The organism is Stenotrophomonas sp. LARHCG68, from assembly GCF_052871705.1.
In genome coordinates, this window is sequence record NZ_JBIXJV010000001.1 from 227,161 (window position 1) to 454,947 (window position 227,787).

The window sequence follows — 227,787 nt, forward strand, 5'->3', positions numbered from 1 at the left end:
GAGAACCGGTTGATGCTCGAATGCCGGCCGTGCCACCTGCTGGCCCTGCAGCATGATCCACGCTGGCTGCACACCCCGTTCCAGGGGCTACTGGCGGTGGAGGAGAACGGGCGCGTCCGTGCCGCCAACCGCATCGCCCGGCGCCTGCTTGACCTGCCACGGCGTGGCCCGTTGCCGACGCTGATGCTGGAAGGCCTGTTCGCCGCGGCCAACGTGCACCAGCGGCGGCGCCTGCTGCAGGCCGGGGCGGCGCGACGCGTGTCGGTCAGCGAGGACCGGGCGGTGTACGTGCAGTACCTGCGCCCGCCGGTGCCGCGGCGCGGCAGTATCGCCATCCCGGAGGCGGCCCGGCAGGCGGGGCAGGGCTCGCTGCGTGCGCAGGGCACGCGTGCGGTGCATGAAGCCATGCAACTGCACCAGGGCAATGTCAGCGCGGCCGCGCGCCGGCTCGGCATCTCGCGCACCACGCTGTACCGCAAGCTGCAGCAGGGCGACTGACCCTGCCGCGGCGTTGGATCAATCGCGGAAGTTGTCGAACTGCAGCGGCTGCTCGAACTCACCCTTCTTCAGCAGCGCGATCACTTCCTGCAGGTCGTCGCGCTTCTTGCCGTTCACGCGCAGCTTGTCGCCGTTGATCTGGGTGTCGACCTTGATCTTGGCTTCCGTGATCCTGGCGGCGATCTGCTTGGCCAGCTTCTGCTCGATGCCCTGCTTGACCGTGACCTGCTGGCGCGCGCCGCCCAGGTTGGTCTCGATGTCGCCGAACTCCATGCAGCGGAAGTCGATGTTCCGCGCGGACAGGCGCAGGCGCAGGATGTCGGCCATCTGCTTGAGCTGGAAGTCGGTGGGCGCGGTGAGCTTGATCAGCTTCTCGTCCTCCAGATCGAACTTGGCATCCACGCCCTTGAAATCGAAGCGGGTGGACAGCTCGCGGTTGGCCTGGTCGATGGCGTTGGTCAGCTCGTGCTTGTCAACTTCGGAAACGACGTCGAAAGAAGGCATGGGGGTAACTCCGTTCAATGAAAACCACCGCCATTCTAGGCGATGCCTTGCACCCCGGTAGAGCACCGCCATGATGCGCCGGCGTTCAGGGCCCCTTCCACTGCGCATGCAGCAGGTTGGACACCGCATAGCAGGCCGGGGCGTCCTTGTTGGACAACACCACCACCGTCTCGCCGGTGCGCGGGTAGTGGCGCACGTCGGTGCAGATGCCGTCGGCGCTGCCGCCGTGGCCCCAGCGGAAATCGCGCTCCGGCACGCCTTCGCCATAGCCGGTGGCAAAGAACCCCAGCCCCATGAACTCGCGCTGGGTGCGCGTGGCCTCGGCCAGCAGGGCAGGAGGCAGCAGCTTGCCTGCGTTCAACGCCTGCACGAAGCGCAGCAGGTCGCGCGCGGTACCCACCTCGCCGCCGGCGGCAAAACCGCGCGCCGGCAGCGTGGCGCAATTGCGCACGCGCTTGCCGTCGACCTCCACGTAGCCCGCGGCCAGGTCGGGGGCCGGGTCGCTGCAGTCCACGAAGCCGGTCCGGGTCATGCCGGCCGGTGCGAGGACGTGCTGCCGGATGTAACTTTCGAAGTCCTGCCCGGACAGTACCTCGACCATCCTGCCGAGCACGATGTAGCCGTAGTTGCCGTACTTCTGCTGCGTGCCGGGCGTGAACTCCGGGGCACGGCCACCGTGCAGCGCGATCATGTCGGCCAGCGTCCGCAGCCGGACGCGCTCTGCGGAATGCGTGGCACCGAACAGCTCCTCGATGTCACCGGCGCCGGCGCTGTGGGTGAGCAGTTGCCGGACGGTTACCCCGTCGGCGAATGCCCGGTTCGGATAGTCCTTGAGCACCTGCCCGACCGGCGAGTCCAGGCCGAGCTTGCCTGCGGCCACCTGCTGCAACACCGCCACGCTGGTGAACATCTTGCCGGCCGAGGCGAAGTTCAGGCGGTCACCGGCCTGCAGCGGCGCATCGCCGTTCTCGTCGCGCCGGCCGTAGGCCTTCTCGAACAGCACCGTGTCGCCGTTGGCCACCAGCACCACGCCGGAGAACTTGCCGGCCGCTTCCACGCCCAGCGCGAAGCCGTCCAGCTGGGCCAGCGCAAGCGGGTCGGGAACCTCGCCGGCCAGCGACGGCCAGGGCAGCGTGGCCAGCAGGCAGGCCAGCAACGGGCGGAGGGGAACGGGCAACCGCGGACACTTCGCTTGCATGGGAATCTCCCGGCACGATGTGGGCTGAACATAGCGCACCGGCCGGGGTTACCGATAATGCGCGCGACAGCGGATAATCGATCCATGTCCGTAACCAAATCCCCCGCGCGCGCCATCATCTGGATGCTGGCCGCCGTCGCCTTCTTTTCGCTGATGGATGCCGGCATGAAGATGCTGGCCGAAAGCTATCCCACCCTGCAGGTGACCACGCTGCGTGGCGCGGCCTCGTTGCCGTTCGTGCTGGTGTGGGTGCTGATGACCGCTGGCCCGCGTTCGATCATCCCGGTGCGCTGGGGCCTGCACCTGCTGCGCGGCGTGCTGGGCATGGTGATGATCGGTTGCTTCGTCTACGCGCTGCGCACGCTGCCGTTGTCCACCGCCTACACGATCTACTTCGTCGCCCCGCTGCTGGTGGCCGCGCTGTCGGTGCCGTTGCTGGGTGAGTACGTGGGGCCGCGCCGCTGGGTGGCCATCGGCATCGGCCTGCTCGGCGTGATGGTGGTGCTGCGCCCGGGCGTGGATGGTTTCATTTCCTTCCCCGGGCTGATGGTGCTGATCGCGGCCACGGCCTACGCGATCGCCGCGGTGACGGTCAGCCTGCTGACCCGCACCGATACCCCGCAGTCGATGGTGGTGTGGTTCCTGCTGATCATGGCGGTGGGTGCGGGCCTGCTGGCCTGGCCGCAGTGGCAACCGCTGCAGTGGAAGCACGCTGCCCTGATCGCCGGCATGGGCCTGGCCGGGGCGCTGGGCCAGATCGCGCTGACCAAGGCGTTCCAGCTCGGCCAGGCCTCGCTGATCGCGCCGCTGGAGTACACCGGGCTGGTCTGGGTGATCGGCTGGGACCTGATGCTGTGGGACAAACTGCCCGATCGCTGGACCTGGATCGGCGCGGCGATCATCGTCGCCAGCGGCCTGTACCTGCTGCACCGCGAGCGGGTCCAGCAGGCCCATCGGGCCGGTCCGGTCGACCATCCCTGAGCCCGCGCCGGCGGCACGTAGGCAGGCAATCCCGGTGAGGCCTTTCCGGCCGGGCCCGAAGCCATCCTCCCCTGTTGTCCCCTTGGGCTGCGTCCAGGGGAGGGGGCAGGGCAGCGCCCGGGTCGGGATGGGGCCCGGTGGGCCAGCCGCAGCCCCGGAGATGCCGGCTTAGAACCAAAAGGAATAAGCTTCCGTCCATCAGCACGCGCGCCGGGCGGTCGGCGCTGCTAGGCTGCACGCCCCCATTCTGTCCCCCCGGTTGCCCAGGCAGTGATCGCGTTCCAGAACCTGCAGAAGTCCTATGTCGTCGATGGTCGCGCGATCACCGCGCTGCATCCGCTTGATCTGACGATCGAGGCCGGCGAGGTATTCGGCATCATCGGCCATTCCGGTGCCGGCAAGTCCACCCTGATCCGCCTGATCAACCGCCTGGAAGAACCCAGCGGCGGCCGCGTGCTCATCGACGGGCAGGACGCCACCGCGCTGGACGATGCCGGCCTGCGTGCGCTGCGCCGCCGCATCGGCATGATCTTCCAGCACTTCAACCTGCTGTCCTCGCGCACGGTGGCGGCCAATGTCGCCTTCCCGCTGGAACTGGCCGGCACCGCGCAGGCCGAGATCGATGCGCGCGTCGCCGAACTGCTGCGCACCGTGGGCCTGGAAGCCCATGCCAGCAAGTACCCGGCGCAGCTGTCCGGCGGCCAGAAGCAGCGTGTGGGCATCGCGCGTGCGCTGGCCACGCGCCCGCAGATCCTGCTGTGCGACGAGGCCACCAGCGCGCTGGATCCGCAGACCACCGCCTCGGTGCTGTCGCTGCTGGGCAAGATCAACCGCGAGCTGGGCCTGACCATCGTGCTGATCACCCACGAGATGGACGTGATCCGCCGTGTCTGCGACCGCGTGGCCGTGCTCGACGCCGGGCACCTGGTCGAGATGGGCCCGGTGACCGATGTGTTCCTGCACCCGCAGCATCCCACCACCCGCCGCTTCGTGTCCGAGTCCGAGCACGTGGACGAAGGCGAGCAGCTGCGCGACTACGCCGCGGTCAACGGCCGCATCGTGCGCCTGACCTTCCTCGGCAATGACACCTACGAACCGCTGCTGGGCCGCATCGCGCGCGAGACCGGGGTGGACTACAACATCCTGTCCGGCCGCATCGACCGGATCAAGGACACGCCCTATGGCCAGCTGACCGTCGCACTGGTCGGGGGTGACCAGGACGCGGCGCTGGCGGTGTTCGCCGGCGCCGGCGTACACGTGGAGGAGCTGCGCCAATGATGTTCGCGACCGCAGGCGGCTTCTTCCGCCACCTCGATGCCGGCAAGTGGGCCGACATCGGCCAGGCCACCCTGGACACCCTGCTGATGCTGGCCGGCTCGTTGCCGCTGACCATGGCCATCGGCCTGCCGCTGGGCGTGCTGCTGTTCCTGACCGGTTCGCCGCAGCTGCACCGCAAGCCGGTGGTCTACGGCGTGCTGGCGCTGCTGGTGAACCTGCTGCGCTCGGTGCCCTTCATCATCCTGATGATCGTGCTGATCCCGGTCACGCTGGGCCTGATGGGCACCTCGCTGGGCGTGCGCGGCGCGATCCTGCCGCTGGTCGTCGGCGCCGCGCCGTTCTATGCGCGCCTGGTCGAGACCGCCCTGCGCGAAGTGGACCGCGGCGTGATCGAAGCCAGCCAGGCGATGGGGGCGACCACCCGCCAGCTGGTGTTCAAGGTACTGCTGCCGGAGGCGCGTCCGGGCCTGATCGCCGGCGCCACGGTCACCACCATCGCGCTGATCGGCTTCACCGCGATGGGCGGTGCGATCGGTTCCGGTGGCCTGGGCGACCTGGCCTTCCGCGATGGCTACCAGCGCTCGCACACCGACGTGGCGCTGGTCACCGTGGTGCTGCTGCTGGTGCTGGTCCAGTTGCTGCAGATGGCCGGCGACCGGCTGGTCGCGCACTACAGCCGCAAGTAAGCCGCGCCCGGCCGTGCGTCGTCCGCGCGGCGGGCCTGTTACGGTATGCCGTCCACCATCCTTCCCCACGGGATCCTGATTCCTATGAAAAAGCTGCTCGCCTTCCCCCTGTTCGCCGCCGCGCTGGCGCTTTCGGCCTGCGGCAAGCCGGCCGCGGACGAGTCCAGGCTGGTGGTCGCGGCCACCGCGGTGCCGCACGCCGAGATCCTGGAAGTGGTCAAGCCGCTGATGCAGAAGGAAGGCGTCACGCTCGACGTGCGCGTGTTCAACGACTACGTGCAGCCCAACGACCAGCTGGTGCAGAAGCAGGTGGACGTGAACTACTTCCAGACCGAGCCGTACCTGCAGGCCTACAACCGTGACCGCAAGACCGACCTGGTCACCGTCACCGGCGTGCACATCGAGCCGTTCGGTGCCTATTCGCGTCGCTTCACCTCGCTGGCCGAACTGCCCAGCGGCGCCGACGTGGTGATCCCGAACGACCCCAGCAACAACAGCCGCGCGCTGATCCTGCTGGACAAGGCCGGCGTCATCAAGCTCAAGGACCCGTCCAACGCACTGTCCACCCAGCGCGACATCGTCGAGAACCCCAAGGGCCTGAAGTTCCGCGAGCTGGACTCGGCGATGCTGCCGCGCGTGCTCGATCAGGTCGACCTGGCCCTGATCAACACCAACTACGCGCTGGATGCGGGCCTGAACCCGACCAAGGATGCGCTGGCCATCGAGAGCAGCGATTCGCCCTACGTGAATTTCCTGGTCGCGCGCCCGGACAACAAGGACGACGCCCGCGTGCAGAAGCTGGCCAAGGCCCTGACCAGCCCGGAAGTGAAGGCCTTCATCGAGCAGAAGTACAAGGGCGCGGTACTGCCGGCGTTCTGACCCACGCACCGCTCGTGCCGGGCCACGCGCGGCAGGGGCGTGCCCGGTGAAGTCCCGGCGGGGCATGGCTCCGCTCTACCGGCCATCACGCGCGCCGGCCTATGCTCTCCGTTCCCGCTGCATCACGAACGGACCCTGACACCATGCCGATGCTGTTCGCCCTGCCGTTGGGGCTGCTGGTCTTCGTTGCGATCACGCTGCTGCTGTTGCCGCTGTCGCTGTGGCAGCGCGTGCGCAACGGTGGCGCGCGACGCCAGGCGCGGCCCTGGCTGGTCACCTTCAATTTCTGGGGCACGCTGGTCTCGACCGTGATGTTCGTGGTGTTCACCGCCATCGCCGGCTTGTGGTGGACCAACGCCTGGGCCTATGCCGCCCTGGGATGGCTGGTGGGGCTGCTGGTCGGCGTGCTGGGCTACCGGCTCACGCAGTTCGACCCGGGTCCGGACGTGCTGTTCTACAAGCCCAGCACGGCGCTGGTGCTGCTGTTGACCCTGATGATCGTGGTGCGCCTGGTGGCAGGCCTGGTGCAGGGATGGCAGGCCTCGGTGAACGGCGTGGCCTGGCCGCAAAGCGGCTGGCTCAGCCATGCCGGCCTGCTGGCGATGGCGGCCCTGCTGCTGGGCTATGCCGGCATGTACGCACTGTTGCTGCGGCAACGGGTACGGCATCACCTGCGCTATCGTCGCTACGACCGCAGCGTGCGCTGATCCATGGCGGCCACGCCGGGCTGCCGGTAGGCTGGTGCAACGATCCTGCCGGGGGTATCCATGGGCGTGTTGAACCTGCTGGGACGCCGGATGGCGCATTTCCTCGCCCAGCCACGGCGTCGCCAGATGCGGCCGTCCACCAGCGACCCGGCGTTGCTGGCGCGGACGCTGCGACGCGGCGACGTGCTGCTGGTGGAAGGCAACAGCCGCTTCGCCACGGCGATCAAGTACCTCACCCAGTCCACCTGGTCGCACGCCGCGCTGTACATCGGCGAGGAGCCATTGCATGAAGGCGGGCGGCCGCAGCCGATGCTGATCGACGTGGACGTGGAGCAGGGCGTGCGGCGCATTCCGCTCAGCGAGTTCGCCCACCAGCACACGCGCATCTGCCGTCCACAGGGGCTGGCGCCGATGGTGGTGGAACAGCTGGTCGCATTCATGCGTGCACGGCTGGGCTACAGCTACGACCTGAAGAATGTGTTCGACCTGGCCCGTTACCTGATCCGCCAGCCGCCCGTGCCCGGCAACATGCGCCGGCGCCTGATCGCGCTGGGCAGCGGCGAGCCGACCAAGGCGATCTGCTCGACCTTGCTGGCGCAGGCATTCGAGTCGATCCGCTACCCGATCCTGCCCGAGATCGAAACGGTGCTGGAGCAGGCCGGTGGCCGCGAACAGCGGCTGGAGATCCTGCACATCCGCAACTACAGCCTGTACACGCCGCGCGACTTCGACGTCTCGCCGTTCTTCGACGTGATCAAGCCACGCCTGCAATCCGGCTTCGACTACCTCGCCCTGCAATGGAGCGAAGACGGCACCCCGTGAAGCCGCCCTGCGGCTGCGTGAACGAAGACAGGCACGGACCGCGAACGGTCCGTGCCTGTTGGATCAACCGCTGCTTTGTTCTGGAGGAATCAGAAGCGGGCGCCGATACCAAAGCCCACGGTCCACGGGTCCAGCTTCAGGTCCTGGCCGGTGCCGGCGCCAGCGACGCGCAGTTCCGGACGGGCGTGCATGTAGCGTGCATCGGCACGGGCGAACCAGGTGGAGTTGATGTTCATGTCCACGCCGACGGTGCCGATGGCGCCCTTGGCGGTTTCCACGGCGACGTGGTCGCCGGTGCCGGACAGGCCATCGATCTTCTCGTTGCTGAAGTTCGACTCGTAGTAGCCCACGCCCACGAACGGGCGGAACACGTTGTCAGCCGCGCCGAAGTGGTACTGCGCGCTCAGCGCGATCGGCTGCTGCTCGACCGAGCCGGCCTTGGCGCCGCCATCGGTGCGCACGCGGTGGTTGAACTTGTCGGCAGCACCCCACAGTTCCACGGCGATGTTGTCGTTGAAGTAGTAGCTGGCGCTCAGCGTCGGGGCCGGGCCGCCATCGAACTTGTCGATGCCGTCCACCGGATCGCTCTTGGGCTGCAGCAGCGCAACGCCGCCAACCACGGCAAAATGCTTGCCCGATGCAGTGTCAGCCGTGCCGTCCTGCGCGAACGCAGTGGAAGAAAGCGCAAGTGCGCCCAGGGTGGCAAGGCTCAGAATCTTGATCGAACGCATGACAAACTCCTCGTCTCTCTATCGGGACATTGTTGTTTTCGAGGCCCTCGTTGCGGGGCGTGGCAAACCCTAGCGATGCGAAGATGAATCGCTCTGTACGCATGGGGTTTTTTCTGTGCATGCGTTCAGTAAGCAATGGACGAAACCCCATGAAATCGGGACAAACCACCCAAAGTCCGTTCACGATGTTGTGGCGCGCGTGATGGACGAACAGCTACTGCAGGGATTGCCTGCGCAGGTGAATGCGGATTGCCGGGTGCTGGTGCTGGGTTCGATGCCGGGCGCGGTGTCACTGCAGCAGGCGCGTTACTACGCGCATCCGCGCAACCGCTTCTGGCCGTTGATGGGCGCGTTGTGCGGATTCGATCCCGCGCTGGAGTACACGCAGCGCCTGCATTGCCTGTTGCAGTCCGGGGTCGGTGTCTGGGACGTGATCGGCCAGTGCCGGCGCAGTGGCAGCCTGGATGCGGCCATCGAGCGGGGCAGCGAAGTGCCCAATGCGCTGCCGGCGCTGATCCAGGGCCTGCCCGGGCTGCGCGCCATCGCCTGCAATGGCGGTGCCGCCGCCGCGGCGTTCCGGCGCTGGGTGTCCCCGGCTTTGCCGCCTTTGGCGGCTGCGCTGCCGGTGCTGGCGCTGCCTTCCACCAGTCCGGCCAACGCGGCATGGACATTGCCGCGCCTGCACGCCGCCTGGGCACCGCTGCAGCCGTGGCTGGAAACCGGCGCGCAAGCTGCCCCAACGGCCCGTGGCCGTTGACGGGCAGGACATCAGGGACAACCGTTCGGGTCAGTATTGATGGCTTGGCTGGGACAACCGCCGCGCCCGGCCGGGCTTGGGAGGTGGCTGTCCAGGGACATACGTAGGCGAATTCAGTGGAGGCGGTTGGCGCTGCGGCCCGGGGACGCCACAATAGGAGATTCCCTCACTGTTGCTGGAGTTATTCATGGCCGAAATCAAGGAAGCACTTGTCCCCGATATCGGTGACTACAGCGACATTCCGGTGATCGAGATCCTGGTTGCCGTCGGCGACACGGTGAAGAAGGACCAGGGCCTGGTCACGCTGGAATCGGACAAGGCCACGATGGAAGTGCCGTCCGCCTATGCCGGCGTGGTCAAGGAACTCAAGGTCAAGGTGGGTGACACCCTGTCCGAGGGCAAGGTCGTGGCCGTGATCGAAGTGGCCGAGGAGAGCGCCGCCAAGCCGGCCGCCGCAGCTGCCCCGGCCGCGCCGGCCAAGGTCGAGCCGACCGCCGAGACCGGTGCCAAGGTCGAGCCGGTGGCTGTTGCCCCGGTGGCCGACAAGCTGGCCCAGCGCGAGATCCAGCAGGAAGACGCGCTGCCGGCCGGCACCCCGGCGACCCCGCCGGTGCAGTTCAACGCCGAAGGCGTGTTGCCGTCCAAGGTGCCGTATGCCAGCCCTGCGGTGCGCGTGTTCGCCCGTGAGCTGGGCGTGGACCTGGCCCAGGTGGGGGGCAGCGAGAAGGGCGGGCGCATCACCAAGGCCGACGTGCAGAAGTTCGTCAAGGGCGCCCTGAGCGGCGGCGTGGCCGTGGCCGGTGCCGCACCGGCCGCCGCCGGCGGTGGCCTGAACCTGCTGCCGTGGCCGAAGGTGGACTTCAGCAAGTTCGGCGAGACCGAGGTGCAGCCGCTGTCGCGCATCAAGAAGATCTCCGGCGCCAACCTGGCCCGCAACTGGGCGATGATCCCGCACGTCACCCAGTTCGACCAGGCCGACATCACCGAGCTGGAAGCCCTGCGCGTGGCGCTGAACAAGGAAAACGAGAAGGCCGGCATCAAGCTGACCATGCTCGCCTTCCTGATCAAGGCCAGCGCCGCGGCGCTGAAGAAGTTCCCCGAGTTCAACGCCTCGCTCGATGCCAGCGGCGAGAACCTCACCCTGAAGAAGTACTTCCACATCGGCTTCGCCGCCGACACGCCGAACGGGCTGGTCGTGCCGGTGATCCGCGACGTGGACAAGAAGGGTGTGGTGCAGATCGCGCAGGAAACCGGCGAGCTGGCGAAGAAGGCACGCGACGGCAAGCTCGGCCCGGCCGACATGAGCGGCGGCTGCTTCTCGATCAGCTCGTTGGGCGGCATCGGCGGCACCGCCTTCACCCCGATCGTCAATGCACCGGAAGTGGCCATCCTGGGCGTGTCCAAGTCCTCGATCCAGCCGGTCTGGAACGGCAAGGAATTCGCCCCCAAGCTGCTGCTGCCGCTGTCGCTGAGCTACGACCACCGCGTCATCGACGGCGCGCTGGCCGCACGCTTCACCACGTACCTGTCGCAGGTGCTGGCCGACATGCGGCGCGTGCTGCTGTGACATCGGCCGCGCTCAAGCGGGCGCTGTTGATCGCGTTGCTGGGGCTGGCGTCCTCGCCGGCCCTGGCTGCTCGCCAGTGCGAAGCGGTGGTCGGCGAAGGCTGGCCGCCGGCGGTGGGCAACTACGGCCAGGCCGCCGCGCAGCTGCTGGGGGGCCAGGCCGAAGACGGCCTGTCGCTGCTGGTGTTGCCGGCGCGGGGCGTGGAGACCCAGGTGCTACTGCGGCGCGACGCCGGCAGCAGCCAGTGGCAGGTGCTGGCCGGCCAGGCCGACAAGCGCATCTACAACTGGGACGGCGGTGCCAGCCGTGGCGGGGTGAACCTGCGCCTGGACCAGTCGCCGGAGTTCGCCCAGGCGCCCCTGCCCGACGCACTGGCCCTGCGCCTGGTGGCGGCATGGGCCAGTGCCCTGGCCACGCCCGAAGTGGCTGCGCGTGCACCGGTGACCGATGGCGAGGTGGTGTCCTTCACCATCAACGGCGAGCGTTACAGCGGGTTGCGCCCCGGTTGCGGCCAACTGGCGGAGCTGCTGGAGCAGGCTGCGCTGCTGGTCGAGCTGGCGCACAGCAAGGACAAAAAATACGAGAAGCGCTACGAGGGCATCGAACGCGCGCTCGACAAGATGCATGACCGGTTCTACGGCGAAGACGCCGGCTGAGCCCACAGGAGAAGACAATGGCGACGATTGAAATCAAGGTTCCGGACATCGGTGATTACGACAAGGTGCCGGTGATCGAGATCCTGGTGGCCGTGGGCGACACGGTGAAGAAGGACCAGGGCCTGGTGACGCTGGAATCGGACAAGGCCACGCTGGAAGTGCCGTCCACGGCCGCAGGCGTGGTCAAGGAGATCAAGGTCAAGCTCGACGACAAGCTGTCGCAGGGCGACGTGGTGGTGGTGCTGGAAGCCGAAGGCGCAGGCGCTGCCCCGGCCGCCGCCCCGGCGCCGGCCGCCGCGGCTCCGGCTCCGGCGGCAACCCCGGCGCCTGCAGCGCAGCCGGCCGCCGCCGCGCCGGCTGCCGTCAACGCGCCCGCCGCGACCGGCCCGGTCGAGGTCAAGGTTCCGGACATCGGCGATTACGACAAGGTGCCGGTGATCGAGATCCTGGTGGCCGTGGGCGACACGGTGAAGAAGGACCAAGGCCTGGTGACGCTGGAATCGGACAAGGCCACCCTGGAAGTGCCGTCCACGGCCGACGGCGTGGTCAAGGAAATCAAGGTCAAGCTCGACGACAAGCTCTCGCAGGGTGACGTGGTGGTGGTGCTGGAGGCTGCCGGTGCCGCACCCGCAGCGGCCAAGGCCGTCCCGGGCAGCAAGCCGCCGGTGACCCCGTCGCACCGCGCACCGGACCCGGCCGTGGCCGCCAAGGCACTGCCATCGACCGGCCGCGCCGCCGACATCGAATGCCGCATCGTGGTGCTGGGCGCCGGCCCGGGCGGCTATACCGCCGCGTTCCGCGCCGCCGACCTGGGCATGGACACCGTGCTGGTCGAGCGCTACGCCAGCCTCGGTGGCGTCTGCCTCAACGTCGGCTGCATCCCGTCCAAGGCCCTGCTGCACGCGGCCGAGATCATCGACCATGCCGCGCATGCCGATGAACTGGGCATCACGTACGGCGCGCCGAAGATCAGCCTGGACAAGCTGCGCAGCTACAAGGAAAAGGTGGTCGGCCAGCTGACCAAGGGCCTGGCCGGCATGGCCAAGCAGCGCAAGATCCGTACCGTGCAGGGCGTGGCCAGGTTCGTCTCGGCCAACGAGCTGGAAATCACCGCCGCCGACGGCAAGACCCAGCTGCTGCGGTTCGAGCAGTGCATCATCGCCGCCGGTTCGCAGGCAGTGAAGCTGCCGAACTTCCCGTGGGACGACAAGCGCGTGATGGATTCCACCGACGCGCTGGAACTGGCCGAAGTGCCGGGTTCGCTGCTGGTCGTGGGCGGCGGCATCATCGGCCTGGAAATGGCCACCGTGTACAGCGCGCTGGGTGCCAAGGTCACCGTGGTCGAGTTCATGGACCAGCTGATGCCGGGCGCCGACAAGGACCTGGTCAAGCCGCTGGCCGACCGCCTGAAGAAGCAGGGCATCGAGGTCCACCTCAAGACCAAGGCCTCGGGCGTGACCGCCGACAAGAAGGGCATCACCGTCACCTTCGAGGCCGCCACCGAGGGCGAGAAGCCGGCGATGGAAAGCGGCACCTTCGATCGCGTGCTGGTGGCCGTCGGCCGCTCGGCCAACGGCAGGAAGATCGATGCCGACAAGGCCGGCGTCGAAGTCACCGACCGCGGCTTCATCCCGGTCGATCGCCAGATGCGCACCAACGTGCCGCACATCTTCGCCATCGGCGACATCGTCGGTAACCCGATGCTGGCCCACAAGGCCACGCACGAAGGCAAGCTGGCGGCCGAAGTGGCCTTCGGCGAGAAGAAGGAGTGGGTGGCGCGGGTGATCCCGTCAGTGGCCTACACCAACCCGGAGATCGCGTGGGTGGGTGTCACCGAGACCGAGGCCAAGGCCAAGGGCCTGAAGGTCGGCGTGGCCAAGTTCCCGTGGGCGGCCAGCGGCCGCGCCATCGGCATCGCGCGTACCGAAGGCTTCACCAAGCTGATCTTCGATGAGGAAACCCACCGCGTCATCGGTGGCGCCATCGTCGGCGTGCACGCCGGTGAACTGCTGGCCGAGATCGGCCTGGCCATCGAGATGGGTGCCGAGGCCGAGGACATCGGTCACACCATCCATGCCCACCCGACCCTGAGCGAGTCGGTGGCGATGGCATCGGAGATCTACGACGGCACCATCACCGACCTGTACCTTCCGAAGAAGAAGTAAGCTGCATACGAAGTGATCGTCACGACGCCCCTTCACCGGGGCGTCGTTGTTTGCGGATGTCGCAGGGAGAATGGGAATGTTGCGAGCGGTCGCGGTGATGGCGGTATTGGCATGCGCAGGCAACGCCTGCGCCGAGGAAGAAGACCCGGAGCTGGCGGCGGCATTGCTGAAGTGCCCTGCAGCGGCGGTTTTCGCCAAGGCCGAGGAAGCACGCAAGGCCGAGGACGCGCGCCGATGGGCCGGCATCACGCCCAGTGCGCCACCGCTGCGCGAGCAGCTGCTGGAAATGGCACGCGTCGACCAGGATGCGCGTGACGGCGACTGGTCGCAGGAGATGATCACGAAGATGCTGGCGGTGGACGCCGCCAACCTGCCGAGGATCAAGCAGATCGTCGCCGACCATCACGGCCTGCCGGGCGTGCGTGAAGTGGGCGCCGATGGCATGGCCGCAGCATGGTTGCTGGTGCAGCATGCAGACACCGATGCGGCCTTCCAGCAGCAGGTGCTGGAGGGCCTGGCGCCGAAGTTGGACAGCGGTGAAGTCTCCGCGCGTGAGTACGCGTTGCTGGTTGATCGCGTGCTGGTCAACACCGGCAAGCCGCAGCGCTATGGCAGCCAGCTGGCGGCGATCAGCAGCAGGTGGCAACCCAAGCCGATGGAAGCGCCCGAACAGGTTGATGCGCGTCGTGCCGCGCTGGGCCTGATGCCGCTGGCCGATTACCTCTGCGTCGCCGTGGAGATGTTCCCGGCACCGGCCACCGATGCGGACGGCAAGCTGCTGTAAACAGTGCGGCCGGTAGCTCCGCAGGGGCTTTCCTACCGAGGCCGCGTGCCGGGCAGGGCTTGGCACCACCACCACACAGCGTGACGTGCCAGGCAGCGCCTGGCACGTACGCCGTCGATCAGAACGACAGGCTCACGCCTGCCAGCGGGCCCTTGAACTCCTGCTTCAGGCCGATCACGCCGTCGCTGCCGCGCTTGTCGGCATCCAGCTTGAACCAGTCGTAGCCGGCGAAGATGCCGAAGTTCTGGTTGAAGTTGTACTGCACGATGGCATTGGCGCGGCTGAGGTCGCCCTTGTAGTCGTCGAAGTTGCCCCAGCGCGTGTTGAGGTACTGGCCCTGCAGGTTGATCAGCCAGTGCTCGGAGGGCGTGAAGGTCAGGCGCGCGCCGACCACCGGCGCGATGCCGTCGGTCTTCTCGTTGAGGAAGCGGCCCTGGTAGAGGTCGCCCAGGTCGGCATAGGCATCGGCGCTGACCTTGGCGTACTCGGCGCCCAACTGCAGGCCGACGTCGAACTTTTCGCTGTCCACCACCGAGTAGTCATAGACCAGCGTGGCCACCTGGTACTTCAGCTCGCCCTTGACGAAGCTGCCGGCCGGCACCGTGGTGTCGCCGTAGCTCACCGTTTCGCCCAGCGTCTGGCGGCGATCCTTGTCGTACTTGAAGTAGTCGAAGATCAGGCGCTGGCGGTCGCTGATGCGGAACAGGCCATCCACGCGCGGTTCCCACTCCTTGCCGCCCATGCCGAAATCCTCGGACAGGTTGATCGGCTGGCCACCGATCACGGTGCTGCCGCGGATGGTGTTGTCGGTGTCGATGTTCATCGCGCCCAGCCGCAGCGTGAAGCGCGGGTCCTCTTCGGCGGCGTGCACCGGCAATGCATGGAACAGGCCCAGCGCCAGCGCGCAGGGGGCGATCACGGGGAGGAGGTTGAGTTGGCGCATCGCGTGCTTTCTCGTGTTGCGGGAAAGCAATGGACTATCGGTGATCGCACGTACCATCGACGTGACCGGAGCGTGCACGCGATGTGCATGCGCGGGCGGAAATCACGGAGCAGGCGAGAGGTGCGGTGAGGTGGTGCCGCAGGGGACGGGCGACACCACCTCACCCGGTCCGCCGGGGCATTCGACGAGTAATGTCGACGGACACGGACAATCTGACAGGCCGGTTGACAGGAAGTTCCCGCTGCTGCAGCGCAATATCGCCCGCCCGCCCGGCCCCGGTGGGCAGGGGAAAAAACCAGCAAATGCGGCAACTTGCATAGTCAAAAGGGCAGGCTGATGGCGGTTGTCTCGCAAAATGTCCCGCTGTTATACTTTCGCGGCTCGACGAGGCGCCCACGCGCGGCTCGGTTCCCTTTATTCACCTGTGCAGGACACTTTGACGTGCTGAACTCCGTTGACGCGGGTCGGCGACTGATGTTGCGCGCCGCGGTCTATCCGCTGGCAGCAGTGGTGGTCCTGGCTCTGGCCTTCCTGTTCATGGGGCCGAAGTACGCACTTGGCGCGCTCGTCTCGGGCGTGACGGTGGTGGCGGGAACCGTTCTGGCGGCGTGGGTTGGGCTCGGTGGCGGCGTTCAGGCTGCCGGTTCAGCAATGATCCGCCTGTTCCTGGGGTTCGCGCTGAAGATCGTGTTGATCGTTGTTGTGCTGGTGCTGGCGTTTGTCTGGTGGCGGCTTCCTCCTTTGGCGCTGCTGGCCGCAATTCCAGTGGCGCTGATGTTCCAGGTTCTGGCTCTGGCCAGGCGTTGATCCATTTATAAAGGTTCCGGACTCATGGCGGGCGAGGCTCTTACCCCTACCACCTACATCCAGCATCACCTGCAGAATCTGACCGCCAAGGTCGGGGACGGCGGCGCGTTCTGGACCATCCACGTCGATACGATCGTCACCGCGGTGCTGATGGGCCTGCTGATGGTCTTCGCCTTCTGGATGGCGACCCGCAAGGCCACGGCCGGCGTGCCGGGCAAGTGGCAGGCCTTCGTTGAAATCTGCCTGGAGTTCGTTGACCGCCAGGCCAAGGACACCTACCACGGCAAGAGCAAGCTGGTGACGCCGATCGCGATCACCATCTTCTTCTGGATCCTCTTGATGAACCTGCTCAAGATGATCCCGGCTGATTTCATCGCCACGCCGCTGCATTGGATGGGCATTCCCGAGTGGAAGCCGGTCCCGACCGCCGACGTGAATGCCACCCTGGGCATGTCGATCAGCGTGTTCTTCCTGATGGTCTTCTTCTCGCTCAGCTCCAAGGGCCTGGTCGGCTTCATCAAGGAGTTCCTGACCGCTCCGTTCGGCAAGTGGATGATGCCGTTCAACCTGATCCTCAACATCGTCGAGTGGCTGAGCAAGCCGATTTCGCTGGCGATGCGATTGTTCGGCAACATGTTCGGCGGCGAAATCGTCTTCCTGCTGATCTGGGTGCTGGGCGGCGCCGGTGTGTTCGGTGCTGTTGCCGGTGGCGTGTTCGGCCTTGGCTGGATGCTGTTCCACCTGCTGGTGATCCCGCTGCAGGCCTTCATCTTCATGATGCTGTCGATCGTGTACCTGAGCCTGTCGGAAGACAGCCACTGAGTTACAAGCTTCAACCAGTTCCAACCTTCATCCGTTTCATCACCCTTAGCTACTTAAGTTCCTGGAGAAAACCATGTACTTCGCCGTCCTGACCAATCTCGCCCAAGTTCAGAGCTCCACCGCCCTTGCCGTTGGCATCATGATCGGCCTGGCCGCGCTGGGCGCCGGTCTGGGTCTGGCCATCATGGCTGGTAAGTTCCTGGAGTCGGCCGCTCGCCAGCCGGAACTGATCCCGGTCCTGCAGGTCCGCATGTTCATCACCGCCGGCCTGATCGACGCCGCATTCATCATCTCGGTCGCCGTTGGCCTGCTGCTGGCCTTCGCCAACCCGCTGGCTGCTGCCCTGCTGGCCGAAGCCGCCAAGCTGGCAGGCTGATCCAGCTGCAGTGAGACAGTCCGGTGCCTGCTGAAGGCGCCGGGCTTCGGATGAAGGTTCGGTTGCGCCGCCACGGCGGCGCAGCCACCCCCGACACCAGCGATCGAGCTAATTCATGAATATCAATCTCACCCTCTTTGCACAGGCCCTGGCCTTTGCCGCGCTGATCTGGATCATCGCGACCAAGATCTGGCCGCCGCTGTTGAAGGCCATCGAAGAGCGCCAGCAGAAGATCGCTGAAGGCCTCGCTGCTGCCGACCGCAGCCAGAAAGACCTGGCCCAGGCCGAAGTGAAGGTCAACGAGGCGCTGAAGGAAGCTCGTGGCAAGGCCAACGAGATCATCGACCAGGCGCACGCCCGGGCGAACCAGATCGTTGAAGCCGCCAAGAACGAAGCCATCGCCGAAGCCAACCGCCAGAAAGAACTGGCCCAGGCCGAAATCGACGCTGCCGCCAACCGTGCCCGCGAAGATCTGCGCAAGCAGGTGTCCGCCCTGGCCGTGACCGGCGCAGAAAAGCTGCTCAAGCGCGAAATCGATGCCAACGCCCACAAGGCGCTGCTCGACGAGCTGGCCGCGGAGATCTGATAGATGAGCCAGGCCCTCACGCTTGCCCGCCCGTACGCCCGCGCCGCTTTCGCGATTGCGCGCGAGGAAGGCAAGTTCGCGCCGTGGTCGGATGCGCTTGCGTTCTCCGCCCGCGTTGCCGCCGATCCGCGCGTGTCGGCCCTGCTGTCCAATCCGGAGCTGGGCCGCGGCGACGCCGTCGCCCTGCTGGCCCCGGAAGCGGCGGGTGAAACCTTCGGCCGCTTCCTGAACCTGCTGGCCGAGTCGCACCGCCTGCAGCAGCTGCCGGAAATCGCCGGCCTGTTCGACCAGATGCGCGCCGAGGCCGAAAACGTGGTCAAGGCCACGGTGACCTCGGCGGCCGAGCTGTCGGCTGACGAGCTGGAAAAGATCAAGGCCGCGCTGCGCAGGCGCTTCGGCCGCGACGTCGAGGTATCGACCGCGGTGGACGCTTCGCTGATCGGCGGCGCCGTGATCGATGCCGGCGATGTGGTCATCGATGGTTCGCTCAAGGGCAAGCTGTCCCGCCTGCAGACCGCGCTCGCACACTGAATTCAATTTAACGTCCGGCTTGATTGCCGGCACTAGGACTTGACGATGGCTACCACGCTCAACCCCTCCGAAATCAGCGAACTGATCAAGAACCGCATCGAGAAGGTCGCCCTGTCCGCGGAATCGCGCAACGAAGGCACCGTCACCTCGGTGTCCGACGGCATCGTGCGCATCTACGGCCTGGCTGACGTGATGCAGGGCGAAATGATCGAACTGCCGAACAACACCTACGCACTGGCGCTGAACCTGGAGCGCGACTCGGTCGGCGCCGTGGTGCTGGGTGACTACGAGCACCTGCGCGAAGGCGACGTGGCCAAGACCACCGGTCGCATCCTGGAAGTGCCGGTGGGCCCGGAAATGCTGGGCCGCGTGGTCAACGCGCTGGGTGAGCCGATCGACGGCAAGGGCCCGCTGGGCACCCACCTGACCGCCCCGGTGGAGCGTGTTGCCCCCGGCGTGATCTGGCGCAAGTCCGTCGACCAGCCGGTGCAGACCGGCTACAAGTCGGTCGACTCGATGATCCCGATCGGCCGTGGCCAGCGCGAGCTGATCATCGGTGACCGCCAGACCGGCAAGACCGCGATGGCCATCGATGCGGTGATCAACCAGAAGGGCACCGGCATCAAGTGCGTGTACGTCGCGATCGGCCAGAAGGCCTCGACCGTGGCCAACATCGTGCGCAAGCTGGAAGAGAACGGCGCGCTGGCCCACACCGTGGTCGTGGCCGCCACCGCTTCGGAATCGGCCGCGATGCAGTACATCAGCGCCTACTCCGGCTGCACCATGGGCGAGTACTTCATGGACCGCGGCGAAGACGCCCTGATCGTGTACGACGACCTGTCCAAGCAGGCCGTTGCCTACCGCCAGATCTCGCTGCTGCTCAAGCGCCCGCCGGGCCGTGAAGCCTACCCGGGTGACGTGTTCTACCTGCACTCCCGCCTGCTCGAGCGCGCAGCCCGCGTGTCGGAGGAGTACGTGGAGAAGTTCACCGAAGGCAAGGTCACCGGCAAGACTGGTTCGCTGACCGCGCTGCCGATCATCGAAACCCAGGCCGGCGACGTGTCCGCCTTCGTTCCGACCAACGTGATCTCGATCACCGACGGCCAGATCTTCCTGGAAACCGACCTGTTCAACGCTGGTATCCGTCCGGCCGTCAACGCCGGTATCTCGGTGTCGCGCGTGGGTGGCTCGGCCCAGACCAAGATCATCAAGAAGCTGTCCGGCGGCATCCGTATCTCGCTGGCCCAGTACCGTGAGCTGGCCGCGTTCGCGCAGTTCGCCTCGGACCTGGACGAAGCGACCCGCAAGCAGCTGGAGCGCGGTCAGCGCGTCACCGAGCTGATGAAGCAGAAGCAGTACCTGCCGATGTCCATCGCCGACCAGGCACTGTCGATCTACGCCGTCAACGAGGGTTACCTCGACGACGTGCCGGTCAACAAGCTGCTGGCCTTCGAAGCCGGCCTGCACGCGCACTTTGCCAACACCGCCGGCGAGCTGGTCTCCAAGATCAACGCCACCGGTGGCTGGAACGACGAGATCGAGGCGGCCTTCAAGAAGGGCATCTCCGATTTCAAGAGCACCGGCACCTGGTAACAGCGCAGGTAGAGCGGAGCCATGCTCCGCTTCACACTGATAAAGCGGGGCTCAGCCCCGCTCTACGGGAATAAGAGATGGCAAGCGGACGCGAAATCAAAACCAAGATCAAGAGCGTGCAGAACACCCGCAAGGTGACGCGCGCGCTCGAAATGGTCTCGGCCTCCAAGATCCGCAAGGCGCAGGATCGGATGAAGACCTCGCGTCCGTACGCGCAGGCGATGAAGCAGGTGATCGGCCACCTGGCCCAGGCCAGCACCGATTTCCAGCACCCGTTCCTGGTTGAGCGCGAGAACGTCAAGCGCGTGGGCTACATCGTGATCTCTTCCGATCGCGGTCTGGCCGGCGGCCTGAACAACAACCTGTTCCGCAAGGCTGTGGCAGAAATGCGCACCTGGCAGGAAAAGGGCGCCGAGATCGACATGGTGACCGTCGGCCAGAAGGCCAGCGTGTTCTTCCGTCGCGTCAACGTGAACATGGTCGGCAGCGTCACCCACATCGGCGACCAGCCGAAGCTGGAAACGCTGATCGGCGTGATCAAGGTCATGCTCGACGCCTTCACCGAAGGCAAGGTCGACCGCGTGTACCTGGTCTACAACCGTTTCATCAACACGATGACGCAGAAGGCCTCCTTCGACCAGCTGCTGCCGTTGCCGGCCAGCGAAACGCAGGTGGCTTCGCACGACTGGGACTACCTGTACGAACCCGATGCCGCGACCGTGCTCGAGCACGTGATCACGCGTTACATCGAGTCGCTGGTGTACCAGGCCGTGCTGGAGAACGTTGCTTCCGAGCATGCGGCACGCATGGTGGCGATGAAGGCGGCGAGCGACAACGCGAACAAGCTGATCGGAACCCTGCAGCTGGTCTACAACAAGGCCCGCCAGGCAGCGATCACCCAGGAAATCTCCGAAATCGTCGGCGGCGCGGCAGCAGTCTGACGCGCACAGTCAAAGCACACATTTAGAGGATGCAGCAATGAGTCAGGGCAAGATCGTTCAGATCATCGGCGCGGTCGTCGACGTCGAATTCCCGCGCAGCGACGTACCGAAGGTGTACGACGCGCTGAAGGTGGAAAACACCGAAATCACGCTGGAAGTCCAGCAGCAGCTGGGTGACGGCATCGTCCGCACCATCGCCCTCGGTTCGACCGATGGCCTGAAGCGTGGCCTGGTCACCGTCAACACCAACCGCGCCATCTCGGTGCCGGTCGGTGCCGGTACCCTGGGCCGCATCATGGACGTGCTGGGTCGCCCGATCGACGAAGCCGGCCCGGTTGCCGCTTCGGACAACTGGGAAATCCACCGCGCCGCCCCGTCGTACGAAGACCAGTCTTCCTCGACCGAACTGCTGGAAACCGGCATCAAGGTGATCGACCTGATGTGCCCGTTCGCCAAGGGCGGCAAGGTTGGCCTGTTCGGCGGCGCCGGCGTCGGCAAGACCGTCAACATGATGGAGCTGATCAACAACATCGCCAAGGCGCACAGCGGCCTGTCCGTGTTCGCCGGCGTGGGTGAGCGTACCCGTGAGGGCAACGACTTCTACCACGAGATGAAGGACTCCAACGTCCTGGACAAGGTCGCGATGGTGTACGGCCAGATGAACGAGCCGCCGGGCAACCGTCTGCGCGTCGCCCTGACCGGCCTGACCATGGCCGAGTACTTCCGCGACGAGAAGGACGCCAACGGCAAGGGCAAGGACGTGCTGCTGTTCGTCGACAACATCTACCGCTACACGCTGGCCGGTACCGAAGTGTCGGCACTGCTGGGCCGCATGCCGTCGGCCGTGGGTTACCAGCCGACCCTGGCTGAGGAAATGGGCGTCCTGCAGGAGCGCATCACCTCGACCAAGACCGGTTCGATCACCTCGATCCAGGCCGTCTACGTGCCGGCCGATGACTTGACCGACCCGTCGCCGGCAACCACGTTCGCCCACTTGGACTCGACCGTGACCCTGTCGCGTTCGATCGCCTCGCTGGGTATCTACCCGGCCGTGGATCCGCTGGACTCGACCTCGCGCCAGATGGACCCGCAGGTCATCGGCAACGAGCATTACGAAACCGCCCAGCGCGTCCAGCAGACCCTGCAGAAGTACAAGGAACTGAAGGACATCATCGCCATCCTGGGCATGGACGAACTGTCCGAGGAAGACAAGCAGGCCGTGACCCGCGCCCGCAAGATTGAGCGCTTCTTCAGCCAGCCGTTCCACGTGGCCGAAGTGTTCACCGGCTCGCCGGGCAAGTACGTGCCGCTGAAGGACACCATCCGTGGCTTCAAGGCCATCGTGGACGGTGAGTACGACCACCTGCCGGAGCAGGCGTTCTACATGGTCGGCGGCATCGACGAAGCGGTCGAGAAGGCCAAGAAGATGGCTGAAAAGGCCTAATTCCCGCATAGGGCGGAGTTCGCTCCGCCTTCGCGGCATCCTGCGGTGGGCGCAGGCCCACCCAACCAGGCGAAGAGATTTCCATGAGCACCATCCGTTGCGACATCGTCAGTGCCGAGCAGCAGATCTTCAGCGGCGAAGCGACCCTGGTCGTGGCCACCGGTGAGCTGGGCGAGCTGGGCATCGCGCCCAAGCACGCACCGCTGATCACCCGCCTGAAGCCGGGCAAGGTCGTGGTCACCACGGCAGCTGGCGAGCACCTGGATTTCGCCATCTCCGGCGGGATCCTGGAAGTCCAGCCGCAGGTCGTGACCGTGCTGGCCGACACCGCCATCCGCGCCACCGATATCGACGAAGCTGCCGTGCGCAAGGCCAAGGAAGAAGCCGAGCGCGTGCTCGCCAACCGTGGCGAAGCCATGGAGCTGGCCGAAGCACAGCAGCGTCTGGCCGAAGTCACCGCGCAGTTGCAGGCGCTGGAGCGTCTGCGTCGCACCCTCAAGCACTGAGGCTGCCCGCAGCGCATGCGAGAACGCCGGCCCTGGGCCGGCGTTCTTGTTTGGGCGGCTGCAAGGCTGGAGGAAGCGTGCCAGCTCCGTGGAAAGCCCCTCTGATGCAGTGACCACCACCTCCCCCGGAGAGCGGATAAGCGGCGAGTGAGGGTTCCGTGCCGTGGTGGACGTGAACCGGTGCGGCAGGGTGGCAGGGAAATGCCGGTGCCATCAGCCGCCGCAGTGCGTCAGCGGTAGATCCAGTAGCGGGAGATGAAGAAGCTGGCGACGGCCAGTACCGCTTCGACCACCGGCTTGGCCAGCCATGCGTACTGCAGGCCGGCGCTGTGCCCGACCAAGCCGACGGCCCAGGTGCTGATGATGGTCAGCACGATCCAGGCAATGATGAAGCGCACCAGGTGCCGGCGGCCCAGCGGCGTGCTGGTGGAGAACGTGATCGTGCCGTTCAACCAGAAGCCGAGCAGGGCGCCGGTGATGCGCCCGCAGACGTTGGCCACCTCCAGGGGGACCCCGAAGTGGCTCAGGGCCACGGTGACCGCCCAATCCAGGATCCATTGCAGGAATCCCATCAGCAGGAACAGCCAGCCTTGGCGGGCGAGCGTCATGGCGTGTTTTCCGCGGGGATCGACCACCATTCGACCTGACGGACGGTATCGCGGTGGGTGGCGTGCGCCAACTCCAATGCGGCGCGTTGGGCAGGAGTTACGGTCTCGCTGTGCAGGATCACGTCACTGACCCCTTCGTTCCGCAGTACGGCGAGCCAGGCTTGGCCGCTGGCATCCCCGGCCGCCCCGATGGCTGCCTGTGACAGCGGCGGCGAGTACCAGCTGAGGGTGCGGCCGCGACTGCCAAATTCAGCGTAGAACGCCTGCGCAGGGTCCAGTAGCAGCACGTTGCCTTGCGGCCCGCCGCCATCGCGCATGGCCTTGGCCAGAATGCGTTCCGGTGCGTAGTGCTCCAGCAGCGGCGCGTCGCGCCCCGCGGCTTTCACGGTCTCCTTGACGGCGCCATAGCGCAGCGTCCAGTGAGCGCTTGCCTGGAAGCACAACTGCAGCACGCACAGCCCGATCGCGATCCATGTGGCATGGCGCAGGTTCACCCGGCACATCGCCGTGACCAGCACCGCAGCCAACACCGCCAACCCGGGATAGGCGTAGCGCATGTATTGCAGGGGCAACAGCGGTAGCAGCAGTACCAGCGAGGCGGCGATGGCGGCGGCACGGGTGCCGCGGTTGAACAGCGCCAGCAGCCAGGGACCGAGCAGTGCGACCAGCACGAAGCTGCCGCCACCGGCGAACGCTTCGAGGAATCGGTCGGTATGGAAGCTCATCTGCCACAACAGCAAGGGGCTGAAGCCGCTGTGCCAGCGGTCATCGAAGAAGTTGGTGGGCGCGTAGTACGGCGACTGGAACCAACCGTTGAGCAGCGGCAGCACCGGGTTGCCGGCCAGGACCTGGCCGTGCGCGTAGCTGGCGCCGGCGACCGCCAGCCCCAGCAGGAACACCGCGCCAATGCGTGGCAGCGATGGCCACGGATGGCGGATCAGGGCCCAGAGCAACGGCACCACCGCCATCACCGCGGCGGAGGTCTTGATTGCCGCCAGACCGCCGCACAGCACGGCCAGTGCCAGCCAGAAGCGGAAACTGCCATCGCGGGGGCCGGCGACGAGCGCGAACAGCCAGGCCAGCGCAGCGGCGATCGGCAGCTCGGTCTGCATGCCGCCGGCCAGTGCCGTGGTCAGCGGCTGGCTCAGCGCCACGGCCGCGGCCAGCCAGCGGCCAGCGACGGGTGCATCCAATCGGGCGGCCAGCTGCCAGAGCCCGCTGGCGAGCAGCAGCAGCCACAGGGCGTTGACCGGCCCGCGCGCTTCCTGGTGGGCGATCAGCTGGGTGACGGCCTGTACCACGTCCGAGGCCCAGGGCGCGAACGCCCACACCTGCTGTTCGGGTGCCGGGCTGTAGAAGCCCTGTTGCTGCAGCTGCCACGGCAGGCGCAGGTGATAGGCCAGGTCGTCGTACTGCAGGGTGGGCAGCCAGCAACTGGCTGCAGCCAGGCCCATCACGATCACGCAGAACGTGGCCAGCCGTGGCGTCGCGGCAACGGCCGATTGCCAGTGGCTGGCAGCTTCATGCAGCGTGCCGGTTACCTGGGTGCGGCGGATGGCCAGCAGTGCCACGCAGGCCAGCAGATACCCCCAGCCGTTGTGAATGGGCAACGTGAGCAGCCAGCCGAGGGTTCCTGCGATCAGCAGCAGGCCGAGCACGGCCTGCAGACCGATCGGGCCACGCGGGAGCAGCAGGCTGCCGGCGGCGATCGCAGCCAGAGCCAGCAAGGCGGTGGCGAACACCGGCAGCGGGCCGGCGAACACGCACAGCAGCACGCCCCACAGGGCCAGTGCCCAGCTTGCCTGCGCACCACGCCACAGCCGGGCCGGAAGCCAGGACAGGCCGGCGACCAACAGGCCGAGCACCAGCAATTCGCCAGCCCTGCTGAGGGGCCGGGTCGCCCATAACTCCGGTGTTGCCAGGCCAATGAGCAGGGCGAGCGGTCCGAGCCAGACAAGAGGCCGGGCCAGACGTGCAGGAGGCGCTTCCATTCGGTTCTGCAGGAGATAGGGGCGGTCGCCTATGCTATCAGCCAACGAACGCATTCCTGTATTGGCAGGTGGAAAACCGATGAGTCATCCCTTACATGTGATCATCCTGGCTGCTGGCGCTGGCAAACGCATGAAGTCAGTGTTGCCCAAGGTGCTGCAGCCCATCGCCGGGCGCCCGATGCTGGCGCATGTCATCGAAGCGGCGCGGCAGCTGCAGCCGGCGGGTATCCACGTGGTCTACGGCCATGGCGGTGAAGCGGTGCGCACGGCCTTCGCCGGACAGACGGACCTGGTCTGGGCCGAGCAGAAGGAACAGCTGGGCACCGGCCACGCGGTCCAGCAGGCGATGCCGGACGTGCCGGACATGGCGCAGGTGCTGGTGCTGTATGGCGACGTGCCACTGATCCGCGCGCAGACCCTGCAGGCGTTGATCGACGATGCACCGCGCCTGGCGGTGCTGGTCGCCGATCTGGATGACCCGACCGGCTACGGGCGGATCGTGCGCGATGCCGAGGGCAAGGTGGCCGCGATCGTCGAGCAGAAGGATGCCGACGATGAGCACAAGCGCATCCGCACCATCAACACCGGCATCATCACCGCCGAGTCGACCGCGCTGCGGCGCTGGTTGTCGGCGCTGTCCAACGCCAACGCGCAGGGCGAGTACTACCTGACCGACGTGTTCGCCTCGGCGGCCTCGGAGTACACGCCGGCCGGGTTGGTGCACGTGGCCGACGCGCAGGAGGCCGAGGGCGCGAATGATCCGTGGCAGCTGTCGCAGCTGGAGCGGGCCTGGCAGCTGCGCGCGGCCAGGGCATTGTGCGAGCAGGGTGCCCGCCTGCTCGACCCGGCGCGCCTGGACCAGCGTGGCACGGTGAAGGTCGGCCGTGACGTGCAGATCGATGCCAACGTGGTGCTGGAAGGCGAGGTTGAACTGGGTGACGGGGTGAGCATCGGCGCGTTCGTGCGGCTGAAGGACGTCAAGCTCGGTGCCGGCACCGAAGTGCGCCCGCACTGCGACCTGGAAGGCGTGGTCAGCGAAGGCGCCGCGCAGATCGGCCCGTTCGCGCGGCTGCGGCCGGGCACGGTGCTGGCCGACGGCGTGCACGTGGGCAACTTCGTGGAGACCAAGAAGGCCACGCTGGGCAAGGGCAGCAAGGCCAACCACCTGACCTACCTGGGCGATGCGGTGATCGGCAGCGGCACCAACATCGGCGCCGGCACCATCACCTGCAACTACGACGGCGTGAACAAGTTCCAGACCGTCATCGGCGACAAGGTGTTCGTCGGCTCCAACAGCTCGCTGGTGGCGCCGGTGACCCTGGCCGACGGCGCGACCATCGGTGCCGGCTCGGTGATCACCCGCGATGCGCCGGAAGGAAAGCTGACCGTGGCGCGCACCCGGCAGCAGACCATCGATGGCTGGACACGGCCCGTCAAGAAGTCCTGAGCCGCGCCTGGCGCGGCCGGAGGAGCTGGCGCTGCTGCCGTTGATCGAGCAGCAGGCCGGGCAGCGCCTGCGCGGGCATCCGGCGTGGGCGGTGTTTTCTGCCTGCCCGACCGATGTGGCGGCGTTCGCCCAGGGCTTGTACGCGCGTTCGTTGTGGGTTGCCGAAAGCGCGCAGGGCGGGATCGCCGGCTATCTGTTGGCCGGCGTGCTGGATGAGGATTTCCACGTGCTGCAGATGGATGTCTCGCCGCAGCAGGGCCGCCAGGGACACGGGCGGGCGTTGTTGCGGCATGCGCTGGCACAGGGCGCCGGCCGCGGACATCGACGCGCGGTGCTGACCACCCTGAGCGACGTGCCGTGGAACGCCGGCTTCTATGCGAGCGAAGGCTTTGCCGTGTGGCCACGCGAAAGCTGGAGCGCGGCGATGCACGCGGTGATGGCCGAGGAGGCCGCCGCGGGCTTCCCGATGGCGTTGCGTGTGGCGATGCAGCGGACGCTGTGAGCGAGGGAACTGTCGCCTAGTCGTGCGGCAGCAGCACTGTCACGCACAGACCGCCCTCGGTGCGGTTCTGCAGCGAGATCCGGCCGGCGTGGGCCTCGATGATCTCGCGGGTCAGGGCCAGGCCCAGGCCGGTGCCGTTGCGCTTGGTGGAGTAGAACGGCATCAGCGCGTTCTGCAGCACCGCTTCGTTCATGCCGATGCCACGGTCCAGGATCTCGATGCGCAGCCAATGTGGCAGGCGCGCCAGGCGCACTTCCACGCCCTCGCCGGCGGCGCCGTTGTCGTCACTAGCCTCGTGCGCGTTCTTGAGCAGGTTCAGCAGCGCCTGGGCGAACTGGGCCGGGTCCAGGCGGCTGCTCAGGTCCTCCGGCACCGGTTCCATGCGGAACGGGATCTGCTGCTGCAGGCTGTGCAGGAAGTTGGCCCAGATGACCGTCTGCAACTGTGGCTGCGGCAGCTTGGCGAAACGCGCGTAGCCACGGATGAAACCCTCCAGGTGGCGCGCGCGTTCCTCGATGGTGCCGAAGATGTTCTCCAGCCGCTCGGTGCGGTTGCGTCGCACCAGTTCGGCGCCGGAATGGGCGAGCGAGGCGATGGGTGCCAGCGAGTTGTTGAGCTCGTGGCTGATGACGCGGATCACCTTCTTCCAGGTCTGCACTTCCTGGCGGCGCAGTTCGGCGGTGAGCAGGCGAAGCAGCAGCAGTTCGTGCGGGCGGCCATTGAGATGGAAGTTGCGGCGTGACAGGTGGTAGATCTGCTCGTCGTCCTCATCGCCCTCGAAGGCCTCCGGGTCGCGAACTGCGAACAGGCTGTCGCCGCCGCGCGAGATGGCGTTGCGCAGCTCGGTGGGCATGTTCTCCAGCAGGTCGGGCATGCGCTGGCCTTCCAGCTTCCAGCCACCGTGCAGCAGTTTGCGTGCGGCGACGTTGGAGAACGCCACGCGCTGGATGCCGTCGCCGCCGTCGGTCAACAGCAGCATCGCCACCGGCGTGTTCTGCACCATGGTGTCCAGCAGCAGCTCGCGCTGCACCAGCGATTGCCGCTGTTCGCGCAGCACCTCGCCCAGTTCGGCATGGGCCTGCACCAGCTGGGCGAACTCATCCTTGCCGCGCCAGTGCACGCCGAAGTTGTATTCGCCGTCGCGGTAGCTGCTGGTGGTGCCGGACAGGGCACGCAGCAACGAGCGGATCGGTGCGGTGGCCCGGCGCAGCGCCCACCACATCAGGGAAAGCAGGATCACCGTGGAGGTGGCCACCACCCACCAGCCATGGTCCATCCAGTAGGCCAGCAGCCACGGCAACGCGGCGGCCAGCGCCAGCACCGGCAGCAGGCGCAGGAACAGGGTGAGGGTGAACGAGCGCGACTTCAGCATGGCCGTGTCATTCGCGCGGGATGCCGTGGCGGTCCATGCGCCGGTACAGCGCCTGCCGGCTCATGCCCAGCTCGGCGGCGGCCTGGGCGATGACGCCGCCGGCGTGCGACAGCGCGGCGATGATGCGTTCGCGGTCCGGCTCCTCGGCGCCGTGCGCGGCGGTCGGGCGCGCGGGGGCGCGCGGCAGGTTGAGGTCGGCCACCTCGATGCGCGGCCCCTGCGCGAGCAGGGCGGCGCGCTGGATCACGTTGCGCAGTTCGCGCACGTTGCCCGGCCAGGTGTGGCGCTGCAGCGCCTGCGCGGCCTGCGGCGAGAGCGGCTTGTTGTCCTGCCCGAGGAAGAACCGCGCCAGCGGCAGGATGTCCTCGCGGCGTTCGCCCAGCGGCGGCAGCACCAGTTCGACGGTGTTGAGCCGGTAGTACAGGTCTTCGCGGAAGCTGCCATCACGGATCATCGCCGGCAGGTCGGCATTGGTGGCGCTGACCACGCGCACCTTGACCTGGCGCTCGCGGTTGGAGCCCAGCCGCTCGAAGCGGCCGGTTTCCAGCACGCGCAGCAGCTTCATCTGCCCGGTCAGCGACAGGTTGCCGATCTCGTCCAGGAACAGCGTGCCGCCATCGGCGGCCTCGAACTTGCCCTCGCGCGCCTTGTTGGCGCCGGTGTAGGCACCGGCCTCGGCGCCGAACAGTTCGGCCTCGATCAGTTCGGCCGGGATGGCACCGCAGTTGAGGGCGACGAACGGGCCTTTGCGGTTGGGCGAATTGGCCTGGATGATCTCGGCGATCTTCTCCTTGCCGGCGCCGTTGGGGCCGGTGATCAGCACGGGCAGGTCGGAGCGGGCGACCTGGCAGGCCAGGGCGATCACCCGTTCGCTGGCCGGGTCGGCGAACACCACGCCGCGCAGGTCGTAACGCTCGTTCAGGCTCTTGCGCTGGGCCAGCTCGCGCTGGCGGCGACGGGCCAGCTCGCGGCGGGTCTCGGCCAGCTCCAGCAGGTTGTTGACCGTGGTCAGCAGGCGGCCATCGTCCCAGGGCTTGGCCAGGTAGTCGGCGGCACCGGCCTTGACCAGTTCCACCGCGCTGTCCAGGTGGGTCCAGGCGGTGAGCAGGATCACCGGCAGGTCCGGATAGGCCTGGCGGATGTCACGGAACAACGCCTGGCCTTCCTCGCCGGAGGTGGTGTCGGCGGTGAAGTTCATGTCCTGCAGGACCAGGTCGAACTCCTGCTCGGCCAGCATCGCCAGCCCCTGCTCGGGCGAGCTGGCGTGGCGGGTGTCGATGTCATGCAGGGAGAACAGCACCTCCAGTGCGGTGGCCACGGCGGCGTTGTCGTCGATGATCAGGATCTGCGGCATGGGAATCGTGGAAACCGGAAGGGAGGCGGCAACAGGACGTCGGGTCCAGCACATTACACGCTAGCGGTGGCGCTGGCAGCGGGGCCGGTTGCCGGCAGGCCAGGCGGCCCCGCTGCCGGAGCGGCGTCATCGTGCGCTGTCGGCGGCGATCGCGCGGTGCCCATAGCTGAGCACCCGCGTGATCTGCCATTGCCCATCGCGCAGGCGCCAGACGATGGTGAAGTCGGCCAGCCCTTCGCATTTGCCGCTGGCGCTGTCGCAGAAGCGGTGCTGGCCGCGCGCGATGGCACCGAAGTCCTTCACCGGGAAGACCTCCAGCGTTTCCGGCAGCAGTTCGCGGGTGAAGTGGCCGCAGGCATGCCTGGCGGTGTTGGCGAGCATGGCATCACGCGTCCAGGTGACGCCGCCGGTGTCGTGGTAGAACTCCACCGCCGCATCGAAGTAGCTGGCGTGGCGACGCAGCTGCGCCGGGTCCGAACAGTGGTTGAAGCTGTCGAACACCGCGTGGTCCAGCGCGGTGATGGTCGCGGTCAGGTCGTCTCCTTCGGCGGCCATCGCCGGCGTGCAGGCCAGTGCGAGCAGCAAGGGGAGCAGGGGGGTCTTCATCGATACCTCGCCAGGTTCAGGCGCTGCGCGTGGCAACGGCCGGTGGGATGGAAGCCGCCCGGCGCGCCGGGCCGAGCACCGCCAGCTGGCCAAGCAGCCAGAGCAGCAGCGCGGCGACGGGCAGGTAGGCCAATGGCAGGCGCGGCAGTTCGTAGTAGTGCATCAGCAGCAGGTTCAGGCCATAGGCCAGCAGCAGGCCGAGCACGATGCCGGCGCTGCTGAGCATGAAGTTCTCCACCTGGAAGTAACGCAGGATGTTGCCGCGCGTGGCCCCCAGCGCCCGCCGGATACCGATCTGCTTGGTGCGCTGCTGCACCCAGAAGCTGGCCAGGCCGAGCACGCCGAACGCGGTGACCGCCAACAGCGCGGCGCTGACGGCCAGCAGCAGCCAGATCACGGAGCGGTCGCGCTGGTGGAAGTCGGCCCGCATCTGTTCCAGCGTGCCCTGCTGTTCGATGAGGCGGTTCGGGTCGGTGGCGTGGAGCGCGTCGATGGCGGCCTTCAGCACCGCCTCGCGCTGGTCCGGCGTGGTGCGGATCGCGTACGCACCATTGGAGACCCGGATCGGGAACATCATGGAGTGGTAGCGGTTGGCGAAGGTACCCGCCTCGCCCGGCGCGAGCAGGTCCTCGATCACTCCGACCACCGGTGACGGCGGTTGTTTCTCGCCCCACACGTACAGCTGCTTGCCCACCGCGTCCTGGCCCGGGAACAGCGTCTGCGCCAGCGAACGGCCCAGGATGACGGCGGGGATGCCGGTGCCGACCTGGTTCGGATCGAAGCTGCTGTTGTCGATGTATTCGTCGGGGTTGAAGCCGCGGCCCTGGGCGATCCGCAGCGCGAAGGTCTGCTGCATGCGGCCATCGTCCATGTAGATGGCCGCGGTCGCGGAGGGACGGGTCTGGCTTGCCTCCAGACGCACATCGGAGGACCAGATGTTGCCGCCGTAGGGGATCTGGTTGACGCTGCTGACCGCCTGCACGCCGGGGATCGCGGCCAGCGCCTGGAGGTCCTGCTTGCGCAGCGCGTCCATGTTGACGTCCGGCAGCAGGCTGCTGGTGGCCAGGTAGACCAGCTCGTCATCGGCAACGCCGCTGCTGAGCTGCAGCTCGGCGATGCGGTTGCGGATGATGAACACCGCGTTGCAGATGATGGCGCAGCTCAGTGCGATCTCCAGCACGATCAGCAGGGCGGCGGTCTTGTGCCGCGACAGCGTGGTGAGGATGGGGAGGATTTCCATGGTCATCTGCCTGGGAGTGCGGGGAGCGCGTCGGACGATGGACGGGGCCCGGAAAAAAGGGGAGAGCCGGAGCGTCTCTCCCCAAGCAGGTCCGGTCCGAAGCGCATTACTGGCTCTTGAGCTGCAGGGCTGGCGGCACCTTCATCGCGCGCCAGGCCGGCAACAGGCCGGCAAGCAGGCTGACGGTGACGGCCAGGGCGAAGGTCAGCCACAGCGTGGTGGTGTCCATGTGGGCGAGCTTGGCGTATTCGTCGGGCTGCTGGCGGATCAGCCACAGGCCGAAGGCGGCGAAGCCCAACCCCAGCGCGCCGCCGACGAAGCCGATCACGCCGGCTTCGGTCAGGCATTGCCGGAAGATGTCCGCGCGGGATGCGCCGAGCGAGCGGCGGATGCCGATCTCGCCGCTGCGGCGCAGGAACTTGGCCAGCAGCAGGCTCACCGTGTTGAGCAGGCAGACCAGCAGGAAGCCGAACGCCAGCCACATCTGCAGGCGCACGTCGTTGGGCACGATGCGGTTGAAGTCCAGCCAGTCCATCACGCTGTACAGGCGCACGTTGGTGGGGCGTTCGAAGCGACCACTGGCGCGCTGGCTGTCGGAGTAGTCGGCCAGGTACTTGAGGTAGTCCCGCGCCTTCTGGGGCGAGTCCAGCTCCACCCAATACTGCAGCCATGCGCAGGGCGCGTTGAGGCCATAATTGCCGCCGTCCACGCCGCTGCTGTTGCCCCAGCAATGCACGCTGCCCTGCGTGTCCAGCTTCAGTGCGCGCGAGGTCGAGAACGGCAGCAGCACCTGCTCGTCGCCACCGTAGCGCTGGCTGCTCAGGTCGTAGAAGCGCGGGGCCGGGCGCCAGTCGTCCATCACGCCGACCACCCGGAACACGCCCTGCGGCAGCCGCATTTCCCGGCCCACCGCGGTATCGTTGCCGAACAGGGTGGCGGCCAGCTTGCGGTCGATGACCGCCACCTGCGCGCGGGCCTCGTCATCGGCCGCGTTCCAGGCATTGCCGCTGTGCAGCGGCACGTCGAACATCGCGAAGAAGTCGGCCGAGGTGTAGCGCGCCATCGCCCGGAACGGCTGGGCCGCGCTGCCGGCCGGCTGCACGGTGACCGCGCCGGCCGACATCACCGCCTGGCGGTCGGCGCGTTTCTGCCGCAGCAGCTCCTCGGCGTCATAGCGGCTCATCTGCCGCGGTGGATCCTTGTCCAGCGTGGCGTCCTTGCCCAGCGTGCGGGGTTCCAGCTGCGCGTAGTACAGCTGGCCGCTCTTGTGCGGGATGGGGTCGCCGGAGAGCACGAAGTACAGCCCCAGCGTGGTCATCGTCGCACCGATGCCGACCGCGATGGTCAGCACCATGAGCGTGGTCAGCACCTTGTTGCGGCCGAAGCCGCGCAAGGCCAGTTGCAGGTAGTAGCCGAACATGGGATCCCTTTGTCGTGGTCAGGCGCTGCGGGTGGCCACGGCCGGCGGGATCGAGGCGGCACGACGGGCCGGGCCGAACACCGCGATCTGCCCGATCACCCACAGCAACACCGCACCGACCGGCAGGTACAGCAACGGCAGGCGTGGCAGCTCGTAGCGCCCCATCAGCCAGTAGTTCAGGCTGTAGGCCAGCAGCATGCCCAGCACGATGCCGATGCCGGCCAGCAGGAAGTTCTCGGTCTGGAAGTAGCGCAGGATCTGCCCGCGGGTGGCGCCCAGGGCGCGCCGGATGCCGATCTGCTTGGTGCGCTGCTGCACCCAGAAGCTGGCCAGGCCGATGATGCCCACCGCGGTCACCAGCAACAGCAGGCCGCTGACGATCAGCAGCAGGCCGATCATGTCGCGGTCGTTGGCGAAGTTCTTGGCGCGCTTCTCCTCGAGCGTGAGGTTGGTCCACACCAGCCGGTTCGGGTCGTTCTTCTCCAGGGTCGCCAATGCCTGCTTCATCACCTCGTCGCGGCGCGCCGGGTCGGCGACGCGGATGATGTAGCGGCCACCGCCGGAGAAGCTCATGCGGATCGGGAAGATCACCCCGTAGGTGCGGTTGTTGTTCTGCATGTTGGGGCGCAGCAGGGTCTTGGCCACGCCGACCACGGTGATCGGGATGCCCAGCATGTAGACGGTCTTGCCGACGGCGTTGCCATCGGGGAAGAACTGCCGGGCCATCGCGTCGGTGAGGATGGCGCTGGAAGGCATCTGCTCGGTGGCGGTGGTCTTGGACAGCTCTTCGTTGCTCCTGTACTCGTCGGCATTGAAGTCACGGCCGGCGAGCAGCTCCAGTCCCAGCGTCTTCACCATGTTCTCGCCGAACATGTACTGCGCGCCGTTGACCGACTGCGCATCGGGTTCGGGGCTGGCCGACAGCGAGGTATTCCACGAGCCGCTCTGGAACGGCAGCTGGTTGGTGATGGCGACGTTCTCCACGCCGGGGATGGCGCGCAGCGTGGCGATGTCTTCGGCGGTACGCGCATCGGCATCGACCTGCTCGCCGATGCCGCTCAGGCCGATCTCCAGCAGGTGGCTTTCGTCGATGCCGCTGGGGAGTTCCATGACTTCGATGCGCTGGGAGACGATGAACAGCGCGTTGCAGATGATCGCGCAGCTCAGCGCGATCTCCAGCACGATCAAGGCGGCGGCGGTCTTGTGCCGCGACAGCGTCGAGAGGATGGGGCGGATTTCCATGCGGGTTCTCCGGTGGAGCGAGGAGTAAGGTGAAGAGGTGCGAGGATGAAAGGGGAGTGGATCGAACCCTTCTTCAACCCCGCCCCCCGCCAGGCGTTGGGGACGGCACTACGCGGAAGGTCGTGGCGTGGCGGCTTGCCGCCGCGCACGCCCCGGCCCGGTACCTCATTGGCTCTTCAGCTGCAGTGCGGGCGTGACCTGCATGGCCCGCCAGGCGGGCAGGACGCCGGCCAGCAGGCTGGCGAACACGGCCAGCGCGAAGGTGACCAGCAGCATCGAGCCGTCCAGGTGGGCGAGCGAGGCGTACGCGGCGGGGCGCTGGCGTACCGCCCACAGGCCGAGCAGCGCGAACACCAGGCCGAGCATGCCGCCGGCCAGGCCGACGGTGCCGGCCTCGACCAGGCATTGCTTGAAGATCTCGCTGCGGCTGGCACCCAGTGCGCGACGCACGCCGATCTCGCCGCTACGGCGCAGGAACTTGGCCAGCAGCAGGCCCACCGTGTTGACCAGGCACACCAGCAGGAAGCCGAAGGCCAGCCACATCTGCAGGCGCACGTCGCCCGGCACGACCTGGGTGAAATCCATCCACTCCATCACGTTGCGCAGGCGGGTGTTGGCCGGGCGCTCGAAGCGACCGGAGGCACGCTGCTGCTCGGAATAGTTGTCCAGGTAGGCCTTGAAGTCACCGGCGTCGCTGGGCGAATCAAGCTCCACCCAGTACTGCACCCATGAGCAGGGCACGTTCAATGCCTGCGCGTCGTTGACGATCTCGCGGCCGAAGCAGTTCATGTTGCCGTTGCGCTCCAGCTTCAGGTCGATGAAGGTGGAGAACGGCAGCAGCACGCTTTCCTCGCGGTCGAAGCGGCCGGTGGTGATGTCGTAGAACTTCGGGCGCGGGTTCCAGTCGTTCAGCACGCCGACCACGCGCATCGCATGGCCTTCGATCAGCACGTCCTTGCCGACGCTGTTCTCACCCTTGAACAGCTTCTCGTTGAGGGACTTGCTGAGCACCGCCACGCGGCTGCGGCCGGCGTCCTCCCCGGCGCTCCAGCCGGTGCCGTACAGGAACGGGGTCTCGAACATCGGGAAGAAGTCGGCCGAGGTGTAGCGCATCTCGACGCTGAACGGCTTGAGCGCGTCCACGCGCGGATCGAGGATGCCACCGCCGCCGGTCATCATCGCCTGGCGTGGCGCCTTCTTCTGCCGCAGCAGTTCCTCGGCATCGAAGCGGGTCAGCTGCCGCTCCGGCTCCTCGCCCGGCTGGTAGCCCTCCTTCGTGTAGGGGTCCAGCTGCACGTAGAACAGCCGGTCGCTCTTCTGCGGGATCGGGTCGCCGGAGAGCACCTTGAACACGGTCAGCGTCGTCATCGCCGCGCCGATGCCCAGGGCGATCGCCAGCACCATCAGCGTGGTGAGGATCTTGTTGCGACCGAAACTGCGGATCGCGAGTTTGAAGTAGTAGCTGAACATGGGAAGTCCTCGGCGAGGTCAAACGCTACGGGTGGCGACGATGGGTGGGATGGCAGCCGCGCGCAGGGCAGGGCCGATCACGGCGACCTGCCCGAGCAGCAACAGCAGTACGGCGCCGACGGGCAGGTAGTACAGCGGCAGGCGGTCGATCTCGAAGTAGTGCATCAGCACCTGGTTGCCGGCGAAGGCCAGCAGCATCCCCAGCACGATGCCGAAGCCGGTCAGCATCAGGTTCTCGGTCTGGAAGTAGCCGATGATCTGGCGCCGGGTGGCCCCCAGCGCACGGCGGATGCCGATCTGCTTGGTGCGTTGCTGCACCCAGAAGCTGGCCAGGCCGATGATGCCCAGCGCGGTCACCAGCAGCATCGCCAGGCACACGCCGAGCAGCAGGCGGGTCATCGCCCGGTCCTGGCGGAAGTAGGTGTCACGCAGCTGGGCCAGCGTGGCGCTGTAGTCGCTGGACAGGATGGCTTCGGGGGTGACCTTGGAGGCAGCGGCCACCGCGTCGCGGAGGATCGCCGGCAGGTCCGCCGCATCGGCGCGCAGCACGTAGGTGCCGCTCTGCGCATGGGTGAGGACCGGCACGATCACCGACCATTGCGCGCTGGCCACGCCGCTCTCGCTGCGGCCCGGGTCGGGACGGGCGAAGTGTTCCAGCACGCCGGCCACGGTGAAGCGGTTGCTGGACATCCAGAACTGCTTGCCGAGCGCCGATTCCCCCGGCCACAGGTGGGCGGCCAGGGCGCGGGTGATCCACACCTGGGCGCTCTCGGGCAGGTAGTTCTCCACCGGCTGGAAGTCGCCATCGGTGAAGCTGCGGCCCTGCACCGGCTTGAGCTGCATCACGTCGATCGCGCCGGGGTCGAGCAGGTAGAAATGCGGCACGCCGCCGAAGTGCTTGCCTTCGGGGTCCAGGCTGATGCCGGCGGTGCCGGCACGCTGGCCGAACGGCACGGCGTTGACCACGCCCACCGCCTGCACGCCGGGCTGGCTGCGCAGCTGCTGCAGCCAGCGGCCGTTGAGTTCGGCCGGCTGGCAGCCGTCGCAGTCATCGAGGCTGAGGGCGGCGACGCGGCTCTCGTCCACGCCGCTGTTCATGCCGATCATGTCCATGCGCGAAACCGCCAGGAACAATGCGTTGCACAGCACCGCGCAGGCCAGCGCGATCTCCAGGGTGATCAGGGAGGCGGCGATGCGGTGGCGCGACAGTGCGACCAGGATGGGTTTGATATCCATGCTTACAGTGCCTTGATCTGCAGGGCCGGGTCGATGCGGGCGGCGCGCAGCGCCGGCAGCAGTCCCGCCAACAAGGTGGTGATGACGGCAGCGGCCAGGGTCGAGCCGAGCATGGTGAGGTCCAGCTGCATCATGTCCGCGTAGGCCAAGGGCTGCTGGCGGATGTTCCACAGACCGAACGCGGTCAACAGCAAGCCGCCCAGGCCGCCGGCCAGGCCGATCAGCGCCGCTTCGATCAGGCACTGCTGGAAGACCATCGCGCGGGTCGCGCCCAGCGCCCGCAGCACGCCGATCTCGCTGGTGCGGCGCAGGAACTTGGCCAGCAGCAGGCCCACCGTGTTGAACAGGCAGATGCCGAGGAAGGCCAATGCCATCCACGCCTGCAGGCGGACGTCACGCGGCACCACGCCGTTGAAGTCCAGCCACTGCATCAGGCTGGAAAGGCGCGCCAGTTCCGGCTGGCTGATGCGGCCCAGCTGCTGTTGCTGCTGCACGTAGCCCTGCAGGAACCGCTCGTAGGCGCTAACCTGCGCCGGCGTGTCCAGCTGCACCCATTGCTGCAACCACACGCAGTTGCTGTTCTCCAGGTGGCCGGGCTGCTCGGGCAGCCCCCAGCAGGTGAACTGCTGGAAGTTGCCGGCATTGACCTGCAGGCTGCTGAACAACGGCATCATCACGTCCTGCGGCGCGCGGTAGAAATCGGCGGTGTCGCCCTGGGAGAAGCGGCCACCGGCCACGGCGTAATAGAGCGGTGCCGGGCGCCACGGCTTGAGCACGCCGACGATGCGGACCTCGCTGTCGCGGATGCGCAGCATCTGGCCGACGCTGTCCTTGCCGCCGAACAGGCGCTGGTTGAGGTTCCAGGAGATCACCGCCACGCGCGCACGGCGCTCGTCGTCCTCGCGCGACCAGCCGCTGCCGTAGGCCATCGGCACCTGGAACATCGGGAAGAAGTCGGCCGTGGTGGACAGCATCGGGGTGATGCTGGCCGGCGCGCTGCTGGTGGGGGCGGACAGCTTGGCCGGGCTGTTGGCGACCAGTGCCTTGCGCTCGGCCGGGCCATCGCGCCAGAGATCGACCGCCGAGGTGTAGTCGAGCATGTCCAGCGGATCGACGCGCGGCTTCTCCCCGCGCGGGGACGCATCCACCTGCGGGTAGTACAGGTGCTGGCTGCGCCCGGGCAGGGGATCGCCCGAGAGCAGGTGCATCACCGTCAGCGTCGTCATCGACGCGCCGATGCCCACGGCGATGGACAGCACCATCAGCCCGGTGAGCACCGGCGTGCGCCGCAGGCTGCGCATGCCTTGCTGCAGGTAGTACGTGAACAGCGACATGCGTGGTCCTCAGCCCTGCGTGTTGGTTTCGGCGATGCGCGAGGCGTGGGCCAGCACCGGCTCACGCAGCAGGTCGGTGGCCTGGCCATCGACGATGTGCACGTTGCGCTGGGCGCGTGCGGCCAGCTCCGGGTCGTGCGTCACCATGACGATGGTGGTGCCCTGGGAGTTGATCTCCTCCAGCAGCTCCATCACGCCGCGGGCCATCTGCGTGTCCAGGTTGCCGGTCGGTTCGTCGGCCAGCAGCAGGCGCGGGCTGCCGGCCAGGGCGCGGGCGATGGCGGCGCGCTGCTGCTGGCCGCCGGACAGCTCGGCCGGGTAATGCTTCATGCGCGAGCCCAGGCCGACGCTGGTCAGCGCCTGCTCGATGCGCTGCTTGCGCTCGGCCGCGCCCATGCCGCGATAGCGCAGCGGTACGTCGACGTTGTCGAACAGGTTGAGGTCGGGGATCAGGTTGAAGCCCTGGAAGATGAAGCCGATCTTCTGGTTGCGCAGGCGCGAGCGTGCGTCGTCGCCGAGGTGGCTCACGTCCTGGCCATCGAGCAGGTACTGGCCGCTGGTGAAGGTTTCCAGCAGGCCGGCGATGTTGAGGAAGGTGGTCTTGCCCGAGCCGGACGGACCGGTGACGGCGACGAACTCGCCTTCGCGCACATGCAGGTCGAGCGAGCGCAGCGCGTGGGTTTCAACCTGTTCGGTGCGGAAGACCTTGGAGACCGATTGCATATGGAGCATGTCTATTTCCTTTGGGGACGAGGTTGCGGGGCAGCGGGGAACAGGGCGCTGGGAGCTGGGAGCAGTGCGTTGGCTGGGCGCGGGGCCGGTTGGATGACTTGCCGTGCCCCGCTCCCGGGGTTCAATCAATTGATGGAGACGCGTTCGTTGTCGCCGAACAGATCCGCGCCGGAGACCACGATCTTTTCGCCCGGTTGCAGGCCGGACACCACTTCCACCTCGCCCAGGCTGCTCACGCCCAGCTGCACGGGGCGGCGGGTGGCGATGCTGCCGGTGACGACGTAGGCGTAACGGCCGCCGGATTGTTCGACGAACGGGCCGCGCTCGACCTTGAGCACGTTGCGGCGGGTGTCGAGCAGGATGCGCGAGCTCATCCGCTGGCTCTGGCGCAGGCCTTCGGGCTGCTTGTCGGAGAAGCGGATGCGGGCCACGACTTCACCGTTGACCACCTCCGGCGACACCGCCGAGATCTCGCCGGGGAAGGGCTGGCCGCTGCCGCTGGTCAGCTGCGAGGGCATGCCGATGGCCAGTTCGCGGGCGAAGCTCTCCGGCACCTTGATCTCGACCTCGAAGCGGGACAGGTCGACCACGCTCAGGATCGGGGCGTTGGTGGCGACCTGGGTGTGCTGGGTGGCCTGCACCTGGCCGACCTGGCCATCGAACGGGGCGCGCAGGGTCAGCGCATCGACCTGGCGCTGCACTTCGTTGACCACGGCCAGCTGGCGCTCGGCCAGCAGGCGCTTGTTGCGGGCGTCCAGGTCGGCGCCGCGGCTCTGCAGGGTGGCGTCCTGCTGGGCGTGCTGCAGCTCGATCTGGGCCTTCTTCAGCTCGTCCTGGGCCTTGGCCAGGTCCACCTGCGGTACCGCGCCGCCGTCGAAGCCGCGCTGGTAGCGGTCCAGGTCGCGCTGGGCGGCGATGCGCACCAGGCCTGCCTGGTCGGACATCTTGGCGCCGGTGGCGCGGGCCAGGGTGGCGTCCAGGGCGGCGCGGCTGGCCTCGGCCTCCAGGCCGGCCAGGGTGGCCTGTTCCTGGGCCAGCTTGCTGCGCAGTTCCGGGCTGTCGATCACCGCCAGCTCCTGGCCCTGCTTGACCACGTCGCCGGCCACCACCTTCAGGGTCACGGTACCGGCGGAGATGGCGTACAGCACCGGGCTGTTGGCGGCGATCACGCGGCCGTCGGCGGCGATGTCGCGGACCAGGTCGCCACGGCCGACTTCGGCGATGCGCACGCGGCTGCTGTCGAAGGAGCGGCTGGCGCCGGCCCATTTGTTGGCGATGAAGCCGATGCCGGCCACCACCGCGACCGTGGCCACGGCGGGCCACAGCCAGCGGCGCCACTTGGGCTGCTGGGGCTGGGTGGAGACTCGGTCCTGGGCGGAGGTGTCGCGGATCATCGTGGGCTTCGCAGCAGAGGTTGGTATTGGTTAAGCACGCGGCGTGCCAACTTCAACATATTGAAATTGTTGAAATAAATTCGATGGCTGGGGGTGTCCGGGTGTCCGCGGACACTTCTGCGGACAGTGTCCGCGCGGGTTGTCCGGCAATGTCTGCTGGATGTCCGAACCGGCTGACTTAGAATGTCCGCCTGTTATTCCAGATGGACGAACTATGTGCGGGATTGTGGGTGCGATCGCCGATCGCGATGTGGTTCCGGTACTGATTGAAGGACTCAAGCGTTTGGAGTACCGCGGCTACGACTCGTCGGGCATCGCGGTATTCGAGGGGGACGGCATCCGCCGCGTGCGTCGTACCGGCCGGGTGGCCGAAATGGAGAGCGCCGCCGCCGCCGAGCATTTCCAGGCGCAACTGGGCATCGGCCACACCCGTTGGGCGACCCATGGCGGGGTGACCGAGTCCAATGCCCATCCGCACATCAGCCACGGCGTGGCGCTGGTGCACAACGGCATCATCGAGAACCACGAGGAGCAGCGCGAGAAGCTGCGTGCGCTGGGTTATGCATTCGAGTCGCAGACCGATACCGAGGTCATCGCGCACCTGATCCACCACCACCTCAAGGCCGATCACGACGACCTGCTCGGCGCGCTGCAGCGCACCGTCAAGGAGCTGACCGGCGCCTACGCGCTGGCGGTGATCAGCCAGAAGGAGCCCGAGCGCATGGTGGTGGCGCGGATGGGCTGCCCGCTGCTGGTCGGCCTGGGCGACGGCGAGAACTTCGTGGCCTCCGATGTCTCGGCCATCATCCAGGCCACCCGCCGGGTGATGTTCCTGGAAGAAGGTGATACCGCAGAGCTGACCCGCCAGGGCGTGCGCGTGTTCGATGCCGACAATGCCCCCGCGCAGCGCGAGCAGCGCCTGTCCGACGTGTCGCTGGCCTCGCTGGAGCTGGGCCCGTACCGCCACTTCATGCAGAAGGAAATCCACGAGCAGCCGCGAGCGCTGGCCGATACGGCCGAAGCGGCGATCGACGCCGGTGGCTTCCCGGCCACGTTGTTCGGTGCCAACGCCGAAGCGGTGCTCAAGGACATCGAGGGCGTGCAGATCCTGGCCTGTGGCACCAGCTACTACGCCGGCCTGACCGCGCGTTACTGGATCGAGGCCATCGCCGGCCTGCCGTGCAGCGTCGAGATCGCCAGCGAGTACCGTTATCGCGCGGCTTACGCCAACCCCAGGCATCTGGTGGTCACCATTTCCCAGTCCGGTGAAACCCTGGACACGATGGAGGCGCTGAAATACGCCAAGTCGCTGGGCCACCTGCACACGCTGTCGATCTGCAACGTGCCCGAGAGCGCCATCCCGCGCGCCAGCGAGCTGGTCTGCTACACCCGCGCCGGCGCCGAGATCGGCGTGGCCTCGACCAAGGCCTTCACCACCCAGCTGGCGGCGCTGTTCCAGCTGACCGTGGTGCTGGGCAAGCTGCATGGCAAGGTCGACGCCGCGCAGGAGGCGGACTACCTGGAGCAGCTGCGCCACCTGCCGGGCAGCGTGCAGCATGCGCTGAACCTGGAGCCCCAGATCATCGCCTGGGCCGAGCGCTTCGCCGGCAAGTCCAATGCCTTGTTCCTGGGCCGCGGCCTGCATTACCCGATTGCCCTGGAAGGCGCGCTCAAGCTCAAGGAGATCTCCTACATCCACGCCGAGGCCTACCCGGCCGGCGAGCTCAAGCACGGCCCGCTGGCGCTGGTGGACGCGGAGATGCCGGTGGTGGTGATCGCGCCCAACGACAGCCTGCTGGAGAAAGTGAAGTCCAACATGCAGGAGGTGCGTGCGCGTGGCGGCGAGCTGTTCGTGTTCACCGACCAGGACAGCAACTTCAATGCCTCCGAGGGCGTGCACGTGATCCGTACCCCGCGCCACGCCGGGGTGCTGAGCCCGGTGGTGCATACCATCCCGGTGCAGCTGCTGGCCTACCACACGGCGCTGGCCCGCGGCACCGACGTGGACAAGCCACGCAACCTGGCCAAGAGCGTGACAGTGGAATGATGGTTGTCACGTGAGCGTAACCGGAGCTGCGGATAATCACCTCCAGCAGCCCGGTTCTCTCTCCCCCGACGCTGTGAGGAAGCCCGGCCATGCGCCGGGCTTTTCTTTTGCCTGGCCGCGGCGGCATGGGTTGCAGTGGCGGGGAGTGCCTGTCCGCCGGGGCAGGGCATCGGTCCGGGCGACCGATCAGCGTCGGCATCCGGCGAACGTCAAGCGGCGGCGTTCGCGGACATTCAGTGGCGGTTTCGCCCGCGGTGCCATGCTCCGGATCGTCATCCGGTTCCACGACGAACCATCCCATTCGTGGCGACATATGCCGCCGGGATGCAGCCGTAGAATCGAAGTGGCACAGGACGAGGCGTGCAGTTGCACCGGCCCCGTCCGCGATGCAGCGCCCTGCCTGCCGACGACGCGTCGAACGGCAGGCAGGTGCGCCACAAGTGCGCTGGAAGATCTGTTCCCGGGAGGGGCGTATCGGCAGAGCACGGTTTCGACTTCAGTGACCTGCAACAGGAAACAAGAATGAACGTCCGAGAACTTCTGCAATCGAAGAAAGAAACTGTCATCACCATCGACACCCACGACACGATCGGTGCCGCCGCGCACAAGATGAGTGCGAACCGGATTGCCGCACTGGTGGTGCTCAATGACGACGCACCGGTGGGCATCATTTCCGAAAAGGACATCGTGCGCGCGCTGGCCGACGATGGACCGCAGGCGGGACGCCGGGTGATCTCGAGCCTGCCGTCGATGGGACTGGAAGGCATCGCACCCGAAGCCAGCCTGAAACAGGCGATGTCGTTGATGACCTACTCGCGGCGTCGCCACCTGATGGTCACCGAAGGCGGGCGGCTGGTTGGCATCCTCAGCCTGGGCGACATCGTCAAGAACCTGCTCGGCGAACTGGAGCTGGAGAAGGCCGTGCTGCAGGACATCTACATGGCCGCGCACTGAGGCGGTCACCGGCCCCGAAGGTGGTGAATCACGGCCAGGTGCATCCGCACCTGGCCGTTTGCGTTACCTGGTCCGGCGCGCCAGCCGGGGGCGGCAGGACCACGGTGTCGGGAACGCGGCGACAGCGGCCGTGCAGGTGACACGCGCCGGTGCCGCAGTGCGGGCGCATGCCCGCGCATGGATCAGAACGTGACCTTCACCGAGTCGGCGCTGTAGCGCGCCGGGCCGTGGTAGACCACTTCGATGTTGTTGCCATCCGGGTCGAGCACGAAGGCGCCGTAGTAACCGGGGTGATAAGGGCGCTCGCCAGGGGCACCGTTGTCGGTACCACCGGCGGCCAGCGCGGCCTTGTGGAAGGCATCGACGGTGGCGCTGTCGCGCGCCTGGAACGCCAGGTGGTGGCGCCCGGTCAGCTGGCCGGCGGCGGCTTGGCTGCTGGCGGTGGAAATGAACAACTCGTCGGCCCAGAAATAGTCATCGCCTTCGCCGGCGATGGGAATGCCGATCGCATCGAACACTGCCTGGTAGAAGCGGCGGCTGGCGGCCAGGTCACGTACCACCAGTTGCAGGTGATCGATCAGGCGGCCACGGTGCAGTTCCATGGTTTCCATGCAGACCTCGGATGAAGGTGGCGGAGGGGACCACTGGGGTCCGGCGCCATGATGCGCGGGATGCCGTGATCCCTCCGTTACCCACTGCCGTCAGGTGTTGGAGATGATTTCCACCCAGTAACCGTCCGGGTCCTTGATGAAGGCCAGGTGCTTCATGCGGCCGTCGCTCAGGCGCTTCTGGAACGGCACGTCCAGTGTCTCGAAGCGCGCGCAAGCCGCTTCGATATCCGGCACCGACACGCAGATGTGGCCGAAGCCGCGCGGATCGCTGTTGCCGTCGTGGTAGACCGGGCCGTCCTGGTGCTCGGTACCGTGGTTGTGGGTGAGTTCCAGCACGCCGGGAACGCCGGCCATCCAGCGGCGGCGTTCGGCGTCGTCGGCCGGGACCGGGGTGCCGGTCGGTACGTAGGCCAGGAAGTACAGGCTGAAGGCCGCTTCGGGGAAGTCGCGCTGGTCGATCAGCTGGAAGCCGAGCACGCGGGTGTAGAAGTCCAGCGAGCGGGTGATGTCCTTGACCCGCAACATGGTGTGGTTGAACACGAAGCCATGGGTTTCGGCGGGAACCTGCGCGGCCACGCCGGGCTGCTGACGGAGGGATTCAACGCTCATCGATTACATCCTGTTGCAGTGAATGGGGGAGGGGAAACGGGTTGTCGCGGCAGCATCGGGAATGTTGCATCCGTAATCAACAACGCCGGGAAAAGTTGCACCGGAAATCAGTTTTCCAGCCAAAACCAGCGCTTTGGTGCATCGACAGAAAAAATCGTCATTGCCATGCCCCGCGCATCTTGGCGCTGGCAGATGCGCTGGCTATGCTGCGACGCAGGATAGTCGTTGCCGCTCTGCGATCCGCTGAAGTGCGCGTGCATTGCACTTGAATGGGGCGGAGACGACGCCGGTACAAGGGGTGTACCGGCAATTGCGCAGGGGGCGCACCCACGGACTGACCCACGCCGGAAGCCAGCGCAGTTGACAGGCTTTCTCCGGACGCGCTATTGATTGTATGTATATACAAATATACGAGGACCGTCGGGCCCCATGCCGTACCGCTGCTGGCTGCCACTGCTGCTGATCTGCGTGCTCGCGGCCGAAGGCGTGCTCGGGGCGTGGGTGGGCGCGCGCATGGCGCTGGACACGGCGGCCAGCGTGGCCGCCGCCGGCGATGTGGCAGCACAGGCGGACTGCGCGCCGTCCAAGCCGGTCCTGGCCAAGGCCCATGCCGGCCATGGCAAGCCCGGCGGCACCGATGCCGCCGATTGCACCTGTGGTGACAGCACCGGCTGTGAATGCGCCTGCGTGCTGGCGCTGTATCCACCCACGACGGTGGCGTTGTTCGCCGGCAGCTACCCGCCGGTCACCTTCGATGTCCCCTTGCCGGTACTGCAGTTGCCGGCCAGCAAACTCTCCCGGGTATTCCGACCTCCCATCGCCTGAGCGGTGTTTTACGCGTCGTGACGACGCTGCAACGCCCTTGCGCGCGCATCTGCGCACGCCCAGCCCAGAGACAGGTTCCCCAGCGGGAGAGAGACCATGTACGTGAAGTCCAACGCCTTGGCCGCGGCCATTGGCAGTTTGTTGAGTGTGGCCGCCATCCAGGCCGCACAGGCCCAGGAAAGCCAGAACGAAGCCGCCCGCACGCTCGATGCGGTGCAGGTCACCGGCAGCCACATCAAGCGCGCGCAGTTGTCCGGCGTCGGCCCGGTCAGCGTGGTGGATGCCGAGGCGATCGAGCGCTCCGGCGCCACCTCGGTGGAAACGCTGCTGCAGCGCCTGCCCGCCTCGGCCGGCTTCGCCGGCAGCCAGAGCAACGCCTATTGGGCCGAGAACGGCTACGGCACCACCCAGGTCAACCTGCGGGGCCTGGGCATCAACCGCACGCTGGTGCTGCTCAACGGCCGCCGCATCGTCAACGGCGGCACCGGCGCCAACAGTTCGGTCGACCTGAACGTGATCCCGGTATCGCTGATCGAGCGGGTGGAAGTACTCAAGGACGGTGCCTCGGCCATCTACGGCGCCGACGCGGTGGCCGGCGTGGTCAACATCATCACCAAACAGGGCTTCGACGGCGCCGAGCTGGCCGTGCGTTATGGCCAGACCAGCAAGAGCGACGGCGAGGAAACCTCGGTGGACTTCAGCTGGGGCGTCACCGGTGAGCGTGGCTCGCTGATGGCGGCGATCAACTACTACGACGGCGGCTCGGTGAACATGGCCACGCGCGCGCCCTGCGGCCTGATCGAATCCGACGGCAAGCTGGTGTGCTCGGGCAGCTCGACCACCGTGGGCGGTCGTGCGCTGCTGGCCGATGGCAGCCGCGTCAACTTCAACCAGGTGCTCGGCGGCGACGGTGATTTCTACGAGCCGTACTCGGCGGCCAAGCACAACTACAACGGCAACCCCACCCTCAATGCGGTCAATCCGATCGAACGCCTGAGCTTCAGTGTGTTCGGCGACAGCAAGCTCAACGACACCACCGAGGCCTTCGTCGAGCTGATGTACACCAACCGCCAGTCCAGGCAGCTGGCAACGGCCGGCGCGCTGGGCGTGTACCGGCCGATCAACATCGCCGCCGATCACCCGACCAACCCGACCGGGCAGGACCTGTTGCTGCAGCGCCGTCGCCTCGAGGAAGCGGGCCCGCGCCACTTCTTCCAGGAAACCGATACCTGGCGCGTCGTGGCCGGGCTGAAGGGCCAACTGGGCACCAGCTGGGACTGGTCGGCGGCCTTCAACTGGGGCCGCAACACCGGCGTGGACGGCTCGGACAACGTGGCCAACCTGGACCGCGTCGAGCAGACCTTGGACCGCGCGCTGTGCAGCCCGCTGCCGGGTGCCGCCATTCCCTGCGGTGACTACCTGGGCTACGGCGACCTGAGCCGCGAGGTGCTGGACTACATCCTGTACAGCTCGCGCGATACCGGCGGCAACGAACAGAAGAGCTTCACCGCCAACCTCAGCGGCCAGGTCTTCGAGCTGCCGGCCGGCTGGGTGGGCTTCGCCGCCGGCGTGGAAGTGCGCAAGGAAAGCGGTTGGCGTGATTCGGACCCGCTGACCGTGCTCGGCATCGGCAACACCAACCAGCAGGATCTGATCCATGGCGAGTACACCGCCAAGGAAGTGTTCGCCGAGCTGGCCATCCCGCTGCTGCAGGACAGCGTCATCGCCGATTCGCTGTACCTCAACCTGGCCGGGCGCGCCTCGGACTACGATCTGTTCGGCCGTGACTACAACTACAAGGTCGGCCTGGACTGGCAGGTCAACGAATCGCTGAAGCTGCGCAGCACCTACGCCACCGCATTCCGCATCCCGAACATCCCGGAGCTGTTCGGGGGCGTCGCCGAAGGCAACCTCACCACCACCGACCCGTGCAGCAACTGGAGCAGCCTGCCGTCCGACTCGGTGGTGCGCGCCAACTGCCAGGCCTACGGTGTGCCGGCCGGCTACGTGCAACCGGGCAACACCATCCTCACCACGTCCGGTGGCAACGCCGACCTGAAGCCGGAGGACGCCACCTCCTTCACCGCCGGCGCGGTGTGGACGCCTGCGTTCGCCCCGGGCCTGACGCTGACGCTGGACTACTACAACATCCGCATCAAGAACGCGATCCAGCGCATCGCCGGTTCCACCAAGCTGGCCATCTGCTACAACACGCCGGGGCTGGCGCACCCGTTCTGCGATGCCAGCAACTTCACCCGCAACCCGCGCACCGGCGAGGTGGACTACCTGTCCTCGCAGCCGGTGAATGCCGCCAACGAGCGGGTCAGTGGCGTCGACCTGGGCGCGCTGTACGAGTTCGACGTGGCCGGCTTCGATGCCAGCGTCAGTGCCGACGTGTCCTACCTGCAGCGCTATGACGTGCGGCCGTATGAAGGTGCCGATGTCATCGAGTACGCCGGCAAGATCACCGGTGGCCGCGGCAGCTATGCCAAGTGGCGTGGCCTTGTGGCCTTCAATGCCAGCCGCGCGCAGTGGTCGGGCACCTGGTCCACCCAGTACATCGGACGTGCCGAGGACATCAATGCCACGCGCGGCGACATCGGCGACCATGCGCCGTCGGTGTTCTACCACAACCTCCAGTTGAAGTACGCCGTGAACAAGGCGCTGGATGTCTCGCTGGGCCTGGACAACGTCTTCGACAAGAGGCCGCCCTTCATCCAGAGCTACACCGACGCCAACACCGACACCATGACCTACGACCTGCTGGGTCGCCGCTGGTACGCACGCATCGGCTACCGCTGGTGACCGCTGGCGCCCCGCCGGACGACGGCGGGGCGCGACGCTGAGTGAGGATGACTTGATGAAACCCGCATTCTGGGCGCGACGCGCCCACAAATGGATCGGCCTGGTGATCGGCGTGCAGGCGCTGCTGTGGATGCTCAGCGGCGTCTACATGACCGTGGTGCCGCTGGACGTGATCCACGGTGACCACCTGGCGCACGTGCATGGCGAGCCGCTGCCGCCGCAGGCCGCGCGCATCGATGCCGATGCCCTGGTGGCACGCCACCCGCAGCTGCAATCGTTCCGGCTCAAGCATGTGCTGGACCGCGAGGTCTACGAAGTGCGCCAGGGCGGCGCGAAGTTCCTGGTCGATGCCGGCAGCGGTGAACCCCTGCCACCGCTGGACCGTGACGGCGCGATCGCATTGGCCCGCTCGCTCTACCAGGGCGATGGCGAAGTGGCGCGGGTGGAATGGATCACCCAGGCACCGTCGGAGGTGAAGACGCGGCCGGTGCCGATGTGGGCGGTGCATTTCACCGACCGCGGCCAGAGCACGCTGTACCTGTCGCCGGACAGCGGCGAACTGCTGGCGCGCCGGCACAGCTTGTGGCGCTGGTTCGACTTCCTGTGGATGTTCCACATCATGGATTACGAGAACCGCACCGACGTCAACAACACCCTGCTGCGGGTGGCCGCGGTGATCGGACTGGGCTTCGCGCTCAGTGGCATCTGGCTGCTGTTCTACAGCTTCGGCAAGCGGAGGCAGGCATGACGCCCTGGATGCGGACCCTGCACAAGTGGGTGGGCCTGGTGATCGGCCTGCAGTTCGTGGTGTGGCTGGGCAGTGGCCTGATGATGGGCCTGCTCGACCCTGATCGGATCGAAGGCACCGCCCAGCGTGCGCCCAAGACCGAGATGCCGGCCTGGCCGTCCGGCACCGTGTCGCCGACCGAGGCGCTGCGCGCGGCCCGGCATCCGGCGGCGACGCTGGACAGTGGCTGGTTGCTGGACATGCCGGTCTACCGCCTGCAGTCACCGGAGGGCACCGAGGTGATTGACGCGCTTGATGGCCGTCGCATCGACATCAGCAACACGCTGGCACTGCGCGTGGCCCAGGCGGCCTACCGCGGTGACGGCATGCCGTCGGCACCCACGTACCTGGAAAAGAGCCTGGAAACGCGGGCCAACCCCGACCCGGTCTGGCAGGTGGACTTCAGCGACGCGCAGGACACCACGATCTACGTGTCCGCGCACAGCGGACAGGTGATGGAGCACCGCACCGCCACCTGGCGCCTGTTCGACATCTTCTGGATGTTGCACATCATGGATTACAGCGAGCGGGTGAACTTCAACAACCCGCTGGTGGTGGGCATGGGCATCGGCGGCCTGTGGCTGGCGTTGACCGGCTTCTGGCTGCTGGTGGCCAGCTTCCACCTGCACGAGTTCATCCCGCGCCGTTGGCGCCGGCGGCGTCAGTTGATGGTGTACGCCCCGGGCGGCGCGCACCTGCGCACGGTGACCGCGGCCAACGGCGACAGCGTGTACGTGGCGCTGGCCCGCGAAGGCGTGAACCTGCCGTCCAACTGTGGCGGCGGGCAGAGCTGCGGCCTGTGTGAAGTCCGCGTGCGCGGCGGCGCAGGCAAGGCCACCGCATCGGACCGTTCGCACCTGCCGGCGGCCAAGTTGAAGGTCGGTTGCCGGCTGGCCTGCAACCTGCCGGTGGACGAGGACCTGGAGATCGAGGTGGCCGGTGGCGCCAGCCTGTGGACCGAGCATTGGGCCACGGTGGTCAAGGTGGTCGCGGTGACGCCGTTCCTGCGCGAGGTCCACCTGCGCCCGGACAACCAGGCCGACGCCCAGTTCCAGCCGGGTTGCTACCTGCAGCTGCACGTTCCCGAGTACGAACTGCCGCGCAGCGCGTTGTGGCATCCGGACGAACACCGCGAGGACTGGAAGCCATTGCCATTGCCGGCCACCCTGCAGAACAAGGCATCGGTGCGTCGATCGTATTCGCTGGCGATGCCGGTGACCGCGACCGTAGGCGAGTTGGTGCTGCTGGCACGTTTCAGCCCCGGATGGCAGGAGAACAAGCGTCATCCGCCCGGCAAGGGTTCCACCTGGCTGTACACGCTGCGCGAAGGGGACCGGGTGCGTTACAGCGGCCCGTTCGGTGATTTCGCCCTGAGCGGGGTCGAGCGCGAGAAGGTGTTCATCGGGGCCGGCGCGGGCATGGCACCGCTGCGCGCGATGATCCAGCAGCGTCTGGAGGAGGGCGGCGGCGAACGTATCCACTACTGGTACGGCGCGCGCAATCGGCGTGATTGTCCGTATGCCGAGCAGATGCAGGCCTTGGCCGCGCAGCACCCGAACTTCAGTTGGCACCCGGTGTGGTCGGAGGATGCGTCGAACGGAACGCCGCGACGCGTGCACGATGCGATCCATGAGGACCTGCTGCGCCAGCATCCGGATCTGTCGGGCTGCGAGTTCTACCTGTGTGGCCCACCGGCGATGCTGTCGGCGACGCGCCAGCTGCTGCGCAAGCTGGGGGTCGAGGAGTCGAGGATTGCTTACGACGACTTCAAGATCTGAGGGTTGATGGTTGCCTGGGCGCGCTTTTCTGTCCCGCTAGCGCGACAGGGAGCGGCGAGTTCTCGGTGCACATTGATCCCCCTTCTCCCGCCTGCGGGAGAAGGGGCCCCGCAGGGGCGGATGAGGGGAGCGTTTGCTTCGATGTGCTTCAACAGCACCCTCACCCCAACCCCTCTCCCGCGAAGCGGGAGAGGGGCTTGAGCAGAAAGCCAGGGCACGCACGGCCTGGGAGTCTCCCTTCTCCCGCTTGCGGGAGAAGGTGCCCCACAGGGGCGGATGAGGGGAGCGTTTGCTTCTGCGTGCTTCAACAGCGCCCTCACCCCAACCCCTCTCCCGCGAAGCGGGAGAGGGGCTTGAGCAGAACGCCAGGGCACGCACTGCCTGGGAGTCTCCCTTCTCCCGCCTACGGGAGAAGGTGCCCCGCAGGGGCGGATGAGGGGAGCGTTTGCTTCTGCGTGCTTCAACAGCGCCCTCACCCCAGCCCCTCTCCCGCATGCGGGAGAGGGGCTTGAGCAGGAAGCCGAGGCACGCACTGCCTGGGAGTCTCCCTTCTCCCGCGTGCGGGAGAAGGTGCCCCGCAGGGGCGGATGAGGGGAGCGTTTGCTTGCACGTGCTTCAACAGCACCCTCACCCCAACCCCTCTCCCGCAAAGCGGGAGAGGGGCTTGAGCAGCAGGACTGCAGCCACTTCCTGCCACGAACAGCCGGTCTCTGCCATTTCCCTTCTCCATTGCGGAGAAGGGCTTTTTCATTCGGCCACGAATTCACTCGTGTCGCGAGAACTCACTCAGGCTGCCGTCCTCGGCCAGCAACGCGACGGTGAACGGCTGGCGATAGCCATCCGGCGACTCCATGCCCGGCGAGCCGATCGGCATGCCTGGCAACACCAGCCCGCGGGCCTTCGGCCGCTCGGCCAGCAGCTTCTGGATCGCGGAGACCGGTACGTGGCCTTCCACCACGTAGCCATCGATTTCCGAGGTATGGCACGACATCATGCCCTCGCCAATGCCCAGGCGTTGCTTCACCGAGGCCATGTCGCTGGTGTCATGGATTTCCACCGGGAATCCGGCTGCCTGCATGTGCTCGGCCCAGCCGCCACAGCAGCCGCAGTTGGGGTCCTTGTGCACCTTCACCACCGGCAAGGTGGCGCGTGCGGGTACGGCGTCGACCGTTGCGTTGGCCGCCTTGGCGGCAGGCGCGGCCGGTGTCGCGTTGCAGGCGCTGACCAGCAGCGTGCTGGCGGCCAGGGCGAGGGCGGGCAGGGCGCTTGTTGAAAGCAGTTTCATGTCATTGAACTCCGTCGGGATTGCCGCGCCGGTGGTGTGCCGGCGCGGCCAAGGGCTTACAGCATGGACATGCCGCGCTTGAACTCGTTGAGGTCGAGCTTGCCGTCACGGTTGGCATCGCTCATGTCGAAATGCGGCAGCAGTGCATGCCTGGCCGGCAGTTCCTGGCGGGTGAGGGCGCCATCGTTGTTGCTGTCCAGGCGCTTGAAGGTCGCCTCGACATCGCTTGCCGCCGCGTTGGTGGCCGGCTTGGCGGCGTGTGCGCTGTGGTCGTGCGCGGCGTGGCCCGCATGCTGGGCCTGGGCGAGGGTGGCCGGTGCGACAGTGGCGACGGCGATGAGCAGCAGGGTGTGCAGGATCTTCATGGGATGTTCCTTGGATGAGGTAGGTGCTGGCGCGCACGTCGCACGCCAGCGATGGCGGTCAGAACCAGAAGCGGATACCGGCCACCCAGCGTGATTCGCGGGTACCTTCGCCGGCATCGCGATGGATGTCAGCGGTGCGGCCGAACTTGCGCTCATGCACGAAGCCGACGTAGGGCGCGAAGCGACGGGTGATCTCGTAGCGCAGGCGCAGGCCGGCCTCGACATGGCCCAGCCCGCTGCCCACGCCGCGGCGGGGATCGTCATCGGCGGCGATGCTGGCTTCGATCACCGGCTGCAGGATCAGGCGGTTGGTCAGCAGCACGTCGTACTCGGCTTCGACGGCGAGCTCGGCCTTGCGGGTGCCACCGAGGTAGGCCATCGCCGAGACTTCGAACTTGTACGGCGACATGCCCTGGAAGCCGATCGCCGCGCGGGTCAGGTCCGGTATCTGGCGGCCGTTGTCGTGGCGGACACCGGCCACGGCGTCCCACCACGGTGAGATCGAACGTCCGTACAGCGCATCAACCGACCAGTCGCCGAGCTTGCCGTCGCTGCGGCTGCCTTCGCTACGCACCCACAGGCGATCAATGTCGTTGCCGAACCAGGCATTGACGCCCCACGACTGGCCGCTGCCCTGGTCGTTGTCCCAGCCCTCCAGGTGGTCGAACACCACCAGGCTGTTGAACGCCGGTGCATGTTCCATCGCATGCGGCTTCAACACCGGGAACGCGGCGGCGTGATCCTCGGCCGTCGGCACCGGGATCGGCTCGCGGGGGGTATCGCCGGCGGCCTTCGCCGGCATGGCGTGCCCTGCATGTGCGTCGTGGTCCATGGCCGACATGTCATGGCCGGCATGCGGGTCCTGCGCCGGCGGTTGCGGCATCACATGCCCGGCGTACGGGTCGTCCTTCGGCGCCGCCGGCATCACGTGTCCGGCATGCGCATCGGCGTTTGCCTTCGGTGGTGCATGGCCGGCGTGTGGATCCGCGGCCGGACTCATCGTCGTGCCGTGTCCGGCATGCGGGTCCTGGGCGAATGCGGTGCCGCTGGCAGCCAGCGCGATGAACAGCAAGGTGTGGGAGATCGTCTTCATGCCTGGATCCTCACTTCGCGCATCATCCCCGCTTCCATGTGGTACAGCAGGTGGCAGTGGAAGGCCCAGCGGCCCAGTGCATCGGCACGCACGCGGTAGGTGCGGCGGGTGCCCGGCGGCATGTCGATGGTGTGCTTGCGCAGCTGGAACTGACCGTCGGCGTCCTCCAGGTCGCTCCACACGCCGTGCAGGTGGATCGGGTGCTGCATCATCGTGTCGTTGACCAGCACGATGCGCATGCGCTCGCCGTAGTTCAGGCGGATCGGTTCGGCACCGCCGAACGGGATGCCGTCGAAGTTCCAGGCGAACTTCTCCATGTGGCCGGTGAGGTGCAGCTCGATCTCGCGGCCGGGCTCACGGCCATCCGGGTCCTCGAACAACGAGCGCATCGCACCGTAGGTGAGCACCTGGCGGCCGTTGCCGCGCAGGCCGATGCCCGGGTCGTCCAGCTTCGGTTCGGTGGCCGCGGTCCGCATGTCCACCAGCGGGTTGCCCGCCTCGCTCGGCTTGTGCTTCGGCGCCTTGTCACCACCGCCGTGCGCGCCGTGGCCCATGGCTGCGCCGCAGCCACCTTCCATGCCCTTGCCCATGTTGGCGCCGCAACCGCCTTCCATGCCGGCATGGCCGCCGCCGCCCATGTCATGGCCCATGTCGCCCATGGTCAGCAGCGGGCGCGGGTCCAATTGCGGGATCGGCGCCTGCAGGCCGTGGCGTACCGCCAGGGTGCCGCAGGCGTAGCCGGTGCGGCCCATGTCCTGGGCGAACAGCGTGAACGCATCCTGCCCGGTCGGCTCGACGATCACGTCGAAGGTCTCGGCCGGCGCGATGCGGAACTCATCGATGCTGACCGGATGGATGTACTGGCCGTCGGCCGCGACCACGGTCATCTTCAGGCCCGGGATGCGCACGTCGAAGTAGGTCATCGAGGCGCCGTTGATGAAACGCAGCAGCACCTTCTCGCCGCTGCGGAACAGCCCGGTCCAGTTGCCCGCCGGCGCGGTGCCGTTCATCAGGTACGTGTAGGTGTGGGCATTGATGTCGGAGATGTCCGAAGGCGTCATCCGCATCCGGCCCCACATGCCGCGATCGGCCAGGGTGGCGCGCAGGCCATCGGTGCGGGCATCGCGCAGGAAGTCGCCGACGGTGCGCTGGTAGGTGTTGTCGTGCATCGGCATCTTCTTCATGCGCCGGTGCAGGGCATTGGGGTCCATGTCCGTCCAGTCCGAGAGCATGACCACGTGCTCGCGGTCGAAGTGGTACGGCGGTGGTGCCAGCGGGTCGACGATCAACGCGCCGTACAGGCCGGCCTGCTCCTGGAACAGCGAGTGGCTGTGGTACCAGTAGGTGCCCGATTGCTTGAGCTGGAAGCGGTACTGGTAGGCCTCGCCCGGTGCGATGCCGTTGAAGCTCAGGCCCGGCACGCCGTCCATGTTGGCCGGCAGCAGGATGCCGTGCCAATGGATCGAGGTCATCTCATCGGTGAGCGTGTTGGCCACGCGCAGGTTGACGGTATCGCCCTCGCGCAGGCGCAGGATCGGCGCCGGCAGCGAGCCGTTGACGGTGATCGCACCGCGGGTGCGCCCGGTGAAGTTGACCGCCGAGCGGCCGATGGCGAGCTGCAGATCGGTGCCGCGCAGTTCGGTGGCACCGGTGGCCATGGCGACAGGGGTACGGGCGAGGGCATCGGGGATGCGCCCCAGCCCGGCACCGGCGACCACGCCGCCCAGGGCCAGGCCCTGCACGAAGCGGCGTCGCGACAGCGCCGAGCGCGAATCGGAAAGGAAATCGGATGACATGTGGAACTCCCGGCCATGCCCGCGCATCACGATGCGTCGCGGCATGTCCTGAACAGATCAAGGAAGCACCGCGGCAGGGCCGTGGCGCAGGCATCTGCATACCGGCGCGCGGGGCGCCAGCGGGAGATCAGGCGATGGGAGGCCGGTTCAGCTGGCCGGGGGCCACGTCGTAGCGCGAGGGCACCGCTGGCACCGGCGCGAGCGTGTGGCGGGGATTGCCCAGGCGGGCCATGGCGGTGGCCGGCAGCATGTTGCAGTGCTGCTTGCAGTCGCAGTGGTTGCCGTCGGCACAGGAGGATGTGGTGGCGTCGCTCCCGTCGTCGGCGCATTGCAGGCTGGCTTCCTCGTGACAGCAGTCGTGGCCGGCGTCCATGGTCATGGCCATGTCGTCCATCGGCATCGCCATCACCGTCGCAGACCATACCGACCCGACCGCACCGGCGATCAGGGAAAGGCACAGCAGCAGGGGCAGCAGGATGCGCGGCACGGGCTGGGGTCCGGGAACAGGCCTGAACCATACCATTTCAGTGTGAAGAAAGGCCTGAATGGTTTGTCGGGTTTCGGGTGTGCGCGAAGGGCATACGCCTTCCCGGCCCTCCCCTTGGCTGCGCCAAAGGGAGGGGGCGGAAAGGCGGCATTGTGACGACCTCGCAGGTCGATGGCTTTGCCCCCTCCCTTTGGCGCAGCCAAGGGGAGGGCTGGGGAGGGGTGGCTTCCAGCGTCGAACCATCCCCCAGCCGGTAGAATTCCCGGCACTCTTCACTGAAGTGGCGTTCCATGTCCCAGCGTGCATGGGTGGCGTCGGCCATCCGCAAGATCGAAGCCGATTTCAACCGTTCGGCCGACACTCACCTGATCCCGATGGACCTGCCGGGTTTCCCCGGCATCGACCTGTACCTGAAGGACGAGTCCAGCCACCCCACTGGCAGCCTCAAGCACCGCCTGGCGCGTTCGCTGTTCCTGTACGCGCTGGCCAACGGCTGGCTGCGCGAGGGCTGCCCGGTGATCGAGGCCTCCAGCGGTTCCACCGCGGTGTCCGAGGCCTACTTCGCGCGCCTGCTCGGCCTGCCGTTCATCGCGGTGATCCCGGCCAGCACCTCGCCGGAGAAGATCGCCGCCATCGAGTTCCACGGTGGCCGCTGCCACCTGGTGCAGCGCGCCTGCGACCTGAACTGCGAATCGGAGCGCCTGGCGCGCGAAACCGGTGGTCACTTCATGGACCAGTTCACCTACGCCGAGCGCGCCACCGACTGGCGCGCCAACAACAACATCGCCGAATCCATCTTCAAGCAGATGGCCGAGGAGCCGCACCCGGTGCCGGAGTGGATCGTCTGCAGCCCCGGTACCGGTGGCACGGCCGCCACGCTCGGCCGCTATGTCAGCTACCGCCGCCACGACACCCTGATCCTGTGCGCGGACCCGGAAGTGTCGGTGTTCTACGACGGCTACTGCGCGGCATTGGCCGGCGACGATTGGCGCACGCTGACCTGCGAGGGCGGCTCGCGCGTGGAAGGCATCGGCCGCCCGCGGGTGGAGCGCAGCTTCATCCCGACCAGCGTGGACGCGATGGTCAAGGTGCCCGATGCGCTGAGCCTGGCGGCGATGCGCCACGTCAGCGCCACGCTGGGGCGCCGGGTCGGCGGTTCCACCGGCACCAACTTCATCGGCGTGCTGTACGCCGCGCAGCAGATGCGTGACGCCGGCCGCAGCGGTTCCATCGTCACCATCCTGTGCGATGCCGGCGAACGCTACGCGCACAGCTACTACAACCCGGCCTGGTATGAGCAGCAGGGCATCGACATCGCCGCCGCAGATGCGCGCATCGCCGCCGCCGTGGCCGGGCAGGGCGTGCTGCCGCTGCCTTGTGCCTGGCTGGAAGCGTCGCCATATCAGGCGTGAAGCCGGCCGGGCCGGCGCTGTTTTCCCAGGATGACCATGAACACCAACCCCCTGCTCGATTTTTCCGGCCTGCCGCGTTTTGACGCGATCCGCCCGGAGCACGTCACCGCGGCCATCGACACCCTGTTGGCCGAGGCCGAGGCGGCGGTGAAGGCCGCCGAGACGGTGGCGCCGGTCAGCTGGGACAGCTTCGTGACGCCGCTGGACGACGCCACCGAGCGGCTGTACCGCGCCTGGGGCCAGGTGTCGCATCTGCAATCGGTGGTCAACACGCCGGCGCTGCGCGAGGTGTACAACGCCAACCTGCCGAAGCTCAGCCGTTTCGGCAGCGCGGTGGCGCAGAACCCGGCGCTGTACGCGCAGTACAAGGCACTCGCCACCGCCCCGGAAGCAGGCGCCTACGACGACGCCAGGGCCAAGGTGCTGGCCAACGCCCTGCGTGATTTCCGCCTGGGCGGCGCTGAGCTGGGCGAGGCCGACAAGGCCCGTTTCGCCCAGCTGCAGGAGGAGCTGTCCGGCCTGCAGGCGACGTTCTCGCAGAACGTGCTCGACGCCACCGACGCCTTCGCGCTGTACGTGGACAACGAGGACGAATTGTCCGGGCTGCCGGCCGATGTCATCGCCGTCGCCCGCGCCGCGGCGCAGAAGGACGGCCGCGAGGGCTGGAAGCTGACCCTGCAGATGCCGTGCTACCTGCCGGTGCAGACCTATGCCGACAACCGCGCGCTGCGCGAGCGGCTGTACCACGCCAATGCGGTGCGCGCCTCGGAGTTCGGCGACGCGGCCTTGGACAATGGCGGCAACATCGACCGCATCCTGGCCGTCCGCGCCGAACTGGCGGCGCTGCTGGGCTTTGCCAACTACGGCGAGTACTCCATCGCCACCAAGATGGCCGACGACGCGCTGCAGGTGCTGGGTTTCCTGCGCGACCTGGCGGCACGCGCCAAGCCGTACGCACAACGCGACCGGGCCGAACTGGAAACCTTCGCTCGCGACGAACTGGGCCTGGATGATCTGCAGGCCTGGGACCTGGCCTATGCCGGCGAGAAGCTCAAGCAGGCGCGTTACAGCTATTCCGAGCAGGAGGTGAAGCAGTACTTCACCGAGCCGAAGGTGCTGGCCGGCCTGTTCGGCGTGATCGAGCGGCTGTATGGCCTGACGGTGCAGCCGGACACCGCGCCGGTCTGGCACCAGGACGTGCGCTTCTACCGGCTGGTGGACGCCGAAGGCGCGCTGGTCGGCCAGTTCTACATGGACCTGTACGCCCGCGAGGGCAAGCGTGGCGGTGCGTGGATGGACGACTGCCGCAACCGTCGCGTCACCGCCGGTGGCGTGCAGACCCCGCTGGTGTACCTGGTGTGCAACTTCGGCCGCGGCAGCGACGGCACGCCGGCGACCTTCAGCCACAACGAGGTCACCACCCTCTTCCACGAGATGGGGCATGGCCTGCACCAGCTGCTCACCCGCGTCGGCGAGTTGGCGGTGGCGGGCATCAACGGCGTGGAGTGGGACGCGGTGGAGCTGCCCAGCCAGTTCATGGAGAACTTCTGCTGGGAGTGGGAGCAGGTCGAGGCGATGACCGCCCATGCCAGCACCGGCCAACCGCTGCCGCGCGCGCTGTTCGAGCGCATGCTGGCCGCGAAGAACTACCAGAGCGGCATGTTCACCGTGCGCCAGTTGGAGTTCGGCCTGTTCGACATGCTGCTGCACAGCCAGTACCAGCCGGCGCAGGAAAGCGTGCTGCAGGTGCTGGAGCGGGTGCGCGGCGAAGTGGCGGTGAATTTCCCGCCGGCATGGAACCGCTTCCCGAACCAGTTCAGCCACATTTTCGCCGGCGGCTACGCGGCCGGTTACTACAGCTACAAGTGGGCCGAGGTGCTCAGCGCCGATGCCTATGCGGCCTTCGAGGAAGCACCGGACAAGCTGCAGGAAACCGGCGCGCGTTTCCGCGCCGAGGTGTTGTCGCGTGGCGGCAGCCGCAGCGCCGCGGAGAATTTCCGTGCGTTCCGCGGCCGTGACCCGCAGCTCGACGCGCTGCTGCGGCACAGCGGCATGGTCGCCTGAGCCGGCACCCGGCGGCAGTGACGCCGTGGCACCTGCCTTGGGCGGGCTACGGCGAGGCTTGGCCGGGGTTTCGGTTTCATCCACATTGGGCGTGGCACACTGTGGGGACATTCGCGCCAATTCACATTCACCATGAAAAGGTGGTTCGGCCCCTCCAGGGGCAAGCCCGGTACCGTATTCCGCATCGTGGCCTCGGCCGCGATCATCGGTGTGGTGATGTGGTTCCAGCCGCGCATCAATGAGCCGGCGGCCGAGGTCAGCAATGGCCTGAACCTGCGCAGCGCACCGGACCAGCGCGCCGAGCGCCTGGCGGTGTTGCCGGTGGGCACGCAGGTGGAAGTGCAGCGCTGCCTGGACGACCTGCAATGGTGCAACGTGCGTGCCGCCGGCAAGAGTGGCTGGGTGGCCGCCGATTACCTGGTTGCCCGGAGCGACGGCAAGCGCGTGCGCCTGGCCGAGGCCGGCAAGCAGATGGGCGTGGTGATCGAGACCGCGCAGCCGGGTGGTTGAGTGAGAAGGACACCGCCCCCTCCCTTTGGCGAAGCCAAGGGGAGGGTTGGGGAGGGGTAGCACTTCGCGCGATGGTGGTCTTCCAGCGTCGCGGCCCAGGCCGCTCCTACGAAAACAGCCGCTTGCGCGGCTGTTTTCGTGCATCCACAACGGAACGGATCACACCCGGCCGAAGATCAGCGTGGCGTTGGTGCCGCCGAAGCCGAAGCTGTTGGACATCACCGTGTCCAGCGTGGCCTCCTGCGTCTGGCGCAGGATCGGGAAGCCTTCGGCACGTTCGTCCAGCGTTTCGATGTTGGCCGAGCCGGCCATGAAACCGTCGCGCATCATCAGCAGGCAGAAGATCGCCTCGTGCACGCTGGCCGCACCCAGCGAGTGGCCGGACAGCGCCTTGGTCGAGGACAGCGGCGGCACCGCCTCGCCGAACACCGCGCGCACCGCGCCCAGCTCGGTCACATCGCCCAGCGGGGTGGAGGTGCCGTGGGTGTTGAGGTAGTCGATCGGGCGATCCACGGTGGCCATGGCCATCTGCATGCAGCGCACCGCGCCTTCGCCGGACGGGGCGACCATGTCGGCGCCGTCGGAAGTCACGCCGTAACCGACGAGCTCGGCGTAGATCTTCGCGCCGCGCGCGACCGCGTGGTCGTAGTCCTCCAGCACCAGCATGCCGCCGCCGCCGGCGATGACGAAGCCATCGCGGTTGGCGTCATACGGGCGCGAGGCCACCGACGGGGTGTCGTTGAAGCTGGTGGACAGCGCGCCCATGGCGTCGAACATCACGCTCATCGACCAGTGCAGGTCCTCGCCGCCGCCGGCGAACATGATGTCCTGCGCGCCGTGGCGGATGAGGTCGGCCGCCGCGCCGATGCAGTGCGCCGAGGTGGCGCAGGCCGCCGACAGCGAGTAGCTCAGGCCCTTGATGCTGAAGGCGGTGGCCAGGTTGGCCGACACGGTCGAGCACATCGTGCGCGGCACCATGTACGGGCCCACCTTGCGCACGCCGCGGTTGCGCAGCAGGTCGGCTGCTTCCACCTGCCATTCGCTGGAGCCGCCGCCGGAGCCGGCGATCACGCCGGTGCGCACGTTGCTGACCTGGCTTTCGTCCAGGCCGGCATCGGCGATGGCATCGCGCATGGCGATGTAGCTGTAGGCGGCCGCATCGCTCATGAAGCGCTTGAGCTTGCGGTCTACCTGCGCCTCGATGTCCAGCTCGACCTTGCCGGCCACCTGGCTGCGCAGGCCGGCTTCGGCGTGGTCGGGCATGGCGACGATGCCGGGACGGCCTTCGCGCAGGGCGCTGGAAACGGTATCCAGATCGTTGCCAAGGCAGGACGTGATGCCCATGCCGGTAATGACGACGCGACGCATCAGAAGCTCTCGGTAGAAGTGAACAGGCCCACGCGCAGGTCCTTGGCGGAGTAGATCTCACGGCCATCGACCAGCATGCGGGCATCGGTCTGCGCCATCACCAGCTTGCGGTTGATCACGCGCGCGACATCGATCTCGTACTGCACCAGCTTGGCGCTGGGCAGCACCTGGCCGGTGAACTTGACCTCGCCGCAGCCCAGGGCGCGGCCACGGCCTTCGGCGCCCAGCCAGGTGAGGAAGAAGCCGGTCAGCTGCCACATGGCATCCAGGCCCAGGCAGCCGGGCATCACCGGGTCGCCGATGAAGTGGCAGCCGAAGAACCACAGGTCCGGTTTGATGTCGAGTTCGGCCCGGATCAGTCCCTTGCCATAGGCGCCGCCGTCCTCGCGGATGTCGGTGATGCGGTCGAACATCAGCATCGGGTCGTTGGGCAGGCGGCCCTTGTTGGGGCCGAAGAGTTCACCGCGCGCGCTGGCCAGCAACTGGTCGCGGGAGAACGTGTGCAGACGGGTCATCCGGGGAGTGTCCAAAGCCAGGAACGAGCCGCCGAGCATGCGTCAGCACCTGCGTTCAATCAAATGTTTTAACTGGACGGTTGCGTATGTTCGGCGCAGTTAGCAGCCGTTAGAAGGCTGTTACGGAACGTTTTGAATTGCACAATTGTGAGGACAAGTGTGCATTTAGCGACAACAGCTATCATGTTGGCGACCGTTTCGGACTGTTGTCGTGGCCCAGCTTCGCAAGATCATCCATGTCGACATGGACGCCTTCTATGCGTCCGTGGAGCAGCGCGATGACCCCGGTTTGCGCGGGAAGCCGGTGGTGGTGGCCTGGCGGGGCGCCCGTTCAGTCGTCTGCGCGGCGTCCTACGAGGCGCGCACCTTCGGGGTGCGCTCGGCGATGCCGGCGCTGCGTGCCGAGCGGCTGTGCCCGGACGCGATCTTCGTGCCGCCGGATTTCGTCCGCTACAAGGCGGTGTCCCGGCAGATCCGCGAGATCTTCCTGCAGCACACGCCGTTGGTGGAGCCGCTGTCGTTGGACGAGGCCTACCTGGACGTGACCGACTCGCCGACCTGCGACGGCATCGCCACCGAGATCGCCCGCACCATCCGCGCGCAGATCCGCCAAGCCACCCAGCTCACCGCCTCGGCCGGCATCGCGCCGAACAAGTTCCTGGCCAAGATCGCCTCGGACTGGCGCAAGCCGGATGGACAGTTCGTGGTGCCGCCCTCGAAGGTGGAGCAGTTCCTGACGCCGCTGCCGGTCAACCGCGTGCCCGGGGTGGGCAAGGTGATGGAAGGCAAGCTGTCGGCGCTGGGCATCGCCACCGTCGGCGACCTGCGCACGATCCCGCTGGAGCAGCTGCAGGCCTTGTTCGGTACGTTCGGCGGCAGCCTGTACCGGCGCGCGCGTGGCATCGACGAGCGGCCGGTGGAGCCGGACCAGCCGGTGCAGTCGATCTCCTCGGAGGACACCTTCAGCGAGGACCTGCCGCTGGGCCGGTTCGACGAGGTGATCACGCAACTGGCGGAGAAGACCTGGCGCGCGACGGGGCGCACCGAGCGGGTGGGGCACACCGTGGTGCTCAAGCTCAAGACCGCGCAGTTCCGCATCCTCACCCGCAGCTTCACCCCGGAAGCGCCTCCCTCGTCGGTGGAGGAGCTGCGCGATATCGCATTGGCGTTGTGCCAGCGCGTGCAGCTGCCGGCGGACACCTTGTACCGGTTGGTGGGGGTGGGCTTGTCGGGTTTCCGGGATCGCGAGGATGTGGTGGTGCAGGGCGATCTGTTTCGGAATGCATGGAGTGAAGATTGAAATGAGCGGCGGGTTGATGCCGCAGCGTTGGGCGCTCTCTGCGACACAGCTTCTCCCGCTTGCGGGAGAAGGAAGGGGTTTCAGATTTTTTGCTTCGAGCCCCTCTCCCGCGTGCGGGAGAGGGGTTGGGGTGAGGGGAAGCTTTTAACGGGCGAAGATCAAAAGCGCTCCTCATCCGCCGCTTCGGGGCCCCTTCTCCCGCTTGCGGGAGAAGGGGGAGTTTTCAGGCGTTTCGCTACAATCTTCTGCTTTCGCAAACGGAGTAATGCATTGGCAACGTCGGCAGTGATTTTCGATCTGGATGGCACGCTCGTGGACAGTGCCAGCGATATCGCCGAAGCGGTGAACCGCACGCTGGAAGATCTCTCGCTGCCACGTGTGAGCGAGGCCACGGTGCGCAGCTGGATTGGCGAAGGCGTGCGCAAGTTGGTCACCACTGCGCTCAATGACGCTGGCAGCGAGCGGACGCTGGATGAAGTAATGCCGACCTTCATGCGCCATTACCGCGATTGCCTGCTGCGCAGCCCGCAGTTGTACGAGGGCGTGGTCGAGACGCTGCAGGCACTGCGCCAGCGTGGCCTGCCGATGGCCATCTGCACCAACAAGCCGGCCGCGCTGGTGCCGCCGTTGCTGGAGCACCTGGATATCGCCGGCTTCTTCGCGCACATCATCGGGGGCGACTCGTTGCCGCAGCGCAAGCCCGCGGCCGAACCCCTGCTGCACACCGCGGCCTTGCTCGGGCAGCCGGTGCAGGCCTGCCTGATGGTGGGCGATTCGGCCACCGACCTGGGCGCGGCCGACAACGCCGGCATGCCGATCGTGCTGGTGCGCTACGGCTATCCGCGCGACCTGGACCTGGATGCCACCGATGCGGTGGCGGTGATCGATGCACTGCCGGAGTTGCTGGGCCACATCGCATGACCGGCAGATAGTGCCGGGCCACGCTCGGCAGGCGCTTTCCCGGTACAGCCCGGCACCGCATGGCTGCGCTCCACTCCGCGCGCGGCGCTTTGTCGCACCTGAAAGTTAGTAATAATCATTATCATTTGGTGTAGACTGCTCGTCATTCAGCAGCGCGCCTGGTGTGTGATCCCGGTGGCTGCATCGCGATCCACCGTTCCTCAAGCCGTCGCCAGAGGTTCGCAACCCCACTGTCGAGAGGCTTTGCCATGTCCCGTCGTTCCTCGTCGCGGTTGTCCGCGCGCGCCCTGTTGTCCCGTCGTCGCCCGCTGGCCGTCGCGCTGGCCCTGTCCGCCCTGGTCGCCGGCCCGGCTGCCGCCGAGGGCGTTGCCGCCGCGACCGACATCGACACCGTGCATGTCACCGCCGAACAGATCGCACGCCAGGCACTGGGCACCTCGGTGATCACCTCGGTGGACCTGGAGCGCCTGCCGCCGGCCAACGACCTGTCCGAAGTGATCCGCCGCATGCCGGGCATCAACCTCACCGGCAACACCGCTTCCGGTGCCTACGGCAACTTCCGCCAGATCGACATCCGCGGCATGGGCCCGGAGAACACGCTGATCCTGATCGACGGCCGCCCGGTGAGCTCGCGTGATTCGGTGCGCATGGGGCGCAGCGGTGAACGCAACAGTCGCGGCGACAGCAACTGGGTGCCGGCCGAAGCGGTGGAGCGCATCGAAGTGCTGCGTGGCCCCGCCGCCGCGCGTTATGGGTCCGGCGCTTCCGGTGGCGTGGTCAACATCATCACCAAGAAGCCGACCGGTGACCTGACCGGTTCGCTCACCCTGTACGGCAGCCAGGCCGAGCACAGCGCCGAGGGGGACAGCGAGCGCGTTGGCTTCCAGTTGTCCGGCCCGCTCAGCGAGCGCCTGTCCTTCCGGCTGTTCGGCAACATCAACAAGACCGACCCGGATGCACTGGAACTCAACCAGGACTTTGCCACCGGCGTAACCCCGCCGGCCGGCCGCGAGGGCGTGCGCAACCGCGACATCAGCGGCCTGCTGCGCTACGACATCAACGACGACCACGTGGTCGAACTGGATGCCAGCGTCAGCCGCCAGGGCAACATCTATTCCGGTGAACGCGGCGTCAGCGGCGACGGTTTCCAGCGCCTGAACGACCTGTTCGGCGCGGAGACCAACATCATGCTGCGCCGTTCGTTCGGCCTGACCCATCGCGGTCGCTACGACTGGGGCACCTCGCGCATCACCGCCGCCTACGAGGACACCGACAACACCCGCCTCAACGAAGGCCTGGCCGGCGGACCGGAAGGCTCGATCAACGAGAACGCCAGCTTCTCCACCTCCGAGCTGACCTCCGCGCGGGTGGACGGCGAGATCAACGTGCCGCTGGGCTGGGGTGGCATCGACCAGGTCGCGACGGTCGGCTTCGAATACCGCGACCTGAAGCTGGATGACCCGTACTCGGTGACGCAGAGCTCCAGCAGCGGCGGTGGCATCCCGGGATACAGCGGCGCGCGCACCGGCAAGACCGACCAGCAGTTCGCCGCGGTGTTCATCGAGGACAACCTGTACTTCGGTGACCGCTGGACGGTGACCCCCGGCGTGCGCTTCGACCATCACTCGCAGTTCGGCAACAACCTCAGCCCCAGCCTCAACGTGCAGTTCAAGCTGGCCCAGGACTGGGCGATCAAGGGCGGCATCGCGCGTGCGTTCAAGGCGCCGAACCTGTACCAGGCCAACCCGGACTACCTGTACTACACGCGTGGCAACGGTTGCCCGGTGCTGAGCCCGAACATGGGCTCGGGCTGCTACGTGATGGGCAACGCCGACCTGGACCCGGAAACCAGCATCAACAAGGAGATCGGCATCGAGTGGGCGCCGGACAACGGCTGGCACGCCTCGGTCACCTATTTCCACAACGACTACAAGGACAAGATCGTCGCCGGCCAGGACCGCATCGGCGTGACCAACGACACCAAGGGCCAGGTGTTCCAGTGGACCAATGCGCCGGAGGCGATCATCCGCGGCGTGGAGGGCAACCTGAAGGTGCCGCTGGTCGGTGGTGGCGACGTGCTGTCGTGGAATACCAACGTCACCTGGATGATCGAGAACGTCGACAAGACCACCGACCAGCCGCTGTCGATCATCCCCGAGTACACCATCAACACGTTCCTGGATTGGCAGGTGAACACGCAGCTGTCGTTCATGCTGACCGGCACCTTCTACGGCAAGCAGGAGTCGGCCACGCAGTCCAGCACCACCGGTGCGGTGCTGCCGCCGGACACGCGCGGTGCCTATGACCTGTGGAGTCTGGGTGGCCAGTATCGGATCACCCCGAAGGTGCGCGTGGGTGGCGGCGTGAACAACCTGTTCGACAAGCGCCTGTTCCGCGAAGGCACCACCAGCACCAGCGCCACCGGTGCGGGCGCGGCCACCTACAACGAGCCGGGCCGCAGCTACTGGGTCAACCTGACGGTCGGCTTCTGAGGGCGGTGGCGATGCACAGGGGTACGTACGGCGCGCTGCGCCGTGCCATGGCGGTGATGGCCATGGTGATCATTGCAACGGCGACGCTGCTGGCAGCGCCGCCGTTGGCGGCACAGCAGCGCAATCCCGCACAGGTGATCGGCGAGACGGTGGCCGACCGCAGCTCCGCGCACTACCGCTTCGAGCGGTTCGTGGTGAGCAGCGCCGACGGCAGCCGTCGCTGGCGGGTGAACCTGGGGATCCCGGCCGGCAAGGCGCCGGCCGCGGGTTTCCCGGCGATCTGGATGCTGGACGGCAATGCGGCGTTGATCGAGTTCGATGACAGCGTGCTGGAAGAACTGGCGCGGACCACGCCGAGCCTGCTGGTGTTCGTCGGCTACGACAACCCGTTGCGCATCGACTCGCCGGCACGCACCCGTGATTACACGCCGTTCGCCGATGAAGGCGAGGATGGCACCGTCTCCGGCGGGGGCGCCAATGCCTTCCTGGACGTCCTGGAACGCCAGGTCCGGCCGGAAGTGGCGCGCCGGGCCGCGCTGGACGCCAGCCGGCAGACGCTGTGGGGGCATTCCCTCGGCGGCCTGTTCGTGCTGCACGCGCTGTACACCCGCGCCGGGGCGTTCCAGACCTATGCCGCGGCCAGTCCATCGTTGTGGTGGACGCAGGGCGCGATGCTCGGCGCACCGGAACGGCAGTTCATCGCCAACAATGCCGGCCATCACGCACGCCTGCTGCTGATGCTCGGCGGCGGCGAGCGCACGCCGGACTTCAGCAACCGCGACATGGGCAACCCGCGGGTGCAGGCCCACCTCAAGCGCATCTCCGGCGCGCCCTCCGGGGCCGCCACCGCGCTGGGCACGCGACTGCAGCAGGTGCCGGGACTGGACACCGAGTACATCGAGTTCGACGGGCTCAGCCACGGGCCGATGTTCCGCGCCTCGTTGATGCGCACCCTGCATCGGGTGGCCGGCATCGGCGACCGCAGCGGCGAGCCGCGTCCCTGAGCCGCAACCGCGGCCGACCTTCGCACACGGCGGTCGATGTGCCGCCCGCCAGACAACCCAGGCCGCGTCATGGCCCAGGCAATCACCCCACCCGCACGCCAAGGGCGTGCATCGATCGATGAGGTAATGCGCCATGGCAGTCATCCCTTCCCGTTTCCCGCGCCCGGCCGTGCTCGGCCTGGCCCTGCTGCTTGCGACCGGCGCCGCCGGCGCACAGGTATTCGGCCAGCCCGACGTCGACTTCAAGGGCAGCGTCCGCGCGACCGCGCCGGTGGTGCTGCCGGGCAGTGAAACCGGCATCGAGGGCAGCGGCTTCACGCCGGGGCAGAAGGTCACCCTGCAACGCGGTGACAGCGTGCTCAACGCGCAGCCCTACGTGGCCGATGGCGAAGGCCGGTTCCGGGGAACGTTGCGAATCCCGGCCGATGCGGCCGTCGGCGCGCAACCCATCGTGGTGCGCGCCAGCAGCCCGGATGCGGCGTCGATCTTCGCGCTGAAGGTTTCGCGGGAGGTGCCACTGTCCGGCCAGGAGCGCATCCAGGCCGCCAGCAACCGGTTGGTGCAGGGCCTGTACCAGGTGGCCTACAGCCCCGCGAGCAAGGCCGCGTTCGTGACCAGCGCGGTGGGCCGCCCACCGGTGAAGCAGTCCGAACTGCTCAAGGTCGACCCGGAAACCCTGCAGGTCCTGGCCCGCGTCTCGCCGCAGGCGGCACCGGCCCCGGCCGCGCAACCGGGCCAGCCCGCACGCGAAGGCGGGGTGTTCGCCGTGTACGGCGTCGGCGTGGATGACACCCATGGCAACGTATGGGTGACCAACACCCGCCAGGACACGGTCGCGGTGTACCGCCAGTCGGACCTGGCGCTGGTCAAGCAGTTCCCGGTGGGGGCGGTGTCGCATTCGCGTGACGTGGTCGTCGACCCGCAGCGCAATCGTGCCTATGTCTCGGCGACCGGCGAGGATTTCATCAGCGTGTTCGACACGCGCACGCTGCAACAGCTGGACAACATCACCCTGGCTTCGGGCAAGCGCGGCGAGAGCTTCACCCCGACCAGCCTGGACATCGATCCGGCCACCGGCAAGGTGTACACCGCCAGCCTCGGCTCGGCCGAGGCGGCGATCATCGACGGAGCCGCGGGCAAGGTGGAGAAGGTGATCGCGCTGGGCAACGCGCGCAGCGCGATCGGCGTGGCCTGGAACCCGCTGGCCAAGCGTCTGCTGGTGGTCGCGCAGGGCAGCGATAACCTGCTGGTGGTCGATCCGGAAAGCGGCAAGGTCGAGCACGATGTCTACGTCGGTGCCGGTGCGTTGAACGTGTCCTACAGCCCGGCCACGCGCCTGGCGTATGTCAGCAACCGCGGTGCCGGCACGGTGACGGTGGTGGACGAGGCCGGCAACATCGTCGCCAACCTCGATGGTGGCACCTACCCGAACCACGTCAGCAAGGGCCCGGGCACGGCGATGTTCGCGATCAACAAGTCGCGTGGCGAGGACGATGCCAAGGGTGATCGCATCACCCGCTTCATCCCGACCCGGGAGTAACCGCCACGCCGGCACGCGACGTCGTGCGGGCATGCGGGAGGTGCCGGCGACGGCATCTCCCGCCCTGCCATGAAAGGGCTTGCCGTGGCACGGACCGCGCGCGCAAGCGTCACCAAAGAGGAACCCCTGATGAAGAACCCCACCATCCTGCCAACGGGATTGGGCCTGCTGCTGGCGGTGCTGGCGGTGGGTTGCAACCGTGCCCCATCGCCTACGCCGGCATCGCCCACGCCCTCGGCAACCGCTGGCGGCGGCGCCGATACCGCTGGCTTGCCGCAGGGCTGGAAGCGCGTGGCCGGCCAGGATGTCCCGCAAGCCACGGCGGCCACGCCGCGACTGCCGGCGCGGGTACGCTCCGACGACGGTGCCGAGGTGGAGGTTCGCGACGTCGGCCGCATCGTGGCCGGCGGCGACGACGTGATCGCCGTGCTCGAAGCGCTGGGCCTGGCGGACAACCTTTACGCCGCGCCCGAGCGCTCGGCCACCGCGGCCGGCAAGGCCGCCGAGAAGCATTTCCTGTTCAACCGCACCACCGGCGTGGAAGGCGTGCTCAGCCTGGACGGCAGCCTGTTCCTGGGCAACAGCCTGCGCCGCCATGGTGTGCTGGCCGAGCGCCTGCGTGCCACCGGGCATGCGGCGGTGGTGATCGATGACCTGCAGCCGCCGCCGGACAAGGTGCGCAAGGTGGCCGAGGCGGTCGGGCTGCCCGTGCAGGGGCAGGCACTCGCCATGCAGGTGCAGGCGCAGATGGACCAGGCCGCGGCCATGGCTGCGCACAACCCACGGCGTCCGCGCGTGATCGCGCTGTCGGCCAGCGGTGCGGGAGGATTGCCGACCGTCGCCGGCGCCGACAGCGCGGCCAACCAGCTCATCACGCTGGCCGGCGGCATCAACATCGGCGAGGAGGCCGGGGTGGCCAATTACTCGCAGCTCAGCAACGAGGGCGTGGTGGCGGCAGCACCGGAGGTGATCCTGGTGACCGACAACGACCTGCGCCTGTTCGGCGGTGAAGCCGGGTTGTGGAAGGCGTATCCGACCCTGCGGCATACGCCGGCCGGCGCCGCCAACCGCGTCTGGGTGATGCCGGACATCGCGCTGAAGGCCACCAGCGTGGGCTCCGGCGCGGGCGCGCTCGCGCTGGCGCAGGCCCTGGCCGAACTCGCGCGCGGATGATCGCCGGGCAGGTGCGGCGACCAAACGGTGCGCTGTTGCTGGTGTTATTGGCGGCGGTGCTGCTGGCCGCGGTGCTGCTGTCTTTCGCCGTCGGCCCGCTGAAGCTGCCGCCTGCCGACGTCCTGCAGGCCATCGCCGCCCGGTTCGGGCTGGCCGATCCGCACACGGTCAGTGCCCGCGACATGGGCGTGGTCTGGCAGCTGCGTATCCCGCGTGCGCTGCTGGGAGCGCTGGTGGGTGCGTCGCTGGCGATGGCCGGCGTCGCCCTGCAGGGATTGTTCGGCAACCCGCTGGCCGACCCGGGCATCGTTGGCGTCAGCCAGGGCGCATCGCTGGGTGCGGTGGCCGCCATCGTGCTTGGCGCCGGAACGCTGGGCGCCTGGCTCATTCCCCTCGCAGCCTTTCTCGGTGGCGCTGGTGCCACCACGTTGATCTACCTGTTGGCGCGGCCCGGGCGCGGTGAGGGCACTACCACATTGCTGCTGGTCGGCATCGCCATCGGTGCGGCCTGCTCGGCGGCGGTTGGCTTCCTGACCTACATCGCCAGCGAGAGCGAACTGCAGTCGCTGGTGTTCTGGCAGATGGGCTCGCTGGCGCACGCGCGCTGGAACGACGTGGCAGCGGTGGCACCGGTGTTCCTGGTCGGCTTGCTGGCGCTGTGGCGCCTGGCGACGCCGTTGGACATGCTGGCCCTGGGCGAGCGCCAGGCGCGCCATATCGGTCTGGACGTGCCACGCACGCGGCTACTGCTGGTGGTGTTCAGCGCGCTGCTGGTGGGCGCGGCGGTGGCATTCGCCGGCAGCATTGGCTTCGTCGGGCTGGTGGTGCCGCACCTGGTGCGCATGCTCGCCGGCCCGGGACACCGTTGGTTGCTGCCGCTGTCGGGCGTGACCGGCGCGTTGTTGATCGTGGTGGCCGATACCGCCGCGCGCACGCTCGATCCGCCTTCGGAAATTCCGCTGGGCCTGTTCTCGGCGGCACTGGGTGCACCGTTCTTCCTGTGGCTGGTGCTGCACAGGCGTGGCCGGGGGGCGGCATGAGCACGCCGTTACTGGAGCTGCGCAACGCCGGGGTGATGCGGGGCAATCGCCGGGTGCTGTCCGGGGTGAGCCTGCGCCTGGAAGCCGGCACGCTTACCGCGCTGGTGGGTCCCAATGGCGCAGGCAAATCAACCTTGCTGGCGTTGCTGGCCGGTGATGCCGTGCCAGACCAGGGCAACGCGTTGCTGTCCGGGCGTGCACTGGCGGATTGGCCGGTGCGCGTACTGGCGTTGCAGCGTGCGGTGATGGCGCAGGATCACGTGGTGCGGTTCGCCTTCAGCGTGCACGAGGTGGTGGCGATGGGGCGCTTGCCGCATCCGCCTGACCGCGAACAGGACGCACGCATCACCGCGCAGGTTATGGCCGAAGTGGAGGTGGGTGCCTTGGCCGGCCGCGACGTGCAGACGTTGTCCGGTGGCGAGGCCGCGCGTACTTCGCTGGCACGCGCGTTGGCGCAGCGCACGCCGGTGCTGTTGCTGGATGAGCCCACCGCCGCGCTGGATCTGCGCCATCAGGAGCGCACGTTGCACAGTGCCCGTGAACTGGCCCGGCAGGGGCGCTGCGTGGTGGTGGTGCTGCATGACCTCAATCTGGCCTCGGCCTATGCCGACCGCATCGTGATGCTGTGCGAAGGCCGCATCGCTGCTGATGGCACACCACGCGTGGTGCTGACCCGCGACATCATCGGGCAGGTGTACGGGCAGGCGGTGCACGTGATCGAACATCCCACCCGTGGCGTACCGCTGGTGGTGCCTTGCGACGAATGATCGGCGGGGACTTTGCCGGTAACGCCTCCGCGGAGCACGGCCCTGCTCCATAACACCCAAAAGAATGCCCCGGCGAACCGGGGCATTCTTCATTGCTCGTTACCTGGTGATTACTTGGAGCGGTAACGCAGCGTCAGCTGGTACTCGCGGCCCGGCTGGTTGTACCAGGCAACGGTTTCGTACGCGCGGTCGAACACGTTGGCGGCCTTGGCCTGGACACTCCATGCATCGTTGATGGCGTACTCAGCGCGCACATCCACGGTGCCATAACCGGCCAGACGCACCGTGTTGGCGGCGTTGTCGAAGCGGTGGCCGCTGCCGGCCGCGGTCACGCCCAGGCGCACCGGGCCGAAGCTCTTGTCCACGTCCAGGCGACCGCTGGTGCGCGCGCGGCGGGCCAGCAGGTTGTCGTAGGTGGCCGCGCCGGAGGTGTGGTCGCGCGGGTCGGTGAAGCTGGCCTGGGCGTTGATGTCGAAACCGGCCAGCGACAGGTAGCCGGTCAGCTCGGCGCCGCGGATGCGGGCCTCGGCGACGTTGACGATGTTGAAGCTGCTGTCGTAGCCGATCAGCTGGTCCACGCGGGTTTCGTACGCGTTCAAGGTCCAGTTCCAGTTGTCGGCGTACTGCGCGATGCCGATGTTCAGGCTCTTGGACTCTTCCGGCTTCAGGTCCGGGTTGCTGAAGCCCGGGTAGTACAGGTCATTGAAGGTCGGTGCCTTGAAGCCGGTGCCGGCGCTGGCGGTCAGGCGGAAGCCGTTGCCGAAGGCGAAGCCGTAACCCAGGCTGCCGGTGGTGTGGTTGCCGAACTGCTCGTTGTCGTCATTGCGCACGCTGGCCTGCAGCGAGTGCGCGCCGAACTGGCCCTGGTACTCGACGAACACGCCGAGGTTGTCGCGGTCCCCGATGTCGTAGGCGGTGGAGCTGGTGACCTTGTCGTTCTGCCAATCGGCACCGGCGGTCAGCTGCTGGCCTTCGGCGAACTGGAAGTCGCCCTGCACGCTGGCGGTGTCGCGACGGGTGTCGAAATTGCTGGCGAAGGTGCGGCTGCCGTTGGCGGCGAAGTAGTTATCGGCCTGGTCGCGGTTGCGGCCGACCTGTGCGGTCAGCTGGAACGCATCGGACGCGGCCCATGCCAGCTTGCCGCCGTAGACCTGCTGGCGGTTGTCGGCCTCGTTGCCGCCGAAGATGCTGCCGTCGTATTCGTTGAAGCTGTCGGCGTTGAGCACGTGGCCTTCCAGGCTCAGCGTGTCGGTCAGCGCATAGCCGCCGCGCACGTTGATGGAGGTGTTGCGGTAGCCGTCGCGGTCCGGCTCATCGGCGAAGCAGCCAGCGCCCCAGCCAGCGGCGGTGCCGCGGCAGGCATTGATGCCATCGGTCTTCTGGTAGCCGCCCTGGGCCGAGATCCAGCCGCGCTCGCCACGGTTGCTGAAGCCGGCGCTGGCCTGGCGCAGGTTGTTGCTGCCGGCGGTGATGGACAGGTTCTGCTGCAGGCCCTGGCCGGCGGTGCGGGTGAAGATCTGGATCACGCCGCCGATGGCCTCGGAGCCGTACAGGCTCGAACGCGGGCCGCGCACGATTTCAACGCGCTCGATCTGGTCCACCGGCAGGTCCTGCAGTGCGGCCATGCCGCTGGTGGCCGAGCCCACGCGCACGCCATCCACCAGCACCAGCACCTGGTTGGAGTTGGTGCCACGCAGGAACAGCGAGGTGATCTTGCCGGTGCCGCCCTGGTTGGCGAAGTCCAGGCCGGCGCGGCCGCGCAGCAGCTCCAGCACCGAGTTGGCCTGGCTGCGGTCGATCTGGTCGCGGTCGATCAGCTGCACCGGGACCACGCTGGCCTCGACGGCAACCGGGGTACGGGTGGCGGTGACGGTGACGTCGTCCAGGTCGGTGGTCCTGGACTGCGCGGCGGCAACGGCCGGCAGCGCCATCAGCACGGCGAGGGAGAGGGTGTGGTAATGCAGTTTCATGCTTGCTCCTGGGCCTGCGCGCTCCCGCGCAGACAAACGGGTGGGGCTGCCAGGAGAGGGAAGGGACGGAAGCAGGCGCGCACACGGCGCCGCAGCCGCCGCCATGCCCTCCGCATCGCAACCAGTCGGCTTTCGGGCCGGTCTCCGGACTCGCAGGCGAAGCAGCATGGCTGCTTCCGACCAGGCGCCTTCCCGTGCCTTGCACAGTGGCGGTGTTGCCTGGCCTTGTCCTGCTTACCGTTGCGGGGGCAGCGCCGGAATGGCGACAGGCTGGATATCCAGCCGTGCGCGGCACCGGCTTCCCGTTTCAACCCGCCAGCATGGCCGGTGGGTCACCCGAAAGTGCGCGCATTCTATGCCATTGGCCCTGACGGTGCCCGTGAATGCACATCACGCCCTGATGCGCGGTGTCCCGGGGTTCCCTGGCGTGGCGGTCCGCAATCCCGTGGCGGCGGCTAAAATGCCCGATTGCCTTGGCAGTATCGGAACACTCGTGACAGAAACATGGTTCGGGCAGGCCTGCGGGCTGCCTTCGCAGGAGCACCGGCAGCAGGCCATCGTCCGCCAGCGCCAGCTGACCAAGCCGGAAGGCGCGCTGGGCCGGCTGGAAGCCTTGGCCATCGAACTGGCGGCGCTGCAGGGCACGCCGCAACCACAGGCCCGGCGGGTACCGGTGCTGGTGTTCGCCGGCGACCACGGCGTGGCCGCGCAGGGCGTCTCGGCCTATCCGGCCGAAGTCACCGTGCAGATGCTGCACAACTTCGCCGCCGGCGGTGCCGCCATCGCGGTGCTGGCGCGTGAGCTGGGCCTGCCGTTGCACGTGTGGGACGTGGGCAGCCGCGCCACGCAGCCGATCGCCGGCGTGGTCAGCGACAAGCCCCGACCGGGCACGGACGACTTCAGCGTCGGGGCGGCGATGTCCGCGGCGGATCTGCACGCGGTGTTCGACGCCGGCCGCCGTGCGGTGGATGCGGCCTGTGCCGACGGTGCCGACCTGTTGGTGTTCGGCGAGATGGGCATCGGCAACACCACCGCCGCCAGTGCGCTGGCCGCCGCGCTGGGGCCGCTGCCGCTGGAAGACCTGGTCGGTGCCGGCACCGGCTTGGACGCGGTGCGCATGGTGCAGAAGAAGAACATCATCGCCCGCGCGCTGGCCCTGCACGGCGAGGCGATCAACGCTGCGGCATCGCCCGGGATGGAAGCCCTGCAGCGCGTGGGTGGGCTGGAGATCGCCGCGATCAGCGCGGCGATGATCCACGCCGCGCAGCGCAGGGTGCCGGTACTGGTGGATGGCTTCATCGTTTCGGCGGCGGCGCTGGCCGCGGTACGCATCAATCCGGGCGTGCGCCCGTGGCTGCTGTTCTCGCACCAGTCGGCCGAGCGTGGCCACCTGCACCTGCTGGACGCACTGCAGGCACAGCCGCTGCTGTCGCTGGACCTGCGGCTGGGCGAGGGCTCCGGTGCGGCGCTTGCGTTGCCGCTGGTGCGCATGGCGTGCGCGCTGCACAACGGCATGGCCACCTTTGCCGAAGCGGCGGTCGCCGATCGGGAGGGCACGCCATGATCCTGGACCTGATGCGACATGCCTCCACCGGCCGCTCCGGCCACCTGGACGGCCGGAGCGACCCGCCTTTGGTCGACGGCGCGATGGATGCGCTGTACCGCAGCCATGCCGGCATCGGCTGGAGCCGGGTGATCAGCTCGCCGCGCCGACGCGCGCTGGACACCGCGCATGCATTGGTGGCCGGCAGCAACCAGTTCTGCGAGATCCACCCGGACTGGGCCGAACTGGATTTCGGTGACTGGGACGGCCTGCACTTCGACCAACTGCCCGCCGAGCAGCTGGCCGCGTTCTACGAGGAACCGCACGACACGGTGCCGCCCAATGGCGAGTCGTGGCCGCAGTTCCAGGCGCGCGTGGAGGAGCAGCTGCATCGCCTGGTGGACGAGGACGACGGTGACGGCCAGCCGGTGCTGGTGGTCAGCCATGCCGGCGTGCTGCGGCTGGCGGTATCGCGCGTGTGCGGCATGCCGTTGTCGGTGTTGTGGGCGATGCGCATCGACTATGGCACCCGCGTGCGCCTGCGCGTGGAGCGCGGCGACGATGGCCGCCTGTGGGGCGAACTGCTGGAGTTGCGGCAGGCATGAGCATGCGCCGGCTGGTCCTCGCCATCCAGTTCCTGACCCGGCTGCCGACGCCGCAGGTACGGGACTTCCGCCAGGAGGACCTGAGCCGTTCGGCGGTGTACTACCCGTTGGTGGGAGCGATCATCGGCGTCCTGCTCGCGCTGCCGCTGTACGGCTTCGCCGACCGTCCGTGGCTGGCCGGGGTGCTGACCCTGCTGGTCTGGGTGTGGGTGACCGGCGCGCTGCACCTGGACGGGTTGGGCGACGTGGCCGACGCCTTCGGCGCATCGCATCGCGATCCGCAGCGTTTCCTCGAGGTCCTCAAGGACCCGCACATGGGCGTGTTCGGCGTGGTCACGCTGGTGATGCAGCTGCTGCTCAAGTTCGTGCTGCTGACCGAACTGGCGGTCAGCCCGCTGTGGTACGGCATCGTGCTGGTGCCGGTCTGGGCCCGCTGGGGCACCTTGTGGTGGAGCCGGCGGTTGCCCTCGCTGCATGGCGCCGGCATGGCCGAGCGGTTTTCATGGCAGCTGAGCCTGCGTTCGATGTGGCTGTGGGCGGTGCTGCTGGCGGTGATCACCGCGATCGTCGCCTGGCCGTTGCTGGTCGCCCTGCTGCTGGTGCCACTGGTGGCGTTGTACTGGCGTCGCCGGCTGGGGGGCATTTCCGGCGATTGTCTGGGCGCCAGCGTCGAGGTCACCGAAACGATGCTGCTGGCGGTGCTGGTGGTAGCGGCAGGCGTGTCCTGACAACACACGGTGTCGCAGGAGCGGCCTTGGCCGCTCCTGCATACAAGCGTGGCTCACTCCTCGCCGAAGCGGATCTCGCCGGTTTCCTCGGGCTCGTCCTCCGGCTGCATGCGCGTCTCGTGCACGGGGCCGGCCACCTGCGCGGCGCGCAGCGTGGTCAGCTCGCCGGCCACCGCTTCGTACTCGCAGACCAGTTGTTGCCGGCGTGCCTCGGGTACCTCCTGCCAGTGGCAACCCACCAGCGCGCCCTCCAGCGAATACAGCAGGTTGAGGCTGGGCTTGAAGCCGGCCCGGCGCACCTTCATGAAGGCGCCCACCGCACCGACCGCGGCGATGTCCTGTTCGGTGCGCAGGCCGACCTGGCGCAACCAGGCCGCGCTCTTCGGGCCGATGTTGCGCAGCTTGGTGGTGCTCACCGCAGCGCCTCGACGAAAACCTGCGCGATGGCTTCCAGCCCGAGCTGGTCATCGCCATCGAAGCGCGCCAGCACTGGGCTGTCGATGTCGAACACGCCGACCAGTTCGCCATCGCGTACCAGCGGCACGACCAGTTCCGAACGCGAGGCCGAGTCGCAGGCGATATGGCCCGGGAACGCATCCACGTCCTCGATGCGCTGGGTCTGGCGGGTGCTGGCCGCCGCGCCGCACACGCCCTTGTGCAGCGGGATGCGCACGCAGGCCGGCAGGCCCTGGAATGGCCCAACCACCAGTTCGGTGCCGTCGTAGAAGTAGAAACCCACCCAGTTCAACTGCGGCAGTGCGTGGTAGACCAGCGCCGACAGGTTGGCCGCGTTGGCGATCCGGTCGGTTTCGCCGTGTACCAGGGCGCGGGCCTGGGCCAGCAGCTGGGCGTACTGTTCCGGCTTGCCGCCGGTAAGCGTATTGGTGCTGAACATCGTGAGAGTCTAACCGCGACGGGACCGGTGATTTTGCCACCGCAGGCGCATTGCCGCGCCGCCCGCGCGTCACTGCCTCCTGCAAGGCAGGCCGGTGGCGGCAACGGACGGGCAAAAAAAGACCCGTCAGCGGGAGGGGATGCTGACGGGTCTGGGATTGCGCGGGGGAGGGGACCGCGCAAATTCGGTTGCAGGTTCAGCGCGTCTTGCCGCTGGCCTTGGGCGTGGCGGTGAACGGCTGGCTGGCCAGTGCACCCAGCGCCTCGCTGGTCTTCAGGTTCAGGCCGATCACTTCCTGTCCGGCCGAGGCAAGGCGCTCGAAGTTGTCACGTGCCAACTGCATGCCCTTGGGCAGCAACGCCTGCAGGTCGACCTGGGCGCCGGCCTGGGCCAGCTCACCGAAGAAGCCCGCGGTGGCATTGGTGTTCCGTTCCAGGGTGCGCAGCTGCACCCCGAACACGCTTTCGGCATTCTCCAGCGTCAGCCGGTTCGCGCGGTTGGCCGCGGCGGCGAGCTGCTGGGTGTAGCTGCTGAAATCGTTGAACTGGGCGGACATCACGGCGTTCGGGAGGGCCTTTGTTGCGTTGCAGCATAGCGCGGATTTTGCGCAGTGCAACACCGCGGGACGGATTTTTCTGACCCATTCAGTTTTGCACGCCATTTCCCCGCCCTTTCGCTGCAGGCGGAGGGGAGGGATGAGGAGTGCTCGGCGTGATGCCGGATGTCGGCAGTGATGCGCCGCCGATGCAAGTGGGCGGGCCGGTGCCTGTACTGGCTTCGCGGCCGAGGCCGCGCCTACGGCAGGGCTGGCGCCCTTCAGCTGCCGCGATAGCTGCAGCCGGAGGTGCAGGTCTCATGCACCACCACTTCACTGAGCAGCGGCAGCGAAGGCTTCAAGCGTTCCCAGATCCACATGGCCAGGCGCTCGCTGGTCGGGTTCTCCAGGCCGGGGATGTCGTTGAGGTAGTGATGGTCCAACTGGTCATACAGCGGCTGGAAAACGGCCTTCAGGTCACTGAAGTCCATGATCCAGCCGGTGTCGGCGCCCGGTTCGCCGCTGACCCGCAGTTCCACGCGGAACGAGTGGCCGTGCAGGCGTGCGCACTTGTGGCCCGGCGGCACGTTGGGCAGCCGGTGTGCGGCTTCGAGGGTGAAAACCTTGAAAATATCCATGCGCGCAATTGTAGGGCGCTGACAGGCCACGTGCCGGCCGGTCCGATGCGGGCCGCGGACGCAGGTTTTCATATATTCATCCATCTTGATGAAGAGATGTAACTTTTCGTCATGTGTGGATGAGCGGAGGTTATTGGCCGGACATTTACCGCGCATGTCCTACTTGCCGGGCAATTTTCGCTTCCTCCCCCCGAGCTCATGCCCAATCGTTCCCTGCTTGCCATCGCCGTCGCGGCTGCCGCCGCGGCGCTCTCCCCCCACGCCTTCGCCGAGGCCGCCAACGACAGCAAGACGCTGGAGGCGGTGCGGGTCACCGGCTCCAACATCAAGCGCAGCGACACCGAGACCGCCAACCCGGTGCAGGTGATCGAACGCCAGCAGCTGGAGGAATCCGGCAAGGCCACCGTCGCCGACCTGCTGCGCTCCATCTCCGCCAACACCGGCAACGCCGCCAACGAAACCAGCAACAGCGGCTGGGCCTCGGGCTCGGCCGGCATCGGCCTGCGTGGCCTGTCGCAGAAGAACACGCTGGTGCTGCTCAACGGCCGCCGCCTGGCCAACTATGGCTTCCCGTCCGGTGGCCTGTCCGACACCTTCGTCAACCTCAACGCGTTGCCGCTGGTGGCGGTGGAGCGCATCGAAGTGCTCAAGGACGGCGCCTCGGCCGTGTACGGTTCCGATGCGGTGGCCGGCGTGGTCAACATCATCACCCGGCAGGGCTTCGAGGGCGCCGAGCTGGGCGTCAGCGGCGGCACCTCCGACGCCGGCGGCCTGGACCAGCAGAACGTCAAGTTCATCGGTGGCATCGGTGACCTGGACACGGACGGCTACAACATCCTGGTCTCGCTGGAAGGCTACAACCGCGACCGCCTGGACCAGGACCAGCGTGCGCTGACCCGTTCGGGCATCTACACCGACCTCGCCGGCGGCCGCTGGAACGGCTGGTCGGCCAAGGGCGCGCGCTACCTGGTCAACGGCAAGTCGGTGCCGATGCTCGATGCCGGCGGCAACTGCCCGGAAGGCACGGTGCTCACCGCCAGTGCACCGATCGACGGCCTGGCCGGCAATACCTGCGCGTTCAACCAGGCGCCATACACCACGCTGATCCCGTCTACCAAGCGCTGGCAGGCCTACGTCAACGGCACGCTGCGCCTGAATGAGTCGGTCGATGCGTTCGCCGAAGTGATCTACAGCGACATCAAGGGCGTGTCCTGGTTCGGCTCCAGCCCGTTCTTCACCCTGGAAAGCGGGCGCTTCGCGCTCAACGCCGACACCGGGCTGGCCGAGCCGGTGCGTTCGACCCTGCCCGCCGGCAACCCGTACAACCCGTACGGCGTGGACGTGCCGATCGAATACACGTTCTTCAACCTCGGTGGCACCCTCAAGACCAATCGTTCGCAGGCCTATCGCGGCGTGGTTGGCCTGCGTGGCAGCGGCGAGAAGTGGGATTGGGAAGTGGGAGCATTCCAGGCCGCGAGCAAGGAGCGTGAAACCGTCTCCGGCGGCTTCGCCAACCGCTGGGCACTTTACGACGCGCTCGCGTCGGGCAGCTACAACCTGCTCAACCCGTCGGCGACCGACCCGGCCGTGCTCAAGGCCATCGGCCTGAGCACGCTGCGCCCGGCCGATTCGGTGCTCAAGGGCCTGGATGCCAAGGTCTCCGGCATGCTGGGCTCGACCTGGGCCGGCACCATCGGCTTCGCCGCCGGCGCCGAATGGCGCCAGGAAACGCTGGACTCCGACAACCCCTGGCAGATCGATGCCGGCCTGCAGGTGCGTCCGGCCATTGCCGAGGTGCACGGCGAGCGCAAGGTCAGCGCCGCCTACGCCGAACTGAACGTGCCGCTGCACAGTACGCTGGAATTGCAGGCCGCCGCGCGCGCGGACCACTACAGCGACTTCGGCAATGCGTTCTCGCCCAAGCTGGGGCTGCGCTGGCAGCCGCTGGACTGGCTGCTGGTCCGCGCCGCGGCCTCGCGCGGTTTCCGCGCACCGTCGCTGTCGGAGAACTCGGCCTCCACCAGCATCGCCTACGGCTCGGTGGTCGATCCGCACGATCCGGACGTGGCCGGTTCGCGGCAGAACCCGACCTTCTTCACCGTCGGCAACAACAACCTGGACCCGGAGCGCACGCGCAGCTTCAACGCCGGCATCGTGCTCTCGCCGTGGCAGCGCACCAGCCTGAGCGTGGACTACTACCGCATCAAGCTGGACAACCTGATCGGCAGCGGCAACACCACCACGCTGGTGGCCGAGAACAACCCGGCCAACGTGCTGCGTGATGCGCGCGGCAAGCTGCTGGCCGTCTACAACCGCTACCAGAACCTGAGCGAGCTGGAGACCTCCGGCATCGACGTGGAACTGCGCCAGGGCTGGTCCACCGCGCGCCTGGGTACGTTCGGCCTGTCCTCGGCGCTGACCTATGTCATCGACTACAAGCGCCCGCAGGTCACCGGCGGCCCGCTGGTGGACTACGCCGGCTCCAACCTCGGCCCGTCCCTGCCCGATACCAAGGCCACCACCACGCTGGACTGGGCGCTGGGCGACTGGCGCACCGCGCTGACCTGGTACTACACCAGCGGCTACGACCAGGAAGGCAGCGCCGCGGCCAAGGCGGTGCAGAAGGAGGTGGCCAGCTACAGCCAGTTCGACCTGTACCTGGGCTACACCGGCATCGACAAACTCACCGTCTACGCCAAGGTGCAGAACATCGGTGACCGTCAGCCGCCCCATGATGCGACCTTCCCGGGCGTGCGCGCACCGTACGACTTCAGCCAGTACGACCTGCGCGGCCGCTACTACACGGTGGGCTTCGACTACCGCTTCTGACCGTGGGCCCTCTCCCGCATGCGGGAGAGGGAGCGTCACGCATTGACTCATGCCTTTCTCGCATGCAGGCGCCTGGCGCATTGACTCAAGCCCCTCTCCCGCATGCGGGAGAGGGGTTGGGGTGAGGGCAGAACGAGGGGCCAGCGTGGCTCGGCTCGGCGCCACAACCCAATGCCCGAAGCGCCTTCATCCGCCCCTGCGGGGCACCTTCTCCCATGCGTGGGAGAAGTGAACAGCCGGCACCGTTCGTGATCCGTGCCAAACAACCGGGGAATCCGTCGCCCATGTCATTCCGCCTTGTCCTGGTCCTGTTGCTCGCGGCAGTTGTCAGCGCAACACCGGCCTTCGCCCAATCCAGCTACTACTTTCCAGCCGCGCAGCAGTTCGATGCGAAGGTGCCCTCGCCGCAGCAGTTCCTCGGTTACGACATCGGCAGCCAGTACACCCGCCACGATCAGCTGGTGGCGTACTTCAACGAACTGGCGCGTGTTTCGGACCGGGTCACCGTCGAGGTCATCGGCCAGAGCTACGAACATCGCCCGCTGTTGCTGGTGACCATCACTTCGCCGCGCAACCATGCGCGCCGCGCGCAGATCCTGGCGCAGCGGCAGGCGCAGGTGGACCCGGCGCAATCGGCCCCGGGCGCCGACGCGCCAGCGGTGGTCTGGCTGGGCTACAGCGTGCATGGCAACGAGACCTCCAGCGCCGAAGCGGCCCTGCTCACGGCGTACTATCTGGCCGCCAACCAGGACGCGGAAACCGCGCGCTGGCTGGACGAGGCGGTGGTGGTGATCGATCCGGCGCAGAACCCCGATGGGCGCGACCGCGCCGCCAACTGGCACAACGCCTGGGGGTCGCGCCCGCCGTCGGCCGACCCGGCCGACAAGGAGCACGTCGAACCGTTCCCCAGTGGCCGCGTCAACCACTACTTCACCGACCTCAACCGCGACTGGCTGGCCCTGGCACAGGCCGACAGCTGGCCCAAGGTCGCGCAGTTCCATCGCTGGTACCCGAACATCCAGATCGACTTCCACGAGATGGGCAAGGACAGCACCTACTACTTCGAGCCCTCGCCGAAGAGCATGGAAAGCCCGCTGCTGCCGAAGTCCTCGTACGCGGCCAACCACTGGCTGGCGCGCTTCCATGCGCAGGCGCTCGATGCGTTGGGTTCGCTGTACTACACCGGCGAGAACTTCGACAACTTCTCGCCGATCTACGGCTCCACCTATCCGGACTTCCACGGCGGCGTCGGCGTCACCGTGGAGCAGGCCAGCTCGCGCGGGTTGGTGCAGGAGTCGGTCAACGGCCCGCTGCATTTCAACTTCACCATCCGCAACCAGGTCGCGACCGGGTTGGCCAGTGTGCGCGGGGCGGTCGAGGACCGGGTGCGTCTGCTCGCCTTGCAGAAGGATTTCTTCCGCAGCGCCTTGACGCAGGCGGCGGCCTACCCGGTGCGGGACTGGGTGTTCGGTGATGCCGCCGACCCCACGCTCACCCACCGCTTGCTGGCCGTGCTGCTCCAGCATCGCATCCAGGTGCACGCGCTGGCCCGCGATGTCGAGGTCGATGGCAAGCGTTTCCAGGTCGGTTCGGCCTACGTGGTGCCGGCGCGACAGCCGCAGTTCCGGCTGGCCCATGCGATCTTCGAGTTCACGCCGCCGGTGAAGGGCGACGTGTTCTATAGCGGAACCTCCTACGCCGTGGCCGCAGCCTACGGGCTGCGCTACGCGGCCAGCCGCGGTGCCTTGCCGGCCGGTGCAGTGGTGGATGGCGTTCCGCAGGCGCAGGGGGGCATCAGTGGCGGCCGTGCCGGCTTTGCCTACGTTGCCGATGCACGGGATTTCGCCAGCTATCGCCTGATCGGTGGGTTGCTGCACGACGGGGTGCGGTTGCGCACCGCGCACCAGCCGTTCACCGCAGTCACGGCATCGGGCGAAGTGGCCTTCAGCCATGGCGCGGTGGTGATTCCGGTCGCCGGTCAGACGCTTGACGCCGATGCCCTTCGGGCCAGGGTGCTGGCGCGCGCACAGGACGCCGGTGTCACCGTGCATGCCCTGGCCAGCGGTCGTAGCGCCGGCGGCATCGACCTGGGCAGCGACAACGTGCGGGTGTTGCGTGCGCCGAGCATCGCGCTGGTGATGGGCGAGGGCGTGTCGCCCACCGAGATCGGTTCGGCCTGGTTCGCACTGGACCAGGCCCTGGGGCTGCCGTCCTCCAAGCTGGACCCCGCACAGCTGGCCAGCGTGGACCTGTCGCGCTACACCTCCATCGTGCTGTCCGGCGGCACCTATGCCACGGTCAGCGAGGCCGGCATCGCCGCGCTCAAGCGCTGGATCAGCGCGGGCGGCTCGCTGGTGGTCTACGGCAGCGGCGCGCGCTGGGCCATCGACAAGGGGCTGGTGGAAGCCAGGCTGCGTGCCGGCGACGGCAAGGACGACGGCGAACGGCTGGATTTCGGCACCGTGCGTGACGTGTTCGCGCTGGGCCGGGTCAGCGGCAACATCCTCAGTGCCGACATCGATCCGACCCATCCGCTGGGCTTTGGCGTGCAGCAGCGCAGGATCTGGGTGAACAAGGAAGGTGGCCTGGTGCTGGAGCCGGTGAAGAACGCTTTCCTCAACGTGGTCAACATCGATCCGGAGCCGCTGGTGAACGGCTACCTCTCCGATGCCAACCGCGCGCGCGTGTCCGGCTCCAGCTACCTGCAGGTGGTGCCGACCGGCAGCGGCAACGTGGTGGTGTTCGCCGATGACCCGGCGCACCGCAAGTACTGGCATGGCACCGAACGCCTGCTGCTCAATGCCTTGTTGCAGTCCAACCAGTTGACCCCGCCACGCCAGCGCGGGGAATAACGAAGAAGGCCTGAAGCCGTTCTCCCGCCTGCACCAGCGAAGAACCAAAGTCCCTCTCCCGCCAGCGGGAGAGGGGTTGGGGAGAGGGCCGGCAGCAGATAGCGGATGGTCGGCAGCAGCCAGCAGCCAGCAGCCCTCATCACCCCAAAACCCAACCAACAAAAAAGCCGGCGCAATGCGCCGGCTTTTTTGTTCAGCTCGGATCCGCTGTTGCAGATCAGGCGCTGGTACGGCTCTGCCCACCGCCCTGGCCACGACCGCCGCCACGACGCTGGCCGCCACCCGGGTGGCCGTCACGGCGCTGCTGGCCGTTGCCGCCATTGCGCTGGCCGTTGCCCGCGGCGCGCGGGGCGCCCGGCTTGGCCTGGCCGCCACGGCCGCCGCGCGGGGCGTCGCCGTTGGAGCGACGCTGGCCATGGCCACCGTTGCCACGGCGCGGGGTCTTGTGGCCGCCCGGCACTTCTGCCTTGCCCGGTGCACTGATGCCCCAGCGGATCGGGGTCTGCGGCTCGAAGCCGGGCACGTCGCGGATGTCCATGTCGCGGTCGAGCAGGCGCACGATCTGGCGCAGCAGCTTGGCCTCGTCCTGCGCCACCAGCGAGATCGCCTCGCCGGTGGAGCCGTTGCGACCGGTGCGGCCGATACGGTGCACGTAGTCTTCCGGCACCATCGGCAGGTCGTAGTTGATGACCTTGGGCAGCTCGTTGATATCGATGCCGCGCGCGGCGATGTCGGTGGCCACCAGCACGGTCACGCGGCCGGCCTTGAAGTCACCCAGCGCACGCAGGCGCTGGCCCTGGCTCTTGTTGCCGTGGATGGCGGCGGTCTTGATGCCGGACTTCTCCAGGAACGTGGCCAGCTTGTCGCAGCCATGCTTGGTACGGCCGAACACCAGCGTCTGCACGCGCGAATCCTGCGCCAGCAGGTGCAGCAGCAGCTCGCGCTTGCGGCCGCCGTCGACCGGGTGCACGCGGTGGGTGATGGTCTCGGCCACGGTGTTCTGCGGCGTCACCTGGATCTGCTTGGGGTTGTGCATGAACTCCAGCGCCAGCTGCTTGATGCTCTCCTCGAACGTGGCCGAGAACAGCAGGGTCTGGCGGTTCTGGCGCGGCAGCTTGGCCAGGATGCGCTTGATCGAGGGCAAGAAGCCCATGTCGAGCATGCGGTCGGCTTCGTCCAGCACCAGGATTTCGATGCCCGACAGGTCGACGCTGCGACGCTCCAGGTGGTCGATCAGGCGGCCCGGGCAGGCCACCAGCAGGTCCACGCCACGGCGCAGCACGTCCAGCTGGTTGCCCATGCCGACGCCGCCGTAGATGCAGGCGCTGGGGATGCGCAGGTACTTGCTGTAGCCACGCAGGCTGTCATGCACCTGGGTGGCCAGCTCGCGGGTCGGCGCCAGGATCAGTGCGCGCGGCTTGCGCGGGCCGTTGCCCACGCTCTGCGGCGCGGTGCCCAGGTGCTGCAGCAGCGGCAGGCCGAACGCGGCGGTCTTGCCGGTACCGGTCTGTGCGCCGGCCAGCAGGTCATGCCCGTCCAGTGCCAGCGGGATCGCCTGCTCCTGGATCGGGGTCGGGTTTTCGTAGCCCTGCTCGGCGAGCGCGCGCAGCAGGAAGGGCGCAAGGCCCAGGTTTTCAAACGACATTGGGAACTCCAGATGGAAATCGCGCCAGACCGAATGGAATGGCGGTGCCGATCGATTCGATCGGCTGACTCGGAGCGTTCCCGTAAACCGCGCTGCGAGAAAATTGGCGCGACCAGCGCGGTGCGCAGGCCGGAATGCGTGACGAAAGGCGTCGGAGTAGGGGCGGGCGGGCGGATCCGGCGGGGCCGGGGATCCTGCACCGCCGGCGGTCCCTCAAGGGAAACGGACGGCCGCTGGCAGACCGCGATAGTCTAGGGGATTGTCGCCGGCGGCACAAAATTGCCTGTTCAGCATTCTCGTGGCGCTGGTCGCCGCTGGCATATTCATTACAATTGAAACTTGTTTACTCCGCAGACTGGACGTTCCCATGAAGCTTGGTTCCCTGAAGGAAGGCGGCCGCGACGGCACCCTGATCGTGGTTTCGCGTGACCTGACCCGCGCCGTGCGGGCCACCGGCATTGCCGCCACCCTGCAGCTGGCGCTGGAGGACTGGTCCAACCTCGCCCCGCGCCTGAACGCCCTGTCCGAGCAGCTCAATGCCGGCGACGTGGATGGCGCGTTCGACCTGGACATGCAGGCGCTGGCCGCGCCGCTGCCGCGCGCCTATGAGTTCGTCGACGGCAGTGCCTACCTGCCGCACGTGGCGCGGGTGCGCAAGGCGCGCGGCGCCGAGGTGCCCGAGTCGTTCTACACCGACCCGCTGATGTACCAGGCCACCAGCGCCGGCTTCTACGGCCCGCGCGACGCGGTCAAGGTGGTCAGCGAGGACTACGGCATCGACCTGGAAGCCGAGATCGTGGTGATCACCGACGACGTGCCGATGGCGGTGACCCCGGCCCAGGCCGCCGGCCACATCCAGCTGGTGGGCCTGGTCAACGACGTCAGCCTGCGCAACCTGATCCCGGCCGAGCTGGCCAAGGGCTTCGGCTTCCTGCAGTCCAAGCCGCGCTCGGCGCTGAGCCCGGTGTTCGTGACCCCGGACGAGCTCGGTGCGGCCTGGCAGGACAACAAGGTGCACCTGCCGCTGGTCACCCACATCAACGGCAAGTGGTTCGGTGCGCCGGAAGCCGGCGTGGACATGCAGTTCAACTTCGCCCAGCTGGTGGCGCATGCCGCCAAGACCCGTCCGCTGTCGGCCGGTGCCATCGTCGGTTCGGGCACCATCGCCAACGAGGACACCTCGCTGGGCGCCTCCTGCTTCGCCGAACAGCGCACGGTCGAGGCACTGCGTGACGGCAAGCCGTCCACGCCGTTCATGAGTTTTGGTGACGTGGTCCACATTGAAATGCTGGACCGTGACGGCAACAGCATTTTCGGTGCGATCGAACAGCGCATCGAACACGCGCCGCTGCCCTGAATCCGGCGGCATCGCCGCCGCTATCGAATTGCGGGTGAAGGTGTCCCTCACCCGCAACGGTTATGTTGTGTGCAAGCGACAGGGGGAACAGACATGGAAGCGGGGCTGAAGCTCTACAGTTACTGGCGCTCGAGCGCCGCCTATCGCGTGCGCATCGGCCTGAACCTCAAGGCGCTGGCCTACGAGCTGATTCCCGTGCACCTGGTGCGCGACGGCGGGCAGCAGCATGCCCCGGACTATGCCGCGCTCAACCCGCAGGAACTGGTGCCGACGTTGCGTGACGGCGAACGCGTGCTGACCCAGTCGATGGCCATCCTGGAGTACCTGGACGAAGTGCATCCGCAGCCGGCGCTGTTGCCGGCCGATGCCGGTGGTCGCGCCCGCGTGCGTGCCCTTGCCCAGCAGGTGGCCTGCGACATCCATCCGCTCAACAACCTGCGGGTGATGCAGTTCTTCGACCGCGAGTGGAACGTGCCGCAACCCGAGCGCGACGAATGGACGCTGCACTGGATGCGTACCGGCCTGGGGGCGTTGGAGACGATGCTGGTGGGTTCGTTCGACACCGGCCGGTTCTGCCATGGCGCCGAGCCGGGCCTGGCCGATTGTTGCCTGATCCCGCAGCTGTACAACGCCCGCCGCTTCCACCTGGACCTGGCCCCGTACCCGACCCTGTGCCGCATCGAGGAAGCCTGCCTGGCGCTGCCGGCCTTCGACGCCGCCCGCCCGGAAAACCAGCCCGACGCCATCTGAGGGCTGGTGACCTCATAGGAGCGGCCTCGGCCGCGAAGCCACAGAACCGCCCGAGGTGCAGGAGTGGGGTCCACCGGCCCCGCGGGCAAGCTCGTTGCTGCCGCAAAACAAAAGCCCCGCTTTGGCGGGGCTTTTGCCAGGCAGCCATCCCAACGTTCAGAAGCCGTGGCTGATCGTCGCCGGCGCGCCCATGTTGAAGTCCGCATACGGGTCGTGCTCGCCGCTGGCGCCCTCGGACAGGCGGAACTTCAGGGCCAGGCCATCGCGCGAGTCGGCCGCACGCAGCGCTTCCTCCTGCTCGATGATGCCGTCCTTGACCATGCGGAACAGGCACTGGTCGAAGCTCTGCATGCCTTCCTCCAGCGACTCTTCCATGGCCTGCTTGATCGCATGCACCTCGCCGCGCCGCAGCAGGTCGCGGATCATCGGCGTGTTGATCAGCACTTCGGTGGCCGGCCGGCGACGGCCGTCCTTGCCCTTGACCAGGCGCTGGGAGATCACCGCGCGCAGGTTCAGCGACAGGTTCATCAGCACGTTCTTGTGCGCGCTTTCCGGGAAGAAGTTGAGGATGCGCTCGATGGTCTGGTCGGCGTTGTTGGAGTGCAGCGTGGCCAGGCACAGGTGGCCGGTCTCGGCGAAGGCGATGGCGGCCTCCATGGTCTCGGCGTCGAGGATCTCGCCGATCAGGATCACGTCCGGCGCTTCGCGCATCGCGTTCTTCAGCGCGTTGTGGAAGGCATGGGTGTCCAGGCCCACTTCACGCTGGTTGACGATGGACTGCTTGTGCTTGTGCAGGAACTCGATCGGGTCCTCGATGGTGAGGATGTGTCCGGTGGAGGTGCTGTTGCGGTGGTCGATCATCGAGGCCAGCGAGGTCGACTTGCCCGAACCGGTCGAGCCGACCACCAGCACCAGCCCGCGCGGGGTCATGATCACGTCCTTGAGCACCTGCGGCAGGTTGAGCTCCTCGATGCTGGGGATGCGGCTCTTGATCGCGCGGATCACCATGCCGACCTCGCCGCGCTGCTTGAACACGTTGACGCGGAAACGCCCGGCATCGGCCAGGGCGATGGCCATGTTGAGCTCCAGGTCGCGCTCGAACTGGGGGACCTGGCCCTCGTCCATCAGCGAATAGGCGATCTTCTTGACCATCCCGGGCGGCAGGCCGGTGCTCCCCAGCGGATACAGCTTGCCCTCGATCTTGATGTAGACCGGCGCCCCGGTCGTCAAAAACATGTCCGAAGCGTTCTTTTCGGTCATCAGCTTCAGGAAGTAGCCGATATCCATGCGCAATAGTTCCCCAACAAACGGCAGCGTGCCGTTGCAAGCACGCCATAGGCTTGACCACAATGGCCGCGCTCAGTCACTCCGGCAACGGCTCCCCAATGAAAGCTAGCTTCGCACACTTAAGACGAATCCTGTATGTGACGGCCTGCGCAACCGCGCTGTTCTGCGGTGCCGCGTTGGCGCAGGACCCGGCCTCGGCCGACCTGATGGCCGCGCAGCAGGCGGTGGAACGCGCTGACCGCGCCGACGCCGACCAGTACGCCCCCGACACCATGGCCATGGCCCGCCAGCAACTGGAACAGGCCCAGCGCGCCGCGCTGGATCGCCGCGAGCGCAAGCAGGCCCCGGCGCTGGCACAGCGTGCCGCCGCCGACGCCGACCTGGCCCGGGTGCAGAGCGAGGAATCGGTCGCGCAGGCCCAGCTGGCCCAGCGCAAGGCCGAGGTCGAGCAACTGCAGCGGCAACTGGCAACGGGGGAGGGCCGGTGATGGCACTGAGGAATCTGGTGGTGGTCGGGCTGCTGGCCCTGCCGATGGCGGCCGTGGCCGCCGAGGATCCGGCCGTGGCCGGGCTGAACCAGCGGCTGGTGGCGTTGCAGGCGGACATGCGTACCGCCGAGGTCGCCGCCTACGAGAAGCTGCAGGCCCAGCAGGCCATCGGCGCGCTGGCCAAGGCCAAGCGCAAGGACCTGGACAACGCCCGTTACCTGGCCGAACGCCGGGTGGCGATCGCCGAGGCGGCCGCGCGTACCGCGTTGGCCCGCCGTGAGATCGAGGAGCTCGAACGCACCCGCAGCGAGCTGCTGATCGAGGCCAGCCGCCGCGATGCGCTGCGTGCCCGGCAGGAGGCCGAGCGGTTGCGCGTGCAGACCCAGATCCAGGCCGAGGAGGCCGAACGCCTACGCCAGGCAGCCGAAGCGGAGACCCTGGCCCGCCAGGACGCCGAAACCGCGCTGACCAGCGTCGCCGGCCGACAGCAGCAGCGCCTGAGCGCGGCCCAGCAGAACGCGGCCAAGCTGGCCCGTGAGGAGGCCGAGCTGGTGTCCGGGCAGCGCCTGCCGGGCTCAAAGTTCGACAACCGCGGTGAGGTGTTCACCTTCGCCGGCGACGCTTTCGCCGCCGGCCAGGCTGCGCTGTCGGCAGGCGCGGGCAACCAGGCCAAGGCGTTGGCCGAGTACCTGAACATCGGCAAGAAGGGGCGGGTGACCATCGAGGCCTACGACAGCGCCAACGGGGTCGGCCAGCGCCGCGCGCAGGCGCTGAAGGACGCCCTGGTCGCCGCTGGGGTGGCCGCCAACCGCATCCAGGTCACCGGCAGGAAGGCCGCCTCCACGCGGGCGCGCTCGGCCGAGGTCATTGTTGCGCCTTGATAAACCTAACTGGCTGAGATTGTTAGGTTTTTGTTGTCTGCTTCCGGCTGAATGTGCGTCAAATCGCTGATTCAGCCACTGCATGGATTGAGCCCTTGCCGGAACCTTTTTGCAGGCGTAGGGTCAATTGTCCGGGTGGTACTTCCGCCACCCGGACAGCGGAGGGCCGAGCCGGTGCAATCCAGGCGCGAACCAGGTTCCGAAGGCTTCCGGTCGGTCGACCGGATGATCCCGGGTGGTTCCGTCGCATGCGGGCCCGGCGCTCCATCCTGCAACGCCCCGTGCCCTCAAGGCCGGGGCGTTCTTGTTTCTGCATGAGGAGGTAAGTCATGTTTGAAGGGCAGCCGCAGAGTGAAATCGAAGCCTTGATGAAGGCCAACCCCGAGTTCAAGCAGCTCTACCAACAGCACAAGAAGCTGAACAAGAAGTGCATGGATGCGGAACTGGGAGTGCTACCCATCAGCGATGGCACACTGGGGCAGATGAAGCGGGAGAAGCTGCTGGCAAAGCAACGACTCCTGAGGATGTACGAGAACCGACCCAACTGACGCTCCCCCGCGTTTGACCGTCATGTCGCGGGCGATGGCGGCCTCCTCGTCGGCCGTCATTGTCCGCGCCAGCGGTCCATGCGCATTCATGTACCTGCAGCATTTCGGACGGTTTGCCTGACTTTCTGGCATATCCATCGGATAATCGAGGGTCCAGCCGCTTGACGGCGTGATCCGAATCCGACACATGGCAATCCACTCCTCCGTCCTCGAACTCATCGGCAACACGCCCATCATCAAGGCCCAGCGCCTGGATGCCGGCGTGTGCGAGCTGTACCTGAAGCTGGAGAGTTCGAACCCGGGTGGATCGATCAAGGACCGCATCGGCCTGTCGATGATCGAGGCCGCCGAGAAGCGCGGCGACCTCAAGCCCGGCGCGACGCTGGTGGAAGGCACCGCCGGCAATACCGGCCTGGGCCTGGCACTGGTGGCCCAGCAGAAGGGCTACAAGCTGATCCTGGTGGTCCCGGACAAGATGAGCCGGGAGAAGATCTTCAACCTCAAGGCGATGGGTGCCGAAGTGGTGCTGACCCGTTCGGACGTCGCCAAGGGCCACCCGGAGTACTACCAGGACCTGGCCAGGACCGTGGCCGAGCAGACCCCGGGCGCCTATTTCATCAACCAGTTCGGCAACCCGGACAACCCGGCCGCCCACGAGTTCGGCACCGGCCCGGAAATCATCGAACAGATGGGCGGTGACCTGGACGCGATCGTGTTCGGTTGCGGCAGCTCCGGCACCATGACCGGCCTCTCGCGCGCCTTCGCAAAGCTTTCGCCGAACACCGAACTGGTGCTGGCCGACCCGGTCGGTTCGATCCTGGCCGAATACATCAACGACGGCACCCTGAACGAAAAGTCCGGCAGTTGGCTGGTCGAAGGCATCGGCGAGGACTTCCTGCCGGACATCTCCGACTTCAGCCGGGTCAGGAAGGCCTATGCGATCAGCGATGCGGAGAGCTTCCATACCGCGCGTGAACTGCTGGGCAAGGAAGGCATCCTGGGGGGCTCCTCGACCGGCACCCTGCTGGCCGCCGCGCTGAAGTACTGCCGCGAGCAGACCACGCCGAAGAAGGTGCTGGTACTGGTGCCGGACACCGGCAACAAGTACCTGTCCAAGATGTACAACGACTACTGGATGCTGGACAACGGCTTCCTGGAGCGCCCGCAGTACGGCGACCTGCGTGACCTGATCCTGCGCCCCTACAGCCAGCGCGACACCGTCGTGGTCGGCCCGAACGACCTGCTGACCACCGCCTACCAGCGCATGAAGCTGTACGACGTGTCGCAGCTGCCGGTGATGGAAGGCAGCCAGCTGGTCGGCATCATCGATGAAAGCGACGTGCTGCTGCACGTGTATGGTGACGAAGCCCGCTTCCGCGACCCGGTGTCGGTGGCGATGGTGAGCAAGCTGGACCGGCTGGACGTCAAGTCGCCGATCGAGGCGCTGCTGCCGGTGTTCGACCGTGGCCAGGTGGCTATCGTCACCGATGGTGACGCCTTCCTGGGCCTGATTACCCGTATCGACCTGCTGAACTACCTGCGTCGCAGGGTTCAGTGATTCTGGCGTGGTGCCCACCAGTGGGAGGGCACCACGGCAGGTTCAGGCCAGACTGATAGAATTCCGCCCCTTTCGCTGGAAGTACTTATGACGGATCAGCACTCACGCAGCCAGGAGGGCGAGCGCAGCTTGTCGCTTGCCACCTTGGCCATTCACGGCGGGCAATCGCCCGATCCCAGCACCGGCGCCGTCATGCCGCCGATCTACGCGACCTCGACCTACGCGCAGTCCAGCCCGGGCGAACATCAGGGCTTTGAGTACTCGCGTACCCATAACCCGACCCGCTTCGCCTACGAGCGCTGCGTGGCGTCGCTGGAGGGTGGTTCGCGCGGCTTCGCCTTTGCTTCGGGCATGGCCGCCAGTTCCACTGTCATCGAGCTGCTGGACGCTGGCAGTCACGTGGTGGCGATGGACGACATCTACGGCGGCAGCTTCCGCCTGTTCGAGCGGGTGCGCCGCCGTACCGCCGGGCTGGACTTCAGCTTCGTCGACCTGACCGACCTGTCGGCCTTCGAAGCGGCGATCACGCCGAAGACGAAGATGGTGTGGATCGAGACGCCCACCAACCCGATGCTGAAGATCGTGGACATCGCCGCGGTGGCCGCCATCGCCAAGCGCCATGGATTGGTCGTGGTGGTGGACAACACCTTCGCCTCGCCGATGCTGCAGCGTCCGCTGGAGCTTGGAGCGGACCTGGTGCTGCACTCGGCCACCAAGTACCTCAATGGCCACTCCGACATGGTCGGTGGCATGGTCGTGGTCGGCGACAACGCCGAGCTGGCCGAGCAGATGGCGTTCCTGCAGAACTCCGTCGGTGGCGTGCAGGGCCCGTTCGACAGCTTCCTCGCGCTGCGCGGCCTGAAGACCCTGCCGCTGCGCATGAAGGCGCATTGCGCCAATGCGCTGGAACTGGCCAAGTGGCTGGAAACCCATCCGGCCATCGAGAAGGTGATCTACCCGGGCCTGCCCTCGCACCCGCAGCACGCGCTGGCGGCAACCCAGATGAACGGCTTCGGCGGCATCGTCTCGATCGTGCTCAAGGGTGGCTTCGCAGCCGCCAAGCGTTTCTGCGAGAAGACCGAACTGTTCACCCTGGCCGAATCGCTCGGCGGCGTGGAAAGCCTGGTCAACCACCCGGCGGTGATGACGCATGCGTCCATCCCCGTCGCTCGTCGCGAGCAGCTCGGCATCAGCGACGCGCTGGTGCGGTTGAGCGTGGGGGTGGAGGATGTTATGGATCTGCGGGCGGATCTCGAGCAGGCACTTGTCGGATGAGCCGTTCGCTTATCGGTGACTACATCGACAGTTTCCGCAATCCGGGGTTCTGGATCTATTCGACATGGTTGGAACTGGCGACCAAGTACCGCCGCTCGCGGCTTGGCCTGTTCTGGGCGCTGTGTCCGGCATTGATCTATATGTTCGGCATTGGTGGCTTCTTCGGATATCTGCAGGGCCACTCCGCGGCGGGTTTCATCCCTCACCTGGGCATCGGCTATGTGTTGTTCCGGCTGATTACCATCAGCCTCAGTGAAAGCACCACGGCATTCCAGGGGCATGCAAGTTTCATCCTGGATGGCAGGGTGCGCCTGACTGATTACATTCTGCGCGTGGTTGCCAAGGCGATGTTCTATTTCGTCATGGCATTGCCTGCGATTGCAGTCGCGCTGGTGATCAGTCCGACATTTCACCCGGCGGGACTCCTGATGTCGCTGCCTGCTTTCATCCTGGTGGTACTCAACATCGGCTGGATGGGGGCAATCGTCGCGGTACTGGGCGCGCGCCTGCAGGATGTGCACGAACTGATCGGCAGCATCCTGATGTTCAGTTTTCTTTTCACGCCGATCATCTGGTATGCGGATCAGGCCCCGATCGACACTGTGCGCGGCATGATTGCGCGGGCCAATCCGCTGTATCACATGATTGAAAGCGTACGAGCGCCAATGCTGGGTGAGCCGATCGAGCGTCTCACCTATGTTTACCTTGCGGTGTTACTGCTGGGTGGCTGGCTGGTGGCTTCCTTCATCTATCGGCGTTACGCGCGCTACGTACCGGTATGGGTATGACTCAGGAAATCTATCTGCGGGCAAAGAACATAGGCCTGGACCTGCCTACCTACACGCAGGAACAGCGCACGATCAAAGCCAGTGTGGGTGTGTTGCTGCAAGCGGCATTCCAGCCGCCCAAGCGGATGATGCGCACCACGCTGGAGGGGATCAACTTCGACCTGAGCCCTGGTGATCGACTGGCGATCATGGGGCGTAATGGTGCGGGTAAATCGACACTGCTCAAGGTGTTGGTGGGTGCTTATCCGCCAACTCGCGGTACGCTGGAAGTTGCTGGTGCACGCCAGGCATTGCTGAATCTCGCACTTGGGTTCAACCCGGAGGCGACGTTGGTCGAGAACATCCTGCTGCGCGGGATCGCGATGGGACTGAAGGCCAAGCAGGCCAATGCCATCGTGGATGAAGTGCTGGGTTTTGCCGAGCTCAAGGAAAAGTCGGGTGATCGTCTGCGGACATTGTCATCGGGGCAGCGCATGCGACTTGGATTTGCGTTGGCGACCGCTGTCCAACATGAAATCCTGATCATGGACGAATGGATCGGCACCGGTGATGCCGGCTTCGTCCAGAAGGCACAGGAGCGGATCCAGTCGCGCGTCGAGAGTGCACAGATCGTCGTGCTGGCCAGCCACAACTTCACCTTGATGGAGAATGTCTGCAACAAGGCGATCCTGTTGGAAGGCGGATCCATTGTGGCTGCTGGAAAGGTGTCTGAGGTGCTGGCACAGTTCAAGGAGCTTCTCGTCGCACCCTCCAACAGTCCGCAGCAAGGTTAGGTGCAGATGCGTTTCTTGTTGATCGCCTATGATTTTCCGCCTATTCCCTCGCCGCAGGCGTTGCGCTGGGCCTACTTGACCAGGGAGCTCGTGAAATCAGGGCATCGCGTGGAGGTGATCGCTCCCGATGTGCCGGGCTATGGCCCTGGTGGTTTGCCGGAATTGCCTGCCGACGTGATCGTCCGGCGTGTCTTCCCCGGACGCCTTACCCGATTCCTGCTTGGACGTGGCCGGAAGACTACTGTCCCCGCTACATCGGCGGCTACGGCATCGACGGCGGATGAAACGAGGGGGGCTTCTGTCGAAGAGGTCCTGAACTGGAAGGGCCGGCTGAGGAAGTCCTTGGAATCCTCATTTGCTGGTGAGGGTAGCGGGCTCAATTGGAAAGGCCGTCTGGCTGAGAGGATAAAGGCCGCGGTCTCGGACCGGGTATTCCCTGACTATCGCGCCGAGTGGGTGGAGCACGCGATCGCGGCATTGCAGGTGTCAGTTGCCGAAGCACGACCGGACGTCGTGGTGGTCTCGCACGAGCCGGCGTGCGCCTTGCCCGTGGGTATCGCAGCTGCCAGGCAGGGGCTGCCCCTGGTTGTTGATCTGGGTGATCCGGTCTTGGCACCGTATACCCCGGAAAAATGGAAGAAGGCGGCCTTTGCGCTGGAACGAGATGCTTGCCATGCAGCGATGATGGTGAGCGTGACCACTGATGCGGCGGCGGAAGTGCTGCAGGAACGGCACTCATTGCCCGATGGAAAGGTCGTGGTCATTCGGCAAGGATTCGATCCGGATTTCCGTACCGATGCTGCCCACAGCGGTGTTCTATTCGATTCTGGCATGCTCGAGTTGCTCTATACGGGCAGTTTCTACAGTTTCCGAAGTGCGCAGATGCTGCTGGATGTTGTTCTATCGGTTCCGGGGGTTCGCCTGTCGATTGCGACAATCCGGGCGCCGGATTATCTCCTAGAGTATGTGGATCGATCACAGGGGCGGATACGGTTACTCGGATTCCTTCCCCATACGGCGGCAGTGGCGGCCCAGCGCCAATGCGACATCCTGGTGAACCTGGCCAATGCAGATCCCGTGCAGGTGCCGGGCAAGATCTTCGAGTACCTGGGGGCCGGCAAGCCGGTCATGCACCTGCGCGGGGAACATCAGGATGCTACCGGTACGCTGGTATCCGCGACGCGTGCAGGCTGGGATATCGCTTCGACACCGGAGCAGATAGAGTCGGCCCTGATTGAAGCAATTGATTGCAAGGCAGAGGGAAAGCTGTCGATGCGTGCTCCGCTACGCGATCAGGTCGGGCAGTACTCCTGGCCCAGTCTGGCAGCACGCTGGCTTTCTGATGTGGAAGCAGCCTTGGACCGGCGGCGTAGGCCTGCTGACGCCATCAGCTGAGTATTGGGTGCTCCGTCAGTTTCCCAGGAGCGCCATTTCGATATAGAAGGAGTTTTATGAACGGCAATGTTGATCTCCTCATGGGGACGGGCAGCAGGATGAATGATCGGACCGTGTCGGTTATCGGTCTGGGCTACATCGGTCTGCCGACTGCAGCTACTTTCGCCGCGCATGGCCGCACCGTCATAGGCGTGGATATTTCCGAGCGAGCGGTGAGCGCGGTTAATCAAGGGCAGGCGCACATCGAAGAACACGGATTGCCGGAGATGGTTTCGCAAGGTGTGGCCAGTGGCAGGCTCCGTGCCGTCATCAGCCCCATCTCCGCAGATGATTTCATCATCGCGGTGCCGACCCCGGTCGACCATGAGACCCATCATCCCGATATCGGCTATGTAATGGCGGCTGGTCGCTCCATTGCGCCGGTTCTTCGCAAGGGCAACCTGGTCGTTCTGGAGTCGACTTCTCCGGTCGGAACCACCCAACAGTTGGCACGGCTATTGGCTGAACTCCGCCCTGATCTGCGCTTCCCGCTTGATGGCGAGGCGGAGCCGGATGTGAACCTGGCCTATTGCCCGGAGCGCATCATTCCCGGTCAGATGCTACGGGAACTGGTCGAGAACGATCGCATCATCGGTGGCATGTCGGAGCTTTGTACGGAGAGGGCCGCAGCGCTTTATCGCACCTTCGTCGAGGGCGAGTGCGTACCCAGCGATGATCGTACCGCAGAGCTCTGCAAGCTGGCCGAGAATTCCTATCGGGACGTCAATATTGCCTTTGCGAATGAGTTGTCGATGATCTGCGGCAACCTCGGGATTGATGTCTGGAAACTGATCGAGCTGGCCAACCGGCATCCGCGCGTGAACATCCTGAAGCCAGGCCCGGGTGTCGGCGGGCACTGCATCGCGGTGGATCCGTGGTTCATCGTATCCAGCGATCCAGAGCGCGCGAAGATCATCAAGACCGCGCGTCAGGTCAACGACAGCAAGCCGAAGTATGTACTCGAGTTGGTAGCGGAGGCCGTCGGGGTACTTGCTGGAAAGAGTCCTCGCATCGTGTGCCTTGGACTTTCCTATAAGCCGGACGTGGATGATTTCCGCGAGAGCCCCGCTCTTGCCGTTGCTCAATCACTGTCCGCCACCTATCCCGGCTCTGTTGTCTGTGTGGATCCATTTGCGCACGCTCTTGATGCATCGGGCGAGGACGTGGCGAGCCTGGATGTCGCCCCGTTTGATGGGGGCTTGATGGATGCAGATATTGTGGTTGCCCTGGTATCGCACACCGCTTTCCAGGCGATTCCCTATCCGGTGGACGCGTCCGTCATTGATGCCTGCGGGCTGTGGAGCTGAGGAACGATCATGCATAACGAGCACGGTGATAGCCCTGACGCTGTCAACCCCTGGGCCGACCACATCAATGAGGCCTACTACGACGGAATGGGCGCCGCTTTTGGTGCAAAGACCCGTGATCGCATCAACTGGATGTGTTCACAGGTTGCCGGTGAGTCCGTGCTCGACGTTGGCTGCAGCCAAGGTATTACGTCGATCCTCCTGGCACGCGAGGGCTTGCGTGTTACCGGAATTGATATCGATCAGCCCACGATCGATTACGCGATGGCAGAGCGGGCGAAGGAAATCGCTTCCGTGCAGGAGCGGATCGAGTTTCGCTGCCTGGATCTGGCGGCACTTCCGCCTGCGGCGTTCGATACAGTCCTCATGGGGGAGGTGATCGAGCACCAGACCAGTCCCGAGCGTTTCCTTGCGCGAGCGGCCAGTTTCGTCGCACCCGGTGGGCGGCTTGTCGTCACCGTTCCCTTCGGCCTCAATCCGTGGCCGGACCACAAATCGACGATTTTCCCGGGAGACCTTGCGCTGGGCTTGCCCCCCGGTTTCGCCCTGCGCGAGTTGATCGCAAGTGACGGCTATATCCGCATGGTGGCCGATCGCGACGCTGCTGCTTCGGTGCTGGACTGGAAGTTGTTGCTGGGTGCGACCAGGGTCGGTGCGTTGGAGGTTCATCGCAGGTACTACGAAATTGTCGAGGAACTGAAGCAGCTGCATAAGCAGAAGGCGCTGCTGCAAAGCTCGATCCAGACGATTCAGGGGCAACTGGATGGTGAAGCCAAGGAAAGGATGCGTTCAGAGCTGACCCTGAAGGAGGAGCAAGCCAAGCTCGAAAGCAAAATGGAAGAGTTGGAGGCACTTCGCGCGGAGCGGGACAGCGTGAAGAGTGTCTTGGACAGCGTTTCCGCAGAAAGGGGGGACGTCAGGACGGAGCTTGAACGTTCCGATGCGGAACTACGAAGTGCAAGGGAGAGCATCAGCGCGATCCGGGCGAAACTCACTGGCAGTGTTGCCGAGACCGATGATCTGCGCCTTAAACTGGCGAATGCATCCGAACTGCAGGGTCGCCACGCAAAGGTGCAGAAGCAGCTGAGCGACGAAAAGCAGGCGCTGGAATCCCAGCTTGTTTCGCTACGATCCGAGTTCGCCGTTGCCCAGCAAAAAAGAACAGGGCACTTCCTGCATCTCGAGGCAGAGCGCGAATATGTTCGCATCTTGCAGGAGCGCATGCGCGAATTGCATGAGGAGAACTATCGCTTCACACATTCATTGGCACTTGCTATAGGTCAGGCGGTCCTGCAGCTACGCACGCTGCGAGGCATCTTTGGTTTTCCGATTGCTGTCCTGCGTGCGCTGAACGCATACCGCCGCCGTGATGGCTCGATACCCAAGTTGTCTCTGCCTGCGCGACCATCGCATCGGCCATTGCCGTCAAGTGGCTCCGCTGGTGCGGTCTCTTCCCAGATGGGCGCCTCATCTGCGGTGAGTGTGGCTGGTGATCTGGCGCGCAAACAGTTGTCCATTGCCGGGTGGACGCAGCAACTTGCTCCCGGCAAGAGTGCGGTGATGAGCGTCATGGATGAGTTCTCGCGTGCCTGCTTTGCTCCTCATGCCAACCTGATCGAGCCTCGGCCTGACAACTGGGAGGGCCTGCTGGATCGATATCGCCCGCAGTTTCTTTTCATCGAGTCTTCTTGGAAGGGAAATTCCGGAACCTGGCAGTATCGGGTGGCTAACTATGCCAATCCGCCGGGGAACGAAGTTCTGGAAATGGTTGCCGAGTTCAAAAAGCGGGGAATTCCTACTGTCTTCTGGAACAAGGAAGATCCCGTTCACTTCAATGATTTTGTCGGCAAGGCGATTCACTTCGACCACGTCTTTACCACGGCCGAAGAAGCGATAAAGAAGTATGAAGATAGAACCACGGCGAAGGTGAGTGTCCTCCAGTTCGCCGCCGAGGAGACGCTGCACAATCCAGTTGGAAGTGGTGAGCGAAACTCCAAGGTGTGTTTCGCGGGTAGCTTCTATGCCAATCGCTTCCCAGAGCGTCGGGACGATCAGCTGATGTTGCTGGATGCTGCACTGGAGCATGACTTCGATATTTTCGACCGGAATCACAAGCCCGGTTCCCTGGCATCGGATTTCTCATTCCCGGAGCGCTTTTCCAAGAATATACGCGGTAGCCTGCCCTATTCGGATGTGAATGACGCATATCGGAGATATCGAGTTTTTCTGAATGTCAATTCGGTCGTGGATTCGCCGACGATGTTTTCCAGACGGGTATTCGAGTTGTTGGCTTGCGGTACGCCGGTGGTCAGTACCTGGTCTGAGGGCACCGAAGCGACATTTGGTGATGATCTAGTATGGCATGTCCGTACCCCTGAGCAGGCCAGAGAGGCTTTGTCGGTACTCATGAATGATGATCGCGAATGGACGAGGAGGAGCCTGAGTGGCATTCGTGAGGTGTTTGCCAAGCACACCTATCGACATAGGTTCCAGCAGATCCATAAGGCTATAGGTCTGGAGCAGATCGAGAAGGGTGGATTCGCGGAGGTTCTGGTGGTGGCAGAAGCCGAGTCCGGCGCAGCTGCGCACCAGTTGCTGGATGCATTCCATCGACAGATTCTGCCAATGGGATCCACCAAGCGCCTGATGCTGGTTTGCCGCGGCGATGTTGAGGTGGAAACCGGGGACTGTCTGGATGTTGGGGAGGTTCAGGTGATCCGCAGTGAACGCAGGCTCACAGAAGTAGTTTCCGAGATCGGATCCAGACCCAATGGCGATGCGCTCGCTGTGATGACGGCGGATGCAGTTTACGGAAAGTTCTATCTGCAGGACCTGATGAATGCGCTGCGATACAGCGGTGCGACCGTGGTCGGTAAGTCGTGCGATATGAGACAGCGGTATCGATACGATGTCGAGTTGGACCCGGCTTCATTGGTGATGGATCTTGCATCGCTTTCAATCCGCGATTGCGTGAGACTTCTTGGGAAAGAGGAGCTTGCCGGTCCTGGTGAAAAGACCCGGTTTGCAGCTGATTCCGCGAATTTCCGACGGGTGGGAGAAGTACTGGATCGCAGTCGATACCAGGGGCAAATTTTGAATATCGAGATCTGAGCAGGGGCCAACATGTCAAACAGGAAGATCCGCGTTGGTGTCAGTGGACACGATCTTAAATTCTGGTATCCGTTGCAACGAGAGTTGGAGGCCACCGGTAGGTATGAATTCCGGGAGGATGTTTGGAGCGGGCACGACCAACATGATGAGGAAGTCACTCGCGATCTGATACGGTGGGCAGATGTTCTGGTGGCTGAATGGGCCATGCAGAACGCTGTCTTTTTGTCCAGAAACAAGCGGGCTGGACAACGACTTCTGGTGCGCTTGCACCTCCAGGAGCGCGGTACTTCCTATCCGGAGCGTATTGACTATGCGAATGTCAATGCAATGATCTTCGTTGGCGCACACATCATGAATGAATGTGTGGCCAAGTTTCACATGCCCAGGCGAATATGCTATGTGGTCGGAAACTATGTGGATGTTGATGCATACTCGTTGCCAAAGTTTGGTGGCTCCCAGTTCAATCTCGGCATAATCGGTACCGCGCCAAGGCGAAAGCGCCTTGACCTCGCATTGGATACGCTGGAGATTCTGCTGAAGCGTGATGCAAGATATATGCTGCGCGTTAAGGGTCAAAGCCCAGCTGATATCGCCTGGTTGTGGGGGCGGGTTGTAGAGCGTGAGTACTACGAGGCGCTCTATGCGCGAGTTAATTCGGGGGAATTGAGGCACAGAGTCGTCTTTGATCCGCAAGGCCGGGATGTGCCGCAGTGGCTGAAGATGGTTGGCTTTGTTCTTTCGCCTTCCGATTTCGAGAGTTTTCACATGGCTGTGGCTGAGGGTGCCGCTTCCAGTGCGATACCAGTTGTCTGGAACTGGGCTGGTGTCAACGACATCTATCCGGAGCTTAGCCCGGTTGCCAGTGCAGCTGAGGCCGCAGACCAGATTGACTTCTTCAATAGAAGCGCGGCGGGCCCTCGATTCCGTGGTCAACTACAGGATGCAATGCGCGCTCGGTATGACAAACGTAGTGTCGTATCGTGCTGGAAGGAATTGCTGGATTCATGTGATTTCAATGTAAGCTCGGTATCGGGCGTAAAACGTGATGTGCTCGTTGTGTGGGCAATCGACGCTTGGGAAACGTTCCATAGGCGAGAAATGCTGGTGGCATTGGCCGGGCATCTTGCTGAAAGTCATGACCTGCTTATCGTCGAGCCTGGAAGCCATTACCAAACGGTCGCTGATCTCGGATGGGCGCCTGCCGACGAGCTGGAGCGGATGGCAAACGGTGAAATGATCAAGGTCGGCGACAATATTTTCCGAACGAGGCTTTTCACCGGCGGGATTCCGGCAGGCATACCCAGGGCGTCATACCAAGGGTCTAGTGATACCCTGTCGGTGCTCTCTGGTCTTATTGATGAGCATTATGGTTCAGAGGCTAGGCTGCTACATTGGATCTATAAGCCAGATCAGGCTGCTCGGATTGGAAGTAGGGCGAAGTTTGTATACGAAGTGTACGACGAGTACACGATGGACTTCGGGACAGGGACGATCCACGAAGACGTGGTAAAGATGGAGTTGGACGCGCTGCGCGCTGCTTCACATGTGTTTTTCACTTCCAGCCCTCTGCTGGAGCGAAAGTCAGGTGCAGCGACTTCCTTCTCGCTGGTCGGAAATGGCGTAGCAATCGACGTGTTTTCCAGGTACCGCATTGTCAATGAGAGCTATGGCGGGCGTCCGGTGGCCGGTTACCTGGGAAATCTAGCAGCATTTTTCGATTGGACATTGATGGAAGACGTCTGTCGGAGGATGAGTGAAGTCGATTTTGTTTTCCATGGGCAGGTGGAACTGTCCGAGGAAGACCCTAGGTGGTCTTCCTATGTCGGAATGTGCGCCCTGCCGAACGTTGCATTCACTGGGCGAGTTGGGCGGGAAAGAGGTGCGGCAGCGATCAATCGTTATGATGTGCTGTTGATCCCATTTGTGGTCAATGATGCCATGCATGCGGTCAACCCATTGAAGCTCTGGGAGTATTTTGCGACAGGGTTGCCTGTGGTCAGTACGCCCATGGACGCTGTTTGTGAAGACTCGCCCTTGCTTCGTGTCGCGCACGGTTCTTCCGATTGGTTGAACGCCATACGTGAAGCACTGAGCGAGAAGGATATGGGATTGCGCGACCGCAGGATCAAGCGCGCCGAGGAGCAAGCTTGGCGTCACTTGACAAAAGAACATGCAGGGGTTGTTGCTTCACTTTGACGTAGGGCCAAGTGCCAATTTGTTCGTAGTAGAATTCGCGGTTTGAACGGTTGGTTGATTTCTCTCATTGATGCTCTCACGCAAAACCGTCGGAAAGCGTTGATGGGTTTACTTATCGAAATTGTATTGGAGATTTAATATGCTGCGTTTTGCTCGTAGTTCGGTCTTTGCGTTGATGGCTTTGGGAATGGTCGGTTGTGGAAATTCTCCTGTACCTGCTGATGGTGCTGCTTCGCCGGCGGAGCCGGCTGTTGAGGCAGCTGATGTTTCCGCAGCTGTTGCTTCCGACTTTCCGCGGGGTTTTGTCCCTGAGTTTTCCTATCGGATTCGATCCAAGGCAAATGACACGGTAGAAGGAGTCGAGTACAAGAGGCTTGTTGTCGAGTTCAAAGGCGCGGATGTGGCGAGTATTGATAAGGCTGTCGAAGCTGGACTAGTGAAAATCGGGTATCGTCGATACAAGACTCTTAATCAGGAAAATGGGGCAATCGTAGGCGATTACGGCAAGGATGGTCATCGCATCACCGCAACCACTACGCCAAAGTCAGAATCGATGAGCCTTTTTGATCCTGAAGCCAAGGGCACGGTCTACTTTGTTTGGCGGCCGTAATTTCCGGATATAGAGCATCGAGATGAGCGGTGTGGAGAGCGACGGGCAGGGGTGTACGTGCCCGCTGGCCCAACCGTGGCTAAGGGGCGTCCTTGTGGCGCCCCTTGCCTATTCACCTCATAACGGCTGATTTTCCACGGTGGCGAGCGCCTTTTGGAGCGCAGGAGATTTTGTGGTCGGCGAGTAGATTGATCTCGCTCCTAATGTTGAGCGCCGGCTGATCATTCTGTATCCCTCGGAGGAATTCCAGTACGACATTTCTTTGGGGGCAGCCATCGCCACGCGTGATCCCGGGTTCTGTGGGTGGGTGTCGAAAGCATAAACCGACGGCATGTTTGTCCGTTAGTACCCGGTCGATGCATTGCCTTCTTTCTGAGCTCGGGAGGTGCTGCATTGACTGTTTGCAGTCGCCTAAAAAACTCCGGCCTTGCAAGTCGTGCTGAGATTAGTCCCGCTCTTCGTTTTGCTGAAACGCAAGGATCATTGTCCTCGTCATTGCCTCGAGTCTCTGATCAAGTGTTTTCGATGGATGGGGATCAGGCTTGTGCTCAGATCGCCTATGGTCGAGATCACCTAGGAGTGAGCTGCGAGTCTCAGCTGAATGGATATCCATAAGGTATCCTGCCAGAGTCAGATGCATCTCGAGTGTGATCGGTGATTGAGTAGCCACTCTGAAGTTTCGGAGCAGCTCTTCGGAACTTCGCGAGTCAGGCAGAAGGCGAAGGACGTGTTATATATCTGCGTTGCCGATAACCAGCATAGCAAGGGGCGCATATGTGGGATGAACTGCAAGCCTGTTTGCCGAAGGATTCTGCCGAGCAGTTCAGTGCTGGCCAGTACGCCGCCAAGCTGGCGCCTTCCCTGCCCAAGGGGGCGCTTGTTCTGGATCTGGGCTGTGGCTCCGGCGTCTCTGTTGATCTTTTCCGCCGAATTGCACCGCAAGTCAAATGGCTCGGGGTTGATATAGAGGATTCGCCAGAGGCTGTTGCCCGTACGCGCGAGGACGCGGAGTTTCGATATTACAATGGGATCGACATACCAGTTGCGCCCGATTCCATCGACATGATCTATAGTCGCCAGGTGTTTGAGCATGTTCGCTATCCGGAAAGCGTGCTGGCCGATATTGGTCGCGTGCTGAAGCCTGGTGGTGTGTTTATCGGATCAACTTCGCATTTGGAGCCATATCACTCCTTCAGTTTTTGGAACTATACTCCGTTCGGATTTAAGCGTTTGATTGATGCGGCGGGTGGTTTGGAGCTGGTGGAAATGCGCCCAGGGATTGATTCCGTCACACTCATTAATCGTGCGTATCGTAATAATGACCCGGAAATGAATCATTGGTTCGGTGAGGAGTCGCCTATGAATCGCGAAATCGATGAATGGGCAAAACAGGGAGGACATTCCGTGCAGGAGGCCGCTTATCGCAAACTCGCTTTCTGCGGGCAATTCGCGTTCTGGGTTAGGAAGCAGGGCTGATGCAGAGAGTCTTCATTCTTGGAAGTTGCGTATCACGTGATGCGTTGGAGTATGCGTCGGAAGAGTTTGAGATTGTCAGCTACCTGGCCAGAACATCTGTAGCTAGCATTGGCTTGTCGCCCGTTGACGACACCGAAGTGCGCGAGATTGTGGAGCGACTACCAAGTGCATTTCAGCGTCGAATGCTGGTCAATGATCTCGACAAGACCACGCTGTCGGTGATCGCAGGCATAGAGCATGATGTAGTCCTTCTGGATTTCATCGATGAACGCTTTGATTTGATTATTGCTGGTGACTCACTTTTCAGTCTTTCTGGTGAGCTGAAGAATGGAGGGTTCGAGCCCGGTGAGCGGGAAGTGATCAAGCCTGGTGGCGAAGAATTTTTAGTGCATTGGATTGCAGGGCTAGAGCGATTTCTGGCTGCTGTCGACCCCGCGACGCTTGTGCTTAACAAGGCATACTGGGCAGAGGCCTTCCCCGATGGCTCAGATGCCTCCAGCTTGGGCTGGATACGAAACAACAATGCGTTCTTGAAACAACTGTATGACGCGCTTGAAGCGCGTTGGACGCTGCCTACAATTACATATCCGGAATCTGTGGTTCTGGCGGATCCCGATCATAAATGGGGGAGGGCTCCATATCACTATGTGAAGCCCTTCTATGAACATACAATCCAGTCGCTGCAGGCGCTAACTGCCCGCAGCGAATAAGGCGCCACCTTCGCTATGAGGCGAGCAGGTCCGAGACGATTTGACTGATATGGTGTGAAGCCAAGCCGTCGCCGTAAGGGTTGTGAGCGTGTGTCATTCGCTGATAAGCGAGTGGATCATCAAGCAAGTTCTCCACTTCAGCCACGATATGCATGGCTGAGGTTCCGACCAACTTTACGGTGCCAGCATCGATGGCCTCCGGCCGTTCGGTTGTATCGCGCATCACCAGAACTGGCTTGCCAAGCGACGGCGCCTCCTCCTGGATGCCGCCAGAATCAGTAACAATGATGTGGGAACGGCTCATGAGGTAGACGAATGGCAGATATTCCTGCGGATTGATGAGGTGCACCGACGGCTGATCGCCGAGAATTCGGTTCACGGGCTCCTGCACGTTGGGGTTGAGGTGCACTGGGTATACGACCTGCGTATCGCCACGTGCGGCGATATCCTTGAGTGCATGGCAAATCTGTTCAAAGCCATCACCGAAGTTCTCGCGGCGGTGGCCGGTGACCAGTATCAGACGCTTGCTTTGGTCGAGGAATGGGAAGCGTGCTGCGAGTTCCGATTCCAGCGCGGGGGATGTCTTGATCTTGCTGACAACGGCTAACAGCGCATCGATCACGGTATTGCCGGTGATATGAATGGTGTTGGGATTGATGCTTTCCGCGCTCAGATTCTCTGCAGATTTCTGAGTCGGGGCAAAATGCAGCTTCGCCAGAACACCGGTCAGCTTTCTATTTGCTTCCTCCGGCCACGGCGAATACAGATTCCCCGTACGCAGACCTGCCTCGACGTGACCAATGGCCGTGCGCTGATAGAAGGCCGCCAATGAGGTGGCGAAGGTGGTGGTGGTATCGCCGTGCACCAAAACGATGTCGGGTTTGTGTTTGGCGATTACGCTTTCCATGCCTTGGACGATTCGCGAGGTCAGGCCTGAAAGGGTCTGGCCGGGTTGCATGACGTTGAGATCTTCGTCGGGGGTGATCTCGAACAGCTCCAGCACCTGGTCCAGCATCTGGCGATGCTGTGCGGTGACGGCAACGATGGTTTCCAGTTCCGGGCGCTGTTTGAGAGCGGTTACCAGGGGTGCCATCTTGATGGCTTCCGGACGGGTACCGAAAACCACCATTACCTTTTTACGAGGCGTCATGTTGCTCTGAACTCCTTGGTTGCGTCTGCCAATCGGCTTTTTGCTATGCGACTGGTGCGCGTGGGTGTGCTCTTTGCCAGCGAGCCATTCTACGCTGCCTGCCTTTCTTTTTTTGCCGTGGGGTCCCTGCCTGCGCGCATGAAAAAAGCGGCCCAAAGAGGACCGCTTTCTTTATTTCACCGCTGAGCGAAATGGTGGCGTTACAGCGCCGCTTCCAACTCCGGCAACAAGCTGAACAGGTCCCCCACCAGCCCGATATCGGCCACTTCGAAGATCGGCGCGTCGCCGTCCTTGTTGATGGCCACGATGGTGCCGGCGTCCTTGATGCCGGTCAGGTGCTGGATCGCGCCGGAGATGCCCACGGCGATGTACAGCTCCGGGGCGATGATCTTGCCGGTCTGGCCGACCTGCATGTCGCTGGGCACGTAGCCGGCGTCAACCGCGGCGCGCGAGGCACCGACGGCGGCACCGAGCTTGTCGGCCAGCTGGTAGATCACCTTGAAGTTCTCTTCCGAACCGACGCCACGGCCACCGGAAACCACGCGCTTGGCGCTCTGAAGGTCCGGGCGGTCGCTCTTGCCGGCAGCCAGGCCGATGAAGCGGGTGTGCGAGGGCAGGGCGGCATCAACGTTGATGGCCTCGACCGGGGCGCTGTTGCCCTTGGCCGCTTCCGGCCACGAAGCGGCGCGAACGGTCGCCACGACCACCTGGTCGGCCGGCACTTCCACGGTGATGATGGCGTTGCCGGCGTAGATCGGGCGCTTGAAGGTGTGCGGGCCTTCGACGCTCATCAGGTCGGAAACCTGGTTGACGCCGAGCAGCGCGGCCACGGCCGGGACCAGGTCCTTGCCGGTGGTGGTCGAGGCGCCGAACACGTGGCTGTAGCCGGCGGCGGCCTTGGCGATCTGCGGTGCCTGCACCTGGGCCAGGGCATTGGCGTTGGCCGGGTTGGCCAGGGTGAGCACCTTGCTGACGCCGGCGATCTGCGCGGCTTCGGCGGCGATGCCGGCCGGGTCGGCGGCCAGCACCAGCACGTCGATGTCGCCACCGACGGCGGCAGCGGCCGAAACGGTCTTGGCGACGGCGCTGTTGAGCTTGCCGTCCAGGTGCTCAGCGATAACGAGAATCTTGGCCATTACAGCAACCCCTTCTGCTTGAGTGCAGCCACCAGTTCGGCGGCGTCCTTCACCATCACGCCCTTGCTGCGCTTTGCCGGCGCGGCGTAGTGGGTGGTCTTGAACGTGTCGGCGGCTTCAACGCCCAGGTCGGCCAGCTGCAGGGTTTCCAGCGGCTTGGCCTTGGCCTTCATGATGTCCGGCAGCTTGATGAAGCGCGGCTCGTTCAGGCGCAGGTCGGTGGTGATCACCGCCGGCAGGTCGACTTCCAGCGTCTCCAGGCCGGCGTCGACTTCACGCGTGACCGTGGCCTTGCCGTCGGCGATCTCGACCTTGGAGGCGAAGGTGGCCTGCGGGCGCGCCCACAGCGTAGCCAGCATCTGGCCGGTCTGGTTGGCGTCGTCGTCGATGGCCTGCTTGCCGAGGATGACCAGGTCCGGCTGTTCTTTCTCCACCAGCTTGAGCAGGGTGCGGGCGGCGGTCAGCGGCTGGATGGCCTGGTCGGTAACCACGTGGATGGCGCGGTTGGCGCCCATGGCCAAGCCATTGCGCAGGTGCGCCTGGGCGTCGGCCGGGGCGATGGTGGCGACCACGACCTCGGTGGCGATCCCCTTGTCGCGCAGGCGCAGGGCCTCTTCCAGGGCGATTTCGTCAAACGGGTTCGGCGACAGCTTGACGCCATCGGTCACCACGCCGGAGCCGTCCGGCTTGACCTGAATGCGGACGTTGTAGTCCACCACGCGCTTGTACGCGACGAGGATTTTCATGTGCTGCGGAGTCCTTCGGTTGCTGAGGGGGCCGGCCGGGCCGGGAGTTAAGGTTTTTCCCGATTCTAGCTGGGAAGCATGCTCCATGCGAATGCGTATGGTCCGGTCGGGTCGCCAGCAATTGTCCTGACAATTCGTGTTCGGACTGAGACCTGCGTCAATGTTGGGGCGGTATTGGACAGGGCCGATATATCCTTGTGCACGAAAGAGCCGCGCAATGTCGGCGTACAGAGGAGATCCAACGCGTGTCCACGTGGCTTGTAACCGGCGGTGCTGGCTTCATCGGCGGCAATTTTGTCCTGGAGGCGGTTGCCAGGGGCGTACGGATCGTCAATCTTGATGCGTTGACCTATGCGGGAAACCTGCAGACATTGGCCGGCCTGCAAGGCAACCCGGCGCATGTGTTCGTGGAAGGCGACATCGGCGACAGGGCCCTGGTCGCCCGCCTGCTGGCCGAGCACCAGCCGGACGCGGTACTGAACTTTGCCGCGGAGAGCCACGTCGACCGCTCCATCGATGGGCCGGCGGCGTTCATCCAGACCAACGTCGTGGGCACCCTCGGCCTGTTGGAGGCCGTGCGGGACTACTGGAAGGCACTGCCACCGGACAAGGCCGAGGCGTTCCGATTCCTGCATGTCTCCACCGACGAGGTGTACGGCACGTTGGGCGAGACCGGGAAGTTCACCGAAACCACTGCATACGCGCCCAACTCACCGTACTCGGCGTCGAAGGCCGCATCCGACCACCTGGTCCGTGCCTTCCACCACACCTACGGATTACCGGTGCTGACCACCAACTGTTCCAACAACTACGGCCCGTACCACTTCCCGGAGAAACTCATTCCGTTGGTCATTGCCAAGGCATTGGCCGGCGAGCCGCTGCCGGTATATGGCGATGGCAGGCAGGTGCGCGACTGGTTGTTCGTTGCCGACCACTGCGAGGCGATACGCACGGTGCTGGCCAAGGGCAGGGTCGGCGAAACCTACAATGTGGGTGGCAACGCGGAGAAGCAGAACATCGAGGTGGTGCAGGCGATCTGCGCACTGCTGGATGACCGTCGTCCACGCGCGGATGGCAAGCTGCGCAGCAGCCAGATCACCCATGTCGCCGATCGCCCCGGGCATGACCGCCGCTATGCGATCGATGCCTCCAAACTGAAGAACGAGCTGGGCTGGGAGCCACGCCACTCCTTCGAGGAAGGCATCGCTTTCACCGTTGACTGGTTCCTGGCCAATCAGGCTTGGGTGAAGGGCGTGCTGGATGGCAGCTATCGCCTGCAGCGCATCGGCACGGGCGAGGTGGCCTGAGATGAGCCAGCGCAAGGGCATCATTCTGGCCGGTGGCTCCGGGACACGGCTGTATCCGATCACGCAGGGCATCAGCAAGCAGCTGCTGCCGGTCTACGACAAGCCGATGATCTACTACCCGTTGAGCGTGCTGATGATGGCCGGTATCCGCGAGGTGCTGGTGATCAACACGCCGCACGAGCAGGCGTTGTTCCGCAGCCTGCTCGGCGACGGCTCACAGTGGGGGATGGACATCCAGTACGCGGTGCAGGCGAGTCCGGACGGGTTGGCACAGGCCTATCTGATCGGCCGCGAGTTCGTCGCCGGACAGCCGAGCTGCCTGGTGCTGGGCGACAACATTTTCCACGGCACCGGCCTGCGCGAGGTGTTGCGGCGTGCCGATGCACGTGCGCACGGCGCGACGGTGTTCGGTTACTGGGTCAACGACCCCGAGCGCTACGGCGTGGCCGAGTTCGACAAGGATGGCAAGGTGGTCGGGCTGGTCGAAAAGCCCACGCAGCCGCGCTCCAACTATGCCGTCACCGGCCTGTATTTCTACGACGGCAAGGCCAGTGACTACGCCGCGGAGCTGCGACCTTCGGCACGCGGTGAGCTGGAGATCACCGATCTCAACCAGCGTTATCTCGACGAAGGCAACCTGCACCTGGAGCCGCTGGGGCGCGGCTACGCCTGGCTGGATACCGGCACCCATGCCTCCTTGCTGGAAGCCTCCAATTTCATTGAGACGTTGCAGACGCGGCAGGGCCTGCAGGTGTGTTGCCCGGAGGAGATCGCCTTCGGGCAAGGCTGGATCAGCGCGGAACAGCTTGAAACGTTGGCTGCGCCGCTGTTGAAGAATGGCTACGGCCAGTATCTGCAGAAGCTGCTGCAACGGGGAATTGTTCCGTGAAAGTGATTGAAACCAAGTTGCCGGGCTGCGTGGTCATCGAGCCGGCGGTGTTTGGCGACGAGCGTGGCTTCTTCTTCGAGACCTGGAATGCAGAGCGCTTCGGTGCGCTCGGACTGCCGGACAGGTTTGTGCAGAGCAACGTCTCCTCCTCGAGCAAGGGCGTGCTGCGTGGCCTGCATTACCAATGGCCGCGCCCGCAGGGCAAGCTGGTCAGCGTGCTGGAGGGGGAGGTTTACGACGTGGCGGTGGACATCCGCCGTGGTTCGCCCACTTTCGGTCAATGGGAGGCGGTTGTTCTGAGTGCAGAGAACAAGCGTCAACTGTGGATCCCTGAGGGGTTTGCGCATGGTTTCGCGGTGTTGTCCGAGCGCGCGCTCTTCAGCTATCTGTGCACGGAGGTGTACCTGAAGGAGTTCGACGCCGGCGTGCGCTGGAACGACGCCGACATCGCCGTGGATTGGCCGATCAGCGGCCCGACCCTGTCCGGCAAGGACGAGGCCGCGCCGTTCCTGAAGGACATCCCCGAAGACCGTCTTCCGGTTTACGCCGCATGACCGTGCTGGTGTTCGGGGGCAACGGCCAGGTTGGCCAGGAACTGCTGCGCGCGTTGCACGGCGTGGATGAGGTCGTGGCGACCACGCGCAGCGGCCGGTTGCCCGATGGGCGCGACTGCGAAACGGCCGACTTCACCCAGCCGGAGCACCTGACGACCTTGCTTGATCGCATCCGTCCTGGCGTGGTGATCAACGCGGCGGCCTACACCGCCGTGGACCGCGCCGAGCAGGAGCCGGAGGCCGCATTTGCCGCCAACGCGCAGGCACCGGGCGTGATCGCCCGTTGGTGCGCAGCGCACGGCGTACCGATGGTGCATTACTCCACCGACTATGTGTTCGATGGCCAGGGCACGGCGCCGTACCGTGAGGACGAGCCGACCGCGCCGCTGGGTGTCTACGGCACCAGCAAACGCGATGGCGAAGCCGCGGTGCGTGCGGCCGGTGGCCGGCACCTGATCTTCCGTACGGCGTGGGTGTACGCCTCGCACGGTGGCAACTTCCTGCGCACGATGCTGCGGGTTGGCGCCGAGCGCGATGCGCTGCGCGTGGTGGCTGACCAGATCGGTACGCCGACCAGCGCGGCCTTGATCGCCGAGGTTACGGTGAAGGCGCTGCAGCATCCGGGGGGGCTGTCCGGTATCTGGCATCTGACGGCTTCGGGGCAGACCAGTTGGCACGGTTTCGCGGAGGCGATCTTCGCCGAAGCGGTGACTGCTGGGCTGATGGACAAGGTGCCGACGGTCGAGGCGATTTCCAGCGCGGAGTATCCGACGCCAGCCAAGCGACCGTCGTGGTCGGTGCTGGACAACCATAAGCTGCAGCACGACTTCGATATCGTGCTGCCGCCCTGGCAGGATGGCCTGCGAAAGGTGATTGCCGAGCTCCGTTCCGGGCAATGACGTGAGAAGGAAAACCCCGGGAATCCCGGGGTTTTTCATGCCATCGCCACGCCGTGGTCAGGCGCGGCCGTAGGTGTCCTCGAAACGCACGATGTCGTCCTCGCCGAGGTAGCTGCCCGACTGCACTTCGATCAGTTCCAGCGGCAGCTTGCCTGGGTTGCGCAGGCGGTGGGTGACGCCGAGCGGGATGTAAGTGCTCTGGTTCTCGGTGAGCAGCAGCACCTCATCGCCACGGGTGACCTCGGCGGTGCCGCTGACCACGATCCAGTGCTCGGCGCGGTGGTGGTGCATCTGCAGGCTCAGCGTACCGCCGGGCTTGACGGTGATGCGCTTGACCTGGAAACGCTCGCCGTGGTCGATGGAGTCGTAGGCGCCCCACGGGCGGTAGACCTTGCGGTGCCAGGTGGCCTCGCTGCGGCCATCGGCCTTGAGCTGGGCAACCACGTCCTTGACCTCCTGCATGCGGTCGGACTTGCCGACCAGCACCGCGTCATTGGTCTCCACCACGATGACGTCCTCCAACCCGACCATCGCGATCAACCGGTCGCCATAGGCGAAGGTATTGCGGCAGTCGATGGCGATGACGTCGCCACGGTGTGCATTGCCGTCGGCGTCCTGCTCGGAGACATCACGCAGCGCGGTCCACGAACCAACGTCGCTCCAGCCGGCATCCAGCGGCACCACGGCGGCATCGCCGGTCTTTTCCATGACCGCGTAGTCGATGGAGTCGGACGGGCTGGCCTTGAAGGCGTCGGCATCCAGGCGGATGAAGTCGGTATCGCGGCGTGCCTTTTCCCATGCGGTGCGGCACGCGGCCAGGATCTGCGGCTGCAGGCGTTCCAGTTCCTCCAGGTACCGCGAGGCGCGGAACAGGAACATGCCGCTGTTCCAGTAGTACTCACCGGAGGCGACATAGGTTTCGGCGGTGGCCAGGTCGGGCTTCTCGACGAAACGCTCGATCGTGCGCGGGCCATCACCGGCCACGGCCTTGATGTAGCCATAGCCGGTTTCCGGCGCGGTGGGCTGGATGCCGAAGGTGACCAGCTTGCCCTGCTCGGCGATGGTCGCGGCCTGGGCGATGGCCTGGTGGAAACGGGTGATGTCGTTGATCAGGTGATCGGACGGCAGCACCAGCAGCAACGGGTCATCGCCGTTGCGACGGGCTTCCAGCGCGGCGGCGGCGATGGCCGGTGCGGTGTTGCGGCCAATCGGCTCGAGCAGGATCGCCGACGGCGCGGTGCCGGCCTGCTGCAACTGTTCGGCCGCGACGAAGCGGTGCGATTCGTTGGCCACCACGATCGGCGGATGCGCGGCAACGTCGGCCACGCGCAGCCAGGTGGCCTGCAGCATGGTGCGCTCGCCGGTCAGCGGCAGGAACTGCTTGGGATAAGCCTCGCGCGACAGCGGCCACAGGCGCGTGCCGGAACCACCGGACAGGATGACGGGCAGGATCGAACTCATGGGTGTCCTCAGGCAGAGAGCAGTTCGGAGATCTCGCGGGTGCGCTGCGCCAGCAGCGCGGCGTCACCGCGGGTTTCCACGTTCAGGCGCAGCAGCGGCTCGGTGTTGGAGCTGCGCAGGTTGAAGCGCCAGGCACCGAAATCGGCACTGATGCCGTCGGTATGGTCCAGCGCCGGCGACTGGCTGGCGAAGTGCGCCATCACCCGTGCCACGGCGGCGTTGGCATCGCTGACCTTGAAGTTGATCTCGCCGCTGCACGGGAAACGGGCCATGCGGTCCTCCACCAGTTCGGCCAGTGACTGGCCGCTGCTGGACACCAGGGAGGCGATCAGCAGCCAGGGGATCATCCCCGAGTCGGCATAGGCGAATTCGCGGAAGTAATGATGCGCACTCATCTCGCCGCCATACACGGCGTTCTCGGCGCGCATCTTCTCCTTGATGAACGCATGGCCGCTCTTGCACAGCACCGGCACGCCGCCGGCCGCCTCGACCATCTCCACGGTGTTCCAGGTCAGGCGCGGGTCATGCACGATCTTGCCGCCCGGATTGCGCGACAGGATGGCCTGGGCGAGCAGGCCGACCAGGTAATAGCCTTCGATGAAGCGGCCGCTGTGGTCGAAGAAGAAGCAGCGGTCGAAGTCGCCGTCCCAGGCGATGCCGAAGTCGGCACCGTGCTCGCGCACCGCATTGGCGGTGGCGGCGCGGTTTTCCGGCAGCAGCGGGTTGGGGATGCCGTTGGGGAAGTTGCCATCCGGTTCATGGCAGATGCGCACGAACTCGAACGGCAGGTGCGGGGCGAGCAGGTCGACGATGGCACCGGCGCCGCCGTTGCCGGCGTTGACCACCAGCTTCAGCGGCTTGAGCGTGGAGACGTCCACGTAGCTGAGCAGGTGCTGGATGTAGGCGCTCTTGTCATGCTCGGCGCGCTGGCCGGCGCGCGGCGGCTGCGGGGCGCTGTCATCGGCGGCCACCGCATCGGAAATGGCAAACAGGCCGGTGTCCGAGCTGATCGGGCGTGCCTGTTCACGTACCAGCTTCATGCCGTTGTAATCCATCGGGTTGTGGCTGGCGGTGACCATCACGCCACCGGCCGCCTGCAGGTGACCGGTCTGGAAGTAGACCTCCTCGGTGCCGCACAGGCCGATGTCGATGACCTCGCGGCCTTCGCCGCGCAGGCCTGCCGCCAGCGCATCCTGCAGGGCCGGGCTGGCCAGGCGGACGTCATGGCCCAGCACCACGGTGCCCGGCGCCAGCTGGGCAGACAGGGCCTTGCCGATCTTGCGGGCCAGGTCCTCGTTGAGCTCTTCCGGAACCCGGCCACGGATGTCATAGGCCTTGAAAGCGGGAAGGGGCATGCTTGCATCCTGCGAGGGAGAGATGCCGCCTAGTTTAGTCGGCTGCAGGGCCGTTGGCTGTCTGCGCGCTGGACGAAGGTCCAAGGTAGCCGTCACCGCAACGCCGCTAGAATGCGCTCATCCTTGGTTACTGTGGGCAAGAAGCGATGAGTGATCTCCCAACCCCGACCGGCAAACGCGGCAAGGTATTCGCCAGCGCCGCCGAGGCCCTGGCCGGCATCGTGGCCGATGGGCAGACCCTGGCCGTGGGCGGTTTCGGCCTGTGCGGCATTCCCGAGGCGCTGATCGCCGCCCTGCGTGACAGCGGGGTCAAGGGTCTTACGGCCATCTCCAACAACGCCGGCGTCGATGGCTTCGGACTGGGCCAGCTGCTGGAGACCCGCCAGATCAAGAAGATGATCTCGTCCTACGTGGGCGAGAACAAGGAATTCGAGCGGCAGTTCCTGTCCGGCGAGCTGGAGCTGGAGTTCAACCCACAGGGCACCCTGGCCGAGCGCCTGCGCGCCGGGGGGGCCGGCATCCCGGCCTTCTTCACCGCCACCGGCTACGGCACGGTGGTCGCCGAGGGCAAGGAAACCCGCGAGTTCGACGGCAAGCACTACGTGCTGGAGACTGCGCTCAAGGCGGATGTGTCGCTGGTCAAGGCCTGGAAAGCCGATGAAGCCGGCAACCTGCTGTTCCGCAAGACCGCCCGCAACTTCAACCCGGCCTGCGCGATGGCCGGCAAGGTCTGCGTGGTCGAGGTGGAGGAAATCGTGCCGGTGGGCGCGATCGACCCGGACCAGGTGCACCTGCCGGGCATCTACGTGGACCGCATTGTTTTGAACGCAACGCCGGAGAAGCGCATCGAACAGCGCACCGTGCGTCAGGAGGGGAACTGAGATGGCCTGGACCCGTGATGAGATGGCCGCCCGCGCGGCCCGTGAGCTGACCGACGGCGCTTACGTGAACCTGGGCATCGGCCTGCCGACGCTGGTGGCCAACCACATCCCCGAAGGCGTGGACGTGTGGTTGCAGTCGGAGAACGGCCTGCTCGGCATCGGCCCGTTCCCGACCGAGGCCGAGGTGGACGCCGACCTGATCAACGCCGGCAAGCAGACCGTCACCGCACGTGCCGGCGCCAGCTACTTCGGCAGCCATGATTCGTTCGCGATGATCCGCGGCGGCCACATCAACCTGGCCATCCTCGGTGCCATGCAGGTCACCGACAAGGGCGACCTGGCCAACTGGATGGTGCCCGGCAAGATGGTCAAGGGCATGGGCGGGGCGATGGACCTGGTGGCCGGCGTGCAGCGCGTGGTGGTGCTGATGGAGCACACCGCCAAGAACGGCGAGCACAAGGTGCTGCCGGAATGCACGCTGCCGTTGACCGGCGTGGGCGTGGTCGATCGCATCATCACCGACCTGGCCGTGTTCGACGTCACCGACGATGGCCTGGTGCTGGTTGAGGCGGCGCCGGGCGTCAGCGATGACGAGCTGAAGGAAAAGACCGGCGTGCCGTTCCGGCATTGAGGCGAATCTGATGGGCCGGCAGCTTCTTCGGGCTGCCGGCCAGCGTTCGCTGCCGCAGGAATGGCGAAGTGCGCCGAGCACTTGCCTGTCAGGTGCCAGCTGCGCGGTTCTTCAATCCGGAGGCAGCAGCGCTGCCAGCGTGCGACGTGCCAGGTTCGAGGAGAAATGCTCCTCGATGTTGCGATAGCCATTGAGCGAGAGTTGCTGCCACAGGGCCGGGTCATCATGCAGGCGTGCTACTTCCGCGGCGAAGGCCTCGGCGCTGTCTGCGATCAGTGCATTCTCGCCATGTCGAAGGAACATGCCCTCGGCCGCGATCGAGGTGGCCACTACCGGCAGGCCATGGCTCATCGCCTGGTTGATCTTGCCCTTGACGCCTGCGCCGCTGCGCAGCGGGGCCAGGTTGATGCGGCTGTCGCGCAGGAACGGTTCGATGGCCGGTACATGGCCGTGCACAATGATGTCTGGTGCCGCCAGTCGTGCCACGTCGGCCTGCGGCATCTCGCCGACCAGGTGCAGCACCGCGCCGGGCACGCTTTTGCGCAGCAACGGCATGATGTCCTGGACAAGCCACGCGATGGCTTCCCGGTTGGGGTGGTGCTGATAGCCGCCGACGAACAGTAGCCCGGCGGTGTTCTCGATGTGACGCTCGGCGACGACCACATCATGGATGTTGGACAGCACCACCACCGGTTGCGCGACGCCGGCCTGTTGCAGGTACTCCCGTTCGGCGTGACTGACGACAACCGTGGCGTCGGTTTCGGCGATCAGCTGGAATTCCTCGGCGCGCGCCTGCCGCGCTTGCTTCAAGAGTGTGGCGTCCTCATGCAGTTGCGCGGCACGTTCGAGCCTGACGTGATGCAGGTCGACGGTGTCGAAGATGATCCGTGCGGGGGTGAAGGCTCGCAGCAGTTGCAGATGGCGTCTGGCGACCTGGTGCCGGCACAGGAACACCGCTTCGACCCGGTGCCCGTGGTGCTGCAGCCAGCGATCCAGGCGCGGTTGCCCGGGCGTGCCGACCAGCTCGATGTCCAGTGCATGTAGAAGCCGCGCGCTCTCATCCGGCAATTGGCCATTGTCGGGCATGAAGGCCAGCGACCAGCCCAACTCGTGGGCCAACTGCAGGATGCGATGAGCGCGCACCGAGCCGGAATCGCGGCTGGGAGTGGGAGTGGCAAGGTCAATGAACAGCAGCAATCTGCCGCTTCCCGATGCACTGCGGGGGGGCACGGGCGCCGGCTTGGTCGACGCGACCGGGTGCGGTTGCATGCGCCTGCCGATGGCCTGCATCGTGCCACCGATCCCGCGTTGGACGAGACTACGCAGCAATCCTGCGGCCAATGCCAGGCTGCGGGCCAAACGCCAGCGTTGACGGATGAGGAAGCGGTGCGGAGGAGAAGTCATGGCACTATCAGGAGCGGACGATGGCATGCGAAGCCGGTGGTGCGGGGCTTCGCTGTCGAAGGGCGATTCTGAAGGGTGGGGCATGAACGAGCAAACCGAACGGGAGGACGCTGCCAGGGCAGATGCCGTACCCGGGTCTGTCTGCCACTGGCCCGGTTGGTTGGCTGCCCCCGACGCCGATGCCCTGCTGCATGACCTGCAGCGGAGCGTGCCGTGGGAGGTGCACCGCATCCGCATGTTCGGCCGCTGGGTGGATTCGCCGCGCCTGAGCTGCTGGATCGGTGATCCGCAGGCCCACTACCGCTATTCCGGCGCCGACTTCGTGCCGCATCCGTGGCCGGCGGTGTTGCAGGCGGTGCGTGCACGCCTGCATGACAGCTGCGCCGCGCGCTTCAACAGCGTGCTGGCCAACCGCTACCGTGATGGGCGCGACAGCATGGGCTGGCACAGCGACGATGAGCCGGAACTCGGCACGCAGCCGCTGATCGCCTCGTTGAGCCTGGGGGCGACAAGGCGGTTCCTGCTGCGGCGGCGTGATGACCGGGCGCAGGTCACCGAGTTCGTGCTCGGCCACGGCGACCTGCTGGTGATGGCCGGCGATACCCAGCGCCACTACCAGCACGCCCTGCCGAAGACCGCCCGCCCGATGGGCGAGCGGATCAACCTTACTTTCCGCTGGATCGCGGCGCCGGCTGCCGCGCCGCATCGTGCTGGCCGCTGAGCAGCGTCCAGCCGATCAGGTCGGTGGAGACCTTGTCCAGCGCGGTTTCGAAGGCGCGCGCGACGGTGGGGATGTCGGCGGACGCGGCCGGTTCGGCGACCACGAAGGTGCGTGCGGCGACCACGCGCTGGTCCACGCTGTGGATCAGCTTGGCATTGAGCTCGATGGTGGCCGCGGGCGTGTCACCGCCGCGGTAGTCGGCCTCGAAGCGGCGCAGGTCGGTGGTCAGCTTGTAGTCCGAGCGGATGCCGGTGGCGATGCGTGCCACCGCGGCGATCCGCCCGGAGTCCTCGAAGCCGCGCAGCAGCGTGTCCTCGAGCATGTCGGTGGCAGGCTGCGACCAGGTCGCGCCCCGGTAGACCTCCAGTTCGCCCGGGCTGGGGCGGACGTTGATGCGCGGGCTGTCCACCAGCCGCGCCGCGCTGGGCTTGGCGAGCACCAGCTGCCAGTCGACCTGCGGCCAGGCAGGGTCGGCCTGCACGCGCACCTGCGGTGCGTAGATGGTGACCGACTGGCGGTCGCCGCCGGCCAGCACCGAACAGCCGGCCAGCACCAGCAGGCACAGCGGAGCGAATCGCTTGATCGAGGGAAGGACGGTCATTTCGGTTCAAACTCCTTGGGTGCGTCGCGGCCGAGCAGGTAGCGGGCAGGGTTGTTCTCCAGCCGGTCGCTGACCCGGCGCAGGTCGCGGATCAGGCCGCGCAGTTCGGTCAGGGTCGGGCCGAGCTGGGCCAGCCCGTCATTGGCGAAGCTGTTGATCGCGGCGCGGTTCTCGCCAAGGATCGCATCGGCGTTGCCGGCGGCCGAATCCAGCTTGGACAGGCTGGTGTCGAGCTTGTCCAGCGTGGCCGGCAACTGGCGCAGCACGTTCTGGTCCAGATGGGCGATCGCGCCATTGGCGGTGTTCAAGGTGGCGTTGAGGTTGCGGGCCGCGTCGCGGGCCTCGACCAGCAGGGCCTGCGTGCCCTTGTCGCGGTCGGCCAGGCCGCCACTGATGGTTTCCAGGTGGCTCAGCGTGGCCGAGATCTTGCCGACGTTCTCGTCGCTGAGCAGCTCGTCCATGCGCTCGACCACGCGGTTGGCCACGTCGGTGATGTTCTGCAGGGCCGAGGGCGCGGTGGCGATGGTCGGGATGGGTTCCTTGCTGGCCACGGCCAGGGCGGTGGCCTGCGGGCTGCCGCCACTGAGCTGGATGATCGACGGGCCGGTCAGGCTGGTGATGGCCAGCTTGGCGGTGGTGTCGGTCTTGACCGGCGTGGTCGAGTTCAGGCGCAGCTTGGCGATGACCTTGCGCGGGTCGTCCGGCGCCAGCGTCAGCTCGGTGATCGAACCGACCGCGATGCCGTTGTACTGCACCGGGCTGCCGACCGACAGGCCGGTGACCGCCTCGGTGAAGACCACGCGGTACTCCTGCCAGGTGCGGTCGGAGGAGTACTTCGCCGCCCACAGGCCGAAGGCCAGCAGGGCCACCCCGACGATGAGGGTGAAGGCGCCGATCAGGACGTAATTGGCTTTGGTTTCCATGGTCACACGTGCTCGGGCTGGAGGCCGCGCGCGGCGCGGGCGCGGGGGCCGTGGAAGTATTCGCGGATCCACGGGTGGTCGAGTTGTTCGATTTCCGGCAGCGGCGCATTGGCCACGACCCTGCGGTCGGCCAGCACCGCGACGCGGTCGCAGATGGCGTAGAGCGTGTCCAGGTCGTGGGTGATCAGGAACACGGTCAGGCCCAGCGCTTCCTGCAGGGTCTTGATCAGGCGGTCGAAGGCGGCCGCGCCGATCGGGTCCAGCCCGGCGGTGGGCTCGTCCAGGAACAGCAGCGGCGGGTCCAGCGCCAGCGCGCGTGCCAGGCCGGCACGCTTGCGCATGCCGCCGGACAGCTGCGAGGGCAGCTTGTTGATGGCATCGGCCGGCAGGCCGGCCAGCTTCACCTTCAGCAGCGCCAGCTCGTAGTGCCAGCGCTCGTCCAGCTCGGGATGGTGTTCCTTCAGCGGCACCTGCACGTTCTCGCCCACGGTCAGCGAGGAGAACAGGGCGCCGTCCTGGAACAGCACGCCGGTGTTGCGTTCGATCTGCAGGCGGTCGGCCGGATGCTCGGAACGTGCGTCCACGCCCAAGACCTCGATCTGGCCTTCGTCGGGCCTGCGCAGGCCCAGGATCGAGCGCATCAGCACCGACTTGCCGGTGCCCGAGCCGCCGACCACGCCGAGGATCTCGCCACGCCGCACGTCCAGGTCCAGGCCCTCATGCACGGTCTGGCTGCCAAAGCGGTTGACCAGCCCGCGCACGCGGATGGCCAGTTCGGAAGTGCGCTCGTCGTTCCTGGATGCGATGGCCATCGTCACCAGCCCATGTGCATGAACCACAACGCGGCCAGCGCGTCGAGGATGATGACCAGCGAGATGGTCTGCACCACGCTGGAGGTGGTGCGTTCGCCCACCGATTGTGCCGTGCCTTCGACCTTGAGCCCTTCCAGGCAGCCGATCAGCGCGATGATCAGCGCGAACACCGGGGCCTTGGACATGCCGACCAGGAAGTGCCGCAGTTCCATCGTCTCGTGCATGCGCGCCAGGTACATCTGCGGCGGGATGCCCAGGTCGAAGGCGCCGACGGTGATGCCGCCGGCCAGGCCGGCGATCATCGCGATGAAGGTCAGCAACGGCAGCATCAGCAGCAGGGCGACCACGCGCGGCAGCACCAACAGGTCAACCGGATCCAGGCCCAGGGTCTGGATGGCATCGATCTCCTCGCGCGCCTTCATCGCCCCGATCTGCGCGGTGAAGGCGCTGGCGGTGCGGCCGGCCAGCACGATGGCGGTCAGCAGCACCGCGAATTCGCGCAGGAAGGCGATGTTGACCAGCTCGACCACGAAGATCTCCGCGCCGAAGTCGCGCAGGATGGTCGAGCCGAGGAAGGCGATCACCGCGCCGACCAGGTAGGACAGCAGGGCCACCAGCGGTACCGCGTCCAGCCCGACCTCTTCCATCTGGTTGACCGCGGCGGTCATCCGGAAGCGGCGCGGCTGGCGCACCAGGCGCGCCAGCTTGGACAGGTTCTCGCCCAGGAAGCTGACCAGCACCACGATGTTGCGACCGATGGCGTGGACCGAGCGGCCCAGGCGTTCCAGTGCCGCCGCCACGCCGTAGTCGCGCTGTGGCTTGGGGCGCTCGTCGGCGACCTCGTCGATGGTGCAGACCAGTGCCTGATGCTCGTCGCGGAACTGCAGGGCATGTTCCTGCAGGCCAGCCTTGCTGGCAAAGCGCAGCAACAGCAGTACGCCGGCCGAATCCAGCTGGTCGATGCCGCGCGCATCGATGGTGGTCACCGGCGACGGGCTGGCCTTGAGCGCCTCCATCGAGCGCAGCGCGGTGGACAGCGTCCAGCTGCCGGAAAGCCGCAACCGGCCTTCGGCATCAGGGTCTTGCGCGCACTGGGGTGGGGAAATGTCTGTCATTGGTGGCATCCGCTGCCGAGGATAACCCGACGTCCGTACAACCCGGATGAGTATTGCATCGGCTTCAGGCGATACTAATGGCCATGTCTGCCGAAACCCTTGCTCCCGCGCCCCCACGGGCCACCTATGCACAGCGCGTGGCCTTCGTCTCGGAGATGGCCGGGCGGCTGCACAGTTACGGCACCACCGCGCAACGGCTGGAGGCTTCGGTGGTCGCGTTGTCCCAGCAGCTGGACCTGGACTGCGAGCCGTGGTCGAACCCGACCGGCCTGATCCTGAGCTTCAGCGACCCGACCCGCGCGATCGGCTCCAGCGACATCACCCGCGTGATCCGGATGGGGCCGGGCAGCACCGACCTGCACAAGCTGGCCATCGCCGACGAGATCGCCGACGCGGTGGCCGGGGGGCGCATGAGCATCGCCCAGGGCCATACCGCGCTGCGCCAGCTGGACAGTGACCCGGGCCTGAGCGACCGGATCGCGATGCTGACCTCCTTCACCCTGGGCTCGGCCGGCGTGGCGGGCCTGTGGCGGCTGCCATGGCTGGATATCGCCACCGCCGGCGTGACCGGCCTGCTGATCGGCCTGCTGCTGTTCTACACCGACCGGCGGGTGGCCACGCGCGAGGCCAGCGAAGCCTTGGCGGCGCTGCTGGCCGGCTTCGTGGCGGTCCTGGTGGCCAGCTTCATCGGCCCGCTCAACCTCAACTCCACCATCATCGCCTCGCTGGTGGTGCTGCTGCCCGGCATGGCATTGACCAACGCGGTCAACGAGCTGGCCAGCCAGCATTGGGTATCGGGCACGGCACGGTTCGCCGGTGCCCTGACCACCATCATGAAACTCACCGTGGGCGCGATGATCGCGGTTACCATCGCCCATTACATCGGGCTGGAGCCGGTGGTGCGGGCCTCGCGCCCGCAGTCCAACTGGGTGGAGTGGGGCTCGGTGCTGGTGGCGGCGTTCGCCTTCGCCATGCTGTTCCGCGCCAGTGTCCGCGATTATCCGTGGGTGATCGCCGCCTCGGTGGCCGGCTATGCGATCTCGCGTTATGGCGGGCTGCTATGGGGCGGGCCGGCCGGTATCTTCCTGGCGGCCATGTTGCTGACCGCCGCCGGCAACCTGTTTGGCCGGCTGGCCAAGCGCCCCGGCGCGATCGTGCGCCTGCCCGGCATCATCATGCTGGTGCCCGGCAGCATCAGCCTGCGTGGGGTGCTCAGCCTGATCCAGCAGCAGAATGTAAATGCCGGTGAATCCGCCTTGCTGACCGTGGTGAATGTGGTGATGGCGCTGGTGGCCGGGCTGCTGTTTGGCAACCTGCTGATCCCGGCGCGCAAGAACCAGAATCTGTAATTTCAGATTCATATATATATCCGGTAGTGCGCGGGCACGCCGGGGCCAAATAAAAACGCCGGCTTGCGCCGGCGTTTTTGATTTCGATTATCCAGATTACTTCTGGATCAGGAAATCCTCGACCTTGCGGCCCTTGCCGGTCAGCTCGGCCAGCCAGCGCGGCTGCTTGCCACGGCCGGTCCAGGTTTCCTCGGCATTGGCCGGATTGCGGTACTTCGGGGCAACCTTGGCCAGCTTGCGGCCCGCCTTCGGGGCGCTGGTCTTGGCGGCCTTGGCCGGACGACCGGCCTTCGGCGCGGCGCCGCCAAACAGTTCCTCGATGGTGTAACCGGCCTTCTTGGCGGCAGCGGTCAGCTGCGCACGGACCTTGGTGATCGGCAGACGCTTGGCCACGACGGTCTTGCGCTTCTGCGCGTCGCGGATCAGGGTGGCAAGTTCCTTGGCCGACAGGCCGGACAGATCAATACTCATCTAATGGGTTACTCCAGGGAAATGGATTCGAGACAGCCACTCCGTGGCAGCGGCAAACAGCATACCGGGCCATATGTACGGATGACAAACTACATAACGTGCGTTGTGTGATGCAGGAATGAAAAAGGCCGGGAACATATCCCGGCCTTTTTCTGCTCAGCCTGCGATTTTCTGCAGGACCGCCGCCTTGTCCAGATTCTCCGCCTCGCTGGCGGTGCGGGCCCGGTACTCGAAGGTGCCCGCGGCCAGGCCGCGCTCGGAAACCACGATGCGGTGCGGGATGCCGATCAGTTCCATGTCGGCGAACATCGCGCCCGGGCGCAGGCCGCGGTCATCCAGCGCCGCGTCGACGCCGGCGGCCTGCAGTTCGGCCAGCAGCGATTCGGCGGCCGCGGTGATGGCGGCATCCTGCTTCGGGTTGATCATGCATACCACCGCCTGCCACGGTGCCATCGCCACCGGCCAGATAATGCCGGCGTCGTCGTGGTTCTGTTCGATGGCGGCGGCGACGATGCGCGATACGCCAATGCCATAACAGCCCATCGACATCACCGCGGCCTTGCCATTCTCGTCCAGCACGGTGGCCTTCAGTGCCTGCGCATACTGGCGGCCCAGCTGGAAGACATGGCCCACTTCGATGCCGCGCGCGATTTTCAGTTCGCCGCCGTCACGGGCGCGGTCGCCGGCTTTCACGTTGCGGATATCGGCCACTTCCGGCTCGGCCAGGTCGCGGCCCCAGTTGACGCCGGCAATATGGAATCCCTTTTCATTGGCACCGACGACGAAGTCCGCCATCGCCGCGACCTCGCGGTCGGCGACCACGCGGATGGCCTTGCGCGGATTCAACGGGCCCAGGAAACCCGGCTCGCTGCCCAGGTGGTCGGCAATCTCCGCTTCGCTGGCCATGCGGTAATCGCGCAGGCCGGTCACCTTGGCCAGCTTGATCTCGTTGATCTCGTGGTCGCCGCGGACCAGGGCCAGCACGAATTCATCCTCGGTGGTCATCACCGCCACCGACTTGACCGTGCGCAGCAGGGCGATGCCCATCAGCGCAGCGACGTCCTCGCAGGTCTTCTGGGTCGGGGTTTCGACCTTGCGCAGTTCCTCGGCGGCAGCGGCACGCGCGGCCGGGTCGGCGGCGATGGCGGCCTCGACGTTGGCCGCGTAATCCGAGCCGGTGGAGAACACCAACGCGTCCTCGCCCGAATCGGCGATCACGTGGAATTCCTGCGAGGCGTCACCGCCGATCGCGCCGGAGTCGGCCTGCACCGAACGGAACTCCAGGCCCAGGCGGGTGAAGATGCGGGTGTAGGCGGCCTTCATGTTCTCGTACTCGGCGACCAGGCTGGCGTCGTCCAGATGGAAGGAATAGGCATCCTTCATCAGGAACTCGCGCGCGCGCATCACGCCGAAGCGGGGGCGGATCTCGTCACGGAACTTGGTCTGCACCTGGTAGAAGTTGACCGGCAGCTGCTTGTAGCTGGACAGCTCCTGGCGCGCGAAGTCGGTGATGGCTTCCTCGGCGGTGGGGCTGTAGCAGTACTCCTGCTCCTTGCGGTCCTTGATCTTGAGCAGCTGGCCGCCGAACTTCTGCCAGCGCCCGGTCTCCTCCCACAGCTCCTTCGGCTGGATGGTCGGCAACTGCAGTTCCACCGCCCCGGCGCGGTTCATCTCCTCGCGGACGATGGCTTCCACCTTGCGCAGCACGCGCAGGCCCAGCGGCGACCAGGTGTACAGGCCGGAGGCCAGCTTGCGGATCATGCCCGCGCGCAGCATCAGCTTGTGGCTGACCAGCTCGGCGTCGGCGGGAGTTTCCTTGGTGGTGTGCAGGTGGAAGCGGGAAAGGCGCATGGGAGGGGCTTCGCAAAACGGCGGAATCGCCTATTTTGCCAGCCTCGCGGCCCGCTGGGGCGGCTGCGCCGCCAAGCCGTGCCCGACCTGCCTGCTCAGGGGCTCGCGGCGGGCTTGCAGTAGGTGGCCACCATCGACTCGGCCAGGCGCTTCTGGGCCTGGCGCTGGCCGTCGTCCAGGGTCTGGTCGGGCTTGCCGTCGCCGTCGGTATCGCGCATCACCGGGTTGGGCTTGGACAGCAGCTCCAGGTTGTGGCGGGCCGAGGCGCACTGCAGGTTGTCGACCGTCGCCGGTGCGGCCGCCGCCGCAGGTTCGGCCTGGACGCTGGGCGCGCCGCTCTGGGTGATCTGCCGGGTCTCGTACTTCTGCCCGACCGGCGGCCGCTCCGAATACTGGGTGACGCCATTGGCGTCCTTCCACTTGTAGAGCTGCCCGGCGCTGGCGGCGGAACTGGCGAGCAGGAGCAGGCAGCAGAGGCGGGGCAGGACGGGCATGGCGACTCCGGGCAGGGCGGACGGGCAGGGGGCCGATTGCAGCACCCGGTGACGCGGCTGGCAAGTCGATTAAACTGGGCGGCATGGACGAATTGAGACCCCCACCGCGTTCGCGCAGCATCTACCTGCTGCCGAACCTGTTCACCACCGCCGGCCTGTTCGCCGGGTTCTACGCGATCATCGCCGCCGCCAACGGGGACTTCGTCAACGCCAGCATCGCCGTGTTCGTGGCGGCGGTCATGGACGGCCTGGACGGCCGCGTGGCGCGCCTGACCGGCACCAGCAGTGAGTTCGGCGTGCAGTACGACTCGCTGGCCGACCTGGTCAGCTTCGGCATGGCGCCGGCGCTGGTCATGTACCACTGGGCGCTGTCCTCGCTGAAGTTCGACGGCGAGATCCTCGGCCGCGTCGGCTGGTCGGCCGCGTTCCTGTATGCCGCCTGCGCCGCGCTGCGGCTGGCGCGCTTCAACACCCAGGTCGGCACGGTCGACAAGCGCTGGTTCGTCGGCCTGGCCAGCCCGGCCGCGGCGGGCCTGATGATGTCCTTCGTCTGGGCCTTTGCCGACGGCAACCTGGGCTGGAGTGGCGAGCAGCTGCGCTACGTGGCGCTGGCGGTGACGATCGTCTCGGGCCTGCTGATGGTCAGCCGGATCCGCTTCTGGAGCTTCAAGGGCGGCAACGAGAAGGGGCCGCGCTCGGAGCGCGTGCCGTTCGTGGTGCTGGCGCTGGTGCCGATCATCATTGCCATCATGGTCGTGGACCTGCCGCGCACCCTGTTCGTGGTGGGCATCCTGTATGCCATCTCCGGGCCGGTGATGTGGCTGCTGCTGCGCCGGCGCGCGCCGGCCGGCAAGGTGGAATGACCGGGCTCGCGCCCGCGCCGTTGTGGTCCGCGCAGCAGCAGGCGCTGCTGCAGGCGATGGGCTACACGGTCTACCTGGAAGGCAGTGCGCTGGACGCACCGCCTGCCATGGAGGCTGCCACGCCGCCGGTCGCCCTGGAGATCGCGCCGGCGCGTACCCCGACGCCGGCGCGCCCGGCCGCCCCGCCCGCCCGCCGTGAGCAGGCTGCCCGCGCGCCAGAGGCCCCGGCGACCACGCCGGACAGGCCCGCGTCCCCGGCATCGGCGGCGACCCTGCCACGCCGCGGCGGTGGCCTGCGCATGCCCGACCGCCTGCAGATCGCCCTGCTGCGCGCCTCCGGTTGCAACCCGAATGACCCGCAGACGCGTGCACTGATGGACAGCTGGCCGCTGGACGAGCTGCGTGCCAACCCGGCCGCCAAGCGCGCGCTGTGGCCGCAACTGCGCAGCCTGCGGCGGAAGCAGCGGCAATGAACGCGCAGGCCCGACCGGCCGGCCCGGTGTTGCGGCCGATGCAGGAAGACGACCTGGACGCGGTGATGGAGGTCGAGCTGCGCGCTTACCCCTTCCCGTGGACGCGTGGCATTTTCCAGGACTGCCTGCGCGCCGGTTATCCCGGGCGGATCCTCGAGGTGGAAGACGGCCTGGTCGGCTACGGCATGCTCAGCCTCGCCGCCGACGAGGCGCACGTGCTCAATGTCTGCGTGGACCCGCTGGTGCAGTCGCGCGGCCATGGCCGGCGGCTGCTGCGTGAGCTGGTGCGGGTGGCGCGCCAGCGCGGCGCGGTGCGGGTGTTCCTGGAGGTGCGCCCGTCCAATGCCCCGGCCATCGCGCTGTACCACAGCGAGGGCTTCAACGAGATCGGCCGGCGACCGCGTTACTACCCCGCCGACAACGGCCGTGAGGACGCGCTGGTGATGGCGATGGAACTGGTGGACGAGGACATCGCCCGCATGCCGCCGCTCTGAGCGGGGGGGGGCATCAGGCCAGCCGCAGCAAGGCCACGCCGATCAGGATCACCGCCGCGGCCAGCAGGCGCCGCCGGCTGATCCGCTCCTTCAGCAGCAGCGCCGACAGCGCCAACGCGAACAGGATCGAGGTTTCGCGCAGCGCGGCGATGATCGCCACCGGCGCCAGCGTCATCGCCCACAGCGCGATGCCGTAGGACGTGGTGGTGCCGATGCCGCCGACCAGGCCGCGTGCCCAGTTCCGGCGCAGGTAGTCCCCCAGCTCGGCGCGTCGCCGCGCCAGTGCCCACAGCGGCAATGGCAGCCCGGACAGCAGGAACAGCCACAGCGTGTAACTGAGCGCGTTGCCGGACAGGCGTGCGCCGCGGGCGTCGACCAGGGTGTAGGTGGCGATGACCACCGCGATGAACAGGGGCAGCTGCAGGTTGCGGCGGTTGCCGCTGCCGGCCATCAGCACGATGCCGCCGCAGACCAGGGCGATGCCGGCCCAGCCGGCAGCGGGCAGGTGCTCGTCGAAGGCCAGGCTGCCGGCCAGGGCCACCAGCAGCGGCGCGCAGCCACGCATCAGCGGGTAGGACAGGCTCATGTCCGCCACCCGGTAGGCGCGCGCGACCAGGACGTAGTAGCCGGCCTGCAGGACCGCCGATGCCGCCAGCCAGGGCCAGCTCCTCGCCGCGGGCGCGGGCAACCACGGCAGCAGCAGGGCCGCGAGCACCGCCGCCCAGCCGGTGACCAGCAGGGTGGTCAGCAGCGTGTCGCCGCCGAGCTTGACGATGGCGTTCCAGCTGGCGTGGAGCAGGGCGGCCAGCAGCACCGCGCAGAAAAGGCCCAGGGACATTGGCGGTGGCGGTCGGGTCAGGCCACAAGGCTGACCGGTGCCTGCCCGGGCGGTGGCGGGGCAACGAAAAACGGCGCCGAAGCGCCGTTTCCCGGGTGCCTTCGCGCTTCGGGTTCAGAGCGCGTAGCCGAACTGCTGCTTGAACTGGTCGTTGAACTCGGCGAAGTCGAAGCGCTGGTTCTGGGTGCCGGGGTGCTCGACCTTCAGCGCGCCCATCAGGTTGCCCATGCGGCCGATGGTGAGCCAGTCGTAGCCCTTCTCGATGCCGTAGATCAGGCCGGCGCGGAAGGCGTCGCCGCAGCCGGTCGGGTCGACCACGCGGCGCTCGTGCGCCGGCGGGATGTCGAAGCTCTTTTCCGGGGTGTGGATGATCGCCCCGCGCGGCCCCTGGGTGGTGATGTAGGCCTGGGTGCGCTCGACGATTTCCTTCTCGCTCCAGCCGGTGCGCTGCTGCAGCAGGTTGGACTCGTAGTCGTTGACCACCACGTAGTCGGCCTGTTCGATGAACTGGCGCAGCTCCGGCCCGTTGAACAGCGGCAGCGCCTGGCCCGGGTCGAAGATGAAGGGGATGCCGCATTCCAGGAACTCGGCCGCGTTCTGGATCATGCCCTCGCGGCCGTCCGGCGCGACGATGCCGAAGGTGACGCCCGGCACGTCCTTCACGTGGTTCTCGTGCGAACGCATCATCGCGCCCGGGTGGAAGGCGGTGATCTGGTTGTTGTCGTGGTCGGTGGTGATGAAGCACTGCGGGGTGAACATCTCCTCCAGCACCCGCACCTGGCTCAGGTTGATGCCCAGCCGCTCGAAATGCTCGCGGTACGGGCCGAAGTCCTGGCCCACGGTGCCCATCGGGATCGGGTCGCCGCCGAGCAGCTTCAGGTTGTAGGCGATGTTGCCGGCGCAGCCGCCCAGCTCGCGGCGCATGCGCGGGACCAGGAAGGACACGTTCAGGATGTGCACCTTGTCCGGCAGGATGTGGTTCTTGAACTGGTCCGGGAACACCATGATGGTGTCGAAGGCAAGGGAACCACAGATCAAAGCGGACATCGCGAACAGGCCTATACGGGAAAAGGAAAACGCCGCCGTGCGGCCGCAGGCGGGCCGGCGCGCAGCGCGCCAAAGCGCATAAGGTTACCGGGTGCCGCGGCGGACGGCCACAACCGAATCTGTACCGCGTCTGCCTGATGTGGTCCGGAACCCGGATTTTCCAAGGATTTTTCTTGCCCGGGCCATGGTGGGTTGATAGGCTAGCGGCCCTCATTTTCTGCCCATTTTTTCGCCAACCGGCGTGGGCACGACACCCGTCAGGATCACTTCCCAGATGTTCAAGAAGCTGCGTGGCATGTTCTCCAATGACCTGTCCATCGACCTGGGCACGGCCAACACCCTCATCTATGTGCGCGGCCAGGGCATCGTGCTGAACGAGCCGTCGGTCGTGGCCGTGCGCCAGGACCGTGCCATCGGCGGCACCCGCTCGGTGGCCGCCGTCGGCGCCGAGGCCAAGCAGATGCTCGGCCGTACCCCGGGCCACATCACCACCATCCGCCCGATGAAGGACGGCGTCATCGCCGACTTCACCTACACCGAGGCGATGCTCAAGCACTTCATCAAGAAGGTGCACAAGTCGCGCGTGCTGCGCCCGAGCCCGCGCGTGCTGGTCTGCGTGCCGGCCGGCTCGACCCAGGTCGAGCGCCGCGCCATCAAGGAGTCGGCCGAGGAGGCCGGTGCGCGTGACGTGTTCCTGATCGAGGAGCCGATGGCCGCGGCGATCGGCGCCGGCATGCCTGTGACCGAGGCGCGTGGCTCGATGGTCATCGACATCGGCGGCGGCACCACCGAAGTGGCGGTCATCTCGCTGAACGGCATCGTCTATTCGGCCTCGGTCCGCATCGGCGGCGACCGTTTCGACGAGTCCATCACCAATTACGTGCGCCGCAACCACGGCATGCTGATCGGTGAAGCCACCGCCGAGCGCATCAAGGTCGAGCTGGGCTGCGCCTACCCGCAGGCGGAAGTGATCGAGATGGAGATCTCCGGCCGCAACCTCGCCGAGGGCGTGCCGAAGATGATCAAGATCAGCTCCAACGAGGTGCTCGAGGCCCTGCACGAACCGCTGTCGGGCATCGTCTCGGCGGTCAAGCTGGCCCTGGAACAGACCCCGCCGGAACTGTGCGCCGACGTCGCCGAGCGCGGCATCGTGCTGACCGGTGGTGGCGCCCTGCTGCGCGACCTGGACCGCCTGATCTCCGAGGAGACCGGCCTGCACGTGCAGGTGGCCGATGACCCGCTGACCTGCGTGGCCCGCGGTGGCGGCCGTGCGCTGGAGCTGGTGGACATGCACGGCAACGAGTTCTTCGCGCCGGAGTGAGGCCGGGATCGGGGTGGGGAGCCGGGAATGACGATGCGTGGGTTGCTGCGATCTGCCCCGGTCCGCGTGTTCCTGCCCCCGCTGCAGATGACATCCGGTGTGCGCGCTGACGTTCGGGGGCTCCTGCGGCCCCCATTCCCTTTTTCCCTTTCCCTGCTCCCAGCGCCTGATCCGTGCCTCCTTACGCCGGCCCTCCCGTAGCCTCCCGACAGGGTGACGCCAGCAGCACATTGCGACTGCTGGCTTACCTGGCGTTGGCCATCACCCTGATCGTGCTCGACATCCAGGGCGGCTGGCTGTCGCGCCTGCGTGCGCAGGCCAGCGTGGTGGTGCAGCCGGTCTGGGCACTGGCCGGGCTGCCCGGCCGCGTCGGTGCCACGGTCAAGGACCATGCCGCCAGCCACGGCCAGCTGGTCGAGGAGAACCGCGAGTTGCGCAACCAGCTGCTGCTGGCCAATGCCCGCCTGACCCGCCTGCAGACCGCCGCGCTGGACAACGCCCAGCTGCGCGAGCTGCTCAATGCCGCCGAACGCAATGGCCTGGACGTGCAGCTGGCGCCGATCCTGGACATCGACCTGGACCCGGTGAAGCAGCGCGTGGTGCTGGACTCGGGCAGCCGCAACGGCGTGCACGTCGGCCAGGCGGTGATCGATGCCGGCGGCCTGATGGGGCAGGTGATCGCGGTCAATGCCAGCCATTCGACCGTGCTGCTGCTGACCGACCCGGACCATGCGGTGCCGGTGAACGTGGCCCGCAACGGGGTGCGGCTGATCGCCTACGGGCGCGGCGACCGCCTGGAGCTGCGCGACATCCCGCTCAGCGCGGGCGTCGAGGTGGGCGATGAGATCGTGACCTCCGGCCTGGGCGGGCGTTTCCCCGCCGGCTTCCCGGTCGGCAGGATCCTCAAGCTGCGCCCGGACGATACCCATGCCTTCCTGGTCGGTGAACTGGAGCCGGCGGCCAAGCTGGACCGTGGTCGCAACGTGCTGCTGCTGCGCTCGGTGCCGGCCATCCCGCGCCTGCCGGTGACCCAGGGCCTGGAGCTCCCGGCCGACGCGGCCGGTACCGTCACGCCGTCGGCGCATCCGGCCCCGGCCGGTGCCACGGCCGTACCGCCGGCAGGCCCGTCGCCCACCGAAGCGGCCCCGGCCACTCCGGCGGGCGCCGCCGGTGCGTCCACGGCTCCCGCCGAAGCGCCGTCGCCGCAGGCCACGCCGGAGCAGCGCCGATGAGCCGCCTGCGCAACAAGGGCTGGGTGCTGCCGGTCAGCATCGTGCTGGCGTTCCTGCTGGCACTGGTGCCGTTGCCTGACCTGCTGCTGCCACTGCGCCCGTACTGGCTGGCGCTGGTGCTGGCGTACTGGGTGATCGAGACCCCCGAGCGCGCAGGGCTGGGCTTCGCCTTCTGCATCGGCCTGCTGGCCGATGTGCTGACCGGGGGCATCCTCGGCGAGCAGGCGCTGCGGCTGGTGGTGATGGCCTTCATCCTGCAGCGTTTCCGCGCGCGGATCCGGTTCTTCCCGTTGTCGCAGCAGGCACTGTCGATCGGTGGGCTGCTGTTCAACGACCGCGTCATCGACGCGGCCATCCACCTGCTCGGTGATGCGCCGCTGCTGCCCTGGAGCTACTGGTGGGCGCCGCTGCTGGGCATGGCGCTGTGGCTGCCGCTGTATGTGCTGCTGGATGCGGTGCGGCTGGGCAAGCGCGGGCGCTGAGCATGTACAACCGGCGCCAGACCAAGAACCCGCACGCCGAGGCCGAACAGTTCCGGCGGCGCGCGGCACTGGGCTTCCTCGGCGTGCTGCTGGCGCTGGGCTTCCTGGGCGGTTGGTACTTCAAGCTGCAGGTGCTGGACCACGACATCTATGCCACGCGCTCGGAGGCCAACCGCATCAAGGCGCGTCCGGTGGTGCCGGGGCGCGGGCTGATCTACGACCGCAACGGCCGGCTGCTGGCCGAGAACGTGCCGGCCTTCCGCCTGGACGTGACCCCGGACAAGGTGCAGGACATGGAGGCCACCCTGGCCGGCCTGCGCCAGATCTTCTCGCTGGGCGATGAGGACATCGAGCGCTTCCGGCAGTCGCGCAAGGCGCGTCGCAGCTTCATGCCGGTGACGCTCAAGCTGCGCGTCAGCGACGACGAGATGGCGCGCTTCGCGGTGGACCGCTGGCGCTACCCGGGCGTGGAGCTGGAGCCTTACCTGACCCGGCGCTACCCCTACGGCGACCTGTTCGCGCACATCATCGGCTACGTCGGCCGGGTCGACGACAAGGACCTGGAGGAGCTGGGCGAGGGCAATGCCGCGCTGACCCACATCGGCAAGTCCGGCCTGGAGCGCTACTACGAGCAGCAGCTGCGCGGGAAGATCGGCTACGAGCAGGTCGAGACCAATGTGCAGGGCCGCGCCATCCGCACCGTCGGCCGGGTGCCGGCGCAGTCGGGCACCGACCTGCGGCTGTCCATCGATGCCGACCTGCAGCGGGCGATGGTGGCCGCTTTCGGCGAGCAGGAAGGCTCGGCGGTGGCGATCGACCCGCGTACCGGCGAGATCCTGGCCATGGTCAGCCTGCCGTCGTACGACCCCAATCTGTTCGTGAACGGCATCTCGCACGCCGATTTCAAGCGCCTCAACGAGAACCCGTCGCGGCCGCAGTTCAACCGGCTGGTGCTGGGCGGCGTGGCGCCGGGTTCGACGGTCAAGCCGTTCCTCGGCCTGGCCGGGCTGGACAGCGGGCTGCGCCGGCCGGAGGACAAGATCCTCTCGCGCGGCATGTTCTACCTGCCCGGCGTCAGCCGTGGCTGGGGTGACGCCAACCGTGGCGGCCATGGCTGGACCGACCTGCGCAAGTCGATCTCGCAGTCGGTCAACACCTATTACTACCAGCTCGGCATCGACATGGGCATCGAGCGCTATGACGAGTACATGGGCGGCCACTACGGCTTCGGCCAGCCCACCGGCATCGACCTGCTCGGCGAGATCGGCGGCATCCTGCCCTCACCGGCGGCCAAGGCCAAGGCGAACCGCGAGCGCTGGTACCCGGGCGATACCGTCAATGCCAGCATCGGCCAGGGCCTGTGGAAAGTGACGCCGCTGCAGCTGGCGCGCGGCGTGGGCGGCTTGGCCACCGGACAGCTGCGGCGCCCCCACCTGGTCACCGAGCAGCGCGCCGGTTTCGACCACGACTGGATGGCGATGGCGCAGCCGGCACCGCGGTCGATCAGCCCCAACCCGTCCAACCTGCAGGCCGTGCGCGAAGGCATGATGGGCACCATGCAGCCCGGTGGCAGCGGCTGGCGTGTCGCCGCCGGGGCGCAGTACCGGATGGCCGGCAAGACCGGTACCGCGCAGGTGATCAGCCGCAAGGGCACCGCCGCGCTGAACCCCAAGAGCCTGCCGATGCACCTGCGCCACCGCGCGCTGTTCGTCGGCTTCGCGCCGGCCGAGGACCCGGTCATCGCCATCGCCATCGCCGTGGAGGGCGGTGGTTACGGTGGTTCGGCGGCCGCGCCGATCGCGCGCAAGGTGTTCGATGCGTGGCTGCTGGGCGTGATGCCCGAGGGCCTGCAGCCGCTGGATGCCGAGCGCGGCACGGTCGCGGTCGGCATCGCCACCTTCGATACCGAGGACCCGACCGCACGCGCCCGTGGTGAACAGGCGGCACTGCTGTTCGATGCCATGCCGGTGATGGTGGGCGCGCCCGCGCCACCGCCACAGGCACCGTCCTCCCTCGAATCCCCCGCCGTGGCGCCATCGCGTCCGGCCGGGCCCGAGGCACGCGGCCCGGAGGCACAACGATGAGGGACTTCCTGCGCTGGGCACTGGAGATGGGCCAGCGCCTGACCCGCGGCCTGGACTGGCCGCTGCTGATCGCGCTGGCCGTGCTGATGGGCATCGGCCTGTCGGTGCTGGACAGCGCCGGCGGTGGCGGGCTGGTGATGGCGCAGGGCGTGCGCTTCGCGGTGGGCCTGGTGGCGATGTGGGCCATCTCGCGGGTTTCCATCCTGCGCATCCGCGCCTGGACGCCGCTGATCTACGCCGTCTCCATGCTGCCGTTGCTGGCGGTGTTCGTGCTGGGCACCGGCAAGTACGGCCGGCAGTGGCTGAACCTGGGGCTGTTCTACCTGCAGCCGGCCGAGTTGCTCAAGGTCAGCCTGCCGATGATGGTGGCCTGGTACCTCAATCGCATGCCGCTGCCGCCGCGCATCCCGGTGGTGCTGGTGGCGGCGGTGATCATCGGCGTGCCGACCGGGCTGGTGATGCTGCAGCCGGACTTCGGCACCGGCGTGCTGATCGCCGCCAGCGGCGCGTTCGTGCTGCTGCTGGCCGGCCTGCCGTGGTGGTGGGTGGGCATCGGCGTGGGCGGCGTGGCCGCGGCCGCGCCGGTGGCGTGGCTGTGGCTGCTGCGGCCCTACCAGAAGGACCGCATCATGATGTTCCTCGACCCGGAGAGTGACCCGCTCGGGGCCGGCTGGAACATCATCCAGTCCAAGATCGCGATCGGCTCCGGTGGCCTGACCGGCAAGGGTTGGGGGTTGGGCTCGCAGTCGCACCTGAACTTCATCCCCGAGCAGACCACCGATTTCGCCTTCTCCGTGCTCAGCGAGGAATACGGCTGGGTCGGCGTGGCGGTGGTGCTGGCCCTGTACCTGTTCGTGATCGGCCGGTGCCTGTGGATCGCGGTGGAGGCGCGCGATACCTACTCGCGGCTGCTGGCCGGCGCCACCGGCCTGGCATTCTTCGTGTACATCCTGGTCAACGGCGGCATGATCTCCGGCCTGCTGCCGGTGGTGGGCGTGCCGATGCCGCTGATCAGCTATGGCGGCACCTCGGCGGTCTCGCTGCTGGCCGGCTTCGGCCTGGTGATGGCGGTGCGTGCGCACCGGCCGGTCCACGGTGGCTGAGTTGGGTTGATTGCCCGGCTTTTGATCGAGATCAAACACAAGGCTTTACGAGTTCTTCACAATGTCAGCGTCGCTGGCAGCTGTCGCGCCGCGACATCCGGTTGGTTGTTGGCGGGTCGGCATGGGGAGATGACGACCCGGTTCCCCCACACCAATCCGGGCGTCGGTCATCTCTGCGGGATGGGGGGATGGCCGACGCCCATTTTTATGCCCGGTGGACGGGCAGGGCCGGCAAAGCGTGGCCGCATTCATCTTCCAGGGGCGCTGCAGGGTGCCATCCGTGGACGGATTTTCCCCTTCAATCTCGTTGGGATTCATGGTCTTATTGATGGAAATTCATCTTTGACCTGCTAATCTCGGCCGATGATTCGACGCGCTCTGATTTGCTGTCTCACGTTCGGTCTGGTCGCCTGCGCGACCCAGCCGCATGCTCCCACGCCGTCGCCGGTTCCGGCCGAGGCACCCGCCACGCCGGCCAAGCCAGGCACCGGCCCGGCCGAGGCGACTCCGGAAAGCAAGCAGGACTTGCCCCCGGTCGACCTGACCCCGGTGCCCTTCGAAACCGCCCGTGCCAATTTCGTCCGTGACACCGCGGCGCGTTACCGCATCGATCCGGCCTACATCGAAGCCACGCTGGCGCAGGCGCAGATCCGCGAACCGATCATCGCGGCGATGTCGCGGCCGGCCGAGCGGGTCAAGCCGTGGAACGAATACCGGCCGATGTTCATCACCCAGGCCCGCATCGACGGCGGCCGTGCCTTCCTGGCCCAGCACCGCGACGAGCTGATGCGGGTGCAGGAACGCACCGGCGTGCCGGCCGAGGTGATCGTGGCGATCATCGGCGTGGAGACCAGCTACGGCCGCAACGCCGGCAACCACCGCGTGCTCGATGCGCTGTACACGCTGGCCTTCAAGTACCCGCGCAGCGGCGACCCGGCCAAGCTCGAGCGCGAGGTGCGCCGCGAGCTGTTCTTCCGCGACGAGCTGGCCAAGCTGTTCGAGCTGGCCAAGCTGGAGCAGCTGGACATCAACGCGCTCAAGGGCAGCTATGCCGGCGCGATGGGCATGGGCCAGTTCATGCCGTCCAGCTATCTGGATTTCGCCGTGGACGGTAATGGCGATGGCCGCCGTGATCTGTTCAACAGCTACGACGATGTGTTTTCGTCCATTGCCAACTACTTCGTGAAGAAGGGCGGTTGGGTGCGCGGTGGCACCGTCGCGGTGCCGGCCATGCTCGACGCCGGCCGCGAGGAGTTCAACCCGACCGACTGGACCCCGACCTGGACCATCGATGACCTGGCCGCGCGCGGCTACCACGCGGTGACGCCGATCCGCGCGGCCAACGCCACCGCCACGCCGGTGACCCTGGAAGGCAGCAACGGCAAGCAGTACTGGCTGGGCTTCCAGAACTACTACGCGATCACCCGATACAACATCTCCAAGATGTACGCGATGGCCGTGTTCCAGCTGTCCCAGGCCATCGCCGGCAAGGAGCTCCCCCCGGCATGAACATCAGGTGGCTGGTCCCTGCGTTGATCGTGCTCGGGCTGGCCGCCTGCAGCAGCGCCCCGAAGAAGGCCGGCGGCGGCAGTGCCGCTGCCAGCGCGCATGCCGGCACGGTGGTGCATGGCCGCGGTGACGTCCGTGCCGGTTGCCCGGAAGGCTCGCCGTACGCCAAGGCGCAGGAAGACCTCTCCACGCGGGGCAATTACACCGCCGGAGGCCTGTACAAGCCGGGCGTCAGGGACAGCACGCCAAGCTACATCCCCAACGTGGACTGCATCCCCGAACCGGTGGTGACCAGCGAGCCGCGGTCGGCGGTGGGCAACCGTTCGCCCTACGTGGTGCTGGGCAAGCAGTACCAGGTGATGGACGACGTCAGCCGCTACGTCGAGCAGGGCACGGCCTCGTATTACGGCCAGAAGTTCCACGGCCGGCTGACCTCCAACCGCGAGGTGTACGACATGTACGCCTTCACCGCCGCGCACAAGACCCTGCCGCTGCCCAGCTTCGCCCGTGTCACCAACCTGGACAACGGTGAGTCGGTGGTGGTGCGGGTCAATGACCGCGGGCCCTTCCACGACGGCCGCGTGATCGACCTGAGCTACGCGGCCGCGGTGCGCCTGGGCATCACCCAGCGCGGCACCGGCCGGGTCGAGGTGCGTGGCCTGACCCCGGGCAGCGACAACGTGCTGGCCGGCAGCCGCCGTGGCCGCAGCGAACGCGCGGCCGCGCCGGTGGTGGCGACGGTCAGTGCGCCGGCCCGACCGGTGGCACCAAGCCGCATGGACCAGTTGGTGGAAAAGCTGCCGAACCCGCCTGCCGCGACCCCGCCGACGGCCCCCACCGCGGTCGCCAGTGCCGATCATTTCGACGCGTGGATGAAGGACAACGGTGTGCGCGTGGCCACCGGTCGCCCGGCTGCCACGCGCGCCGCCGGTGCCGAACCGGCCCCGGTGGCCGTACAACCGCTGCCGGCGACGGCGCCCGCACCGGCCGTGCGCGCGGCCACCACGCCGGCGGTTCCGGCCGACCCGGCCACGCGTGCGTTGGGCGCCATCCTGCTGCAGGTGGCCAGCTTTTCCAGCCGCGACAATGCTGCACGGGCGCTGAGCCAGTTGTCGGCCGCCGGTATCGTCGGCGCCTCGCTCAGCGATATCGTCAGCGGCGGGCGCACCCTGTGGCGCCTGCGCGTACCAGCCAGCGACCAGAGCAGTGCGGCGGAACTCGCCGGGCGCATTGCGGGTCTGGGCTTTGGCAGTCCGCAGATCGTCCGCGACTGACGCCGGATGTCGCACCGCAATGGCGGTGCGCCCGTCCTACAATGATCGTCCGTTTCTTTTTTCCTCGTCCCGCAGGAACCGATTTCCGATGAAATTCCGTTTTGCCGCCGCCGCGCTGGCCACGACGCTCGTCGTTGGCCTGGCATCCGCCCAGACGCCCACCCCCACGCCGACCCCAGCCCCCGCTGCCGCGGCCGCTCCGGCCCAGGTGGCGACGCCGCCGGCACCGGTCCCGACCACCGCCACCGCCTGGGTGCTGATGGATTACGCCACCGGCCAGGTGCTGGCCGGCGAGAACGTCCACATGCCGGTGCCGCCGGCCAGCATCACCAAGGTGATGACGTCCTACGTGCTCGCCGCCGAGACCAGGAACGGCAAGATCAAGCCGGACGACCAGGTGATGATGAGCGAGCGCGCCTGGCGTGAAGGCGGCGCGGGCACCGACGGCAGCTACAGCGGTTTCCCGGTCAACCAGACCGCGCGCCTGGAGGACATGGAAAAGGGCATGGCGATCCAGTCCGGCAACGATGCCGCGATCGCCCTGGCCGAACATGCCGCCGGCAGCCAGGAGGCCTTCGCCGCGCTGATGAACAGCTACGCCGCCAAGATCGGCATGAAGGACTCGCACTTCGTCAACGCGCACGGCCTCAACGCCGAAGGCCACCAGTCCAGCGCCTACGACCTGGCGCTGCTGGGCCGCGCCTTCGTGCGCGATTACCCGGAGACCTACGCGTACAACAAGATCAAGGAATTCACCGTCGGCAACATCACCCAGCCCAACCGCAATCTGCTGTTGTGGCGTGACGCGAGCGTGGACGGCATCAAGACCGGCCACACCTCGGCGGCCGGCTACTGCCTGATGAGCTCGGCCCAGCGCGGCGACCAGCGCCTGATCGCGGTGCTGATGGGCGGTGCCTCGGAGAAGCAGCGTGCCGATGACAGCCTGGCACTGCTGAACTGGGGCTTCCGTTTCTTCGAAACCCATCGCCTGTACGAGCCGGGCAAGGCCGTGACCAGCCAGCACGTCTGGAAGGGCAAGGCCGATGAGGTGCAGCTGGGCGTTGCCCAGCCGATGCTGGTGAGCGTGCCGCGCGGCCGTTACAACGACCTCAAGCCGAGCATGGACGTGCCCAAGCAGCTGGTTGCCCCGATCACCGCTGGCCAGCAGATCGGCACCGTCAAGGTGTCGCTGGATGGCAAGGTGATTGCCGAGGCACCGCTGGTGGCGGTGCAGGCGGTGGAAGAGGGTGGCTTCTTCAAGCGCCTGTGGGACGCCTTCATGATGTGGTGGAAGTCCGAGTAAGGGCGGCTACCGGCCGGAACGGCCAGGCGGCGCTGCCGCGCTCGACGATTCGTCGGACGCGGCAGCGCCGCTTTTGTTTGTGTCTCGCTGCACGCACCTGCCTGGCGCGCGGCTGCGCAGCGAGGCCGTAGGCGGGTCAGAGCGTGCGGCTGACCGTGAAGCTGCCGAACACCGGGGTTTCCTTCTGGCCTTCGAACTCGCGGGTGCGGTGGTAGCGGGCCAGCGCGAACTTCCAGCGACCGCGCATCACCGCCACGCCATAGCCGATGTCGCCGACGAACGGGCGCTTGTCCACGCGGTGGCTGGTGCGGAAGGTGTTGCCGTCCAGGGTGATGTCGCGCACAACCCAGCGGGCATCGCTGGTGAGGAACAGGTGGCTCGACCAGCCTGTCGCGCGGCCATGGCGCGTTGGCGCGGTGTTCTCGCCGGCCGGGCGCATCGGCGAGCTGCCGAAATCATCGGGCAGCTTCCAGCCGAAGCGGACTTCGCCACCGGCGTTGGCGTAGGTGGCGAGGTTGCCCAGCGCGCCGCCCCAATGGCTGATCGCGTCCCAGCCCCAGCCAGCGGTGCTGGGCTCGGCCGGCCACCGGCGCATCCGCTCATGCACCAGCTTGAACACCGGCTCGTTGTGCAGCTGGTTGTCCCAGCCCTTGAACTTCTCGTCGCCCAGCACGCTGTGCACGGCCTGCTGCACCTGCTTGCCCATGGCGGCCGGGCCGACCATGCCGACCGCCAGCTGGGTGGTGCGCAGGTGCGCGCCGCTGCGCGCGTTGTAGCCGAAGTTCACCAGCAGCGCGGCGGCATATGGACGGTCGTCGCGGATCAGGTCCGAGCGGGTGTTGTCGGTCGGCGTGAACAGGCCCTGGCCGAAGCTGAAGATCATGTTCTGCTGTTCGAACCCGCCCGGATGCAGGCGTTCCAGGTGCCGGTTGGTCCAGCGTGCCAGGCGCGGCAGGCAGGGGTCGTCGGTGTAGTCCTTCAGGTTCGGCGAGACCAGGGTGAACATCGCGCCATTGGTGTAGCCCTGGTCCTGCTGGGCGCCGCCGAACAGGTCGTTGTCGACGCGGAAGTTGATCGCCGGCGGGTGCTCGGCCAAGGCGCTCTGCGCGCATTGTTCAGCGGCCTGGGCGGTGCTGGCGAGCAGGGTGCCGGCCAGCAGCGCGGCGAGAGGAAAGCCCTTGCCGTCCCTCATGCGGCGTTCTCCATGATGTCGTTCGTAAGATTGGACCAGCTTAGCGGCGCGGGCCGGTTTGAACATCGGGCCCTGAACGGACGAATTGTTTCGGGAGCAGGGGGGGAATGGCCGGACATGCCCGTGGAGGACGCGGAGGGATTGCCGGTGGTTTCCAACAAGATGAATGGGGGTTTGCAACGTGACGTCCATCGAAATTTGCGGACGATCACACCCTGGGAGGCGCAAGTCGCGGGGTTTTCCCACAAAGCTTTGATGGAATCCCTTGATCTTCGTGCGGTAGCATCGGCGCGACCGGCCCGCGCTCGCCTGCCCGAAAGTGGGGTGGAACAGGATTTTGCCGCTAGGTCGCAAACGCCAAAGGAACGCACCTCGATAGGTGCAGGTAACGGGGAAGTAACTGATATGCGTAACGTCTTTTCGCCGCTCGTTGCAGCGGCGCTCACCGTAGGTATTGCCGCGGCTGTCACCAGCCAGCCCGCCGAAGCATCATTCAAGAACCGGGGCACCCAGGCGCAGGAACAGCGCAAGGCTGCGGTCGCCCAGATTCCGACCTGCCAGCGCCCGATCGGTTCGATGTCGGTGATCGAGCCGGAAGATGCCACCAACTGGTGGACCGGCCAGCAGCTGCCGGCGCCGAGCCGCCTGATCAAGGTGTTCGTCAACCGTTCGCGCTGCTTCACCCTGGTCGACCGTGGCGCCGGCATGGCCGCCGGCCAGTTCGAGCGTGAGCTGGCCGCCAGCGGCGAGCTGCGTGGCCGTTCCAACGTCGGCAAGGGCCAGATCAAGGCCGCCGACTACGTGATGATCCCGGACCTGATCTCGCAGAACAGCAACGCCGGTGGCAATGCCATTGGTGGCCTGCTGGGCGGCCTGATCGGCGGCCGCGCCGGCGCGATCGTCGGTGGCCTGAACTTCACCAGCAAGACCGCCGATGTGGTCCTGACCGTGACCGACGTGCGTTCCTCCGAGCAGGTGGCCATGGCCGAAGGCTCCGCACGCAAGAGCGACATGGGCTTTGGTGCCGGCGGCGGCCTGTTCGGCGGCAGCGGCCTGGGCGCGGCGGGCGTGGGCGGTTACGCCAACACCGAAATCGGCCAGGTGATCACCATGGCCTACCTGCAGGCCTACACCGACATCGTCGCTCAGCTGGGTGGCCTGCCGGAGAATGCCGCCGCTTCCAACGCGCAGCAGGCCGTGACCGTGACCCGTGCCGGTCGCCTGCTGGCCAACGCCCGCGGCACCGGTGCCCCGGTGCGCACCCTGGATCCGGGCATGATGCTGTACCCGACCGGCACCAAGGAAGGCGTGATGTGGGAAGTGGAAGATGAACTGGGCAACCGTGGCTGGGTCTCCTCGACCCTGCTGGAACTGTCCAGGTAAGCTGCCGATGCCTGCCGGAAGGGCCGCGAAAGCGGCCCTTCCCGTTTTGGAAGGCTGTAAACCGGCCATGGCCTTGGGTTTGGGGCGCCACGCCCCGATAATGTCCGCCATGGAAATCAAGTCCGACAATCCTGAACACGGCTTCCAGTTCCCCGGTACCTTCGAGTTGAGCGCCATGGGCGCGGCCAACATCGGGCTGGAGCAGGAACTGCCCAGGTTGCTGCAGAGCGCCGGGGTGGAAGTGCTCAACGAGCGCATCGCCTGGAAGCATTCGTCCAACGGCAAGTACGTCTCCGTGCGCATCGCCTTCCGGGCCGACAGCCGCGAGCAGTACGACGCGGCGCATGCCGCGCTGCGTGACCATCCGGAAGTGAAGTGGACGCTGTGACCGCCTGCGCGGTACCGGTGGCGCCCGCGCGCCAGCGGCCCGCCGTCCTGCGTGACCTCGGCCGGCAGGGCTATGCGCCGGTCTGGCATGCGATGCAGCAGTTCACCGACGGCCGCGACGACGGCACCACCGACGAGGTCTGGGTGGTCGAGCACGACCCGGTGTTCACCCTGGGGCAGGCCGGCAAGGACGAGCACGTGCTCGCCCCGGGCGACATCCCGGTGCTGCACGTGGACCGCGGTGGCCAGGTGACCTACCACGGCCCCGGCCAGATCGTGGTCTACCCGCTGCTGGACCTGCGCCGGCTCGGCATCGGCGTGCGTGACTACGTGTGCCGCATCGAGCAGGCCATCATCGACACGCTGGACGAGTGGAACATCGGCGCCGAGCGGCTGGAGGGCGCCCCGGGCGTCTACGTCGGCGGGGCCAAGATCGCCGCGCTCGGCATCCGCGTGCGGCGCGGCTGCAGCTTCCACGGGCTGGCCTTCAACGTTTCGCTGGACCTGGAACCGTTCCACCGCATCAACCCCTGCGGTTACGCCGGGATGCAGGTGACCTCGGTGCTAGACTTGGGCGGTCCCTCGGGCATCGAGGCGGTCAAGTCGGTGCTGCTGTCCCATCTGGCCCAGCAGTTCGGGCTGGCGCTGCAGCCGACGCCCGAATTGCCCGACCTGACTACGCGGCCCTGACGCCGCCGGTAACGCCATGACTGAATCCACCACGCGCTCCATTCCCCTGCAGGTCGTGCAGGCCGATACCTCGTCCGCGCCGTTGCAGGCCGGTGTCAAGCAGATCGGCGGTGACAAGATCGGCCGCTCGCCGGTGCAGTTCGCCGACGCCCCGGTGCTGCGCAAGCCGTCGTGGATCCGCGTGCGCATCCCCTCGGGCAATGCGGTGGCCAACCTGAAGGCCAAGCTGCGCGAGAACCGCCTGGTCACCGTGTGCGAGGAAGCCAGCTGCCCGAACATCCACGAATGCTTCGGCCACGGCACCGCCACCTTCATGATCCTGGGCGAGGTCTGCACCCGCCGCTGCTCGTTCTGCGACGTGGCCCACGGCCGGCCCAAGCCGCCGGATGCCAACGAACCGGCCAGCCTCGGCCAGACCGTGGCCGACATGGGCCTGAAGTACGTGGTGGTGACCAGCGTCGACCGCGACGACCTGCGCGACGGCGGTGCCCAGCACTTCGTCGACTGCATCGCCGCCATCCGTGCCAAGTCGCCGGGCACCCGCATCGAGGTGCTCACCCCGGACTTCCGTGGCAAGGGCCGCATGGAGCGCGCGCTGGAGATCCTGGCGACCAACCCGCCGGACGTGTTCAACCACAACATCGAGACCGTGCCGGACCTGTATCGCAACGTACGCCCGGGCGCGGACTACCAGTGGTCGCTGACCCTGCTGAAGAACTTCAAGGCGCAGCACCCGGACGTGCCGACCAAGTCCGGCATCATGCTCGGCCTGGGCGAGACCTTCGAGCAGGTGCAGGCCACCTTGCGCGACCTGCGCGCGCATGACGTGGAGATGGTCACCATCGGCCAGTACCTGCAGCCGACCGCGCACCACCACCCGGTGCTGCGTTACTGGACGCCGGAGGAATACAAGGCGTTCGAGGACTACGGCTACGCGCTGGGCTTCACCCACGTGGCCTCCGGCCCGATGGTGCGTTCGTCCTACCACGCCGACCAGCAGGCGGCCGGTGCCGGCGTCCACGTCTGAGCGCGGCCTGAGTGCCCCCGCGCCTGCCGCAGCGCAGGCGTGGGCAGGGCGGTCGCCGCCAGCCCGTGTCCGGGCGATTCACATTCTGCTACGGGGCTGCGGCTAGTCTGGCCGTGGACAGCGTGACAACGGCCGAAACTTTCGGCACTGTCGAAGTGTCCGAGCTGTCCGCAACCTCCCCCCAACGTCCGGTGCCCCGAGTACTTTGATGACTTACCGAGTTCCCGCCTTCCTGCTGGCCTTCGCGCTGACCGCGCCCGCCGCGATGCTGGCGCGCGCCGATTCCCCGGCCCTGCCGTCGTCCCCGACGCTCGACCAGACCACCACCTCCAAGCTGGTCTACGGGCTGCTGTCGGACAGCCGCTACGCCTACCGCCCGCGCGCGCTGGACGCGGCCACCTCGCAGGACGTGTTCAAGCGTTACCTGGAGTCGCTGGACAGCGGCAAGCAGTTCTTCACCAAGGACGACGTGGACGGCTTCGCGCCGTTGGCCGCGCGCACCGGCGATGCGATCCGCTCCGGCGAGCTGGACCCGGCGTTCCAGGTGTTCAGCGTGTACCGCCAGCGCGCCACCGAGCGCGTGGCCTATGCCCGCCGCCTGCTGCGCCAGGAGCCGGACTTCAGCGTCCAGGAACGCTTCGACTACGACCGCAAGGACGTGCCGTGGGCGACCAGCGCCGAGCTCGACGAGCTGTGGCGCAAGTCGGTCAAGAACGACTGGCTGCGGCTGAAGCTGGCCGGCAAGTCGGCCGCCGACATCCGCAAGACGCTGGACAAGCGCTACGAGACGCTGGGCAAGAGCATCAACGAGCTCAAGAACGACGACGTGTTCTCGTTCTACATGAACGCCTATACCAGCGCCGTCGACCCGCACACCGACTACTTCACCCCGCGCACGGCCCAGAACTTCAACCAGGCCATGTCGCTGTCGCTGGAGGGCATCGGTGCCCAGCTGCAGCGCCAGGACGACGTGGTGGTGATCCGCGAGGTGGTGCCCGGTGGTCCGCTGGACCTGGACGGCACGCTCAAGGCCGGTGACCGCATCGTCGGCGTGGGCCAGGGCCGTTCCGGCCCGATCGAGGACGTGATCGGCTGGCGCATCGATGACGTGGTGTCAAAGATCCGTGGTGCCAAGGACACCCAGGTGCGGCTGGAGTACATCCCGGCGGCCGAAGGCGTGGACGGCAAGCACCGCATGGTGACCATCACCCGGCAGAAGATCCGCCTGTCCGAGCAGGCTGCCAAGGGCGAGACCATGACCATCCCCGGCGCGGCCGGCGAGGCGCAGCGCCGCATCGGCATCGTCAAGCTGCCGACCTTCTACCAGGATTTCGAAGGCCGTCGCCGCAACGCGGCCGACTATGCCTCCGCGACCCGCGACGTGGCCAAGCTGCTGGCCGGCTTCAAGGCCGACAAGGTCGACGGCGTGGTGCTGGACCTGCGCAACAATGGCGGCGGCTCGCTGGACGAGGCGATCGAACTGACCGGCCTGTTCATCGAGCAGGGCCCGGTGGTGCAGGTGCGCGAATCCGGTGGCCGCGTCACCGTCAACAGCGACCGCAACCCGGCCGTGGCCTGGGACGGCCCGCTGGCGGTGCTGATCAACCGTGGCTCGGCGTCGGCATCGGAGATCTTCGCCGGTGCCATCCAGGACTACGGCCGTGGCCTGGTCATCGGTGAAACCACCTTCGGCAAGGGCACCGTGCAGAACGTGGTGCCGCTGGACCGCTGGCCGGCCAGCGAGAAGGAGCGCTTCGGCCAGGTAAAGCTGACCATCGCCCAGTTCTTCCGCGTCAGCGGCTCCAGCACCCAGCACAAGGGCGTGGTACCGGACCTGGCCTTCCCGGCCAGCGTGGATGCCAGCGAGTTCGGCGAGAGCACCTACGACAACGCGCTGCCGTGGACGCGCATCGCCGCGGTGCCGCACACCCAGTACGGCAATTTCGCGCCGATCCTGCCGCGCCTGGAAACCCGCCATGGCCAGCGCATCCAGAACGACCGCGAGTTCCAGTGGTGGGAAGAGGACGTCAACCAGTTCCGCACCGAGGCGGCCAAGAAGTACGTCTCGCTCAACGAGGCCGACCGCCGCGCCGAGCGTGACCGCCAGGAAACGCAGCGCAAGCAGCGCCAGGCCACCCGCAGGGAGCTGGGCCTGCCGCTGGACCCGCTGGCCGAGGACAGCAGCGACGACGGCCTGACTGGCAACGAGCGCGACATCGTCAAGGATGCCGCGCGCGAGAAGGCCGCCGAGAAGCGTCCGGACCCGCTGTTGAAGGAGTCGGCCTCGATCCTGGCCGATGCGCTCAACCTGCTGGAAAAGGACCGCCCGCTGTCGGCGCAGGTGCTGCCGCAGTCCACCGGTCCCGGCCGCTGGGCTGACTGAGCAACAACGCAACAGCGTGTTGAAAACGCCGTCAACGTCCCTGGACGTTGGCGGCGTTATGCTGTGGGCCATTCGATGATGGGTGGAGGCGTCCATGCGCACCTACGGGCTTCGTGCGCTGGCCGGGCTGATGCTGCTGGCGCTGGCTGGCTGCGGTGGCAAGGCCGTCAACAGCACGCTGCTGCGCGAGTCGTTCGATTCCGGCGACACCTATTCGCGCGACTTCGAGGTATCGCCGGCGCAGGCCTGCGAGGCGGCGCGCCGCGCGCTGCTGGGGCAGGGCTATGCGATCACCCGCGCCGATGCCGGCAGCGTGGAGGCCAACAAGAACTTCCAGCCCAAGGAGGACGTGCATGAGCAGCTGGTGCTGCGGGTGTCCTGCGCGGCGCGTGGCGACGGCCATGCACAGGTGTTCGCCAGCGCGGTGCAGGACCGCTATGCACTGAAGAAGTCACCCACCTCGGCCAGCGTGGGCGTGGGGGCGCTGGGGTCGGTGTCGCTGCCGTTCGGCAGCAACGATGACTCGCTGGTGCGGGTGGCCAGCAGCACGGTGCAGGATGCGCAGTTCTACCGGAACTTCTTCGCGCGCGTGCAGCAGTTCGCCATCGCGCTGGTGCCGCCACCGACCGACGGGGCGCCGGCCCGGTGACGTGGCGCCGGCACGCGATGGTTCGCGTCGGCGCTGCGTTGATGTGGGTGTTGGCATCCACGGCGCAAGCCACCGACGGCTGCGCGATGCGGCTGCTGCGCGAGCTGGGGTGGCAGATTGAATCGGGCCCGCAGCAGGGGGTCACGGTCAATGCCGGGCAGCCCTGCCAACGTGCCTCGTTGCAGCAGGCGCAGGCCCGGGGCGATCTGCGCGTGCAGGTGCCCGAGGGTTTCGATGCCACGCAGCGCGAGCAGATGGCCGAAGCCCTGCTGCAACAGCAGCCCAGCGTGTGCGCCTATGCGTTCCGGCTGGGCGATGCCACGCGCGCGGCGGCCCGTCGCCTGCAGGACAATCCCGGTTACCGGTTCTCGGCGCTGCAGCTGGGCTGGATCGGCTTCGGCGCGGGTGGCGCGGGTGCGCAGGGCTGGCAGCGCTTCCGCAGCTTTGGCCGTGGCTATGCGCCGAGCGGCAGCAACAGCCGGGCGCTGGAGGCCTTCTACAGCGGACGGGTGCGCTCCGAGTGCGGGGTGGGCCGGCAGGTCGCCCAGCTCGCCACCCAGCGCGAGCTGTATGGCGATGCGGCGTTCGATGCGGAGTTCAGCGCCGGGGAGTTGTCCATCGGCACCTTCCTGACCCTGCACGATACGCCGAGCATCCTGCTGGGCAGCAACGCCGGCGAGTTCTTCGCCGATGGCAAGGCGGTCCGCACCGCGGCGATGGGGCGGCAGGCGTTCATGGGCCTGCCGGGCTACATCAGCCATGTCTACGACAAGCGCTACCTGGACGACATCAACAACCAGGCCGAGAACTTCGTGATCACCGACATCAGCGAGGCCGCCGCCCAGGCGTTGGCCCGGCATGGCGGCTTCGCGCACTACGACGCGCTCAACGCGCGGATATGGGAGCTGGCGCGGCAGATGCCCGGGCATGGCCGGCGCCGCTTCGAACGCCTGCTGCACGAGCGCGATGCGACGCTGCGGGCCGCGCTGCCGGCGGAGCAGCAGGTGCTGCTGGCGCGCATCGATGCATTGATGGCCGACCCGGTGTATGGCGGCTTGATGCTGTACGTGCATCCCAAGGGCGTGCGCCCGCTGGGCTACCACATCGCCCGCCTGCTCGACCGCAACCCGCGCACCCCCTTCAGCATCGAGCTGACGCTGCACAACCTGCACACCACCCTGTACCGGCGCTGGATCGATGCGCGCCTGCGGGCGTGTGCGGACGGAATTTCCTTCAACACAACCCGAGGTGAGAAATGGAACTGGGCATGATCGGACTGGGCCGGATGGGCGCCAACATGGCGCAGCGACTGCAGGGCGGTGGCATCCGCGTCACCGGCTTCGATCCGGGCGAGCAGGCCAGGGCGCAGGTGGCCGCCAAGGGCGTGGGGGTGGTCACCTCGCTGCAGGCGCTGGTGCAGGCGCTGCCGGCACCGCGGGTGCTGTGGCTGATGGTGCCGTCCAAGGTGGTGGACGCGACGCTGGAGGCGTTGTTGCCGTTGCTGTCGGCGGGCGACGTGGTGGTCGACGGCGGCAACTCCTGGTACCGGGAATCGCAGCAGCGGGCCGGGCGTTGCGCAGCGCACCAGGTGGACTTCGTCGACTGCGGCACCAGCGGCGGGGTGTGGGGGCTGCAGGAGGGCTACTGCCTGATGATCGGTGGCGAGCAGGCGGTGGTATCGCGGTTGTCGCCGCTGTTCCAGGCGCTGGCGCCGGCCGCGGACCGTGGCTGGGCCCATGTCGGGCCGGTCGGGGCGGGCCACTTCAGCAAGATGGTCCACAACGGCATCGAGTACGGAATGATGCAGGCCTACGCCGAAGGCTTCGCGCTGATGGAGAAGAAGGCCGAGTTCGCGCTGGACCTGGCGCAGATCGCCGAGGTCTGGCGGCATGGCAGCGTGGTGCGGTCCTGGCTGCTGGACCTCAGCGCCGATGCACTGCGCCAGAACCCGGCGCTGGATGGCATCGCGCCCTACGTGGAGGATTCCGGCGAAGGGCGCTGGACGGTCAGCGAGGCCATCGACCTCGACGTGCCGGCACCGGTGATCACCCTGTCGCTGCTGGAACGGCTGCGTTCGCGCGAGGACAACTCGTTCACCGACCGCATGCTGGCGGCCATGCGCAACGAGTTCGGTGGTCACGCGATCAAGCGCAGCGACGGCTGAACCGGAGCACGGCGGGGAGGAGGGCGCGAGGCGTTCACTCCCCGCAGGTTTCATGCAATCCTTGGCCCCTGTCAGGCAAACGCCTGGATACGGCCGCGGTTTCTGCCGATTGACGGAAACTGCCGTCGATGGCGGCTGGTGTGACGCAGGGGGCGTCCACGCGTGACGAAGGAAACGGGATGGCACTGGGATTGAGCGACGAGGGGTGGAGCCGCTGGCGCCTGATGGGGCTGGCCTTGGCTGCGCTGTTGATCATCGTCGTCCCGGCGCTGACCCTGCAGCGGCTGTCCACCCAGAGCGTGGCCTCGGCCAACTGGGTGGCGCACACCCACGCGGTGGGTGCGCGGTTGTACAACCTGCAGGCCGACATCCGCGACGTCGAGTCGGCGGCGCTGACACTGTCCAAGGGCATCGACTCGCCGGCGCTGCAGCAGCGCATGGACCAGGCCGACCGGGTGACCGACAACGTGCGCGAGCTCGCCGGGCTGGTCAGCGACAGCCCCGAGCAACTGGTCCGCATCGGCAAGATGGAGTCGATGCTGGAGCGGCGCATGGCGCTGGCCAAGGAGATCGCCGTCAGCACCGATTCGCCGCGCCAGCGCGAGCTGATCGAGCAGATGACCTTCGAGTACCCGATCCGCGACATGGTGGTCGAGCTGCAGCAGCACGAAGAGGCGCTGCTGGCCGAGCGCGGCCTGCAGGCGCAGCGCCAGCAGCGGATGTCCTCGCTGGTGAGCTGGAGTGCGCTGGTGGTGCAATTGCTGTTGCTGGCACTGGTGCTGTGGCTGCTGAACCGGCAGATCGGCAGCCGTGCCGATGCCGAGCTGCGCCTGAGCAAGTCCACCGCCCGCGCCAACTCGGTGCTGCAGACCGTGCGCGAGCCCATCGTGCTGCTCGACGAGAAGCTGCGCATCGTGCTGCACAACAACGCCTTCGCTGAGTTGTACGGCGTCGATGGCCAGGACGTGAACCAGCGTCCGCTGCAGGAGATCGGCGAGGGTGCCTGGGAGGAGCCCATCGTGCGCCAGCGCCTGGCCGACGTGCTGCTGCGCGGGCGCGAGCTGTGGGACTACGAGCACCAGCAGCAGGGCGTGGACGGCCTGGCCCGCACCATGCTGATCAATGCGCGGCGCATGTCGCTGCCCGATGCCAACGACGACGTGGTGCTGATGACCATCAGCGACATCACCCTGCAGCGCGCGGTGCAGGTGCGGGTGGAGGAGCTGAACCGGCAGCTCGAAGGCAAGGTCGAGCAGATGGCCGACGTCAACCGCGAGCTGGAGGCCTTCAGCTACTCGGTCTCGCACGACCTGCGCGCGCCGCTGCGCCACGTGGCCGGGTTCTCGGACAAGCTGCGCCGGCACCTGGGCGAGGGCGCCGATGAGAAGGCGCAGCATTACCTGGACGTGATCGGCAGCTCGGCGCAGCGGATGGCGGCGTTGATCGACGACCTGCTGGTCTATTCGCGGCTGGGGCGTGGGGCCATGCGCCTGCAGCCGGTGGACATGCAGTCGCTGGTGGCCGACACCCGCGCGCTGCTGGATTCCAACCTGCGCGCCGAGGCCGGTGCCGACGGCACGCCGCGCGAGGTGGAGTGGCGCATCGGCACGCTGCCGGTGCTGGTGGCCGACGAGAACATGATGCGGCAGGTGTGGTTGAACCTGCTGGGCAACGCGATCAAGTACAGCGCCGGGCGCGAGAAGGCGGTGATCGAGGTGTCGGCGCGGCAGTTGCCCGACGGCAGCCAGCAGTTCAGCGTCACCGACAACGGCGCCGGTTTCGACATGCAGTACGCCTCCAAGCTGTTCGGGGTGTTCCAGCGCCTGCACAAGGCCTCCGAGTACGCCGGTACCGGCATCGGCCTGGCCAGCGTGCGACGGGTGCTGACCCGCCATGGCGGGCGCATCTGGGCCGAGGCACAGGTGGACAAGGGGGCCACCTTCAGCTTCATCATTCCCCCGTTCAACGACGCACACCACAAGGATCTCCCGGCATGACCACGTTGCGCACCATCCTGATCGCCGAAGACAGCGCGGCCGACGCCGAAATGGCGATCGACGCCCTGCGCGAGGCGCGCCTGGCCAACCCGATCGTGCACTGCGAGGACGGCGTGGAAGCGCTGGACTTCCTGCTGCGCCGCGGGGCCTACGCCGACCGCGAGGAAGGGCTGCCGGCGGTCCTGCTGCTGGACATCAAGATGCCGCGCATGGACGGGCTGGAGGTCCTGCAGCGCATCCGTGCCGAGGAGGAGCTCAAGCGCCTGCCGGTGGTGATCCTGTCCTCCTCGCGCGAGGAAAGCGACCTGGCACGCAGCTGGGACCTGGGCGTGAATGCCTACGTGGTCAAGCCGGTGGACATCGACCAGTTCTTCAACGCGGTCAAGACGATCGGCACGTTCTGGGCGGTCATCAACCAGGCACCGGAAGGCGAGTGAGCGTGCATGCCTAACAAGGGAGCACCACTGGGGCGGTTGCGGATCCTGCTGGTGGAGGATTCGCCCGAAGATGCCGAGCTGGTCAGTGACCAGTTGCTCGACGCCGGCCTGCAGGCCGAATTCGAGCGGGTCGACAACGAGGCCGGGCTGCGCCGCGCCCTGACCGAGTACATGCCCGACATCGTGCTCTCGGACCTGAGCATGCCCGGGTTCTCCGGCTACCAGGCGCTGCAGATACTGCGCGAGCTGCACCCGAAGGTTCCCTTCATCTTCGTCTCCGGCACCATGGGCGAGGAGACCGCGGTGGAGGCGCTGCGCAAGGGCGCCAACGACTACATCATCAAGCACCTGCCGGCACGCCTGCCGCCGGCCGTGGCGCGGGCCATCCGCGAGGCGCGCAGCGAGATCGAGCGCGCCCGGGTGGAGGACGAGCTGATGCGTTCGCAGCGCCTGGAGAGCTTGGCGCTGCTGGCCGCCGGTCTCAGCCACGACCTGCGCAACATCCTGCAGCCGCTGCTGATCGTGCCGGACCTGATCCGCGAGCGCAGCGACGATCCCAAGATCGTGCGCCTGGCCGACGTGATCGCCGAGTGCGGCCGGCGTGGCCATGAGATGGTCGAGTCGATGCTGTCCTTCGTGCGCGGTTCGCGCCAGCCCAGCGAGCGCATCGTGCTGCAGCGGTTGTTCCAGGCGGTCGGCATGCTGCTCAAGAGCAGCCTGCCGCGCAACGTGGACCTGCACCTGGAAGTCTCCGATGACCGCATGGCCATCGAGGCCAACTACACCGAGCTGCAACAGGTGCTGCTCAACCTGGCATTGAACGCCATCCAGGCGATGCCCGACGGCGGGCGCCTGAGCCTGGTCGCCGAACGCGGTGGCCAGGGCCAGGAGGAGTGCGTGCGCATCCGCGTCAGCGATGAAGGCATCGGCATGGACGAGGCGACCCAGGCGCGTCTGTTCAGCCCGTTCTTCACCACCAAGGCCAACGGTACCGGGCTGGGGCTGGTGTCATGCCGGCGCATCATCGAGAGCGTTGGCGGGCATATCCGCGTGCACAGCTGCAAGGGCGAGGGGACTTCGTTCGAACTGCTGCTGCCGATGCAGGATGCCCTGCTGGCCGAAGGCGAGGGCGAGGTGCCGGCGATCCGTGCCGGCCGCGGCGAACGCCTGCTGGTGGTCGATGACGAGGCCACCCGGCTCTCGCTGCTGGGCAATGCGCTGTCCAGCCAGGGCTACCGCATGCGCCTGGCCAGCGATGGCGCGGTCGCGATGCGGCACCTGCAGGAAGCCGGCCTGCCCGACGTGGTGCTGGTCGACAGCGGCATCCCGCTGCTGTCGGCCGGGCAGCTGCTGGCCGAGATGCAGGCGATGGGCTACCGCGGGCCGGCCATCGTGCTGGAGGACGCCAATGCCCCGGCATTCGCCGACGGCCAGGCCCCATCGGGCATCAGCGTGCACGTGCTGCCCAAGCCGCTGGAGATGCAGCGGGTGTTCCGTGCCGTGGCCGATGCGCTGGGCAGCGACTGAAAGCACTCCGGCGCGCATCTGACCGACGCCCGCTGGCCTTATCATTGTCGCCCCCACTCCTGATGCAGGGCCGTGGTCCGCCCTGACCGGTGCGGGCAGGCCCGCAGGCAAAGCCACCGATGACCACCGTGCTCCTCAGCCTGGGCAGCAACCTCAATCCACGCCATTACCTCAAGGCCGCCGTGGACGTGCTGCGCGAACGTTTCGGCACCTTGCGCGTATCGCCGGCCTACCGCACCCCCGCGGTGGGCTTCGACGGTCCGGACTTCCTCAACAACGCGGTGCTGCTGGAAACCGACATGCCGCTGCTGGCCCTGGACGAATGGCTGCACGCGGTGGAGGACGCGCACGGGCGTGACCGTTCCGGCCCGCGTTTCAGCGACCGTACCCTGGACATCGACGTGGTGTATTACGGCGACCTGGTGGTCGAGGGCCCCAAGCACCTGCGCATCCCGCGCCCGGAGCTCAAGCACGCCTTCGTGCTCAAGCCGCTGGCCGATATCGCGCCGGAATTCATCGACCCGGTGCGCGGGCTGAACCTGGCGCAGATGTGGGCCGAGCACCCGCAGTTCGGGCAGGTTTTCGATGTGGTGGCGCTGGAAGGGGAGTGAGGTCCCACGGGGAAGCGCAAACGCTTCCGTGCGGCTTTGCGCCGGCTCCGCCGGCTGTTGCCAAGGGAGGGCGGCGGGTTTGCTGCGGCCTTGATCCCTGGCTTACGTCAACGTCCGCCCGCCATCCAGGCGCAACGTCTGCCCGGTGATATAGCCGGCATCGTCCAGCAGCCAGCGCACCGCCGAGGCGATCTCGTGCGGGGTGCCGATGCGGCCCAGCGGCGTGCGCTCCATCAGTTTCTGCTTGGCCTGCTCGCTCTTGCCTTCCTCCGGCCACAGGATGGCACCCGGGGCCACGGCGTTGACCCGTACGTGCGGTGCCAGTTCCAGCGCCAGCGAGCGGGTGACCATCTCCAGCGCCGCCTTGGCGATGCTGTAGGCGGGGTAGTCGCGCAATGGCTGGGTGGCATGCAGGTCGGTCAGGTTGACGATGGCGCCGCGCTGCCGGATCAGGTGCGGGGCGGCGACCTGGGCCAGGAAGAACGGTGCGCGCGCGTTGACCGCCAGCAGCTCGTCCCATTGCGCCGGCTGCACCTGGCCGAACGGGGTGGGGAAGAAGTTGGAGGCGTTGTTGACCAGGGCATCGAGCTGGCCGAAATGGCTGACCACCTGTTCGAGCATGTCCGGCAGCGCGGCCGGGTCACGCAGGTCGGCCTCCACCGCCAGCACGCTGCCGGGCCGCTCGCTTTCCAGGTCGAAGGCCAGTGACTGCATCTCTTCGGTGGATGAATGCGCATGCAGGGCGACGCGGTAGCCGTGGGCGTGCAGGTGGTGGGCGATGGCCGCGCCGATGCGGCGCGCGCTGCCGGTGACCAGGGCCACCCGTTGGTAATCTGTCATCTGCATTTTCCTCACTCGGCTATCCTGTGCATTGTCCCTGTAAACGGCCGCACCATGCATTCCGACCTGCCCACGCCCGAACCCGAAGCGCTTGAACACAGCGAGCAGCTGGCCGCGCACCTGCGCGCGGACATCTGCGCCCAGGGTGGCGCGGTGCCGTTCTCGCGGTTCATGGAGCTGGCCCTGTATGCCCCGGGCTGGGGTTACTACAGCGCCGGTGCGAGCAAGTTCGGTGCCTCCGGTGACTTCGTCACCTCGCCGGAAATGGGGCCGTTGTTCGCCGCCACCACCGCCAACGTGATCGCCCCGGTGCTGCAGCAGCTCGGGCCGCAGGCGCGGATGCTGGAGCTGGGCGGCGGCAGCGGCGCGTTCGCCGAGATCCTGCTCAAGCGCCTGCTGGAGCTGGACGCGCTGCCGGAGCGCTACGCCATCCTGGAGCCCAGCGCGGACCTGCGCGAACGCCAGCGCGAGCGCCTGGAGAAGGCGCTGATCCCGCCGGTGTTCGCCCTGGTGGAATGGCTGGACCGCCCGTTCGACGACGACTGGGACGGTGTGCTGTTCGCCAACGAGGTGATCGACGCGTTGCCGACCCCGCGCTTCCTTGCCAGCGATGGCGAGATCTACGAGGAAACCGTGGAGCTGGATGGCGAGGGCCGCTTCGTGCGCGGTGCCAAGCCGGCCGATGCGCTGACCGCCGCGGCGGTGCGTCACCTGGAGCACTACCTGGAGCGCCCGTTCGCGCACGGCTACCGCTCGGAGGTGTTGCCGCAGCTGCCGTACTGGATCCAGGCGGTGGCCGGTGGCATGCAGCGCGGCGCGATGCTGTTCGTCGACTACGGCTACCCGCGCAGCGAGTTCTACCAGCACGACCGCGACGACGGCACGATCCGCGCCTTCTACCGCCACCGCGTGCACAACGACGTGTTCCTGTGGCCGGGCCTGCAGGACATCACCGCCTCGGTGGACTTCACCGCGCTGGCCGAGGCCGGCACCCATGCCGGCTTCGACCTGGCCGGCTACAGCAACCAGGCCAGCTTCCTGCTCGGCAACGGCATCACCGGCCTGCTCGAAGCGGCCGAGGAGCGCACCGACGACGTGGGCCGCATGCGCCTGCGCGAGGAGCTCAAGCGGCTGACCCTGCCGACCGAGATGGGCGAGCGTTTCCAGGTGATGGCCTTCAGCCGCGACGTGGACATGAGTGCCGCGTTCCTGATGGGCGACCTGACGTGGCGGCTGTAAGCCCGATCAAGCCGTTGCGGCATGCGCGGTTCTGGCTGTCGCTGTGGGGGGCGGCGGTGCTGGCGGTGATCGTGGTATGCCTGATCCCGCCGCCGCCACTGGACCTGCCGCAGAACAGCGACAAGGTCGAGCACTTCCTGGCGTATTTCCTGTTGGCCGCCAGCGCGGTGCAGGTGTTCGCCACCCGTCGCGCCTTGTGGGTGGCGGGCGTGGGGCTGGTGCTGATGGGCGTGGGCATCGAATGGGCGCAGGGCGCGCTGACCGACAACCGGATGGCCGACCCGATCGATGCGCTGGCCAATACCAGTGGCGTGGTGGCGGGCATGCTCATCGCGCTGACGCCGCTGGCGAACCTGCTGTTGCGGCTGCAGCCCCGGCGCACGTCCTGAGCGCACGCGCGTAGTTGCGGCTGCAACCGAAATTTCCTTTCAAAACAGTGCCTTTCTGCCTTTTGGCACTTACTTCGGCGAGCCCGGGACTGATACCGTCGCCAGGCCATCGGGGCCCTGTCGTGACCCCGTTGGCGCTGCTGCAAAGATGGCGCGGTGCGGGCCGCAGGGTGGAGAGGACCATGCGGACCGCACCGCGCCTTCCCGGCCACTACTTCGCCGGTTGCAGGCGAACCTGGTCGAGCACCCACATCTGCGGGCGGGTGTCGCCACTGAAGGTCATGCACAGGTCGGTGACCTGTTCCGGCCCGGCGCGCAAGGGTGCCTCCAGCTCGATGAAGCCATCGGCGCCGGACTCGCGCGGCAGCGGCACCGAAGCCAGCACGCGGCCTTCGCAGCCGGCGCGGACTTCGAACTCGCCATGCGCGGCGACCGGCTTGCGGTAGCCGCGCTTGGCCTCTTCCTCGCGCAGCAGGCCGAAGTTGTAGGGGATGCGCCCGGCGCGCACCTTGAACGCGCGGATGTCCTGCAACTGCGCGTCCTCCCACAACCAGCACGGGTTGAAGATGGTGACGTCGAAGTTGTCACGCGCGCCCTGCAGCGGATTGTCGTCTTCCAGCCGCAGCAGCAGGCGGCCGCCCTGCGGGCATTGCGCCAGGGTCTTGTCGGTGCGGGTCAGCAGCGATTCGGCATCCAGGTTCCAGCGGCTGGGTGCATCGGCCACCGGCTTGCCGTTGAAGAACGTCAGCGCCTTCAGCTCGGTGGGCACCGGCAGCGTCAGTGCGCCGGGATAGGCCGCTGACTGCGCGGTGGGCGTGCTGCCATCGGTGGTGTAGCGGATGTCGCGGTAGCTGAGCGGGTTGGACAGCTCGACCGTGACCTTGTTGCCGGCGCGGTCGTCCTGGCGCTTCATCGCCACCGACAGCGCCGTCTGCGCATAGGCGATGTCCAGCGCCTTGTAGCGCTGCAGCTGCGCCGGCAGGCGGGCGAGGAAATCGTCGTAGCTCTTGCGCTCCGGTGCCGTCCAGGCGATTTCCGACAGCGCGGCCATGCGCGGAAACACGTTGTGCTGCAGGCGCTCCCAGGTGCGGGTGTGTTCGGTCCACATGTTGGCCTGCACGCCGAGGATGTGCCTGCGCTGCTCGGCGGTCAGCTGCGCCGGCACCGGGTCGAAGGCGTAGACGCGCTGCATCGAGGTGAACTTGGGGCGCCCCGGCGGTTCGTCGGGCAGGTTGGTCTGCAGGAAGTCCAGGTACAGCGTGTTGCCCGGCGACATCACCACGTCGTGGCCATGCGTGGCGGCCTCGATGCCGCCCTCGATGCCGCGCCAGGACATCACCGTGGCCTGCGGCGGCAGGCCGCCTTCGATGATCTCGTCCCAGCCGATCAGCTTGCGGTCGCGATCCTCCAGGAAGGTTTCCAGCCGCTTGAGCATGTGCGACTGCAGGGCCTCCTCGTCCTTCAGGCCCAGCGCGCGCAGGTGCGCCTGCACCGCCGGCGAGGCCTGCCACTGGTACTTGACCGCTTCGTCGCCACCGATATGGATGTACTGGCCGGGGAACATCTCCAGCACTTCGGCCAGGATGTTCTCCAGGAACTGCAGGGTTTCCTCGCGCGGGTTGAACAGGTAGGGGTTGACGCCCCAGTTGGCCGACGGTTGGGTCGGGCCATCGACCACGCCATGCTCGGGATAGGCGGCGACCGCGGCCTGCGCGTGGCCCGGCACGTCGATCTCGGGCACCACGGTGATGTGGCGCGCGGCGGCGTAGGCGACCACGTCGCGGATCTGCGCCTGCGTGTAGTAGCCACAGTACAGGTGTGGCTTGCCATCAGGCCCGACCCCGGCCTGGCCGGCCGGCGCACGGCAGCTGCCCACTTCGGTGAGCTTCGGGTAGCGCTTGATCTCCATGCGCCAGCCCTGGTCGTCGGTCAGGTGCCAGTGGAAGGTGTTGAGCTTGTGCATCGCCATGGCATCGAGCAACTGCTTGATCTGCTCGATGCTCTGGAAGTGGCGCGCCGAGTCGAGCATGAAACCACGCCAGGCAAAGCGGGGGGCATCGGTGATGTCCACGGCCGGGACCTGGCCGTCTTGGCCATCACCACCGCTGAGCAGCTGCACCAGCGTCATCGCGCCATTGAACAACCCCGCGTCGGTGGCGGCGCGGATGCGCACGCCCTGGGCGCCAACCTGCAGGCGATAGCTGCCCTCCACGTTGCCTGCCAGCGACGCATCGTGCTCGAAGCGGATGCCGCGTACCGGCTTGCCGACGCTCGCCGGCTGCAGGTGCAGCGCGCTGGTCTTGCCCAGCAGGGCGATGAACTGTCCGGCGACGGCGCGTGCGCCTTCGCCGTCCACGCTCACCGTGGTGGTGGCATCCACGCGATAGGGAGCGGCGCCGGGCTGTACCTGCTGCGGCAGCGGGATCAGGGGAACGGCGAGCGAGGGCGGTGCGGAGGTGGCGTGGGCGGCGGTCAGGCCGGCGCCCAGCAGCAAGCCGGTGGCCAGCAGGCTGCGGACGTGCGTGCGCGTATGCAGTCGGGTCATGGGAGCTCCAGGTGGACAAGCGTTATCGCAAAAAAAAGCGGGCCTGGAAAACCCAGGCCCGCTGGAGGAGAAAAACAGCGGAAAAACGATGTTGCCAGGGAGAAATGCTTAGAAGTTGAAACGCAGCGAGGCGTTGTAGCGACGGCCGCTCAGGTAGGCACCGCGGGTGAGCTGTTCCACGCCGGAGTAGGAGTGGTATTCCTCATCGAGCAGGTTCATCGCATCCAGGCCGACCGACAGGTTGTCGGTGATCTTGAAGGCCACCGAGGCATCCAGCGAGGCGTAGTCCATGGTCCACAGCTGGCGGCCGCCACTGACCTGGGTGAAGTACTTGTCACGCCAGCCGTAGGTGACGCGCGCGCTCCAGGTGTCGTTCTCGAAGAACGGGCTGATGTTGAACTGGTTCTTGGAGTTGAACGGCAGCGGGCGATCGCCGGTGGCTTCACCATCGGAGTAGGTGTAGTTGGCGATCACGCCGAAGCCGTAGCCGAAGTTCTGCTGCCATGCCAGCGAGTAGCCCTTGATCTTCGCATCGCCGGCATTGCGCGGACGGTCCACCATGTAGGTGTCGTCCTTGTTCTGGTTCTGGTTCCAGTGCACTTCCGGGGTCGACTCGGTGAGGATGTAGTCGGCCACGTCGCGGTAGAAGATCGAACCGGCCAGGATGGCGTTGTCGGAGAAGTACCACTCGGCCGAGAAGTCCAGGTTGGTGGACTGGTACGGCTTCAGGGCCGGGTTGCCGCCGCCGCCGGTCAGCGCGGTGTCGGACAGCCACAGGTACGAGGACACGTCGGTGTAGTTCGGACGGGCGATGGTCTTGGCGGCGGAGAAACGCAGCACCAGCTTGTCGGTGGCCTCGTAGGCCAGGTTCAGGTTGGGCAGCACGTTGTTGTACTTGTTCTTCACCACGACCGGGCTGTACGAGGCGGCCAGCTTCTCGGCCGACCAGCCGGCCTGGGTGCAGCCGGCCAGGCCGGTGTTGCAGGCGAAGCTGCCCGACTCCAGGTCGGTACGCACGTAGCGCACGCCGATGTTGCCGCGCAGGCGGTCGAAGCTGAAGTCCGCCTGCAGGTAGGCGGCGCCGATGTCTTCGTTGATCGACCAGTTGTTACGGGCGAACTCCTCGGCGCTGAACTGCGACATCACCGGCATCGTCTGCCAGGGCGCCAGCCAATCACCGCTGGTGATGTAGTCGGCCAGCTTCCAGCCATCGATGGTGAAGCGGTTGCCCAGGTCGCCGTAGCCGCTGAAGCCCTTCAGGTAGTTGCCCGGCAGCTTGCGCGGGTCGAAGTCCGAAGCCTTGGCGTCGCCGTAGCCGGCCACCGAGGCCAGGCCGATGCCGCGCTGGATCTGGGTGGTTTCATGCTTGCGCTGCTTGTAGCCGAAGCGCAGCAGGTAGACCGGCGAATCGAGCTTGATGCCGAAGTCGACCTGGCCGTAGGTTTCCTTGTCGGTGGTCGGCTTCTCCACCAGGTTGCCGCCCCAGCCGGTGTTCCAGCTCGGCTGGTTCGGGTCCGCGCCCCAACCGCCGTCCATCTGGAACTGGTCCGGGTTCTGGAACGGGTTGGCGCCGGTGAAATGCACGCTGCCCGGCTTGCCCGGTGCATCGGCGATGGACCAGGTGTAGTCGGTGCGGGCCAGGAATTCGCCGAACACCTGCTTCGGGCCACCCTCGGCCTTGGTGCGGCCGATGTGGGTGGAGGCGAACCAGCGTTCGTCGTTCCAGTCCAGCTTGATGTCGTAGGTTTCCGAATCGACCTGCGCGCGACGGTTCTGCATGTCGAACACGACCAGGCCGTTCTTGTGGCTGGCGCTGGTGATCAGGCCGTCCTTGACGGTGAGGCCGCTGAGGGTCTTCAGGCTGTTCCAGGTGTTGCCCTGGTGGGTGAACATCGACTGCGCCATGTGGTCGAAGTTGGCATCGATCTTCAGTGCGTTGAACTCGATGTTCATCTGCTCGACCGGCTTGAACTGCAACGCCACCGAGTAGGTCTTGCGCTTGCGCTCCTGCTCGAAGAAGTGGGCGCTGGTGGAGTTCGGGCCGATCGCGTCGGGGTTGGCGTAGACGGTGTCGGCGCAGGCGCCGACGCAGGTGGCCGGCGAGGTCGGCTGCGAGCCGTCCGGGTTCGGTGCCACCGACCAGTCGGTGGGCAGGTTGGTGATCGAGCCGTTGGCACCCCCCACGCCGGCGATGTAATCCTTGGCCCGCACGGTGCCGTAGGACTCGATGCCGTCACGACGGATGCTCTCGTTCGAGGCCTGTGCCGACACGATGAAGCCGAAGTTCTCCGCGGCGTTCTTCCATGCGAAGGCGGCCGAGGCGCTCGGATCGGTCTTCTCGACGCGGTCGTTGCGGCCGTAGCTGACGCGGCCGGAGATGCTGACCTTTTCCGGCATGTCCAGCGGCTTGCGGGTGGAGACGATCACGGTGCCGCCGATCGAGCCTTCGTCGATGCGTGCTTCCGGCGACTTGAACACCTCCACCTTGCCGACCAGTTCCGGCGCCAGCAGCGAGTAGTTGAAGGTACGGGTCGGGAAGTCGGACATGTTCCAGTCGCCCGAGGCGATGGACTGGCCGTTGAGCAGGGTGCGGTTGAGCGCCGGGTCGGTGCCGAGGATGCTGACCTTCTCGCCCTGGCCGTAGGCGCGGTCGATGGTCACGCCGGGGATGATGGTCATCGCTTCGGCGACGTTGGTGGCCGGGAACTTGCCCACGTCCTCGGCGGTGATGACGTCGACGATGGCGTCGGCGTTGCGCTTGGTTTCCAGCGACTGCTGCAGGCTGGCACGGATGCCGGTGACGACGACGCGGTCAAGGTCGGTGGCGCTCTTGTCCGCTTCCTGCGCATGCGCGGAGAAGCTCAGACAAGTGACGATGGCTGCGGATAGTACGGACTTGCGGTACCTCATGATGTCTCTCCTCATCATTGATGGATTCCGGCGGCTCAGCCGGCAGTGGCTTGACGTGGACCGATGCAGGGGCGGGATGCGTTCGCGTGCACGGGGACTGCTGCGCTTGGTGGAGTGCAAGGCTCGAGTTCCCTGCGTTCCAGGTACCAACTGGCGGCGCCGATGACGCCCAGTTGCCCGTGCTCGACCAGCCGCACGGGAATGCGTTCCAGCGCCTTGCGCATCGGTCCCTTGTTGAGGAAGCGATCGGCGAAGGTGCTGTTGGCAAGGAAGTGGCCGATGCGCGGGGCGATGCCGCCGGCCAGGTAGATGCCGCCGTGCGGGCCGTACACCAGCGCCATGTCGCCGATGGCCGAGCCGAGCAGGCCGCAGAACAGTTCCAGCGTCTGCACGGCCAGCGGATCGCTGCCTTCGCAGGCGGCGTGGCTGATCGCGTCCGGGGTGGCATGGCGGGGCGACTGGCCGCGCAGGGCGCACAGCGCGCCGTACAGGTTGAGCAGGCCGGGGCCGGACAGGGCCTGCTCGACGGAGACATGCGGACGGCTGCGCAACAGCTGCTGCAGCACCGCGATCTCCAGCTCGGTGGTGGCGGCGAAGGCGGCCTGGCCGGCCTCGGTGGCCAGCACCAGGGAGCGGCCGCCGAAGGGAACCCGCAGCGCCGCGCCCAGGCCGGTGCCGGCGCCGACCACCAGGACTGGGCCCTCGGCCGCCTGGGCCGGGCCGCAGAGCAGGGTGGACTGGTCGTGGTCGATGTGGGCGGTGGCATGGGCCACGGCCTCGAAGTCGTTGACCAGGTGCACGGCCGGCGTGCCGAGCGCGGTACGGAGGGCGGTGGTGGACAGCGGCCACGGCAGGTTGGCCGAGATCACCGTGCCATCGGCCAGGGCATGGCCGGCACTGGCGATCACGCAGGCGGACAGCGAGGCAGGGTCGACCGGGAACTGGCGCAGGATCGCGGCCAGGTCATCGTGGTCGGCGCAACGGTACTGGCGATAGTCCTGCACCTGCAGGCGCTGGCCGCCGCTGGCCGGCCAGACCAAGCCCACGCGCACATGGGTGCCGCCGACGTCCGCGGCCAGCAAGGGCCGGGCCGTGGCGGTGGTGTGCTTGGACGCTGCTGGAAGACTGGCAACCACGAAGTTCCCCCGAAGTCCGTGCGGCCCCCTTTGGCGCTACGGCAGGTGGAGTTTCCGTGCTGTGTGACAACGATGTCAAGCTGTGTTGCAAAAAATTTTCATGTGCTTGGCATGACTTTGGTCATTCATAGGCTGATGATTTCAATGGAAATTTAGATTTCATTGCAATGGGTGTCGGCATCTTGCCGCCGGCGGGCGGGTTGAACGGGATGTCCGTGAAATTTTTTGGCAAGCCGTCCGGGGCCTGCAAAGCCACCCTCCGGCGGGGCATGCAGCCGCCCCGCGACAGGCACGAAGCGGCGCGCGGGTTGGTGCGGGTGGCCCTGCGAGGGCTGGAAACGCGGAAGGCCACCGCGAGCGGTGGCCTTCCAGGAGACGACGGCAGGGACGGTCAGCGGGCCGGTTCGAGCCGGATCCAGTCCAGCGTCCACATGTTCGGTCGCGTATCGCCGGTGAAGCGCACGCACAGGTCGCCGCGTGCGGCTGGCGCGGTGATCGGTGCCTCCAGTTCCAGGAAGCCGTCGGCACCGGGTTCGGCAGGCAGCGGCACCGAGGCCAGCGGCGTGCCTTCGCAGTTGGCCAGGATCTCCATCTCGCCGTACCTGCTGTGCGCCGGAGCGAACTTGCGTGCCGGTTCGTCGTGGGCCAGCTGGAAGTTGTACGGGATGCGGCCGGCACGCACCTTGATCCTGCTGATGCCGGCCAGGTTCACGTCTTCCCACAACCAGCACGGGTTGAAGATGTTGACGTTGAACACTTCGCGCTCGCCCTCGGCCGGACCGTCGTCTTCCAGGCGCAGCAGCAGCTTGCCGCCGTTCGGGCACAGGCCCAGCTGGGTGTCCTCGCGCACCCGCAGGGAGTCGGCGGTGAGCGCGAAGTTGCTGGCCGCGGCCAGTGGCAGGTCGTTGAAGAAGGCCGCCGCCTGCACCTGCACGGGAACCTTCAGCTGCAGCGGCTGGCTGTACAGCGGCGAGCGGCTGCTGACCGCGCTGCCATCGAGCGTGTAATGCACCGGGTAGCCCAGCGGATTGTCCAGGGTGACGGTGACGTTGCCGGTGGCAGCATCCCCCTTGTCGCGCAGGTCCACCTGGAACGGTGTCTGCGCGTAGGCGATGTCCATCGCACGGTAGCGCTGCAGCTGGCGCGGCAGGCGCTGGGTGAAGCCACGGAAGTCGCGCTTGTCCTGCGGGCTCCAGCCGGTCTCGGCCACCGCCGCCACGCGCGGGAACAGGTTGTGTTCCAGGTGGCGGTTGTTGCGGGTGTGCTCGACGAACATGTTCGCCTGCAGGCCCAGGATGTGCGAACGCTTGTCGGCGGCCAGTTCGGCGGGCACCGGTTCGAACGCGTAGGCCTTCTGCAGGGGGATCGTGGTCGGGCGGCCCGGCGGCTCGTTCGGCGATTCGGTCTGCAGGTAGTCCATGTACATGTGGGTGACCGGCGACATGATCACGTCGTGGCCTTCGCTGGCTGCCTTCAGGCCGCCCTCGGTGCCACGCCAGGACATCACCGTGGCTTCCGGCGGCAGGCCGCCCTCGAGGATCTCGTCCCAGCCGATCAGGCGGCGGTCGTGCTGCTCCAGGAATTTCTCCAGGCGCTTGATCATGTGGCTCTGCATTTCCATCTCGTCCTTCAGGCCGAGATGGCGCATGTGCGCCTGCACGCGCGGGGAAGCGATCCACTGGTCCTTGACCGCTTCGTCGCCGCCCACGTGCACGTACTTTGCCGGGAACATGTCGATCACTTCCAGCAGCACGTTCTCCAGGAACTGCATCGTGCTTTCTTCGGTGTTGAACAGGTTGGGGAACACGCCCCACTGGTTGTCGATGACCAGCTTCTGGTCGGTCACGCCCAGCTCCGGGTAGGCGACGATGGCCGCAGTGGCGTGGCCGGGGACGTCGATCTCCGGGATCACCTGGATATGCCGCTGCGCGGCGTAGGCGACGATCTCGCGGATCTGCTCCTGCGTGTAGAAACCACAGTAGGTGCGGGGCTGGCCGGTGGCCTCGTTGCGGCCGGCATCACCGAGCGGCACGCGGCAGCTGCCGGTTTCGGTGAGCTTCGGGTAGCGCTTGATCTCCATGCGCCAGCCCTGGTCGTCGGTCAGGTGCCAGTGGAAGGTATTGAGCTTGTGCTGGGCCATCGCATCGAGCAGCTTCTTGATCTCCTCCATGCTCTGGAAATGGCGGGCCGAATCGAGCATCAGGCCGCGCCAGACGAAGCGCGGCGCATCGGTGATGGTGGCCGCGGCGACCTCGCCGGGGGTCTGGTCGGTCAGCAGCTGGGCGGCGGTGACGGCGCCGTAGAACAGGCCGCGGTCATCGCTGGCACTGACGTCGATGCCGGTGTTGGAGACCTTGAGCGTGTAGGCCTCGGCCGGATTGGTGGCCGAAGGGTCCAGGCGGAAGCGGATCTGTGCCTTGTTGGCGTTCTCGGCCACGGCCAGCGTGGGCCCGCCGTTCTGCTTGAGCAGCTCTACGAACTGGGCGGCGACGCGGCGCGAGGCTTCGTCATTGCCGCCGACCCGGGCGGCATGCTTCAGCACGAAGTCCTTGCCGCCGTCGGCCTGGTAACTGGCGGGCAGGGGGATCAGCGACGGTGCGCCGGCGGCGGCGTGGGCCTGCACGGTGGTGAGGCCGAGCAGCATGCAACTGCCGAGCAGGGTTGCGCGGCGGCGCGCACGGAGGGACTTCGTCATCGGGGCGGAGCTCCTGTTGTAAGGCGGTGGTGCCGGGCCAGGCCCGGCAGGTAGTGCGGGATTGCGGGCAGTGCAGTGCCGGGTCATGCGCGGCACGACGAAAGCAGGATTGTGCAACGGCAACGCCGGGCCCTGCGCGGAAGGTGCCCAAGGGGAGCACGTTGCGTGACGCCCGCCATCGGCCGGCATGCCGGTGGAGGGGCGTGCCGCACTCCCAACGAAAAACGCCGGGCCCGGAGTGATCCAGGCCCGGCGCGTCACGCTGTCCGGCGATGTTGCGTGCCGGGATGGGTCAGAACTTGATGCGGGCGTTCAAGTAGTACTGGCGACCGTTGTTGTAGAACGCAACCGGAATGGCCGAGCTCTGGTAGTACTTGTAGGTCGGGTCGTTGAGGTTCAGCGCATCCAGGCTGAAGCTCAGCCAGTCGGTGGCCTTGTAGTTCAACGAGACCGACACGGTGCCGAACGAATCCTGGTAGTACGGATTCACCGAGGACAGGCCGATCAGGAACGAGGAACGGTAGGTGTAGCCGACGCGCGCACCGAAGGTGTCGTTCTCGAAGTAGGCACCGACGTTGTAGGTGTCCTTCGAGTTGCCGAGCAGGTTGTTGCTGCCGTCGGCCCAGGTGTGCGAGGTGCTGCCGTCGGAGTAGGTGTAGTTGGCATCGATGCCGAAGTACTCGCCGATCGGCTGCTGGTAAGCCACTTCCATGCCCTGCACCTGCGCGTTGGCGTTGGTCGGCAACGAGATCTCGTACTGCTCAAGCTGGTTGGTCAGCTCGCTGAACAGCATCTGCTTCTCGGTGCCGTAGGCCACGTAGTCCTTCATGTTCATCGAGAACACGCCGAACGACAGCAGGCCGCGCGGCATGAAGTACCACTCCACGTTCGCGTCGAAGTTGGTGGAGACCACCGGCTTCAGGTTCGGGTTGCCGGCCGAACCGGTCTTGTCCAGGTCCGAGCCGGAGGCCGAAGCACCCAGTGCCGAGTAGTCCGGCAGGGTCTGGGTCTGCGAAGCGGCGACGCGGAACACCAGGTTCTCGGCCAGGTCGAACTTGAAGTTGGCGCTGGGCAGCAGGCGACGGTGGGTGTTGCTGTATGCCAGCGCCTCCCACATGCCGAACAGGCTGCTCACGTCAGCGTTGGCGGCATTGCTGACCGCACGGTAGGAGTCGATGTCCTGGTTCACGCTGACGTAGCGCAGGCCGATGTTGCCGGCCCAGTTGTCGCCGGTGAAGTTGGCCTGGACGTAGGCGGCCAGGTTCTTCTCCTCGACCTTCCATTCCGAGCCGTAGTTGTGGCGGCCGGTCGGGCCGTCGTTGTTGGACAGCCAGGTGGAGTTGTTGGTGATGGCTTCCTTCAGCGCGCCCGGGGTGAAGTACCACAGGTTGCGCGGGAAGTTGCCGCCGATGCCGCTGGCGAAGCCGCTGGGGTAGTTGGCGGTGGCACCGTTCTGCAGGTCCGACCAGATGTCGCCCGGGCTGGCACCTTCCGGCGACATGGCTTCACGGCTGTGCTTGGCAAAGCGCAGGCCGAAGTCCAGCGAGCTCAGCACGCCGGTATCCATGTACTGGTTGAAGTCGAGCGTGGCCCACTTCTCCTTGTCCTCGGCCACGATCTGCTGGTTGCCCCAGGTGCCGAAGCTGGTCACGCCGGACGGGCTCAGGTCGCCGCCCAGGCTCCAGTCGGTCGGCGAGCTGTTGCCATGGGTGCTCCAGCTGGCGCCGCCGCCATTGGCCAGGGTGACCTCGGCGATGTACTGGCGGGCGGTCTTGCCTTCGCCCTTGGTGCTGCCGGCCTGGAACCTGGAGGTCAGGCTGTCGTTGATCTGCCAGTCCGCGTCGAAGGTCAGGTAGTTGGTCTTGGCCGACGACTCGCGGTAGATCATGTCGTAGACACCGTAGTTGGTGCCTGCCACGCCTGCGTAGGTGGCGTTGGTGAGCACGCCGTCCTTGACCACGTAACCGGCCTGCGGGGCCTGCGAGTTGGCGAAGTTGCCGCCCCACAGCATGAAGTTGCGGTTGTAGTTGTTGGCGTCGAGCTTGGAGCTGAAGCCGCTCACGCCCAGGGTCAGGTCATCGTTGGGCTTGAACTGGATCTCGACCAGGCCGCCCTTGCGCTCGCGGGTCTGCTCGAACAGCGTGGAGCCGAGCAGGCTCGGGGCCCACACATCGAGCAGGTCCGGATTGCTCTGGCCCAGGGCGTTGACCGTGCCATCGGCATTGCGGCCCATCTTGAACCAGCCACCCGGGAACTCCTGGGCTTCGCGGCGCAGCTCACGCTTCTGGCTGAAGCCCTGCACCATCACGCCGAAGGTGCCGTCTTCGTTCTTGTAGTTGAACAGGGCCGACAGCTGCGGGTCGGTCGATTCGGCCTGGTCCGAGCGCACCGCACCGATCGATGCTTCGGCGGTGAACTGCTTGGCGAACTGCAGCGGCTTGCGGGTGATGATGTTGACGGTGCCGGTGGTGCCACCGTCCATCAGCTTGGCCTGCGAGGACTTGTTCACTTCCACCGAGCTGACCAGCTCCGACGGCAGCAGCGAGTAGCTGACGCTGCGGCCGACGTTGCCGGCCTGGGACAGCACGAACCAGTCGGCCGAGCCGACGGTGTGGCCGTTGATCAGGGTCTGGGTCAGGCTCGGGCTGGTGCCGCGCAGGCTGACGCGGTCGGCTTCGTCGAAGCCGCCTTCGTCGGCGCTGGAGGAGCTGATGTTCACGCCCGGCAGGCGCTGCAGGGTGTCGGCGACGTTGTGCGCCGGCAGCTTGCCGACGTCTTCTGCGGTCACCACTTCAACGCGGGCATTGGCTTCGCGCTTGGTGTCCAGCGACTTTTCCATCGAGCCGCGGATGCCGGTGACGACCACGGTGTCCAGGTCGGTGGCGGTGGGGGCGGCTTCCTGCGCGTGGGCACTGAAAGCAAGGCAGCTGACGATCGCTGCCGAAAGCAGGGTCTTGCGATGCATGTTGTCTCTCCTCAACATCAGATTGGATGGCACCGGGGTGCCGCGTTACTGCTGGGTATTGCTGGTGGATCTGTTGCTTATGCTGCGAAGGCTCAGGTGGCCGACTTTTCCAGATACCAACTGGCCGCGCCGATCACGCCCAGTTGCCCGTGCTCTACCAGCTTCACGGGAATGCTTTGCAGCGCCTTGCCCATCGGCCCCTTGTTGAGGAAGCGTTCGACGAAGGTGCTGTTCAAGAGGAACTGACTGATCTTCGGCAGGATCCCGCCCGCCAGATAGATGCCGCCCTGCACGCCATAGAGCAGGGCCATGTCGCCGGTGGTGGAGCCGAGGATCCCGCAGAACAGTTCCAGGGTTTCCACCGCCAGCGGATCACTGCCGTCGCAGGCCGCGGCGCTGACCGCGTCCGGCGTGGCATGCGTGGGGGCGACGCCGCGCACCGCGCACAGGGCGGTGTAGAGGTTGAGCAGGCCCGGGCCGGACAGCGCGCCGTGCTCGATGGAGACGTGGCTGCGGCCACGCAGCATCTGCTGCAGCACCGCCATCTCCAGCTCGGTGCTGGCGGCCAGCGAGGCCTGGCCGGCCTCGGTGGCCAACACCACCGAGCGGTTGCCGACCGGGATCCACACCGCCGCGCCCAGGCCGGTGCCGGGGCCGACCACCAGGGTCGGGCCGCGCGGGGCCTCGGCCGGGCCGGTCAGCTGCAGCACCTGGCTGCCGTTGATGTGCGCGGCGGCATGGGCGACGGCTTCGAAGTCGTTGACCAGATGGACGGCGTCGAAGCCGAGGTCCTCGCGGATGCGGTTGGACGACAGCGGCCAGGGCAGGTTGGCGGAGATCACGGTGCCATCGGGCAGCGCGTAGCCGGCGGTGGCGATGACGCACTCGCAGACCGGCGGCTGGCTGCTGGCGAAGTCGGCCAGGATCGCGCCCAGCCCGGGGTAATCGGCGTTGCGGTACTTGCGATAGGACAACACCTCCACGGCCGGGCCCAGGCCGCTGCCGGCCTGGATCAGGCCCACGCGGACGTGGGTGCCGCCGACGTCGGCCGCGAAGAAGGGCCGGGGCGCGAGCGCAGGGCGGGTGCTCTGTAGCGGGGGGGCGACTGCAGTCACTCGGTTTCCCTATGGCATGGGAGCGCCCGTCGGGGGCGCCGTTCGGGGGCCGAGTCTGTAATCGTTCTGACAACGATGTCAACGAATAATTAAAACTTTCGATGCTGCGCCGCAGCGCGATTGCGCAAACCTCGCGGGAAAGCGATTTCCCGTCGTCCTCGGCGATGACATGCCGACGTATAGGGGTTTTGCGAGGGAAAGCCTGATCCCTCCGGCGTTCGCGCCGATTGCTCTCAAATGCAAGTATCGGCCGGGCGATCACGCGTTGTTGACAAATCCGTCAGCAGCAAACCATAAATGTGACAACGTTGTTCTCACGTCTTCCCGAGCGGCCCCGATCCGTATCCCGCATTCGCAGGAGCCTTGCCCATGTCTGCTGTTCCCGCCTATCCGCCGCGCACCAGCACGTTGTCGTCCATCGCCATCGTTGGCGTGCTGTTCTTCATCATCGGCTTCTGTACCTGGATCAACGGGCCGCTGATCACCTTCGTGCGGCTGGCCTTCGACGTCAGCGAGGTCTCGGCCTTCCTCGTGCTGATGGTGTTCTACCTGTCCTACTTCTTCCTGGCCCTGCCGGCCTCGTTCATCCTCAACCGCACCGGCATGAAGAAGGGCCTGGCGCTGAGCCTGGCGGTGATGGCGGTCGGTGCGATGGCCTTCGGCGAGTTCGCCACCCGCCGCTGGTTCGGCGGCGCGCTGGGCGGGCTGTTCGTGATCGGTGGCGGCATGGCGCTGCTGCAGACCGCGGTCAACCCCTACATCAGCATCCTCGGCCCGATCGAGGGGGCGGCCCAGCGCATCGCGCTGATGGGCATCTGCAACAAGATCGCCGGCATCCTCGCGCCGGTGGTGATCGGCTCGCTGGTGCTGCACGGCATCGGTGACCTGGAAGCCCAGGTGCAGGCGGCCGACGCGGCCACCAAGACCGAGCTGCTGAATGCCTTCGCCGCCAAGATCCACACCCCGTACATGGCCATCGCCGGCGTGCTGCTGCTGGTCGCCGTGGGCGTGCTGTTCTCGCCGCTGCCGGAAGTGAAGCCGGACCAGGCCAATGCCGCCGCCAATGATGGCAAGGCCGCCCGGCGCAGCATCTTCCAGTTCCCGCACCTGTGGCTGGGCGTTTTGTGCCTGTTCGTGTACGTCGGCGTGGAAGTGATGGCCGGCGACGCGATCGGCACCTACGGCAATGCCTTCGGCCTGCCGCTGGACCAGACCAAGCTGTTCACGTCCTACACCCTGTTCGCGATGCTGGTCGGCTACGTGGCCGGGCTGGTGCTGATCCCGCGCTTCATCTCGCAGGAGAAGTACCTGGCGGTGTCGGCGGTGCTGGGCGTGGTGTTCACCCTGGGCGCCTACTTCACCCACGGCTATGTCTCGGTGGGGTTCGTCGCCGCGCTGGGTTTCGCCAACGCCATGATGTGGCCGGCGATCTTCCCGCTGGCCATCCGCGGCCTGGGCCGCTTCACCCAGACCGGCTCGGCCCTGCTGGTGATGGGCATCGCCGGCGGCGCGATCATCCCGCAGGCCTTTGCCCTGCTCAAGCATGCGTACCCGGAACACTTCCAGCTGGTGTTCGCCGCGCTGATGGTCCCGTGCTACCTGTACATCCTGTTCTTCGGCACCCTGGGCCACAACGCGGGCAGGGCGCGTGGCGCGTGAATCAAGCATCATGGCGACCATCGAGCCAACGCGGGAACCGGTAATGCGCAGACCCACCATCAAGGACGTCGCCGAGCGGGCAAAGGTCTCCCTGAAGACCGTGTCGCGGGTGATCAACAACGAACCCTCGGTGATGCAGGCCACCCGGGCACGGGTGCTGCGGGCCGTGGCCGAGCTGGACTACGAGCCGGACCCGTCCGCACGCAACCTGCGCAGCAACACCACCTTCGTGATCGGGCTGGTCTACGACAACCCGAACCCGTACCACATCATCGGCGTGCAGAACGGCGTGCTCTCGGCCTGCCGTGAAACCGGCTTCGGCCTGCAGATCCACCCCTGCGATTCCACCTCGCCGATGCTGGCCGAGGAGCTGGCCGACTGGGTGCAGCGCTCGCGCCTGGCCGGACTGGTGCTGACCGCGCCGATGTCCGAGCGGCCGGAGCTGGTCGCCGCGTTGAACGCGCGCGGGATCAAGAACGTGCGCATCATCGCCGCCACCGAGGACCCGGGCGATGGCCCGTGCGTGTTCGTCGACGACCGCGACGCCGCCTACGAGATCACCGAGCACCTGATCCAGCTCGGCCACCAGCGCATCGGCTTCCTGTGGGGCGGTACCTCGCACCACTCCAGCGGCGAGCGCTACGCCGGCTACGAGGCCGCGTTGAAGGACTACGGCATCCCGCTGGACAAGCACCTGGTGATCCCGGGCGATTACACCTTCGACGATGGTTTCCGGGGGGCGCGCCGCCTGCTGGCGCTGCGCGAGCCGCCCACCGCCATCTTCGGCTCCAACGACGAGATCGCCGCCGGCGTGCTGGCCGCGGCCAATTCGGCCGGGCTCAACGTGCCGTACGACCTGTCCATCGCCGGCTTCGAGGACAGCCCGTTCTCGCGCCAGTCGTGGCCGGCGCTGACCACCGCCAAGCAGGCCACCGGCGACATCGCCCGGCATGCCGCGCGGCTGCTGATCAGCCAGTTGCGCACCGATGCCTATGACGACGCCCCGGTGCAACTGCACAACCAGGGCTTCGTGCCGCAGCTGGTGGTGCGCGGTTCCACCGCGCCGTTGCGGCAGCAGCCGGCGCGGCCCCCCTCATCCCCCCCCGACCTTTCCGAGTAACGATCCATGGCACTGCCGAGTGAGACGCAAACCCTGATGTTCAACGAGGCCGCGCAAAGCGCCTCGGTCATCGCCGCCCAGTTCGCGCGCAACCGCGAGGTGGTCCAAGCACTGGCCAACGACCTGCGGCAGAACCCGCCGCCGTTCGTGGTCACCTGCGCACGCGGCAGTTCCGATCACGCGGCAACCTATGGCAAGTACCTGTTCGAGACCCAGCTGGGCCTGGTGACGGCCTCGGCGTCGCCGTCGGTGGGCTCGGTCTACGAAGCGCCGCTGCAGGTGCGCGGCGCGCTGTACATCGTGATTTCGCAGTCGGGCAAGAGCCCGGACCTGCTGCGCAACGCCGAGGCCGCCAAGGCCGGCGGCGCGCGCGTGGTGGCGCTGGTCAACGTCGAGGATTCGCCGCTGGCGCAGCTGGCCGACACGGTGATCCCGCTGGGCGCCGGCGTCGAGCGCAGCGTCGCGGCGACCAAGAGCTACCTGGCCTCGCTGGCCGCGATCCTGCAGCTCGGCGCTTACTGGAAGAACGATCCGGCGCTGATCGCTTCGCTCGATGCCCTGCCGGCCGCCATGTCCCAGGCCTGGGAATGCGACTGGACCGCGCTGACCGATGGCCTGGTCGATGCCCACAACCTGTTCGTGCTGGGCCGCGGTCCGGGCCTGGCCGCCGCGCAGGAGGCCGCGCTCAAGTTCAAGGAAACCTGTGGCCTGCACGCCGAGGGCTACAGCTCGGCGGAAGTGAAGCACGGCCCGATGGCGCTGGTCGGCCGCGACTTCCCGGTGCTGGCCTTCGCCCAGCCGGATGAAACCGGCAGTGGCACCCGCGCCGTGGCCGAGGAGTTCGCCGCGCGTGGCGCGCAGGTGTGGCTGGCCGGTGAAGGCGGCAGCCTGCCGACCGTGGTCGCGCCGCACCCGCTGTGTGCGCCGCTGCTCACCATCCAGAGCTTCTACCGGGCCATCAACGCGCTGGCCCTGCGCCGTGGCCACAATCCGGATTTGCCGCCGCACCTGAACAAGGTCACGGAAACGGTCTGATGAACACCGTACTGCGCAACGGCCGGATCCTTGCCGGCGAGGACTTCCGCGACGATGTCGCGGTGGTGGTGGAGGACGGCCGCATCGTCGCGGTGCTCGCCGATGACGACGCGTCGCTGCAGGCGGCCGATGCCCAGGTCGATCTGGGCGGTGGCTGGCTGATGCCGGGCTTCATCGACGTGCAGGTCAACGGCGGCGGTGGCGCGCTGTTCAACAACCAGACTGATGTCGATGCGCTGCGCACGATGATGGCCGGCCACCGCCGGTTCGGCACCACCGGCATGCTGCCGACGCTGATCAGCGACGACGCCGAGGTGATGGCGCGCGCGGTGCAGGCCACCCATGATGCCATCGCCGCCAGGGTGCCCGGCGTGCTTGGCATCCACCTGGAAGGCCCGTACATCGCGCCGGCCCGCAAGGGCACGCACGATGCCGGCAAGTTCCGCGTGCCCGATGCCGATGAAGTGCGCATGGCCACCGCGCTGGACAACGGCGTCACCCTGATCACGCTGGCACCCGAACGCGTGCCGGTGGAAACCATCGTGCAGATGGTGGCCAACGGCGCCATCGTCGCGGCCGGCCACACCGCGGCGACCTACGAGGAAATCCGCGCCGGGCTGGATGCCGGTGTCAGCGGCTTCACGCACCTGTACAACGCGATGTCGCCGTTGCAGGGGCGTGACCCCGGCACCGTCGGTGCCGCGCTGGAGGACCCCCACAGCTGGTGTGGCGTGATCGTCGACGGCGTGCACGTGCACCCGGCCAGCCTGCGCGTGGCCTTGGCGGCCAAGCCGCGCGGCAAGGTGTTCCTGGTGACCGATGCGATGCCGATGGTCGGCTCGGACAGCCCGGCCTTCGAGCTGTACGGGGAGGTGATCACCGCCGTCGATGGCGTGGTGCGCAATGCCGCCGGCTCGCTGGCGGGCTCGGCATTGGACATGGCCACGGCCGTGCGCAACACCGTGCAGTTGCTGGGCCTGCCGCTGGCAGAAGCCTCGCGCATGGCTTCGACCTACCCGGCCCGGTTCATTGGCCTGGGCGAGCGGTACGGGCATATCGCCGCCGGCTACGCGGCGGACTTCGTGTTGCTGGATGAGGCCCTGCAGGTGCGGGCCACCTGGATTGCCGGTCAACCCGAACAGGCCTGATCGCCATGAGCAAACCCCTGCGTTATGCCTCGGTGGACGCCCTGCGTGGCCTCACCGTGGCCGCGATGCTGCTGGTCAACAACCCCGGCAGCTGGGGGCATGTGTTCGCGCCGCTGCTGCATTCGGAGTGGAACGGCTGCACGCCGACCGACCTGGTGTTCCCGTTCTTCCTGGTGATCGTCGGCGTGTCGATCGCGCTGGGCGTGGTGCCACGGGTGGAGCAGGGCGCCGACCGCGCGGCGCTGAGCCGCACGGTGCTGGTGCGCGCACTGCGCATCCTTGGCCTGGGCCTGCTGCTGCACCTGCTGGCCTGGTGGTGGCTGGACCTGGCCCACTACCGGCCGTGGGGCGTGCTGCAGCGGATCGGCATCTGTTTCGCGGTGGCGGGCATGGCCGCGATCTGGCTGCGACCGCGCGCCCAGTGGCTGTGCCTGTTCGGCCTGCTGGCGGGCTACGCGCTGTTGCTGGCCGCGGGCGGTTCATTGGCGCCCTGGCTCAACCTGCCCAGCCGCGTGGACACCGCGCTGTTCGGTTCGCTGCTGTACCAATACGACCCGGTCACCGGTCACGGCCATGATCCCGAGGGCTTGATGTCGACATTGGGCGCACTGGCATCGACGCTGATCGGCCTGCAGGCCGGTGCGTTGCTGCGTACACGCCCCTCGCGTCTGCTGCCGGGTGCGGGCGTGCTGTTGGCGCTGGGCGCGGTGTGGTCGATGTGGCTGCCGTTCAACAAGAACCTGTGGACACCCTCCTACGTGCTGTGGACCGCGGGCTGGGCGTTCGCGGCATTGTGGCTGGCGCACGTGCTGATCGATATCCGCCATTGGCCTGCGCTGGGCCGACGCTTCGGCGTCAACGCGATCACCGCCTACGCCGGCTCCTCGGCGATGGTGCTGGCGATGATGGCCACCGGTAGCTGGGGCTGGCTGTACACGCACGTATTCGAGCGCTGGATCACGCCGCTGGCCGGCGCGCAGGGCGCGTCGCTGGCGATGGCATTGGCGTTCGTCGCGTTGTGGTGGCTGCCAATGGCATGGATGGACCGGCGGAAGATCTATCTGAAGATCTGAGCGATGGCATTGCCTGGGTACTCCCGATCATTCAGGGACTACCGCGGATGATGGGATGGCGCGCGTCACAGCTTGGCGCGTCGCCGCCGCCGCTGGGCATTTTTCCCATGGGCGGCTTGCCGGACACCTGCCGGGCTCCTAGGCTTGGCCGAGGCTTGATCCAGGGAGCGGGGCAATGCGGAAGATGATCAAGGAAGCAGCGTTGGTTGCGCTGGTCGGCACGATGGTGGCGGGCGGGGCAATGGCGCAGGCCCCCACGCCTGCCGCGCAGCAACAGATGCTGGGATTGCTGGAGCGTGGCGTGTTGTATCGGGACAAGGTCGATTGGGCCAAGCTGCGCGCGGATCTGGCAGCGACCTCGGACCCCAGTCGCCAGGAGGACTTGCTGGCCGATGCGATCAGGCGTTCCTCCGCGGGGCATGGCAAGTGGATATCGGTGGAGCGGCAGGCTGCGATGAGGACGCCGCAGGGCAGTACCATTGACGCGACGAAGAGCGCGTCCGCAGCACTGCCGGCGGCAGCGGCGCAGATGCAGAACCCCCGATTGGGCCGGGTCAACGTTGGCCCCTACGCTACCGATCGCTCCCTTCCACGGGCCGACCGGTTCGCCCGTGATCGCCAATGGGCGCAGGGCCTGCAGGCGGAGATCCGCTCGCAGGACGATGGCAGCCGTTGTGGCTGGATCGTCGATCTGCGCGGTAACACGGGCGGCAACATGTGGCCGATGCTGCTCGGCGTTGGTCCGCTGTTGCACGGCGGCGGCGATCCCGGGCAGCAGGTTGGCACGTTTGATACCGGTGACGGCCTGCAGGCCTGGGGCTATCGAAACGATGCGGTCTGGAACGATGACCAGGTGCGTATCAGCCTGGGCGCAAGCGCCTATGTGCTCAAGCATCCGGATGCACCGGTAGCGGTGCTGCAGTCCGAGCGCACCGCCAGTTCCGGGGAAGCGATCGTGCTGGCATTCCGTGGCCGCCCGGACACTCGCAGTTTCGGGCATCCCACGGCCGGCTATTCAACCGGCAACAGTCCGGTGCAGTTGGTCGATGGCAGCCTGCTGCTGCTCACCGGCTCGGTGATGAAGGACCGCAACAGCGTGGGCGATGGCTCGCGCATCCCGCCGGATGTGGTGGCGGATGATGCCGAGACCTTGCGGTTGGCCGAGCACTGGCTCTTGCAGCAGCCGGCATGCGGGGAGACGTCGGCAGGTTCGGTGGCGGTGGAGCCGTACGGTAACGGTTCGCATTGAGTTCGTCCGTCGCGGTCCCGCAGCTTGCAGGGAGTGCCGCTGCGTCCACGATTCTTGTTCGCATTGGCGGGCACCGGTAAAGGCAGTGCCTCGGGCCGTGCGTCAGCGAGCGTTGTGGATCGCGGCGACCCGCGCCTTGTTCAATGCTTCACCGATCGCCGGGCCCTGCAGGCCTGCGGTGGCGATGTCGCGGGCGTTGATCGCCAGTGCGGCGGCGTGCAGGCGCTGCAGCGCCTGGCCCTGCGGATAGCCGCTGTCCTCGAAGCCGAGGCGGCCCCGCTTGTCGCATTCACAGGCCAGTGCGATCTGTGCGATCCGCTCGGGGCGGCGGAAGCCGTCGCAGCGCTGGATCAGCTCGAGCACGGTGGCGTCGCGCAGTTCGTCGATGCGGTGCACGTTGAGGTGCTCGCGGCACACCGCTTCGGCGAGTTGGCGATGATCGGTCGGGACCTTCAGGCGCTCGCACAGCGCCGCCAACGGCTTGAGCCCGCGTTGCTCATGCATGACGTGGCGCGGCAGCGCATCGTGTGGCGTCAGGGCCTTGCCCAGGTCATGGGTGAGCGCGGCGAAGCCGATCAGGTCGTCGCCCGGCGCCAGCCGCGCGGCCATGTCGCTGACCATTTCCTGGTGGATGCCGGTGTCCACCTCCGGGTGGAATTCGGCGCGCTGCGGCACGCCGTACAGCGCATCGAGTTCGGGCAGGATCGCCTTCAGTGCGCCGGTATCGTGCAGGCAGCGCAGGAACGCGGAGGGCCGTGGCAGGGCCAGGGTGCGGCGCAGCTCCTGCCAGATGCGCTCGGGCACCAGCGCGTCGAGTTCGCCGCTGGCGGCCATCTGCCGCATCAGTTCGGCGGTTTCCGGTGCAAGGCTGAAACCCAGCGGGGCGAAGCGGGCCATGAAGCGGGCCGCGCGCAGCACCCGCAGCGGATCTTCGATGAAGGCCGGGCCGACGTGGCGCAGCACGCGCCGCTCGATGTCGCGCACGCCACCCCAGGGGTCGACCAGCTCACCGGTGGTCTCGTCGCGGGCGATGGCGTTGATGGTGAAGTCGCGGCGTTGCAGGTCTTCTTCCAGCGTCACCGACGGGTCGGCGTCGACCACGAAGCCACGGTAGCCGCGCCCGGATTTGCGTTCGGTACGTGCCAACGCGTATTCCTCGCCGCTGTCCGGGTGCAGGAACACCGGGAAATCCTTGCCCACGGCCTTGAAGCCGCGCGCTTCCATGTCCGATTGCGTGGCACCGACCACCACCCAGTCACGGTCACCGGCCGGCTGGCCGAGCAGTGCGTCGCGGACCGCGCCGCCTACAAGATAGATCTTCATGCCGACATGATGCGGCGCAGGGCGCGTCAACGGTAGTGCCGGGCCGTGCCCGGCAGGACTCCAGGGCAACGCTTCAGCGCCGCATGGCTGCGCTTGGCCATGCGGCGTTGGTCAGGGCGTGGGGCAGGTGAATGTCTTGCGTGCCCCGTCGACCTTGCCGACCATGCGGTCGCTCAGGGTCAACGCGTTGCCGTTGAGGCGCCAGTCGTAGATGACGCTGAAGGCCAGGACGCGCGCCACGTACTCGCGGGTTTCCTTGTAGCTGATCGTCTCGATCCAGAAATCCGGGTCGTAGTTGGGGCGCTGGGTCTGCCAACGCGCGGTCGGGGTGGGGCCGGCGTTGTAGGCGGCGATGGTGACGTACGGCTGGCCGCCGTACTTGTCCATCAACTGGCGCAGATAGGCGGTGCCCAGGGTGATGTTGGTGTCCGAGTCGTACAGGCTGGCCGCACCGCCGTAGCCGCTCAGGCCAATGCTCTTGGCGACGCTGGCACCGGTGGCCGGCAGCACCTGCATCAGGCCCATGGCATTGGCCGGCGAGCGGGCCTTCGGGTTGAAGATGCTCTCGGCACGGATCTCGGCGGCCACCCAGGCCGGGTCCAGCGCATTGCGACTGGCTTCGCGGCGGATGGTGTCGTCGTGGTGCAGCGGGAAGCGCAGCGTGTACAGGCGCTGTTCCTGCGCGCCCTTGAGCGCGAACACGGCGCGGTCGAACCAGCCGTTGGTGCTGGCCACTTCCACGGCCAGGCGGCGCTGGGTGTCATCGAAGCGGGTCAGCGCGTCGGCCCACTCGCGCGCGGCCCAGGTTGGGCGTTCGATCTTGAACAGTTCGATCGCACGGACCAGTGCCGGGTCCCGTGCCACCGTTGCCTTGGCCTGGGCGCTGTCGCCGGGGTTCCACGGGCACAGCGCATAGGGTTGCTTGAGCTTGTCGGCGGCCAGGAAGCCGTGGAACGTCGGTTCGGTGGCGGCGGCACGGTACAGCGCGGTGGCTTCGCCGGGACGGCCGGTCTTCTCCAGCAGCCGGCCCTCGAACCAGCGCCAGCGCGAATCATTGCGCTGCGTCGCCGGCATCCTGCGGATGGCTGCCAATGCCGCCGGCCAGTCGCCGCGGGCCATGGCTTCGCGGGTGCGCCATTCGTGCAGGCGTTCGTCGTAGGCCGATTCGGGCACCGCAGCCAGCCGGCGTGCCGAATCCGGCAGGTAGGAGGCCACCGTCCACAGTGCGATCTCATACAGCACCTGGCCCTGCTGTTCGGCGCTCAATCCCAGCGCCTGCGCGTACTGTGGCAACTGCTGCTCGGCGGCGCCGGGGTCGGCCTTGGCCAGCCGCTGCAGGCCGTCGGTGGCGATGCGGCGGCTGCGCTCGTTCTTCGGCCAGTTCAGTGCACGGGCGTCGGGCTTGTCGACGAAGGCGGCGTAGTCATTGGCCTGGGCCAATTCGGTGGCCGGCAGACCACGTGCGGCGGCGCGCATCACCGCCGGTTGCTGGGCATCGGCGGCCGCATCGATGCGTTCCCAACGCAGCGCCGGTGACAGGCCGCCGCGGCTGGCGAGCACCGCGAACACCGGGTCGCAGGCATCGGGCAGCGACTTGCCGCTGCTGCGCCACAACGCCTGCGCATCGCTGGTCCATTGTGCGTCGGTCTTGCCGGTGGCCTGGCGGGCGTTGAGTTCGGCGCATCGCAGGCCGGCATCGTTGCCGGGTTTCCAGTTGGCCAGCAGGGTCGGCCAATCCTGGCGGCGCGCCAGCGCCGGCAGCCAGGCGGCACGGAAGGTCTCGGCCACCGCCTGGCCCTGGTAGCGCTTGAGGAAGTCCTGCGCCTGCGGCGTGCCCAAGGTGTCGATGTTGCGACGCAGGGCGCTGTACTCCAGCCAGCCGTACAGCGGGTGATTGCGCAGGCTGGCGGCGGCATTGGCATCGAACTGGCCGCGTTCGGCGTTGTCGATGGCGCTGCGCATCGTCGCGCGCTGGGCATCAAGGTTCTGTGCGCAGGCGGCAAAGCCGGTCAGCAGGGAAAGGGCGGCCAGTGGCGTCAGGAAAAAATGCTTCATGGCCGAAGGATACCGACCGCGGCGTCAACGACCGAGCGACATTCCAACTGGTGGATGAATGGAACCGGCCTCCTCACGCCAACGCGGGCTGAACGGGCATGCCAACCGCGATGGCATTGCTCCGGCAGCGGCGTAGCGTTGGATCCGAGGCAACCGGCCTCGCCCCGGGGAACTGGACATGGCATTCAGTGCGGCAGGCAATTCCGGACGTCCGTTGGCCGACATCAACGTCACCCCGCTGGTGGACGTGATGCTGGTGTTGTTGATCATTTTCATCGTCACCGCGCCGATGGTGGCCGTTCCCATCCCGGTCGACCTGCCGCAGCGCAGCGAGCGGTGGGTCCCGCGTCCGGATCCACCGCCGCCGATCGAGCTGCGCGTGGATGCCGGCAACCAGTTGTTCTGGAACGGGCAGCCGATCGGCCGCGCCACGCTGCAGGCGCAACTGCAGGAACAGGCGCAGGCGCATGCCGGCAACCTGCCGGAGCTGCGGATCGACGCTTCGCCCGACGCGCAGTACGAGGTGATGGCGCAGGTGCTGGCCGATGCCAGCAACGCGCACATGCAGCGGATCAGCTTCGTGCGCTGAGCAGGAGGGGGGCGCACGCTGACAGGCCCGCCGAAGCCGGCGGGAACCGCCATGAAATGACGAAGGCCGGCAATGCCGGCCTTCGTTTCGTTCGTTTCGTTGCCGCGTTGCCTGGCCTCAGCGCAGGCTCTCGCCCGGGACCTGGACTTCCATTTCCACCGCCAGGTGGTCCGAGTGCGCCGCAGCGACCGCGCGGGTGTCGACCATCTTCAGGTTGTCGGTGAGCAGGATGTGGTCGATGGCGCGGTCCGGCCCCCAGCTCGGGAAGGTCAGCACGTTGCAGCTGGGCGGCTGCAAGCGGGTCTTGTGGTACAGCACGCGCATCTCGGGCCGGTCGGCCATGCAGTTGAAATCGCCCATCAGCACGGCATTGGGCAGGTCGGACAGCAGGTCGGAGATGAAGTCCAGCTGCGACAGGCGCGAGGCCATGCCCAGCGACAGGTGCGCCACCGCCACGGTCAGGCCCTGGTCGCCATCGCCGAAGCGGGCGACCAGCACGCCGCGCCCGCCGAGGCGGCCGGGCAGGGCATGGTCCTGCACTTCGACCGGCTCCAGCCGGCTGAGCAGTCCATTGGCGCTGGAAGCGACGCCGCCCATGCGCCGGTTCGGCTGGTGGCTCCAGTAATTGAAGCCGGCCCGCTCGGCCAGGTAATGGGTCTGGTTGGTGAAGCCCGAGCGCAGGCTGCCGGGGTCGGCTTCCTGCAGGCCCACGATGTCGCGGCCACTGGCCAGCTTGGCGATGGCGTCCAGGCTGGAGCGCTTCTGTCCGGCGGGCAGGGCGTGGGACCAACTGCGGGTGACGTAGTCGCTGTAGCGGCGGGTACTGGAGCCGGCCTGGATGTTGGCCGTCAGCAACCGCAATGTCTGGGTCTGGGATTTCACGACGTGCAAAACCAAGGGCCCCGTTTCCGAGGCCCTGGTGTCCTTACTGGGCGTTGGCGGCGCGTTCGCGCGCGATCAGGTGGTCGGCGATGCGGAGCATGTCTTCATAGCTCTTGCCCTTGACCAGGTACTTGCCGTTGACGATCAGCGACGGGGTGCCGCTGATCTTGCTGCGCTGGGCGAACTGCTTGGCACGGTTGACCTTGGCGGCCACCGAGAAGCTGGCCATGGTGTCGGTGAAGGTCTTCGGCTGCACGCCGTACTTGGCGTAGAAGTTGGCGATGTCTTCCGGGGTGTCCATGCCGCGCTCGCCCTTCAGGGTCTGCTCGATGTGGATGGCCGAGTACAGCGCGTCATGGGTCTTTTCCTGCACGCCCAGGGTTTCGGCGGCATAGAAGGCGCGGGCGTAGTTGTCCCACATGCTGCCGAAGGCGGCCGGGACATAGACGAAGTTCACGTCAGCCGGCAGGCCGGCCTTCCAGGAGTTCACCAGCGGTTGGAAGCGGGCGCAGGCCGGGCAGACGTAGCCGAAGATCTCGGTCACCTCGACCTTGCCGGTGGCCGGCTGGAACGGCTGGCCGCCTTCGATGGCGACGTAGTCGGTGCCTGCCACCGGTTCGGGGCCGACCGGACGCGCCGGTGCCGGCACCGGGGTGTTGGCGGCAGCGTCGGCCGGGGCGGCCTCGCTGGCCGGAGCGGCTTCGGTGGCGGCCGGGGCCGCTTCCGGGGTGGTCTGGGCTGCCGGAGTGGTGGCCGGGGCGGTGGTGTCGGCGGTGCCGTCCTGGGCCTTGCAGGCAACCATCAACGGAAGCAGGGCCGTCAGGGCCAGGGCGAAGCGGATCTTCATCGGGTGGGATCTCCAGCGGGATTCTTGGATGCATTCAGGCCGCAGTGTCGCGGCCGGCGCTCGCATGATGCCATTATCGACAGGCTTGGCTGAACCGGCAGATCGGCCCAGCCATGGATCGCAATGTCTCAGCGGGCCCTGCCGCCGCCGGCGCGTTCGCGGGCGATCAGGGCGCTGGCGATGCGCAGCTGGTCATCGAAGGTCGCGCCCCGCACCAGGTACTTGCCGTTGACGATCAGCGCCGGGGTGCCCGGGACGCGTACGCGCTGGGCGAAGGTCCGGGCATTGCGGACCTTCTGCTCGACCGCCTCGCTGCGCAGGGCCTCGATGAAGCGGTCCGGCTGCACGCCGTAGCTGGCGTAGAAGTTGGCCAGTTCGCTGGGCGAGACATTCTGGACCGGCAGGCTGCGCTGCTCATGCAGGGCCTTGAACACGTCGGCATGGCTGCGCTTGAGCACGCCCACCTGCTCGGCGGCGTAGAAGGCGCGGGCGTAGGCATCCCAATAGCCGCCGAACGCGCCCGGTACCGGGGTGAAGCGCACGTCGGCCGGCAGCTTGGCGGCCCAGGCTTCCAGCTGCGGCTCGAAGTGGGCGCAATGCGGGCAGGTGTAGCCGAACACTTCGACCACCTCGATCTTGCCGGCCAGCGGCGCGAACGGGCCGGGCTGCTCGATCAGCTCGTAGTCCTGGCCCTCGACCGGGGTGGCATTGCTGGCCGCGCAGGCGGCCAGGGGGAGCAGGGCACACAACAGCAGGATCAGGCGGGGGAACAACGTCATGGGGGAGTCTCCAGTGGAAAAAGCGACGCCGACCTTGCGGCCGGCGTGTCTGCGTATCGTGCAGTTGCCGGGTCGCCGGAGCGACCGGCAGGGTCAGGGTTGCGAGGCGGCGGCAACCACCTTGGCGTCCGAAGCCCGATCATGCAGGCCCTGGATGTAGCTGGCCAGCGCCTGGATCTCCTGCTCGGTGAGCGCATGGCTGACCTGCTGCATGATCCTGAACTGGGCCGCGTCGGTTTCCTGGGTCTGGCCGGACTGGTAGCGCTGCAGGCGCTGGGCCACGTAGCCGGCGTGCTGGCCGCCGATATGCGGGTAGGCCGGGCCGGGATTGCCGGCACCGGTGGGGCCGTGGCAGGCCATGCAGGCCGGGATGTTGCGGCTGGCGTCGCCGCCGCGGTAGAGCTTCTGGCCGATCTCGAAGAACTTCATGCCGGCATACGGGCCCTCGGCGACGGCGGCATCGTCGGCCACGCCGGCACCGGGCTTCTGGGTGGCGAAGAACGCGCCGATGTCACGCATGTCCTGCGGGGTCAGGCCCTGCACGAAGGGCAGCATCGCCGCGACCGCGCCTTCGTTGCGCTGGCCGTTGGCGATCAGGGCCATTTCCTTGGCGATGTAGCGCTCGCTCTGGCCGGCCAGGCGGGGGTAGATCTCCACCGCGGAGTTGCCGTCGGCGCCATGGCAGGCGGCGCAGGTGGAGGCCTTGGCTTCGCCGGCCTTGGCGTCGCCGGGCTTGGTCTTGCTGAAATCGACCTCCAGCGAGGCGGTCTGCACCGGCGCGTTGTCCGGGACCGGGACGACCGAACTCTGGGCAAAGGCAACAGCGGCAATGACGGGAACGACTAACGCGGTAACGGCAAGAACACGAGCATGGCGCATGCGGAAGCTCCGTGTGGACCGGCCGGGCGGGGCTGTGCGCCGGCATCGGTCGGATTATCAACGCCGTTTTGCGGCAGGGTCAACGAAGCAGTGCAGCAAAAATGCCGGGGCAGGGCGGTGCTGCAGGGCAGCGTGAACCACGCGCGGCACCGCAACATGCGATCCTATGCGCATGTCACAGCTCATCGAACGCGCCCGTTACCTGCTCTCGGCCCACAATGCCCGGCAATTGCCGGACGACGAAGGGGCCGAAGTGGCTTTCGCCGGCCGCTCCAACGCCGGCAAGTCCAGCGCCCTCAACGCCCTGACCCGCCAGAACGCCCTGGCCCGCGTCTCCAAGACACCGGGCCGCACCCAGCAGCTGGTGTTCTTCCAGATCACGCCCGAGGCGCATCTGGTCGACCTGCCCGGCTACGGCTACGCCAAGGTGCCGCTGGAGCTGCAGGCGCACTGGCAGGCTTTCATCGACAAGTACTTCCGCACCCGCAATGCCCTGAAGGGGCTGGTGGTGGTGATGGACATCCGTCACCCGCTGAAGGAATACGACCTGCAGATGCTGGGTTACGCGGTGCAGCGCGGCTTGCCCGCGCACGCGCTGCTGACCAAGGCCGACAAGCTCGGCCGTGGCCAGCAGGGCCAGACACTGCAGAAGGTGCGCAAGGAGCTGCACGCCAAGTTCGGCGATACGGTCAGCGTGCAGGTGTTCTCCGGTGAGTCGAAGCAGGGCGTGGAAGAGGCCCGCACGATCATCGGTGGTTGGCTGGGGTTGAACCCGCCGGCCGAGGAAGCGCCGGTCCCGCAGGGCTGAGCCCTGCCCGGCACGTAGGCCATCGGCAGGGCCGCCGCCGCGCGGCCCGGTGCTGCCGGGTGGTGGTTTCCGCCAAGGCGCCCCTCCCCGGCCCTCCCCTTCGCTGCGCGAAAGGGAGGTGGCCGGTCATGTTCCTTCGCTGTGCGAAAGGAAGGGAGCCGGTCATGCCCTTCGTCGTGCGGAAGGTAACGGGCCGGTCATGGCCCTCGCCGTACGGAAGCGAGGGGGCAGGGACGTTCTGTCATGGCGTCAGCGGCGAGAACTCGGCCGGTACCCAGGCGTAGGCCTCGCCTTCACGGCGGACGTGGCCCAGGCCCGGGAAAGGCAGGTGCGCACCGGCGACCCACCATCCCTTGTCGGCGGCCTCGGCCAGCATGCGACGGCGGCTGGCGATGGCCGCTTCGGGATTGCTGTCCGCCTCGAAGGACACGTCGGGGCGGGCGAACTGCACGGCATGGAAATGCACCAGATCGCCCCACACCAGCAGTTGCTGGCCGTTGCCTGCGTCCACGTTGTAGGAGGTGTGGCCGGGCGTATGACCGTGGCTGTCCAGTGCGCTGATACCGGCGGGCAGAGTATCGGCCGGTACGAAGCGATGCAGGCGGCCGCTGGCCGCGTACGGGGCGACGGCCTTGCGGGCGAGCGGGAACGCGGCCTGCACGCGCTTCGGTGCGGCGGTCTCGCTGGCTGGGTCCAGCCAGTAGTCGGCATCGGCGCGTGACAGCCAGACCGTGGCGGTCGGATAGGCCGGTTTGCCGTCGGCGTCGAGCAGCCCGCACATATGGTCCGGGTGCGCGTGGGTCAGCAGTACCTCATCGACTTCGGCCGGGTCGTAACCGGCGGCGCGCAGATTGCCCAGTACCTGGCCCAGCCCCGGGCCGAAGCATTGGGCGGTGCCGGTGTCGATCAGCGTGAGGTGATTGCCGTTCTGGATCAGGAAGGCATTGACCGCCGTCTGCAGGCCCTGATCATTCTCCGGGACGTAGCGGTGGTCCAGCAGTCGGGTGACGGTCGCGGTGTCCACGCCGGCCATTTCCTGTCGGCCCAGCGCCACGATGCCGTCGAACAGCGCGGTGATCCGCAGCGAGCCGATTGTTTGGTGATAGACGCCCGGGACCTGTCGGTCGGGGGTGTGCGTGGTGCCGGCCTGGGCGCTGCCGGCGCAGGTGGCGGCCAATAACAGGAGAGCTGTCAGTGAGCGCTTTGAACGTGGGGACATGCAGGTTTCATCCGTTTGCGGCGGCGCCGCGGTGTCTGCATGGTGCGTCGGTTGCGGCGAGCGTTCCGCTCAGAATGGTGCGCGAACCGCTCGTGGTGCTCAGTCGTTGCCGATGTCTGCCGGTTCCATGCCGTAGCGGTCGACGAAGCGCTTGTTGAAGCTGGCCAGTGAGCTGTAGCCGGAGCGTGCGGCCACCGTCTTGAGCGGCAGCCGGGTGGTGTAAAGCAGCTGCATGGCATGGGCCAGACGGGCATCGACGACCAGCTCGCGCAGTCCGAATTTTTCCATTGCCAGACGTCGCCGCAGGGTGGCGCCGCTGATGCCGAGATGCTGTTCAAAATCGCGCGACTGCCAGTCGCGTTCCGGTTGTGCGGCGACCAGATCGCGGATGCGTTCGCCCAGGCCGGGTTCGGGGGGGATCAGCAGGCCGCCCAGACCGCGCCGGCACAGGGTCAGGGTGAAGGTGGCCAGCGCCGAGCGGGCCTCGCTGTAACGGGCTTCGCGCAATGCCTGCCGCCATTGCAGCAGGATCGGGGCGTGTTCGTGCAGCGGCTGTACGGCCAGCGCCTGCCCGGGTTCGGGCAGCGGTTCGTTCCACAACATCCGCGCGGCGCTGAGTACATCGGGACAGAACGGCACGATGGCGCTCACATACCTGCCGGTGTCGGGGTCGGGACTGTTGACCACGTCGAAGCGGCAGCGGCGGGTGACCACGAACAGATCCCCCGGCCCCAGATCCAGCGACTGCTGGGTGGTACGGACCTGCTTGCGCCCCTGCAGCAGGATGGCGAACTGCGGCTGTGGAATCTCCACCGAGCTGGCACCGTGTTCGCGTCGGGCGGTGATGCAGGCGTAGCCATTGGCGAACTGGCAGTCGGCCAACGAGGCAAACTGGGCCAGCACCTGGGTGGCATGGTCGGCGGGCAGGTTCATGGCTTAGACCGCAGTATTGAACAACTGACCGATGCCGGCGGCTGCGGACATAGCCAACGCACCCCAGAACATCACCCGCAAGGCACCGCGCAGCACGGGTGCGCCGCCGGCCTGCGCGGCCAGTGCGCCGGTGATGCTCAACCCGACCAGGGTAGCCGCGGTGGTGATCGGTGCCACGTGCGCATGCGGGGCCAACACCGTGGTCAGCACCGGCAGGGCCGCGCCGGCGATGAAGGCGCCGGCCGAAGCCAACGCGGCCTGCAGCGGGCGGGCGCGCAGTTCCTCGGTGATGCCCAGTTCGTCGCGGGCATGCGCGGCCAGCGCGTCGTGCGCGGTGAGCTGCTCGGCGACCTGCTGGGCCAGTTCCGGCGACAGGCCGCGCTGGCGGTAGATCATCGCCAGCTCCTGCAGTTCGCTGTGCGGGTCCTCGTGCAGCTCGCGGCGCTCCACCGCCAGGTCGGCGTGTTCGGTGTCGGCCTGGGACTGCACCGAGACATACTCGCCGGCGGCCATCGACATCGCGCCGGCAACCGTGCCGGCCACGCCGGTGGCCAGCACGGTGGAGGCCGGGGCGCCGCTGGCGGCGATGCCGACCACCAGGCCGGCGACCGAGACGATGCCGTCGTTGGCGCCCAGCACGGCGGCACGCAGCCAGCCGACGCGGTCGGAACGGTGGATTTCGCGATGCGGGGTGCGGGTCATGCCGGGCAGTGTAGGACGCATGGCCCGGGGCCAGCGGAATCAAACGCGTTATCAGCTGCATGCCACGCCGGCGGCGCGTCCGGGGCGCCGGCAGGGGCCGGTCAAGCCGTTGCCGGTGGGATGCTGAAAACCGCCACGGTGACCGGTGGATAACGGGCTCCGCGATATAGTGCGCACTTGTGATGCCGGGGCCGGGTCCCCACATCCCCGCCCAGAACAGAACCTTGCGAGCCTGCCCTTGTCGAGCCCCAGCCACGTCGCCGATACCCCCATCACTGACCGCGACCAACTGGTCCAGAGCATTGCTTCCGGCGAAAAGCCCAAGGCGCAATGGCGGATCGGCACCGAGCACGAGAAGTTCGGCTTCCGGCTGGATGACCTGCGCCCGCCGACCTTCGACGGTGACCGCGGCATCGAGGCACTGCTGACCGGCTTGACCCGTTTTGGCTGGGAGCCGGTGCTGGAGAACGGCCGCACCATCGCGCTGCTGCGCGACGGCGCGTCGGTGTCGCTGGAACCGGCCGGGCAGCTGGAGTTGTCCGGCGCGGCCCTGGAGACCCTGCACCAGACCTGCGTGGAAACCGGCACGCATCTCAACGAGGTGGCGCAGGTGGCCGGCGAGATGCAGCTGGGCTTCCTGGGCATGGGTTTCCAGCCCAAGTGGACGCGCGCGGACATGCCGTGGATGCCCAAGGGCCGCTACCAGATCATGAAAAGCTACATGCCCAAGGTCGGCTCGCTCGGCCTGGACATGATGACCCGCACCTGCACGGTGCAGGTCAACCTGGACTACGCCAGCGAAGCGGACATGGTGAAGAAGTTCCGCGTGTCGCTGGCGCTGCAGCCGATCGCCACCGCGCTGTTCGCCGATTCGCCGTTCACCGAGGGCAAGCCCAACGGCTACCTGAGCTACCGCTCCCACATCTGGACCGACACCGACGCCGACCGCACCGGCATGCTCGACTTCGTGTTCGAGGACGGTTTCGGCTACGAGCGTTACGTGGACTACCTGCTCGACGTGCCGATGTACTTCTCCTACCGCGACGGCATCTACCACGATGCCAGCGGGCAGAGCTTCCGCGACTTCCTGCAGGGCCGGCTGCCGGTGCTGCCGGGCGCGTTGCCGACCCTGCGCGACTGGTCGGACCACATGACCACCGCGTTCCCGGAAGTGCGGCTGAAGAAGTACCTGGAGATGCGTGGCGCCGACAGCGGTCCGTGGAGCCGCATCTGCGCGCTGCCGGCGTTCTGGGTGGGGCTGCTGTACGACCAGACCGCGCTGGACGCGGCCTGGGACCTGGTCAAGGATTTCAGCCTGGCCGAGCGCCACGCGCTGCGTGACGGCGTGCCGAAGCACGCGATGCACCTGCCGTTCCGCGACGGTACGGTGCGTGACCTGGCGCGCCGCGCACTGGAGATCTCGCGCGACGGCCTGCGCCGTCGTGCCGCGCTCAACGGCGATGGCCAGGATGAAACCCGTTTCCTCGATGTGCTGCAGGAAATCGTGGATTCCGGCAAGACCGCGGCCGAGCGCAAGCTGGAACTGTTCCATGGGGCATGGAACGGCAACATCGACCCGGTGTTCACGACCTTCGCCTATTGAGCCGGCGCGGGGCGCAATCCGCTTCCCGCCGCCGCTCCGTTCCGACCGTTGCCGGTGCAGCCCTGCCTTCCCGTGCACGGCTGAGCGCGGGGGTGGGCGGCTCAGCCGTTGGCCAGGTCCGGCGACAGGCAGGGCAGGCTCAGCGTCGCCCGCAGCCCACCATCGTCGCGATTGCGCAGGCGCAGGGTGCCGCCGTGGTCGAGCACCACGCTGTGCGCCACCGACAGGCCCAGGCCGATGCCGCCGGTATCGCGGTTGCGCGATTCCTCGCCGCGCGCGAACGGCAGGAACAACTCGTCCTCGCGCGCGGGGTCGATGCCGGGGCCATCATCGTCCACGTCCAGCACCACGTTGCAGCCCTCGCGCTGCAGGCGCAGCCGCGCGTGCTGGCCGTACTTGAGGGCGTTGTCGATCAGGTTGGACAGGGCGCGGCGCAACGCCAGCGGGTCGCCGCTGACCAGCGCCGGCTCGGAGGCGGTGACGGTGACATCGTGGCCGGTGTCGGCCAGGTCACCGGCCACGCTTTCCACCAGCGAGGCGAAGTCCAGGCGGCTGCGTGGGCCGCGCTGTGACTGCCCGTGCAGGAAATCCAGCGCGGCGGTGATCATGGTGTTCATCTCGGCGATGTCGGCGCTGGCCTTGTCGCGGGCCTCGTCCGGCAGCGCATGCAGGCGGAACGACAACCGCGCCAACGGCGTGCGCAGGTCGTGCGCGATCGCGCCGATGGTGCGGGTGCGTTCGTCCAGCAGGCGGTTGATGCGGGCCTGCATGGCATTGAACGAATCGGCGGCGCGGGCCAGCTCGGCCGGGCCGCTGCGGTCCAGCGGCGGCGCGCCGGGATGGCTGCCGAGCCGGTCGGCGGCCTGGGCGAAGCGGCGGATCGGTGCCGACAGCGCGCGCGAGAACCACCAGGCCAACGGCAGCATCACCGCCGCACCGAGCAGGAACAGCACCAGCACGTGGCGCGCCACGCTGGGCAGCGCGCCGGGCATGCGGTGGGTCACGCTGCGCCAATGCCCATCCGGCTTGCGCACCGCCACGAAGAAGTCGCCGAACAGCGGCGCGTTGGCGCGACGGATGTCGTCGGGCGAGGGCGGCTGCCGCGGGGTTTGGCCGGCCGCCGGTGGCGGGCGGTCGTCCGGATCGAAACCCGGGCCGGGCCCGGGGCCATGCCCTGGCGGGCGGGTCGGATCGAACGGGCGTTGCCATTGGCGGCTCTGGCGCAGGACGTCCACCGGTACCGGCAGGCGCATGCCGCGGCAGTAGTGCAGGGCATCCACGTCGACGTTCATCCAGCCGGCCAGGCGCCGGCCCATGAACCAGTCTTCCTGCTGGCCATCCGGGCAGGCCGGGCGTTGCGCGCTGTCGGTGACGGTCAGCCGGCTGTTGGTGGGGGGCAACTGGCTGGACAGCAGCGCCACCACCTCGGACAGCGGCACGCCTACCGGCCGCACCGGCGGCCGGGTCAGCAACAGCCCGAAGCCCAGCGCGAGCGCCACCAGCAGCGCGCCCAGCAGCAGCAGGAAGGTGCGGGCGAAGATCGGCAGGGGCTTCACAAACGGCGGACCGTGGGCAGCAGCAGGTAGCCTTCGTTGCGGACGGTGCGGATCAGTTCCGGGTGGCCGCGCTCGTTGAGCTTGCGGCGCAGGCGGCTGATCTGGCTGTCGATGGCGCGGTCGTAGACCTCGCAGTCCTGGCCGCGGGCCTGGGTGAGCAACTGGTCGCGGCTGAGCACCCGCTGGGGATGCTCGACGAAGCTGCGCAGCAGGGTGAACTCACCGTCGGACAGCGAGATGTAGGTGCCCTCCGGGTCACGCAGGTCACGGTGCAGGGCATCCAGCCGCCAGCCGCCGAATTCGTAGATCGGGTGCGGCGCCGAGGAGGTCGGCTCCACGCTGGTCTGCGCCCGCCGCAGCAGGGCGCGGATGCGCGCCAGCAGCTCGCGCGGGTTGCAGGGCTTGGACAGGTAATCGTCGGCGCCGACTTCCAGGCCGATGATGCGGTCGGTGTCGCTGCCCAGCGCGCTGAGCATGATCACCGGCGGCGGGTTGCGTTCGCTGGTCAGCTGGCGCACGGCGCTGAGGCCGTCCTCGCCGGGCATCATCACGTCCAGCACGATCAGGTCGGGGCGCTGGTCGCGCACAGCCAGCCGCAGCTGGGCGGCGTTCTCGGCGGTGGCGACGTGGAAGCCGTGCTGGGCAAGGAAATCGGCGATCAGGCGGCGCAGGTCCGGATCATCGTCGACCACCAGGATATGGCTGGACATGGGGTTCCTTCAGCGAAGGGAAGAGTGCCGGCATCCGCGCCGGTATGGCGGACCGCCGATCATAGCGCCGCTCTTTGTCAATGCTTGTCAGTGCTTGTGGCCGGTGCCAGGGGCGGGCCATCGCATGGCCATCGGGGGTGCGCAGACTGCGTCCTCTTTTCGCCGGGTGCAGTCGATGGGGCTTCCGCAAGTACGCCTGATCAGCCGTGAGAACGGGGTGGGCCTGAGCCGGGACCTGGACCTGATGGCGGGCCTGCTGGCCGGGCAGGCCCGGGTCGAGCGGCTGGGCATCGGCGGGCGCAGCCGCATGCGGCTGCAGGAGCTGGGCCTGTGGGGCCGGCGGCTGATGCACGGCAAGGCGCCGCTGCAGCTGTTCGCCGAGCGGGTCTACCGCCGTTGCCTGCCGCTGGCCGAACGCAACCTGCTGGTGCCCAACCCGGAATGGTTCCTGGAGCGCTGGCTGCCACTACTGCCGGCCTTCGACGCGGTGCTGTGCAAGACCCGCCATGCCGAACGCATCTTCCACGCGCTGGGCTGCGACGCACGCTACATCGGCTTCACCAGCCCGGACCGGATGCAGGCGGCGGTGCCACGCCAGCGGGTGTTCCTGCACCTGGCCGGGCGCAGTTCGGCCAAGGGTACGCAGGCGCTGCTGGCCACCTGGCAGCGGCATCCGCATTGGCCACTGCTGGTGGTGGTGCAGCACCCGAAGATCGCCACGGCCAAGGTGGTGGCGGCGAACATCGACCACCGCATCGCCTACCTCGACGATGCCGCGTTGCAGGCCCTGCAGAACCAGTGCCTGTTCCATGTGTGCCCGTCCGAGACCGAGGGCTTCGGCCACTACCTGATGGAGGGGCTGAGCGTGGGGGCGGTGGTGCTGACGACTGACGCCGAGCCGATGGCCGAACTGGTGGCGGCGCAGCGTGGCATCCACATCCCGGTGGCGGGCAGCCGGACCGACGGACTGGCGCGCCGCTACTTCGTCGACGGCGAAGGCATCGCCGCGGCGGTCGAGCAGGCACTGGCCCTGGACGCGGCGGCGCTGGCGCGGCTCTCGCACGCCGCGCGCAGCTACTACCTGTGCAATGACCAGGCCTTCGCCCGGCGCTTCCAGCGTGAGGTCCTGGCCTGGACGCGCAGTGCCGCGGCGCTGCCGTTGGCCGAGGTCGAGCGATGAGCGCGGCCGTGCCGGGCCGGTGCTTCGTGGTGGGGTGTCCGCGCTCGGGCACCACCTTGCTGCAGCACCTGCTGGCCACCCAGGCGCAGGTGGTGTCGTTGCCTGAAACGCATTTCGTGCAGCGGCTGCTGCGTAGCGAGGACCACCGGAGGCAGGCGCGCGCGGCAGGGCCGCCGTGGCGCCAGCTGCAGCAGCTGCGCCGCCGCTGCCAGGCCGGCCTGGGCTGGGTGCCGCGCCACCAGGTGCAGCGGGCATGGCAAGGCATCCCGGAGCTGGCCTGTCCGATCGACACCAGGGCGCGCTGGCAGCCGGCGAAACGGCAGCTGCAGGCGTTCGTGGCCGCGCTCGATGCGTACTGCGCGCGGCACGGCGCCGGTGCGTGGCTGGAGAAGACGCCTGACCACCTGTTCTACCTGGCGCAGATCCAGCGCCACGTCGCCGGCGCGCGGGTGATCCACCTGGTGCGGGATGGCGCGGAAGTGGTGGCGTCGCTGCATGCCGCCGCACACCGCTATCGGCCATGGCGACCGTTCCTCGACCTGGACCTGGCGGTGGACCGCTGGAACCGCGCGCTGCAGGAAAGCCTGCGCTGGCAGGGACATCCCGCCCACCTGCTGCTGCGTTACGAACACGTGCTGCAGGCACCGGGCCCCACGCTGGCGCGCCTGCGTGCCTTCCTTGGCCTGCCCGGCGACGCGGCCGCACTGCGGCACCCGTCGCACGGCCTGCCGCTGGTACGCGCCGACGAACCGTGGAAGCGTGATGCCACCGGCCCGCTGCGCGATCACCGCAAGTTCGAGCAGATGTTCACCCCACGGCAGCAGGCCCGCATCCGCGCACGCCTGCTGCCGCTTCCCGGCGCGTTGCAGCACGCTGCGGCCGCCTAGCCCACAACGGAGACAACAACGATGAAGCCAATGGAAACCCTGCGCGGGCATGCACCGGCCACCGCCGCGCTGCTCGGGCTGGCGCTGGTGGCCGGTGCCTGGATGAACGATGCCAACGCCAGCGCGCCGGACCAGGCACCGCCGGGCGAACACCGCGAGCCGCCACCGGGTGCGCCGCACCCCGGGCATCGGCCGCGGGATCCGGCATTCACCCAGGCGCTGGAGGAATGCGCCACCGCACTCGGGATCACGCTGCCCAAGCCCGGTGACACGGGCGGCAAGCCGCCGGCACCGCCGCAGGGCCATGACCGCGAGGCCATGGACGCCTGCCTGAAGGACAAGGGCGTGCAGCCGCCACCCCCGCCGCCGCCGCGCGACTGAGATGCCCGCCGCGGCGGATGCACAGGCCCGGCGCTAGACTCCGCATTCCTTTCGCGGAGCAACCGGCATGGGCAACAGCAGCGACGAGATTGTCTTCTACACCAACCCGATGTCGCGCGGGCGCATCGTGCGCTGGATGCTGGAGGAGGTGGGCCAGCCCTACCAGGCCGAGGTGCTGAGCTTTGGCGACAGCATCAAGGCCCCGGCCTACCTGGCGATCAACCCGATGGGCAAGGTGCCGGCCATCGTCCATCGGGGCGTGGTGGTGACCGAGGCCGCGGCCATCTGCGCCTATCTGGCCGATGCCTTCCCACAGGCCGGGTTGGCCCCGGCCAATGACGATCCACTGCGTGGCAGCTACCTGCGTTGGCTGTTCTTCGCCGCTGGCCCGGTGGAGGCGGCCGTCAGCGCCAAGGCACTGGGCCTGCTGGCACCGGCCGAGCGGTCGGGCATGGTGGGCTATGGCAGCTTCGAGCAGGTGGTCGACACGCTGGAGCAGGTGGCGGCCGATGCGCGGCCGTGGTTGCTCGGCGAGCAGTTCAGCGCGGCCGATGTCTACGTGGGCAGCCAGATCCTGTGGGGGCAGATGTTCAAGACCCTGCCCGAGCGCGCGGCCTTCGCCGAGTACGGTCAGCGCCTGCGCGAGCGCGCGGCGTGGCAGCGTGCGACGGCGCTGGATGATGCCCTGATCCCGCCGCGCGGGTGAGGCGCGGGTGACGCGTGGCGGTGCCGCGCGGGAGCGGGAATGCCTCGCCGGGCAGGGCTCGGCGCTGGCAGGCAGCCTGCCGTGCAGGACATGACCGGCGGATCATTGCGGCCACGCTAGAATCCGGGCACGTTGTCGAAGGGATGCCCGGTGTCGCCATTCAACCTGTTCCAGCGCCTGTCGCAGGCGCCCACCAACCCCCGCGCCGAGCCGGTCGCGCGCAGTTTCGACGTGGCCGAGCTGTACGAAGGGCCGGTGCAGTTGCAGGACCCCGGCGAGGCCGCGCCGTTGGCGCTGGATGAGAAGCTGCGCCAGGCGTACTTCTGGATCGTCAACAACGCCATCATCAGCCCGCACTACGACATCGAGTACCACGATGGCCCGTCGGCGAGCTTCAGCGTCGGCGATACCCGCCGTACCCTGACCCTGCCCTCGGCGCAGAGCTACTCCAGCTACGTGCTGCTGCCGCTGCTGACCTTCGCCACGCGGCGCAAATGCCTGTTCGTCGGTGGCCCCGGCCGTGGCAAGACCGCCAGCGCGATCCTGATGGGCGTGCTGGCCGGCTACCCGGTGCGCGAGGTGCGCCGCGCCATGCAGCATGGCCATCCGCAGATGACCATCGCCGACCTGCTCGGCAACCCCTTGCCGGCGGACCTGGTGGCGGCGCAGGACATGGGCCAGATCCGCATCGCCTGGCGCAACTGGCTGGGCATGCGGGTCAAGATCATCGACGAGTACAACCGCATCCCGACCCGCACCCAGAGCGCGCTGCTGACGGTGATGGGCGACAACTACGCCGAGATCCTCAACCAGGTCTACGAATGCCCGGAATCGGCGTGGTACCTGACCGCCAACGACGACCGCGGCGGCGGCACCTACCAGGTGATCGAGGCGCTGCGCGACCGCATCGACGTGGTGGTGCAGGCGCTGGCGTTCAACCCGCGCTTCCTGGACGAGATGCTGCTGCGCATCGAGCAGAACCTGCGGCCGGAGGAACTGGTACCGCGCGAGATCATCTTCAGCGAGGCCGAGTCCGAGCAGATGATGGTGCAGATCCGCGCGGTGGACGTGCCCGACGACGTGCGCCGCCGCATCGAGTTCTTCAGCAGCCAGTTCGAGCTGATGGAGACCGCCGGCGCGCAGTTCGAGTACCTGACCAAGGACACCGTGCGCCTGGCCGGCACCGACTGGGCGCAGGCCACCGCCGCTGACAGCGGCCGCGACCGCATGAAGGACCTGGGCTGCCAGACCCGCAACGGCTTGTCGGTGCGCAACCTGGGCACGCTGCTGGTGTACGCCAAGGCGCTGGCGTGGTTCCGCGGCAACCAGGCGGTGGCGCTGGACGACGTGCGCCAGGTGCTGCCGTTCGTGCTCAACGACAAGCTGCAGCCCGACCTGGACGCACCGTTCTTCGCGCTGCCGGAGAACGCGGCCTACCGCAGTGACCGGCTGAGCTGGCTGCGCTGGCTGCTGGATGCCTCCAACGCCGAGTACGACCGCCTGGACCTGGACCGCAACGACCCGGTCGGGGAGTTGTCCGCGCAGTTCGCCCGCGGGCTGGACGGCGTGACCGAGCGCGAGACGCGCGCATGCCTGACCCGCATCGAGCGGTTGGTCGAGGAGCGGGTGAAGGGGCGCAAGCTGTACGGCCATCTCTACGACGACCTGCTCAAGCTCAAGTACCTGCACCAGCGCTACACCAATTACCTGCACTGGCTGCGGGCACGCTGAGATGGTGTCGTCGGTACTGGCCGGTGTACTGGCCGCGCGGCGCAGCCTGTTCAACCAGCGCGTGGCTGAGGCACGGCACCGCTGGCCCGGCTTCGATACGGCGGCCTTGTCGGCCTTCATCACCCAGACGCTGGACCCGGTGTGCGTGGCGGTCGCGCAGGTTGATGCGGCGGCCACGTTGGTGGTGGCCGAGACCGGCTTCGACGTCGGGCTGGAACTGGTCGCGCAAGGGCTGGCCGGCCCGGCCGCGCGCCTGCCGTGGGTGGACGCGGCCTGGCAGCAACTGGCCATGCCGGCGGCGGCGCTGATTGCCCGCGAGCCGCTGCAGGTGCTGGGCGCGTTGAGCAATGCGGTGGTGCGGATGGACAACGTGCCCGGCGTGCGCGTGCCGGAATGGATCGCCGCGATGCAGCCGCTGGCCGCGCGCTGCACCTCGGGCGCGCAACTGCGCGCTGTCGGCGCGCTGTGCGCCTGGCAGGCGGGCATGGTGCAGCTGCGCGAGGCGGCTTTGGCGCAATCGGCGCAGCTGCCCGATGACCTGGTGACCGAGGCCCTGGGCGTCGCAGGCGGGCAGGTGGACGCGGTGCGCCAACAGCTGCAGCGGGAGCGCTGGTGGAACCCGCGCACGCAGGCGATGGAGGCGCAGGGACAACTGCTGGGCGGTTTCACCGGCCTGGGCGGCCCGTTCGCCGCGCCGCCGGAACTGCGCGCCTGCGCGCTGGGCTTCATCGCGCGCAGTGGTGAGCGTCACCACCTGTTGCTGGCCGATGCCTTCGGCGCCGTGGTGCTGCCCGCCAGTGCGGCGGAGTTCGCCGCGGCCAGTGCGACGCCGGTACGGGCTGCGGTGGTGGATGCGCAGGGCGTGCAGGTCGGCGCACGCCACGTGCGGTTTGCGGCACCCGACGAAGGCCTGCAGCTGGTGGCAGGGCCGGCCGGCATCGCGATCCATTCGCCGTACTCGCATCACGTGCGCGTGGTGCCGGAGGTCGCGTGAATTCGCCTGATCACGACGCATTGCTGGCCGCTTGGCGTACCGCCTGGCCGCAGGCGCTGGCCGACTGGAGCCGGTTCACCCGGCTGCAGGATCCACGGTTGTGCGATTCCAGCGTGGACGCCGCCGCCGAAGGCCTGACCGGCAGCTTCGCGATGATCCGGCTGGCCGACCAGCGCGTGGTGATCGACCTGCCGCGCGTCCAGCAGCTCGGCTTGCAGGCGTTTGCCCGCGAGATCCTCGCCCACGAGATCGGCCACCACGTCCTGGCGCCGGCCACCGCCACCGACCATGCCCGCCTGCTGGCGCGCATCCATCGCGCGTTGCCGACGCTGGAGGCGCATGCGCCGATGGTGGCCAACCTCTACACCGACCTGCTGATCAACGACCGCCTGCAGCGGCAGTGCGGCCTGCGCATGGCCGGGGTCTACCAGCGCCTGGCGGCGGGCGCACAGGGCAGCACCCCGCTGTGGACCCTGTACATGGGCATCTACGAGCAGCTGTGGCAGCAGCCGGCCGGCAGCCTGGGTGGGCCGGTGGACGATGCGGCCCTGCGCGGCGATGCCTGGCTCGGCGCGCGGGTGATCCGCACCTATGCGAACGAATGGATGATCGGCGCTGGCCGCTTTTCGGCGTTGCTGCTGCCCTACCTGCTGGAGACGGTGAGCGACGCGCGCGTGGATGCGTTGATGGATACCCGCAACGCCGGGCGTGGCAGCCAGCCGTCCGGGTTGGACCGACTGGAGGAAGACGAGCTGGAACCGCCCGTGCACCCGGCGCACGACCCGCGCATCACCGGCGAGGCATCGGACGCCGCTGCCCCGGCCGAGCCCGAAGCCGAGCAGGCCACCGCGCACAGCGTGGGCCAGGCGCGCGAGCCGTTCGAGTATGGCGAGATCCTGCGCGCGGCGGGGCTGGAGCTGGACCCCAGCCAGTTGGCGATCCGTTACTACCGCGAACGTGCGTTGCCACACCTGATCCGCTTCCCGGTCCGTGCACAGCCCCAGGCGATGGAACCGGAGATGGAAGGCCTGGAGCCGTGGGAGCCGGGCGACCCGCTCGATGCGGTGGACTGGCTGCAGACACTGATGCAGTCGCCCCGGGTGGTGCCCGGCGTGACCACGGTGCGGCGCGTCTATGGCGGTGCTCCCGGCAACGAGCCGGCGGCCGAGCCGATCGACCTGGACCTGTACGTGGACAGCTCCGGCTCGATGCCCAACCCGCAGCAGGTAACGTCGTGGCTGACCCTGGCCGGCGCGGTGATCGCGCTGTCGGCGCTGCGCGCGGGTGCACGGGTGCAGGTGACCTTGTGGAGTGGCAAGCACCAGTATCTGCACACCGAGGGCTTCGTCCGCGACGAGAATGCGATCCTGGAGGTGCTGGTCGGCTATTTCGGCGGCGCCACGGCCTTCCCGATCCATCGCCTGCGCGATACCTACGCGCAACGCAGCCGCACCGGGCGCGCCGTGCACATCCTGCATATCTCCGACGACGGCATCACCACGATGTTCGAGGACGACGAACGTGGCAACAGCGGCTGGGACGTGGCCGCGCAGGCGCTGCGCGCGGGCCGCGCCGGCGGCACGATGGCACTGAACCTGTACAGCCCGTTGCCCGATCACCTGGCCGGTGCCAAGGGCTGGACCGCCGACCTGCTGCGCGCCCGCGACGCCGGCTGGGACATCCATGTGGTGCGCGACATGGCCGATCTGCTGGCCTTCGCCCGCGATTTCAGCCGCCGTCACTACCAGCAGGAGGCGCGGCGATGAGCCGGCAGATAGGAAACCTGTTTTCATGCCTGACATGCCCATGACCACCGGCCCGTCGCTCGACGTCCTGTTGCGTCGCCTGCTCGACACGCCTCCGGACTTCCTCGACCCGCCACGGCGCGGCCGCGAAGGGCAGCTGCACGTTGCCGCCGTGGTCAACGACGTGCTGGCGATGCACGGCACGGCGATGGCATCGTCGCTGCGTGTGACCTTGTCGGGCGGATTGCAGGGGGTCAACGCGAACCAGTTGAGCCTGTCGGCGGTGATGGCGTGGTTGCTGGCCGATGCGACGTGGCAGTCGTTCGATCGCGACGGCGAACAGTTGCAGGCGTTGTTCAGCGAGGCGGTGCCGGCGCTGGCGGCCGAGGCGGCGGCGACACGGTACGTGCTGGAGCCGGACCGGCGCGAGGAACTGGCACGTACCACCATCGCGCGGCTGGGCCTGTTGCCCGCCGGCGAAACCGCGGCACAGGCGGCCGACCGGCTGGCCAGCGTCAGCGGGGTGGAGCGGCGCCGCCTGCTCGCCGCCAGCCGCGCCGCCGAAGCGCGTGCACGTGCCATCCGTGAAGCCCTGGCGCGCAAGGCGGCCGAGGAATCGGCGGACAAGTGGACGCGCGAGTGAGCCAGGCGCCCACCGATGCCGAGCGCTACCCGACCCTGAGCGAGGAGGGCCGGCGCCTGCTGCAGCGGATGCGTGAGCATCCGGCCGCGCCGATCTTCCGCAACCAGAGCGGCAACCGCTTGTTGGCCGAGGAGGTGACGCAGCTGCGTGCCTATGAGCAGCAGGTGGTGACGGCACGGTTTGAATGGCAGCCCGGTGTGCCGCCGCCGTGGTTGGCGGGCTTCCTCGACGCGGTGCATGCACAGGTGCCGTACTTCCGTGCGCGCGGCCGTGGCACGGCGTTCGAGGCGCTGCCGACCACCGACCGGGGCGACCTGGCCGCCGACATCGCCCGCTTCGTGCCCGACCCGGTGCCGCTGGAGCGGATGATGAACTTCCGTACCACCGGCACCACCGGCCATCCGTTGGTGCTGCCGTCGCACCCGGTGGTGGCCGCGCGTTACCTGGCCTACCACAAGCGTGCGCTGGCCCGGTCCGGCATCGGCCTGCAGCATGGGCGCGGGCAGATGGGGGTGATGCTGCTGGGCATGCAGCAACGCTGCTTCACCTATGTGTCGGTGACGCCGACGATGGATGAGTCGGGGCTGGCCAAGATCAACCTGCACCCCAACGATTGGCGCGACGTGGACGACCGCGCGCGCTATATTGACCAGATGCAGCCGGAAGTGATCGCCGGCGACCCGATCTCCTTCGCCACCCTGCTCCAATTGCCACTCTCGCACCGCCCGCGCGTGCTGCTGTCGGTGTCGATGGCCTTGTCGACCGGCCTGCGCACTGCGCTTGAAGCGCGCTTCGGTTGCCCGGTGCTGGACCTGTACTCGATGAATGAAGCCGGCCCGCTGGCGGTGCACGACGATGCCTATGGTGGCCATGTGCTGCTGCAGCCGGGCATGTACGTGGAAGTGGTGGATGCGGCGGGCCGGGCACTGCCGGCCGGGCAGGAAGGCGAGATCACCCTGACCGGTGGTTTCAACTTCTGCCTGCCGCTGCTGCGCTACCGCACCGGCGACCGCGGCGCACTGGCGATGGCCGGCGAGGTGCCGATGATCGTCGGCCTGCAGGGCCGGCGCCCGGTGCGCTACCTCACTGCCAACGGCCGCTGGATCAACAACATCGACGTGAGCCACGCGCTGGCCCCGTTGCCGCTGTCGCGTTACCGCGTGCACCAGCACGCCGATGCCGGCATCACCCTGCACCTGCCGGTGGCAGAAGCCGGGTTGGCCGACGATGCCGTCGCCCGCCTGCAACAGGCCCTGGACGGACGCGCCGTGCAGGTGCAGCGGCTGCATGCCGAGGACAAGCTGCTGCAATACACCACTGACTTACCGGAAGGCTTCACCGCATGACCGTTCTTGAAATCGCCGCCAACGTGATGGCCGCCGCTTCGATCCTGCTGGCCGCGCGCAACAGCGTGCACACCTGGTGGACCGGCATCGTCGGCTGCTCGTTGTTCGGCCTGTTGTTCTGGCACACCCAGTTGTACGCCGACGTGCTGCTGCAGGTGTTCTTCGTCGTGGCCAGCCTGTTCGGCTGGTGGAACTGGCATGCCAGCGCCAGCCATGCCGCGCTGCCGATCCAGCGCACGCGGCTGCGCAGCTTTGCGCTGATGAGCGTGGCCGCGGTGCTGGCCGCACTGGCCTACGGCACGCTGCTGCACCGTTTTACCGACGCCTATGCGCCGTTCGCCGACTCGGCGGTGCTGTGCCTGTCGGTGCTGGCGCAGCTGCTGTTGATGCAGCGGCGGGTGGAAACCTGGCCAGTGTGGATACTGGTCAACAGCATCGCCGTGCCGCTGTACGCCTCGCGCGGCTTGAGCCTCACCTCGGTGCTGTATGCCGCGTACTGGATCAACGCCTGGCTGGCGTGGCGGCATTGGCACCGGCTGTGGCGGGCACAGGAAGCGCGCGCGTGAAGCTGCATCGCGTGGGGCTGGTGGTGGGCAAGTTCTGCCCGCTGCACCGCGGCCACCAGGTGCTGCTGGACCATGCGCAGGCCGCCTGCGAGCGGCTGGTCGTGGTCAGCTACACCCGGCCCGAGTTCGATGGCCTGTGGCCGGCGCGGCGCGAGCAGTGGTTGCGCAATCTGTATCCGCAGGCACAGCACTGGGTGCTGGATGACGCGCGGCTGGCCGCGCTCTGCCAACGACGCGGCGTGCCGGTGCGGGCGCTGCCGCACAACGACGAGGACGATGCGACGCACCGTCATTTCGTGGCCTGGCTGCTGCACGAGATCGTACGTAGCGACGTCGATGCGGTGTTCACCAGCGAGGCCTACGGGCCGGGCTTCGCCGCGGTGTTGTCGCAGGAGCAGCAACAGCGCGGTGGGCGCGCGGTCGTGCATGTCGCGGTGGACCCGGCGCGCGTGCGCGTGCCCACCTCGGGCACCGCGATCCGCCGTGACCTGCACGCGCACCGGCAGCTGCTGGCGCCGCAGGTGTACGGCGACTTCGTGCGTCGGGTGGTGCTGCTGGGCGGGGAATCCACCGGCAAGTCGACGCTGGCCATCCATCTGGCCCAGCGCTGCGGCAGCGTGCATGCCGCCGAGTACGGCCGCGAGCTGTGGGAAGCGCAGGGTGGCGTATTGCAGGAGGCGGACCTGCTGCGGATCGCGCACACCCAGGTGGCGCGTGAAACGCAATTGCTGGCCGATGCGCGGCGTTGGCTGGTCTGCGATACCTCGCCGTTGACCACGTTGCTGTATGCGCAGGCGATGTTCGACCGTGCTGAGCCGGCACTGGTGGCGCTGGCCACGCACCGCTATGACCTGGTGTTGCTGTGCGGGCCGGACGTGCCGTTCGTGCAGGATGGCACCCGCCGTGACCCGGCATTTCGGCAGTGGCAACACGATTGGTATGTGCGCGAGCTGGGCGCACGCGGCGTGCCCTACCAGACCTTGCACGGGGACTGGCAGGCGCGCACGCAGGCCGCCTGGCAGGCATTGCAGCTGGCCGACGCGGTGGCCTGAGGGGGCGTGCGTTTCAGCCCTGCGGGCGTGCCGGGGCGGTGTCGGTGAGCAGTTGGTTGATGCGGCGCAGGGCACTTTCCAGTTGGCGGCGGTCCGACGCCAGCCCGAGGGAGAGCCGCACACCATCGTGCAGGGGCTGGTCCACGGTACTGAAAGTGGACGACGGAGAGACCGCCAGGCTCTGCAGCTGCGCGGCATGTGCGAACGCGGTGTCGGTCCACGGCGGCGGCATCGTGCACCAGGCATGCAGGCCGCCGACCTGCGCACGCAGGTACGGGCTGAGCAGGTGATCGGCCAGGCGAGCGCGCTCGCGTGCCTCGGCCAGGGCCTGCGCCAGTAGCGCCTGCGCCGAGCCGTCCAGCAGCAGCTGGCTGGCCAGCGCCATGCCGAACGGCTGGCCCATCAGGCACAGTGCCCGCAGCACGCGCGCCAGCGTCTCGGCGTGCGCGGCCGACGGGCAATGCACGAAAGCGGTGCGCAGGCCGGGGCTGATCGCCTTGGACAAGGTGGAGACGTAGTGCACGTGCGCCGGTGCGAACGCGGCGATCGGCGCCGGCTTGCTGGCATCGTGGTGCCAGTACGGGTCGTCCTCGATGGCGAGCAGGTCGTGTTGCTGCAGCACGCGCGCCAGTTCGGCGCGACGCAGCGGCGGGATGGTCAGCGCGGTCGGGTTGTTGCAGGTCGGGTTGAAGTACACCAGCCGAGCGCCGTGCAACCGCGCGGCACGCTCCAGCTGGTCCGGGCGCATGCCGTCGGCATCGGCGTCGACCGCGATCAGGCGGCGCCCGAGCGAGTCGGCCAACTGCAGCAAACCGGGATAGACCAACCGGTCGCACAGTAGCGCGTCACCTTCGCGGGTCTGGCTGACCAGCAGCGCGGCCAGCGCGAACTGCGCGCCTTCGGCGACCACCAGCCGGGCGTCATCCACCTTGCCCAGCATCGGCTGCAGCCAGCCGGTCGCCGCGTGCAGGTCGGTGCGGCTGCCGCCGGTGGGGTGGTAGGTCATCAGGTTGGGCGCGTTGCTGCGTGCGAGCACGGCGGCGGCACCGCGGCGCAGCGCATCGCTCAGTGCGGCCGCATCCGGTACCGGCGGCACGTTCATGCTCATGTCCACCGGCTGCCCGAAGGCGGCCTTGGGTGGGGCGATGAAACTGCCCTGCGGCCCGCGTGCCTCGATCAATCCGCGGCGGCGTGCTTCATCGAAGGCGCGCGTGACCGTGGTCAGGTCGATGCCCAACTGCTTGGCCAATGCACGCTGCGAGGGCAGGCGATGCCCGGGTGCCAGCTCGCCGGTGTTCACGGTGCGCTCGATCGTATCGACGATGCGCAGGTAGATCGGCCCGTTGCTGGCCAGCGCGTTGTCGATCCAGGTCATCGCGCACCTTCGTGGAAGCGGGGCAGGGCTGCGACAAACGGTCGCGCCATGTAGGGAGGATGTCGTGCCCTATCGTTTACCTCAGCGGCGGGCGCCTGCTCACAACCATCGGTCGGTTGGAGTGGGTGCCCGCTGTTCTTCGTGGACGTGCGACGGCGCCGCGCACCGAGGGCGAAGGGAAGGCACATGGCGCTGTCAGGGCGTGGTTTGCCAGCGGCAATAGCAACCGACGGCGAGCAGGCCGCGCGGGCGCACGGGCTTGCCGGCGACCAGCTTGTCCAGGATCGGCTCGACGAAGCTATTGGCCGAGTTGCACACCATGCCGATGCTGTACGGGCCGGCGTAGGCGAGGTGGCCGTCGCGGTCCCAGATCGCCACCGCCGGGCTGGCCGGGATCTGCTCCACGCCGGCGAGGGTGGGCAGTTCCTGCAGGCGGCCCTTGAGGTAGTCGGGCAGTTCACCGGTGGTGCGGGGGCGGCGCACTGCGTAGAAGTCGATGCCGGCGCGGCGGTACATGCTGATCAGGTAGCTCAGGTGCGCACCGGTTTCGCGGTTGCAGACCGTGCACGCCGGGTCCCAGAAATGCACCACGCGGATACGGCCATTGGCACCGGCCAGTTGCGGCGGCAGCTGCAACTGCGCGTCGTCGAACACGATGGCCTGCTCGGCGAAGCTGGCCTGTTCGCTGAAGCCGAAGTACTGCCACAGCGCCACGCCCACGCCGAACATGAAGACACAGGCCGCGGCGATCAGCAGGCGCATGCCACGGCGACGCGCGGGCGTCGCGGCAGGGGTGTTCACGACGCAGCGCCTGCGCCGAACTTGTGCTCGTACTGCTTGACCATTTCCCGGCACGAATCGGCCTGGGCACGGCGGTAGATCTCGGTGCGGTCAGGCGCGCGGCTGCGCTCCCAGCACCGGGTGATGGCGGCCCGTTCGGCGGCCTGCACGCCGGCGGTCTGCGGACGGGTGCAGACATAGGCCAGCGAGGCCAGCGCCACGCCGACGAAGCCGGCGCAGCCGAACATGACCAGGTGGAATTTCAGCTTGTCCCGACGCATAACGAAGCACACGCATTTCCATACAAGAATTCGAATGTATCATTTTTGTATGGATATGATCGGGGAGGCGCTAGACGATGGCCTGCGTTCGCGTCTCAGGCGCAGTCGAGATGATCTCGGTCAGGCGGGTCAACGCCGCGGCCAGGCTGGGCTGGTCGACTGCCCCGCCCAGCGACAGGCGGATCGCGTTGCCGGCCTGCTCCTCGATGCTGAATGCCTCCGAGCTGGCGATGCCCAGGCCTTGGGCCTGCGCGGTCTGGATCAGCCGGTACTGGTCCAGCCGCGCGGGCAGCGGTAGCCACAGGTGCAGGCCGGCCGGATGCGCCTGGTAGGGCGTGGGCAGGAGGCGTGCGGCGATCTGCTGGCGCTGGCGCAGCTCCTGCTGGAAGCGGCGGACCATCTCGTCGGCCTGGCCGCTGCGGATCCAGTGCGAGGCCACCGCCACCATCGACTGGGTCGGCATCAGCGCGATCGAACGCAACGCGTCGAGCACCGGTTCCATCGGCTCGCCCGGCGGCACCACCAGATAGGCCGTGCGCAGGCCCGGCGCCAGGCACTTGGACAGGGTGGAGACGTAGTAGACCGGCGCCTGCGGGCTGCTGTCGACGGCCAGCGGCGCGGCGGCATCGCCGGCCAGCAGCCAGTACGGGTCGTCCTCGATGACGGCCACGCCGTACCGGCGGGCCACCGCCAGCAGGGCGCTGCGGCGGCCTTGGGACATGGTCGCCGTGGTCGGGTTCTGGATGGTGGGGATCAGGTAGACCAGGCTCGGCTTGCGCTGCTGGCAGGCTGCTTCCAGTGCCTCCGGCAGCATGCCTTCGGCGTCCATGGCGATCGGCGCGATGCCCCGCTGCAGCACGCGTGCGGCGGCCAGCAGGCCGGGGTAGGTCAGTTGTTCGGCGGCGATCACGTCGCCGGGTTGGCTCTTGGCCAGCAGGATCGCGCACAGCGCGGCCTGCGCGCCGGGGCAGATCACCACCCGCTCCGGGGCGACGTTGCCCAGCATCGGGGCCAGCCAGTGCACGGCCGCAGCACGGTCTTCGCGCGAGCCGGCGCCGACGTGGTAGCTCATCAGCTCGCCCTGGCCCAACTGCTGGCTGAGCTGCTGGAAGCCGCGCTCCATGCCCTGCGCGAACGGGCCGCTGCCCAGCAGCGGCGGGATGTTCATGCTCAGGTCGACCGAGGTGGTGCCGTCGCCGGCGGACAGGGCGATGAAGGTGCCGCCGGCGCCCTGTGCGTCGAGCAGTTCGGACTGGCGCAGCTCGGCGTAGGCGCGGGTCACGGTGGTCAGGTCGACCCCCATCTGCTGGGCCAGGTCGCGTTGTGGTGGCAGCCGGTCACCCGGCTGCAGCACGCCGTCGTCGACCGCGGCGCGGACCTGCTGGGCGATCTGCAGGTACAGCGGGCCGGCGCCCTCGGTGAATGGGCGGACCCAGGTCCGGTTCGGCTTTTTCAGGCGTCGGCCAGTGGCTTGCGGCTGCATCGGGAGGCACCTTCCATGCATTGTATGTGCATCAAGCCATACAATGATGTATCTTGTATGGACTTGACTGGAGCGGACTTCCTTTTGTAGGTGCCGCCGTAGGGACAGTGTAGCCGCTCCGCGCTCGCGTGCCGGGCGCCGGACGTCCCCGGTCAATCAGCTCCTTCAACCGGGTCGACCTTCAATGAATATCTGCTGGAAACGCATCCGCCCAGCGCTGGCCGCTTTGGCATGCGTGGGATTGGCTGGCTGCAACTGGGTGTTACTGGATTCCAAGGGGGACGTGGGCCTGGCCCAGCGTGACCTGATCCTGATCTGCATCGGCCTGATGCTGATCGTGGTGATCCCCGCCATCGTGCTGACCTTCGTGTTCGCCTGGCGCTACCGCGCGGGTAACACTTCCGCCCGCTACATGCCCGACTGGTCGCACTCGACCAAGGTGGAAGTGGTGGTGTGGGGCGTGCCGCTGATCATCATCGCGGTGTTGGCTGCCATCGTATGGAAGTCCACCCACGACCTCGATCCCTACAAGCCGCTGGACATCCCCGGCGAGCCGCTGCACGTGGAAGTGATCGCCACCGACTGGAAGTGGGTGTTCGTCTACCCGGACCTGGGCATCGCCACGGTCAACCAGCTCAACTTCCCGGTCAAGCGCCAGCTGGCGTTCGACATCACCTCCAACTCGACGATGAACACCTTCTTCATCCCACAGCTGGGCGGGCAGATCTACGCGATGGCCGGCATGCGCACGCAGCTGCACCTGGTGGCCAACGAACCGGGTGAGTTCCGCGGCATGTCCGGCAATTACAGCGGCCACGGCTTCTCCAACATGAAGTTCACCGCCACCGCGATGACGGACCCGCAGTTCGATGCGTGGGTCGCCGAGGTGCGCAGCGCACCGGAGCAGCTCAGCTTCGATGCGTTCAAGCAGTTGGCCGCACCCAGCCGCAAGGAGCCGGTGCGTCACTTCGCCTCGGTCGAACCGCTGCTGTTCAAGAAGGTCATCGACCAGTTCATCGGCGTGGGTGAGAACACCGCGGCCAGTTCGGGCCATCACGCAGAAACACAGGCCTCGCAGGAGTAATGAGCATGTTCGGTAAGTTGACGTGGGACGCCGTGCCGTTGCACGAGCCGATCGTCGTGGTGACATTGTTGGGCATGGTGCTCGGTGGCCTCGCGCTGCTCGGCGCGGTGACCTATTTCAAGCTCTGGGGCACGCTCTGGCGCGATTGGTTCACCACCGTGGACCACAAGAAGATCGGCATCATGTATGTCGTGGTGGCGCTGGTGATGCTGGTGCGCGGCTTCGCCGACGCGCTGATGATGCGTGCACAGCTGGCCGCCGCCGGCCCCGGCAGCGACGGCTTCCTGCCGCCGGAGCACTACGACCAGATCTTCACCGCGCATGGCGTGATCATGATCTTCTTCGTCGCCACGCCGTTCGTGGTCGGCCTGATGAACATCATCGTGCCGCTGCAGATCGGTGCGCGCGACATGGCGTTCCCGTTCCTCAATGCCTTCAGCTTCTGGATCTTCGTGGTCGGCGCCGCGCTGATGATGATCTCGCTGGGCGTGGGCGAGTTCGCGATGACCGGCTGGGTCGCCTATCCGCCGCTGTCGGGGCTGGAGTTCAGTCCAGGGGTGGGTGTCGATTACTACATCTGGGCGTTGCAGGCGTCGGGCGTGGGAACACTGCTGACCGGCGTCAACCTGTTCATCACCATCCTGCGCATGCGTGCGCCGGGCATGACCCTGATGAAGATGCCGGTGTTCACCTGGACCGTGCTGGTCACCAGCGTGATCATCATCGCCGCGTTCCCGATCCTGACCGTCGCACTCGGCGCGTTGACGCTGGACCGCTACCTGGACTTCCACTTCTACACCAATGACCTGGGTGGCAACCCGATGATGTACGTCAACCTGGTGTGGGCCTGGGGCCACCCGGAGGTGTACATCCTGGTGTTGCCGGCGTTCGGCATCTTCTCCGAAGTCACCGCCACCTTCGCGCGCAAGAAGCTGTTCGGCTACAAGTCGATGGTGGGCGCGACGCTGGCGATCGGCATCCTGTCGTTCGTGGTGTGGTTGCACCACTTCTTCACCATGGGCTCGGGCGCCAGCGTCAATGCGTTCTTCGGCATCATGACGATGATCATCGCCATCCCCACCGGCGTGAAGATCTTCACCTGGCTGTTCACCATGTACGGCGGCCGCGTGGAGTTCAGCGTGCCGATGCTGTGGACCATCGCCTTCCTGGTGACCTTCACCATCGGTGGCATGACCGGCGTGCTGCTGGCCATCCCGGGCGCGGACTTCCTGCTGCACAACAGCCTGTTCCTGGTCGCCCACTTCCACAACACCATCATCGGTGGCGCGCTGTTCGGCTACCTGGCCGGCTTCGCCTACTGGTTCCCGAAGGTGTTCGGCTTCACCCTCAACGAGCGCCTGGGCAAGTGGTCCTTCGCCTGCTGGGTGATCGGCTTCTACCTGGCCTTCATGCCGCTGTACATGCTCGGCTTCATGGGCATGACCCGGCGCATGAACCAGTACGACAACCCGGCGTGGACGCCGTACTTGATCGTGGCCTTCGTCGGCGCGCTGTTCGTGCTGGCTGGCATCATCCTGATGCTGGTGCAGATCTACGTCAGCATCCGCGACCGCAAGAAGAACCTGGACGTCACCGGCGACCCGTGGAATGCACGCACGCTGGAATGGGCCACGCCGTCGCCGCCGCCGTTCTACAACTTCGCCGTGGTTCCCAAGGCCGACCAGCTCGATGCCTTCCATGAGGCCAAGAAGGAAGGCCTGCCGCCGCCGCCGAAGGCCTACGCGCCGATCCACATGCCGAAGAACACCGGCGTGCCGTTGATCCTCAACGTCTGGATCCTGGTGCTGTGCTTTGCCTTGATCTGGCATATCTGGTGGATGGCCGGCGCCAGCTTCGTGGCGATGATCGTGACCCTGATCGTGCGCTCCTACGACGAGGACGTGGACTACTACGTCAGCGCCGAGGAAGTGACGCGCATCGAGAACCAGCACCAGAGCAAGCTCAAGCAGCACGGGGTGACCGCATGAACCTGATGTCCAACACCGGCGCCATCACCGAGCAGGTGGCCGACCACGGCCACGACGACCACGGCCATGAGCAGGGCGGCATGAAGGTCTTCGGCATGTGGATCTACCTCATGTCCGACCTGGTGCTGTTCGGCTCGCTGTTCGCCTCCTACGCGGTGCTCAGCACCGCCTATGCGGGCGGGCCGACCGGCAAGGAGCTGTTCTCGCTGCCGTTCGTGATGGTGGAAACCTTCGTGCTGCTGTTCTCCAGCATCACCTACGGCCAGGCCGTGCTGGCCATGCACCGCCAGAACAAGCAGGCGGTGCTGGCGTGGCTGGGCGTGACGTTCGCGCTCGGCGCCACCTTCATCGGCATGGAGGTGTACGAGTTCAGCCACCTGATCCATGAAGGTGCCGGGCCGAGCACCAGTGCCTACCTGTCGGCGTTCTTCGCACTGGTCGGCACCCACGGCCTGCACGTGGCCAGCGGCCTGCTGTGGATGGCGGTGGTGATGCACCAGGTGCATCGCCGCGGCCTGACCGCCACCAATGTCACCCGCATTTCCTGCCTGAGCCTGTTCTGGCACTTCCTGGACCTGGTCTGGATCTGCGTGTTCACCTTCGTCTATCTGGTTGGAGCGTTCTGAGCATGTCCGACATCGATACTTCCCGTGCCGGTGGCGGCCACGGTTCCACCCGTTCCTACCTGATCGGCTTCGTGATCTGCGCGGTATTGACCGTCATCCCGTTCCTGCTGGTGATGAACCCGACGCTGTCGCGGCCGTTGACGCTGTTCCTGCTGGTGGCCTTCGCCGTGGTGCAGATCATCGTGCAGCTGGTCTACTTCCTGCACATGAACCGCTCCTCGGAGGGTGGCTGGAACCTGGCCAGTTTCGTTTTCACGCTGGTCATCCTTTTCATCGTGGTCGCGCTCTCGATCTGGATCATCTGGAGCATGCACTTCCACATGATGGTCAACTGACGCCGTCGCGCGGGCCGGCAGGCAACTGCCGGCCCGTTGCGTGTCCGTCGCAGACCGTCCCTCGCATTGCCAACGCCATGTCCCGTCATTTCCCCCTCGCCACCGGCCTGTCCGCGCTGGCGCGCAAGCTCTCCCTTCCGGTCGTGCTGGTCACCGCCGCCAGCCTGCTGCTGGTCGCCTGCGCGGCCAAGCCCAAGCTCGACTATTACGGCAAGGACATCTCCTGCCAGGACCTGGGCCAGCACTGGACGCTGCCCGACAGCGCCGGCGTCAGCCGCTCGCCGGCCGACTTCCAGGGCAAGGTCACCTACCTGTTCTTCGGCTTCACCAGCTGCCCGGACGTGTGCCCGACCACGATGGTCGAGCTGGGCCAGGTGAAGCACCTGATGGGCTCGGACGCGGACAAGTTGCAGGTGGTGTTCGTCACCGTCGACCCCGAGCGGGATACGCCTGCGGTCGCGCAGACTTACGTGAAAGCCTTCGACCCCAGCGCGACCGCGTTGGTCGGTGATGCCGATCAACTGGCCGCCATGGCGTCGCGCTTCAAGGCGTTCTATGAGCGCGAGGACGGCCCGGTGCCCGGCGCGTACGCGATGACGCATACCGCGGGCGGCTACCTGTTCGACCGCCAGGGCAGGGTGCGTCTGTTCGTGCCGTTCGGCATGCCGGTGGAGCAGTTGTTCTCCGACATCCAGCGGCTCACGCTGGAGCCGGACCATCCGGTCAAGGCACCGGGTGCGGGGCAGTGCCCGGGCGTGGCCGGCAAGGGCTGAGCCGGTCAGGCGGGGACGCCTGCACGTCCCCTTGGTCGAATCCACGGATGGCGCGCGTGCGCCATGCGGTCACGCGCGCCGGCCGAAGTGCCGGTTCAATCGGTGGCGTCGGCCGCGTTCCAGGCCTTCACCTGCGCACGGGTGGCGTCGAGCAGTGCATCCAGCGTCGCGCGGTCCTGGACCTGGCCGCGCAGCACTACCGTGTTGATCGCGGTGGTCGCACCGATGTCCTGCAGCGGATTGCGCTCCAGCAGCACCAGGTCGGCGGCCTTGCCGGCCTGCACCGCGCCGTAGCGGTCGAGCTTGCCGAACCAGGCCGGGCCGGCGCGGGTCGCCGCCGCCAGCGCCTGCGGTGCGCTCAACCCTTCGCGCACGTACAACGCCAGTTCGTTGTGCAGGCCGATGCCGGGATAGTTGTACGAGTTGAGGAAGCCCGCATCGGTGCCGGCCATGATCTGCACGCCGGCCTGCTGCAGCATCGGCAACACCGCGGCGACCTGCGCGTAGTGCGCATGGCGGTCCTGGATCTGCTGTGGCGTGGCCTTGGCGGCGCGGTCCACGCGCCAGGCATAGGTCTTGCGCAGGCCCGGGCCGATATACGCCAGGTAGGCGTCGTCGGCATGCGGTTCGACGTCGAGGAAATCGATGATGCGCCCACCGTCCAGGGTCGGGGTCACCGCCACGCCGTGTTCGGCGAAGCGGCGGTAGGCCGCCATCGCGGTGTCGCGGTCGAAGCCGCCGCGCAGCCGGCGGTTGGCCTCGGCGCGGTCGATGCGCCCGGCGGCGAAGTCGGCGGCGATGGCCGCCTCGTCCTTCACCCCGGCCTTGAACGCGTAGTCCAGGTGTTCGATCGAACTGATGCCCGCATCGACGGCCTGCTCCACGGTCAACGCCATCGGGATGTGGCCGGAGGTGCGCAGGCCACGCTGCCTGGCCTGGCGCAGCGCGTACAGGAACAGCTCGGGCTTGAGCGTGCTGTCGGTGATCTTCACGAAGTCCACCTGGTCGCGCTGCTCGCGGTCCAGCGCAGCGTCCACGCCGGCTTCGTCGCCGGCCTCGAGGGTGCCTTTCCAGACCGGCGCGATGCCTTCGATCTTGGCGCCGGAGGTGAACAGCTGCGGCCCGAACAACTGCCCGGCCGCGATCTGCCCGCGCCACGACAACACCTGCTCGGGCAGGTCGCCGGAGGCGTCGCGCACGGTGGTGATGCCATGCGCCACGTACAGCGGCAGCAGCGCCTTGTTCTCCTCGACCAGGGCCGGGCCACCACCGAAGTGGACGTGCATGTCCCACAGCCCGGGGATCAGGTAACGGTTGCCGGCATCGACCACCTGCCTGGCCTGCCACTGCCGGGCCAAGGTGGCGTCATCGCCGACGGCGACGATGTCCTGGCCGCGGATGGCCACCGCCTGGCCGGGCTGCAGGCGGGCGTGCTCCACGTCGACCACGGTGGCATGGCGGATCAGCACATCGGCGCTGGACGGGGCAGCCAGCGCCGGCAGCGCAACCGCGAACAGGGCCGAAATGGCCAGGGAAAGCGTGGTCTTCATCAGGGGATCTCGTGGGCCGCGCGGGTGCGCAGGGGAAAGGACGCCGTGCTCATCGCGCGTTGGCGGCGAGCAGCAGACGGATGTTCTCGGCCTGACCGCGTTGGCGGGCATGCTGCAGCGGCGTGATGCCATTGCCGTCGGCGAGGTTGACGTCGGCACCGGCGTCGATCAGCAGCTTCACGATGGCCACGTGATCCGGGCCGCCGTCGCCGAGGATGATGGCCTCCAGCAGCGCGGTCCAATCCAACCGGTTGACGTGGTCGACATCGACGCCGGCCTGGATCAGCGTGCGCACCACCTCCACGTGCCCGCGTTCGGCCGCCGGGATCAGCGCGGTGCCGCCATAGCGGTTGGTGCTGCGCAGGTCGGCGCCGTGCTGCAGCGTCAGTTCCAGGATCTCGCGTTGGCCGCTGGCACCGGCATGGATCAGCACGCGCGCGGTATCGGCGCGGCGCTGGCGCACGGCGGCCAGCAGCGGGGTGCGGCCTTCCCCGTCGCGGGCCTCCAGCGGGGCGCCGCGTTCGAGCAGGGCAGTCACCTGCCGGGCGTCGCCGTGCGTGGCGGCCTGGTGCAGCGCTTCAGCCAGTGCCGGCTCGCCGGCGCCGGCCGAACAGGAGGTCAGCATGGCCGCGGCCAATGCATGCGTGGTGACCCAATGCCGGGTAGCCATGATGTCGTCTCCAGATGCGTGGCGCGGGCGCGCCGCTTGCCGTTCCAGACCGCCGGCGCAGTTGCCCGGGGCTGGCGCCGATGCTACAAGTCGGCCGTTCCATCCAGAAATGAAATATGGCGATGGGTGATATTCAGAAATCAAATAGGTCGATCTTCGACCTCGATCTGCTGCGTGCATTGGTGACGGTGGCTGACTGCGGCAGCTTCACGGCCGCGGCCACGCGCCTGCACTCGACCCAGTCCACCATCAGCCAGAAGGTGCGGCGGCTGGAGGAGCTGGCGGGGCAGCGCCTGCTCGACCGTGGCGTGCGCGATGCGCGCCCCACCGACATCGGCGAGACGGTGCTCGGCTATGCGCGCCGGATGCTGGCCTTGAACGAGGAACTGGCCGCCGCGTTGTCCGGCGAAGGGGCGGGCACCACCATCCGCATCGGCGTGCCCGAGGACTTCGCCGCCGGCCGCACCACCCGGTTGCTGGCCGACTTCAGCCGTGACCACCCGCGCGTGAAGCTGGAGGTCAGCAGCGGGCTGAGCCGCGGCCTGGCCGAAAGCTACGACCGTGGCGAACTGGACCTGGTGCTGGTCAAGCAGCGCCGCGGCAGCCGCGAGGGCCTGGCCTGCTGGCCCGAGCCGATGTGCTGGATCGACGCCGCCGCCGCGCCCACCTTCGCGCAGGACCCGGTGCCGCTGGTGGCCTTCCCCCCGCGTGGGCTGTACCGCGAGGACATGATCGATGCCGTCGAGGCGCTGGGCCGGCGCTGGCGGATCAGCTTCACCAGCTCCAGCCTGGGCGGGATCCAGGCCGCGGTCGCCGACGGCCTGGGCATCAGCCTGCTGCCGGCACGCGCGGTGACCGCCGCGCACGTGGTGCTGGGTCCGGCAAGCGGACTGCCGGTGGTGGACAGCATCGAGCGGGTGCTGCTGCAGCGCCCCTCGGCCGAACCGGAGGTCAAGACGCTGGCGGCGATGCTGGTGCGGATGCTCGGCGAGGAGCCGGCCTGATCGCGGGTGCCGGTGGTAGCGGGGTATCCGCCGCAGCATGTCCGGACGAAGGCGGCGACGCGCTAAACTGCCTGCAACCGGGTGTCCATGCCCCGGCCTGTTTTTCATGGGATCCCTACCAATGACGATAGACCTGACTTCCTTGAGCGTGCGGGAGTTGAACCAGCTGATCCGCACCGCGGAACAGACGCGCAAGGCGCTTGTCAGCCGCCCACCTGCCGAGAAGGTGAAGAAGCAGCTGACCGCGCTGGCCAGGAAGGCCGGTTACACGATCGAGGAAGTGTTCGGAGAAGGCATGGACGGAGGCGCTGCACCGCGTACGCGCCGCCGCAAGCTGCCCAAGGTGGCCATCAAGTACCGTGACCCGGAGAACCGCCGCTACACCTGGACCGGCCGCGGCAAGATGCCGCGCTGGCTCGCCTCCAAGGTTCGCTTCGGCCAGGACCCGGTCGATTTCCTCGTCCCCGGCGTGGCCAAGCTCACGCCCAAGGCGGCCCCGGCCAACCCGAAGCGCAAGTTGTTCAAGCAGGGCTGACACGTCGTGCCCCTTGCGCACAGGTGCGGCAAGGGCATGTCAATGACGACGAACAGAGGGCAGGGCACACCGGCGCAGGCACCTCGACGCCAGCGCCGGTCCGCGTCGTGATGGCGCGCGATGAAGTGCACCTCGGACGAAGTGCGGCTACGTCCGTATCGTGACGTGGCAGCAGGCACTCAATACCGCGCCGCGGTCAGCGGCGCATCGGCCCATTGCCAGGCGTCGCGTTGTTGGCGCGAGGTCTCGCGTGCGGCGTCGGCCTGGCCCATCGCCTGTTGTGCCTGCGCCAGGCCGAACAGCGACCAGCCGTTGGCGGGATAGGTCTTCAGGTCCTGCTGGAAGACATCGGCGGCGGCCTTGGCATCGCCCGCTTCCAGCAGGGCGGCGCCCAGGTAGGGACGGATCGGCAACGGCCAATCGGCGGGTTCGTTGTAGGCCAGTGCGTCCTCTGCAGTGGCGGCCTCACGTAGTGCGGCAATGGCGTCGGCGGGCTTGCCCTGTGCGCGCAGCAGCTCGCCGCGCAGCAGGGCGTCGGCAATGCGCAACACGGCATCGGCGTGGTTGATGTCGAAGAAGCTTACTTGCGCCATCGCCGGGTCCAGCGTGATCGCGTGCAATGCCTCGGCTTCGCGCGCGGCATCGGCCAGGGCCCCCTTGCGCAGGTGCGCCATGCCGCGCGCGAAATGGCCGATCGCCGAGGGATACGGCAATGCCGGTGCCTGCGCGGTGTCGGCGAGGATGGCGTCCCAGTCACCGAAGCGCACCTGGGTGAGCAACGGCGTGACCACGAACTGCTGCATGAACTGCATCGGTGCCTCGCCCATCGCGGCTTGGTCGGCACGTCGCGCGGTCTGGCTGGCCGCTTCCATCGCCAACGTGCGCGAGCCGGTGAGGCCGCTGGTCATCGTCGCGAAGTGCCAGTTGTGTGGCACGTAACCGAGCGGATAGACGCCGTTGCTGCCGCGACAGACCGCGAGGAAGTCCTTGTCCGCGGTGCTCGCCGCCAGGTTGGTCAGGGTGGCGTCGTGGTAGCGGCCCAGGCGGATGTAGATGTGTGCCGGCATGTGCACCAGGTGGCCGGAACCGGGGGCGAGCGCGGCCAGGGCGTCGGCGTGGCGCTCGGCGCGGCGTGGGTCGGGGGAGGCTTCGACTGCATGGATGTAGTAGTGCATGGCGCCGATATGGCGCGGATTGCGGGCCAGCACGCGTTCCAGTTCGCCGACGAGGCGTGCGGTGAACTCGGCGGGCGTGCCGTCCGCGCTCCAGTAGGCCCAGGGCGAGAGATCCATCAGGGCTTCGGCGTACAGCGTCGCGGCATCGTCATCGGCGGGAAACGCCTGGACCACGCGCGCCATCGCATCGGCATAGGCCCGGTCCAGCGGCTTGCGGTCTTCCGGTGCGGGCGCGGTATAGCGGGCCTGCAGCGCCTGGATCAGCGCACGGTCGGCGGGGCGCGCATTGCCGGCCAGTGCGGCGGCCTTGGCCGCGAGCGTCGCGGCGTCACCGGCCAGCGACGGATCCATCGGCAGGTTGATGTTCGGCCCGAGCACCAGTGCCTGGCCCCACACGCACATCGCGCACTGCGGGTCCAGCCGCGCCGCTTCGGCGAAGGAGCGGGCCGCGGCCTCGTGGTTGAAGCCGTAGGCCAGGCGCAGGCCTTGGTCGAAATAGCGCTGGGCAGCCGGCACGCGGGTGCCAACGTCACGATGCAGGTCCCCGAACGTTTCGAACAGCGGCACGGCCGTGCCGGGCGGTGCCGCCGCGGTCCCGCCCGGTTGCGATGTGCCGCGGTCGCAGCTGGCCGACAACAGCGTGGCAAGCGCGGCGAGGGACAGCAGGAGCGGGGTTCGACGGGTCATCGGGGTCACTCCATGACAGGCACGGCGGACGATACTGCCGGCGAATGCGGGATGTGATAGCGCCGCGTTAAGCACGCGCCAAATGTTGATTCCGGCACATCGGCGCCAGTCCGGTGCCGCGCGCGACCGCCCCCGGCGTGGCATGAGAAAACCTGATGGCTGGGCCGAAATCTGCTCGATTGTGGGCGATGCCGGTGCGGCGCATCGTTCGGTTCCATCCACACAACGAAGGCGGACGCATGAAGACTGGCAACGGGTTTGGCATCCTCGCCACCGCACTGGCCGCAGCCAGCATCTGGCCGGCGCTGGCGGCCGATCCGGCGGAATGGTCGGCACCGGTCGCGCCCTTCCAGGTCGCGGGCAACGTGCACTACGTCGGTACCGAAGGATTGTCCGCGTACCTCATCACCACGGAGGCGGGGGCGATCCTGCTGGATGCCACCCTGCCGGAGAACGCGGCACTGATCGAACGCAACATCGAGAGCCTGGGCGTACGCCTGGCCGAGGTGAAGCTGCTGATCAGCGACCACGCCCATGCCGACCATGTCGGTGCGATGGCGCGGATCAAGCACGACACCGGCGCGCGTATGATCGCCAGCGAGGGTGACCGCTGGGCCCTGGAGAACGGACGCAACCAGGGCGACAACAACTACGGCATCCAGCCATTCGAGCCGATCCGGGTCGACCAGGTGGTCAGCGACGGCGAACGGGTGCGCCTGAGCGATGTCGAACTGACCGCGCACCTGACGCCGGGGCATACGCGCGGCTGCACCAGCTGGAGCATGACGGTGAACGACCGGGGCACGCCGCGCGAGGTGCTGTTCCTGTGCAGCATCACCGTGGCCGGCAATACCCTGGTCGGCAATCGTGCCTATCCCCGCATCGTCGAGGACTACCGCGCCACCTTCGCCAAGCTGGCGGTGATGCGCGCCGACATCGTGCTGACCAGCCACCCGTCGGTGGCCGAGGTACTGGAGCGGGAGCAGCAGCATGCGCGCGGGGACGATGATGCATTCATCGATCCGGCGTTGCTGCCGCGGCTGGTGCGGCAGTTCAGCCAGGAATTCGAGCAGACGCTGGCCAAGGCCAGTCAGCCCTGAGAATGCTCCGAGGCCGGTGAGGGTGCCGGCATGGCGCAGCTTCGCTGCAGGCAATGGCCGGAGGTATGGAGCCGGTGTGGTGGGGCGACAGCAATCGGGGGAGTTTCCGCTTCTGTGTCCAACGACACATGTCCGCGCGCTGCTGGAGTGCAAGCATCGCCCCTTTGCAGAGGGCAGGTGCATCCATGGCTTACACGCTCAATCGCCGCTCCTTCCTGGCCAGCACGGCCGCGCTGCCGGCCGTGGGCCTGGTTCCTGCCAGTGCCGCCCTCGCCGCCGCGGCGCCTGCCGGCATGGCTTCACTCATCGATGGCGAGCGCAGCGCCATCGTGTCCGCCATGGCCGGCAGCAGGATCGGCGCGACCGCGGTCTGCCTTGTGCAGGATGGGAAGCCGCAGTGGGTGGAAGGGTTTGGCCACACCACCGACGTGGACGGGCAGGCGGTCGATGCCAGCACGCTTTTCAGCATCCAGTCCACCTCCAAGCATTTCGCCGCCGTCGCGGTGCTGCTGGCGGTGCAGGATGGCCTGCTCGATCTGGATGCGCCCATCACCCGCTACCTGCCGGCGTTCACGGTGAACAGTCGCTTCGAGCGCGCGCCGCAGGAGCGGATCACCCTGCGCCTGTTGTTGGCCAACCGCGCCGGCTTCACCCATGAAGCACCGGTGGGCAACAACTATGAGGCCGCCTCTCCCGATTTCGAGACGCACGTGCGCAGCATCGAGAAGACCTGGCTGCGCTTCCCGGTGGGTGAGCGTTACCGCTACTCGAACCTCGGCTTCGACCTGGCCGGGCATATCCTGGAGCGGGCCGTGGGCATGCCGTATGCGCAATGGCTGCAGACGCGGCTGTTCGCGCCGCTCGGCATGCAGGACAGCACCGCCGACGCGGCGGTCCACCAGGCGCGTGCCAACCGCGCGCGCGGTCTCCAGGAGGGCCATGCGGAAGTGCCTTCGGTGACGCCGCTGCTCGTGTCCGGCGGGGTGTGGACCAGTGCCCGCGACATGGCGACCTACCTGGCGTTCATGCTTTCCGGCGGACGCCACGCGGGCAGCCAGCTGCTGGCGCCGGCGTCATGGAACCAGATGCACGGCTTCGGGCTGGGCGGTGACTACGGGCTGGGCGTGATGCGTACCGAGCGACGCTACGGCCAGAGCCCGGTGCGCCTGCTGCACCATCGAGGCGGAGGTTTTGGCTTCGGCTGCGTGTTCACCTACTGCGTGGAAGCGGGCGTGGGCTTCGCGGCCATGTTCAATCGCGCCACCTCGGCCGGCTATCGCTTTGGTGACGCGCTGATCGATCAACTGCTGGCGGCCCGCTTCGGGCCACGCGCACCGCGGTTGCCGGCCTCGGCGCTGGCCACGATCCAGCCGACCCCGGCGCGGGTGCGTGCCTTCGCTGGCCATTGGATCGGCCGCAACGTGCGCGCGCAGATCCGCAGCGATGACGAGGGACGCCTGCACCTGCATCGAACGGAGGGCGAGCCCGGTGTCGCGCTCGGCGTGATGGATGTCGATGCGTTGTTCACCGTGGACGCGGAGGGCGAGGTGGTCAGCTATCGCTACCACGCCGCCACCGGCGACCAGCCAGCGCATCTGGAATGTGCATCGGGCGAGGAGAGCCTTGACCACAATGACGGCCCGGACCTGCCACGCGGTCCGGACACGCCGCAGTGGGAGCGTTGGCTGGGCCGCTACCGCATCGACCAATGGGGCCGCTCCTCGATGGTGGTCGAGGTGGAGCGGCGCTCGGGGTGGTTGTACCTGGATGGAACACGGCTGGTCGTTGAAACCGAGCCCGGCCTGTTCTTTACCAGCGACGGCGAGGCGGTGGACTTCCGTGGGCCGGTGCCCACCTGGCGCAATCTTCGCCTGCAGCGCGTGTGAGCGCGGTGCGGGGCATGGGCTGATCGGGGCGCGCTGCGGAAGCGTGCAATGCCGATCGGCGACCGGCATTGCACGGAGCGCTACTACAGCTCGCTTTTGCGCGTGATGAACACGGGCAATGGTACGTCCAGTGCGTCCGCGCTGACCGTCTGGCCGGCGAGGAAGTCCGCGATCCGGTCGGCGATGGCGGCGTTGCCCAGCCAGAGTTCGTTGTCATGGCTGGCGCCGCGTACGCGCAGGTGCTGGCCCTTGCTGAAGCCGGGCAGCAAGGCCTGGGCATTGGCCGGCGGGGTCCGGCCATCGAGCGTGCCGCTGATGAACAACGTCGGGACATCGCTGCGCAGCGGCGCACGGAATGCTTCGCCCAGGTCGGCCAACCCCAGGCCGTCCGCCAGTTCCGGAAGCGGGAAGTTCAACGCGTCGCCAAACAGGCTTTCGCGTGCCTGCGCCTGGACCAGGGCGCGCCGTTGCGGGCTCTGTCCGGAAGCAACGTCCATCGCCAACGGCATGGCGCGGAAGCTGCCCATGTCCTCGCGCATCATCAGCACGAACCCGGCCAGCAACGTGTAGTCACCTGCTTCGGCTTCGCGCAGCAGCAGTGGCAGCATCCGCTGCGTCGAGCGCCGGCCAAGCGCGTTTGCGATGGCGATCTGCGCGTCGAACTCGCCGATGGTGACGGTTCTGCCGCCATGCAACGGGCTGCTTGCCTGCACGGGGTGCTGGCGCAAGCTTGCCAGCACGCGTCGGGCGGCGCCTTGCAGGTCGTCGAAGCCGTCCTTGCGTGCGACCGTGGACAGGTCTGCCAGCAGCGTGTCCGCCGCCAGCGGCAGCTTGATCGTATCGTCCGGGCCCTCGGTTCCCATCAGCACCACCCGCTCAAGCTGCGGGCCGTGGCGGCGAACCGTGGCCAGGGCCAGGTGCGTGCCGTAGCTCATGCCCCACAGGCTGATGCGCGGCAGGCCCATGGCGCGCCGGAGGTCGTCGATGTCGTCGGCACTTTCGGCGGTGGTGTACGCGCCGAGATCGACGCCGGCATTGCGCCATTCGTTGATGCATTCGGTGGCTGCACCGCGCAGCGCGGCCAACGCGGCCTCACGCTGCAATGGCTCGGCGTCGGCGAAACGATGTGCGTGCGAGCATTCCGGGGGCATTTCCGAGAAGTCCGTGCCGCGCTGGTCGAGCAGCAGGACATCGGCCTGGCGACGGACGCGATCGAACACCGGCCAGCGCGGCCCAAGCGCCGTCCCGAAACCCGAGCCACCCGGGCCGCCGGCCAGGTAGACCACCGGTGCGGCGCGGCCATCGCCGCCGGTGGCGGGCAAGCGCACCACCCGCAGGCGGATGCGTGGCCCATCGGGCTCGCTGTGTCGGCGCGGCACCTCCAGGAAGGCCTCCTCGGTGGCAATCGTGCCGTGGCTCTTGGTGACCATGGCATAGGGGGAGAACACCAGCGGCGTCGGGGCATTGCCGGCTGCTGCCGGTGCCGCTGCAGTTGCGGCCAGGGCCAGGCACAGGGTGGCCAGTACGCCGGCCCGATGCGGGGATGGGCGACGGTCGAAGGGAACGGTGCGCGGTGTGCGGGACATGGCGGACTCCGGTTGTGGGCAAGCGTGGGTGTGGAACTGGCCCCGACGACGGCGGAAGTGGTACCGGGTGCAGGGGGCGTGACCACCATCGCCCCGTACGCGTCGATCCGGCCGCGCCGGTCCGTCCAACGTCTCCAGCTGGCCGTCCAATGTCTCCGCCCAGCCGATACGATGGGCGCATGCAGATCTTCCGGACCCTGGCCGTACTCGCGGTACTGACCGCCGCCGTTGCGGCGTGGATGGCCGTTGCCACCTCGGACATGGCCAAGGTGCAGGTGCTGGACGGTGAGATGGCGCCGGCAGTGCTGCCGGCGTCCGGGGCATTGCCGCGGCACCCGCCAGCTACGGCGGACTGGCGCCCACTGGACCAGGGCGTCCTGGCCGGTTGGCGGGGGCCGTACTGGCTGCGCTGGCACTCGGGGACGCCGGGGGAACAGCACGGGGCCAGCCGTGCACTTCGCCTGTCGCTGCGCGGTGCCAGCCAGCTGTACTGGAACGGGCAGCCCTTGCCGGGCAACGGCGTCGTGGGCCGTACCGCCGAAGCAGAGCACCCCGGCCGCGTCGACATCGTCCGGATACTGCCTGCATCTCCTGACGCGGGCGTGGACGAATTGTTGGTACTTGCCTCCAGCCACCATCAGGGCATCGCGCTGCGCAGCGCCGACGCGGTTGCCGTGGTGGCACCGCCGGAGCTGCTGTTTGGCCATCTGCTCCGGCCCTGGTTGATCGCGGCGTTCGCCATGGGGGCACTGGCGGCGGCATGCCTGTACTTCCTGGCGGTGCAGCGTGGGCGTCCGCGCACGGCGGACACGCGCCTGCTGCTGGCGCTGTGCGCGGTCGGCCTGGTGTTGCCGGTGGTGGAGGCGTGGCGGTCGCTGCTGGGCTATGCCTATCCGTGGCATGGCCCACGCCTGCTCGCCCTGCTGTGCCTGCACGTGGCCGCGGCGGCGTTGTTGCCGGCCTACCTGGCCCGGCGCTTCCGTGTTGCCGTGCCAGCCGGTGTCTGTGCCGTGTACCTGGCGGGCCTGGCGGCAGCGGCGATCTTCATGCCCAGCTTCGACGCCCGCTCCACCGTGGTGCTGCTGCTGAGCCTGTTGGCCTCGGCGGGGGTTTTGCTGCGCGCCCGTGAAGCGCGGGAGGAGCGCTGGCCGATCCTGGCCCTGCTGCTGGCCGGTGCGATGGCCCTGGCGATCGAACGCGGTGCGTTCCTTGATGGGCCGTACTTCCTGTTGTTGTCGGTGCTGATGGTCTTCCTGCTGCTGCGGCACGCCGCGCAACTGCGTGCGCTGGACCGCAACAACGCGCGACTGCGCGAGGAGCGCGCGCAGCTGTCGCTGCAACTGCTGCAACGGGGCATCCAGCCGCATTGGCTCATGAACACGCTGACCTGCCTGCAGGAACTGATCGAACGCGAGCCGCCACGCGCCAGCCGGATGGTTGAATCATTGGCTGACCAGTTCGATCGCCTTCGCGACAGCAGCGCCCGGCCGAGCGTGCCCCTGGCCGATGAGCTGGCGCTGTGCCGCAGTCATCTGGACATCGTTGGCCTGGCGCTGGATCGGCCCATCGCGCTGGAGGTGGAGGCCGCCGACATTGGCGTGTCGTTGCCCCCCGGCGTACTGCACGCCCAGGTCGAGAACGCATTGACCCATGCCGGGGCCGTCGCCTGCGCGCAGCATCCGTTCCGTCTGCGCGTGCATCGGGAGAATGACCGTTGGGTCCTGGAGCTGCGGAGTGTGCGCGGATCATCGCCACATCGCGGCAGGGGAACCGGCACGCGCTACATCGAGGCCAGCCTGGAGGTCGCCTGGCCCGGTCGCTGGCAGTTCACCCAAGGGGCCGATGGCGCCGATTGGCGTGGCCGGATCGAGCTGCCATGCGCATCCTGATCGTCGAGGATGAGCCGCTGGTACGCCAACGCCTTCTGCGCCTGTGCGCGGAGCTGGCCGGTGCCCGCGCACGCTTCGATGCGGTGGAGGACCTGGAGTCCGCGGGCGACAGGCTGGGGCGCAGCGTCTACGACGGCCTGTTGCTGGACCTCAATCTTGGCGGCGAGGACGGCTTTGAACTGCTGCGGAAGGCCGTGTCCGGGCGCTACCACTGCGTGGTGGTCTCGGCGCATCGTGAGCGTGCATTGCAGGCGTTCGAGCATGGCGTGCTGGATTTCGTCCCCAAGCCGTTCTCGCGCGAGCGGTTGGGCCAGGCCGTGCAGCGGTTGCTGGACGTGGGGCGCTACCGCTCCGGGCGCGCCCGCTATCTCGGCATCTGGCGGGCCCAGGGCACGGCCCTGGTCGAACTGGCGGATGTCGTGTGGATCCGTGCCGATGGCGACTACAGCGAACTGCACATGTCCGACGGGCGCAGCGAACTGCACGACAAGTCGCTCGCCGGCCTGGGCGCGGTGCTGCCCCCCGATTTCGTGCGTTGCCACCGCTCCTACCTGGTGAACCTGCGCCATGTACGTAGCCTGCATGCCGGCTCGGGCAGTCGCTACTGGCTGGTGCTGAGCGACGGTGCGGCGCTTACGGTTGGCCGTGCCCATGTCGCGGCATTGCGGCAGGAGCTCGGGCTGGATTGAACACGCAGGCTCCTGGCACCGTTGCCACGCCGTTCACCACGCATCCGGCTCGCGGACCATGTGGACGATGCCGGCGGGGTTGGTGATCCAGCCACCCCGGAAGCCTTCCGGCAGGGGTTCGATGGCGTCGCAACGAACGACGCCGGCCTTGGCCAGATGTGCCGCGGCGTCCTCGAAGCGCTCGGTGAACAGCTCCAGCCACACTTCGGCCTGGCTCATTCCCGGTGCTTCGGCGATCCACAGCCGGGTCGGCCCCAGCGCGAAGCCGATGTCCGGCAGCTTGTCGGTGATGGGGGTCAGGCCGATGACGTCCCGGTAGAACTGCAGCGTTGCCTCGTACTGATGCGGCGGCACCTTGATGGCGATGTCGATGCCGCCCTGGAAGGTCGTATGCATGGTGGATGCTCCGGGGTTCTATTCGTCGTCCACGAGCGGCGCGCGCGCCGGTTCACCATTGAGTTCGCTGGGGTAGTAGCCCGCGCGCAGGTTGATGCCGTACTCCAGGAATGCCTTCATGCAGCTGAGCATCTGCGACCAGCCTTCGCAGTTGATGTAGGCGCTGCGCTGGCCCTGCACGTCCTCATGCCAACCGGTCTCGGCGATGGTGACCAGGGTGGCGTCGCCATCGAGCGCGGTGAAGTTCATTTCGATGCGGGTCTTGTAGGTGGCGGTGCCATCGGCGGCGCGGGGGCCATCCCAATGCAGGACGATGCGGCTGTCCGGTATCACCTCGGCCACGTCCACCGGCACGTCGCCCCACCACAGCACCGTCGTACCGGCCACCAGCGGT

At 67.2% G+C, this 227,787-nt stretch carries 201 protein-coding genes, 1 pseudogene and 1 riboswitch (2 of these 203 cut by a window edge); of the genes and pseudogenes, 125 read left to right on the plus strand and 77 right to left on the minus strand.

Going from position 1 to position 227,787, the window contains the following annotated elements; genetic code table 11:
• Window positions 1–498: the 3' portion of a helix-turn-helix domain-containing protein gene (locus tag ACIPR8_RS00965; RefSeq protein WP_446539891.1), read on the plus strand. The gene continues 609 nt to the left of window position 1, outside the view; the window shows 498 of its 1,107 coding nt (coding positions 610–1,107); its start codon lies off the left edge, out of view; it ends in the stop codon at window positions 496–498.
• An 18-nt stretch (window positions 499–516) separates the two neighbouring features.
• Here ACIPR8_RS00965 and ACIPR8_RS00970 read toward each other — a convergent pair whose 3' ends face one another.
• Window positions 517–1,002, minus strand: coding sequence for a YajQ family cyclic di-GMP-binding protein (locus ACIPR8_RS00970; RefSeq protein WP_446539892.1), 486 nt, complete (start codon window positions 1,000–1,002; stop codon window positions 517–519).
• A gap of 85 nt (window positions 1,003–1,087) precedes the next feature.
• Window positions 1,088–2,179, minus strand: a complete 1,092-nt coding sequence (locus ACIPR8_RS00975) for a serine hydrolase domain-containing protein (RefSeq protein WP_446539893.1) — start codon at window positions 2,177–2,179, stop codon at window positions 1,088–1,090.
• Between the two features lie 105 nt (window positions 2,180–2,284).
• On the opposite strand from ACIPR8_RS00975, the gene ACIPR8_RS00980 reads away from it, so the two are divergent.
• The 6 genes from ACIPR8_RS00980 (at window position 2,285) to ACIPR8_RS01005 (ending at window position 7,553) form a co-directional block, all read left to right on the plus strand.
• Window positions 2,285–3,181 carry a DMT family transporter gene (locus tag ACIPR8_RS00980; RefSeq protein ID WP_132865787.1) on the plus strand — a complete coding sequence of 299 codons (897 nt, stop codon included), beginning with the start codon at window positions 2,285–2,287 and terminating at the stop codon, window positions 3,179–3,181.
• A gap of 270 nt (window positions 3,182–3,451) precedes the next feature.
• Complete coding sequence (locus ACIPR8_RS00985; protein WP_192287765.1) at window positions 3,452–4,459, plus strand: methionine ABC transporter ATP-binding protein; 1,008 nt, start codon at window positions 3,452–3,454, stop codon at window positions 4,457–4,459.
• The gene (locus ACIPR8_RS00990) at window positions 4,456–5,145 is read left to right on the plus strand and encodes a methionine ABC transporter permease (RefSeq protein WP_192287764.1); all 690 of its coding nucleotides are present in this window, start codon (window positions 4,456–4,458) and stop codon (window positions 5,143–5,145) included. The genes ACIPR8_RS00985 and ACIPR8_RS00990 overlap by 4 nt, the downstream gene beginning before the upstream one ends.
• Before the next feature lie 84 nt (window positions 5,146–5,229).
• Entirely contained in the window at window positions 5,230–6,024 is a 795-nt protein-coding gene (locus ACIPR8_RS00995; protein ID WP_192287763.1) for a MetQ/NlpA family ABC transporter substrate-binding protein, read from the plus strand.
• 143 nt (window positions 6,025–6,167) lie between these two features.
• Complete coding sequence (locus tag ACIPR8_RS01000; protein ID WP_446539894.1) at window positions 6,168–6,731, plus strand: DUF1453 domain-containing protein; 564 nt, start codon at window positions 6,168–6,170, stop codon at window positions 6,729–6,731.
• 60 nt (window positions 6,732–6,791) lie between these two features.
• Entirely contained in the window at window positions 6,792–7,553 is a 762-nt protein-coding gene (locus ACIPR8_RS01005; protein WP_132865782.1) for a YiiX/YebB-like N1pC/P60 family cysteine hydrolase, read from the plus strand.
• Window positions 7,554–7,642: 89 nt separating this feature from the next.
• On the opposite strand, the gene ACIPR8_RS01010 is transcribed toward ACIPR8_RS01005, so the two are convergent.
• Window positions 7,643–8,284: an OmpW/AlkL family protein gene (locus ACIPR8_RS01010; protein WP_132865781.1), complete on the minus strand. Its 642-nt coding sequence runs from the start codon at window positions 8,282–8,284 to the stop codon at window positions 7,643–7,645.
• 202 nt (window positions 8,285–8,486) lie between these two features.
• On the opposite strand from ACIPR8_RS01010, the gene ACIPR8_RS01015 reads away from it, so the two are divergent.
• The 5 genes from ACIPR8_RS01015 to ACIPR8_RS01035 all read left to right on the plus strand — a co-directional run bounded on the left by ACIPR8_RS01015 (window position 8,487) and on the right by ACIPR8_RS01035 (window position 14,213).
• A complete protein-coding gene (locus ACIPR8_RS01015) occupies window positions 8,487–9,041 on the plus strand; it encodes a DNA-deoxyinosine glycosylase (protein ID WP_446539895.1) in 555 nt (184 codons plus the stop codon).
• 187 nt (window positions 9,042–9,228) lie between these two features.
• Window positions 9,229–10,608: a dihydrolipoyllysine-residue acetyltransferase gene (gene aceF / locus ACIPR8_RS01020; protein WP_192287760.1), complete on the plus strand. Its 1,380-nt coding sequence runs from the start codon at window positions 9,229–9,231 to the stop codon at window positions 10,606–10,608.
• A complete protein-coding gene (locus ACIPR8_RS01025) occupies window positions 10,605–11,264 on the plus strand; it encodes a hypothetical protein (protein ID WP_446539896.1) in 660 nt (219 codons plus the stop codon). The genes aceF and ACIPR8_RS01025 overlap by 4 nt, the downstream gene beginning before the upstream one ends.
• 17 nt (window positions 11,265–11,281) lie before the next feature.
• Window positions 11,282–13,429 carry a dihydrolipoyl dehydrogenase gene (gene lpdA / locus ACIPR8_RS01030; RefSeq protein WP_446539897.1) on the plus strand — a complete coding sequence of 716 codons (2,148 nt, stop codon included), beginning with the start codon at window positions 11,282–11,284 and terminating at the stop codon, window positions 13,427–13,429.
• 76 nt (window positions 13,430–13,505) lie between these two features.
• A complete protein-coding gene (locus tag ACIPR8_RS01035; protein WP_446539898.1) occupies window positions 13,506–14,213 on the plus strand; it encodes a DUF6624 domain-containing protein in 708 nt (235 codons plus the stop codon).
• Between the two features lie 118 nt (window positions 14,214–14,331).
• On the opposite strand, the gene ACIPR8_RS01040 is transcribed toward ACIPR8_RS01035, so the two are convergent.
• Window positions 14,332–15,156, minus strand: a complete 825-nt coding sequence (locus ACIPR8_RS01040; RefSeq protein ID WP_132865775.1) for a hypothetical protein — start codon at window positions 15,154–15,156, stop codon at window positions 14,332–14,334.
• A 441-nt stretch (window positions 15,157–15,597) separates the two neighbouring features.
• Here ACIPR8_RS01040 and ACIPR8_RS01045 point away from each other — a divergent pair, with 441 nt between their 5' ends.
• The 9 genes from ACIPR8_RS01045 to ACIPR8_RS01085 all read left to right on the plus strand — a co-directional run bounded on the left by ACIPR8_RS01045 (window position 15,598) and on the right by ACIPR8_RS01085 (window position 22,762).
• Window positions 15,598–15,963, plus strand: a complete 366-nt coding sequence (locus ACIPR8_RS01045) for an ATP synthase subunit I (RefSeq protein ID WP_192287756.1) — start codon at window positions 15,598–15,600, stop codon at window positions 15,961–15,963.
• Window positions 15,964–15,987: 24 nt separating this feature from the next.
• Complete coding sequence (atpB, locus tag ACIPR8_RS01050; protein WP_132865774.1) at window positions 15,988–16,785, plus strand: F0F1 ATP synthase subunit A; 798 nt, start codon at window positions 15,988–15,990, stop codon at window positions 16,783–16,785.
• 73 nt (window positions 16,786–16,858) lie between these two features.
• Window positions 16,859–17,161, plus strand: a complete 303-nt coding sequence (gene atpE, locus ACIPR8_RS01055; RefSeq protein ID WP_054661978.1) for a F0F1 ATP synthase subunit C — start codon at window positions 16,859–16,861, stop codon at window positions 17,159–17,161.
• A 115-nt stretch (window positions 17,162–17,276) separates the two neighbouring features.
• Complete coding sequence (locus ACIPR8_RS01060) at window positions 17,277–17,747, plus strand: F0F1 ATP synthase subunit B (protein ID WP_132865773.1); 471 nt, start codon at window positions 17,277–17,279, stop codon at window positions 17,745–17,747.
• A 3-nt stretch (window positions 17,748–17,750) separates the two neighbouring features.
• Window positions 17,751–18,278 (plus strand): F0F1 ATP synthase subunit delta, encoded by a 528-nt coding sequence (locus tag ACIPR8_RS01065; protein WP_132865772.1) that lies wholly within the window; start codon window positions 17,751–17,753, stop codon window positions 18,276–18,278.
• Window positions 18,279–18,323: 45 nt separating this feature from the next.
• Window positions 18,324–19,871 (plus strand): F0F1 ATP synthase subunit alpha, encoded by a 1,548-nt coding sequence (gene atpA, locus ACIPR8_RS01070; protein WP_192287754.1) that lies wholly within the window; start codon window positions 18,324–18,326, stop codon window positions 19,869–19,871.
• A 77-nt stretch (window positions 19,872–19,948) separates the two neighbouring features.
• Window positions 19,949–20,812 (plus strand): F0F1 ATP synthase subunit gamma, encoded by an 864-nt coding sequence (atpG, locus tag ACIPR8_RS01075; RefSeq protein WP_232146987.1) that lies wholly within the window; start codon window positions 19,949–19,951, stop codon window positions 20,810–20,812.
• 37 nt (window positions 20,813–20,849) lie between these two features.
• Window positions 20,850–22,256 carry a F0F1 ATP synthase subunit beta gene (atpD, locus tag ACIPR8_RS01080; RefSeq protein ID WP_192287753.1) on the plus strand — a complete coding sequence of 469 codons (1,407 nt, stop codon included), beginning with the start codon at window positions 20,850–20,852 and terminating at the stop codon, window positions 22,254–22,256.
• Window positions 22,257–22,339: 83 nt separating this feature from the next.
• Window positions 22,340–22,762 (plus strand): F0F1 ATP synthase subunit epsilon, encoded by a 423-nt coding sequence (locus ACIPR8_RS01085; RefSeq protein ID WP_132865768.1) that lies wholly within the window; start codon window positions 22,340–22,342, stop codon window positions 22,760–22,762.
• Window positions 22,763–22,992: 230 nt separating this feature from the next.
• On the opposite strand, the gene ACIPR8_RS01090 is transcribed toward ACIPR8_RS01085, so the two are convergent.
• Entirely contained in the window at window positions 22,993–23,370 is a 378-nt protein-coding gene (locus ACIPR8_RS01090; RefSeq protein WP_192287752.1) for a GtrA family protein, read from the minus strand.
• Window positions 23,367–25,235 (minus strand): hypothetical protein, encoded by a 1,869-nt coding sequence (locus tag ACIPR8_RS01095; protein WP_446539899.1) that lies wholly within the window; start codon window positions 25,233–25,235, stop codon window positions 23,367–23,369. The genes ACIPR8_RS01090 and ACIPR8_RS01095 overlap by 4 nt, the downstream gene beginning before the upstream one ends.
• A gap of 205 nt (window positions 25,236–25,440) precedes the next feature.
• Here ACIPR8_RS01095 and glmU point away from each other — a divergent pair, with 205 nt between their 5' ends.
• Both glmU and ACIPR8_RS01105 read left to right on the plus strand, forming a co-directional pair.
• A complete protein-coding gene (gene glmU / locus ACIPR8_RS01100; protein ID WP_323438706.1) occupies window positions 25,441–26,808 on the plus strand; it encodes a bifunctional UDP-N-acetylglucosamine diphosphorylase/glucosamine-1-phosphate N-acetyltransferase GlmU in 1,368 nt (455 codons plus the stop codon).
• Window positions 26,777–27,310, plus strand: a complete 534-nt coding sequence (locus ACIPR8_RS01105; protein WP_313252308.1) for a GNAT family N-acetyltransferase — start codon at window positions 26,777–26,779, stop codon at window positions 27,308–27,310. Before glmU ends, ACIPR8_RS01105 begins: the two co-directional genes overlap by 32 nt.
• A 16-nt stretch (window positions 27,311–27,326) precedes the next feature.
• Here ACIPR8_RS01105 and ACIPR8_RS01110 read toward each other — a convergent pair whose 3' ends face one another.
• The 11 genes from ACIPR8_RS01110 to ACIPR8_RS01160 form a co-directional block, all read right to left on the minus strand.
• The gene (locus ACIPR8_RS01110; protein ID WP_446540611.1) at window positions 27,327–28,679 is read right to left on the minus strand and encodes a sensor histidine kinase; all 1,353 of its coding nucleotides are present in this window, start codon (window positions 28,677–28,679) and stop codon (window positions 27,327–27,329) included.
• A 10-nt stretch (window positions 28,680–28,689) separates the two neighbouring features.
• Complete coding sequence (locus ACIPR8_RS01115; RefSeq protein ID WP_132865762.1) at window positions 28,690–30,036, minus strand: sigma-54-dependent transcriptional regulator; 1,347 nt, start codon at window positions 30,034–30,036, stop codon at window positions 28,690–28,692.
• Between the two features lie 126 nt (window positions 30,037–30,162).
• Window positions 30,163–30,642: a nuclear transport factor 2 family protein gene (locus tag ACIPR8_RS01120; protein ID WP_446539900.1), complete on the minus strand. Its 480-nt coding sequence runs from the start codon at window positions 30,640–30,642 to the stop codon at window positions 30,163–30,165.
• Between the two features lie 16 nt (window positions 30,643–30,658).
• Window positions 30,659–31,882: an ABC transporter permease gene (locus ACIPR8_RS01125; protein WP_192287747.1), complete on the minus strand. Its 1,224-nt coding sequence runs from the start codon at window positions 31,880–31,882 to the stop codon at window positions 30,659–30,661.
• 106 nt (window positions 31,883–31,988) lie between these two features.
• Complete coding sequence (locus tag ACIPR8_RS01130; protein WP_446539901.1) at window positions 31,989–33,302, minus strand: ABC transporter permease; 1,314 nt, start codon at window positions 33,300–33,302, stop codon at window positions 31,989–31,991.
• Window positions 33,303–33,320: 18 nt separating this feature from the next.
• Window positions 33,321–34,544 (minus strand): ABC transporter permease, encoded by a 1,224-nt coding sequence (locus tag ACIPR8_RS01135; RefSeq protein ID WP_132865758.1) that lies wholly within the window; start codon window positions 34,542–34,544, stop codon window positions 33,321–33,323.
• 165 nt (window positions 34,545–34,709) lie between these two features.
• A complete protein-coding gene (locus ACIPR8_RS01140; protein ID WP_192287744.1) occupies window positions 34,710–36,014 on the minus strand; it encodes an ABC transporter permease in 1,305 nt (434 codons plus the stop codon).
• A gap of 18 nt (window positions 36,015–36,032) precedes the next feature.
• Window positions 36,033–37,250 (minus strand): ABC transporter permease, encoded by a 1,218-nt coding sequence (locus tag ACIPR8_RS01145; RefSeq protein WP_446539902.1) that lies wholly within the window; start codon window positions 37,248–37,250, stop codon window positions 36,033–36,035.
• A 2-nt stretch (window positions 37,251–37,252) separates the two neighbouring features.
• A complete protein-coding gene (locus tag ACIPR8_RS01150; RefSeq protein WP_192287942.1) occupies window positions 37,253–38,578 on the minus strand; it encodes an ABC transporter permease in 1,326 nt (441 codons plus the stop codon).
• 15 nt (window positions 38,579–38,593) lie between these two features.
• Window positions 38,594–39,316: an ABC transporter ATP-binding protein gene (locus tag ACIPR8_RS01155; RefSeq protein ID WP_132865755.1), complete on the minus strand. Its 723-nt coding sequence runs from the start codon at window positions 39,314–39,316 to the stop codon at window positions 38,594–38,596.
• 125 nt (window positions 39,317–39,441) lie between these two features.
• On the minus strand, window positions 39,442–40,710 hold the full coding sequence (locus ACIPR8_RS01160) for an efflux RND transporter periplasmic adaptor subunit (RefSeq protein WP_192287742.1): 1,269 nt from the start codon (window positions 40,708–40,710) through the stop codon (window positions 39,442–39,444).
• A 214-nt stretch (window positions 40,711–40,924) separates the two neighbouring features.
• Here ACIPR8_RS01160 and glmS point away from each other — a divergent pair, with 214 nt between their 5' ends.
• Together glmS and ACIPR8_RS01170 are read left to right on the plus strand one after the other, a co-directional pair.
• Complete coding sequence (gene glmS / locus ACIPR8_RS01165; RefSeq protein ID WP_323438699.1) at window positions 40,925–42,757, plus strand: glutamine--fructose-6-phosphate transaminase (isomerizing); 1,833 nt, start codon at window positions 40,925–40,927, stop codon at window positions 42,755–42,757.
• A gap of 522 nt (window positions 42,758–43,279) precedes the next feature.
• Window positions 43,280–43,711 (plus strand): CBS domain-containing protein, encoded by a 432-nt coding sequence (locus ACIPR8_RS01170; RefSeq protein WP_132865752.1) that lies wholly within the window; start codon window positions 43,280–43,282, stop codon window positions 43,709–43,711.
• Between the two features lie 182 nt (window positions 43,712–43,893).
• Here ACIPR8_RS01170 and ACIPR8_RS01175 read toward each other — a convergent pair whose 3' ends face one another.
• On the minus strand, window positions 43,894–44,322 hold the full coding sequence (locus ACIPR8_RS01175) for a VOC family protein (RefSeq protein WP_132865751.1): 429 nt from the start codon (window positions 44,320–44,322) through the stop codon (window positions 43,894–43,896).
• A 90-nt stretch (window positions 44,323–44,412) separates the two neighbouring features.
• Window positions 44,413–44,931, minus strand: a complete 519-nt coding sequence (gloA, locus tag ACIPR8_RS01180; protein ID WP_446539903.1) for a lactoylglutathione lyase — start codon at window positions 44,929–44,931, stop codon at window positions 44,413–44,415.
• A gap of 429 nt (window positions 44,932–45,360) precedes the next feature.
• Here gloA and ACIPR8_RS01185 point away from each other — a divergent pair, with 429 nt between their 5' ends.
• The 4 genes from ACIPR8_RS01185 (at window position 45,361) to ACIPR8_RS01200 (ending at window position 51,126) form a co-directional block, all read left to right on the plus strand.
• Window positions 45,361–45,756, plus strand: a complete 396-nt coding sequence (locus ACIPR8_RS01185; protein WP_446539904.1) for a CopL family metal-binding regulatory protein — start codon at window positions 45,361–45,363, stop codon at window positions 45,754–45,756.
• Window positions 45,757–45,852: 96 nt separating this feature from the next.
• Window positions 45,853–48,561 carry a TonB-dependent receptor gene (locus ACIPR8_RS01190; RefSeq protein ID WP_446539905.1) on the plus strand — a complete coding sequence of 903 codons (2,709 nt, stop codon included), beginning with the start codon at window positions 45,853–45,855 and terminating at the stop codon, window positions 48,559–48,561.
• A gap of 55 nt (window positions 48,562–48,616) precedes the next feature.
• Window positions 48,617–49,309, plus strand: a complete 693-nt coding sequence (locus ACIPR8_RS01195; protein ID WP_446539906.1) for a PepSY domain-containing protein — start codon at window positions 48,617–48,619, stop codon at window positions 49,307–49,309.
• Window positions 49,306–51,126, plus strand: coding sequence for a 2Fe-2S iron-sulfur cluster-binding protein (locus tag ACIPR8_RS01200; protein WP_446539907.1), 1,821 nt, complete (start codon window positions 49,306–49,308; stop codon window positions 51,124–51,126). Before ACIPR8_RS01195 ends, ACIPR8_RS01200 begins: the two co-directional genes overlap by 4 nt.
• A 763-nt stretch (window positions 51,127–51,889) precedes the next feature.
• On the opposite strand, the gene ACIPR8_RS01205 is transcribed toward ACIPR8_RS01200, so the two are convergent.
• The 5 genes from ACIPR8_RS01205 to ACIPR8_RS01225 form a co-directional block, all read right to left on the minus strand.
• Window positions 51,890–52,411: a DUF411 domain-containing protein gene (locus ACIPR8_RS01205; protein WP_192287736.1), complete on the minus strand. Its 522-nt coding sequence runs from the start codon at window positions 52,409–52,411 to the stop codon at window positions 51,890–51,892.
• Window positions 52,412–52,467: 56 nt separating this feature from the next.
• Window positions 52,468–52,776 carry an EF-hand domain-containing protein gene (locus ACIPR8_RS01210; RefSeq protein ID WP_165931215.1) on the minus strand — a complete coding sequence of 103 codons (309 nt, stop codon included), beginning with the start codon at window positions 52,774–52,776 and terminating at the stop codon, window positions 52,468–52,470.
• A gap of 58 nt (window positions 52,777–52,834) precedes the next feature.
• On the minus strand, window positions 52,835–53,869 hold the full coding sequence (locus tag ACIPR8_RS01215) for a copper resistance protein B (protein WP_446539908.1): 1,035 nt from the start codon (window positions 53,867–53,869) through the stop codon (window positions 52,835–52,837).
• A complete protein-coding gene (locus ACIPR8_RS01220; RefSeq protein WP_446539909.1) occupies window positions 53,866–55,665 on the minus strand; it encodes a copper resistance system multicopper oxidase in 1,800 nt (599 codons plus the stop codon). The genes ACIPR8_RS01215 and ACIPR8_RS01220 overlap by 4 nt, the downstream gene beginning before the upstream one ends.
• A 127-nt stretch (window positions 55,666–55,792) precedes the next feature.
• On the minus strand, window positions 55,793–56,152 hold the full coding sequence (locus tag ACIPR8_RS01225; RefSeq protein ID WP_313252295.1) for a CopL family metal-binding regulatory protein: 360 nt from the start codon (window positions 56,150–56,152) through the stop codon (window positions 55,793–55,795).
• 290 nt (window positions 56,153–56,442) lie between these two features.
• On the opposite strand from ACIPR8_RS01225, the gene ACIPR8_RS01230 reads away from it, so the two are divergent.
• The 3 genes from ACIPR8_RS01230 to ACIPR8_RS01240 all read left to right on the plus strand — a co-directional run bounded on the left by ACIPR8_RS01230 (window position 56,443) and on the right by ACIPR8_RS01240 (window position 60,138).
• Entirely contained in the window at window positions 56,443–57,564 is a 1,122-nt protein-coding gene (locus tag ACIPR8_RS01230) for a PLP-dependent cysteine synthase family protein (RefSeq protein ID WP_446539910.1), read from the plus strand.
• A 36-nt stretch (window positions 57,565–57,600) separates the two neighbouring features.
• Window positions 57,601–59,628 (plus strand): M3 family metallopeptidase, encoded by a 2,028-nt coding sequence (locus ACIPR8_RS01235; protein ID WP_446539911.1) that lies wholly within the window; start codon window positions 57,601–57,603, stop codon window positions 59,626–59,628.
• Window positions 59,629–59,760: 132 nt separating this feature from the next.
• Complete coding sequence (locus ACIPR8_RS01240; protein ID WP_446539912.1) at window positions 59,761–60,138, plus strand: SH3 domain-containing protein; 378 nt, start codon at window positions 59,761–59,763, stop codon at window positions 60,136–60,138.
• 159 nt (window positions 60,139–60,297) lie between these two features.
• On the opposite strand, the gene fabB is transcribed toward ACIPR8_RS01240, so the two are convergent.
• Window positions 60,298–61,506: a beta-ketoacyl-ACP synthase I gene (gene fabB / locus ACIPR8_RS01245; protein ID WP_446539913.1), complete on the minus strand. Its 1,209-nt coding sequence runs from the start codon at window positions 61,504–61,506 to the stop codon at window positions 60,298–60,300.
• On the minus strand, window positions 61,506–62,021 hold the full coding sequence (fabA, locus tag ACIPR8_RS01250; RefSeq protein ID WP_132865737.1) for a 3-hydroxyacyl-[acyl-carrier-protein] dehydratase FabA: 516 nt from the start codon (window positions 62,019–62,021) through the stop codon (window positions 61,506–61,508). Before fabA ends, fabB begins: the two co-directional genes overlap by 1 nt.
• A gap of 211 nt (window positions 62,022–62,232) precedes the next feature.
• Here fabA and dinB point away from each other — a divergent pair, with 211 nt between their 5' ends.
• The 8 genes from dinB to ACIPR8_RS01290 all read left to right on the plus strand — a co-directional run bounded on the left by dinB (window position 62,233) and on the right by ACIPR8_RS01290 (window position 72,258).
• Window positions 62,233–63,321, plus strand: coding sequence for a DNA polymerase IV (gene dinB, locus ACIPR8_RS01255; RefSeq protein ID WP_446539914.1), 1,089 nt, complete (start codon window positions 62,233–62,235; stop codon window positions 63,319–63,321).
• A 270-nt stretch (window positions 63,322–63,591) separates the two neighbouring features.
• Window positions 63,592–64,242 carry a phosphoglycolate phosphatase gene (gene gph / locus ACIPR8_RS01260; protein WP_446539915.1) on the plus strand — a complete coding sequence of 217 codons (651 nt, stop codon included), beginning with the start codon at window positions 63,592–63,594 and terminating at the stop codon, window positions 64,240–64,242.
• Between the two features lie 248 nt (window positions 64,243–64,490).
• Window positions 64,491–66,734: a TonB-dependent siderophore receptor gene (locus tag ACIPR8_RS01265; protein WP_446539916.1), complete on the plus strand. Its 2,244-nt coding sequence runs from the start codon at window positions 64,491–64,493 to the stop codon at window positions 66,732–66,734.
• 11 nt (window positions 66,735–66,745) lie between these two features.
• Window positions 66,746–67,738, plus strand: coding sequence for an alpha/beta hydrolase-fold protein (locus ACIPR8_RS01270; protein ID WP_225591817.1), 993 nt, complete (start codon window positions 66,746–66,748; stop codon window positions 67,736–67,738).
• Between the two features lie 133 nt (window positions 67,739–67,871).
• A complete protein-coding gene (locus ACIPR8_RS01275; protein WP_446539917.1) occupies window positions 67,872–69,278 on the plus strand; it encodes a YncE family protein in 1,407 nt (468 codons plus the stop codon).
• Window positions 69,279–69,407: 129 nt separating this feature from the next.
• On the plus strand, window positions 69,408–70,451 hold the full coding sequence (locus ACIPR8_RS01280; RefSeq protein ID WP_446539918.1) for a heme/hemin ABC transporter substrate-binding protein: 1,044 nt from the start codon (window positions 69,408–69,410) through the stop codon (window positions 70,449–70,451).
• A 32-nt stretch (window positions 70,452–70,483) separates the two neighbouring features.
• A complete protein-coding gene (locus ACIPR8_RS01285) occupies window positions 70,484–71,491 on the plus strand; it encodes a FecCD family ABC transporter permease (RefSeq protein ID WP_446540612.1) in 1,008 nt (335 codons plus the stop codon).
• Window positions 71,488–72,258 carry a heme ABC transporter ATP-binding protein gene (locus tag ACIPR8_RS01290; RefSeq protein WP_446539919.1) on the plus strand — a complete coding sequence of 257 codons (771 nt, stop codon included), beginning with the start codon at window positions 71,488–71,490 and terminating at the stop codon, window positions 72,256–72,258. Before ACIPR8_RS01285 ends, ACIPR8_RS01290 begins: the two co-directional genes overlap by 4 nt.
• A 110-nt stretch (window positions 72,259–72,368) precedes the next feature.
• Here ACIPR8_RS01290 and btuB read toward each other — a convergent pair whose 3' ends face one another.
• The gene (btuB, locus tag ACIPR8_RS01295) at window positions 72,369–74,228 is read right to left on the minus strand and encodes a TonB-dependent vitamin B12 receptor (RefSeq protein ID WP_192287723.1); all 1,860 of its coding nucleotides are present in this window, start codon (window positions 74,226–74,228) and stop codon (window positions 72,369–72,371) included.
• A 118-nt stretch (window positions 74,229–74,346) separates the two neighbouring features.
• A riboswitch (cobalamin riboswitch) is annotated at window positions 74,347–74,583 on the minus strand.
• A gap of 138 nt (window positions 74,584–74,721) precedes the next feature.
• Between btuB and cobT the strand changes: the two genes are divergently transcribed.
• The 3 genes from cobT to cobS are packed head-to-tail and all read left to right on the plus strand — an operon-like array spanning window position 74,722 to window position 77,104.
• A complete protein-coding gene (gene cobT, locus ACIPR8_RS01300) occupies window positions 74,722–75,792 on the plus strand; it encodes a nicotinate-nucleotide--dimethylbenzimidazole phosphoribosyltransferase (protein WP_446539920.1) in 1,071 nt (356 codons plus the stop codon).
• A complete protein-coding gene (locus ACIPR8_RS01305; RefSeq protein ID WP_446539921.1) occupies window positions 75,789–76,376 on the plus strand; it encodes a histidine phosphatase family protein in 588 nt (195 codons plus the stop codon). The genes cobT and ACIPR8_RS01305 overlap by 4 nt, the downstream gene beginning before the upstream one ends.
• Complete coding sequence (gene cobS / locus ACIPR8_RS01310; RefSeq protein WP_313252282.1) at window positions 76,373–77,104, plus strand: adenosylcobinamide-GDP ribazoletransferase; 732 nt, start codon at window positions 76,373–76,375, stop codon at window positions 77,102–77,104. The genes ACIPR8_RS01305 and cobS overlap by 4 nt, the downstream gene beginning before the upstream one ends.
• A gap of 53 nt (window positions 77,105–77,157) precedes the next feature.
• Here the strand turns inward: cobS and ACIPR8_RS01315 are convergent, their stop codons facing one another.
• The 4 genes from ACIPR8_RS01315 to queD all read right to left on the minus strand — a co-directional run bounded on the left by ACIPR8_RS01315 (window position 77,158) and on the right by queD (window position 79,172).
• Window positions 77,158–77,520 (minus strand): TfoX/Sxy family protein, encoded by a 363-nt coding sequence (locus tag ACIPR8_RS01315; protein WP_132865725.1) that lies wholly within the window; start codon window positions 77,518–77,520, stop codon window positions 77,158–77,160.
• Window positions 77,517–77,999: a GAF domain-containing protein gene (locus tag ACIPR8_RS01320; protein ID WP_446539922.1), complete on the minus strand. Its 483-nt coding sequence runs from the start codon at window positions 77,997–77,999 to the stop codon at window positions 77,517–77,519. The genes ACIPR8_RS01315 and ACIPR8_RS01320 overlap by 4 nt, the downstream gene beginning before the upstream one ends.
• Window positions 78,000–78,195: 196 nt before the next feature.
• Window positions 78,196–78,555, minus strand: a complete 360-nt coding sequence (locus tag ACIPR8_RS01325) for a phasin family protein (protein WP_446539923.1) — start codon at window positions 78,553–78,555, stop codon at window positions 78,196–78,198.
• Between the two features lie 260 nt (window positions 78,556–78,815).
• The gene (queD, locus tag ACIPR8_RS01330; RefSeq protein WP_446539924.1) at window positions 78,816–79,172 is read right to left on the minus strand and encodes a 6-carboxytetrahydropterin synthase QueD; all 357 of its coding nucleotides are present in this window, start codon (window positions 79,170–79,172) and stop codon (window positions 78,816–78,818) included.
• Between the two features lie 198 nt (window positions 79,173–79,370).
• Between queD and ACIPR8_RS01335 the strand changes: the two genes are divergently transcribed.
• Window positions 79,371–82,001: a TonB-dependent receptor plug domain-containing protein gene (locus tag ACIPR8_RS01335; protein ID WP_446539925.1), complete on the plus strand. Its 2,631-nt coding sequence runs from the start codon at window positions 79,371–79,373 to the stop codon at window positions 81,999–82,001.
• Between the two features lie 284 nt (window positions 82,002–82,285).
• A complete protein-coding gene (locus ACIPR8_RS01340; RefSeq protein WP_446539926.1) occupies window positions 82,286–84,853 on the plus strand; it encodes a M14 family zinc carboxypeptidase in 2,568 nt (855 codons plus the stop codon).
• A 217-nt stretch (window positions 84,854–85,070) separates the two neighbouring features.
• On the opposite strand, the gene ACIPR8_RS01345 is transcribed toward ACIPR8_RS01340, so the two are convergent.
• Complete coding sequence (locus ACIPR8_RS01345) at window positions 85,071–86,498, minus strand: DEAD/DEAH box helicase (protein ID WP_192287715.1); 1,428 nt, start codon at window positions 86,496–86,498, stop codon at window positions 85,071–85,073.
• Window positions 86,499–86,865: 367 nt separating this feature from the next.
• On the opposite strand from ACIPR8_RS01345, the gene ACIPR8_RS01350 reads away from it, so the two are divergent.
• Window positions 86,866–87,855, plus strand: coding sequence for a fumarylacetoacetate hydrolase family protein (locus ACIPR8_RS01350; RefSeq protein WP_446539927.1), 990 nt, complete (start codon window positions 86,866–86,868; stop codon window positions 87,853–87,855).
• A 93-nt stretch (window positions 87,856–87,948) separates the two neighbouring features.
• The gene (maiA, locus tag ACIPR8_RS01355; RefSeq protein ID WP_132865717.1) at window positions 87,949–88,605 is read left to right on the plus strand and encodes a maleylacetoacetate isomerase; all 657 of its coding nucleotides are present in this window, start codon (window positions 87,949–87,951) and stop codon (window positions 88,603–88,605) included.
• A gap of 156 nt (window positions 88,606–88,761) precedes the next feature.
• Here the strand turns inward: maiA and ACIPR8_RS01360 are convergent, their stop codons facing one another.
• Window positions 88,762–89,892 carry a PilT/PilU family type 4a pilus ATPase gene (locus ACIPR8_RS01360; protein WP_132865716.1) on the minus strand — a complete coding sequence of 377 codons (1,131 nt, stop codon included), beginning with the start codon at window positions 89,890–89,892 and terminating at the stop codon, window positions 88,762–88,764.
• Window positions 89,893–89,990: 98 nt separating this feature from the next.
• Between ACIPR8_RS01360 and ACIPR8_RS01365 the strand changes: the two genes are divergently transcribed.
• The 14 genes from ACIPR8_RS01365 to ACIPR8_RS01430 all read left to right on the plus strand — a co-directional run bounded on the left by ACIPR8_RS01365 (window position 89,991) and on the right by ACIPR8_RS01430 (window position 107,047).
• Window positions 89,991–90,380 carry a DUF4398 domain-containing protein gene (locus ACIPR8_RS01365; RefSeq protein WP_446539928.1) on the plus strand — a complete coding sequence of 130 codons (390 nt, stop codon included), beginning with the start codon at window positions 89,991–89,993 and terminating at the stop codon, window positions 90,378–90,380.
• On the plus strand, window positions 90,380–91,261 hold the full coding sequence (locus tag ACIPR8_RS01370; RefSeq protein ID WP_132865714.1) for an OmpA family protein: 882 nt from the start codon (window positions 90,380–90,382) through the stop codon (window positions 91,259–91,261). The genes ACIPR8_RS01365 and ACIPR8_RS01370 overlap by 1 nt, the downstream gene beginning before the upstream one ends.
• 329 nt (window positions 91,262–91,590) lie before the next feature.
• Entirely contained in the window at window positions 91,591–91,809 is a 219-nt protein-coding gene (locus tag ACIPR8_RS01375; protein ID WP_132865713.1) for a YdcH family protein, read from the plus strand.
• A 187-nt stretch (window positions 91,810–91,996) separates the two neighbouring features.
• Complete coding sequence (locus ACIPR8_RS01380) at window positions 91,997–93,367, plus strand: pyridoxal-phosphate dependent enzyme (protein ID WP_446539929.1); 1,371 nt, start codon at window positions 91,997–91,999, stop codon at window positions 93,365–93,367.
• Between the two features lie 87 nt (window positions 93,368–93,454).
• A complete protein-coding gene (locus ACIPR8_RS01385; protein ID WP_446539930.1) occupies window positions 93,455–94,642 on the plus strand; it encodes a cystathionine gamma-synthase in 1,188 nt (395 codons plus the stop codon).
• Window positions 94,639–95,430, plus strand: coding sequence for an ABC transporter permease (locus ACIPR8_RS01390; protein WP_446539931.1), 792 nt, complete (start codon window positions 94,639–94,641; stop codon window positions 95,428–95,430). Before ACIPR8_RS01385 ends, ACIPR8_RS01390 begins: the two co-directional genes overlap by 4 nt.
• Window positions 95,427–96,203 carry an ABC transporter ATP-binding protein gene (locus ACIPR8_RS01395; protein ID WP_446539932.1) on the plus strand — a complete coding sequence of 259 codons (777 nt, stop codon included), beginning with the start codon at window positions 95,427–95,429 and terminating at the stop codon, window positions 96,201–96,203. The genes ACIPR8_RS01390 and ACIPR8_RS01395 overlap by 4 nt, the downstream gene beginning before the upstream one ends.
• A 6-nt stretch (window positions 96,204–96,209) precedes the next feature.
• The gene (locus ACIPR8_RS01400) at window positions 96,210–97,598 is read left to right on the plus strand and encodes a glycosyltransferase (RefSeq protein ID WP_446539933.1); all 1,389 of its coding nucleotides are present in this window, start codon (window positions 96,210–96,212) and stop codon (window positions 97,596–97,598) included.
• 56 nt (window positions 97,599–97,654) lie between these two features.
• Complete coding sequence (wecC, locus tag ACIPR8_RS01405; RefSeq protein WP_446539934.1) at window positions 97,655–98,944, plus strand: UDP-N-acetyl-D-mannosamine dehydrogenase; 1,290 nt, start codon at window positions 97,655–97,657, stop codon at window positions 98,942–98,944.
• 9 nt (window positions 98,945–98,953) lie between these two features.
• Complete coding sequence (locus ACIPR8_RS01410; protein WP_446539935.1) at window positions 98,954–102,055, plus strand: glycosyltransferase family protein; 3,102 nt, start codon at window positions 98,954–98,956, stop codon at window positions 102,053–102,055.
• Window positions 102,056–102,067: 12 nt separating this feature from the next.
• On the plus strand, window positions 102,068–104,251 hold the full coding sequence (locus ACIPR8_RS01415) for a glycosyltransferase (protein ID WP_446539936.1): 2,184 nt from the start codon (window positions 102,068–102,070) through the stop codon (window positions 104,249–104,251).
• Window positions 104,252–104,390: 139 nt separating this feature from the next.
• Window positions 104,391–104,861 (plus strand): hypothetical protein, encoded by a 471-nt coding sequence (locus tag ACIPR8_RS01420; RefSeq protein WP_446539937.1) that lies wholly within the window; start codon window positions 104,391–104,393, stop codon window positions 104,859–104,861.
• 774 nt (window positions 104,862–105,635) lie between these two features.
• The gene (locus tag ACIPR8_RS01425; protein ID WP_446539938.1) at window positions 105,636–106,337 is read left to right on the plus strand and encodes a class I SAM-dependent methyltransferase; all 702 of its coding nucleotides are present in this window, start codon (window positions 105,636–105,638) and stop codon (window positions 106,335–106,337) included.
• Window positions 106,337–107,047, plus strand: coding sequence for a DUF6270 domain-containing protein (locus ACIPR8_RS01430; RefSeq protein WP_446539939.1), 711 nt, complete (start codon window positions 106,337–106,339; stop codon window positions 107,045–107,047). The genes ACIPR8_RS01425 and ACIPR8_RS01430 overlap by 1 nt, the downstream gene beginning before the upstream one ends.
• 13 nt (window positions 107,048–107,060) lie before the next feature.
• On the opposite strand, the gene wecB is transcribed toward ACIPR8_RS01430, so the two are convergent.
• From wecB to ACIPR8_RS01445, 3 genes are all read right to left on the minus strand, one after another.
• Complete coding sequence (wecB, locus tag ACIPR8_RS01435) at window positions 107,061–108,197, minus strand: non-hydrolyzing UDP-N-acetylglucosamine 2-epimerase (RefSeq protein WP_446539940.1); 1,137 nt, start codon at window positions 108,195–108,197, stop codon at window positions 107,061–107,063.
• A 200-nt stretch (window positions 108,198–108,397) separates the two neighbouring features.
• The gene (locus tag ACIPR8_RS01440) at window positions 108,398–109,333 is read right to left on the minus strand and encodes an electron transfer flavoprotein subunit alpha/FixB family protein (protein WP_446539941.1); all 936 of its coding nucleotides are present in this window, start codon (window positions 109,331–109,333) and stop codon (window positions 108,398–108,400) included.
• Window positions 109,333–110,079, minus strand: coding sequence for an electron transfer flavoprotein subunit beta/FixA family protein (locus ACIPR8_RS01445; RefSeq protein ID WP_057627298.1), 747 nt, complete (start codon window positions 110,077–110,079; stop codon window positions 109,333–109,335). The genes ACIPR8_RS01440 and ACIPR8_RS01445 overlap by 1 nt, the downstream gene beginning before the upstream one ends.
• 245 nt (window positions 110,080–110,324) lie before the next feature.
• Here ACIPR8_RS01445 and rfbB point away from each other — a divergent pair, with 245 nt between their 5' ends.
• From rfbB to rfbD, 4 genes are read left to right on the plus strand one after another with little or no spacing between them, the layout of a single operon-like run.
• Complete coding sequence (gene rfbB / locus ACIPR8_RS01450) at window positions 110,325–111,386, plus strand: dTDP-glucose 4,6-dehydratase (RefSeq protein WP_446539942.1); 1,062 nt, start codon at window positions 110,325–110,327, stop codon at window positions 111,384–111,386.
• A 1-nt stretch (window position 111,387) separates the two neighbouring features.
• Complete coding sequence (gene rfbA / locus ACIPR8_RS01455; RefSeq protein WP_446539943.1) at window positions 111,388–112,275, plus strand: glucose-1-phosphate thymidylyltransferase RfbA; 888 nt, start codon at window positions 111,388–111,390, stop codon at window positions 112,273–112,275.
• Window positions 112,272–112,829: a dTDP-4-dehydrorhamnose 3,5-epimerase gene (rfbC, locus tag ACIPR8_RS01460; RefSeq protein ID WP_446539944.1), complete on the plus strand. Its 558-nt coding sequence runs from the start codon at window positions 112,272–112,274 to the stop codon at window positions 112,827–112,829. The genes rfbA and rfbC overlap by 4 nt, the downstream gene beginning before the upstream one ends.
• Complete coding sequence (rfbD, locus tag ACIPR8_RS01465; RefSeq protein WP_446539945.1) at window positions 112,826–113,728, plus strand: dTDP-4-dehydrorhamnose reductase; 903 nt, start codon at window positions 112,826–112,828, stop codon at window positions 113,726–113,728. The genes rfbC and rfbD overlap by 4 nt, the downstream gene beginning before the upstream one ends.
• Before the next feature lie 57 nt (window positions 113,729–113,785).
• Here rfbD and ACIPR8_RS01470 read toward each other — a convergent pair whose 3' ends face one another.
• Window positions 113,786–115,189, minus strand: a complete 1,404-nt coding sequence (locus ACIPR8_RS01470) for a mannose-1-phosphate guanylyltransferase/mannose-6-phosphate isomerase (protein WP_446539946.1) — start codon at window positions 115,187–115,189, stop codon at window positions 113,786–113,788.
• An 8-nt stretch (window positions 115,190–115,197) separates the two neighbouring features.
• Complete coding sequence (locus tag ACIPR8_RS01475) at window positions 115,198–116,544, minus strand: phosphomannomutase (protein ID WP_446539947.1); 1,347 nt, start codon at window positions 116,542–116,544, stop codon at window positions 115,198–115,200.
• A 146-nt stretch (window positions 116,545–116,690) separates the two neighbouring features.
• On the opposite strand from ACIPR8_RS01475, the gene ACIPR8_RS01480 reads away from it, so the two are divergent.
• Complete coding sequence (locus ACIPR8_RS01480; protein WP_132865693.1) at window positions 116,691–117,425, plus strand: CoA transferase subunit A; 735 nt, start codon at window positions 116,691–116,693, stop codon at window positions 117,423–117,425.
• Between the two features lies 1 nt (window position 117,426).
• A complete protein-coding gene (locus ACIPR8_RS01485; protein WP_446539948.1) occupies window positions 117,427–118,056 on the plus strand; it encodes a CoA transferase subunit B in 630 nt (209 codons plus the stop codon).
• A gap of 111 nt (window positions 118,057–118,167) precedes the next feature.
• On the opposite strand, the gene ACIPR8_RS01490 is transcribed toward ACIPR8_RS01485, so the two are convergent.
• Window positions 118,168–119,346, minus strand: a complete 1,179-nt coding sequence (locus tag ACIPR8_RS01490) for a glycosyltransferase (protein WP_446539949.1) — start codon at window positions 119,344–119,346, stop codon at window positions 118,168–118,170.
• 196 nt (window positions 119,347–119,542) lie between these two features.
• Here ACIPR8_RS01490 and ACIPR8_RS01495 point away from each other — a divergent pair, with 196 nt between their 5' ends.
• Entirely contained in the window at window positions 119,543–120,181 is a 639-nt protein-coding gene (locus tag ACIPR8_RS01495; protein WP_446539950.1) for an alpha-ketoglutarate-dependent dioxygenase AlkB family protein, read from the plus strand.
• Here ACIPR8_RS01495 and ACIPR8_RS01500 read toward each other — a convergent pair.
• Genes ACIPR8_RS01500 through ACIPR8_RS01515 form a run of 4 tightly spaced genes read right to left on the minus strand, consistent with a single transcriptional unit; the run spans window position 120,126 to window position 123,632 of the window.
• Window positions 120,126–120,782, minus strand: coding sequence for an ABC-type transport auxiliary lipoprotein family protein (locus tag ACIPR8_RS01500; protein ID WP_446539951.1), 657 nt, complete (start codon window positions 120,780–120,782; stop codon window positions 120,126–120,128). The two genes, ACIPR8_RS01495 and ACIPR8_RS01500, sit on opposite strands and share 56 nt — an antisense overlap.
• Window positions 120,779–121,705, minus strand: coding sequence for an MlaD family protein (locus ACIPR8_RS01505; protein ID WP_132865688.1), 927 nt, complete (start codon window positions 121,703–121,705; stop codon window positions 120,779–120,781). Before ACIPR8_RS01505 ends, ACIPR8_RS01500 begins: the two co-directional genes overlap by 4 nt.
• A 2-nt stretch (window positions 121,706–121,707) precedes the next feature.
• Window positions 121,708–122,517, minus strand: a complete 810-nt coding sequence (locus ACIPR8_RS01510; RefSeq protein WP_132865687.1) for an ABC transporter ATP-binding protein — start codon at window positions 122,515–122,517, stop codon at window positions 121,708–121,710.
• A 2-nt stretch (window positions 122,518–122,519) separates the two neighbouring features.
• Window positions 122,520–123,632 carry an ABC transporter permease gene (locus ACIPR8_RS01515; RefSeq protein ID WP_192287695.1) on the minus strand — a complete coding sequence of 371 codons (1,113 nt, stop codon included), beginning with the start codon at window positions 123,630–123,632 and terminating at the stop codon, window positions 122,520–122,522.
• A gap of 83 nt (window positions 123,633–123,715) precedes the next feature.
• Between ACIPR8_RS01515 and ACIPR8_RS01520 the strand changes: the two genes are divergently transcribed.
• On the plus strand, window positions 123,716–124,981 hold the full coding sequence (locus ACIPR8_RS01520; RefSeq protein WP_132866223.1) for a threonine/serine ThrE exporter family protein: 1,266 nt from the start codon (window positions 123,716–123,718) through the stop codon (window positions 124,979–124,981).
• 99 nt (window positions 124,982–125,080) lie between these two features.
• Here the strand turns inward: ACIPR8_RS01520 and ACIPR8_RS01525 are convergent.
• From ACIPR8_RS01525 to ACIPR8_RS01535, 3 genes and pseudogenes are all read right to left on the minus strand, one after another.
• Window positions 125,081–125,452 (minus strand): annotated as a pseudogene (locus ACIPR8_RS01525) (H-NS histone family protein); the annotation flags it as partial.
• A 156-nt stretch (window positions 125,453–125,608) separates the two neighbouring features.
• Window positions 125,609–127,303, minus strand: a complete 1,695-nt coding sequence (locus ACIPR8_RS01530; RefSeq protein ID WP_446539952.1) for a proline--tRNA ligase — start codon at window positions 127,301–127,303, stop codon at window positions 125,609–125,611.
• Between the two features lie 95 nt (window positions 127,304–127,398).
• Entirely contained in the window at window positions 127,399–127,797 is a 399-nt protein-coding gene (locus ACIPR8_RS01535; protein ID WP_132865683.1) for a DUF4124 domain-containing protein, read from the minus strand.
• Window positions 127,798–127,880: 83 nt separating this feature from the next.
• Between ACIPR8_RS01535 and pssA the strand changes: the two genes are divergently transcribed.
• The 3 genes from pssA to rimI are packed head-to-tail and all read left to right on the plus strand — an operon-like array spanning window position 127,881 to window position 129,627.
• Entirely contained in the window at window positions 127,881–128,660 is a 780-nt protein-coding gene (gene pssA, locus ACIPR8_RS01540; protein WP_132865682.1) for a CDP-diacylglycerol--serine O-phosphatidyltransferase, read from the plus strand.
• Entirely contained in the window at window positions 128,657–129,133 is a 477-nt protein-coding gene (locus ACIPR8_RS01545) for an alanine acetyltransferase (protein ID WP_446539953.1), read from the plus strand. Before pssA ends, ACIPR8_RS01545 begins: the two co-directional genes overlap by 4 nt.
• Complete coding sequence (gene rimI, locus ACIPR8_RS01550; RefSeq protein WP_192287692.1) at window positions 129,130–129,627, plus strand: ribosomal protein S18-alanine N-acetyltransferase; 498 nt, start codon at window positions 129,130–129,132, stop codon at window positions 129,625–129,627. The genes ACIPR8_RS01545 and rimI overlap by 4 nt, the downstream gene beginning before the upstream one ends.
• 13 nt (window positions 129,628–129,640) lie before the next feature.
• Here the strand turns inward: rimI and ACIPR8_RS01555 are convergent, their stop codons facing one another.
• Window positions 129,641–130,465 carry an EamA family transporter gene (locus tag ACIPR8_RS01555; RefSeq protein WP_446539954.1) on the minus strand — a complete coding sequence of 275 codons (825 nt, stop codon included), beginning with the start codon at window positions 130,463–130,465 and terminating at the stop codon, window positions 129,641–129,643.
• Window positions 130,466–130,579: 114 nt separating this feature from the next.
• Window positions 130,580–131,512, minus strand: coding sequence for a carbohydrate kinase family protein (locus ACIPR8_RS01560; RefSeq protein ID WP_132865678.1), 933 nt, complete (start codon window positions 131,510–131,512; stop codon window positions 130,580–130,582).
• A 274-nt stretch (window positions 131,513–131,786) separates the two neighbouring features.
• Between ACIPR8_RS01560 and ACIPR8_RS01565 the strand changes: the two genes are divergently transcribed.
• The 8 genes from ACIPR8_RS01565 (at window position 131,787) to ACIPR8_RS01600 (ending at window position 141,820) form a co-directional block, all read left to right on the plus strand.
• Window positions 131,787–132,833 (plus strand): rod shape-determining protein, encoded by a 1,047-nt coding sequence (locus ACIPR8_RS01565; protein ID WP_005419402.1) that lies wholly within the window; start codon window positions 131,787–131,789, stop codon window positions 132,831–132,833.
• Window positions 132,834–133,006: 173 nt separating this feature from the next.
• Window positions 133,007–134,065 carry a rod shape-determining protein MreC gene (gene mreC, locus ACIPR8_RS01570; RefSeq protein ID WP_192287690.1) on the plus strand — a complete coding sequence of 353 codons (1,059 nt, stop codon included), beginning with the start codon at window positions 133,007–133,009 and terminating at the stop codon, window positions 134,063–134,065.
• Window positions 134,062–134,547: a rod shape-determining protein MreD gene (gene mreD / locus ACIPR8_RS01575; RefSeq protein ID WP_132865676.1), complete on the plus strand. Its 486-nt coding sequence runs from the start codon at window positions 134,062–134,064 to the stop codon at window positions 134,545–134,547. The genes mreC and mreD overlap by 4 nt, the downstream gene beginning before the upstream one ends.
• 2 nt (window positions 134,548–134,549) lie before the next feature.
• Window positions 134,550–136,631, plus strand: coding sequence for a penicillin-binding protein 2 (gene mrdA / locus ACIPR8_RS01580; RefSeq protein ID WP_446539955.1), 2,082 nt, complete (start codon window positions 134,550–134,552; stop codon window positions 136,629–136,631).
• On the plus strand, window positions 136,628–137,734 hold the full coding sequence (rodA, locus tag ACIPR8_RS01585) for a rod shape-determining protein RodA (RefSeq protein WP_132865674.1): 1,107 nt from the start codon (window positions 136,628–136,630) through the stop codon (window positions 137,732–137,734). Before mrdA ends, rodA begins: the two co-directional genes overlap by 4 nt.
• Before the next feature lie 363 nt (window positions 137,735–138,097).
• Window positions 138,098–139,243, plus strand: a complete 1,146-nt coding sequence (gene mltB / locus ACIPR8_RS01590) for a lytic murein transglycosylase B (protein ID WP_446539956.1) — start codon at window positions 138,098–138,100, stop codon at window positions 139,241–139,243.
• Window positions 139,240–140,517, plus strand: a complete 1,278-nt coding sequence (locus ACIPR8_RS01595; protein WP_446539957.1) for a septal ring lytic transglycosylase RlpA family protein — start codon at window positions 139,240–139,242, stop codon at window positions 140,515–140,517. Before mltB ends, ACIPR8_RS01595 begins: the two co-directional genes overlap by 4 nt.
• Before the next feature lie 88 nt (window positions 140,518–140,605).
• Window positions 140,606–141,820: a D-alanyl-D-alanine carboxypeptidase family protein gene (locus ACIPR8_RS01600; protein WP_132865671.1), complete on the plus strand. Its 1,215-nt coding sequence runs from the start codon at window positions 140,606–140,608 to the stop codon at window positions 141,818–141,820.
• Window positions 141,821–141,956: 136 nt separating this feature from the next.
• On the opposite strand, the gene ACIPR8_RS01605 is transcribed toward ACIPR8_RS01600, so the two are convergent.
• A complete protein-coding gene (locus ACIPR8_RS01605; RefSeq protein ID WP_132865670.1) occupies window positions 141,957–143,012 on the minus strand; it encodes a lipid A deacylase LpxR family protein in 1,056 nt (351 codons plus the stop codon).
• A gap of 405 nt (window positions 143,013–143,417) precedes the next feature.
• On the opposite strand from ACIPR8_RS01605, the gene ACIPR8_RS01610 reads away from it, so the two are divergent.
• The 12 genes from ACIPR8_RS01610 to folK all read left to right on the plus strand — a co-directional run bounded on the left by ACIPR8_RS01610 (window position 143,418) and on the right by folK (window position 156,267).
• Window positions 143,418–144,395 carry a CsgG/HfaB family protein gene (locus ACIPR8_RS01610; RefSeq protein WP_132865669.1) on the plus strand — a complete coding sequence of 326 codons (978 nt, stop codon included), beginning with the start codon at window positions 143,418–143,420 and terminating at the stop codon, window positions 144,393–144,395.
• Between the two features lie 109 nt (window positions 144,396–144,504).
• Window positions 144,505–144,783: a DUF493 family protein gene (locus ACIPR8_RS01615; protein ID WP_132865668.1), complete on the plus strand. Its 279-nt coding sequence runs from the start codon at window positions 144,505–144,507 to the stop codon at window positions 144,781–144,783.
• Complete coding sequence (gene lipB, locus ACIPR8_RS01620) at window positions 144,780–145,472, plus strand: lipoyl(octanoyl) transferase LipB (protein WP_446540613.1); 693 nt, start codon at window positions 144,780–144,782, stop codon at window positions 145,470–145,472. The genes ACIPR8_RS01615 and lipB overlap by 4 nt, the downstream gene beginning before the upstream one ends.
• Window positions 145,473–145,488: 16 nt before the next feature.
• The gene (gene lipA / locus ACIPR8_RS01625; protein WP_132865666.1) at window positions 145,489–146,499 is read left to right on the plus strand and encodes a lipoyl synthase; all 1,011 of its coding nucleotides are present in this window, start codon (window positions 145,489–145,491) and stop codon (window positions 146,497–146,499) included.
• Between the two features lie 208 nt (window positions 146,500–146,707).
• On the plus strand, window positions 146,708–148,882 hold the full coding sequence (locus ACIPR8_RS01630) for a carboxy terminal-processing peptidase (protein ID WP_446539958.1): 2,175 nt from the start codon (window positions 146,708–146,710) through the stop codon (window positions 148,880–148,882).
• Between the two features lie 94 nt (window positions 148,883–148,976).
• Window positions 148,977–149,531, plus strand: coding sequence for a DUF2242 domain-containing protein (locus ACIPR8_RS01635; RefSeq protein ID WP_446539959.1), 555 nt, complete (start codon window positions 148,977–148,979; stop codon window positions 149,529–149,531).
• A 41-nt stretch (window positions 149,532–149,572) separates the two neighbouring features.
• Window positions 149,573–150,802, plus strand: a complete 1,230-nt coding sequence (locus tag ACIPR8_RS01640) for a hypothetical protein (RefSeq protein WP_446539960.1) — start codon at window positions 149,573–149,575, stop codon at window positions 150,800–150,802.
• Window positions 150,787–151,695 carry a phosphogluconate dehydrogenase (NAD(+)-dependent, decarboxylating) gene (gene gnd, locus ACIPR8_RS01645; protein WP_446539961.1) on the plus strand — a complete coding sequence of 303 codons (909 nt, stop codon included), beginning with the start codon at window positions 150,787–150,789 and terminating at the stop codon, window positions 151,693–151,695. Before ACIPR8_RS01640 ends, gnd begins: the two co-directional genes overlap by 16 nt.
• Window positions 151,696–151,874: 179 nt before the next feature.
• On the plus strand, window positions 151,875–153,692 hold the full coding sequence (locus tag ACIPR8_RS01650; RefSeq protein WP_446539962.1) for a sensor histidine kinase: 1,818 nt from the start codon (window positions 151,875–151,877) through the stop codon (window positions 153,690–153,692).
• Window positions 153,689–154,129, plus strand: coding sequence for a response regulator (locus ACIPR8_RS01655; RefSeq protein WP_132865660.1), 441 nt, complete (start codon window positions 153,689–153,691; stop codon window positions 154,127–154,129). Before ACIPR8_RS01650 ends, ACIPR8_RS01655 begins: the two co-directional genes overlap by 4 nt.
• Before the next feature lie 6 nt (window positions 154,130–154,135).
• The gene (locus ACIPR8_RS01660) at window positions 154,136–155,656 is read left to right on the plus strand and encodes an ATP-binding response regulator (RefSeq protein ID WP_192287680.1); all 1,521 of its coding nucleotides are present in this window, start codon (window positions 154,136–154,138) and stop codon (window positions 155,654–155,656) included.
• Window positions 155,657–155,775: 119 nt separating this feature from the next.
• Window positions 155,776–156,267: a 2-amino-4-hydroxy-6-hydroxymethyldihydropteridine diphosphokinase gene (gene folK, locus ACIPR8_RS01665; RefSeq protein ID WP_446539963.1), complete on the plus strand. Its 492-nt coding sequence runs from the start codon at window positions 155,776–155,778 to the stop codon at window positions 156,265–156,267.
• 102 nt (window positions 156,268–156,369) lie between these two features.
• Here folK and ACIPR8_RS01670 read toward each other — a convergent pair whose 3' ends face one another.
• Window positions 156,370–157,107, minus strand: a complete 738-nt coding sequence (locus ACIPR8_RS01670; RefSeq protein ID WP_446539964.1) for a pteridine reductase — start codon at window positions 157,105–157,107, stop codon at window positions 156,370–156,372.
• A gap of 54 nt (window positions 157,108–157,161) precedes the next feature.
• Here ACIPR8_RS01670 and ACIPR8_RS01675 point away from each other — a divergent pair, with 54 nt between their 5' ends.
• Together ACIPR8_RS01675 and ACIPR8_RS01680 are read left to right on the plus strand one after the other, a co-directional pair.
• A complete protein-coding gene (locus ACIPR8_RS01675; protein WP_192287677.1) occupies window positions 157,162–158,346 on the plus strand; it encodes a class I SAM-dependent methyltransferase in 1,185 nt (394 codons plus the stop codon).
• Window positions 158,334–158,735: a VanZ family protein gene (locus ACIPR8_RS01680; protein WP_313252237.1), complete on the plus strand. Its 402-nt coding sequence runs from the start codon at window positions 158,334–158,336 to the stop codon at window positions 158,733–158,735. Before ACIPR8_RS01675 ends, ACIPR8_RS01680 begins: the two co-directional genes overlap by 13 nt.
• A gap of 211 nt (window positions 158,736–158,946) precedes the next feature.
• Here the strand turns inward: ACIPR8_RS01680 and ACIPR8_RS01685 are convergent, their stop codons facing one another.
• From ACIPR8_RS01685 to ACIPR8_RS01710, 6 genes are all read right to left on the minus strand, one after another.
• Window positions 158,947–161,280, minus strand: coding sequence for a beta-N-acetylhexosaminidase (locus ACIPR8_RS01685; RefSeq protein WP_446539965.1), 2,334 nt, complete (start codon window positions 161,278–161,280; stop codon window positions 158,947–158,949).
• A 108-nt stretch (window positions 161,281–161,388) separates the two neighbouring features.
• Window positions 161,389–164,190, minus strand: a complete 2,802-nt coding sequence (locus ACIPR8_RS01690) for a TonB-dependent receptor (RefSeq protein WP_132865653.1) — start codon at window positions 164,188–164,190, stop codon at window positions 161,389–161,391.
• Between the two features lie 35 nt (window positions 164,191–164,225).
• The gene (locus ACIPR8_RS01695) at window positions 164,226–165,326 is read right to left on the minus strand and encodes a glucokinase (protein WP_446539966.1); all 1,101 of its coding nucleotides are present in this window, start codon (window positions 165,324–165,326) and stop codon (window positions 164,226–164,228) included.
• Window positions 165,327–165,717: 391 nt separating this feature from the next.
• Complete coding sequence (locus tag ACIPR8_RS01700; protein WP_446539967.1) at window positions 165,718–168,021, minus strand: family 20 glycosylhydrolase; 2,304 nt, start codon at window positions 168,019–168,021, stop codon at window positions 165,718–165,720.
• 292 nt (window positions 168,022–168,313) lie between these two features.
• On the minus strand, window positions 168,314–170,986 hold the full coding sequence (locus ACIPR8_RS01705; protein ID WP_446539968.1) for a TonB-dependent receptor: 2,673 nt from the start codon (window positions 170,984–170,986) through the stop codon (window positions 168,314–168,316).
• Between the two features lie 92 nt (window positions 170,987–171,078).
• Window positions 171,079–172,101 carry a glucokinase family protein gene (locus ACIPR8_RS01710; protein WP_446539969.1) on the minus strand — a complete coding sequence of 341 codons (1,023 nt, stop codon included), beginning with the start codon at window positions 172,099–172,101 and terminating at the stop codon, window positions 171,079–171,081.
• 369 nt (window positions 172,102–172,470) lie between these two features.
• Between ACIPR8_RS01710 and ACIPR8_RS01715 the strand changes: the two genes are divergently transcribed.
• From ACIPR8_RS01715 to ACIPR8_RS01740, 6 genes are all read left to right on the plus strand, one after another.
• Window positions 172,471–173,760, plus strand: a complete 1,290-nt coding sequence (locus tag ACIPR8_RS01715) for a sugar MFS transporter (RefSeq protein ID WP_132865648.1) — start codon at window positions 172,471–172,473, stop codon at window positions 173,758–173,760.
• 43 nt (window positions 173,761–173,803) lie between these two features.
• Window positions 173,804–174,880: a LacI family DNA-binding transcriptional regulator gene (locus ACIPR8_RS01720; protein ID WP_132865647.1), complete on the plus strand. Its 1,077-nt coding sequence runs from the start codon at window positions 173,804–173,806 to the stop codon at window positions 174,878–174,880.
• Between the two features lie 6 nt (window positions 174,881–174,886).
• The gene (locus ACIPR8_RS01725) at window positions 174,887–175,915 is read left to right on the plus strand and encodes an SIS domain-containing protein (protein ID WP_446539970.1); all 1,029 of its coding nucleotides are present in this window, start codon (window positions 174,887–174,889) and stop codon (window positions 175,913–175,915) included.
• Window positions 175,915–177,063, plus strand: coding sequence for an N-acetylglucosamine-6-phosphate deacetylase (nagA, locus tag ACIPR8_RS01730; protein ID WP_446539971.1), 1,149 nt, complete (start codon window positions 175,915–175,917; stop codon window positions 177,061–177,063). Before ACIPR8_RS01725 ends, nagA begins: the two co-directional genes overlap by 1 nt.
• The gene (locus ACIPR8_RS01735) at window positions 177,063–178,136 is read left to right on the plus strand and encodes an acyltransferase family protein (RefSeq protein ID WP_446540614.1); all 1,074 of its coding nucleotides are present in this window, start codon (window positions 177,063–177,065) and stop codon (window positions 178,134–178,136) included. Before nagA ends, ACIPR8_RS01735 begins: the two co-directional genes overlap by 1 nt.
• Before the next feature lie 175 nt (window positions 178,137–178,311).
• Window positions 178,312–179,385, plus strand: coding sequence for a S41 family peptidase (locus ACIPR8_RS01740; protein WP_446539972.1), 1,074 nt, complete (start codon window positions 178,312–178,314; stop codon window positions 179,383–179,385).
• Window positions 179,386–179,487: 102 nt separating this feature from the next.
• Here the strand turns inward: ACIPR8_RS01740 and ACIPR8_RS01745 are convergent, their stop codons facing one another.
• On the minus strand, window positions 179,488–180,708 hold the full coding sequence (locus tag ACIPR8_RS01745) for a multifunctional CCA addition/repair protein (protein ID WP_446539973.1): 1,221 nt from the start codon (window positions 180,706–180,708) through the stop codon (window positions 179,488–179,490).
• A gap of 111 nt (window positions 180,709–180,819) precedes the next feature.
• Window positions 180,820–182,763 (minus strand): transglycosylase SLT domain-containing protein, encoded by a 1,944-nt coding sequence (locus ACIPR8_RS01750; RefSeq protein WP_446539974.1) that lies wholly within the window; start codon window positions 182,761–182,763, stop codon window positions 180,820–180,822.
• A gap of 178 nt (window positions 182,764–182,941) precedes the next feature.
• Between ACIPR8_RS01750 and ACIPR8_RS01755 the strand changes: the two genes are divergently transcribed.
• Window positions 182,942–183,352 (plus strand): ExbD/TolR family protein, encoded by a 411-nt coding sequence (locus ACIPR8_RS01755; protein WP_192287665.1) that lies wholly within the window; start codon window positions 182,942–182,944, stop codon window positions 183,350–183,352.
• A 117-nt stretch (window positions 183,353–183,469) separates the two neighbouring features.
• Here ACIPR8_RS01755 and ACIPR8_RS01760 read toward each other — a convergent pair whose 3' ends face one another.
• The 4 genes from ACIPR8_RS01760 to ACIPR8_RS01775 form a co-directional block, all read right to left on the minus strand.
• Window positions 183,470–184,207, minus strand: a complete 738-nt coding sequence (locus tag ACIPR8_RS01760) for an endonuclease/exonuclease/phosphatase family protein (protein WP_132866222.1) — start codon at window positions 184,205–184,207, stop codon at window positions 183,470–183,472.
• 70 nt (window positions 184,208–184,277) lie between these two features.
• A complete protein-coding gene (locus tag ACIPR8_RS01765) occupies window positions 184,278–185,081 on the minus strand; it encodes a thiol:disulfide interchange protein DsbA/DsbL (protein WP_132865640.1) in 804 nt (267 codons plus the stop codon).
• Window positions 185,082–185,209: 128 nt separating this feature from the next.
• Window positions 185,210–185,860: a thiol:disulfide interchange protein DsbA/DsbL gene (locus tag ACIPR8_RS01770; RefSeq protein WP_192287663.1), complete on the minus strand. Its 651-nt coding sequence runs from the start codon at window positions 185,858–185,860 to the stop codon at window positions 185,210–185,212.
• A 93-nt stretch (window positions 185,861–185,953) separates the two neighbouring features.
• The gene (locus ACIPR8_RS01775) at window positions 185,954–186,739 is read right to left on the minus strand and encodes a c-type cytochrome (RefSeq protein WP_132865638.1); all 786 of its coding nucleotides are present in this window, start codon (window positions 186,737–186,739) and stop codon (window positions 185,954–185,956) included.
• A gap of 172 nt (window positions 186,740–186,911) precedes the next feature.
• On the opposite strand from ACIPR8_RS01775, the gene yihA reads away from it, so the two are divergent.
• On the plus strand, window positions 186,912–187,547 hold the full coding sequence (yihA, locus tag ACIPR8_RS01780) for a ribosome biogenesis GTP-binding protein YihA/YsxC (RefSeq protein ID WP_323439731.1): 636 nt from the start codon (window positions 186,912–186,914) through the stop codon (window positions 187,545–187,547).
• Between the two features lie 241 nt (window positions 187,548–187,788).
• On the opposite strand, the gene ACIPR8_RS01785 is transcribed toward yihA, so the two are convergent.
• From ACIPR8_RS01785 to ACIPR8_RS01795, 3 genes are all read right to left on the minus strand, one after another.
• Window positions 187,789–188,766, minus strand: coding sequence for an MBL fold metallo-hydrolase (locus ACIPR8_RS01785; RefSeq protein WP_446539975.1), 978 nt, complete (start codon window positions 188,764–188,766; stop codon window positions 187,789–187,791).
• A gap of 99 nt (window positions 188,767–188,865) precedes the next feature.
• On the minus strand, window positions 188,866–189,699 hold the full coding sequence (locus ACIPR8_RS01790) for a helix-turn-helix domain-containing protein (RefSeq protein WP_446539976.1): 834 nt from the start codon (window positions 189,697–189,699) through the stop codon (window positions 188,866–188,868).
• A gap of 3 nt (window positions 189,700–189,702) precedes the next feature.
• Window positions 189,703–190,401 (minus strand): VIT1/CCC1 transporter family protein, encoded by a 699-nt coding sequence (locus tag ACIPR8_RS01795; protein WP_192287659.1) that lies wholly within the window; start codon window positions 190,399–190,401, stop codon window positions 189,703–189,705.
• 238 nt (window positions 190,402–190,639) lie between these two features.
• On the opposite strand from ACIPR8_RS01795, the gene ACIPR8_RS01800 reads away from it, so the two are divergent.
• A complete protein-coding gene (locus tag ACIPR8_RS01800) occupies window positions 190,640–192,004 on the plus strand; it encodes a glutamate--cysteine ligase (protein WP_446539977.1) in 1,365 nt (454 codons plus the stop codon).
• Window positions 192,005–192,105: 101 nt separating this feature from the next.
• Here the strand turns inward: ACIPR8_RS01800 and ACIPR8_RS01805 are convergent, their stop codons facing one another.
• Both ACIPR8_RS01805 and ACIPR8_RS01810 read right to left on the minus strand, forming a co-directional pair.
• Entirely contained in the window at window positions 192,106–193,560 is a 1,455-nt protein-coding gene (locus ACIPR8_RS01805; protein ID WP_446539978.1) for an ATP-binding protein, read from the minus strand.
• Window positions 193,557–194,270 carry a response regulator gene (locus tag ACIPR8_RS01810; RefSeq protein WP_132865631.1) on the minus strand — a complete coding sequence of 238 codons (714 nt, stop codon included), beginning with the start codon at window positions 194,268–194,270 and terminating at the stop codon, window positions 193,557–193,559. Before ACIPR8_RS01810 ends, ACIPR8_RS01805 begins: the two co-directional genes overlap by 4 nt.
• A 124-nt stretch (window positions 194,271–194,394) precedes the next feature.
• Between ACIPR8_RS01810 and ACIPR8_RS01815 the strand changes: the two genes are divergently transcribed.
• From ACIPR8_RS01815 to ACIPR8_RS01865, 11 genes are all read left to right on the plus strand, one after another.
• Window positions 194,395–195,450 carry a glycosyltransferase gene (locus ACIPR8_RS01815; RefSeq protein WP_446539979.1) on the plus strand — a complete coding sequence of 352 codons (1,056 nt, stop codon included), beginning with the start codon at window positions 194,395–194,397 and terminating at the stop codon, window positions 195,448–195,450.
• A complete protein-coding gene (locus tag ACIPR8_RS01820; RefSeq protein WP_446539980.1) occupies window positions 195,447–196,337 on the plus strand; it encodes a sulfotransferase family protein in 891 nt (296 codons plus the stop codon). Before ACIPR8_RS01815 ends, ACIPR8_RS01820 begins: the two co-directional genes overlap by 4 nt.
• A gap of 21 nt (window positions 196,338–196,358) precedes the next feature.
• Entirely contained in the window at window positions 196,359–196,718 is a 360-nt protein-coding gene (locus ACIPR8_RS01825) for a hypothetical protein (protein ID WP_446539981.1), read from the plus strand.
• Window positions 196,719–196,785: 67 nt separating this feature from the next.
• Window positions 196,786–197,424, plus strand: coding sequence for a glutathione S-transferase family protein (locus ACIPR8_RS01830; RefSeq protein ID WP_446539982.1), 639 nt, complete (start codon window positions 196,786–196,788; stop codon window positions 197,422–197,424).
• A gap of 150 nt (window positions 197,425–197,574) precedes the next feature.
• Complete coding sequence (locus ACIPR8_RS01835; RefSeq protein ID WP_446539983.1) at window positions 197,575–199,155, plus strand: AAA family ATPase; 1,581 nt, start codon at window positions 197,575–197,577, stop codon at window positions 199,153–199,155.
• A gap of 1 nt (window position 199,156) precedes the next feature.
• On the plus strand, window positions 199,157–200,149 hold the full coding sequence (locus ACIPR8_RS01840; RefSeq protein WP_446539984.1) for a hypothetical protein: 993 nt from the start codon (window positions 199,157–199,159) through the stop codon (window positions 200,147–200,149).
• The gene (locus tag ACIPR8_RS01845) at window positions 200,146–201,915 is read left to right on the plus strand and encodes a hypothetical protein (RefSeq protein ID WP_446539985.1); all 1,770 of its coding nucleotides are present in this window, start codon (window positions 200,146–200,148) and stop codon (window positions 201,913–201,915) included. The genes ACIPR8_RS01840 and ACIPR8_RS01845 overlap by 4 nt, the downstream gene beginning before the upstream one ends.
• 25 nt (window positions 201,916–201,940) lie before the next feature.
• Entirely contained in the window at window positions 201,941–202,537 is a 597-nt protein-coding gene (locus ACIPR8_RS01850) for a hypothetical protein (protein ID WP_446539986.1), read from the plus strand.
• Window positions 202,534–203,883 (plus strand): AMP-binding protein, encoded by a 1,350-nt coding sequence (locus ACIPR8_RS01855; RefSeq protein WP_446539987.1) that lies wholly within the window; start codon window positions 202,534–202,536, stop codon window positions 203,881–203,883. Before ACIPR8_RS01850 ends, ACIPR8_RS01855 begins: the two co-directional genes overlap by 4 nt.
• Entirely contained in the window at window positions 203,880–204,449 is a 570-nt protein-coding gene (pnuC, locus tag ACIPR8_RS01860; protein ID WP_313252213.1) for a nicotinamide riboside transporter PnuC, read from the plus strand. The genes ACIPR8_RS01855 and pnuC overlap by 4 nt, the downstream gene beginning before the upstream one ends.
• Entirely contained in the window at window positions 204,446–205,501 is a 1,056-nt protein-coding gene (locus ACIPR8_RS01865) for an AAA family ATPase (protein ID WP_446539988.1), read from the plus strand. The genes pnuC and ACIPR8_RS01865 overlap by 4 nt, the downstream gene beginning before the upstream one ends.
• A gap of 13 nt (window positions 205,502–205,514) precedes the next feature.
• Here ACIPR8_RS01865 and ACIPR8_RS01870 read toward each other — a convergent pair whose 3' ends face one another.
• The 4 genes from ACIPR8_RS01870 to ACIPR8_RS01885 form a co-directional block, all read right to left on the minus strand.
• A complete protein-coding gene (locus tag ACIPR8_RS01870; RefSeq protein WP_446539989.1) occupies window positions 205,515–206,876 on the minus strand; it encodes an aminotransferase-like domain-containing protein in 1,362 nt (453 codons plus the stop codon).
• A gap of 195 nt (window positions 206,877–207,071) precedes the next feature.
• Window positions 207,072–207,677 (minus strand): DUF6436 domain-containing protein, encoded by a 606-nt coding sequence (locus ACIPR8_RS01875; protein ID WP_446539990.1) that lies wholly within the window; start codon window positions 207,675–207,677, stop codon window positions 207,072–207,074.
• Window positions 207,674–207,937 (minus strand): hypothetical protein, encoded by a 264-nt coding sequence (locus ACIPR8_RS01880; RefSeq protein ID WP_446539991.1) that lies wholly within the window; start codon window positions 207,935–207,937, stop codon window positions 207,674–207,676. Before ACIPR8_RS01880 ends, ACIPR8_RS01875 begins: the two co-directional genes overlap by 4 nt.
• A 70-nt stretch (window positions 207,938–208,007) precedes the next feature.
• Entirely contained in the window at window positions 208,008–209,420 is a 1,413-nt protein-coding gene (locus ACIPR8_RS01885) for an aminotransferase-like domain-containing protein (RefSeq protein WP_446539992.1), read from the minus strand.
• Between the two features lie 184 nt (window positions 209,421–209,604).
• Between ACIPR8_RS01885 and cyoA the strand changes: the two genes are divergently transcribed.
• The 5 genes from cyoA (at window position 209,605) to ACIPR8_RS01910 (ending at window position 214,226) form a co-directional block, all read left to right on the plus strand.
• Complete coding sequence (cyoA, locus tag ACIPR8_RS01890; RefSeq protein ID WP_446539993.1) at window positions 209,605–210,504, plus strand: ubiquinol oxidase subunit II; 900 nt, start codon at window positions 209,605–209,607, stop codon at window positions 210,502–210,504.
• 5 nt (window positions 210,505–210,509) lie between these two features.
• Window positions 210,510–212,492: a cytochrome o ubiquinol oxidase subunit I gene (gene cyoB / locus ACIPR8_RS01895; protein WP_446539994.1), complete on the plus strand. Its 1,983-nt coding sequence runs from the start codon at window positions 210,510–210,512 to the stop codon at window positions 212,490–212,492.
• 5 nt (window positions 212,493–212,497) lie between these two features.
• Complete coding sequence (cyoC, locus tag ACIPR8_RS01900) at window positions 212,498–213,118, plus strand: cytochrome o ubiquinol oxidase subunit III (protein WP_446540615.1); 621 nt, start codon at window positions 212,498–212,500, stop codon at window positions 213,116–213,118.
• Between the two features lie 2 nt (window positions 213,119–213,120).
• A complete protein-coding gene (cyoD, locus tag ACIPR8_RS01905) occupies window positions 213,121–213,453 on the plus strand; it encodes a cytochrome o ubiquinol oxidase subunit IV (RefSeq protein ID WP_446539995.1) in 333 nt (110 codons plus the stop codon).
• Window positions 213,454–213,530: 77 nt separating this feature from the next.
• Window positions 213,531–214,226: an SCO family protein gene (locus tag ACIPR8_RS01910; protein ID WP_446539996.1), complete on the plus strand. Its 696-nt coding sequence runs from the start codon at window positions 213,531–213,533 to the stop codon at window positions 214,224–214,226.
• 95 nt (window positions 214,227–214,321) lie between these two features.
• Here ACIPR8_RS01910 and ACIPR8_RS01915 read toward each other — a convergent pair whose 3' ends face one another.
• Both ACIPR8_RS01915 and ACIPR8_RS01920 read right to left on the minus strand, forming a co-directional pair.
• The gene (locus tag ACIPR8_RS01915) at window positions 214,322–215,776 is read right to left on the minus strand and encodes an amidohydrolase family protein (RefSeq protein WP_446539997.1); all 1,455 of its coding nucleotides are present in this window, start codon (window positions 215,774–215,776) and stop codon (window positions 214,322–214,324) included.
• A 49-nt stretch (window positions 215,777–215,825) separates the two neighbouring features.
• On the minus strand, window positions 215,826–216,446 hold the full coding sequence (locus ACIPR8_RS01920) for an ankyrin repeat domain-containing protein (RefSeq protein ID WP_446539998.1): 621 nt from the start codon (window positions 216,444–216,446) through the stop codon (window positions 215,826–215,828).
• A gap of 122 nt (window positions 216,447–216,568) precedes the next feature.
• Here ACIPR8_RS01920 and ACIPR8_RS01925 point away from each other — a divergent pair, with 122 nt between their 5' ends.
• Window positions 216,569–217,450, plus strand: coding sequence for a LysR substrate-binding domain-containing protein (locus ACIPR8_RS01925; protein ID WP_132865611.1), 882 nt, complete (start codon window positions 216,569–216,571; stop codon window positions 217,448–217,450).
• 121 nt (window positions 217,451–217,571) lie between these two features.
• Complete coding sequence (locus ACIPR8_RS01930; RefSeq protein WP_192287637.1) at window positions 217,572–217,985, plus strand: H-NS histone family protein; 414 nt, start codon at window positions 217,572–217,574, stop codon at window positions 217,983–217,985.
• A 179-nt stretch (window positions 217,986–218,164) separates the two neighbouring features.
• Here ACIPR8_RS01930 and ACIPR8_RS01935 read toward each other — a convergent pair whose 3' ends face one another.
• On the minus strand, window positions 218,165–219,847 hold the full coding sequence (locus ACIPR8_RS01935; RefSeq protein WP_446539999.1) for a tetratricopeptide repeat protein: 1,683 nt from the start codon (window positions 219,845–219,847) through the stop codon (window positions 218,165–218,167).
• A 239-nt stretch (window positions 219,848–220,086) separates the two neighbouring features.
• Here ACIPR8_RS01935 and bla point away from each other — a divergent pair, with 239 nt between their 5' ends.
• A complete protein-coding gene (gene bla, locus ACIPR8_RS01940) occupies window positions 220,087–220,947 on the plus strand; it encodes a subclass B3 metallo-beta-lactamase (protein WP_446540000.1) in 861 nt (286 codons plus the stop codon).
• A 185-nt stretch (window positions 220,948–221,132) separates the two neighbouring features.
• The gene (locus tag ACIPR8_RS01945) at window positions 221,133–222,833 is read left to right on the plus strand and encodes a serine hydrolase domain-containing protein (RefSeq protein ID WP_446540001.1); all 1,701 of its coding nucleotides are present in this window, start codon (window positions 221,133–221,135) and stop codon (window positions 222,831–222,833) included.
• 83 nt (window positions 222,834–222,916) lie between these two features.
• On the opposite strand, the gene ACIPR8_RS01950 is transcribed toward ACIPR8_RS01945, so the two are convergent.
• On the minus strand, window positions 222,917–224,419 hold the full coding sequence (locus tag ACIPR8_RS01950; RefSeq protein WP_446540002.1) for an alpha/beta fold hydrolase: 1,503 nt from the start codon (window positions 224,417–224,419) through the stop codon (window positions 222,917–222,919).
• A 179-nt stretch (window positions 224,420–224,598) separates the two neighbouring features.
• Between ACIPR8_RS01950 and ACIPR8_RS01955 the strand changes: the two genes are divergently transcribed.
• Window positions 224,599–226,308, plus strand: coding sequence for a histidine kinase (locus ACIPR8_RS01955; protein WP_446540003.1), 1,710 nt, complete (start codon window positions 224,599–224,601; stop codon window positions 226,306–226,308).
• Window positions 226,296–226,997 carry a LytR/AlgR family response regulator transcription factor gene (locus tag ACIPR8_RS01960; RefSeq protein WP_446540004.1) on the plus strand — a complete coding sequence of 234 codons (702 nt, stop codon included), beginning with the start codon at window positions 226,296–226,298 and terminating at the stop codon, window positions 226,995–226,997. Before ACIPR8_RS01955 ends, ACIPR8_RS01960 begins: the two co-directional genes overlap by 13 nt.
• A gap of 33 nt (window positions 226,998–227,030) precedes the next feature.
• Here ACIPR8_RS01960 and ACIPR8_RS01965 read toward each other — a convergent pair whose 3' ends face one another.
• On the minus strand, window positions 227,031–227,393 hold the full coding sequence (locus ACIPR8_RS01965; RefSeq protein WP_132865603.1) for a VOC family protein: 363 nt from the start codon (window positions 227,391–227,393) through the stop codon (window positions 227,031–227,033).
• A gap of 18 nt (window positions 227,394–227,411) precedes the next feature.
• Window positions 227,412–227,787, minus strand: partial view of an SRPBCC domain-containing protein gene (locus tag ACIPR8_RS01970; protein ID WP_446540005.1) — the 3' portion only. It continues 119 nt past the right edge of the window; the window shows 376 of its 495 coding nt (coding positions 120–495); the start codon falls outside the window, past its right edge — the gene reads right to left on this strand; it ends in the stop codon at window positions 227,412–227,414.

Bases quoted from the DNA above. Each gene is read 5' to 3' on its own strand.
- ACIPR8_RS01015 (WP_446539895.1), top strand. From the start codon at position 8,487: ATGGACGAACAGCTACTGCAGGGATTGCCTGCGCAGGTGAATGCGGAT.
- ACIPR8_RS01280 (WP_446539918.1), top strand. From the start codon at position 69,408: ATGAAGAACCCCACCATCCTGCCAACGGGATTGGGCCTGCTGCTGGCG.
- ACIPR8_RS01215 (WP_446539908.1), bottom strand. From the start codon at position 53,869: ATGAAGACGATCTCCCACACCTTGCTGTTCATCGCGCTGGCTGCCAGC.
- ACIPR8_RS01925 (WP_132865611.1), top strand. From the start codon at position 216,569: ATGGGTGATATTCAGAAATCAAATAGGTCGATCTTCGACCTCGATCTG.
- ACIPR8_RS01350 (WP_446539927.1), top strand. From the start codon at position 86,866: ATGAAGCTTGGTTCCCTGAAGGAAGGCGGCCGCGACGGCACCCTGATC.
- atpE (WP_054661978.1), top strand. From the start codon at position 16,859: ATGTACTTCGCCGTCCTGACCAATCTCGCCCAAGTTCAGAGCTCCACC.
- ACIPR8_RS01660 (WP_192287680.1), top strand. From the start codon at position 154,136: ATGCCTAACAAGGGAGCACCACTGGGGCGGTTGCGGATCCTGCTGGTG.
- atpG (WP_232146987.1), top strand. From the start codon at position 19,949: ATGGCAAGCGGACGCGAAATCAAAACCAAGATCAAGAGCGTGCAGAAC.
- ACIPR8_RS01880 (WP_446539991.1), bottom strand. From the start codon at position 207,937: ATGCGTCGGGACAAGCTGAAATTCCACCTGGTCATGTTCGGCTGCGCC.
- cyoB (WP_446539994.1), top strand. From the start codon at position 210,510: ATGTTCGGTAAGTTGACGTGGGACGCCGTGCCGTTGCACGAGCCGATC.
- ACIPR8_RS01060 (WP_132865773.1), top strand. From the start codon at position 17,277: ATGAATATCAATCTCACCCTCTTTGCACAGGCCCTGGCCTTTGCCGCG.
- glmU (WP_323438706.1), top strand. From the start codon at position 25,441: ATGAGTCATCCCTTACATGTGATCATCCTGGCTGCTGGCGCTGGCAAA.
- bla (WP_446540000.1), top strand. From the start codon at position 220,087: ATGAAGACTGGCAACGGGTTTGGCATCCTCGCCACCGCACTGGCCGCA.
- cyoD (WP_446539995.1), top strand. From the start codon at position 213,121: ATGTCCGACATCGATACTTCCCGTGCCGGTGGCGGCCACGGTTCCACC.
- ACIPR8_RS01775 (WP_132865638.1), bottom strand. From the start codon at position 186,739: ATGCGCCATGCTCGTGTTCTTGCCGTTACCGCGTTAGTCGTTCCCGTC.
- ACIPR8_RS01630 (WP_446539958.1), top strand. From the start codon at position 146,708: ATGACTTACCGAGTTCCCGCCTTCCTGCTGGCCTTCGCGCTGACCGCG.
- ACIPR8_RS01270 (WP_225591817.1), top strand. From the start codon at position 66,746: ATGCACAGGGGTACGTACGGCGCGCTGCGCCGTGCCATGGCGGTGATG.
- ACIPR8_RS01410 (WP_446539935.1), top strand. From the start codon at position 98,954: ATGCATAACGAGCACGGTGATAGCCCTGACGCTGTCAACCCCTGGGCC.
- rfbD (WP_446539945.1), top strand. From the start codon at position 112,826: ATGACCGTGCTGGTGTTCGGGGGCAACGGCCAGGTTGGCCAGGAACTG.
- ACIPR8_RS00995 (WP_192287763.1), top strand. From the start codon at position 5,230: ATGAAAAAGCTGCTCGCCTTCCCCCTGTTCGCCGCCGCGCTGGCGCTT.
- ACIPR8_RS01265 (WP_446539916.1), top strand. From the start codon at position 64,491: ATGTCCCGTCGTTCCTCGTCGCGGTTGTCCGCGCGCGCCCTGTTGTCC.
- ACIPR8_RS01740 (WP_446539972.1), top strand. From the start codon at position 178,312: ATGCGGAAGATGATCAAGGAAGCAGCGTTGGTTGCGCTGGTCGGCACG.
- ACIPR8_RS01500 (WP_446539951.1), bottom strand. From the start codon at position 120,782: ATGACCGTCCTTCCCTCGATCAAGCGATTCGCTCCGCTGTGCCTGCTG.
- ACIPR8_RS01565 (WP_005419402.1), top strand. From the start codon at position 131,787: ATGTTCAAGAAGCTGCGTGGCATGTTCTCCAATGACCTGTCCATCGAC.
- wecB (WP_446539940.1), bottom strand. From the start codon at position 108,197: ATGACGCCTCGTAAAAAGGTAATGGTGGTTTTCGGTACCCGTCCGGAA.
- ACIPR8_RS01655 (WP_132865660.1), top strand. From the start codon at position 153,689: ATGACCACGTTGCGCACCATCCTGATCGCCGAAGACAGCGCGGCCGAC.
- rodA (WP_132865674.1), top strand. From the start codon at position 136,628: ATGAGGGACTTCCTGCGCTGGGCACTGGAGATGGGCCAGCGCCTGACC.
- ACIPR8_RS01920 (WP_446539998.1), bottom strand. From the start codon at position 216,446: ATGGCTACCCGGCATTGGGTCACCACGCATGCATTGGCCGCGGCCATG.
- ACIPR8_RS01400 (WP_446539933.1), top strand. From the start codon at position 96,210: ATGCGTTTCTTGTTGATCGCCTATGATTTTCCGCCTATTCCCTCGCCG.
- ACIPR8_RS01785 (WP_446539975.1), bottom strand. From the start codon at position 188,766: ATGTCCCCACGTTCAAAGCGCTCACTGACAGCTCTCCTGTTATTGGCC.
- ACIPR8_RS01475 (WP_446539947.1), bottom strand. From the start codon at position 116,544: ATGCCCCTTCCCGCTTTCAAGGCCTATGACATCCGTGGCCGGGTTCCG.
- btuB (WP_192287723.1), bottom strand. From the start codon at position 74,228: ATGAAACTGCATTACCACACCCTCTCCCTCGCCGTGCTGATGGCGCTG.
- ACIPR8_RS01345 (WP_192287715.1), bottom strand. From the start codon at position 86,498: ATGTCGTTTGAAAACCTGGGCCTTGCGCCCTTCCTGCTGCGCGCGCTC.
- ACIPR8_RS01160 (WP_192287742.1), bottom strand. From the start codon at position 40,710: ATGATCCGCGACACCTCCGCCCAGGACCGAGTCTCCACCCAGCCCCAG.
- ACIPR8_RS01000 (WP_446539894.1), top strand. From the start codon at position 6,168: ATGCCGATGCTGTTCGCCCTGCCGTTGGGGCTGCTGGTCTTCGTTGCG.
- ACIPR8_RS01340 (WP_446539926.1), top strand. From the start codon at position 82,286: ATGTCATTCCGCCTTGTCCTGGTCCTGTTGCTCGCGGCAGTTGTCAGC.
- ACIPR8_RS01240 (WP_446539912.1), top strand. From the start codon at position 59,761: ATGAAAAGGTGGTTCGGCCCCTCCAGGGGCAAGCCCGGTACCGTATTC.
- ACIPR8_RS01235 (WP_446539911.1), top strand. From the start codon at position 57,601: ATGAACACCAACCCCCTGCTCGATTTTTCCGGCCTGCCGCGTTTTGAC.
- ACIPR8_RS01390 (WP_446539931.1), top strand. From the start codon at position 94,639: ATGAGCCGTTCGCTTATCGGTGACTACATCGACAGTTTCCGCAATCCG.
- pnuC (WP_313252213.1), top strand. From the start codon at position 203,880: ATGACCGTTCTTGAAATCGCCGCCAACGTGATGGCCGCCGCTTCGATC.
- ACIPR8_RS01510 (WP_132865687.1), bottom strand. From the start codon at position 122,517: ATGGCCATCGCATCCAGGAACGACGAGCGCACTTCCGAACTGGCCATC.
- ACIPR8_RS01505 (WP_132865688.1), bottom strand. From the start codon at position 121,705: ATGGAAACCAAAGCCAATTACGTCCTGATCGGCGCCTTCACCCTCATC.
- ACIPR8_RS01195 (WP_446539906.1), top strand. From the start codon at position 48,617: ATGAAACCCGCATTCTGGGCGCGACGCGCCCACAAATGGATCGGCCTG.
- ACIPR8_RS01560 (WP_132865678.1), bottom strand. From the start codon at position 131,512: ATGTCCGCTTTGATCTGTGGTTCCCTTGCCTTCGACACCATCATGGTG.
- ACIPR8_RS01600 (WP_132865671.1), top strand. From the start codon at position 140,606: ATGAAATTCCGTTTTGCCGCCGCCGCGCTGGCCACGACGCTCGTCGTT.
- cobS (WP_313252282.1), top strand. From the start codon at position 76,373: ATGAGCATGCGCCGGCTGGTCCTCGCCATCCAGTTCCTGACCCGGCTG.
- ACIPR8_RS01670 (WP_446539964.1), bottom strand. From the start codon at position 157,107: ATGACAGATTACCAACGGGTGGCCCTGGTCACCGGCAGCGCGCGCCGC.
- ACIPR8_RS01750 (WP_446539974.1), bottom strand. From the start codon at position 182,763: ATGAAGCATTTTTTCCTGACGCCACTGGCCGCCCTTTCCCTGCTGACC.
- ACIPR8_RS01335 (WP_446539925.1), top strand. From the start codon at position 79,371: ATGCCCAATCGTTCCCTGCTTGCCATCGCCGTCGCGGCTGCCGCCGCG.
- maiA (WP_132865717.1), top strand. From the start codon at position 87,949: ATGGAAGCGGGGCTGAAGCTCTACAGTTACTGGCGCTCGAGCGCCGCC.
- ACIPR8_RS01085 (WP_132865768.1), top strand. From the start codon at position 22,340: ATGAGCACCATCCGTTGCGACATCGTCAGTGCCGAGCAGCAGATCTTC.
- ACIPR8_RS01220 (WP_446539909.1), bottom strand. From the start codon at position 55,665: ATGTCATCCGATTTCCTTTCCGATTCGCGCTCGGCGCTGTCGCGACGC.
- ACIPR8_RS01770 (WP_192287663.1), bottom strand. From the start codon at position 185,860: ATGACGTTGTTCCCCCGCCTGATCCTGCTGTTGTGTGCCCTGCTCCCC.
- folK (WP_446539963.1), top strand. From the start codon at position 155,776: ATGACCACCGTGCTCCTCAGCCTGGGCAGCAACCTCAATCCACGCCAT.
- ACIPR8_RS01690 (WP_132865653.1), bottom strand. From the start codon at position 164,190: ATGAGGTACCGCAAGTCCGTACTATCCGCAGCCATCGTCACTTGTCTG.
- ACIPR8_RS00980 (WP_132865787.1), top strand. From the start codon at position 2,285: ATGTCCGTAACCAAATCCCCCGCGCGCGCCATCATCTGGATGCTGGCC.
- ACIPR8_RS01725 (WP_446539970.1), top strand. From the start codon at position 174,887: ATGGCACTGCCGAGTGAGACGCAAACCCTGATGTTCAACGAGGCCGCG.
- yihA (WP_323439731.1), top strand. From the start codon at position 186,912: ATGTCACAGCTCATCGAACGCGCCCGTTACCTGCTCTCGGCCCACAAT.
- ACIPR8_RS01200 (WP_446539907.1), top strand. From the start codon at position 49,306: ATGACGCCCTGGATGCGGACCCTGCACAAGTGGGTGGGCCTGGTGATC.
- ACIPR8_RS01170 (WP_132865752.1), top strand. From the start codon at position 43,280: ATGAACGTCCGAGAACTTCTGCAATCGAAGAAAGAAACTGTCATCACC.
- ACIPR8_RS01755 (WP_192287665.1), top strand. From the start codon at position 182,942: ATGGCATTCAGTGCGGCAGGCAATTCCGGACGTCCGTTGGCCGACATC.
- ACIPR8_RS01205 (WP_192287736.1), bottom strand. From the start codon at position 52,411: ATGAAACTGCTTTCAACAAGCGCCCTGCCCGCCCTCGCCCTGGCCGCC.
- ACIPR8_RS00990 (WP_192287764.1), top strand. From the start codon at position 4,456: ATGATGTTCGCGACCGCAGGCGGCTTCTTCCGCCACCTCGATGCCGGC.
- ACIPR8_RS01955 (WP_446540003.1), top strand. From the start codon at position 224,599: ATGCAGATCTTCCGGACCCTGGCCGTACTCGCGGTACTGACCGCCGCC.
- ACIPR8_RS01870 (WP_446539989.1), bottom strand. From the start codon at position 206,876: ATGACCTGGATCGACAACGCGCTGGCCAGCAACGGGCCGATCTACCTG.
- ACIPR8_RS01795 (WP_192287659.1), bottom strand. From the start codon at position 190,401: ATGACCCGCACCCCGCATCGCGAAATCCACCGTTCCGACCGCGTCGGC.
- ACIPR8_RS01320 (WP_446539922.1), bottom strand. From the start codon at position 77,999: ATGTTCAGCACCAATACGCTTACCGGCGGCAAGCCGGAACAGTACGCC.
- ACIPR8_RS01325 (WP_446539923.1), bottom strand. From the start codon at position 78,555: ATGTCCGCCCAGTTCAACGATTTCAGCAGCTACACCCAGCAGCTCGCC.
- ACIPR8_RS01445 (WP_057627298.1), bottom strand. From the start codon at position 110,079: ATGAAAATCCTCGTCGCGTACAAGCGCGTGGTGGACTACAACGTCCGC.
- ACIPR8_RS01705 (WP_446539968.1), bottom strand. From the start codon at position 170,986: ATGCATCGCAAGACCCTGCTTTCGGCAGCGATCGTCAGCTGCCTTGCT.
- ACIPR8_RS01125 (WP_192287747.1), bottom strand. From the start codon at position 31,882: ATGGAAATCCTCCCCATCCTCACCACGCTGTCGCGGCACAAGACCGCC.
- ACIPR8_RS01480 (WP_132865693.1), top strand. From the start codon at position 116,691: ATGAGTGATCTCCCAACCCCGACCGGCAAACGCGGCAAGGTATTCGCC.
- ACIPR8_RS01685 (WP_446539965.1), bottom strand. From the start codon at position 161,280: ATGACCCGACTGCATACGCGCACGCACGTCCGCAGCCTGCTGGCCACC.
- ACIPR8_RS01595 (WP_446539957.1), top strand. From the start codon at position 139,240: ATGAACATCAGGTGGCTGGTCCCTGCGTTGATCGTGCTCGGGCTGGCC.
- ACIPR8_RS01520 (WP_132866223.1), top strand. From the start codon at position 123,716: ATGTCTGCCGAAACCCTTGCTCCCGCGCCCCCACGGGCCACCTATGCA.
- ACIPR8_RS01915 (WP_446539997.1), bottom strand. From the start codon at position 215,776: ATGAAGACCACGCTTTCCCTGGCCATTTCGGCCCTGTTCGCGGTTGCG.
- ACIPR8_RS01715 (WP_132865648.1), top strand. From the start codon at position 172,471: ATGTCTGCTGTTCCCGCCTATCCGCCGCGCACCAGCACGTTGTCGTCC.
- ACIPR8_RS01010 (WP_132865781.1), bottom strand. From the start codon at position 8,284: ATGCGTTCGATCAAGATTCTGAGCCTTGCCACCCTGGGCGCACTTGCG.
- ACIPR8_RS01115 (WP_132865762.1), bottom strand. From the start codon at position 30,036: ATGCCGCAGATCCTGATCATCGACGACAACGCCGCCGTGGCCACCGCA.
- ACIPR8_RS01135 (WP_132865758.1), bottom strand. From the start codon at position 34,544: ATGGAAATCCGCCCCATCCTCTCGACGCTGTCGCGGCACAAGACCGCC.
- ACIPR8_RS01155 (WP_132865755.1), bottom strand. From the start codon at position 39,316: ATGCTCCATATGCAATCGGTCTCCAAGGTCTTCCGCACCGAACAGGTT.
- atpA (WP_192287754.1), top strand. From the start codon at position 18,324: ATGGCTACCACGCTCAACCCCTCCGAAATCAGCGAACTGATCAAGAAC.
- ACIPR8_RS01950 (WP_446540002.1), bottom strand. From the start codon at position 224,419: ATGTCCCGCACACCGCGCACCGTTCCCTTCGACCGTCGCCCATCCCCG.
- ACIPR8_RS01930 (WP_192287637.1), top strand. From the start codon at position 217,572: ATGACGATAGACCTGACTTCCTTGAGCGTGCGGGAGTTGAACCAGCTG.
- nagA (WP_446539971.1), top strand. From the start codon at position 175,915: ATGAACACCGTACTGCGCAACGGCCGGATCCTTGCCGGCGAGGACTTC.
- ACIPR8_RS01815 (WP_446539979.1), top strand. From the start codon at position 194,395: ATGGCCATCGGGGGTGCGCAGACTGCGTCCTCTTTTCGCCGGGTGCAG.
- ACIPR8_RS01035 (WP_446539898.1), top strand. From the start codon at position 13,506: ATGTTGCGAGCGGTCGCGGTGATGGCGGTATTGGCATGCGCAGGCAAC.
- ACIPR8_RS01830 (WP_446539982.1), top strand. From the start codon at position 196,786: ATGGGCAACAGCAGCGACGAGATTGTCTTCTACACCAACCCGATGTCG.
- mltB (WP_446539956.1), top strand. From the start codon at position 138,098: ATGATTCGACGCGCTCTGATTTGCTGTCTCACGTTCGGTCTGGTCGCC.
- wecC (WP_446539934.1), top strand. From the start codon at position 97,655: ATGAACGGCAATGTTGATCTCCTCATGGGGACGGGCAGCAGGATGAAT.
- ACIPR8_RS01720 (WP_132865647.1), top strand. From the start codon at position 173,804: ATGCGCAGACCCACCATCAAGGACGTCGCCGAGCGGGCAAAGGTCTCC.
- rimI (WP_192287692.1), top strand. From the start codon at position 129,130: ATGAACGCGCAGGCCCGACCGGCCGGCCCGGTGTTGCGGCCGATGCAG.
- ACIPR8_RS01820 (WP_446539980.1), top strand. From the start codon at position 195,447: ATGAGCGCGGCCGTGCCGGGCCGGTGCTTCGTGGTGGGGTGTCCGCGC.
- glmS (WP_323438699.1), top strand. From the start codon at position 40,925: ATGTGCGGGATTGTGGGTGCGATCGCCGATCGCGATGTGGTTCCGGTA.
- mrdA (WP_446539955.1), top strand. From the start codon at position 134,550: ATGTACAACCGGCGCCAGACCAAGAACCCGCACGCCGAGGCCGAACAG.
- ACIPR8_RS00970 (WP_446539892.1), bottom strand. From the start codon at position 1,002: ATGCCTTCTTTCGACGTCGTTTCCGAAGTTGACAAGCACGAGCTGACC.
- fabB (WP_446539913.1), bottom strand. From the start codon at position 61,506: ATGCGTCGCGTCGTCATTACCGGCATGGGCATCACGTCCTGCCTTGGC.
- ACIPR8_RS01385 (WP_446539930.1), top strand. From the start codon at position 93,455: ATGACGGATCAGCACTCACGCAGCCAGGAGGGCGAGCGCAGCTTGTCG.
- ACIPR8_RS01175 (WP_132865751.1), bottom strand. From the start codon at position 44,322: ATGGAAACCATGGAACTGCACCGTGGCCGCCTGATCGATCACCTGCAA.
- ACIPR8_RS01290 (WP_446539919.1), top strand. From the start codon at position 71,488: ATGAGCACGCCGTTACTGGAGCTGCGCAACGCCGGGGTGATGCGGGGC.
- ACIPR8_RS01190 (WP_446539905.1), top strand. From the start codon at position 45,853: ATGTACGTGAAGTCCAACGCCTTGGCCGCGGCCATTGGCAGTTTGTTG.
- atpB (WP_132865774.1), top strand. From the start codon at position 15,988: ATGGCGGGCGAGGCTCTTACCCCTACCACCTACATCCAGCATCACCTG.
- ACIPR8_RS01140 (WP_192287744.1), bottom strand. From the start codon at position 36,014: ATGTTCAGCTACTACTTCAAACTCGCGATCCGCAGTTTCGGTCGCAAC.
- ACIPR8_RS01365 (WP_446539928.1), top strand. From the start codon at position 89,991: ATGAAAGCTAGCTTCGCACACTTAAGACGAATCCTGTATGTGACGGCC.
- ACIPR8_RS01790 (WP_446539976.1), bottom strand. From the start codon at position 189,699: ATGAACCTGCCCGCCGACCATGCCACCCAGGTGCTGGCCCAGTTTGCC.
- ACIPR8_RS01130 (WP_446539901.1), bottom strand. From the start codon at position 33,302: ATGTTCGGCTACTACCTGCAACTGGCCTTGCGCGGCTTCGGCCGCAAC.
- gnd (WP_446539961.1), top strand. From the start codon at position 150,787: ATGGAACTGGGCATGATCGGACTGGGCCGGATGGGCGCCAACATGGCG.
- ACIPR8_RS01430 (WP_446539939.1), top strand. From the start codon at position 106,337: ATGCAGAGAGTCTTCATTCTTGGAAGTTGCGTATCACGTGATGCGTTG.
- ACIPR8_RS01605 (WP_132865670.1), bottom strand. From the start codon at position 143,012: ATGAGGGACGGCAAGGGCTTTCCTCTCGCCGCGCTGCTGGCCGGCACC.
- fabA (WP_132865737.1), bottom strand. From the start codon at position 62,021: ATGACCCGTCTGCACACGTTCTCCCGCGACCAGTTGCTGGCCAGCGCG.
- ACIPR8_RS01375 (WP_132865713.1), top strand. From the start codon at position 91,591: ATGTTTGAAGGGCAGCCGCAGAGTGAAATCGAAGCCTTGATGAAGGCC.
- ACIPR8_RS01515 (WP_192287695.1), bottom strand. From the start codon at position 123,632: ATGACAGACATTTCCCCACCCCAGTGCGCGCAAGACCCTGATGCCGAA.
- gloA (WP_446539903.1), bottom strand. From the start codon at position 44,931: ATGAGCGTTGAATCCCTCCGTCAGCAGCCCGGCGTGGCCGCGCAGGTT.
- ACIPR8_RS01615 (WP_132865668.1), top strand. From the start codon at position 144,505: ATGGAAATCAAGTCCGACAATCCTGAACACGGCTTCCAGTTCCCCGGT.
- ACIPR8_RS01935 (WP_446539999.1), bottom strand. From the start codon at position 219,847: ATGACCCGTCGAACCCCGCTCCTGCTGTCCCTCGCCGCGCTTGCCACG.
- ACIPR8_RS01530 (WP_446539952.1), bottom strand. From the start codon at position 127,303: ATGCGCCTTTCCCGCTTCCACCTGCACACCACCAAGGAAACTCCCGCC.
- ACIPR8_RS01535 (WP_132865683.1), bottom strand. From the start codon at position 127,797: ATGCCCGTCCTGCCCCGCCTCTGCTGCCTGCTCCTGCTCGCCAGTTCC.
- ACIPR8_RS01230 (WP_446539910.1), top strand. From the start codon at position 56,443: ATGTCCCAGCGTGCATGGGTGGCGTCGGCCATCCGCAAGATCGAAGCC.
- ACIPR8_RS01640 (WP_446539960.1), top strand. From the start codon at position 149,573: ATGTGGGTGTTGGCATCCACGGCGCAAGCCACCGACGGCTGCGCGATG.
- ACIPR8_RS01700 (WP_446539967.1), bottom strand. From the start codon at position 168,021: ATGACGAAGTCCCTCCGTGCGCGCCGCCGCGCAACCCTGCTCGGCAGT.
- ACIPR8_RS01745 (WP_446539973.1), bottom strand. From the start codon at position 180,708: ATGAAGATCTATCTTGTAGGCGGCGCGGTCCGCGACGCACTGCTCGGC.
- ACIPR8_RS01380 (WP_446539929.1), top strand. From the start codon at position 91,997: ATGGCAATCCACTCCTCCGTCCTCGAACTCATCGGCAACACGCCCATC.
- ACIPR8_RS01185 (WP_446539904.1), top strand. From the start codon at position 45,361: ATGCCGTACCGCTGCTGGCTGCCACTGCTGCTGATCTGCGTGCTCGCG.
- ACIPR8_RS01305 (WP_446539921.1), top strand. From the start codon at position 75,789: ATGATCCTGGACCTGATGCGACATGCCTCCACCGGCCGCTCCGGCCAC.
- ACIPR8_RS01765 (WP_132865640.1), bottom strand. From the start codon at position 185,081: ATGAAGATCCGCTTCGCCCTGGCCCTGACGGCCCTGCTTCCGTTGATG.
- ACIPR8_RS01825 (WP_446539981.1), top strand. From the start codon at position 196,359: ATGAAGCCAATGGAAACCCTGCGCGGGCATGCACCGGCCACCGCCGCG.
- ACIPR8_RS01360 (WP_132865716.1), bottom strand. From the start codon at position 89,892: ATGGATATCGGCTACTTCCTGAAGCTGATGACCGAAAAGAACGCTTCG.
- ACIPR8_RS01105 (WP_313252308.1), top strand. From the start codon at position 26,777: ATGGCTGGACACGGCCCGTCAAGAAGTCCTGAGCCGCGCCTGGCGCGG.
- ACIPR8_RS01485 (WP_446539948.1), top strand. From the start codon at position 117,427: ATGGCCTGGACCCGTGATGAGATGGCCGCCCGCGCGGCCCGTGAGCTG.
- ACIPR8_RS01555 (WP_446539954.1), bottom strand. From the start codon at position 130,465: ATGTCCCTGGGCCTTTTCTGCGCGGTGCTGCTGGCCGCCCTGCTCCAC.
- ACIPR8_RS01420 (WP_446539937.1), top strand. From the start codon at position 104,391: ATGCTGCGTTTTGCTCGTAGTTCGGTCTTTGCGTTGATGGCTTTGGGA.
- ACIPR8_RS01090 (WP_192287752.1), bottom strand. From the start codon at position 23,370: ATGACGCTCGCCCGCCAAGGCTGGCTGTTCCTGCTGATGGGATTCCTG.
- ACIPR8_RS01945 (WP_446540001.1), top strand. From the start codon at position 221,133: ATGGCTTACACGCTCAATCGCCGCTCCTTCCTGGCCAGCACGGCCGCG.
- ACIPR8_RS01490 (WP_446539949.1), bottom strand. From the start codon at position 119,346: ATGCAGGCCATCGGCAGGCGCATGCAACCGCACCCGGTCGCGTCGACC.
- ACIPR8_RS01145 (WP_446539902.1), bottom strand. From the start codon at position 37,250: ATGGATATCAAACCCATCCTGGTCGCACTGTCGCGCCACCGCATCGCC.
- ACIPR8_RS01885 (WP_446539992.1), bottom strand. From the start codon at position 209,420: ATGCAGCCGCAAGCCACTGGCCGACGCCTGAAAAAGCCGAACCGGACC.
- ACIPR8_RS01810 (WP_132865631.1), bottom strand. From the start codon at position 194,270: ATGTCCAGCCATATCCTGGTGGTCGACGATGATCCGGACCTGCGCCGC.
- atpD (WP_192287753.1), top strand. From the start codon at position 20,850: ATGAGTCAGGGCAAGATCGTTCAGATCATCGGCGCGGTCGTCGACGTC.
- ACIPR8_RS01910 (WP_446539996.1), top strand. From the start codon at position 213,531: ATGTCCCGTCATTTCCCCCTCGCCACCGGCCTGTCCGCGCTGGCGCGC.
- ACIPR8_RS01005 (WP_132865782.1), top strand. From the start codon at position 6,792: ATGGGCGTGTTGAACCTGCTGGGACGCCGGATGGCGCATTTCCTCGCC.
- pssA (WP_132865682.1), top strand. From the start codon at position 127,881: ATGGACGAATTGAGACCCCCACCGCGTTCGCGCAGCATCTACCTGCTG.
- aceF (WP_192287760.1), top strand. From the start codon at position 9,229: ATGGCCGAAATCAAGGAAGCACTTGTCCCCGATATCGGTGACTACAGC.
- ACIPR8_RS01650 (WP_446539962.1), top strand. From the start codon at position 151,875: ATGGCACTGGGATTGAGCGACGAGGGGTGGAGCCGCTGGCGCCTGATG.
- ACIPR8_RS01040 (WP_132865775.1), bottom strand. From the start codon at position 15,156: ATGCGCCAACTCAACCTCCTCCCCGTGATCGCCCCCTGCGCGCTGGCG.
- ACIPR8_RS01635 (WP_446539959.1), top strand. From the start codon at position 148,977: ATGCGCACCTACGGGCTTCGTGCGCTGGCCGGGCTGATGCTGCTGGCG.
- ACIPR8_RS01965 (WP_132865603.1), bottom strand. From the start codon at position 227,393: ATGCATACGACCTTCCAGGGCGGCATCGACATCGCCATCAAGGTGCCG.
- ACIPR8_RS01370 (WP_132865714.1), top strand. From the start codon at position 90,380: ATGGCACTGAGGAATCTGGTGGTGGTCGGGCTGCTGGCCCTGCCGATG.
- ACIPR8_RS01425 (WP_446539938.1), top strand. From the start codon at position 105,636: ATGTGGGATGAACTGCAAGCCTGTTTGCCGAAGGATTCTGCCGAGCAG.
- ACIPR8_RS01960 (WP_446540004.1), top strand. From the start codon at position 226,296: ATGCGCATCCTGATCGTCGAGGATGAGCCGCTGGTACGCCAACGCCTT.
- ACIPR8_RS01470 (WP_446539946.1), bottom strand. From the start codon at position 115,189: ATGAGTTCGATCCTGCCCGTCATCCTGTCCGGTGGTTCCGGCACGCGC.
- mreD (WP_132865676.1), top strand. From the start codon at position 134,062: ATGAGCCGCCTGCGCAACAAGGGCTGGGTGCTGCCGGTCAGCATCGTG.
- queD (WP_446539924.1), bottom strand. From the start codon at position 79,172: ATGGATATTTTCAAGGTTTTCACCCTCGAAGCCGCACACCGGCTGCCC.
- ACIPR8_RS01545 (WP_446539953.1), top strand. From the start codon at position 128,657: ATGACCGGGCTCGCGCCCGCGCCGTTGTGGTCCGCGCAGCAGCAGGCG.
- ACIPR8_RS01675 (WP_192287677.1), top strand. From the start codon at position 157,162: ATGCATTCCGACCTGCCCACGCCCGAACCCGAAGCGCTTGAACACAGC.
- cyoA (WP_446539993.1), top strand. From the start codon at position 209,605: ATGAATATCTGCTGGAAACGCATCCGCCCAGCGCTGGCCGCTTTGGCA.
- ACIPR8_RS01415 (WP_446539936.1), top strand. From the start codon at position 102,068: ATGTCAAACAGGAAGATCCGCGTTGGTGTCAGTGGACACGATCTTAAA.
- ACIPR8_RS01440 (WP_446539941.1), bottom strand. From the start codon at position 109,333: ATGGCCAAGATTCTCGTTATCGCTGAGCACCTGGACGGCAAGCTCAAC.
- lipA (WP_132865666.1), top strand. From the start codon at position 145,489: ATGACTGAATCCACCACGCGCTCCATTCCCCTGCAGGTCGTGCAGGCC.
- ACIPR8_RS01120 (WP_446539900.1), bottom strand. From the start codon at position 30,642: ATGAAGACCCCCCTGCTCCCCTTGCTGCTCGCACTGGCCTGCACGCCG.
- ACIPR8_RS01275 (WP_446539917.1), top strand. From the start codon at position 67,872: ATGGCAGTCATCCCTTCCCGTTTCCCGCGCCCGGCCGTGCTCGGCCTG.
- ACIPR8_RS01210 (WP_165931215.1), bottom strand. From the start codon at position 52,776: ATGAAGATCCTGCACACCCTGCTGCTCATCGCCGTCGCCACTGTCGCA.
- ACIPR8_RS01610 (WP_132865669.1), top strand. From the start codon at position 143,418: ATGCGTAACGTCTTTTCGCCGCTCGTTGCAGCGGCGCTCACCGTAGGT.
- cyoC (WP_446540615.1), top strand. From the start codon at position 212,498: ATGTCCAACACCGGCGCCATCACCGAGCAGGTGGCCGACCACGGCCAC.
- rfbA (WP_446539943.1), top strand. From the start codon at position 111,388: ATGAGCCAGCGCAAGGGCATCATTCTGGCCGGTGGCTCCGGGACACGG.
- ACIPR8_RS01495 (WP_446539950.1), top strand. From the start codon at position 119,543: ATGAACGAGCAAACCGAACGGGAGGACGCTGCCAGGGCAGATGCCGTA.
- ACIPR8_RS01850 (WP_446539986.1), top strand. From the start codon at position 201,941: ATGCCTGACATGCCCATGACCACCGGCCCGTCGCTCGACGTCCTGTTG.
- ACIPR8_RS01840 (WP_446539984.1), top strand. From the start codon at position 199,157: ATGGTGTCGTCGGTACTGGCCGGTGTACTGGCCGCGCGGCGCAGCCTG.
- ACIPR8_RS01395 (WP_446539932.1), top strand. From the start codon at position 95,427: ATGACTCAGGAAATCTATCTGCGGGCAAAGAACATAGGCCTGGACCTG.
- lpdA (WP_446539897.1), top strand. From the start codon at position 11,282: ATGGCGACGATTGAAATCAAGGTTCCGGACATCGGTGATTACGACAAG.
- ACIPR8_RS01065 (WP_132865772.1), top strand. From the start codon at position 17,751: ATGAGCCAGGCCCTCACGCTTGCCCGCCCGTACGCCCGCGCCGCTTTC.